The sequence below is a fragment of the Halioglobus maricola genome (assembly GCF_009388985.1).
Lineage (GTDB): Bacteria > Pseudomonadota > Gammaproteobacteria > Pseudomonadales > Halieaceae > Halioglobus > Halioglobus maricola.
Window position 1 is genome coordinate 3,756,921 of the sequence record NZ_CP036422.1, and the last position, 230,686, is coordinate 3,987,606.

Genomic DNA, 230,686 nt, shown 5'->3' on the forward strand with positions numbered 1-230,686 from the left:
GTCATCGCCGCTGGCTCCATCGACATCCTCACGCTCACCCCAGATCAACTCACCACCCACCAGAACACCATCGGTGGGATAGTGCAGCAGGTTGATCTGGGCGATCTGGCCGGTCTCGAATTCATCGAAAGCCTGCCCATCGGTGGTATCCAGGGTGATAGAGCTCCAGCCAACGGACGTGGACCAGCGTTCATTCCAGTAGTGATCGTAGTAGGCGACGATCCCCAGCAAAGGTACGGTCTCTGCGCCGTTGTTCTCCGGGTCATCGCTCTTAGGTGCAATATCCAGGCCGCCATCATTCATATAGTTACCAATACCCTCGCCATACACCACCTGCAGCTTCAGGCGGTCCAGGTCGGTGGTCTGGATCACCGTACTTGCGTTGATACCCCAGCCGAATTCATGGTCGCTGGCGCCAGTGTCCTTGCGCTCGAAGCCCAGCTTGCGGCCAATACCTGCTACCTGCCAGTGGCCCCAGTCAGTGTTGTCGCGGTAGCGCAGTACGATGTCTGGCACATCGTTCTTGGCCTGGAATTCATCGCCAAGGGTAGAGTCACAGCTGTCGCCGATTTCGTTCGCGCAATCGTCGCGGAACTTGCCGATACTAAGCGCCGTACCCGGGTCCTCCAGGGATACCGCAAATTCGTCTTCGCCCATGGGGAAGGTGTAACGGGCCTGCTGGTTGCGATAGAACACCATGCCTGTGGGGCCCCAGTAGTCGATCGTATTGGGGAAAACATCGGCGTCCATGAAGTTAGACCAGGTCTGGCCCATACCGAAATTTTTCCAAGTGCCGTAGGCGTGACGCAAGCGCGGCGTGGTTTGACCGGCGTCGCCTCCCGTTCCATAAAGCTCCCACTCAAACAGAGCAGTGACCTTGCCCGCATCCGTATCCCAGTCGCCAGCAAAGCCCAAGCGGCTCTGACGCACGGAGAACACGAACTCACCATCGTCGCCGTACATGCCCTCTGTGGTGGGTATGGTGCTGACCCGAAGCGTATCGTTCCAGTCGGGATCAACGCGATTGAAATCATAAATGGCATCTGCCATCACAAAACCATAGATATCAAAGCCCAGCACCGTCTCGGCAGAAATATCCTTCGGTGCCGAGGCCACTGCTACCGGCTCATGCAAATCTTCAACCGGCACTGTCGCCATGGGTGCCTGGGCTGGATCGCTCGACTTTAGCCGCTGCAGCTCCTGCTGCATCATCTGTATGGCCTCTTGTTGTTGGACCAACTGGGCCTCCAGCTTTTGGATGCGTTCAGCGTCAGACTGTGCCAGCGCCAAAGGGGTTTGGATAGTGGCAGCCACAGCCGCCGCCATGACAAGATTTCTGCGCAAATTCATAGATATAGAGCCCCAAAAGGTAAATTCATCTACTAAAAGTAGCAGCTATCCACCACATGCCAAGTTCCGACGGGCTAGACTGGGCAAATATGGGCATTTTGTACTACTGTTGCCCATACCAGGCCAAGCACACCGAGGCATCGGCGACTGGCCATTACAGGAGAACTCAAATATGAAATTGCACCGCCTACTCGCCGCAGCAATGCTCAGCACTGTCGCCGCATCCATTCCGGCACACGCCGCCAAGGATATCTCCATTCTCGCCACAGGCGGCACCATCGCCGGTTCAGCAGACACCCAGACCCAGGCCGGCTATACCTCAGGTCAGGTCGGTGTAGAGACCCTGCTCGCAGCAGTGCCCCAACTCAAGGACCTGGCGGACATCAGCGGCGAGCAAGTTGCGAATGTCGGTAGCCAGGACATGAATGACGCTATCTGGTTAGACCTGGCCGAGCGGGTCAATACCCTGCTGGCCACCAAGAAAACTGAGGGCGTGGTGATTACCCATGGCACCGATACGATCGAGGAGACCGCCTACTTCCTCAACCTGGTGATCGACAGCGACAAACCGGTGGTACTCACTGCCGCAATGCGTCCCTCCACCGCACTCTCTGCTGACGGCCCGCTGAACATCTACAACGCGGTGGCGGTGGCTGCCGACATTCGCGCTGCAGGCCGCGGCGTGTTGGTCGTGGTGAACGACGATATTCACGGGGCCAGGGCTGTGACCAAAACCAACACAACCGATGTGCAAACATTCCTTTCGCCGGAACGCGGCCTGATCGGTACCACCCTGTACGGCAAGAATACCTTCTATCGCGGCCCCTACCGGGCTCACACTTCAGGTGCTGAGTTTTCTCTCAAGGGCGTAAAGGAGTTACCCCGGGTAGATATTCTTTATATGCACGCCAATTTCTCCGCCGACATCATTGACGCTGCAGTAGCCAATGGCGCCAAAGGGCTGGTTATCGCGGGGGTCGGCAATGGCAACATGACGACCGATTCGCAGGCAGCGGTCGCCCGTGCCACCAAGGCGGGTGTCGCGGTTGTTCGCTCCTCTCGTGTATTCAGTGGTGCTACCGGCCGCAATGTAGAGACCGACGACGACACCTTAGGCACTGTTGCCTCGGGGGAACTGAACCCCGCGAAGGCACGGGTACTGCTGCAACTGGCGCTGCTTAAGACAAAAGACGCCGGTAAAATTCAGGCAATGTTCGACAAGTACTAGGCACTGAGTTCGCGGTAGACTTCAGTCAAGCGAGTTGTTCGATAGGCGAGAGCCTCCTCATCGAGCAACTCGCGTTCCTGCGCCAGATACCACGCCAACTCCAGGTAGCGATAAACATAGCCGTGGCGCTGTAATCGCAACCACTCTTCCGCAGTAGCATCGCGCTGAAGGTAGTACTGCAGGACTTCTGTCGCTTGCGGCTCAGTCAGATCATCACCGTGAACCACAACCGCCAGCTCGTGCCAGGGGCTGGCGTTGGCAGCATACTCCCAATCCAGTGCGTAGAGTGTGCCACCACTGTACAGGCGATTGGCTTGCAACAGGTCGTTGTGACACAACACTGAAGGGCCCTCTTCAGCGGCACATACCTGAAATTGGCGAGCAACGGCCTCGCGATGCGGCTGCAGCAAAACCCAAGCTTGCAAATTTTCTCTTTGAATCTGCTTATCGTAGCTCGCCAGACGAGCAGCCAGATCCAGCCGATGGTGTCGCACTGGCAGCCGGTGAATTTCGCGTAGCAAACAGGCCAGTGCCTGCAGATCGACTCGCTGCTCAGGTTCCGGGGGCAGGTAGTCACATACCAGCACACCCAGATCCGGGTTGAAGTAGCGGGGCACAGGCGCCAGCGCCGCTTCTGCGGCTGACTGCAGGATGGTCCACTCATGCTGGCGGTTTATCCCGTTAGCTGCAGGATTCACCCCATCCACGCGCACAACAAACTGGCGACCCATCGTTCCAACGAGAACACTCCAGTTGCTGTGTCCTCCCGCCAGTATTCGCTCAATAAGAGGCGCACCATCCAATGCCGGCTCACACTGCCACTGGCGCCACTGCCCCAGGGCCTGCTCCAGCTTCAGCTGGATTGCATGCGGTAGTGATGTAGCCATTTGCGATAACCGAATACGACGATGACCAGGTAAACCATGAACAATAGCGCGGTCAGGTACAAGCCCCGGTCGAGATAGAGGTAGATAGACACGCTGTCGATAACCAGCCAATACAACCAATTCTCAAGCACCTTGCGCGCCACCATCCAGGTTGTGAGAATGCTACCCCATGTCGTAAATGAGTCGAGAAAGGGCAAGGCCGCTCCAGTGTACTTGGCAAGCAGCAGGCCGCTGATCGCCGCGGCCGACAACACCAGGCCGATGGCCAACACATGCCTGGTAGGATTCCAGCGGGTAATTTCCAATTCGCCGGCTTCACCACTGCCATGCTGCCACTGCCACCAACCGTAGACGGCCATGGCCAGATAATAGACCTGCAAGCCCGACTCCATCACCAAGCCCACATCCCAGAAAATGTAGAGGAAGATCGCCGTGCTACCGAAGGCCGCGTACCAGCACCAAAGACTCTCGCGCACAACCAATAGCAGGTAGGCGATGCCCAGCAGCACCGCCACGACTTCCCACACGGACATGGCCTGCAAGGCGTCGAGCAAGGAGTCGATGCTCATCCGGCGATATCGAGTTCGCCGGGGATAAACTTACACACCAGCACCTGCTTGCCGAATTCGATGGAACTGCGCCGCAAGACCTCCCGCACCAGATCGAAAACGTGGTCGTACTCCCCGCACAGCTGGGTGGCCATCGCGTTTTGCACCACTAGCACATCCCCACCGGCGCACAGCTCATCGATGAACGCCTTGATCACAGGAATGTAGTCTTCCTGCAAAGGGTACAGACTGAGTTCTGCAGTTAATTTCACGGCTCTATCCTCACTGAAAACTGTAGCTGGCGGACACGCCTACCATCCGCGGCTCGCCATACTGGTAATAGGGCTCGGTAACATACTCTTTGCGCGGGTCGTTGCCAAAGCTGCCAAAGCCTCGCACATAGTAATCTTCATCCGTGAGATTGCGACCCCACAAAGCCAACGACCAGTGATCGTTCGCCCAGCCCAGACGCGCGTGCAACAGCTCGTAAGAAGGTGCCTGCACATCGTGACGGTCGGAGAAATAGAAATCATCCTTGCCCTCCACGTCGAGGCGACCGTAGAAACCCGAGCCGAAATCAAAGCGGCCACCCACGGCGAACTGGTAACCCGGCGCGTGGGCCTGTTCACGCCCGGACAGGTCTTCACCATCGGCATTGATGTAGTCTTCGAACTCTGTTTCCAGTAAGCCGATATTGGCGTAGAGCGAGAGGCTGTCCAGCGCCTGCCAATTCGTCTCCAGTTCCAGTCCGTAGTTATTGCCCTCGGCCGCATTCGCGATATGGTCAATAAACTGGGTGCTGCCATCCTCGCGCGGTAACACGAGTGAGCCTTTCACCTGCTGATCTTCCCGATCCATGTAGAACAGCGCCGCGCGCACCAGCACAGTGCCGTCGGCAAAGCCGCCTTTAAAACCGAGTTCATAGTTGAGCAGGAATTCCTCGTCGTACTCCTGCAGGCTGCGCAGCTGTTCCAACTCATCCGGATCGTCAGTGGCGTCCATACTGGCCAGGATGTTGGCATTCACACCATGAGTGCGATAGCCGCGGGAGACACCGCCATAAATCATCTGCTGATCGCCGAGCGTGTATTCCAGAGTCAGCCTGCCACCCCACAGGCCTTTGCCCGGGTCACTGGCCACATCGTTGCTATCGCTGTAGTCCGTGTCGCGCTCCTCGTAGCGCAAGCCGGCAATCAGCGTCAGGGCATCGGAGAGGTCACTGTCCAGCTGCCCGAATACGGCTAGCGTATCGGTGTCATAAGTGCTGCTGAAGGGACCAGCCAGGTAAGTGTAGTTGCGTTCAAGGTCCTCGCGGTCAGCGAGGTAGTAGACACCGGCGACCCAGTCGCTGCTGTCATTAAACAAGCGGTTGGATTCGTCCGACACCAACCTCAACTCCAGACTGTAGCTGTCGCGATCACGCAGATACTGGTCGAACGAGGAGTACTCCCAGCCCGGCGCTATACCAACGAAGCTCCAGTCCTCATCGTAACTGTATTCGGTTTCACTGGTGGCGTAGCTTGCCAGTGTCTGTAACTGCGCGAAGCCTAGCTCGCTGCGCCAGTCCAGACCCAGCGCGGTAGACTCCTGCGCATCTCGGCCCGGCTCATCGGAAAGTGTCTGACGAGTATTGTCCAGTGAGAAAGTGTCGTAACCATTGTCGATATCGATGTACATGGCGGTGAGATCCACCGTGTTGTCATCCGACATCAGCCAGCGCAACTTGCCGCGGATGCTGGTTTCGTCGCGATTATTCGTGTCGTCAGTATCGAGAAAGTCGTTCTCTACAAAACCATCACTTTGATAGGTATTTACCGCCAGGCGATAAAGCAAGGTGTCGCTGATAAGAGGGCCAGTACCCACGATTCCGGCACTCCAGGTACCGTAATCAGCCGCCATGGCCTCCACACGCATGGAAGGCTCGTCCGCCGGTGCAGCACTGCGAATATTAATAAGGCCGGCGAGTGCGTTGGCGCCGTGCAACGTGCCCTGGGGCCCACGTAAGACCTCTACCTGGTCAACGTCAAACAAGGTGCCGGCATTGCCCAGACCACTGAAATCAATGCCATCGATAACGAGACCAATAGAGGGGTTGAGTGGTTCCTGAAACTGGCTCCGCTCGCCAATACCGCGGATCTGAAAGAAGCGCGCACGCGAAGCGCCACTGGCGTAGTTGACGTTGGGGGCAAGATTGAGGATGTCTTCCAAATGCTGGCCGGCGCGCTGGCTGATATCTTCGCCAGTGACGACACTGGTGCTGGCACTCTGATCCAGCAGCGGGGTGGAACGGAATTCGGCAGTGACGACCAATTCTTCCAGCGCTGGGGGCTGAGCAAACACCGGGGCAGCAGCGGCCAAGCTCGCAGCAATCAGGGTGTGACGGGTTTTCATGTGGTTCTCCTCGATACAGCTGAAGTAAGAGAACCGGTTGGACAAGCGGATTGGATCAGGGTGTGACGAGACGACCTGTCCCTACGCCGGTTCTAACCGGATCAGGTTCAAAGGGTTCGCCATTTGGCGTCTCAGGCTCGTCGCGCAATGCGCTCGCCACCCCCAGGTTTCGGCGCAAGTATAATGACGCCGACAAATTTATGCCATCGAGAATAACCTAAAGTTGATTCTCAATCGGCAACAGACGATAAACACCCACCTGGAAGCGCTGCCACCAGCTGGATTGGGGCTCCTTGTACACCACTTCCCGGTAACCGTCGTAATCGTATGTCCAGCGCAGCTGGCCCTTCTCGTCAAGATCCACTCTCCAGGTCGACCTGCTAAGTTCGCTCTTGATGTTCTTGGTAAAGGCCGCCCCGGCCTCCGCGGACTCAATAAAGACCCCCATCTCGGTATTAATCAGGACCGAACGCGGGTCGAAATTGAGAGAGCCGACGAAGATGGACTCCCGATCAACCACGGTTGCCTTGGAGTGCAGCGTCATTTTCTCCGGACGATGCCCCCAATCATTGTCTTCGTGCACTGCATCCGCGCGCATCTCATAGAACTCTACGCCCATCTCGAGCAATTCCTTGCGATAACGGGAGTAACCCGCATGCACTGGCACATGATTGGTGGAGGCGAGTGAATTGGTCAGAACAGCGACACGCACACCCCGGGAAATTAACTCCTCCATCAAATCGACCCCATAGTGCTGGGGAATAAAATAGGGGGTCACTATCAACAGCTCGCTCTGCGCGTTGCGGAATCGTCGGCTAACCTCAGATATGAGCACTGCCGTATCAGCATCACCGATTTCCGCTGCTAGTTTTTCGGGGGTATCGGTATAGACATGAGCCTCGGCGATCATGGGCACGCGCTCTTTGGTCTTGAGCGCCTGCAGCAGGCGGCTGTTCAATGCCTGGGCGTAGAGGCCATCTTGCTGTTCTTCCACCAGCTCGCGAATCTTAACCCGCCAACGGTCCAGTTCAGCAGGATCAGTCTTAACGCCAAACGCCTCCATCGGCACAGACAAATCACTGTTCCAGAACAGGTCGAAGCCTTGTTGTACCTCTTCTACCGGACTGCCGATCATCAATACTTCGAAGTCATCGAACTTGGTATCCTGATTGAGCTCAAAGTACTCCTCGCCGATGTTGCGCCCACCGACCACGCTGAACGCACCGTCCACTGTGAAAGACTTGTTATGCATGCGCCGATTGGCGCGCTTGAAATCGGTAACGTAACCCAGATAACGAATAGCCTGACGCGGCAGTGGGTTGAATAACCGGACCTCGATATTCGGGTGGCTGGCGATCAGTGTGAATGCCTCATCCACTCCAGGCGAAAAGATGTCGTCTACCAGTAACCGCACCCGGACTCCGCGATCTGCGGCGGCAATCACTCCAGCTACGAACAGGCCACCGGCCCGGTCAGTCTTGAGAATGAAGTACTGAGCATCAATGGTTTCTTCCGCCAGTTCCAGCATCCTCAGACGCATGCCGAGGGCATCGACCCCGGAGGGCATACCCACGAAGCCGCCCTTGTCGCCATGATCCGACTGCCAGTTGCGATAGAACTCACCTAGCGGGGTCTCAGCGGATGCGGGAACGGATTGAGTAGGCTCTCTGGGATAGTCAAACGGCACACTCGCGCATGAGGCGAGCCAAAGACATGCCAACACAAGCGCGAGCTGAGCCCGTACTTTACCTGCACGCTGCCGTTTAGAACCCATTCCAGTGATCATCGTCGTCAAATTCGCATCGCCTGTTGTAATAGTGGCAGTAAACTCATCCCATCAGAGTCCGTGCAGCCACCTTGGCCTCCAGACTGCCCGGCTCATAACTACAATGCAACGCTGTACGGTATTCCGTTCGTGAGCGGCTGACCTTCCACTGCCCGCTCTCCCGGCGATATTCATCGTGATACAGCGCAGAAATCAGGGTGACGGTCTGGTCTTCTGTATTGATATTGCGGTAGTTAAGCGACCAGACGCCCCGGGCATTATCCCTGTCGATAATTTCAATTTCAGGGTTCGCACAATGATGCATATCCAGAACGTGTTCATGGCAGCCACGGGGCACGAATATTCCGTCCACGAATTCGTCGCGGTTTTCGCAGCGCCCAAAGTAGGACATGTCGATAACAACCTCGCCTTGCGCGAAACAGGCCCGCACCGCCTCAGGATCCTGGCGATCACAGGCATTAAGGTAGCGCGCCTTCAACTGGCGAATGGCCTCTATGGCGCGCAGCTCAGCGAGTTCGCGCTCCAGCGACTCCACACGTTGCTCCAGTGTCATCGACAACTCCGTTTCCTGTTATTGGCGGTTATCTTACCGCAGCCTCGCCCTTACAGGGCTATACTCCGTCAGGACATCTTCAGGGTAAAAAAAGGTTCAGCTGGCTATGGCCAACATCCGAGAATGCATCATCCCCCGCATCGCCTGCATTGCGCTCATCGCGCTTGCTTCGGCCTGTGCCAGTTTACCCGACGAGGTTGACCGCACAGCAAGCGCGGCGATCGGAGACATCAGCGGTACCCGGCTCCATACCGACCTCACTCCCCTGCTCGATGCGAACCCGCAACAGAGTGGCTTTCACATACTCCCGGTCGGAGAAGACGCGTTCCTTACTCGCGTCGGCCTGATCAGGCAGGCAGACAGGACGCTGGATCTGCAGTACTACATGTGGCACGAGGATCTAACCGGCAGCGGCCTGTTCAACGCCGTGGTGAAAGCGGCCGATTCCGGCGTCAGGGTGAGGCTACTGCTGGACGACATGAACACAGCTGGCATGGACCCCACGCTACGCGCACTGGATACCATGAAAAATATTGAAGTGCGCCTGTTCAACCCCTTTGCCAATCGCAATAACCGGCTCGATGACATCGTGACCGACCCCCTTCGCATCAACCATCGAATGCACAACAAAACCCTGACTGTGGATGGCATCGCCACGATATTCGGCGGACGCAATATTGGCGACGAGTATTTTGCTGCCGATATGGAACTCGGGTTTGGCGACATGGACGCTCTCGCTATTGGCCCCATTGCCAAGGAAGTAGGCAGCCAGTTTGACCTCTACTGGAACAGTGAATACGCCTATCCCATTACCGCTTTCTATGACCAGGAACCAGACGCCGAAGCAATAGCCGCGTATCGAGCCGCGGCCGCAGTGAAGCTGGAAACAATAATGGATTCCCAGTACGCAGCGGGCTTGCGTGAGATGGATCTTGCTCAGGCAGAAAGCTTCTCTGACTTAAGTTACGCATGGTCAGAAGGGATCATCGCCTACGACCAGCCCGATAAGATCGTCAGCCGTGATATTGCACCGGAAACTCACCTGTTCCCGACGCTGCTGAAGGGCATGAACACGGCCGAGAGCGATCTCCTTATCATCTCTCCCTACTTCATTCCCGGTGACGAACTCACCGAATACCTGGTAGGGCGCGCCGAGGCAGGTGTCCGCGTCCGCATTCTGACCAATTCGCTGCTGTCCAACGACGTACCCGCGGTCCACGCTGGCTATATTCGCTATCGCAAGGCACTGGTAGAGGGCGGCGTGGAACTGTATGAACTACGCGCCGACCTCGGTCGCAGCGCAGGCGGCGGTGCCAAAGCCATCAAGCCGCAGAAAAGCAGCCTGCATGCCAAGTACATGGTGTTCGACGAGCACTGGCTTTGGGTAGGCTCCTACAATATGGACGGTCGTTCGACGATCTACAACACGGAGTTTGGTGCCTACTTTATCGATCCCGCTGAGGCGAAAAATCAGTCTGCTAAATTCGATGAAAGAATCATGGGCGTCGCGTTCAAGGTCGAGCTGGACGACGACGGCGACCTCGCCTGGGTGACCCAACGGGATGGCGAACTGGAGAGATTCGACAAAGAACCTGACACAAGTTGGTGGGAGCGCTTCACTACCGGAACGTTGCGCATGATCGTCCCTGAAGAACAGTTTTAGACGAGATTGAGCTCAGAGAAACGCTACAGGCGGTCCTCTGGATCGCCCATTTTGGACATCAGACGAATCAAGCGGCTGCGGCTCATCAACCGCGGCAACTGCGACAACAGACGATTGCTGCGACCGGTCACAACGACAGCGTCACGGCGCCGGTCCAATGCCTGCAAGGCCTCACTGACGACCTCTTCAGGTGACTGCACCATCGCATCCGGCAGAGATGAGAAGTCGGATTCGCCTTCGGTGGCGGCGGAGATAAACTCCGTTTCGGTCATGCCTGGGCAGAGAGCCATCACATAGACTCCGCGCTCCCGCTGCTGGGACCACAGACATTCAGAAAACGTGGTGATAAACGCCTTGCTCCCACTATAGGCCGCCATCGCAGGCGTGGGCAGATAGGACACCACTGAGCCGACATTCACCAGCGCATCACCCTCAGCACCGTGCGCCAGAAACGCATGCGCCAGAGCCACGACAGCATTGATATTCACGTTGAGGAGATTCTGTTCTGCGGCCAGCGGTGCCTCACCAAAGGGCTCCATCACGCTGAGGCCGGCGTTGTTGACCAACAGTTGGTATGCGCCAGTCGATAACTCCGCACCTACCGCTGCGAGGTCCTCATCGTTCGCCAGATCAGCGGCCAGATAACTGTGGCCGGCGCCAGGGAGATGGCCCACGAGCTGCTCTAACCTGTCTTCGCGGCGCGCCACGGCACAGACGGCATAGCCCTCTTCGGCCAATCGCGTGGCGAAAGCCCAGCCTATGCCCGAGCTAGCGCCCGTCACCATTGCCAGTGGCTTTCCACTCATGATTACTCTCCCTGCGCCGCGCTTATATCAGCAGCGCATCAGCCGCACTTGGAATCACCGCAGTTGAGGCAGGTCATGCAGCCGTCCATCATGATCGATGCTTTCACGCTGCATTTTTTGCACAGTTCGGCACTGGTGGGGAATTCGCTGCTACCGCTATCGTCGCCGGTCTTGGCCTCGTACTCAGCTTTTTTCTCGTCGAGGATTTTCTTTTGATGGTCCGATAGCCCGGGCTTTTCCAGCAAGCCAATGTTCTGCAGGTGATCTTCAATAGCCCAGCCAATTTCTGCGACCAGCGAGGGCATAAAACGCCCGCCCGATTTGAAGTAGCCGCCCTGTGGGTCAAATACCGCTTTTAACTCTTCCACCAGGAAAGTACAGTCACCGCCCTTGCGGAACACCGCCGAGATAACCCGGGTCAGTGCCACAATCCACTGGAAGTGGTCCATATTCTTGGAGTTAATAAAGACCTCAAAGGGGCGACGCAATTCATGATCGGTGCCCGGATTAAGGATGATGTCATTAATCGTCAGATAAAGGGCATGATCCGACAGCGGCGTCTTGATCTTGTAGGTAGCACCCTCCAGTTGCTCAGGCCGCGACACCTTCTCGTGCATCTGCACGATATTGCTCTCGATTTCCTGCTGCTTTTCTTCTTCGCTCTTCACTTGGAAGCCGACGATTTTCTTGTCTATTTTCTTGCTCATAATTCTTACCTTGCCACGGCCGCTTTAGAACTTGCCGTAATAGCCTTCTTTTAACGCGTCAAACAGATTGGCGGCAGTATGGGTCTCGCCGTCGTATTCAATTTCTTCGTTCCCTTTGAACTCTACCGTGGAGCCATCATCAAGGGTGAACTGGTAGTTGGTGTTCTCCAGATCTTCTTCCTTGACCAACACGCCCTGGAACGCTTCCGGGTTGAAGCGGAATGTGGTGCAGCCTTTCAGGCCCTGCGCCGCCGCGTACAGGTAGGTGTCCTTGAACTGATCGTAAGCGAAGTCCGTGGGCACATTAATGGTCTTGGAGATGGACGAATCCACCCATTTCTGGGCAGCGGCCTGCACATCCACGTGCTGGATTGGCGTGATATCGTCAGCTGCAATGAAGTAGTCAGGCAGCTTCTTGCTCTCGTCCTGAGCGAAGGGCATCGCCTCCATATTTACCATTTCACGGTAGGCCAGCAATTCGTATGAGAATACGTCGACCTTTTCCTTGCTCTTCTTGCCTTCGCGGATCACGTTGCGGCTGTAGTGATGGGCAAAGCTCGGCTCGATGCCGTTGCTTGCATTGTTTGCCAGCGACAGGGAGATTGTGCCTGTGGGGGCAATTGAGCTGTGGTGGGTAAAGCGCGCGCCTTCGGAGATGATGGAATTCACCAGCTCCGGCTCTTCCTGGGCCAGCGCCTGCATGTACCGGCTGTATTTGGAGTGCAGCACCTTACCGGCAATCTTGTCGCCTACCTTGATGCCATCGGCAGCCATCTCAGGGCGGCGGCACAACATATCGCCAGTCACCTCAAATTCCTGATCCATAATGGGGGCAGCGCCCTTCTCACGAGCCAGATCCAAGCCCACTTTCCAGCCAGAGATCGCCATTTCCTTGCTCACCTTCTCGGTAAACTCAAGCGAATCCTGCTCACCGTACCTCATGCACAGCATGGCCATGGTTGAGCCCAGGCCCAGGAAGCCCATACCGTGACGGCGCTTGCTGGTAATTTCGCGACGCTGCTCTTCCAGGGGCAGGCCATTGATCTCAACCACGTTGTCCAGCATGCGCGTAAACACAGCGACAACCTCACGGTACTCTTCCCAGTCGAAGTAGGCATTCTCGGTAAACGGCTCCCGGACAAACCGGGTAAGGTTCACGGAACCCAGCAGGCAGCTACCATAGGGCGGCAGTGGCTGCTCGCCACAGGGGTTGGTAGCGCGCACATTCTCACAGAACCAGTTGTTGTTCTTCTCATTTACCTCATCGATCAGGATAAATCCGGGTTCGGCGTAATCGTAGGTGGAAGACATAATCGCATTCCACAGCTTAAGCGCGCGGATACGCTGATAAACGCGGCAGGCAACCTGACCGGAATCATTGGCAACATAGCCTTCGGTGACCGGGAATGCGCGCCAGATAATCTCTGCTTCCGGGTCCTGTTTCAGGCTATCATATTCTGCCTGCGTCACCGGGAAGGACAACGCCCACTCGCCATCCTCGCGAACCGCCTTGACGAAATCCTCCGCAATCAGCAATGACAGGTTGAACTGGCGCAGGCGGCCGTCTTCGCGCTTGGCTTTTACAAAATCAAAGACATCAGGGTGGTGGACATCGAAGGTGGCCATCTGGGCCCCTCGCCGACCACCGGCCGACGACACGGTGAAACACATCTTGTCGAAGATATCCATGAAGGACATCGGGCCAGACGTGTAAGCGCCTGCGCCGGACACAAATGCGCCTTTGGGGCGCAGCGTGGAAAATTCATAACCGATACCGCAGCCAGCCTTGAGAGTAAGGCCCGCTTCCATATTCTTTTGCAGGATACCTTCCATGGAGTCGGGTACCGTGCCTGAAACGGTGCAGTTGATCGTGGATGTGGCAGGCTTGTGTTCCTGCGCGCCGGCGTTGGAGACAATGCGCCCCGCCGGAATAGCACCGCGCTGCAGCGCCCACACGAAGCGCTGCTCCCACTCCTGGCGAACGCCCTCGTCCTCAACTTCCGCAAGAGCGCGCGCTACCCGGGTGTAAGTACCGTCGATGTCGCCATCAACCGGGTTACCCTTTGCGTCCTTGAGTCGGTATTTTTTGTCCCAGATATCCAGGGACGCGCCCTGAAGCTCGATGCTGCTGATAGTGCCGCGGATGGCCTTGCCTTGCTTGGCTGCTGATTCCATGGTGCCCCTTGTACGCCAGAAAAATGCAACCGAAACACGGCTGCAAAGCTTTTTGTTAGAATCTGCAACGATACCCATATATCGGTGTGCGGACAATAGCCCCCACTAGATATTGTGAAAAAATCTCCTTACTGATCAATGATTAACCGACGAAAACCCAGACAAAAGCAGTACTTCCGGGCCGCTGGCGTTAGCAAGGGCTAACGTGTGGGCACGGCTATAAAAAAGTCACCGCTTATCTTCAAACTGGCACAGTTCATGCTCTACTTATTGCAACTTCGGCCCCATGGGCTCAGGTTATGAAATTGAAATCTCCATCCATGGTACTTGACGCCCCATTGCGGCCTACTGGCTGCAATGGGGCGTTTTTTTAGTTGCTCCAGTTTGGTGCACTTCGCCCCCAAACAGGTCACCTGTTCACACGAACAACAAGCCCAGCACGAGGAAGCCAACAACGCTCACGCCACCAGCGATCAGTGCGTATGGCAGCTGCGTGCGCACATGCTCGATATGCTCTGTCCCGGAGGCCATAGAGGAGACGATTGTTGTATCCGATATCGGCGAACCGTGATCGCCAAAAATGCCACCCGACAGCACTGCGGCCACAAACAGAGCCGGCTCGACCCCCATCGCCGCGGCGATGGGGATAGCGATGGGCAGCATGATGGAAAAAGTACCCCAACTCGAACCGACTGAAAAAGCAATGAAACCGGACACGAGAAACAGGCTCGCTGGCAGAATCCACGCCGGCAGTGTGTCGCCCACCATCCCCGCCACATAGACACCGGTACCCAGGGCTTTCGATACGCCGCCCAGCGCCAGCGCGAGCAACAACACGGTGGCAATCGGCAGCATCTCACCGGCGCCCTTCATCCAGGTGCGGCTGAGTTCTTCCAGCCCCATGCTGCGCTGCCAGAGCACCAGCACCGAGACGAGTGTCAGCGCCAACAGGCTGGCCCAGAGCACGCTGGTCGATCCCGAACCGGCGAACATATCTCCGTCGCCTGTGATCAGCAGGAATACCGGCATCGCTCCCACCAGGCACAGTACGGGTAGCAGCATATTCCAGGCATTGGGGGCTGCGGAGTCCTGCAGCACTCCGAGGTCTTGCTGGACGGCCTGCGACTCGCCCGCCTGGGCGCGGCGCTCGGCCTCAGCCATGGGCCCGGGATTGAAATTACGGGTCACGGTGTACGCCGCGAGCAACACCGCGGCAATAGCATAGATATTCATTGGAATGGCCGTGAGCAGCACCCGGAGCGGCTCCTCTACGCCAAGACCTTCGAGCAGGCCCAGGTTGAACGCCCCCCAGGCATTGAAAGGAATCAAAATACAGATTGGCGCAGAAGTTGAGTCGATCAGATAGGCGAGTTTCTCTCGCGCCACTTTGAAGCGATCAAACAGTGGCCGCGAGACGGTCCCTGCAACCAGTACAGTGATGTTGGATTCGATAAAAATGACGACGCCGATCAGCCAGGCCATCCACTGGGCACGACGGCCACTGTTCACCCAGCTACGCCGTTCGAGAAACTGTATAAACCCAGTGACACCGCCACTGCGTTCCAGCGTCAGGATAAAGGCACCTATCACCAGGGTGAACACAATCACCTTCGCATCGCCAGGGCTCGCCAGCACAGCGACAGACGCATCGATCGCGCCTGCAAGAGAATGCAACAGGCCGCCATCGAGCAGGAAATATCCCAACCAGATACCGGTGAACAACGCCAGGTATACCTGTCGCGTAAGCAGAGCCAGGCCAATCGCGAGCAGCGGCGGGAGGAGAACAGTCCAGTTGGGGTCACTCATCGAAGGTTCGCCTCCTCGGCAACACTAGAACAGGTATGTCAGCTGTAGGGTTGGCCCCCTGAACTGCATATCAAACGCCGTTTCCCTGCGCCCACGGTCCCGGGTCACGTCGACATCAGTGTACTGGTATCCCAGCGAAGAACCCCAGCGCTCAGTGAACGCATAGTGAAAACGAGCGTGGAGATAAGTGAAGGAACCACTCCATTCATCCACATCTGCGCTGAGCCAGCCGAGCGTGGCGAAGGTTGATAACCTGTCCGTAAAAGCATAAAACGCGGATGCTCGCAGATTTGGCAACGGCGCCAGCAACTCACCACTCGAACCACTGCCAGCGAACTCGCCCTCCCCGATAAACAACTTACCGCTGATATCCACTGCCGTATCAAACGCGTGCAGCCCACCGCCGATAGATACTTCAGCTCTGTCAGAGCTATAGGCGTGATACATCAGATCAATGAAATAGATATCGACGCTCAGCTCGGTATTAATATCGATTCCCGCAGGGAACTCGACACCGCCAAAGTTGAAATCGCGCTGCGCCACGATATCGCCATCGCTCTGGAAAGTCTGTGCAGCGGCCACCAGGCCCCACTTTTGGCTGAACCTGTGTCGCCACTCCAGATAATAGGAGGCATAGTCCGGATCGACCCCCAACTGTTCAAGATCGATACCCTGCTCGGGGAACGGATCAACGGTTGCGCGCACAACGGCATCGGCTTTTTGCCACGCTGCACCAACGATCACGACATTCTTTTCATGCAGGTAGCGATGTATGTGCTGGCTCATGGGTTCGTCCTCGGAGGACGCCGGCACAGCCTGCAGGGCGATGAACGCCAGCAGAAATAAAGAGAGGGGTTTCATGAATATCCTTATAGATTGTGACGGAAATTATAAAGATAAGCGCGACAATTGTCGCCACAATCCATCTGGCTCCGCTTAGAGCAACGCCAGCGCTATCAAGGCCACGCCGGTGAAGGCCTGCACCAGCAATATTCCGTAAGCGACATAGATAAACAAGCTTTTGCCAACAGCACCACGAAAACCCGAATCGTAGCTCCGACGCAGGGCCAGCGGCAGGTAAGCCACCAGCCATAATGCAAGCCAACCGCTAATATCCAAGCCGGCGAAGCCCTGCAGCTTATCCAGCATGTATAGCAAATAGACGAAACAATGATAGTGCAGCGCGAACACCAGGTGTTGCAGGTAATGGAAGGGAGAAAATAGATAAGCCAGCCAGATTAGCAGGGCAAACAGTGGCAACAAGATAAACATCATCTGCGGCAGGTAGCTGACCATGTCTTCAACAAAGGCGTTGGGATTTTCTACCACCGTTTCTGTATTGCCCTCGAGGCGACTCTGCAAATCCTGCATCCACTGGGGGCTGCCCTCATCCGCAATGCCAATATTTACCATCGGTTCGCCGCCCTCGGCCTCTTCGTCAAACGCATCCCGCAATTCATTCGGGTCGAGCGCCACGGTGATCCCGCCCTCTCCCGCAGCTTCAGCGTCTTCGCCAGTCACCAGTGCATTGGATGCGTCCATGGCCATAACGAGGAAGACAACAAAACTGAATATGAGATAGAGCCGCAACGGCGGAATGTAGCGAGCGCGCCTGCCGGCGATAAATTCCGCAGTTAGCTTGCCAGGACGAAACAGCAGGGAGGTAAGTGTTCGCCACAGACGGGAATCAACGTCGAAAACATCGCCCACAATCTCACCCGCCAGATCGAGGAAGCGTTTGTCGGCGTGACCTTCACGCTGGCCACAGTGACTGCAGTACTCGCCATCAACCGGAGTCTTACAGTTGCGACAGGTCTGTTGGTCCAAAGTTGTACTCATCAAATTGTAAAATAGTGAGCATATACACCTATCAAGACTGGGGCTACTATTGCCCTCTCTACCGAGTGGTACCGCGCGTGAAACTGTCAGTTTTTGGGGAAAAATTCACCGGAGAATCCGGCATCGTCGAGCTGATGGACGATCTGGGTTCTGCCTTGAATGAAAATCCGGAGATGATCTTCATGGGCGGTGGCAACCCCGGCCGCCTGCAATCAGTCGAAGCCGTCTTCCAGCAACGCCTGGAAGACATCATGGCCGACCCCGCTCAACGCCACAGTCTGTTTGGCATCTACCAGTCTCCCCAGGGAGACAGGGAATTTCGCCAGCAAATGGCTGCCTACCTGCATAAGCAGTTCGGCTGGCCGGTGCGCGAAGAGAATATCGCTGTCAGCAACGGCAGCCAGGCCGCTTTCTTCGTGTTGTTCAACATGCTCGCTGGCAAGATGCCCGACGGCAGCCAGCGGGCCATCCATTTGCCGCTTGCGCCGGAATACATTGGCTATGCCGACGCCGGGCTCAGTGACAATTTTTTCACCGCTACCCGTCCCAACATCGATTTGCTCGATAACAGGCAGTTCAAGTACCGGGTGGATTTCTCCCACTTGAACCCCGGGCCGGACACCGCGGCCTTATGCGTGTCTCGCCCCACCAACCCAACGGGCAATGTACTGACCGATGAAGAGATCGCCCACCTCGACGAAATCGCTAGCGAGAGAGACATACCGCTCATCATCGACGGCGCTTATGGCCTGCCCTTTCCCAATATCCTGTTTGAGGACGCCAGGCCGCACTGGAATGACAACACCATCCTCGCTCTGAGCCTGTCCAAACTGGGGCTGCCGGGTGTGCGTACTGGCATCATTGTGGCCCGTGAAGACATTGTGCAGGCATATACCAATGCCAACACCATCGTCAGCCTGGCCTGCGGCAATCTGGGCCCCGCCCTGGCCAAGCAGCTGTTTGCCAGTGGCGAGATCGAATCGATATCCAACCAACTGGTGCGCCCGTTCTACAAGGAAAGAGCCTCTGCTACTGTGGGCTGGTTCCGCAAAGCGCTTGGCGACCTCCCTTACCACATCCACAAACCCGAAGGCGCCATTTTCCTCTGGCTGTGGTTTGAGGGCCTACCCATTACAAGTCAGGCCCTGTACCAACGCCTGAAGCGCCGTGGCGTGCTGATAGTGCCCGGCAACAACTTCTTTGTGGGCATGGATGAGTACTGGCCCCACCAGCACGAGTGTATTCGAGTCTCCTATGCCCAGGATGCCGAAGTGATACAGAGAGGGATAGAAATCATCGCCGAAGAAGTGCACCAGGCATATTCTGCCGGCTGATTGATACCCAAATCCGGCGAACCTGTTCTATTATTCAAGGTCCAAGCAGTTATCCCACTTTTGAGGCCTTCCGATGTCACGCATTATCCTGATAATCATCGCCATTCCAATCGTACTCGTGTTGGCGGCCGCTATTCTGATCCCGGTACTACTGGACAAGGAACAGGTACTGGCAATGGCGACGCAGAAGATCCAGGAACAAACCGGCGCCACCCTGCGAGTCGCGGGCGAACTGGACCTCAGCATTTTCCCTACCCTCGGGGTCAAACTCGGAGATGTAACGCTGGAGATGCCCGGCGAAGATGAAACCAGCCTGGAGGCCCGCGAGCTGGAGATAGGCGTGCAATTCATGCCACTGCTGTCGAAGGAGGTTGCCGTGGACACGGTCTCTTTCGACGGGGTCGTCATAAAGATGGTGACTGCGCCGGCACCGGCGCCCGTTGACACCAGTGCTTACAGCACTGAAGAGCTCGAGGCGTTCTACGCGAAACGCAGCAAGGCCAAACAGGAGGCCGGCCAGGCTGCAAGTACTCAGTCAACCATCGCGGTTCCCCTCGCAATGAACGTAGCCAGCCTGGTCGTCACCGATTCCCGCATTGAGAGCACCGAAGCGGGCGGCGACACCAGTGTGATTGAAATAGTGGAATTGCGTGCCAGTGACCTGAATCTGGACAATCGCGACATTCCATTAAACCTGACCGTAAACATACCCGGTGAGAGCCCCATGACTATTGAAGCCGATGGCAAGGTCTCGATTTCCCAGGCCACCCAGATAGCCACACTAACTGATATGACGATCACAGTGCGCGGGGCACTCGCTGAAACAGTGGAACTCAAGACATCTGGAGAAGTGCATATCAACAACGAGGTCGCCGACCTCAAACTCGAACTTGCGATCGCGGAGACCCGGGCTAACGGCAACGTGCGCTACGCCAGCTACGAGAGCCCCCAAATCGATGCCAGATTACACCTCAACGAATTCACCCCGGCCTTGCTTGCACTCGCAGGCCCCGATGCCGCCGCCACACAATCAACCAATGGCGAGGATGCGGACAGCGGGGATACCGCGATTCCGGTAGAAGCCATTCGTGCCATGGATACTCGCGCCAAACTGACCATCGACAAGGTGGTATGGGATCCGCACGTGGTCAGCAATCTCAAGGCCAATCTGCGCGTCATGAACGGCATGGCCTACTTGTCGTCGGTCACTGGTGAGGTCCACGGCGGCAAGCTCGAGATGAAAGCCAACCTCAATGCCAAACACCCCCAAGCCCGGGTTAACACCGAAGGCTCACTCAGCAAAATCGATATCGCAGATGTGCTTGAATCGGTGGAGTCGCAGCCTATCGCGACGGGCAAGGTGGACCTGAACTGGAAACTCAACGGCCAGGGCAATACCAGTTCATCCATCACCAACACGCTCAAGGGGCCCATCAAAATCGCAGCCTCCGATGCCGTGCTCAAGGATATGGGCGTGGAGCAGATGATGTGCGAAGCCATCGCCCTGATAAACCAGGAGAGCCTGAGCACAACCTTCCCCGCAGAGACACCGATCACAACACTCGCCATCGACATCCAGATGGGCAATGGCCGCGCCAACCTCAAACCGCTGAAGGCCAAACTGGCCGAGATTACGCTCAGCGGCACCGGCTACCTGGAATTGGAGAGCATGGAATTCGACACCACGTTCAAGGCGAAAGTGCAGCCCGGCATGGAAAAACTGGACCCCGCCTGCCGCGTGAACGAGCGAATCACTTCCATCAAATGGCCATTGAACTGCAAAGGAAATGTCAGCGGCGAGCCCGGCGATTGGTGCTCAGTAGATACCACCGAAATCATCTCAGACATGGCCGAAAACGAGCTGAAACGAAAGGCAGAGAAAGAGGTCGAGGAACGATTCGGCGAGGATGCGGGTAAGTTATTGAAGGGGTTGTTGGGGAACTAGGGTTAGTTAAGAACCCGGTAGCCTCTTCCTCGCAGGCATTGCTTTACCACCTGAACCTCGTCGCGCGAGCCCTCGCTGACACCCCGTGCGGCACCGGTGACAGCACCGGCGCCGGCACCCCGCTGGGCATCACGACTGTTACCCACTGCCGCGCCTATCAAACCGCCAACCACGGCGCCTGATGCGGCACCGCGCGCTGCCTTCTCACCCGTTTTTACCTCCGATGAATAACCACGACACTCTGCCAGGTCTTGCTCATACTTCGCCTGGTCGACGCCCTTGCGGTCGATGATAATCTCGTCAGTTGTGGTGCAGGCAGCCAGCACGAGCGCCAGCGGCACCAAGGCTAATTTATACATCTTATCGCTCCCTCAGGTTTCTTCCGTAAGCCTACCATCTGGCAAGGCCGATGCCGGTAAAGATTTGTTAACCCGACAGCAGCTGACAAAACATTTATCCAGGTCAATTTTCTGACACGCCGCCGCTGCTACACTCAGGGTTCGCTCTTGGAAGGACCATCGTGCAAGCCACCCTGAAGAAACTACTCACTGCGATGCTGGGCAGCTTGCGAGATCTGCTGCCCATCATATTGGTGATCCTGTTTTTTCAGCTCGCCGTGCTGCAGCAACCCATGCCCAACATCGGCCAGATATTGCTGGGCGTCTTGTTCGTTGTACTGGGCCTGACCTTCTTCATTCACGGCCTTGAGCAAGGCCTGTTTCCGATCGGTGAGTCCATGGCCACTGCCTTTGCCCGCAAAGGCAGCGTCACGTGGCTGGTCATCTTCGCCTTTGCCCTGGGCTTTGGCACCACTGTCGCGGAACCCGCCCTGATCGCAGTGGCAGAGGAGGCATCAAAGGTTGCGGCCGAGGGTGGCATGATCGCCGCGAATGAAGCCGCCATGACTCGCTACGCCGAGGGGCTGCGTTACACGGTAGCGTTTTCGGTGGGCCTGGCCATTGTGATTGGCGTCATCCGCATCCTGAAGGGCTGGCCGGTACAGTGGCTGATTATCGGCGGCTATGTGCTGGTGGTGATCATGACCATGTTCGCTCCTCGGGAGATCATTGGCATTGCCTACGACTCAGGCGGCGTCACCACCTCAACGATTACGGTACCCCTGGTAACCGCTCTCGGCGTGGGGCTGGCCTCGTCGATCAAGGGGCGCAACCCGATGACCGACGGCTTCGGCCTGATCGCATTCGCCTCGCTGACGCCCATGATTTTCGTGATGGCTTACGGAATGGTGATCTGATGGGCCTTCTCGACATTCTTTACGAAGTGCTCGCCACTCTGGCCGAGACGGTGACCGATGTATTGCCTATTGCAGCAATTATCTTCGGCTTCCAGTTTGCTGTGCTGCGGCAGAAACCTGCCAACCTGCGCGAGATTTTGCTCGGCTTCGGCTGGGTATTGATAGGGCTATCCTTATTTCTACTTGGCTTGGAGTGGTGTCTATTCCCGCTGGGCCGCTTGATGGCCGGCCAACTCACCAACGCAGACTTCCTGCTGGCGAGCATGGAAGCGGGAGAAACCATCGCCGATATCGAGTGGAAAGACTACATGTGGGTGTACATATTCGCCTTCCTGATCGGCTTCTCCACCACCATTGCTGAACCGTCCCTGATCGCTGTCGCGATCAAAGCCCACCAGGTGTCGGGCGGCGCCATCGGCGTGTGGGGCCTGCGCATATCCGTAGCGCTTGGCGTTGCCTTCGGCATTTCATTGGGCTGTTACCGCATCGTGGTCGGCGACCCCATCCACTGGTACATCATCACGGGCTATGCCTTCGTGGTACTGCAGACGACAGTAGCGCCAAAAATGATTATCCCCCTCGCCTACGACTCAGGCGGTGTCACCACATCGACTGTCACCGTACCCCTGGTAGCGGCACTGGGGTTGGGCCTGTCGGAAACCGTTCCCGGTAGAAACCCACTTATCGACGGCTTTGGTTTGATCGCCTTTGCCAGCCTGTTTCCCATACTCTCAGTGATGGCCTACGCTCAGCTCTCGGAGCTGAGGGCCGCCAGTGCGAGCAAGCGCACAACTACGCGCAAGAATACCTGAGGAGAAACTCATGCACTTCAAAATGATCATCGTTTTCATCGAAGACGAAAAAACCGACGAGATCATGGACGCTGCGCGCCAGGCGGGAGCCACCGGTGCGACTGTGATCAACAACGCCCGCGGCGAGGGCCTCAAGGTAAGCAAAACGTTCTTCGGCCTATCGCTGGAAACCCAGCGCGATGTCATCCTCTTTCTGGTCGAAGAGCATCTATCGCGCCACATCCTCGAGGAGATCAATCGGGTCGGAGAGATGGATTCCAAACCCGGGACCGGCATCGCCTTCCAACTGGATGTAGAAGACGCTGTTGGCGTGATGTCGCAAGCGCAAGAACTAACACAAGATGTGGAGGAACTGCTGTAATGGAAAAGCACGTGATCAAAGCCAGGGACGTGATGCACACGGAACACCTGGAACTGGATGGCATGGCATCCGTGGCCGATGCGCTAAAGGCCATGCAAGACGCCGACGCCACCGTGGTAATCGTCAGGAAACGCAATGAACACGATGCCTTCGGCCTTGTACTGCTTTCAGACATCGCCAAGAAAGTGCTGGCAAGGGACAGGGCCGCGGAACGTGTGAATGTCTACGAAATCATGTCAAAGCCGGTCATCCCGGTAGAGCCCGACATGGATGTGCGCTATGTGGCCCGCATGTTCGACAGCTTCGGCCTGTCCAACGCTCCCGTGGTGGAGGACGGCAAGGTGATTGGGATTGTCAGCTACCGAGAGCTGGTGTTCGACGGCCTCTGCAAATTAATCGGCTAATGTCAGACGAGCGCTACTCGGGCATATGCGGCGCATCGTCTTCCTCGCGATGGTGGACGGCGCCGCGCTGTGACAGCGCACCGAGCTTCGCCACCAACTGCGCGCCATGGGAAGCCTCCTCCGCCGCAAACTGCGCCGCAAATCTCTTGGTTTCGGCGCAGACGCTACTCTCGGCATAGGCAGCGTAAAATTTCTCCGCTGCCCGCTCATTGTCCAGCGCCAGCAGCATCGCCTCCTGCAGGTTCATCCGGTAATGCACCGCCTCGTAACTGGTTGTCTCCGGCGGTTCTTCCTCGGGCCATACAAACTCCCAGGGCTTCAATTCCGGTAGCTTATAGGCTCGGGCTATTTCCTCCACTTCACTCAGGTGCAAGCGGCTTTCCTCGGCCATACGGCCGAAGAACTCTGCCACTTCGACATTATTGTGTGCCCTCATAGCCTGCGCCAATTCCAGATAGCGCTCGCGCGCCTCCGATTCCAGCTCCATCGAATGGGCGAGAAACTCTGCCAGAATGTCCTTGCTCATACCCTGAATCCTCCACATAAATCGGTCTCGCCGGCAGCGGGAGTCGTACCCGAATAACAGGGCTGCTGCCGTGCATAAAGCAGGCCGGTCGAAAAACCGTCCTCGTGTAAAAATAGCCTGGCGGCCTCGTCAGCATCGCTAACTGCCGGTTCCAGGCGCTCGTGCACAACGGCCTTCCAATCAGTTTGTTCCGGACAGAAGGTGATGCACTGGGACAGCACGTGCACAAAGCTGAAGCCTGGAAATTCGATGGCTTCCGCCAGGATCCTGGACATCTGGTTGGGGTTGCCGGAGTAACCCCGGGCGATCCATGGGGCGCCAGCTGCAAGCGCCAGCGCAGCGGGCTTGAACGGCCGCACGCCAGGGCCATGGGGCGTCAGTTTGCTGTGATCCCAATCGGAGGCTGTGGTCGGTGAAGCCTGCCCCTTGGTCATGCCATAGACTTCGTTGTCCATCGCGATATACGTCATGTTCACATTGCGCCGGCAAGCATGGATAAAGTGGTTGCCACCAATGGAGAAGCCGTCTCCGTCACCACCGAGCGCCAGCACGGTAAGATCCGGGCGTGCAACCTTAAGGCCCTGGGCAATCGCCAACCCGCGGCCGTGGACACCGTGAAAGCCGTAGCTGTCTACATAGGCAGGCAACCGGGAAGAGCAGCCAATGCCGGATACCAACACCGTATTGTCCTTGTCGATACCCAGTGCAGCGAATGCCTTGGTCAGGGCATTGAGTACCGAATAGTGACCACACCCAGGACACCAGATGGGCTTGACCTCGGACTTGAAATCCTTCGGTCGTAACTTGATGACATCGTTCATACACCTGCCTCCAGAATGGCTGCCGCGATCGCGGTGCCGGACAGCGGTACCGGGCCGGCGTGGGCGTAACTGTGGAGCGGCGCCTGAAAATCCAGCTCACCGCGAAGGTAGTGACGCAACTGAGCACTGTGGTTCTGCTCGATCACCCAGACTCCAGTACAGTCACCGATAGCGGCCAGCAGTGAATCAACCTGCAGTGGCGCCAGCAGTCGCAGTGCAATGGTGCGTGCGCGATGGCCACTTGCCGCGAGCAATTCCGCCGCCTCGGCGACGGCGGCCGATGCCGAGCCAAAGCTGATCAAACACAGCTCACCCTCACCACTGATTCTGGCCCAGGCGTCACCATAATCGAACCCGGTCAGCTTGCGCGCCCGTTTCTCGAGATGTAGCTGGTGATCATTGTCCCGCGCCGACGGCGTTCCGCGCTCGTTGTGCTCGAGGCCATCAGCCGTAAATCGTTTGCCCGGATCACCTGGCGCTGCGAGGGTAGAAATGCCTGACTCTGTGAGCCGGTAGCGCAAGTAGTCATTGTCGCCAGCCTGCTGATGGTCTGAGCCATGGCCGGGAGCAGGGAAGTTTTCACAGCGAGCCGGCTCGCCGACAACCGCTGAAGACTGGCCAATAAACTGGTCCGAAAGCACGATGGCGGGCACCTGCAAGGCCTGCGCCAAATTCACCGCCCACGCACTGGTGTAGACGCAATCGGCAATATCCAGTGGAGCCAGCACCAGGTGGGGCGCGTCTCCGTGCAGACCCGACAGCGCGATATTCAGATCGCTCTGCTCAGACTTGGTGGGAATACCGGTAGAAGGACCGCCGCGCATTACATTGAGGATCGTCACCGGTGTTTCGCTGGCGACGGCAAGCCCGATGCTTTCCGTCATCAGCGCGAGGCCAGGGCCCGAGGTAGCAGTGAACGCCGGCACACCGCCGAACGACGCACCGATAATCATATTGATGGCAGCGAGCTCATCCTCGGCCTGCACTAACTGACCACCGAGATCTTCGAGCCCGCCCGCCATCCACTCCAGCACATCAGATGCAGGGGTAATCGGGTAAGCCGCGACGAAACGGATTCCCGCCTCCAACGCTCCGAGGCCGGCAGCCTGATTACCGGTGATATACCAGGGGGCAGGATCACCATCACAGGGAGGCGTATCCAACGCCACCGCAGGCCATTTCGCCATGCCTGCGTGAATGCACGCTGCAGCCGCCTCGCGATAGGCTTCCGGCTTGTGAGCCAACTTGTGAGCAGACAGCTCAATCAAGTGGTCTGCAGGCAGACCCAGCCCGGCACCCAGGAGACCGAGGCCGAGCATATTTACCCTCCCCTCCGGATGCACCTCTGCGGCCATGGCAGCCAGAGGCAATGTGATGACACTCGCGCCCAACTCTGCCACTTCCTCCGGCATTTGCTGGGACTCATCGCAAAGGATCAGGCTGTCGCCATCCAGACGGACTTCATCGCCGAAGCGGTTGAAGTTGTTCCAATCAAGCGCCAGCAACACGTCATAGCGCGACGCCGCGGTATAGCGCTCGTGCGCGGTGAGTTTGACCAGAGCTGCCGATTCGCCGCCGCGGATCTGTGGGCCGAACGCCTTGCGCAGTAAGCCCCGGCCACCTTCCCGTGCCCAGCCCTGTAGCAGAAGCTCACCACAGGAAATGACGCCGGCACCGCCGGCGCCAGTTATGGCGATAGAGAGTTCTTTTTGGCTCATACGGGCACACTCGTTGTTGTACCCTAAGAATAGACGCTAGTCGTGGCTTCGAACCTTGTTCTGGCTCAAGGTTTGATCAAGCGGCGCGCAGTGCCCGGCCCAGGGGTTTGGTACCCAGGGCCTCAGTAAACTCGCCTTCGCTCCACACCTGCTCGCCATTGATGTAGGTATGCGTTACCACACCGTCAGAACGGCTCAACATCTGGTTGTGCTCGAACAAATCGCGGTATGCCAGGATCCGGCTGTTGTTGTCATCCCACTGCGCCAACGCCTCGGGGTCGATGATCGTCAGGTCCGCCTGGGCGCCGAGCTCCAGGCGCCCCACCCCTTGCAGGCCAAAGAACTCAGCTGGTTCACTGGTCAGGCGCCTGACCATGGTAGCCACCGTCTCCAGCGATTGCTGCGAGGCAAGCTTCAGGGAGCTGAGATTGGAATCAAAGAACGCCATATTGGTAATGTGAGCACCTGAATCGTTGAAACCGGGCATCGCATTTTTGTGCAGCAGCAGGTCCAGGGTCGCCTGCTTCCCTTTATTGCCGATGTCGACCCAGAAGCGGAAGCCCTTATCGTACTCGCGCAGCAGGTGGAGCATGAAATCTGCGTCGACGGCCATGCCGCGCGGGAATTTATCAAAGGCATCGCGCTCTGCATCGGAGCGGGCCTGGTCGGCCTGGCCGCGCTGATAGCGCTGCAGACGGCTGTACACATCCTGCATGCTCTCGCCTTCCCAGTCCGCGACAGGCGCACCGTCAAAGATCATCATGTACAGTTCGCGCGGCACAAGATTATCCGGCATGCCAAGCTTGGTCTTCAGGGCAGCCAGGCCCTTGCCGTTGCGCCCGTGCATCCAGTCATCCCGGAAACGCTCCACCCAGGCCGGGTCATTGAGCAGCGCCATGCGCCCTTCAACGTCGTCATACTCCCTGGCGATCAACTCGGCCGTAGAGTCCATCTCTTCAAACAACGGACTGACAATACCGTCGGACCAGACCCTGAAGTTGGTGCCCAGGGCCTGGAAGTGCATATTGCCCTTGAACAGTTTGCTGTTCATGAGCGCAGCAAACCCGAGAAAACCCTTGTGCGCATTGGGAGCGAGCACAAATTCCATCACCGACAGCGCCGATGTTTTCAGGGTTTTGCCAAACAGACGGCCGCTGGTCAGGGCGAAATACAGGAAAGCTTTCAGGCGGTTTTCAATAATGGGGGTGGTCTGCCACACGCGATTACGCTTGCGCACTACGCGCAACAGGCGCTTGAGCTCGCCAAAGCTGGCGAACTGGGTCGGTATGCGCTTGTCCGTATGGGGCGAGTTGGCCAGGTAGTGGAACGGCAGCCCATCGGTAGACATACCCAGGTAGCCCTGGTCCATCGCGGTGTCCAGCAGGCTCTCCATACGCACCAACTCGGCTTCAGTGGGTTCACGGCTGATACTGTCCTGCAGGCCCATGACCTCCACGCGCAGCATCGAGTGGGGAAGAAACACACCGATGTTCGGCCCCAGGGGCATACCATCGAAGTGGTCCATGTAGTCGCCGGTGTTGTCCCAGGTCACCGCTTCTGCCGCCTTGCGCAGTACTGACTTGGGAATGTTCTCTACCCGGGTAAAGCAGTCCACAATCGGGTCCTGCTCGCCCACGCGCTGACTGCCAAACGCAGTGCCCAGGCTGCAATTGCCCACCAGCACCGTCGTGGTACCGTGGCGCACGACCTCGGGCAGGCCGGGTTCGAGATCAACCTCGAGATCGAGATGGGTGTGAATGTCCAGCAAACCGGGGGTAACCCACTTGCCCTGTGCGTCGACAACATCAGCGGCCATGGACCTTGGCAGGAACATACCCATGGCAGCCACCTTGCCGTCCTTGATGGCAATATCCATCTCGCGCGGTTTATCGCCGCTGCCATCGAAAACAGTGGCGTTCTGGATAAGGGTGTCCCAGGTTTTTCTGGACATGTAGTGTCTCCCGCGATGATGTGTGCTTTGCGCTATTATGTCGGCCACAACGTATATAGCAGATCGCACCGCCTCAGGACAAACCTATTCATGGCTTCAATTCCTTTTGACAACAGCTTCGCCCGCCTATCAGACACCTTTTACACACGTCTGGATCCCACACCCGTGGCAAAGCCTGGGCCAATCGCGGTCAATGATGCGCTGGCAGCAGAACTGGGTATCGACGCCGGCTGGCTGGCATCTGAGGAAGGCACCGCCGTCATCGCGGGCAACGTCGTACCCACGGGAGCCGAACCACTGGCGGCGGTGTACGCAGGCCACCAGTTCGGCAACTACAACCCGCAACTGGGCGACGGCCGCGCGGTCTTGCTGGGCGAGGTGGTGACAAAATCTGGACAGCGCTTCGACATCCAGCTCAAAGGCTCTGGCCGCACCCCCTACTCTCGCGGCGGCGACGGCCGTTCACCCATGGGGCCTGTGATCCGCGAGTATCTGCTGAGCGAGGCATTCCACGCGCTCGGTGTGCCCGCCACCCGTGCACTGGCGGCCGTCAGCACCGGCGAAGATGTGTTTCGGGAGAGCGCTTCGCCGGGCGCTGTGATGGCCCGGGTCGCCTCCAGCCATATTCGTATCGGCACCTTCCAGTTTTTCGCCGCACGTGGCGACCAGGAGGCACTGCAAACGTTGACCGGATATTGTCTTGATCGTCATTTCCCGGCACAGGCAGGCGCACCCAATGCCGCACTTGCGCTGCTGGACGCCGTCATCGCAAGCCAGGCCGAACTGGTGGCAAAGTGGATGTGCCTCGGATTCATCCACGGCGTGATGAACACCGACAATATGCTGATCTGCGGCGAGACCATCGACTTCGGGCCCTGCGCCTTTATGGACGAATTTCACCCGGGCAAGGTGTTCTCGTCTATCGACCAGGGTGGGCGCTATGCCTACGCGAACCAGCCCGCCATAGCCCACTGGAACCTTGCCTGCCTTGCTCAGTCCTTACTTCCCTTATTACATCCAGAACAGGACGAGGCAGTTGCCCTGGCCCAGGCTGCGGTAGACAGCTTTCCAGTCCAGTACCAGGCCGCACATCACCGTGGCATGGCGAACAAGTTCGGCCTGATGGAAATCAGCGATCACGACAATAAACTCGTGGAAGACTTCTTCGAGCTACTGACTAACGAAAAAGCAGATTTCACGCTCGCCTTTCGCCGTCTGTATGAAATAGCCGCAGAAGATACTAGCGAGATCTCGGAGTGGTTCGAGTTTTCTGCTGCCTTCGAGCTGTGGCTGGCCCAGTGGCGCCGCCGTTTGAAGGAAGACCCACTCACACCCGAGACCCGCGCCGAGCGCATGCGCCTGGCCAACCCGGTGTTTGTCCCACGCAACCATCGGGTGGAGGAAGCGATCCGGGCGGCGGAAGATGAAAAGGATTTCCGACCCTTCCGCGCTCTGCTCGCCTGCCTCGCAGACCCCTTCACCTGGCGCGCGGAACAGGCGCACTACGCGCAGCCTCCACTGCCTCAGGAAATTGTGCAGCAGACGTTTTGTGGCACTTGATTACCACCCCTGGCGCAATAGTTAGCGGACGCTAGCTGGCAGACGCGGCCGAAGCGTCTAAGCTAGAACTGAGGGGCAGCCAAAGGGGCTACCCACGTTTCCGCGGAGATTTTCAATGGCCGGATATTACGAACTCAAGCTCGCCAAGAACGGCGAGTTCTTTTTCAACCTTGTGGCAGGGAACGGCCAGAACATTCTCAAGAGCGAGATGTACAGCAGCCGGGGCGCTGCCGAAAATGGCATTGCCTCGGTACAGAAGAACAGTGGCGATGACGACCGTTACGAGTGCAAGGCGTCAGGTGACGACAAGCACTACTTCGTGCTCAAGGCGGCCAACCATCAAGTGATCGGCCAGAGTCAGATGTACAAGTCGGAATCGGGCTGTGACAACGGCATGGAGTCAGTGAAAACCAACGGTGCCACCGAGGATATCCGCGACCTCACCGACGGCTAGGCGTCAGGCGCGCCAGACGCGCTTGTCCATGGTGCCGAACATTTTCGACAGCTCAACCCGCTCCGGGTCGACCCGAATCACACAGTAGTTCGGGTCACTCGGCCCCTCCGGCCAGAACTGGTACAGGTCGTAATCCATCACATCCCAAACCCGCGTCAGGGTCGCCGCGTCCTGCAGCACCGTCGCCTGACCACGCACCATCAGGTGGACGAAGTCATCGGGCGCCACCTGGAACTGGATATCGACCCGACCGTGGGCCTTGACCTGCTTGGCCTTCGGGGTCTCGGGGCCGGTGGCAATCCACAGGGTCTGCCCTTCCCAGTTGGGATGCACCATGCGCACCCGCGGCTCGCCTTCATGCACGGTAGCCATAGCTGCCCAGATGGATGCCTTTGCGGCTGCTTCTACATCGCGGAAGAACGTGTCTGTGTCAGATGGGTCGATAAGGCTCATGCGGGTCCTCTAAGGGTAAGGGGAGATTCATTCACTCAGAATTGCCGGTTTCAATGCATTGAGGGGCCGGTTGTGAAACCGTCGGCTCGACTGACGCCATGCAGACTCACAGGCCTTCGTCCTGACGCGGGGGCCAGCCGAGAATTGCACGCTGTTCATTGGCTCGATGCAACACAGCTGCCTTGAGTTGTTCGAACTCCGGCCTGCCTGCAAAGGCCTGAAAATAGGGTGCGACGTGGAAGTCCCGAACACTAAACGTGCCGGTGGCAACCAGTTGCTCGAGATATGCGAACGCCTCGTCAGGCTGGCCCATTGCCAGACTGAGGATGACGGGACTAGAACCAGCCCATGTTATAGGAATTCCCTTATCAAGGCTGCGCCGGTAACTGGACATCATGCGCGAGGCGAGCCGGTGTGCACGGTCCCGCTCACCAGTTTCGGCCAAGCACCAGGCGAGCTCGATCGCGTAAGCATCCTCGTCATGCTCAGACGTGGCGATCCCATCTGAGTGTCGGAGTTCCAAGCGCAGCGGAGCCAGCAGCGCTACCAAATCCGGACACTTCTGCGCCCGCACGAGTGAAAAAACAAGCAAGTGCTGATCGCCTTCGCCCAGCTCAGCGAACGTCCGATCCCCGATTCTGGCAACCACAGTTTGCGGGTCCCGGCCAGCCTGTATCATCTCGGCGTTGTGCCTGGGAATGTCTTCCAGATCATACTCATCGTGATAAAGGCCGTCATATACTGCCCAAAACCTTAAACGGCGCATTATCTCCCGCTGGCTTTCGTTGAAGTCACCCGCAAGACCTTCCTCGGCGAGAGAATACACACTGGCCGGCCGGGCCTCACTATTCGCAACCCTGAGGCCGATCCAGTAGTACATCCAACTACCTGGTTTGAGATCGGCCAGAACTTCATCTCCCCGCCCAACATCGGCAAGCCGCGTGGCGCGGCTCACGGCGATAGACGGGTGCAATGGATCGACAAGGTACGCCTGCTCAAGCACAGCGAGTGATTTATCCCATTCAAGGAGCTGCATCAGCAAATGGGATTTCCACAGATACAGAACTCCCTGGGATGGATTGATTTGAAGTGCTCGATCGACGGACTCAAGGCCCTTTTCCGCGCGCTCCATATTGAGATAGACCAGCGCCTGACCCGCATGTGCATCACCCAGGTCCGGGCTCAACGCAAATGCTCGATCCAGGTAACTCTGCGCAAGACGGTAAGTATCATCGGGCGTGTCAGTGAGTCCGTTAGCAGTCATCAGGCTGGTCGCAATGGCCAGCCCCGCCCACGCCTCAGCATAGTCGGGGTCGATTTCCAAAGCACGCTGATAATACTCAAGACCAGCTTCAACCCCTTCCTTGGTTCGCAGGCGAACGCTGTGCCGGCCCTGAAGCACAAGGTTATAAGCCTCGACATCGGTTTTCCGCGTCACAGCCATCTCTGGGCCGGTACCGAGGTGGATCTTCAGCGCATCGACTATGGCAGCGGAAATTTCGTCCTGGACAGCAAAAATGTCGGTGAGGTCTCGATCGTAGGTCTCGGACCAAAGGTGGTATCCGTCGTCCGCATTGATTAACTGGGCAGTAATTCTCACTCGTTGCCCGGCCTTACGAACGGAACCTTCCAGGACTGTATCGACTTTGAGCTGGCGAGCAATGTCTGAAATATCCTGATTCTTACCTTTGAACGCGAATGAAGAGGTACGTGCAGCCACCCGCAACTCGCGGATCTTGGCAAGGCCATTGAGTAACTCTTCGGAGATACCATCAGAAAAGTATTCCTGGCTCGCGTCATCACTCATGTTCACAAACGGCAGGACAGCGATTGATCGCGGCAGAGAGATCCCATCATCCGGGGATAGGCTTTCGTCTGCGGGCGGGACAGTCGCCTCTACGCCAGCTTCCGGGAGGGCTGCTTCGCCCTGCCACCTCTCCGATAAACCCAACTGGCGGTCCAGCAAAAGGATGATAACCGCAGACAGGAGGAGTGCCGTAGTCACCTGCTTCAACCTACTTCCTGTATGCGGTGCGATTGATTCCGTCGGCTCGACATCTTCGCTGCGTTTCAAACCTTCGGGAGTAAGCTCAAATGCCCAGGCAAACAGGAGCGCGAAAGGAAAGCCGACCGATCCCAGGAAGATCACCATGGACATGGTCCACTCCGGCAACCCTAGCGGCGGCGCCACCAGATCAGTGACTTGCAGCACCAACCAGGCGAGCACCAGGTAGGCGATAGCCACGCGGAAAACGTTGCGCCGCTTCAGTTCGCTGAAGAAACTACTCATTCGAGGCCACTTCTCGGGTAAATAACCATGTCAGATCTCCTCTAGCGCCTTGGGTTCCCAACCCAGCTTCTGGCGCTCAAGATTTAACTTTGCCTGCACTTCGGCGACCAGCGCCTCTAGTTTGCTGTTGTCTTCAGTGGCCGATTTATAAAGCTCAAGCCGGGTCGCGAACAGTGGCGACAGCCGATGTTTGACGAAGAGCTGACGCATGACGGCGATTGCTTCTGCTTTGTTTCCCAGCAAGAATTCTATCTCTCCAAGCGGGGCGCCATATTCCTCAAAGGCGAGGCCCTTCGCCTTCGCTTGCTCTATACAGCGCTTTAGCTTCACGGCCAGCGCTGTCGCTCGCTCTGTTTCGCCAAGGAAATAAAATGCCACAGCTTGGGCAAGCGCATTGCTAAATGCGCTCTCCCCTGCTGACACGTCGCCAAATTCCGTCGCAGTTTCCAGCTGTAGGTGATCCACGGTCGCGAGAATCCCCTGCCATTGCTGCTGCGTTGACAAGGCCAGGAGCAAACCCTCGCGCTGCCTAGGACTCAGACTTTCCGGCGCCCTGCCGCCAAGTTCATCGATCAACTTCTGCGGTGACTTGAGCGCATCGAAATACATGACAAAGGCAGGCGGGAGCGAGTGCAGTGCCTGCGCTGGCTCCCCCAGCCAGAAAAACTGCGCAAGTGCTTGCTGTCTTTGTGAATAAGTCCTGGCGTATTCTGCGTAAGCTTCGCTGGCGATTAGGTACATATCTGCCCAGCGGCCCTCTTGGCGCGCGATCAACCATTCCAGTTCGTAATACTCGACTGTGCCAGGAGTTGTCATGGCCCGCACCTCAGCAGCGCCACCCTGCGCAACCTTTTGCTGTAGCCAGTTGATGCGCACAGACCGGTGTAGCGGGTCGATGGCAAATGCCTGATCCAAAGCCTCCTCTGCCGCCGAATACTCACCGGTTCTTTCAAGACACATGCCTTTCCAAACATACAATATGCCTTCATTGGGCAAGCGCTGCAGCGCTCGTTCCGTACTTACGATTGCCCTCTTACAGTCGTTGGTGTCCATGTACACAAGGGCCTGTGCGGCGTGTCCGACGCCGATGTCCGGGTCGATGGAGAAGGCGATATCAAGGTAGCCCTGCGACAACCGGGAGGCCTCTTCACCCGGAATATCCCCGTATTGATCATCGCGCAACAATGAGGTCGCCAGTGCCTTGCCCGCCCAGGCCGCAGCATACTGCGGCTGCACATCCAGCGCCTGCTGAAACTGCTGCAGCGCAAGCTCAAGTGTATCCTTGCTCCGCAGCCGCACATTGTGTCGCGCCTGGAGATAAAAATTGTAAGCCGCAATGGCCACTGGCTGCTCAGCACGGGGCGGCGGTTCATCCGTCAAATGCACTTTCAGTGCGAGGACAATTGCCGCGGAAATTTCGTCCTGCACGGCGAATATGTCAGTGAGGTCACGATCATAGGTGTCGGACCACAGGTGGTAACCATCCTCCACATTAATCAGCTGTGCCGTTATCCGGACCTTCGCGCCAGATTTTCGTACCGACCCCTCCAGCACCGTCTCTACATTCAGCTGGTCACCAATATCGGTGATGTCCTGATTCTTACCTTTGAAGGCAAAGGATGAGGTGCGTGCGGCCACCCGCAGCTCACGAATCTGGGCCAGAGCATTCAGCAATTCCTCGGAGATACCATCGGAAAAATACTCCTGCTCCTTGTCGTCGCTCATGTTGACGAAAGGCAGCACTGCGATGGAGCGGGGACCGGCCGATTCCGGTGTTTCCGCGGAGACGGCACCGGCCACGTCTGCTGGCACCGCCTGCACCGCAGGCTCTGAACCGGGCATGGAAAATTGCCCTGACAGACCAAACAGACGGTCCGCCAGCAGAATCAGCACTGCGAGCAAGAGCAGGCCGATAATCATCTTGTTGAGGTTGCTGCCGGTATTGCCGGTAATGGACTGGTCGGGTTCCACGTCTTCGCTGCGTTGCAAGCCCTCTGGGGTGAGCTCAAATACCCAGGCGAAAAACATAGCGAAGGGGAAGCCGATAATGCCGATAAAGGTCACAAATGAGAGGGTCCACTCCGGCAAGAGCAGCGCGGGAGCCACCAGATCGGTGATCTGTAGAACTACCCAAGCGAGTACAAAGTAGCCTATCGCAACGCGAATGACATTGCGCCGTTTAAGTTCTGCCAGCAGTGATGCCAATCCGTAGCCACCTCACATGATTGCGATCGGGGTTATCCCTACCACTAATACCGCTCAAGCAAGCTTACACTAATGCGTGGCGTGCGACACGGGGCTGCGCAGCGCAAAAATTCTGCGAACACCCTTGAATCCCTCTATAATTCGCCCCATCTAGCGACCCAGTACGACTATCGAGATCAGCCCGTGAGCATAGAATTTTTTGGCAAAACCCTGTCAGGCCCCTTTACGGTCCCGTCCGGCATCGTCACCACCGCCGCACCCATCATGCAGTACTTCTTCGACAACATTCCCGAAGTGGGCGTGATTACCACAAAGAGCATCGGCCCCGAGCCCCGCCTGGGTTACCGCGAACCGGTGTTGAGCCAGTACGCACCTGGCTGCTTCGTCAATGCAGTGGGCCTGACCAATGCCGGCCCACAGGCTTCAGCAGACGCGCTGGCCACATTGAATGTGCCGGCTGACCGCTTCCTGCTCACCTCCATATTCGGTGGCAGTGTGGAAGATTTTGTCGAAGTCGCGAAGGTACTCGCGCCGGTTTCTGATGGTCTGGAGCTAAACCTGTCTTGCCCCCACGCCAAGGGCTACGGCATGGCCATGGGCCAGGACCCGGAAATGGTGCAAGCCATTGTTAGCGCCGTTAAAGCCGTTGTAGATATCCCGGTGATCGCAAAATTGACCCCCAATACCTCCGATATCGGAGCAATCGCCAAGGCCGCTGAGGCCGGTGGTGCCGACGGCCTGTGTGCGATCAACACCGTTGGCCCCGGCTACACCTCCGCCCACGGCCACCCGGTGCTCTCCAACGGCGCTGGCGGTATGTCCGGCAAGGGCGTGCTGCCCATCGGGCTCAAGTGTGTGCGTGAGATTCGCGCGGTCACCGACCTGCCCATTGTCGGCTGTGGAGGCGTCTCCAGCGCGGACGATGTGCGCGCCTTCCAGGACGCGGGCGCCAATATCATCGGCGTGGGTTCGGCACTGGTGGGCATGACCACCGTGGAGATAGATGACTACTTCAAGACGGTAACCGCCGACCTCCAAAGCGGCAAAAATCGCGCCGAGACACTCGTGCAATACGATGTGGACATGAATTTCAAAACCGTCACCCTGGTGAAGAATGAAAAGGTCTGTGACGACATCACGATTATGACCTTCGATCGCAAGATCAATGTGCAGGCCGGCGAATTCGTATTTCTGTGGGTGCCCGGTATTGGCGAAAAGCCTTTCTCCGCCCTCACCGACGACCCGTTCTCACTGGTCATCATCGACGTGGGTGAATTCACCCACGCCATGATGGACCTGGCGACAGGTACCGAGTGCTACGTACGCGGCCCTCACGGCATCCCTGTCGACCCCGGGGAAGACCAGAAAATCATGGCCGTGGCCGGCGGTACAGGCCTCGCGGCGGTGTATCAGCTTGCCCGTGATTTCGGCAACGCAGAAGTTTTCGCCGGAGCGCGCACGTCCGAGCGTCTGTACTTTCTGGAAGAGTGCAAGCAGATTGCCGAGGTCCACGTGGCCACGGACGATGGCAGCGCGGGCTTCCAAGGGGTGGTAACAGAATTATTGCGCCAGCGCCTGGAAGAAATGACCGAAGAAGAACGCGACAAGCTGGTGTTCTACAACTGCGGCCCCGAGCCCATGGTGTTGGCTGCGATCAAAGTGCAAAAAGAGTATTGCCGCGAAGACCAGATTTTCAGCGCCATCGACTACCTGACCAAGTGCGGCGTGGGTATCTGCGGCGCCTGTGCGGCACCTGATGGCCGCCGCCTGTGTGTAGACGGCCCGTTCCTGCAGGAAGGAGCCGCCTAGTCTGCCATTACCGTGCAAATGGTTTCGATCGGGCAGGTAATCACGGTTACGTTCCTGTAACCCATCTTCACTAACTGTTGCGCCGCAAACGTGGCGCGCCCTCCCGTTGCACAGTGCAGGTAAAGTGTCCGGTTCTCATCGGGCACAGCCTCACCGATTTTCATCTCGAGAATGCCGCGCGGGATATTGAGTGAACCGGTCGCCTCTAGGTGGCTCACCTCCACTAGTTCGCGCACATCAATCACTGTGCCATTGTTTTCCTTCAGCTCTGCTTTGGCCGTTTCAATATCGACACAGCGCAATCCAGCGCGAGCTTCCGTCACAAGCTCAGGAACAGTTTTCAACATCGACCCGTACTCCGTTTACCAGTATCCAGTGACGCCAGTGTAGTTGAAATCAACCGTGGTTTTCGTGTCACCGATCAATACATAAAACGTTTCTCAGGCCGTCTTTTTCTGCCAATACCACTCCACCGGGCGGCCGAGATAGGCCAGCAGGTGATGGCAGATATCCAGCGCGTCCTCACCAGCACCCGACATGAAACTGGAGCGGCGACGGCGCATGAAAGGCAGCCCCATCAGGTAGACACCGGGAAGCTCGGTAACCCCGCCATTGTGACGTGGCATTCCCCGGGCATCCATAACCGGTAAGTCCAACCAGCTGTAGTCAGGGCGATAGCCCGTCGCCCAGATCACCGTGCTGATACCCTCGCTGGCGAGCTCCATTTCGAGCCTCTGGTTTGACGCAAGCTGGGTGGGCTCAGTCCGGGTCGCCGGACCCTGGGCACCGGCCCCATCCGGGCTGGACTCGATATATTGATCAATGCGATCCAACATCCGGTTCAGCTTCAAGTCTGCCAGGCGCACCACGTTTGCCAGGCCACCAGAGAACTGCAGCCGGCCATCACGTGCACCCGCCAGGCGGCCGACCACTTCCACACCTTCCGCCTGCAAACTATTGAGATCCAGGTCGGCGAAGTCGTCGCTGCCCATCAACTGTGCAGACGGCAAGCGGCGCACCCTGCGCACATCATCCACCTGCTCCCAGTCTTCATCCAATAGCCCTGTCGCATCCATCCAATACTGAATGTCCTTGCCCCGGTAACGACGTGGCATGCGCACATGCTCGCCCGTGGCCAGCAAGACTTTGCGGCCGGAGCGGCTGATTTCGCGGGCGATCTGGGCACCACTTGCGGCAGCACCGACAACCAGAACACCACCGGGCGCCAGCCGATCAGGATTGCGATAGCGGTGGGTATCCAACTGCTCAACTTGCGCTCCCATCCCCTCGGAGAACCGTGGAATAGTAGGCGTACTGAAGGCACCGCTGGCGACGATGATCGACATACAGTGCCAGTCGCCGCAATTCGTCTTCACGCGATACCCGGAACCGACAGGCTCGACACCTGTGACACGGGTTTGCACCTGCACCGGCGCCTCGCTCTGACGCGCATAGCCGCTGATGAAATCGACCACCTCACCCATATGCATATAGCCATCAGGGTTGTCGCCGCTGTAGCCCATTCCCGGCAGCTGGCTCTGCCAGTTGGGAGTGAGCAAACGAAGTGAATCCCAGCGCTCGGTGCGCCATGAATTGGCCACCTCTCCCCGCTCCAGCACTACGTGATCGATGCCAAAGCGAGAAAGATAGTGGCTGCAGGACAGGCCCGCCTGCCCCGCTCCCACCACGACGACCGTGGTGAGGCGGGGAGGCGTTGTATACAGTTTCGCGTTCATGAGCGAACCTCAACCTCCACCATGGAGGGGTTGGTGACAATGTCATACACCGCTGAGCGTTTCTGGGACTGGGCCACGACGGCCTCTATCTCGTCCGCGCTTGCATCGGCATCAATATCAAAGATCACCTTGATTCCCTGGTAACCGTTACGCACGTCACTATCGATACCGAGAATGCCCTGCAGGTCCATGTCACCGCAGACAGTGGCCTTGACCGAGTGCAGCTGGATGCTGCGGTTCTGAGCGACCGAGGCAACGCCAGCGGTCAGGCAGCTGGCAAGACCCACCAACACATATTCCACCGGTGTAGCGCCGTTGTCTTCCGCTGCAAACACCTCGGGGTGATCTGCATCGAACTTAAAGCAGCGTTTGTGGCTCTGCTCTTCACCCAGGCCAGCAAAGTTCTCCACTTCAGCGCGAGTGTGGGTGCCATGCACCCACTGACAGGTGGTGCGCCACTGAAACATCGCCGCCGCAGGTGCTTCGGTCAAAGCCTCCCGTGCGCCCAACAGGGCTTCTACGTTGACGCCGTTATCTACAATTTTTGTGTAAGTGTTCATTTATCTATCTCCCTATAGTTTGTTGTATGTGCCGAATGCACGGAGCGAGAGAAGCTTTTGACAAGGGCCACATCGCGCTCTGAGGGCTAATTTGCCCCCCCGCCGTGGCATCCAGCGTGGTGCCCGCCGTGTTTTTTTGAGGCACTGGAATTCGCCCAAAAACAATCAGAAAAGCGCCATCTATATGATTTATATGGATTTTATGAGTGCTTCACCATTACCACGGAAGCTCACACGCTGGTGCAAGCGGCTCGCTGGGAGGATGTTTCCAATCAAGGGATGATTTGCAAAGGACCGGAACATGAACAGCATTTACAGCAACATTCTCCAGACCATCGGCGCCACGCCGGTCATCAGGATCAACAAACTGGCCCCGGCCCACGTCAACATGTTCGTGAAAGTAGAGGCTTTCAATCCCATGGCGTCGGTAAAAGACCGCCTGGCACTGGGCGTCATCGAGGCGGCTGAACGGGACGGTTCACTGCAGCCGGGCCAAACCGTGGTAGAAGCTACCAGTGGAAATACCGGAATTGGCCTGGCTATGGTGTGCGCCCAGAAGGGCTACCCACTGGTGGTTGTGATGGCTGAGAACTTCAGCGTGGAACGCCGTCGCCTTATGCGCTTTCTCGGCGCCAAGGTCGTCCTGACGCCGGCCGTCCGCAAGGGTACCGGCATGCTGGCCAAGGCGGCGGAGCTGGCCAAACAGCACGGCTGGTTCCTGCCGCGACAGTTTGAAAACGAAGCCAACGCCGATATTCACTCGCGTACCACAGCGCCGGAGATTCTGGCCGCATTCGAGGATCGCCAGCTCAATTACTGGGTGTCCGGGTTCGGCACTGGCGGCACATTGAAAGGCGTGGCTCGCGCACTCAAGGCCGCACGCCCCGATGTGCAGATTATTGCCACGGAACCGGAGAACTCTGCCCTGATGGCAAGCGGGATTGCCCAGCAGTACGACACCCAGGGTCAGCCCGAAGACAGCCACCCCAGGTTCCGACCTCACCTGATGCAGGGCTGGTCTCCGGACTTCATTTCGAAACTCGCCAATGATGTGCTGCAAATGGGCCTGGTTGACGAATTCATCGGCGTAAACGGAGAGGAGTCTCTCCGTCTGGCGCGGGAACTGGCCACTCAGGAAGGTATTTTCTGCGGCATATCTAGCGGCGCTACCTTTCATGGCGCGCTGCAGGTGGCGAAACACGCGCCCGCCGGCAGCAACATATTGTGCATGCTGCCCGATACCGGCGAGCGCTATCTCAGCACCGCCCTGTTCGATGGAATCGAAGCCGATATGGACAGCGAGGAGCTGGCGATCTCGGACTCTACCGCCAGCTGCCAGTTCAGCTCGCGCAGCGGACGGCCCCGCACAAGAGAACAGCACACCATAGAGGTGCCGGCCGCCGCCAGACAGTTTCTCGAAGAGTCCGTGCGCGATTCGAAAGAACCGGTGGTCATATTTGCGCTCGAGTGGTGCGAGTTCTGCTGGTCGGTACGCAAGATGCTCAGTAAGCTCGGCGTCTCCTGTCGCATTATCGACCTGGATTCTGTGGCCTTTCAGGAGAATGATTTTGGCGGCGATATTCGCGCCGCCCTGCAGGAAAAAGTCGGGTCTTCTACGATCCCCCAGATATTCGTCAGAGGCGAGTATCTGGGCGGCGCCACCGAAACCTTTGACGCTTTCAATAAAGGCCGCCTGCAGCGCTTATTCGAGCAACAAGACATCGAGTTCGACACGAAAGCCCAATTCAACGCCTACAGCTTTCTGCCTAAATGGCTACACCCGCGCGAGGCGAGCTAAGCGTCGTGTCCCAGGCCTGAACTTATTGATATTCGCCCAGTCTGAAGTATTCGCGGTACTATGCCGCCCACCTCAATGCAGCGACACTCAACTGGAGCCCCCACAATGGCCAAAGGCGTCTATCACGCCCCTTGGGAAAAATCTTTCGACAGCATTCTCTCGCCGTTGGAAGAGTTCATTCATCGACAGACAACGTCAGGCATTCTGCTGATGATCTGCGCGGTGGTCGCTCTGGTGATCGCCAACAGCCCACTGCATCACAGCTATGAGCACTTCCTGCACGAAGAGCTCGCCATCAGCTTCGGCGACAAGGCCTTCTCCCTGTCGATCCATCACTGGATCAACGAGGCGCTGATGGCCATGTTCTTCTTCATCATGGGCCTGGAGCTCAAGCGCGAACTATTGGTGGGCGAGTTGTCCACTCCCAGCCAGGCCCTGCTCCCTATCATGGCAGCCATCGGCGGCATGCTGATCCCGGCGCTTGGCTATTTCATCTTCAATACCTCAGGCCCGGAAGCAAAAGGCTGGGGTATTCCCATGGCCACCGACATCGCCTTTGCCATCGGCGCCCTCAGCCTGCTGGGGCCGCGCATTCCGAAAGCCCTGATCACCTTCCTGATCGCCCTGGCAATTGTCGATGACCTCGGCGCTGTGGCGGTCATCGCTCTGTTCTATACCGAGAGCATCGACACCATGGCATTGTTCTACGCCGCCGTATTCACTTTCGTCTTGCTCTCGTTCAACCTCGGCGGTGTGCGTCGCCCACTGCCTTACGCGGCAGTTGGCGCCCTCCTCTGGGTTGCAATGCTGGCCAGCGGCATTCACGCCACCATCGCTGGGATCATAGTGGCCTTTGTCATTCCCATCAGGCCAAAATTCGAACCGCAAACCTTTATCGAGCGGGTGAAGGACAACACCCGTGGCATGCAGAAATCTGTCGCGGAAAACCCGGATATCATCCACAACAACCGTTTCCGCTCCCTGGTTATCGCCATGGGTGACGGGGTTAAGCTTGTTCAGGCACCTGCACAGCGCCTGGAACACTCCCTGCACCTGCCGGTAGCCTACCTGGTCATCCCGGTTTTCGCGCTCGCCAATGCGGGCATCCCCATCAACTTTGCCGAATTTGGCGAGACCATCTCCAGCCCTATTACCCTGGGTGTATTGTGTGGTCTGCTGCTGGGTAAGCCACTCGGTATCGCCGGTTTTACCTGGATGACCCTGAAAATGGGCTGGGCCAAGTTGCCGGAGGGCCTGAACATGAAACACATTGTCGGCGTAGGCCTGTTAGGCGGCATTGGTTTTACGATGTCGATTTTTATCGCCGATCTGGGTTTTGCCGGTAAGCCTGCAGAGCTTCTAGCGGCAAAAACCGGTATTTTGCTGGCCTCCGCCATCGCGGGCTTCGGCGGGTACTTCCTGCTCAGGGCCACCACCGAAAAGCCAGAAACCTGAAAAAATATTAATCCCAATATCTGCCGGGGCCAGTACTATGGCCCTGTAGAAAACAGCGGAGCTACACCGTGGACAAACAGACTGTCGCCTTCCTACTCAATGGCGAGAACACAAACATCGACATCGAACCGGACACCCCATTACTTTGGGTACTGCGGGATGAGCTGAACTTTACCGGGACAAAATTTGGCTGTGGCATGGGCCTCTGCGGTGCCTGCACGGTGCACCTGGAAGGCACTGCAGTGCGCAGCTGCTCGCTGCCAATAAGCGCTGTGGAAGGGAAAGCGGTCACCACGATTGAAGGGCTGGCACCAGGCGGGGACCATCCCCTGCAGCAAGCCTGGATAGCAGAAAACGTCCCCCAGTGCGGCTACTGCCAGTCGGGCCAGATCATGTCGGCAGCGTCGCTGCTCGCGAGCAATCCCAACCCATCAGACGACGATATCGACAGCGCCATGTCCGGTAACATCTGCCGCTGCGGCACCTACGGGCGCATTCGCAAAGCCATCAAGCGCGCCGCCCCCGCCGTGCAAAGCTGGGAACCGGCGGAGGTTAATGTATGAGCCTGAGCAGACGCGAATTCCTGCGCAATGCCTCCGTGGTTGGCGGCGGTCTTACCCTGGGCTTCCACCTACAGGGCTGCGCCAACGCGCAGAGCGAGGCAACCGAACTGGAGCCCAACGCTTTCCTCAAGATCACCAGCGGCGGCGACATTATTGTCCAGATCCACAAGACCGAAATGGGTCAGGGCACCGTCACCGGCATGATCAGCCTGATTGCCGAGGAACTTGAAGTCGACCCTGCTACGGTACGCTACGAGATGGCCCATGTGGACAAGGCTTTCCGCGACCCCGAGTACTTCCTGCAGATCACCGGCGGCAGCAACGCTATTCGTGTCTTCTACGAGCCCCTGAGGGAAACGGGCGCCACCGCGCTTGCGATGCTAATGGCCGCAGCCGTGGCGCGCAGCGGTTTTCCCGAACAGGAACTGCACGCTGAAAACGGCGTAATCAGGACCGCAGATGGCGGTGTCAGCTTGAGTTACGGCGAGCTCGCCAGCGATGCGGCCAGCATGCCCGTGCCAAAACAAGTCACCCTGAAAGATCCGTCCCGCTTCAAAATCATTGGCGCGGATAAGGGCCGTCTTGATAACCAGCCCAAAGTGGACGGCAGTGCAAACTTCGGCATCGACGCCGGCCCGGCAGATGCACTGGTAGCCGTATTGGTACGCCCGCCCGTGGGGCATGGTGAGGTGACGTCCTTTGACGCCACTGAGGCCGAGACCATGAGCGGCGTGAAACATATTGTAAAAGTAGACGGTGGCATTGCCGTGGTCGCCAGCAACTACTGGCGCGCGCGCAAGGCAGCGGAAAAAGTATCGATGGAATGGCGCCCGAGCGAATCGCCGCTGGTGGACAGTGCCGCCATCGACAAAGCTCTCAGCGACGCACTGGCGGGCGATGAATTTGCGACAGTTAGAGAAGATGGCAAAGCGCCCACTTCCGGCGCCGCCAGACAGATTGAAGTCGAGTATTCCGCACCTTTCCTTGCCCACGCCACCATGGAACCAATGAACGCCACAGTGGCCATCAACGGTGATAGCGCCGACATCTGGGTGGGCACGCAGGCACCAGACCTCGTTCGCAGTTTCGCCGCCAAGGCTATCGACATAGACGACGAAAATATCACTGTTCACAACCAGTTTCTGGGCGGCGGCTTTGGCCGCCGGGCTATCCCCGACCACGTCTTTGAAGCCGCCCAGATCGCGCGCGCCGTGGGTGAACCCATACGCCTGGTCTGGAGCCGGGAAGACGACACGCGCCACGACTTTTACCGCCCGCCGATGAAAACACGCTTCCGTGCTCGTCTGGGTACCGACGGTGAAGTACTGAGCTGGGAGAACTGGCTGGCGGGACCCAGCCTGATGCAAGAGAACGTCTTGAACATGTCAGAGGGTCTGATACCCGGATGGGTTCCTGACTTCCTGATTGAGTTCGGTGCGGGATGGGCCGGTAAGAAAGACGGTTCTGCCACAGAGGGCTTGAAAGAGTTACCGTACAGCTTTTCCCACATCTACATGGCTTACCAGAACGTAGAGACCCCGGTGCGCCTCGGCGCCTGGCGCTCTGTGGGCCACAGCCACAACGGCTTTTTCGCGGAGTCTTTCGTGGACGAGCTAGCTGCTGCTGTAGAGGAAGATCCTATCGCGTTCCGTCGTCGCCACTTGCCACAGGGAAGCCGCCATCGCCAGGTACTGGATGCTGTCGAGAAGCTGAGCAATTGGGGCAAAGCGCCGGATGGCCATTTCCAGGGCGTAGCGGTACACGAATCGTTCCACTCGGTGGTCGCGGAAGTCGTGGAGATTTCGCTCCGGAATGGCAAGCCGAAACTCGAAAAGGGTTTTGTCGCAGTCCACTGCGGCCGTGCAGTGAACCCCGACATTGTGCGCCAGCAGATGGAGGGCGGGATGCTGTTCGGCCTCTCCGCTGCCATGTACGGTGAAATCACCTTCGAGGGCGGCGCCGCTGTCCAAAGCAATTTCCACGACTATCTGACGCTGCGTATGAATGAGGTGCCGGAGATCGAAGTGGCGATTATCGAATCGGACGATCCGCCCACGGGCGTGGGCGAGCCGGGTACTCCACCGGCACCTGCTGCACTGGGCAACGCGATTTTCGCGGCGACCGGTCAGCGCCTGCGGGACCTGCCCTTCAAGCTGGCCTGATCTCGGGGCTGAGTTCTTTGGCTTAGTCCTTTGGCTTAGCCTTCTGGGATAGGCCCCAGCAAATGCTCGCTCAGGTCGCCTGCCAGGCGAGAAAATACCTGCCGGCTGGTGAAATACCAGCCATTCGCGTCGAGCGCAAAAGTATCGTGATAACGACCGGCGATTATTGGCTGCAGAGGCAGCCCACTGGTCGCCTGAAACACGGTGAAGTACGAGCGTGCCTCAGCCGTTTGGTTTGCAACTTCAATGATGACATTGGTCGTCACGTGATGGGTGCGGGGTGTGCCCTCGGGGAAGACGCGGGTGAATGCGCGGTAAATCGCGCCAATCGCTCTTGAACCCTCACCCTGGACTTCACCGGATGGATCGAGAAACCGGGCCCGGGAAAACAGCCCCGCCAGGGTATCCATGTCGCCATCATCGATAAGCTCGGCGTAGCGGTAAATCAGATTTTCGATTTCCCGCTCAGGCGACATGACTAAACCCCTCTGACCGCATCAGCAGCAGTGGGTACACCATCGCGACGATAGTTGTGAACTTCCCCGCTCTTCACCTTGGCGATAAAGCTTGCCACCTCTTTCTTCACCTCTGGCGCAAAGAGATAGAGGCCGAGGATGTTCGGCACAGAAATCAGGAACACCATGGCATCGGCAAAATCGAGGACAGCCTGCAGTTGTATCATGCAGCCAATGGCGAGGAAGGCGCAGAAGGCCAGTTTGAAAATACCCTCGCTCACTGGGTGCTCGCTGAACAGATAAGTCCAGGCCTTGAGGCCGTAATAGGACCAGGCCACTGCTGTAGAGAAGGCAAACAACAACGCCGCCACTGCCAGGGGATACGGCGCCCAGCTGACGTGATGCTCGAACGCCGCAGACGTCAGCGCAATACCCTCGAGGCCCTGATCCATCAGCCCGGCGGGATATGCCGTCACCACAATAACCAGAGAACTCAGGGTGCAAATCACCACCGTATCGATGAAGGGCTCAAGCAGAGACACCAGGCCTTCCGACGCCGGGTGGTCAGTTTGCACGGCTGAGTGGGCGATGGACGCGCTGCCCAGGCCCGCTTCGTTAGAAAACAGAGCCCGCTGGAAGCCAACAATAATGGCCCCAATCATGCCGCCGGTTGCGCTCTCGACTGAAAAAGCACTGCTTACGATCAGCTCGATCGCAGCCGGAATATGCTCGGCACTCAAGATCACAATCACCAGCGCCGAACACAAGTACAGCACTGCCATAAACGGCACTATCTTGCTCGCTACAGCGGCGATTGAGCGGATACCACCAATGATCACAAGGCCGACAACCAGGGCGATAGCAAGACCGAACAGCCAGCCCTTGTCGGCGAAAAAGCTCGCCTCGCCACCGGTGATACTCACAAACTGCACATACGCCTGGTTCGACTGGAACATATTGCCGATACCGAGGCAGCCTATCACCATCGAGAGCGCATAGAATTTACCCAGCCCCTTGCCAAGGCCCGGCTTGCCACGGCTACTGAGCCAGTGCTCCAGATAATACATAGGGCCGCCGGACACCGAGCCATCCGGATTGTACTTGCGGTATTTCACACCGAGTGTGCACTCAACCAGTTTCGTGGACATGGACAAAAAGCCAGCCACGATTAGCCAGAAGGCCGCGCCCGGGCCACCAATAACAATGGCCACTGCCACACCACCGATATTGCCGACGCCCACGGTGCCAGACACTGCCGTGGCCACGGCCTGAAAGTGAGAAATCTCACCGGGAGCTTTGGGGTCGTGATAGTCGCCACGCACCAGGCGCAGGGCCAGGGCGAAGCCGCGAATATTGATAAAACCCAGGTACAGGGTAAAAAAACTCGCCGCCACCGCCAACCAAAGCACTATCCATGGAATCTCGTAGCCAAAGATCGGCAGCTTGGCGAACACGAAAGCCGACAAAGCCGCCGCGACGGGCGCGAGCATCGACTCCACTGCTGTATCGATACTGGCAGCCGCCGGCGCTGATATTACCATTGCAGACGCGGCCAGCAGCGGCGCCTTGTTGCCGTTATTCACGCGCAAATTTGTCGCCAAAGAAATCACCCTCGTGCCAGGCAGGTGGTTCTTTGTCCTTGGAGATCTCCAATCCTATGCGCACATTGGCGCGGGCAAAGCGGAGCGCTGAAGGCCAATCCACTGGCCGACTGAGATCGTCAGTGGGCCTGTGGTAATGCAATTTAAGATGTCCCTGAAACAATGCCTGACCATCGATATCAGGATCGCTCGAAGTGAAACCCGGTACCAGAAAAACCGCGGGCACACCCTGGCGCACAAACGAGTACTGGTCGCTGCGTACGAACAGCACTTCCTCTGGAATGGGATCAGGTGTGAGCGCAAAATCCTCGGCAGCCACGGCCCGTGCGATAGGCACATCCAGGGTCGAGTGCTGGGCACCAAAGGCGATGATGTCCGCCAGCGGATACAGCAGGAGGGGCATGTCCAGGTTGATATTGGCAATCATTGCCTCCGATGGCACCGTCGGGTACTGGGCGAAATAGTCCGACCCCAGGAGGCCTCGCTCCTCGCCAGTAACAGCCACCAGCAGGATTGAACGCTCAGGCGCCTGCGGCAGCGCCTTGAAAGCACGGGCAGCTTCAATCAGCAAAGCCGTACCCATCGCGTTGTCATAGAAGCCGTTGTAAATGGCATCACCATCCACCGGGGTGCCGATACCAATATGATCGAGGTGCGCGGTGTACACGATGTACTCATCCGCAAGCTCAGGGTCTGAACCACGAATCACCCCGATCACATTGGGGCTGGTAGCGTCGGTGTGCTCGCTTTTCTGGCTCAGGGTCATTTCGATGCCCAGCGGTTGTGACGCGGGCTTTCCCTGATCCGCCGCATCGAGCGCCTGCTCGAAGGTCATCGGCGTCAGTTCGAAGATATCCGGTGCCACGCCCTCGCTGATCTGGGCAGCACCCTGCAACTCGGGATGATGGTCCGCTACGTCGCCCTGGATATTGCGCCAGGACATTCCCGCCGTGACACCCGCATTGAGGGTGACAACGTCCCAGCTGTTACGTTTCTGGTCCACGCGCGAGCGCATGTAGATGTAGCCAACTGCACCCCGCTTCACCATCTCGTCCCGCTTGGTGCGCCCCGAGGAATAAAATGCCCGCTCATTGGCCGGGAAGCTCTTGGGCGCGCCGCCGAATATCGCGATAATCTTGCCATCGACATCCACGCCTTCGTAATCCGAGTAGCCCAGCTCTGGAGCGTGCACGCCATAGCCGGCATACACCACTTCAGCACGTACACTGGTCTCGTCGCGCACCCGGTCGCCACCCATGACAAAGTCGTCTTTCCAGCGCAGGCTGGCATCGCCCCGATCACTGTGCACAGTCATGGCGGCGCTTTCGGTGTGTATCTGGCGGCGCAGCAGCGGCACATCCTGGAACCACCCGTCAAACAGGCCAGCAGGTTCGACACCCAGCGCGGCAAACTGCTCTGCCACATATTTGGCGGCAGCATCGTAACCTGGCTCACCGCTCATACGTCCCTTTAGCTCATCGCTGGCAAGGTAGTCGAGATGCTGCTGCAAGTTTTCACGTGTGATCGTTGCGAGTGCCTTTTGCAGAGCCACATCTTCGGTGGTCACCTCGGCAGACTCGGACTGCTCCTTCGTCGACGCGGTCGTCGTGACAGCCGCGAAGGAGACCGCACAATAGGCGCACGCCATGAGTATTGAGAGTCGCTTCATCATGTTCATTCTTCCGTGCTGGTGTTGTTTTTATTGACCGATATTCCCTATCGGGGCGAATCAGTGTAACAAAATGAGACTTTAGCGCTCGTAAACTGTTACACCACCCACAACTGTGCGCAAAACCTCGATATCGGCTATCGCCATCGGATCGCCCAGTGGGTCACCGTCCAGTACGACCAGGTCGGCGTACTTACCCGGCTCAATGGAGCCCAGCTCGTCTTCGCGGAAGATCTGGTATGCCGCATTGATGGTGATGGCGCGCAAGGCGTCCATGGCAGGAATACGCTGGTCTGCGCCGATGACATTGCCACCGGTAGACACACGATTGACAGTGGCCCAGACCATCCGCATCGGCTCCATCGGCACGACCGGCGAATCAAGGTGCACCGAAAACATCAGGTCACGGTCCAGGGCTGATTTGCTCGGGCTCATGCGGAAAGCCCGTTCAGGGCCCATAAAGATATCGCGGTGACGGTCGCCCCAGTAATACGTGTGGGCGGAAAAGAAGCTGGGAGTGATACCGAGGCGCTTCATCTCATCCAGCTGATCTTCGCGGGCCATCTGCGAGTGAATCAGGATAAGCCGCGGATCCGCCACGGGATTTTCTCGCTGCGCTTTGTCAAAGGCATAGATCACATCGTCGATGGCAGCGTCGCCATTGGCGTGTATCGCCATCTGGATTCCGGCTGCGTGTACCCGCCCAACGATATCGACAAGGTCTTCGATGGGGAAAATAGGGTAGCCCTGATAGTCCGCATCACCGCGAAACGGTGTGTGATAGGGGTGCGCGAGATAACCGGTAAAGCCCTGGATACTGCCGTCAGAAACGATCTTCATGGTCTGGCCACGAAAGTAAGGGGTATCGTAGGGCGTCAGGTCAACATCGCCAGACAGCACATCTTCACCCATCAGCTGCCAGAACGGCCACACCTCCAGTCGAAACGGCACAAAACCCAGTTTACTCGCCCATGCCAGGCCTTTGAGCATCGGTCCCATGGCGCCGCCGCTCTGCCCGGTGGTGACCCCCTGACTGACATAGTCATGCACGGCGGTATTGAACATCGCCAGGATATTGCCAGGCGTCATAATGTCCGCGCTGGTCGACAGCTGAACTTCCTGGGCTGAGGTTTCCTCCAGCAGACCGGTGGGCTCACCGGTCTGTGGATCTTTCACGATAACCCCGCCTTCCGGATTGGGCGTATCAGCGTTAATACCAGACATCTCCAATGCCAGGCTGTTGCCAACGCCCATATGGCCGGAAACATGCACAATGAAGATAGGGTGCTCCGAGGAGACCGCATCGAGCTCTTCCCGTGTAGGGTGGCGCTTCTCTGCAAGCAAAGTGTCGTCATAACCCATCGCCATCACCCACTTGCCAGCAGCAACCTTGTCCACAAAAGGTTTTAGCAGCGCCTGAATATCGGCAATTTCTTCAACGGTTCCGATTGGCGGGCTATTCAGGTCGGCCATGATGGCTCGGGTACCCGTACCCGGGAAGTGTCCATGGGCGTCGATGACGCCGGGCATCATCACCCTGCCACCGAGGTCGATCACGTCAGCCCCATCGCGATAAGCGGCCAGTGCCTCCTCGTCGCCCACTGCAACAATGCGCTCGCCCTCAACCGCTACAGCACTGACGATACTGTTGCCGGCATCCATGGTGAGTATCTTGCCGTTGACGAAGAGCTGCCGATCCGGCGGTGACGGGCGCCCCAGCAAGAGGACCGCGGCAACACCGAGGACAACAATCAGGGACAACAGCCCCAGCAACAGTTTCTTGATCACCTTACTCTCCAGACCTGTCTATTTTTAGTTTGCTTGATCCACAGGGATTATCCCATCGGATATTTAATCTCGCGGCTCACCTTGTTGATCGCCGCCATAGTCTCGTCCGTCAAGGTGACGTCTGCCGCTGCGAGAATATCCGGGACCTGATCCATACTGGTAGCGCCGACGATCGTGGACGCCACGAAGTCATGCTGCTTACTCCAGGCAACCGCCATGGTGACAGGCGACAAGCCCGCATCCGCCGCAATGGCTGCGAAGCGCTTGGTCGATTCGACACTCTCTTCACTGATAAAACGGCGCGCCATTTTCTGCTGACGCTCTCCCCCTGTCAGGTAGTCAGTGAAGCGAGCACCAGCCGGCGCGGCCCCATCATTGTATTTCCCCGAGAGCACACCGCCAGCCAGCGGCGAATAGGGCAGCAGGCTGACCCCCTCCGCACGGCAAGCCTGGGCCAGCTCGTCCTCAAAGCGACGGCTGTTCAGGCTAAAATTATTCTGGATCGTTTCGTAGCGCGGCAGGCCATGCTTGTCCGCGGCCCACAGACTCTTGGTCAAGCCCCAGCTGGTTTCGTTGGAACACCCCAGCACCCTGACTTTGCCCGCATCTACAAGCTCTTCCAGTGCGCGCAAGGTTTCCTCGTAGTAGTAGCCATGATCTGGCCAGTGGGTCTGGTACAGATCGATGTAATCCGTGTCCAACCGGCGCAAGCTACCCTCGACAGCCCGCATAATATGATGGCGGTCGAGGCCGGACTTGCCAGCGCGAACAGGCGGGGTAATCCAGCCGTGACCGGGCCCTGCCACCTTGGTGGCGAGGATAATCGCATCGCGAGGCTTGGTTTTCATCCACCGGCCTACGATCTCCTCGGTGACCCCCATGTAGCGCTCCTCCGGTGGCACCGGATACACCTCCGCGGTGTCAAAAAAATCGATGCCGATATCGAAGGCAGCATCCATGATCGCGAAAGCAGTCTTCTCATCTGCCTGATTCCCAAAAGTCATGGTGCCCATACAGATGTCGGAAACGACGATGCCGCTACGGCCGAGGCGATTTCTCTTCATTGGCTTAATTCCGTCCAGATAATTGAATTGAACAAAATGTGATCGACGAACACATTGTGTTAATCTCCACCGTCAAAGTAACTTTTGGACCATCCACATGCAATTCATCCGTGCCCTGACGCCCATAATTATCGGCGCTTTCCTTGTCGCGTGCAGCGACAGCTCCTCAGATCGCCCGCAGGAACCGGTAGAGCCGGCGCGGCCAGCGCTGGATCTAACATTCACGACGGCCCCGATCGACCTACCGAATATCAGCGCAAAATTTGCTGCCGATGTGGCCTATGGTGAAGCCGAACGCAACCTGTTCGACATCTACCTGCCTGATTGTGACGACCCGACCCCGCTGGTGATCTACATCCATGGCGGCGGTTTCACAGGCGGTGACAAGAGCAGCGCCCACACTAACTTTGCCGACGATGTCCGTGCATTTCTTCAGGAATGCGTCGCTTACGCCACCATTAACTACACCCTGCTCACGGTGCCAGAAGAAGGCGGTGACACCCAGGCCGCGGCCGATCAGGGCGGTGTTCTCACTTCCATGCAAGACACTGCTCGCGCCCTGCAGTTCATGCGCTACTACTACGAGAGCCTGAACCTGGACGTGGAGAACGTGGCCCTCTACGGCGTCTCGGCCGGCGCTGGTTCCAGCCTTTGGCTGGGCACTCATGACGACATGGCCGACCCGGGCAATGACGACGAAGTTCTGCGTGAATCCACTCGCGTGAAGGCGGTTGGCGCGCTGGTGACTCAGTCCACGTACGACATCATTGATTGGGGTGAGGTGCTACTGCCGCTAACGGAACCGCTTGAGCCAATTCTGGGCAGCACCGATATTATTACCCTGGTGGACGCACTGGGCCAGACCAACTACCTGCTGACGTTCCTCGGCATCGCCAGTCTGGATGAGCTGGAGAACCAGGAAACTATTGATTACAGGGCCGAAGTCGACATGCTCGAGCTGATGGATTCCGGAGATGCGCCGATCTACACGGAGAATTTCACGACCTCCCTCGATAACGTCGTCGACCTGTTCCTGCACCACGCCCTGCATGCTATCGCGATCAAGGAACGTGCCGACGAAGTTGGCCTGGAAAGCGTGGGCTACTCCCGCGACCCGGCCTGGCCACTGGAAGATCCCTCCGGCGAAGATCTTGTTTCCTTCCTGCTTGGGCATATTCGCTAGCACTCTGTGCGCGACTGACTACCGTCGCGCCACGTCTTAAGGCACCCGGGTATCTCCGCGCCGGGTGCCAGCTTCGGGGCCAAGCCCTGCCCCACGGTATAAATTGCTATAACACCTCAACGTGACCGGCAGCATACAATCTGGCGATGCAATCCGGAGAACGCCATGAGTAACGATTCCAACCCCTACGATGATCGCAACGCTGCCACGGGCCGCTACGGCGAAGATGGCTACGATGTTCTGCTCATCGACGAGCCCGTAGCAGGCGTGCGCCGGCTCACCCTAAATCGCCCGGACAAACGCAACGCCCTGAACCATCAGCTGCGCGGCGAACTATTGCACGCCCTCCAGGCAGGTGACGCCGACCCCGAGGTCAAGGTGATGATCGTCCGCGGTGCCGGCAAGTGCTTCTCCGCAGGCTACGACCTTGGCGGTGGCAATGTGGGCCAGGCCTACCCCTTCCATACCGCAGGCGGCGACAGCCAATGGCCTCGTCATGTCGTGGAAAGCTGGATGCGTATCTGGGATCTGTCAAAACCAGTGATCGCTCAGGTGCACGGCTATTGTCTTGCCGGCGGCAGCGAGCTGGCGACCGGCTGCGATGTTGTGTACGCCGCGGACGACGCCCAGATTGGCTATCCCGCAGTGCGCTTTGGCGTGCCCGACATGCAGTTCCACCCATGGTTGCTGGGCATGCGCAAAGGCATGGAAATGTTGCTAACGGGAGATTCTGTAAGCGGCGAAGAAGCAGTTCAATACGGCTGGGCCACCCGCAGCTTCCCCGCGGACGACCTGGAGTCTGCAACACTTGGTCAGGCTGAGCGAATTGCCGCTATACCGGCGGACATACTCGCCCTGAACAAACGGGCTGTGCACCGCCAGATGGAAGCTATGGGACTGCGCACAGGATTGCGTCAGGGCACCGAGATCTGCACCCTTGCCACCCACCAACAAACGTTCAAGGAATTTATCGCCGCCACTCAGGGCGGCGGTAAGCTCACCGAAGCGCTATCGAAAAGAGATGGTGAATTTGGCGACTACCGCGAAGACGGCAAGGAATAACCGCTGCCCCCTTTTTCCAGAGGGGGCAGGTATTCAGAAAGCTACTGACCCTGGCGCTGAGCCGCGCCACTTTGCTGCATGGCGCGCATCTGTAACATCTGCTGCATCTGCCCGATCATTTTGTCGATACTGAAACTGGCCGTGGGCTGGCGCGGCGGAAACTGACGGAAACTCATCAGCCATTGACCCACCTCCTGCTGCACCGGCACAAACAACCACAGTTGATCACCGAAGAAGCGCGTATACAGGCCCGAATCAATCGACGTCTCGTAGGGATCTGAACGCAAGTGGATCAGGCGTGGAAAGTTCAGCGCTTCGCGTGGACCAGCCCAACCGTCCATCTGCAAAGCAAAGTGAATCTTCCAGTCGTTCCAGCGCATCGCGTTGAGGTTGGCGTTATCGTCAAAGTAATAGAGCGTGCTGCGCTTACCCGGGCCCTTCGCAGCCAGCAAGTCTGTCTGGTCATAGCCATCCAGATGTACCTTGAAGGTCTTGTCGCCGGCGCGATGCCCCTTGAGCAACTTCTGTTTGATGCCCGGTTCGCCAGCAGCTGTCAGCAGCGTGGGCAGCCAGTCCTGGTGGGAAAAAATGTCATTAATCACCGTGCCGGACTTGACCACACCTGGCCAGCGAATCATCGCAGGCACGCGGAAGCCACCTTCCCAGGTTGAGCCTTTCTCCCCCCGGAAGGGCTCGACACCGGCGTCAGGATAGGTGCCGGTCTGTGAGCCATTGTCAGTCGAATAAATAACAATGGTGTTGTCACTGAGACCAAGCTCATCGAGCTTATCCAGAAGCAGGCCCACGTGATAATCGTGCTCCATCAGGCCGTCTGCATAGAGCCCGTAACCCGAAGCGCCATCCCATTTGGGGGCAAGGCGTGTCCACACGTGCATCCGCGTGGCGTTAAACCAGACGAAAAACGGTTTGTCGTCCTTGTTGGCCTTCTCGATAAACTTGATAGCGGCGTCAGTGAATTCCTGATCGACCATTTCCATGCGCTTGCGGGTCAACGGGCCGGTATCCTCGATCTTGCCGTCAGCATAGGAATGAATCACGCCCCGCGGAGCAAATCGTTTATGGAAAGCCGGATCTTTGGGATAGAAATAGGTCTCAGGCTCCTCCTCCGCGTTCAGGTGGTACAGGTTGCCAAAAAATTCATCGAAACCGTGATTGGTGGGCAGGAATTCATCCTTGTCGCCGAGGTGATTTTTGCCGAACTGACCGGTGACGTAACCATGCGGCTTGAGCAACTCAGCAATGGTGGGGTCTTCCGCCTGAAGGCCGATATCGGCGCCCGGCATGCCCACCTTCAACAGGCCTGTGCGCAATGGGTGCTGCCCGGTAATGAACGCGGAACGGCCAGCGGTGCAACTCTGCTCACCGTAGTAGTCAGTAAAGAGCGCTCCTTCATTGGCAATGCGATCAATGTTCGGCGTGCTGCCACCGAGCATGCCGCGATGGTAGGCGCTGAGATTGGACCAACCAATGTCATCGCCCCAGATCACCAGGATATTGGGCTTGTCGGCTGCATGGCTGATAGCGGTTTGCGTGGAGAGCACGCATGCGACAGCAACCAGGCACAAGCTACGCAGTTTTTTCGTCATGTTTTTCATAATCTTTGGCGATGCCTTTTCTGTGTTCTAGCGAATGCTCACGGGTTATACCAGATTGGTGAGGTGTAGGCGCGCTCCTGGATATCCACAGGTCCGGTGGTATCCCTTTTTGCACCATAGGGCCTGGCTTAGGAAGCCGTCCAACATGGCATGAGGATCTCCAGTTCGCGTGCGTATCGTTGAGGATAGACAAGATACAGGCAACTGTCGCATGGCTTGTCCCTGGGGCAGTCTATGCTCAAAGAAGCGGTAATCGCGGCATGAGCCTCTGCCGCAGAGTCAGGAGAACGAGCACATGGACACCAAGCATCCACTTGCCGTCGCGGCGGCAGTATATAGCCGCCTTCAAACAAAAAACCCCCGCTGATGCGGGGGCTTTTTTGTTTGGTAGGACTACCCAGATTCGAACTGGGGACCTCTACCATGTCAAGGTAGCGCTCTAACCAACTGAGCTATAGTCCTAAAGAGGGCGGGCATTATAAGCATCTCGCCCCAAGAGCTCAACACCCTATATCGAGGCACAAGGAAGAGGCTATTGCGGGACTGGCAGGGGATATCTGAGGCAATCTCGGCGGCGATCGGGAGGCCGTTCTCTGCCCGACGAGGGCGAGCGCTGGGCGGGGGCTGTATTAATCAGGCGGTTTGTCTGGAGGGGGACGGCATACGCTTCTTCGTCAAGCTGAACGAAAAAGCCCTCCTGCCGATGTTCGAAGCCGAAGCGGCCGGCCTCTCGGCCATCGCTGACAGCGGAACCATTCGGGTACCCACACCCATTGCTACGGGCATAGAGGTGGGTCGGGCCTGGCTGGCTCTGGAACATATCGACCTCTACTCTGGCAATTCCCGCAGCAGCACCCTGCTCGGCGAACAACTGGCAGCGCTGCATCGAAGCTCTGCCCACAGCTTTGGCTGGGGACGAGACAACACCATCGGCACCACAGACCAGGTCAATACCCGGTCAACCGACTGGGTTAGTTTCTACCGCGAGCACCGCCTGGGCCACCAGCTCAGGCTGGCCACCACTAACGGTGCCAGCTCAGGACTAATCGACGCCGGCCAGCGCCTGATGGATCGCCTCCCTCACTTCTTCGAAAGCTACAAACCCCCGCCTGCCCTGCTCCACGGCGATCTGTGGAGCGGCAATACCGGCGCGGATGACACGGGGGCCCCCGTCCTCTTCGACCCAGCGGTCTACTACGGCGACCGGGAGGCAGATCTCGCTATGACCGAGCTATTCGGTGGTTTCGATGATCGCTTTTACCACTCCTACCGCAGTACCTGGGACATTGATCCCGGCTACAGCACGCGTAAAGTTTTATACAACCTTTACCACGTGCTCAATCATTTCAATCTGTTCGGCGGTGCTTACGCCCGACAAGCGGAGGAAATGGTTGCGAGGCTGTTAGCTGAGACCTGAATCCATGAACATCGAACTATCCACCAAGCAGAAAGCCCTGCAGCAGGAAGTGCGGGACTATATGAAGACCGTCATGACTCCCGAACTGCGGGAGGAAATGAAAGACAACGAGCTCAAGGAAGGCGGCGGGCCGGAATTTCGCAAACAGTATGCCCGCATGGGGGCCGACGGCTGGATTGGCCTGAGCTGGTCCAAGGACCTGGGCGGCAAAGAGCTCTCCCATATCGAGCAGTACATTTTCACCGATGAGGTGATTCGCTCCGGCTTTGCCTACCCCTTCCTCACCACAGAGGCCTGCACTCCGGTCATTGCCGCACATGCCAATGACGAGGTCCGGCAAGAAGTGGTGGGCGGCGTCAAGCGCGGGGAAGTCACGATCGCTATCGGCTACTCCGAACCCAATGCCGGCACCGACCTCGCCAGCCTGCGCACCAAGGCCGAACGCGATGGAGACGACTGGGTTATCAACGGCCAGAAGATGTGGACCAGCCTCGCCAACTACGCCGACTATGTATGGTTGGCCGCCCGCACCGACCCGGACCCGGCTAAAAAACACAAAGGCCTGACCATGTTCCTGGTGCCGACCAATACGCCCGGCTACTCCTGCACACCCGTGCGCACACTGGGCGCGCGTACCAACGCCACCTACTACGAGGACGTCCGTATCCCCGACAAATACCGGGTGGGAGAGATCAACGGCGGCTGGAAACTCATTACCAGCCAACTCAATGTCGAGCGCCTGTCGCTGTTTACCCACGGTCAAGTACACGCGCTGTACGAAAGCGTGGCTGAGTGGGCCGCGGCGACCGATGCGGCAGGGAGCGGCAAAGTCATCGAGCAACCCTGGGTGCAGCACAACCTGGCCCGGGTGAAAGTGGGCCTGGAGGCTCTCAAAATCATGTGCTGGAAGCAGGCCTGGTCGATGGATCAGGGCCCGCTGGACATGGCCAATGCCTCTACCGCCAAGGTTTACGGTAGCGAGTTTTTTGTCGAGCTCTATCGGCTGTTACTGGAAGTGATGGGCGCCGCTGGCAGCATCGCGGCCCACTCACCGGGGGCAGTACTGCAGGGCAAACTTGAGTTCCGTTGGCGCGTGGGATCCATCCTCACCTTTGGCGGCGGCACCAACGAAGTACAGCGCGACATTATCGCTATGGCGGGGCTGTGGATGCCCCGCACACGCTAGGAGAAGCACATGGATTTCACGATTGCAGAAGAGCTCACCAGCGCCCAACAGCTGGCCCAACAGATCCTCAACGACTTCAGTGACGTCGAGCAACTCAAGGCCTTCGACGGTGAGCATGTTCGCTTTGACCAGACACTCTGGACAGCGCTGGCGGAGGCGGGCTTGCTGGGCCTGGACATCGCCGAAGCCCAGGGCGGCACCGACCTTGGCTTCTACGCCCTGACCACATTGTGCGAGGAAGTCGGTCGCACGGCCGCCGCCGCCCCGGTCGTACCGGTGCTGGTGAGTGCTGCAGGCACCCTGCGCCGTTTTGCCAGCAACGCTCAGCAGGAGCAATGGCTCACCGCGATAGCCAGCGGCAGTCTGGTCACGGCCGCGCTCGAGGAATATGGCAACGACAACCCGGCGGCTCCGGCCACTACAGCAACCGCAACTGACGGTGGCTATGCCCTTAGTGGCACGAAAATCTGCGCCAGCGTCGCCGAGCAATCCCAGCGCATCCTGCTGTCAGCGAAGTGTGACGAACAACTGATCGTCGCCCTGGTGGACCCAAAGGCCGCCGGCGTAACCCTCACACCACAGCTGGTGACCGCCAACGAGCTGCGCCACGAAATTACCCTGGAAAATGTTCAGGTGCCTGCCGAAGAGATCATCGCTAGCGGCGCGGCGGCGATAGACGCTATGAACTGGGCAACTCAGGCCACCCGCACCGCACTGTGCGCCACCATGGTGGGCCTGTGCGACAAAATGATGCGCACCACCGGTTCTTATACCACTGAACGGGAACAGTTTGGCCGCGCCATCGCCACCTTCCAGGCGGTGAGCCACCGGGTTGCCGATTGCTATATCGACGTCGAGTGCCTGCGCCTCGTCACCCAGCAAGCGGCAGCATTGATAGACCAGGGGCGGCCGGCGAGTGAGGCGGTCACCATCGCCAAAATCTGGTGCGGCGATGCCGCCCACAGGGTCAGCCAGGCGTCCCAGCACTGCCACGGTGGCACCGGCGTAGACCGGGACTACCCCCTCTTCCGCTACTGCCTGCAGGCGCGCCAGATTGAGTTGAGCATGGGCAATAGCGCCCAGCTAACTGGCCAGCTGGGCGAGGAAATTGCGCGCGAGTACCTGGCTGCGAGCTAGCGCTTAACGCAGGTATTTTGTTGGGAAGTAACTCATACAGTCCCAATACACTTCCTGCGCCACATCCAACCTACCCTGTCGGCGCAGCATATCCAGCTGCAGCTGACAGGCACCTCGATGCCAGGGCTGTTTTTCCCGCACAACCACGGCTCGCGCCAACGCCTCTTCTGGCTGATTCGCACCCGCCGCCTGCACTCCCTCGGTAAGCACTCGCATCGCAGATTCGGACGGCAATGAAAACTCGTTCGGCACCGCCACCTCTTTGCGCACCGCCAGCCAAGACACTGAATCCTGGTAGATCCCCTGCCAGCGGCCCGTTGCCATGAGCTGACGATATTTTTCTGCGCCGCCACTGCGGTTTATCGGCCACAGAAAATAGTCTGCGCCCGATTGTTCCACCCGCTCAATCCAGTCGGGCTGAGAACGTTGCACGGCCACATACTGATGATAGGTCTCGCTCTGGTACAGGGTGTCCGCTCGGCCATCAATAAACACTTTCAACTGGCCATCGCTGCGCAAATGCAGGTAGCCGCCCCAGTTATACAGTGCGAAGACATTGCCGCTTAACTCATTGGCAAGCATAAAATCCACGGTATCCACCGGGTAGGAATACTCGGCTGTGAGGTAATGAAAATTTGGTGCGGCCTGTAGCGAATACGGCAGTGTGCGCATCAGCGCCAGCAACAGGAATGCTGTCGCAAAGCCCACCTGCAACACCCTGTGCCGGACGGGCGACAATGCCAGCCCCAGCAGAGGCGCGAGCATCAGCGCCAGCGACATCCCGTAGATGGGGATAAAGCGGCGACTGGTGAGCGCCATGGCGAGGGTCAGCGCTGTGAGTGCCAACGCCTCCCAGGGCACACCGGTTCGCTGGCGCACGGCAGGTACCGCATAGAAAACGGCAAAAGCGGGCAGCCATATAGCGTAGAAGAACAACGGCGACTGGATACCTCCAGGGCGAAACGGCGAGTGCCACTCAGCGAGTTCTCGAAACGGTGAACTCTGGTCAAAGGCGTACACCAATGGATACAGAAACGTCTTGAAGCCGGAGGGGTTCAGCGCGGCGGCAGCCAGGCAGACGAGCCCGGTCAAAAACGCGCCCTTGAGCTGCCTCACACTGAAATCGCGCCAGGGAAAAACCAGAATCGCCAATGCCATCAGGCCAAAGAAAAAACCGCCGTGCAGATTCACCCACACCAGGAACAACAACGCCAGTACCCAGCGTGAGGGCGTCCGCTGCAGTGTTAGCAGGAGCAGCACACTGAAACCGAGCAGTGTATAAAGGTGAGGGCGAACATCGACAAATGGGCTGGCCAAAGCAGCAGCGAGGCCAGCGCACAAAAACGCAGCGAAGCCGTTCTCGCCCACGCGCCACAGCACCCACTGCAATATACCGAATGTCGCTACAACGACCAGCCACTTCCAATAAACAAGGGCCTGTATGCCGAACAACTGAGTCCAGCCGAAGTACCCAATGTCAGCAAGCCACTCGTGATTGAGCCAGTCATCGCCATGGGCGGAGTACGACCAGTCGTCCACCATCCACGGTGTTCCAGTCTGCAGTAGCTCCCTGCCAGCGGCGATGTGCCACCACAGGTCGGAGCCGGCCATCTCGGTATATCCAAAAGAGAGAAAGAGCACGGCACCGGCACAGAACAACAATATGCGCTGCAGGTCGGGCGACTGTCTGGCCGAGCGATCAGTCACGAGGAGGATGGAATTCCCGGGTGAAATACAAGGCTCGCCCCTTGCTCTCGGTATAGGTACGCGCAAGGTATTCACCCATCACGCCCAGACACATCAGCTGCACGCCACCCAGAAACAATACGATGACCACCAGCGAGGGGTAACCCGGAACAGGATTCCCCCATATCAGGGTTCGCACAATCATGAACAGGCCGTACAGGAATGAAAAACTCGACACCAGCATGCCGAGATAGGTCGCCACTTTGAGCGGTAGCTCAGAGAAGGAAGTAATACCTTCCATGGCGAAATTCCAAAGACGCCAATAGTTCCACTTGCTGTCACCGGAGGCCCGGGGTTCACGCACGTAGGGAACACCTACCTGCGGAAAACCTATCCACGCATACAGCCCTTTCATATAACGATGTCGCTCCGGCAGGGATTTAAGCGCCTCGACGGCGCGCCGGCTAAGCAGACGGAAGTCTCCAACATCGCGGGGAATATCAACATCACTCAACATCGCCAGCAGGCGATAAAATCCGGAAGCACTGGTACGTTTGAATGCGGAGTCACCACGGCGCTCGGTGCGCTGACCATAGACAACGTCGTAACCGGCTCGCCACTGCTGCACGAACTCAGCGATCAACTCCGGGGGGTCCTGCAGGTCGGCGTCGATCAATACCACGGCATCACCCTGCGCATGATCCAGGCCTGCGCTCACCGCAACTTCCTTGCCGAAATTGCGGCTTAGAACCAGCAGGCCAACGTCGTCGTTTTCCTGTGCCAGCTCGCGTAACTTTGTCGCACATGCCTCGTCACTGCCATCATCAACATAGAGGACACAGCCATCGACATCGAGTTGTGCCAGGGCATCACTCAGGCGACAGTGAAACGCGGGTAACACCTCCACTTCGTTGTAGACCGGCACGACGACCGTCAGGGTTTGCAAAACCGCTCTCCAAATTCCATCAGCGTGTCACAGTAGCACGCTCACTCGCGTATCCGGAATAGTTTAAGGTCGCCCACAAAGAGCTGTACATTGCCGTAGAGCGCGCGATGCAAAAGCATCTCGGGCATAAAGTGATGCAGGTCTATCTCCCGCTCCAGTTCCAGCAGCGGATGCTCATTGGCCACAGCGCTGCGATAGAACGCGGTGTACTCAGGCGTGGTCTTGATCAGGTTCTCCTGACGACTGACCAGCGGGCCATTGAGTTCATTGGCAAAGGCAGTGTCGTACCAGTTTTCACTAAGGATCAAATAGTCTGCCCGCCGCAGAACAGCGCCATCACCCTCGGCAAACTCCGGGCGGAACAAGGCGTTACGCCCCGGCGGCGGATTTACGTAATAGCTGGTGAACACCTGAGCGCCCACGTGCTCCTGATACCACGGGCGCAGCGCCTTGCGCGGATCATTGTGATAATCGCTCACCATGTCCCAGGCCAGCATCGCTGGCCAGACAAAGAACAAGGCCAGAAACCAACGACGCTGACCCCAGGCGGTATTGTGGAGGCCCAGCGCCGCCAACAACGCCACTGCAGGTAACAGCGGTAAATAGTGACGGTAGTACGTCACGGGTGCCAGAAACGCCATGAATAGCAGAAATACCAGCACCGGCAGCATACACACCCAGAGCCGCTGGCCTTCCGTCAGGCTCAACAACTTGCTGACGCCTTTGGGTACAAACAGAAGCGCCGGCAGACCCAGCGCCACCAGCAACAGCATGGGAATGTTGAACAGGTTGCGCAGCCACTTATTCTCACCGATGGCGTTATAACCCGAGCCAAATCGCCCGCCGCCACCGCCCTGGGTATAGGCGTTAATCAGGTCGACCTGTAAAAACAGCCAGCACAGCGCAGGCAACAGCAGCCAGCACAATGCCATGGGCCGCGCCACAGCGCGCCAGGGCACGATCGCGAAATACACGAGCGCTAGTGGCACAAGGCCCCATTGCGGCCAGGCGATGTTGACCATCGCCGCCACGAGCACCGATGCTGCAACCACGAGCGCAGCAATCCGGCCACGGCTGAAGCCACGGCTGATATATCGCCACCACGGTTCAGGTACCAATGCCAGCCAGGCAAATACGGCAAAGACCCAATACTTCGTCCACACCGCTGCAATACACAGTGCCAGCGCCAGCAGAAAACCCTCGCTGTAGCGCCGTCGCACCGCCCACGCGAGCGCGGCCAGGAAACTGTAAATAAAGAATGTGGATGCAGCGTCTACTGTGCCGCTTTGCGAGTGACTGAGATGAAAGCCCGAGAGCGCCAGCAGCGCAGCACTGGTAAAGGCAACAGCGGGCTGGGCCGGAACAAGTTGCAACGCGAGCAGCGCCAGCACCACCACCGTGCCCGCCCCCAGTAACGCCGAGTAGCTGCGCGCCACCAGAACATGAATAGACGAATGGCAATAGCGCTTTGCGATTGCGGCATCATCCAGAGTAGAAGCGGGCGGCCCGGCACCGACAACACTCGCCAGGGCAATGGTCTGGTAACCGATAAAAGGCGAGTAGGAAAACCCCTGCAGTGCTGATCTGCAAGAGCCCCCTTCATCGTAGTTGATAAGCGTGAAGCTATCCGGGTTGTCCCAGCCCCAGCCGAGCGTCTGGGCGCTGTAGAGGCGCGGCACCAGGGCCAACATGAAGAGCAACGCCAGCGGCAGGAAGAATCGCATGAATGCAGCCAAACCCGGTTTTCATTCTGATGTCACCCAGTATCCGGTGCGCAGCGCCAGAAATAAAGAACTCAGCGGCTAAACATAGCCATTGGCCCGGAACCACTCCACAGAGTCGCGCACAGCGGTCTCAATCGGCGTCTGCGGCAGGCCCAGTTCCTCGATGGCCTTGGTCGGGTTCACATAGCCGTGCTGCAATATGTAGCGGGTATTCTTGACCGTGGTCATCGGTGCCTTGCCCGTGATCGATGTCCAGAGTTCCGCCAGCTTCGCCACACGCAGCATCATTTTGCCGGACACCTCGGTGGTAGCGACATTGTCGACCCCGGCAATCCGACCAATCATCTGCAGAAAGTCCTGGTTGGCCATATTGCCCTCGCGGTTCGCCAGAATATAGGACTCGCCAACCCGCCCCTTCTCCATGGCCAGCACATGGCCTGCGGCAACATCACGCACGTCAACCGGACACACGCCACCGTCCCAATAGTTTTTCATTTTGCCCTGCAGGGTGCGGATTATCATGGTGCCCGTGGGTGTGGGCATCCGATCACCAGGACCAAACGGCAGCCCCGGCATCACCATGGTTACCGGCAGACCCTCGCTGACCAGTCCCTTGACCAGTTGATGGCTCAGATATTTGGAGAGGATATATTCACTGGCCCAGGGCCAGGAATTGAACGGTGTAGTTTCGTCCGCTTTCGCCCCGTTCTCGGGGATACCAATAGCGGCGACGCTACTGGTGTAGACCACCTTCTCAACGCCGGCAGCCAGCGCTGCCCGCATCAGTGACTCGGTGCCATTGACGTTGATTTTGTAGTGCAGGTCTGGGTCCTTGGTCCAGATAGCGAACAGGGCTGCGAGATGAAAAACTTTCTCTACGCCCTGCACGGCCCGCTCGAGAGACGCCGGATCCAACAGATTGCCTTCGACAAACTCGACTTCAAAACCGTCGAGTGGCGAACGATCCTCGCCGGGCATAACCATGGCACGCACCTCGTAGCCGCGCTCAAGGCACAAACGCGTAACGTGATTACCGATAAAACCGGTGGCCCCGGTGATCAGGACTTTGGCCATAGTAGCGATCTCTTATTCTGTTATGAAGAGCGACATCATAGCCGTGCCAGAGGCAGCGGGGCATGACCCCAGCGGCCAGCAAAACTGAGATACGGCGCCGGTCACTTCGCCTGGAGAGACGCTCCTAGAGCTGCGGCCTTAGTTGCTCCTCGCAGGCCGCCACAACAGCGTCTACAGTCACCTGCGTCATACATACCTGTTCTTCCAACGGGCACACGTTTTTGTGGCAGGGCCCACAGGGCACATTGACTTTTACAATGCTTTCTCTGACGTATGAGGTGTCGGTCCAACGCTGTTCGGTGGGGCCAAACACGGTCACCAGGGGCGTATCGAAGGCGCGGCCAAATTGGCGCGGCCCGGTATCATTCCCCAGCAGCAGGTCTGCGTCAGCGATCAACGACTTGAGCTCTCCCAGGCTGAGACAGGGCTCGGTCAGCAGGAAACACTGTTCATGCATGGCGTCGCGAACAAGCTCTGCCAATGCTTCTTCGCCTGGCCCGGGTGGAATAACAATAGCTGCACCGAAACGCCGTACCAGCTGGTCAGCCACCTCCGCAAAGCGCTCTGGTGGCCAGTACCTGGACGCGCCAAAGCCCGCGCCGGGACACAGGACAACCAACGGCTGCTCCGGGCGAACACCTTCTCCGGCAAGGCGCTGCACGACAGCGGCATCAGCGTGATCAACGAGAAACAGCTGTAGCTCGTCACCGGGATGTGCCATCCCCAACGCGGCTGCAAGCACCGCGTAATAGTCGCAAAGGGGCATAGGCTCATAGCCACCCCTGATCTTGTTCGGAACAGCAACTCGATCGGTGAGTAGCAATCCACGCCCATTGCGACTGAAACCCAGTCGATGTTTGGCGTCCGCCCGAAAACATAGCCAGGCACTGCGCAGCGAATCGGGCAACATTACCGCGAGGTCAAACTCCTGCGCTTTTAGTTCACTCAACAGCTGTTGCCGGGCCGACTTCGCCTCGGGTGTTTTGTCGCGAGGCGCGTGGAAGTGGGCGTGGTTCAGCCAGGGGCTTCCCTCGAGCAGCGGAAGCAGAGGGCGATTCATCAGCAAATGAATCTGCGCTTCTGGAAATCGCGCGAAGAGACCGCGGATGAATGGCGTTGCCATAGCGACCTCGCCCACCCGATCTGGCAAAACCAGTAAAACGCGACGGGGCGAAGGGGCGAACCGGATAAGCTGCTGTGACGTCAAGCTGGTGTTGCTCCTGGAACAGGGGGCGCATGAACAGACGCGCAGTATATATTCGGACTCAAATCCCGGCTACACTGCCCAGCGCCAGACCGCGCGCGAGCGGGGCGAAATAGAGAGGAACTATCATGCGTTTTGTAAAAACCTGTTTTGCTGTGGCTGCCCTGTCAGCCTGCAGCGCCACTGCCACCTTCGCCGCTGACATCGATCCGGCCCTCACTGCCATCGTAGAAGCGCGCAGCGAAGAGGACCGCGCGCGCGACAGCGCCCGTCACCCGGCAGAGACTCTCTCATTTTTCCAGGTAGAGCCTGGCATGACCGTGGCCGAAGCACTGCCTGGTAGCGGCTGGTACACGAAAATACTGGCGCCCTACCTCGGCTCAGACGGCACCTTGTATGGCGTCGACTATGTGGCACGCATGTGGCCGCTGTTCAGTTTCGCGACTGAAGAGTGGGTTGAAAAGCGTATAGCGGCGATGGGCGATTTTGACAACAAGGTGGCCGGTTTCACCGACAACCGCATCAAAGCCAAAGGCTTCACCTTCAACTCGGTACCAGAAGACGCTGTGGGCTCGGTAGATCGCTTCCTGTTCATCCGCGCACTGCACAATCTCAATCGTTTTGAAGAAACGGCAGGCACCCGCACTCAGGCCCTGGCCAGTGTTCGTGGCATGTTGAAACAAGACGGCCTGGTAGGCGTCGTGCAACACCGCTTGCCCGAAAGCGCGGCGGCAGAAGGCTCCGATGGCAGCCGCGGCTACCTCAAGCAATCCGATGTGATTGCGATGTTTGAGGAAGCAGGGTTTGAATTGGTCGCCAGCAGCGAAATCAACGCCAATCCGAAAGACAAGCCGGGCGCCGAAGACGTGGTGTGGCGCCTGCCCCCCCGCTTGCGAGGCAGCGAGGAAAACCCGGAAATGCGCGCCGCCATGACCGCCATAGGCGAGTCCGATCGCATGACGCTGACCTTTCGCAAGAAATAACCTTTGGTTATAAAGAATAATAAGAAAATGTCATGACGGAATTTCTTGCCCTCTGAAAGCAGCCTCTTATACTGAGGTCGTAACTTGCTGAAACGCACTCACGCATGGGGTGAGCGCGCTTCGCTAAGGCGAGTACGTTTAGGGGACGCCGATGGCCGTTTGTCAGAGACAGCCATCATCGCCAGAGGGACCTGATCCGGTAGCGGGCCGGCACGACCTAGTAAGGCAACAAGTTAAAGCATTGCCCCTGACCCAAACCCCGAAGCAAGGATTGCTTCGGGGTTTTTTTATCCTCATCCTTTTTACGCTATGCTTGTGGGGATATTCCAACGAGTTATCCCATGGCCAGCATCGACCAACTTCTCGAAGACATAGAGAACGCCCCAGAGGGCCCTGAAGTCCTCGCTATTTTCGATTTCGACGGCACCATCATTTCAGGTTTTTCCGCGACAGTATTTATCCGCGAGCAGGTGCGCCGCGGCGATCTGTCCCCGCGCGAATTTGTAGAGTTAGCATCCGCCATGACCAGCTTCGGCATGGGCTCACTGGGCTTCTCCGGCATGATGGCGGTCAATGCCCAGTTCATGCGCGGCATTGAGGAGGACAGCTACTACGAGGTCGGAGAAGAGCTCTACCGCAAACAAATCGCGCGCAAGGTTTACCCAGAGTCGCGAGCGCTTATTGAAGCCCATATCGCCAGGGGGCATACGGTATCCATCATCTCCTCCGCGACGCCCTATCAGGTAGAACCAGCGGCTCGGGACCTCGATATCGAGCACGTGATGTGCACACACCTTGAAGTCGCCAATGGCCGCTTTACCGGTGGCGTTGTCAGCCCGACCTGTTTCGGCCAGGGCAAGGTAGATGCTGCGGAAAACCTCGCCGCCGAGGTGGATGGTGACCTCGACGACAGTTTCTTCTACTCCGACAGCACCGACGATATTTTGCTGCTGGAACGCGTGGGCCATCCCCGCGCCCTTAACCCCAGCGACAAGTTGGGACGCATAGCGCAGAAAAAACACTGGCCGGCAGCCAATTTTGGCAGCCGTGGCCGCCCCAGCCTGACCCAGTTCGTGCGCTCCGTGGCTGCCACCAGCAGTCTCGTCACCAGTTTCGCCGCAGGTCTGCCGATATATGCCCTGACCGGCTCGCGCCGCGCTTCCAACAATTTTTCATTCTCATTGTTTGCCGACACGGCCTCAGCTCTGATCGGCCTCGACCTCAATGTGGAGGGGGAAGAATACCTCTGGTCACATCGACCGGCGGTGTTTGTCTTCAACCACCAGAGCAAGGCAGATGTTGTCATCACTGCCAGCCTGCTGCGGCGAGACATCGCCGGCATCGGCAAACAGGAAATCAAGTCTGAAACCCCCATTCTCGGCAAGGTATTGGAAATGGGCGGTGTGGTATTTATCGATCGCAGTAATGCCAAGAGCGCCATTGAGTCAATGGAACCGCTGGTTGAGGCCATGCGCACAGAGGGCAAATCTGTGGTGCTGGCACCGGAAGGTACTCGCACCGTATCGCCGAAGCTGGCGCCGTTCAAGAAAGGCGCATTCCACATCGCTATGCAGGCAGGCGTGCCGATGATACCCATCGTCATCCGCAACGCCGGTGATGTCGCACCCAAAGGCGATTTCGTATTCCGTCCGGCAACGGTCGACGTAGAAATATTGCCTCCTGTGGACACCGACGACTGGAGCATAGACACTATTGATGACCATGTGCGCGATGTGCGCAATATGTTCGCCCGCGCCCTGGGCCAACCAGAAGAGGCTAAGCCCAAGCGCAAGCGCGTGGCCACCAAAAAGAAGGCCGCTGCAAAAAAGGCAGCCCCAAAAAAGAAGAAGGCTGCTCCACGCAGGGCGAAGGCAAAGAAATCCACTAGAAACCAGGAGAAATAACTCGCGTGACCCTGGAACAGTTCTACGAAAAGAATAACCCCTGGCCAGATCGCAGCAACCAGAAAGTCCTGTTCATTCTCGATGCACGCAACAGCCTCGAAGAGGAGATGTTGCGCAAGTGGATAGGCTCCCATAGCGACCCCTCGGCCAGCTTTGATGCACCCCAGGTTTGCATTGACCTGAAGGATGAAAAGACCGGTTTCGACAGCGGCCAGCTGGTAATGTCCCTGGCGCTGCCACCCGAGACGATCATCGCCCCCCTGCGAGTCGCCTGGTCTTCAGGCGACAACCGCGGCCGCCTCCGTTACCTGATACTGCGTGATCCACGCAAGCCATCCCCGCGCCAGGGCCAGAAGATTCTCTCCGAGCACCCCGAACGCGTCACACTTATGGCGGGTGCGCCAGACACCATGGCCAACCTGCGCCAGCGCTTCGAAGATCAGCACTCGGACGAACGCGCCGCCTCGCAGAGTGAATTTGCCAACTTCGTGGCTCGCCAGGCTGCGCTCGTGCTGGACATGGAGGAGCGCAAACTCAAGGGTGGGCGCTACAAAATGCCGCGGCACGTAGCCGCCACGCTGATGGCCAGTGCCGAGTACAACGCAGATCTCGAGCAGCTGGCCAAAGACAGCGGCCGCCCCAAAGATGAGTTAATGAAGGAGGCAGCTGAATATATGAAGGAGATGGTTTCTGCGCCCTCCTCCTTCTGGATCGACTTCTACGCCCGCTTCAACAACTACTGCCTCGGCCTAGGTTATGAGGAGGACATCGTCTACGACCGGGTGGCCCTGAAAAAGATCCGACACATGGTGCGCAACAATCCATCCATGCTGCTGTGGACCCACAAAACCTACCTCGACGGCATGGTCGTACCCAAGGTGATGTACGACAACGACTTCCCCATGCCCCATATGTTCGGTGGCGCCAACTTGAACTTCCCGGGGCTGGGCTACCTGCTACACCGGGCGGGCGCCATTTTTATCAAGCGCAGTTTCCAGGACAACGAGGTCTATAAAATCACCCTGCGGCACTACATCGGCTACCTGATGGAGAAACGTTTTCCCATGAACTGGGCCTTTGAAGGCACCCGGTCACGCATGGGCAAGCTGATGCCGCCACGCTACGGCCTGCTGAAGTACGTACTGGAGGCCTGCCACCATACCGGGGCGGAGAACATTCATATCATCCCTGTCTCGATCAGCTACGACATCATTCGCGATGTCGAGGAATACGCCACCGAACAAACCGGTCGCGGCAAGGGCGCCGAGTCGCTGAAATGGTTCATCGGCTACGTACGCAGCCTCGCCCGTCCGATGGGCAAGGTGTATATGGACATCGGTGAACCCGTGGTACTTAAAAAGGCGCCGGACCCGGACGATCGCCTGGCCCTGTCCAAAATCGCCTTTGAAGTGGCGGTGGAAGCCAATGAGGTCACACCAATCACCTTGCCGTCACTTGTCACCATGAGCTTACTCGGTGCTGCGCCCAAAGCCCTCACCGAAACTGAACTGGTAGAAGACCTGAACGCGCTCCTGCAATGGGCAGAAAGTCGGCAGCTGCGTATTTCGCCGGACTTCGACCGCGACTTCGCTGACCAGATGGAAGGCCCTCTGGGCATCATGCTCAAGGAAAATATCGTGACCCGCTACGACGAGGGTCCCGAGGTAGTCTATGGCATCGGCCTTGAGCAACACCCGGTCGCCAGTTACTACCGCAACACTGTCATCCACTTCTTCGTCAACAAGGCCATCATCGAGCTGGCATTGGTGAAGGCCAGCGAGAACCAGGAAGGGGAAGCCGTGTCCGTGTTCTGGAACGAGGTGGACCAACTGCGCGATCTGTTCAAGTTTGAATTTTTCTACGCACCCACAGAAGAGTTCCATCAACAGATCCGAGACGAGCTGGCGCACTACAGCGACGACTGGGAAACCTTGTTGAATCAAGGCGCAGCAGGCTTCGGCACGCTGTTACAGAACATGGCGCCACTGGTCGCTCACGTGACCCTGCTGACTTACGCTGAGGCCTACTCCGTGGTTGCTGCCATGCTCGCGCGCAAGGAAGCTCATGAATCGGTGGAACAGGCAGAATGCATCGCCGATGCCCTCACCTATGGCCGCCAGGCCTATCTACAGCGGCGTATTTCCAGCGAGTCCTCCATCGGAAAACTGCTCTTCAAGAACGCCTACAAAATGCTGCAGGGCCGGGAGCTGACAGAGGGAGGCCCGGATTCCCTCAAGGAGCGCCGGGTTGAGCTGTCCCGCGAACTGCGTGAGTTGCTGCGACGCATCGATGTTATTCGCGCTATCGGTGTCGCCAGCCGCGGCGCCAGTTAAGGAGTAAGACATGAAGCAACTCAAAGTCGCCGTTCTGGGCGGCGGTTCATGGGGCACTACCGTAGCCTCGCTGGTCGCGCGCAACACCGACGTCATCATCTGGGCCCGCGACCCCGACACCGTGACTGAAATCAACGCCGAGCAAACCAACAGCAAGTATCTTCCCGGCGCCAAACTCAACAGCGGCCTGACGGCGACCAACGACATCGGCGAAGCAGTCGCTGGCGCCGACATCATTGTCATGGGCATTCCCTCGCAAAATTTCCGCAACGTGCTTCAGGAAGTCACCAAACACATCCGCGCCTGGGTACCGGTGATCAGCCTGACCAAGGGCCTCGAGGCCGGCACACAACTGCGGATGACCGAAATCATCCAGCAGGAATTACCCGGCCACCCGGTAGGAGTGCTTACCGGCCCCAACCTCGCGCGCGAAATCATGGCGGGTCAGGCGGCGGCCAGTGTGATTGCCATGGAAGACGAGATCATCGTCAAGGAACTGCAGGAAGTGTTTAAGAGCGGCCTGTTCCGGGTTTACACCAATACCGATGTCATTGGCTGTGAACTTGGCGGCGTTCTCAAAAACATCATTGCCATCGCGGTAGGCATGGGGGACGGCCAGGGCGCAGGCGACAACACCCGAGCGGCCCTGATTACCCGGGGCCTGTCCGAAATTACCCGCCTTGGCACAGCCATGGGCGGAAAAGCAGAAACCTTCTCCGGCCTCGCCGGCATGGGTGACATGATCGCCACCTGCACCAGTTCCCAGAGTCGCAACCGCCATGTGGGTATCGAGCTCGGCAAGGGACGCTCCATGGAGGACATCATCGAAGAGATGACCATGGTGGCCGAAGGTGCCAAAAGTGCCCCCGCAGTCATGGCACTCGCTGCCAAACACGGCGTTGAAATGCCCATCGCGGAAGATGTATCGCGCGTCCTCGCCGGTGATGCCACAGCCAGCCGGGCCTTCCGGGGGCTCCTGCGCGTTGTCGCCGGCGCAGAGTCAGAGCCCGGCTGACGGTAGCGATTTCGCCGTCCCTGAGGCAGAATGGTCGAAAAATACAATTACCCGATACAACCGGGACGTGAAGACCATGCGAATTGCCAAGACCCTGTGCACGGGGCTGGCCATCTGGGCCTGTGCTACAACAGCTGCCCTTGCCGGCACCTCTAAATTTACCGACCTGCCCGGCAACCCCGGCCTGAAGTCGGCCTCCGCCATCGTTCTCGATGACGAGGGCAACGTCATCTACGGCAAGGACGTCGATACTGTGCGCCCCATTGCCTCGATCACCAAAATGATGACCGCCATGGTGATCCTCGACTCCGGTATACCGCTGGACGAAAAAATCACGATCACCAAGGATGACCGCGACCTGATCCGACTCACCGGCTCGCGCCTTGAATATGGCGCCACCTTAAGCCGCCGCGAAATGCTCCTGCTGGCACTCATGTCATCCGAGAATCGGGCAGCTACTGCACTTGGGCGCACTTACCCGGGTGGCATGGATAATTTTCTAGCGCACATGAATCGTAAGGCTCGCGCCCTGGGCATGAGCAACAGTCACTTTGCCGACCCTGCCGGCCTGAAGTCAGAAAACGTCTCCACTGCCAGCGACCTGGCGAAAATGGTTGAGGCGGCCGATGGCTACCCACTCATTACCGAGGCCAGCACCACGACCCGCATGGATGTCTATCCCTACCGCGGGCGCGGCAACCTCACCTACGGCAACACCAACCGCCTGCTAAAGAACAAGAACTGGGACATCGAACTCTCCAAGACCGGCTACATCAACGAAGCTGGTCGCTGTCTCGTCATGCAGGCCAATATCGAGGGCGAGGATGTCTCCATCGTTTTGCTCAACTCCTTCGGTAAACTCACACCCTTCGGCGATTCCAATCGCCTGCGTAAATGGATGCTGGCAAACAGTTAATGAAACCTATCAAAGCAATCGCTCTCTCAACTGTCCTGCTCGGGCTTGCCGCCCCCGCAATACAGGCTGAGGAGGACACCGAATACGCGCCACTTTACCAGGGCTTCCTCGGCAATCTGCAACTCGACGACCAGAGCGCCAGCTGGGATGAACTCGACGGCGAGAACGCCGAAATCGAATTCCCCTCCTCTATTCTCGGCGGCGGCCTCGAGGCTGAATACGCCTGGGGCGGCAGCAGCACCTGGCGCTGGGGCTTCAACCCGGGAGGCAGTGTGTCCTGGAAAAGCAGCGACACCCGCGTTTCAGGGACTATTGGCGGCGAAAACGGCGCGGTGATTCGATTCGATCTCGACAACGGCCTGTTCCTCGGCGAAATGCACCTCGGTGCATACGTGCGCGGCGGCCTCGCACGAAAACTGTCGGCCTACGCAGGCGCTGGCCCGATGCTGATGTACGGCAAGCTGGAACTGGAAGACGAGGAAGTCGTCGCCCCGACGGGCACGGTCGTCATTACCGGTTCAGAAGCGTCTGATTGGGACGTGGGCTATTATGCCCGTGCAGGCCTGGACTACCGCTACGCCAAGGGAAAATATCTGGGTCTCGGGGTGCGCTACATGTCCGCAGAGCTGGACTTCTCCGATACAGTCGGGCCAGTGGATATCGAAGGCCCGCAGTTTGTGGTGACCTTCAGTACCAAACTGTAGCGCTGCTCACAAAGATAATTCGAAAGAAATAATCCGGGGAGAGAATTCATGAAAATTGGCAAAACACATTCTGCGCTAACAGCCGCTGCGCTCAGCTCACTGTTAACGGTCGCGTCGGGCACCGCACATGCAGACGACTGGGAGTTTGCGATTTCTCCACTCTTCCTATGGGGGCTGAGCATGGAGGGCGACGCCACTATCAACGGTAATACGGCACCGTTAGATCTGGAGTTCAAAGACGACATCCTGGAAAACATGGAGGCGGTGTTCACTGTCCATTTCGAAGCACGCAAAGGTGACTGGACAATTTTCTCAGAATACCAGTACGTTGATCTGGATCCGGACGTAGCCGCCAGCATTGGCCCAGTGAACGTAAATGCAGATATCAGCTTCAAGGAAACAATGTTTGAACTCGGCGGCGCGTGGGCAATGCTGGATAGCGATGGCACCCGCTGGGAGTTGATTGGCGGCGGCCGCTACTCCGACCAGGAGATGAATACCAAAATCAATATCGATGGCCCACTCCCACCAGAGCTTCCTGCGGCCAAACTTAAAGGCGGTGATGACTGGTGGCACGCGTTCGGCGGCATGCGGGTATTTCACGACATCAATGACCGCTGGACCTTTATCGGACGTGCTGACTACGGCTACGGCGGAACAGATAATTCGGCCTGGAATGCGTCCTTCATGTTTGACTACCGATTCAAGGACTGGGGCTCGGCATTTATCGGCGCGCGCTTTCTCGACTACGACTACAACGATGACGCCTACGGCTTCGAAGCGACCAAGTCAGGCCCACTCGCGGGCCTGACTATTTACTGGTAGCTCCCACGCGAAGCATTAGCCTAAAATGAGTGCATGAAAATGCACTCTCTCATCAGACTTTTCTTTCTGCTACCCCTATTATCGCTTGTCGCGTGTGAATACACCGGGTCTGCGCTGCGGATGCAGCTCATCGAGTATCGTCAGGTCGCGGTTGAAGCCGTGGCAGGTATTCTCGAAGAACAATCAAACCTGCGTGTGGAAGAAGCGGTAGAGGCCAGCCACCAGGCTCCACTCACAGCACTCACAGAAGGCACTGCCGAACTGGCTCTCGTCGAGAACAGCACATCATTTGTGCCGGGGATTCGCGCCGTACTTCCCATCTTCGAAAGCGTCCTGCATATCGCCGCCAGCAACGTCTATGAAGCCAACAACAGTCGGCGGCCACTGGAAGGGGCCAGTTTTTACGTCGCGAATGGCTCAGCGGCAGGCATCGCCTTCGTTGACCTGGTCACCCGGCGGCAGGAGCTAAAACCCGGCGACTACATATTGACCACCGAATTCGTGCCCGGCGAAACTGACTTCATTGTGTACTTCGGCCCTATCGATCCCTCAAACACCCAATGGATGCGGCCCGATTTCGCCCTGTTCTCTCTGGATAACGACCTCAATCCCCAGCGCGAGTTCTACAAGGAAGGCATCGGCTACAGCAGCCCCAAGCTGAAGTCGAAGGAAATCCCCGCCTTCACCTACGATCTACCGGGCAACGATCAACCGCTGCTGTCCGTTGCTGTAGACACGCTATTGGTTACCCACAAGCGCGTCTCCGAGGCGGCAATCTACGAACTCACACGAACCTTTCTGGAGCAAAAGCCCCGCTTCACTACCATAGCGCCACACATTTTTTCGGGCATTAATGAAAGCTTCGACCCACTAGATCTGAACTTTCCATTGCATCGAGGCGCCCGTGCCTATCTGGAGCGCGACGACCCGAGCTTTATCGAGCGCTATGCCGAAACTATCAATATGATGGTGTACGTCTCATTCCTGATGATTTCCGCTTTCCTGGGGTTCGCCCGTTGGCGGGATCGCAAGAAAAAGGACCGGGTGGATGTGTTTTACACGCGAGTGATGGAAGTTCGCGACCAGGATGACCGCCCTGCCAAGGACCGCCTGACGACACTGGATGAGCTAGAGAGAGAAGCTTTCGACTGGCTGATCAAGGAGAAGCTGTCTGCCAATGAGAGTTTTCGGATTTTCACCGATCTGCTGGCTACTGCTCGGGAGGAAATCAATTCAGGTAAAGAGTGATTACCTACCCAACGATGATCAAGATCAGTTGCCCTAATGTGACAGTGATCTATTATAGACAACTGGATAATAACGATTCGAAAATGGAGTTACCCTCATGAATCTGACAGCTCGCACATTTATCACCAGCGCCCTTGCAACAGGCCTGGCCACCACGGGCACTGCCGCCATCGCAGCAGAAGATGAATGGTCATTCGAAGTCGCCCCGCTCTACCTTTGGGCCAAGAACGTCGAGGGGCACACTACGGCGGGCAGCCAGACGCTGCCGCTGGAACTCGACTTTAAAGACGAAATTCTGGAAAACCTTGACGCTGCGTTTTCGCTCCATGCGGAAGCAAATAAAGGCGATTGGACGTTCTTCATAGAAACCAACTACGCCAAACTCGACCCCTCGAACTCAGCCACTGTCGGGCCGGTTGAAGTCAAAGCCGACATCGACTTCAAAGACTATATGTACGAAGGAGGCATGGCCTGGCGTTTCGCTAACTCCGGCACCAGCACATGGGAACTCTATGGTGGTCTGCGTTACGTCAAACAGGACGTCACCATCAAGATAGACAACAGCGCGCCCATACAGATCCTCCCGGAAAAGGTAAAAGTAGGTGACAGCTGGATGCACCCCTTTGCCGGCGTGCGCTATACCGCCAGGATGGGGGAAAAGTGGAGGCTCCGTGTCAGAGGTGACTACGGCTACGAGGGCAGTGACAACACTGCCATTCAGGGGCTGGCTACTGTAGGCTATAGCTTCACCGACTTGACCGCAGCGTTCATCGGTTATCGCTATGTAGACCTCGACTACGCCAACAGCAGCCGTGGCCTTGATGGCTATGGCTTTGAAGGTGACCAGCAGGGCCCCGTAATAGGGGTCAACTTTAGCTTCTAAATTTGCGCATGGTAAGGAGTACCCGCATGAACCACGGCAACGAACGAGCGAGATTAAAACTCGTGAAAAAGGGCCTCGCCTTACTTGGCGCTGGCCTTCTCAGCGCTCAGGCACTGGCCGCCAAACCACTTGTCCACGACGCCGAGTTTTACGTCCTGCAGAAGCAGAATGCCGAAAGGTGGGCTGCCGAGGACAAGGATCTCGACGCCACACTGGAGAAATTCAAGAAAAGCAACGGTGGCAAGCCACCGAATATTGTCTACATCCTGATCGACGACATCGGCTTCGGCGACCTGGGCAGCAAGACACTGAACATGATTCGTGGTTACGAAACGCCCTCCATCAACAAGGTGGCCAGAGAAGGCATGCGCATGGCGCGCATGTACACAGAGCCCTCCTGCACCCCCACCCGGGTGGCGATGATGACCGGGCGCCAGCCCCATCGCAATGGCATGGGCAACACAGCTGTTGATATCTCTGGATTCGGTCTGGCAGGCAAGGAAGTGACGCTTGCGGAAATTCTTTCCGAGAACGGCTACAACACCACCCATATCGGCAAGTGGCACATGGGCGACATCAAAGAGGCCTGGCCCAATTTCCAGGGCTTCGACTACGCGGCGTTCCCGATTCATCAACAGGGCCAGCTCACGATATACCATGACGATGCGGCCAACGAAGAAATTTCAGTCGGTATCGGTGACAACAACTACGACGATCGCTACACCATGGACCGCTGGTTGCGCACCGACGCGTCTGCCATGGCTCTAGGCGTTGAAGGCACACGCAACAAGCCGGTAAAAGAAGTGGGAATCAAACCTGGCGAACGCTGGACAGAGAAAAAATATGAGGAGATGAACTATCGCTACCAGGAACAGGCGATGGATCACTTGCGTAAACTCGCCAAAGAGGATGAACCCTTCTTCCTGAACTACTGGCCGCTGTACCCACTGACAGGCCCGCGCACCGCCTATGACGAATACACCACCCCCAATGGCGGTAACTACGTCGAGAAAATGAAGCTGGTAGACAAGTGGATCGGCGACATGATGGAGGAGATGGAAACGCTCGGTATTGCCGACAACACCATTGTAATCATCATGGGAGACAACGGTCATTTCACCAAATACTCACCACAGTCCGGCTATTCCCCAATGGTATTCCGCGGCGGTAAGGGCGCCACAACCGAAGGCGGCGTGCGCGTTGACGCCTTCGTTCGCTGGCCCGGGATCATTGAGGCCGACTCTGTGGTCGGTGACATCGTCCACGTAGCGGATTTGTACACCACCCTCGCTCGAATCGGCGGTGCCTATGATGACATCCCGCGAGATCGCATCATCGACGGCCTGGACCAGACTTCCCTATGGCTCAATGGCGACACCTATGGTCGTCGCGACTACGTGTTCCTCTACAACATCAACGCTCTGGAAGCCGTCGTAAAGGAACAATACAAGCTGGCCATCCCCGGTGGCAAAATGGACAACGCCATTCTGGCTGACTTCTACGACTTGTTCCGGGATACTCGCGAAGAGAAGCCCGTCTCTACCGAGATCGGAGCCTGGGGCGGCGCCAAGTTTGTGCGCATGCTGCAGCGTCACATGATGCGCAAACAGAAGTACCCCAGCGAAGGGCCTGCTACCGGCATGCCCTATGATGGCATCAGCAATCAACGGCCGGAAACCAAAGCCGCTGTGCAGGAATTCCTGTTCATGATGCAAACGCCAAAAATGTAAGCTGGTGACAGTCCCTAATGCCGCAGCAACGTCTGCGGCTTTTTTTTATCCGCAGGATGAAACCCCATGATTCGACAGATCGGTCTTGTAGTAGCAATGTCACTGATATCCGTCCACGCTCTCGCAGACAAACCCAGGCTGGTGCTCCAGATAACTGTCGACGGAATGCGTGCCGACCTGCTGGATCGCTACAGCAAAAACTTTGGCCGCGGCGGTTTCAGGTACCTGCTTGAAGAGGGCGCAGTCTTTACCAACGCCCACTACCTGCATGCAAATACCGAGACCATCGTGGGCCACACCACACTGGCTACTGGAACAACACCCGCTGTGCATGGCATGGTGGGCAATGTCTGGTATCACGCGGATTCAGGCGAGCTGGGTTACAACATCGAAGATCCGGATGCCCCCCTGCTACCGACCCGTGATGACGTCGCGGCAGGCGCCCAGGTGGACCCCGCACAGCTAAAAGCCGGCTCCAAAGGCCGCTCCCCGAAAGGCATTCTGGTGCCAGGCCTGGCCGACACACTCAAGATTAGCAGCCCCGCCAGCGGTAAAGCTTTCGGCATTTCAGGCAAGGACCGCAGCGCGGTGGCCATGGCAGGCAAGGTGGGCACTGCCTACTGGTTCTCAACCGACACCGGCGACTTCCAGACCAGCAGCTACTACAGTGATGCTTACCCTGACTGGGTCCGCGAATGGAACGCCGCGGGCCACACTGCAGCGCTCGCAGATAGCGATTGGCAACTTACACTGGCTGCAGAAAAATACGTTCTGGCCGACAGGGACAACAGGCCCTACGAAGTTGATCTCAAAGGCTTCGGCAAGATCTTTCCACACAACTACGGGCCTGCGAACCACCCACTGTTCAATACCCGGGTACTGGTAAGCCCCGCCGGCGACACCCTGCTGGCAGACTTTGGCAAAACCCTGATCGAGGCCGAAGGCCTGGGTGTCGATAGGGCAACAGATTACCTCTCTATCAGTTTCTCCGGCGTAGACGCCGTCAATCACTTCTTCGGCCCCTCAAGCCTCGAGAACGAAGACACGGTGCTGCGCCTGGACCAGACTCTGGCAGAACTGTTCAAGTACATCGATGATAAGGTGGGGCTTGAGCACACACTGATCGTCTTCTCCGCCGACCACGGCATGGCGGAAATGCCCGAACAAGCCAGCGAGCAGGGCTACCCAGCGCAGCGGCTCTACAGCGATGAGATCGTCGAATACGCGAAAGAACAGGCCAAAGCATTGCTGGGTAACGAGAAAGTCATCAAAGATTACTTCCGCCCCTATTTTTACCTGGACGACAAAGAACTGGCCAAGCTGAAAATTCGTCGCGAGGAAGCTATCGACATTCTTGCAGCGGCACTGGAACGCAAGGACGGGATTGGCGGCGCGATACCTTCGGCAAGGGCAGCAGCACTGGGAGAAATGGCCGTCGCCCACAACCACCACCCCACGCGTTCAGGCGATATCTATGTGTATCCGGAGCCACACTGGTTCATGTTCGACCGCGGAGCCATCGGCGTTATGCACGGCTCCCCCTGGGCTTATGACACTCATGTACCGCTGATTTTCGTCGGCCCTGGTGTGCGCCGCGGTAGCCACGCGCGCCTCGTACACCCGATTGATGTGGCACCGACAACATCGGCTCTGCTCGGAATACTGCCACCGGCAGCCGCAGAGGGGCAGGTGCTTACTGAAGCGATTGCAAGATAGCTTGTGACAGTAAAGTGCCGCTTCTGGAACTGCGTATTGCAGTTCCGGCAACTAGGTTGTGTGAGTGGACGGATGGAATAACTTAAGGAAATCCTCCCTACGCTTCACTAGCCCCTGTTCATAGGTGTAACGCATCACCAGTTCCAACTCCTTGCGATTGGCTTCAATGCCGTATCGCCAGTAGTCTGCTCCCATCAGCCTCCGCGTATCCTCATACTCCTGAGTAACCCAGGGCAGCGAAACTTTGAGTGATGTGGTGGTCTCCAGATCGTCGTACGCTATCTGCTTGGCCTTGCTGTACATCGCATACACCGCCATGGGCAGATCCGGGTTCTCCTCAATGGCACTTGTTCGCACTCCCACCACGTGCATGATAGGAAAAAGACCCGTTTTCTTGAAGTAAGCCTGTTCAGTGGCTTTTACATCCGGGAACAGACGCTTGATACCCGGATCTCCTTCAATAAATGCTTTCGGTGTAATCGCGGTAATCAATGCATCGCACTGTCCACTGAGCAAAAGCTCGCCCTCGTCCACCCCTTTTGGCCCCGGCGTCAGGGGAAACCCATCAGGCAAAAAGTACGGCGACTCACCACCGGGCTCAAATGCGCTCCAGCCGCTGCCACTGAGCTCACCAGCATCGGAAGATTTTGTGGTTTCAATCCACTGCATATCGTCCGCTTCTACGCCGTACTCATCTTTGAGAAAGCCACGTATCCAGGTATTGGCGCTCATGCCATAGCCGGGCGTCCCCACTTTTCGGCCTTTGAGGTCCTCCGGCTTTTCGATCCCCGAATCCGCTCGTACGAACACGTTGCGATGGCGAAACACGCGAGAGATAAAAATCGGAATGAGTGTGTAGCCACGGTAGCCGTCGTTGATAAACTTGTTTACGTAGGGAATAAGGCCCAGTTCGCTGACCTCGTAGGGTTTATCATCACCAAAGGCGAGTTCATTGACCGAGTAGATATCCTGGTAGTGGAAGCTGACATCGGCGCCCTCGATACCGGCGCGGCCATCCATAATGCCCTTGACTCGATCGTAGTCATAGCCGGCTACCTTTATCCCGGGCAGGCGGGTGGCCTCACCCGAGCTCGCGGCAGCAGAAGCGCCCATCAAAGATACACCGCCGGCTATAGCGCCGGCGGATTTGATTAAATCCCTTCTTGTGCTGGAAGCCATAACGCTAGTGCCAGGACATAAACGTTTCGACAGTTTCAACACTCTCGGGACGCAGGTTTTCGATACCGGTGTAGGGCTTATCCTTGCCAAGCTCGTTGTGCGGATAAGCCTTGATGGTCATCATGTGTCGCTTGGTCATGTCCTGGAAGCTCGCGCCAGACCAGAGTGAGTGACCAATCAATGGGTGCTGTTCGCGAGGATCACGGTAGAGGTTATAAACACCCGCTGCCGCCGCGGGCATACCGGGCGCAGCAATATGCATTTTCCACTCCTGCTTGACCACGGCACGCAGCAATTCGTTCTGATACACATAGACATAATCGCGACGACCATTGCCGTGGCCCTTTAACAAGACCGGGGTCTGGTCGATACCATCGATAACACGATCGCGGGGAATGTATTTTTCCGCCTGCGCCACGCGGGCAAAGGTAGTGAACAAATCGGAAGCATGCACGATATCAGCAGCACGGCTGCCCGCCTCGATCGCACCGGGCCAGCGCGCGTAGGCATCAACACGGATGCCGCCTTCGGTGAAGTCGGTCTTACCGCCACGGTAGACCAGCTGGCTTTGTCCGGAAGTGCCCTCATAGTGATACATCAGGCCATTGTCTGCCATAAACACCACCAGGGTGTTGTCAGCAACGCCCAGCTTGTCCATCTCGTCGAGAATGGCACCGAACCAATCATCGATCACCTCGAGCTTGTCCGCCATAAAGCCGCCGTTCAGGGAACGGGCCTGCTCCGGGTGCACGAAGTTCAGCGGGTACAAAGGCCAGTACTGCAGGAAGAAGGGGTCGTCCTTGCCGGCCATTTCACGCAGCTGCTCGATGGTCTGGCGCTGGTAGCGCTCATTCATTCGCTCGTAGTGTGCCTGGGTCCAGGTCTCTCCCGGCTTAAGGTCTACCTCTCGCGCCTTGCCGCCCTTGCGGGCCTCAACGCCAGTCACCAGGCCATTGGGTTTGAACTTCTTGTCCAGCGCCAGCGCGTTACTCTGGGTACCTTCATACCAACCCAACAGGTTATTCGCGCGCGCCGACTCCGGCGACATCAGCGCCAGCTGCACCTGTTGGTGCAGCGGGAAAGCGGCAAAATCAAACCCCTGGTTGTGGGGGTATGCCTCTTCGATGTCACCCTGGTGCCACTTACCAATATGTGCAGTGCTGTAGCCAGCCTTGGACAAAACCTCGGCAATGGTGACTTCGTTATCCCCCAGGCCTTCGCCCACCAGTGCTACTTTCACTTCCTTGATGCCGGTGCGCACAGGATGGCGACCAGTCAGGGTCGCTGCCCGGGTCGGCGTACAGGAGGGTTCGGTATACATGCGATTGAGGGACATTCCCTCACTGGCAAATTGATTGATTCGCGGGGTCTGCACGCCCATCACATCGTTCAGAGCCGGCTTGCCCATCTGGCCGAAGCTAACGTCATCGATCAATACGAATACGATGTTGGGGCGCTCACCGCCATTGGCTTCGCGCATATCGGCCAACTTCTGGTCGATCTCCTTGTCTTCTTTCGCCCACTCATCCCCATACTGGGCCTCGAGGAAGCGGTACTCTCCGTCGCGCACAATGGGCTTGGCTGCCAGTACTGGGGACATCATGGTCAGGCCTATCACACTGCACAGGGCTTTACTGCGCCAGCCAGATCGTTGCTTATTCATTTTATTGCTCCACTGTATTCTCAATGTAATCGTCGCGCTCGAACGCCATAAGCTTGACACTAAATTTCAGTCGCTGCCAGTCGGGATCTTTAGCAGGAAATCGGTAAGTTCGCCGCTTCAGCAAGAATAGATGAACAAAACACCTAAAACAGGTACTGGACCCGCAGCACAAGCGCAAGACCGTCACTTTGCTCTTCGACCGGCTCCCGTGTCTCGCCGTAAACCACATTCACACTGGCCTTGGTTTTGCGATAGTAGAAATTGCCGCCAAGTGTCAGACCTTTGTAGTCATTCCACCCGCCAACATCGTCGTCACCGCGAACCATGCTTCCCCGGGCGAACACTTCCACTGAGTATTTACCCGCAGGGCGGTGCGGCGACAGTATGCCCCAACGCGCATTATACTCGCGGTGGTCCCGCGTCAGAAACATCCCCAGCTCGGCGTAGCCGCCGATGCCGTAACCCTCGATGTCGCCAAAAAGTTGCGAGTAGTATGCCTCACCCTGCAGGTGCATTCGGCCATAGTTAAACGCAGCCTCCAGAGCAACAATGCCCTGGCTATCTGCACTGGGACTCGCCAGTACCAATCGATCTGCTTCACGCACCTCTGGGCGAAAACTCACCCTGTAGTAATCTCCCTCGCGATACGAAGCTGCCAGACCAAGGTGGAAGCCCCCATCGCCGCGAGACTGGCCACCAGTGACACGCCCGGTAACGGCGAGGTCTGTTTCATTGCTACTTTCCAGGTCTTCAGTGAATACACCTAAAGAGGTGGTCATAAAGGAGGTGTCATCGTCGAAAATATCGACCGCCCGCTCTTCGGCAGACAGCTGAAATGCTTTATGTAGCCGCACGCCCATACTTCGCCAGGCGCCAAAGGCATCGCTCGCCGCGGACCGTTCCTGGGCAAAATCGAATTTATTCCCCAAGAGATTATCCAGACCCATCGGCTCTTTCTGGTTGCCAATAGTGATGGTGACGGGAGTGTTGGGGCGTTCGGAGACCCAGCGAAGATAGACGTCGCGAAACAGGCCCTCGTCGAAATCGTACTGTACCTTGAGTTCACCCCAGTCGTAGAGTTGCGAGCGAAACACCCCTTCCAGGCGACGAAAACCCACACCTTCACGCTTGTCACCCTCACTGCGAGTACTGAAAAGGCCATCAAAATTATAGTAATCATATTGAACCGCGCCACCGAGCCAAATCCGCAGAGCATCGAATAGCACCAGACCCTCGTCATCCAGCACAGATACCGAACGCAGCAAGGTGGTGTCGTCGTGCATGTCCTTGGTGGTATTGGCATCCAGCAGTGCGGCAACCTTGACCTCTTCTTCCTCACCGGCCAAACCTTCCACGTCAGCTACGTCTTCGGCCAGGGCAGCCGACGCGAACAGACAGGCAAGCAAGCTGCAGCAACTGCCAGCTCGCCGTGCCCGCTGCCATAATTCCACTGCGCTCATCTGGGCGTGCAGCTCGATCCGCTACCTCCTCAGGGTGAGGTGAGATAACCCAGCCAGGCGCTCATGCGCATCGCGACCTTACTGATCACGTGCACCGGTTTACCACCCTGCGTGTAGATGGCGACTGTCCCTCCCGCGCCCTGGGGCAACTGGCGAGCAAACTCCTGATCGTCCAGCTCGATACCCACCGCCCATCGGCCATTCGCCGGGGCACCCGTAAACGAGGGCAACTGACTGGAAGCGCTGAGTTGGGAGTCACTGCTCAAGCCGACAATACGACTAACCGACCCGGAAAAGGTTCTTCCAGGCACGTTAGAGAACACAACATCGGCCGTGTCACCCACAGCGATCTTGCGAATGGCGCCCTGGCTAAAACTCGCCAACACCGTATTGGTCTCAGTCGACACAAAAGCCATCGGCGATGCCAGCGGCACCGAGGTCACTACACCGCCAGGCCTCAGTTGCAAATTGAGGACATAGCCATCGCTAGGCGCTATCACCGTGGTTTCGCCCAACTGCCAGCGCGCATTATCGAGCTGAGCTTCTGCGCCGGCGATAGCCGCGTCTGCCACATCGCGATTGGCTACCCAGGTATCGAGGTCGATCTGGGCTGCCGACTGAACCTTCAGAAGCTGTTCAGCACGCTCCACATTCACCTGAGCAAGCTGCCGCTCAGCCTGGTGACGTTCGACCTGCGCTTCGAGCTGGCGCACAGTAATTTCGAAGGGTTCTGGATCGATCTGGAACAAAACGTCCCCTTGCTGGATGGGCGTATTCGCTTGCACAGGAACATCGATCACTTCACCGCGTACATTTGGCACGATAGGAATGATATAGCGAAACATCCGGGCGTCGCTGCTCAGTGGCGAGAAGGTGTACCACATGAAGACAATCGCGCCGATCAGAACCACGCCAACACCCGCAAAGGCGCAAATATTTCCGACCGTTTTCTTGAGCAGGCCCAGCTTGTTGAAGATCAACAGGTAGAGACAGGCATAACAAATTGAGATAAACGCGATCATGCCTCAGCCTCCTTTAACTTTTCTTCCAGTGCCGCTACGCGCTGCAAAAGCTCGGCATTCGGCGCAGCGGGCTTGATCTTGGCCCACACCAGAGCCAGCCCCCAACCAATACCCCCGGTGAGCAACCCCACCCAGGCCAGGATAGAAATGGCTTCCGCCTGCGGGTGTTCCGCCGTGCGGGCTATGTTCCCGGGTATGTTACCTATCAGGACGATTAGCCAGATGGCCGCGGCACACAGTACGCCGAGCACGATCAACGCGAATATCTCCAAGATCATGGCAGACTCCTAATCCTTATTTGCGAGGAAGTCAGATACCGTCTTGCGGTATTGCACCAGCCAGAGGTCCAGTGTTGGCACCAGATCATCAAACTCCAGCTCATCACCGCTCTTTTTCTCGGTTGAGCCTATTCCCTTGGCCACAATGGCCAGGATTCGCTCGCCTGTGACGCTGTCTGTTGCCTCCCCCTCGAACATCACATCGATATAGGTATTCAGGTTCCCGGTGGCTCTCTTGGCGCCACGAAACACCGCGCTTACCGGAACCAGATTGTGCGCTTTGAGAGATTCAATCGACTTTTCCACACCGGTAATCGCCAGAGACAAGCGCGCGACCTTCGGCCCGGGCTCGGTTGCCAGCACGCCCTCGTCCTCAAAAATCGCGAGAATCCCCTCGCGAAGGTAGTCAGATGACTGTACCCCCAACTCATTGTCCGAACGGGCATTCTTTCCATAAAGGGTGACTTCATGCAGCATCACCTTTTCGTAGTGGCCGCGCTTATTCTCATTGGAGAAAAAGAACGCATTTCGCTCCTCGACATACACCAGAGTCTCGTAGCTTTCCAGCCAGCCGGAGAAGTCCTTGGTCTTCGGTTTCTCCGCCTGGGCGGACAAGGACACAGCGGCGACAAGCGACAGTATGAACAGGGCGCTAATTTTTCTAATCATATCGATCTCTCCCAAAAGTCGATGTGGTGACCACCAACCGAAAACTTGCGTGGATTCAGCTGGGGCAGAAAGGTAGTATTCATCAGTCTAGCCTAATAGAGATGATGGCATGCTCCGTCTACCATACAAGAATTACTGGACCAGCGGTATTTGTCTGCCGGCCACAGTGCTGGCGTGCATCGCCGGATCCCAACAAGCTGTGGGCAACCCCATCAGCGACACCCATATCTTCCGTGTCGGCGCCTACGAGCAGGACATCGATGTCGCCGCCTCCGCCACCCGAGGCGGCGCCCCCGAAGTAGAAATCGACTTTGACAAAGCCTTAGGACTTGACGACAGCGCCACCACGCTCTTTTTCCAATACCAATGGCGATTCAAGGAAAACTGGACGCTGTCGGCGTTCTACACAAATATGTCCGCAGACGGCTCCAATACCGCTGGCCGTGATTTCAATTGGGATGGCGTGGATTACAAGGCAGGCGCGCGCCTCGACACCGAATTCGGGGTCGATACCTACCTGATCGCGGTAGACTACTCCTTCATAAAAACCGACAAACTCGACATTGGCGCGGGGTTTGGTCTCCACGCCTTTGAAATAGAGACCGATATAGAGGCGGAAGTCGGCATTGTTGAAGACGGCAATACGGATGATTCAATCAGGGGTAGAGTCGCCAGAAATACGACAGAATTGCTCGCGCCACTCCCCAACATCCGCGGCTTCGCTCGTTATATGATCACCCCGAAGTGGGCGGTATTGGGTTCCCTGGGCTGGTTAAGTGCCAACTACGAGGACTATGATGGAGACTATCTCTTTCTCACCGCACTCACAGAATATCGTTTTACCGAAAACTTTGGCATTGGAGCCTCATACCAGATATCTGAAATCGACGTCACCAATGACAACGGCAATCGCAAACGCGCATTCGACATCGACCAGTATGGACCTAGTATTTATCTAACCTATGGCTTCTAAAGAGGTAGTGACCATGAATAAAATTTTGATGACCCTGGGACTGTGTTGCAGTCTGACTACGATTCAGGCCTATGCAGACACGATCGAGCTCGCCGATGGCACACTGCTGGAGGGTAATCTGGTCGGCATGAGTAACGGCATTATGATGTTCGACACTGGCGCCGGTATTGAAGCGTTCCCCGAGGATCAGGTGGTTGCCATCTATAACAGCGAGGGCGTTGCTACCCGTGAGGAAAGCGAGAAGCAACAACCGCAAGCGGCACCCACTCCACCACCACAGCCAAAAACGGTAACAGCCGCCAGCGGCACCCGCCTCGTCATTCGCATGTCTGAAGCTATCGACTCTCGCCGACACAGTGCCGGACACCGCTTCCGCGGCCAGCTGGAAAGCGCACTGGTAGTAGACGGAATCACCCTCGCGGCCAGAGGCACCATGGTCTACGGCCGGGTTACCCAGGCCAATAGCGGTGGCCGCGCAGTAGGCAAATCGGAAATGGCCGTCGAATTCACCGACATCATGATCAACGACGAAATGCACGAGATAGCCACTCAGGGTTTGAAGGCCCAGACGGGCAATGAGGCGGGCAGAACGGCCGGTCGCACCGCCCGGGCTGCGGCCCTCGGTGGATTGTACGGGGGCAGCTCCAGCGCCAAGAAAGGGGCCAAAGTTGGCCTTGGCGCGTCGATCCTGACCAGCGGTTCGAGCATCAACATCCCTGCGGGCACCCTGGTGGAGACGAACCTGCGAACACCACTCACTGTCGGCCTCTGAGCCCTATAGGCTGGTTGTCATGCGCGCAAGCGGCAAACTAGCCGTCCTCCTGACCCTGCCCTGGCTGGCGGCGGGTTGCGCGAGTACCGTCACACCAGCCAATCAGGCGATCACCGCAGTTGACGAAACCAGTGGTTATCGCCGGATCAACAATGACAACGGTAAGCGCATAGGCGATACCCTCATCCTGCTGTCCTTTTCAGGGGGCGGCACCCGGGCCGCCGCTCTGTCATACGGTGTCATGCAAGAGCTCCGTGACAGCTACGTTCAAAGCGACAACGCAGAGGTGCGGCTACTGGATGAAGTGGATGTCATATCCTCCGTGTCCGGAGGCAGCTTCACCGCCGCCTACTACGGCCTCTACCGAGAAGACCTGTTCACCAATTACGAATCTGCCTTTCTGCGCCAGGACGTGCAGAGCACCCTGGTGCGCAAACTGTTCAGCCCGGGATACTGGTTCAACAGCGCGTTCAGCGGCTTTGACCGCACCGAGATGGCTATCGACTACTACGACAGGTCAATATTCAATGGCGCCACATTTGCAGACCTGGAGGCTCAGGGCCCGCCTTTCATCGACATAAACGCCACCGACCTGACGTCGGGCATGCGTTTCACCTTCAACCAGGACTTGTTCGATATCATTTGCTCGGACCTTTCCAGTATGAAAGTGGCCCGCGCCGTAACTGCCTCCTCAGCAGTGCCCGTGGCCTTCCCTACCATCGTGTTGGAAAACCACTCGGATCAGTGCGACATCAGTCAGACGCAGGCTTACCAGATACTTACCGAGAAGCGCGAATTTTCCGAGACCCAGGAACAGTTAGTGGAGAACATGCTGTCATATCGCGACACTGAGTCACGCCGCTACATCCACCTGGTAGATGGCGGCATCTCGGACAATCTGGGATTGCGCACCATGATCGACCGACTTGAAGGCCTGGGAGATGACCGTTTCCATGTCCTGCGAGAAAGAGGCATCAAGAATATCCTCCTGATCCTCGTGAATGCCGCCGTGCATAGAGACAGTTTTATCGAACAATCCCCCAAGAAACCGAAACCGGGGACCACAATGAGCGCGTATATCGACTCGCAGATGAAGCGCTACGACAACGAAACCATCGAGCGTATGCGCACCAACGTAGAACATTTCCAGCACATTGCCGATCAGGAAAATCTTCCGCTGAAGATATTCTTCTCAGAGGTTTCCTTCGACCATATCCAGTTGTCGGATGCCAACTCCTATTTGAACAATATGCCGACCACTCTGGAGCTCAATAATAATGAGGTTGATCAGTTGATTGCTGCAGGCCGCATGTTGCTGCGACACGAGCCTTCATTCCAGGCGTATATGGAACGGAATAACGGACGGCTGGCAAAAGAAGCTATGTCAGAAACCGAAATCTGCAAAGCGTTCCAGTATGAGGGCTGCGCGGACCTTGCCGAAGAGTGACGGGCCTCAGAATCTGGACCAGTTCAGGGCAAGCCGAAGCATAAAAATGTCGCGCTGACTGTACTCACCCGTGACCGCGCCCACCAGCGGCAGTGCTGGAGACTCGATAGGGGCGTCGCCGATCGTCAGGTAACTGAAATTGATTTCAACCGTACGATCCTCAGTCCACTGCCACTCGCCGGCCACTGCCAGGCCCCAGATCTCATCCATGCGTAACATGAAGATACGATCGTCATCTTCGGTCATGGAGCTCACATACATTCCGCCAGCGCTGAGCATCCAGCGATCACTCACCGGCCAGCTATAGCTGCCGGACAGAGCCCATACGTCCTGCCAGTTGGCCTCATGGGCCGACAACTGCTCGCCGTCAAAATAGTACTCGGACAGTTCGAAGTTACTGGTATCTGCCCAGGCCAGATCAACGACCACAGCGTGATCGTTGTCCCACTCGTGATAGATGCCCGCCAGCAAACTTTGCGGAGTGGTGCTCTTCACTTCCACATCGGCACCGATAAAACCCGCCCGATCTAACACCTGTTCCGTATTTGGCCCCAGCCCTCGAAACTTCGCCTCACCGTCCTGAGTGGGATCCAGCTCGGAATTGTAGACAAGGCCGAGCCGGGTTTGCCCGCTCAACTCGTAGAGCGCAGACAGGCCAAAACCCACGTCTATACCGTCGGTCTCCAGTTCTGAGGTCCCGTCCGCGAAACCGGGATCGAAAACATTGGCGATGGCCCGCTCCTGACTGAAACTTGCATAGGTGAGAGCCAGAGACCCCGCTATCGAGAGCCGGTCGCTCACGCGGTAGGCCAGGCTGGGATAGGCACTGACCGAAAGCGAATCATAAGATTCGATAAAATACTGCCCGGGCCATTCACCGAAGTCGTCCGAGTAGCCAAAGCCGAGGAAGGTAAACGAGAACGTGAGATCGTCATTGATCGGGTGCACCGCGTAGACGGCAGGGACGACAACAGTAGTGGAATTCTCAGAGCTAATATCCGCCTCCTGCGCGCCGACACGGCCCTCCCAGGTGGACTCACTTTGTACAACAATCAGTTCCGCCCGGGCGGTGGTGGCGTCCAGGCGGGCGGCGCCGGCGGGGTTAGTACCTGCGGTGGCGGCACTGTCGGCGGAAGCGGCCAGGCCCGAGACACCTGCGTAGGGCCTCGCGTCGATTGACGGGCTGACCGCGAGCAGTAGAGCTGCTGCCGCAATTAGAATGTGTGATGTTTCCCTCACTCCGCTGCCACCTATCCTATACTGAGACGGTCATCATGAACCACAAGAGAACGGACGGCTAGCCACTTTTCGGGTAACGTTGCTTGACCCGAACTGAGCACGCTGAAAAACTGCAGCTAGCAAATACGGAGGAACGCCAATGATCACTCGCCGACAAGCTGTCAAATACGGCGCCTCGCTCGCAGCACTGGCCGCACTGCCGCCCTTCGCTCTTGCCGAGGGTAAATCTACCACGCTGCGCGCGATTCCCAGCAGTGGTGAAAAAATCCCAGTGATAGGCATGGGAACCTCCCGCACTTTCGATGCCGGCGCCGACGACGCCACCATTGCCCGCCTCGCGGAAGTCATGGCGGAGTTTTTTAAGGGCGGTGGCCGGGTAATCGACTCATCTCCCATGTATGGAGAGGCGGAGTCCCGCGTAGGCGACGTACTGCGCGGCATGGACGAGCGGCCACCGGTGTTTGCCGCGACCAAAGTCTGGACTGAAGGACGTGACGAGGGGATCGCCCAAATGGAAGAATCTGCGCAGCGCATGGCGACGAAGCAATTCGACCTGATCGCTGTGCACAACCTCGTCGACTGGGAGACGCAACTGGCAACCCTGAAAGCCTGGAAAGAGCAGGGCAAGGTGCGCTATATCGGTATTACCACTTCACACGGCCGCAACCACGATGCTCTGCTGGAGATCATGGGCAAGGAGCCGCTGGACTTCATCCAGATCACTTACAACATCGACAACCTCGCAGCGGAAGAATCACTTCTCCCGCTGGCACTCGACCGCGGTATAGCCACAATGATCAATCGCCCCTTCCAGCGCGGTTCTCTGTTCAAACGATCCAAGGATCAAGCCTTACCTGAAGTTGCAAAAGATCTGGACTGCTCAAGCTGGGGGCAGTTTTACCTCAAGTTCATCATCGGCCACCCGGCCGTAACAAACCTGATTCCTGCCACCTCTAAGCCGCACCACATGGCTGACAATATGGGCGCAAACATCGGCCCAGTACCCGACGCCAAACAGCGCGAGGAGATGTTGCGCGTATACCGGGCCCTGCCCGGGTGATGACAAACAAAACTTCCCCACTGCAGCGACTGCTGGCACGAGCCTGCGACATCGAACCGGAGGAGGTTCGGGCCACACTGGCCTCTTTCTCCCTTGTGCTGGTACTGATGGCGTCGTATTACGTGCTGCGCCCTGTACGCGACGCGATGGCGAGCGACTGGACCGATGCTGAAGTCAGTTGGCTGTGGACCTTCACGTTCTTCTTCAGCGCGGCCGCAGTATCACTCTACGGCGCCGCCGTGGCGCGATTGTCGGTGCAAAGGCTTGTACCCGGCGTGTACGGCTTCTTCGGACTCTCCTTTGCCATGTTTTACGTGGGCACCCAATTAGCCGAAGACCGCACCCTGGTCGACAAGAGCTTCTACGTGTGGGTCAGCCTGTTTGCGCTATTCCATATCTCCATATTCTGGAGTTTTATGGCAGACACCTTCAGCCAGGCCCAGTCGAAGCGCCTGTTCGCGTTTATCGGCGCAGGCGCCAGCGTAGGTGCCATCGGTGGCCCGGCTTTTGCCACCCTGCTCGCTGGCTCCGGCAGCACCGACGCCATGCTGCTCATTTCAACCGTTATCATCCTGGCCGCATTGCCCCTTGTGATCTGGGTGCAACGGCTCAAGCAATCAGACCTGCACAATAAACAAGTACACGCGGGCGCAGAAGATTTCGAATATGTCGGCGGGAACCCGTTTGCCGGATTCGCTGAATTCATCAAAAACCCCTATCTACTCGGTATCGGGCTCTTCATCCTGCTTTACACGTCCATCAGCTCTTTCGTTTACTTTGAGCTGAAGAACCTGATGGTCGATTACAGCCGTGCCGAACGCGCGCAGATCTGGGCCCAGGTCGATCTGGTGGTCAACACCCTGACCCTGCTGATTGCCATGTTCGCCACCGGCCGCATGGCCACCCGACTTGGCCTGCCATTCACACTCGCCTCGGTTCCCATGCTGATCTGTGTTGGCATGTTATTGCTGATGGCCGCACCGTCGGTGGCAGCTGTGATCGTAATTCAGGTCATTCGGCGGGTCGGCAACTATGCGATTTCACGACCAGCAAGAGAAATGCTGTTTACCGCGGTAGACCGGGAAACCCGGTTCAAGGCCAAACCAGTCATCGACATCGTGGTCTATCGCGGCGGCGATATGCTCAACGCCTGGGGATTTACCCTGTTAACCCAGGGCCTGGGACTGGGGCTTGGCGCCGCAGCGGGCGTTGGCGCAGGTATCGCCCTGCTCTGGGCGGGCACCGGTATCGCGTTGGGTCGCAGCTTCGAACGCAGAGAGCGCGACGCAACACCGCCGAAATCGCCTCCAACATAGCCTAGTTTTCAGCCGCCCACTCAATCGCGTTCAACACCAGCTCACGCGCATTGTCGTTCTGCCAGTTTTTGTGGAAGTGGCCGCCGGTATAACCAACGCCACGGCCCCCGTCGGGGCGTTCATATGCCCAGGCAGTCACCTGGGGCACGCCTTCTGCGACCAGCTCGCGCACTGCATCATTGCCGCTGTGGGGGCCGTTAGAGCGTTTCATGGTCGACTCCGGCGCAACAGCCGCAAGAATTTCAGTCACCCCGGTGTCGCGGAAACGCATATTGAAATACCACTCATCCAACAGGGTGAAGGATCTGATATCTCGTGTAATCGGATGCTCTGGCAGAGCATCGAATGCCGCAGTCCAATGGGGATTCACGGACCAGTCAGTCTCAAAGTAGCCGCCAATCGCGTCCTGCAGGGCAGTGGCGGACGCGCTGCCTTTAGGCACCTCTACACAGTAGTGCAAAGCCACAACGCCCACGCCGCGCGCCAGCATTTCCCTGAAGGCAGGTAGCTGATCGTTGATCAGGTGATTCTTACCGCCATCACAGTACATCACCACCGCGTCCGCTCCGGCCAGCACAGCGGGATCTTCCGGCCAGCCCCCATATACATTGACGGTAGCCAGGTCTGGTCGGCGCTCACGCAATGCCGCTGACAACAGCTCCGACCCCGCTTTGTGCTCATGTGCACCGGGACCGTGGCTATCGGGCCCCGCGAGGAAGACAACCTTTCCAGTGGCCGCTTCCTCTGCAGCGTGGCCGGTGACCGTGACCTCATGGCTGCCGCAGCCGGCAAGTACTGAAAGAGCAAGTAGAGGTAGAACTCGAGTAACAGGCATGGGCCAACTCCAGATTATTATGCCGGACAGTGTATGCGGATTTTCAGCCAGATTTAAGCTAGCACTAACAGACTGAAACGGTTTTACTGGCAGAAAAATAACTCTGGAGCATCAAGTGCCCACCAATCGCGCCCTCATTCTCGCTCTCGCTCTAGTGGGACTTGCAAACACACCAGCGGGCGCCGAAGAGTTCACAGCCTTCGTCCAGCCTATTCCCGACAGTGAGCAAGACATCAGCATGGTTGCCGTGACCGGCGGTAGCTTTGTCATGGGCAGCCCGGAAAGCGAAACCGGCAGGCAGGATTGGGAAGGCCCCCAACACCGGGTAACGGTGGGCGACTTCTTTATCGGCAAATACGAAATCAACTGGCAGCAATACGAGTTGTTCGTTTATCGCGATGAAGACAGCTTCAACAGCCTCGTTGATCCAGCCACACTCGCGGGGCTGGCAATCGACGGCGTTACCGGCGCCACCTCCCCCTATGTAGAGATGAGCTTTGGCATGGGCAAGGAAGGGTTTCCGGCAGTCAATGTCACGCACTACGCAGCCCTGCAATACGCCCGCTGGCTCAGCGCCAAAACCGGGCGGTTCTATCGTCTGCCCACAGAAGCCGAATGGGAATACGCCTGCCGTGCGGGCACCAGCACGGCGATGTCCTTCGGCAGCGACGCGGCAGATAAATACGCTGTCACCACAGACAACAGCGAAGAAAAATACGCCAGGACGGGCAGCCGCGACGCCAACCCATGGGGCATCCATGACATGCACGGCAATGTCGCAGAGTGGACCATGGATCAGTTCGATCCTGCTTTTTATGCCACCAGCCCGGGGGGCAATCCCTACAATCGCCCCACCGAGCTCTACCCGAGGGTAGCCCGCGGCGGTTCCTGGGCTCAGCCCCTGGAACATGCTCGCTGCGCTGCCCGGCTGCCTTCCGCCGCCAACTGGAAAGAGCGCGATCCGCAAATACCGAAGAGCCGCTGGTGGCTCACCAATGCGCCTTTTGTCGGCTTCCGTCTCGTAAGCCCAAGAGTGCAACCACCCGCTGCCGAGATCCAGCGCTACTGGCTGGAGGCCATCGAAGACTATGGAATATAAACCCGGAGACGCCCAATGAGTGACGACAACAAAAAGGACTTGAGCCGCAGGCAATTTATCGAGAAGTCCAGCGTGCTGGCAGGGGGTGCCCTCATCACTGGCGGCCTTGCCGGATGCGCGACGGGCAGCACCAACCCGGCAGCGAGCAGCGCCGTTTTTGCCGGAGGCTCCGAAACTCTGAAACTGGCTGTTATCGGTTGCGGTGGTCGCGGCACTGGTGCCGCAACCCAGGCGATGAAAGCGGACAAGGGAATTGAGCTGGTCGCGGTTGCCGATGCTTTCGACGACCAGGCCGCCAAGTGTGTAAAAACACTCACGCGCATCTTTGGCAATGAACGGATCAAGGTAACACCAGAGACCACTTTCGCCGGCTTCGATGCATTCGAAAAAGCCATCGACATGGCCGACGTGGTGATCCTTGCCACGCCACCGGGGTTCCGCCCCGAGCACTTTGAGTACGCGGTGGCAGGCAATAAACACGTATTCATGGAAAAGCCACTGGCCACCGATGCCTACGGCGTACGCAGAGTCATGAAAGCCGCCGAGCAAGCGCGCGAGAAGAAGCTGAACGTGGTCGTGGGCCTGCAGCGACACTACCAGCCCAGCTACCTCGAGGCGTACAAGCGCTATCAGGAAGGCGCCATCGGCGAAATTGTATCCGGCCAGGTCTATTGGAATTCAGATGGTGTGTGGGTACGGGAGCGCCAGCCAGGCCAGACCGAACTGGAATACCAGATGCGCAACTGGTATTACTTTAACTGGCTCTGCGGTGACCATATTCTGGAGCAACATATTCATAACATCGATGTTGCTAACTGGTTTATTGGCGCCGCTCCGGTCGGCGCACAAGGCATGGGTGGCCGCCAGGTGCGCGCCGGCCCGGACCATGGCGAAATTTTCGACCATCACTTCGTCGAGTTCACCTACGCCAATGGCGCAGTCATCAGCAGCCAGTGTCGCCACCAACCCGGGTGCGCCAACATGGTAGAAGAGCGTTTTCAAACCACCACAGGCAGCCTGTACACCAGCGGCAGCAACGACGCCACTCTAACGACCCGGGCCGGGGAGCGGCTCTATAAGCACAGCGGCATGTTCGACCCCTCTCCCTACCAGATCGAGCACGACAAACTGTTCGCCAGCATCCGATCAGGTGGTCATATCGACGACACCCCACACGGTGTTGAGGCCACAATGACGGCTATTATGGGTCGCATGGCAACTTACTCTGGCAAACGTGTCAGCTGGGACAAAGCGCTGGCGTCAGGCCAACGCCTGGTACCTGACTCGAAAGACCTGGACTGGAACGGAAAGGCACCTGTCATGCCCGACGCCGAAGGAAGCTATGCTATTCCCACACCCGGAAAGACCCGTGTACTTTAAGCGCGCGCGGCTAGCCGCCGCCTCTCTCCTGCTCGCTGCCAGCTCGCTCGCTCATGCCGGCAAGGTCCTGTACGTCACCCACGAACCCGGGCGCTGGCACGATTACTCTGCGCAGCTGGCAGATTTTCGCGAAGTCGCAGCTGACGCAAGCTGGGAATTGACGGTCGCCACCGGCGACAAGGACGCCCTGTTCGATTTTCTGCGCAGCGAAAATTTTGCCGCCGGCCAGGATGCTATCGTCTACAACTTCTGCCTTGCCGACAGCCGCGATATGGCCGCGATGAGCAATCTCATCGACCAGACTGTCTCCGGGGGCGTCCCTGCCGTGCTGGTGCACTGCGCCATGCACAGCTGGTGGGACACGTTCAAGAAAGGCAAGCCCATCCCCGGCAATCCACTGGATAAGGCCCGCGCCAGCAAGAGCCTGCTCAAACAATGGCAGCAAGACCATCCCAACGAAACCATGCCCGCCTGGGGAGATTTCACCGGCATCGCCAGCACCAAACACGGCCCGAAAAAGCCCATTACCCTGGTGGCTATTGCAGAATCTCCCGTGGCACTGAACATCCCCGATGGTTATGCAACCAGGAAAACCGAACTCTACAACAACCACTACCTCACTCCGGACGTGGTACCGCTATTGCGTGGAATCCAGCGCAACAACGAGGAAGTCGTGATGTGGTTAGCGCCGCGCGGCGAGGGCCAGATCATCGGCCTCACCCTCGGCCATAACGACGATGAATGGGATGACCCGGTGTTCCGCGAGCTGCTCAAATCGGCTGTGGACTACCTGCTTGAACCGCAATAAACGGCCCTCGCAGCTATAATTCAATCTCGTATATTTAACACAGAGGTGCAGGACTATGGCTACTGCAGCTGAATATGGCCTCGGCCCGAACCCATTCCCTCGCGGTTGGTTTGTCGTCGCCGAAAGCTCCGAACTTGATCAAGGACCGATGGCGGTCCGCTTCTGGGGTAGAGACCTCGCGCTCTACCGTGGTGAGAGCGGCAAACCCGTGATGCTCGACGCTTACTGCGCCCACATGGGTACTCACTTGACCGGCGCCACCAGCGCCATGATTGTGAAGAACGGCGAGCAGATTGAAGGTGACTCCATCCGCTGTCCCTATCACGGCTGGCGCTACAACGATAAGGGCGATGTCGACGATATCCCCTACCACGACGGCCCCTGTCCGAAATCAGCATCAATCCGCTCCTATCCTGTCGTAGACAGCCTGGGCGCAGTACTGGCCTGGTTCGACCCCGACGGCGGCGAACCCGAGTACGACGCTCCCTCACTGGCCGAGACGGACGACCCCCAATGGGTAATGGGGCCGCTCGATCATCTGGGCGAACTCGACATCCACCCCCAGGAAATTCTCGACAACATGGCGGACATGGCGCATCTGGGGCCCACCCACGGAGCCCCCAGCCAATACTTCGAGAACGAATTCCGCGACCACATCTACATTCAGCGTCAAGGCGGCCCGATGCAGCTATACGGCGGCGCCTGGTTGTACACCACCACGTGGTATACCGGCCCAGGCATTCTCCGCTCCAAGCAGGTGTGGGACAACAATGAGATCTACGAACTGATCTTCAACACACCCATCGATGACGGGCGGGTGAAATGCTGGCATGGCGTGATTTACAAAAGCGCCAACGCCGAGGCCACAGAAGCGGATATCGAAATTCAGAAAGGCTACCAGGCCGGCGCACTGGAAGCGTTCGCCGCCGACTTCAACGTGTGGGCCAGCAAGCGGCCGGCGCTGAAGATCATGCAGCTGAAATCTGATGGGCCGTTCAAACACGGGCGCAAGTGGTACTCACAGTTCCATGCGGAACAGGATTGTGTTGCCCCCATCCGCGAAGAGCTGAACGGCAAAGTCGGCACACTGGGGATGCGCAGCGCAGAAGAAGCGGGCCATGCCATCGATGAGGGGCTTGCTATCTAGGCAAGCGCGCACATCAACGCGATCCTGGCGCCACTCTCGTGGCGCTTTTTTTTGCCTGCACTCAGGGCGAGAGCAACAACGTGGTCTCTGCGTGTTCGCTTATTTTTTCATCCGAGAACCACAGATAGCGCTGCTCGCCGTTTACCCACGGCTCCACGAAAGTCGCATTCCACTCACTGAACCACCGCTCGCTGATGCCGCCCGGGAAATGAGCAATAATCTTCTCACTGTCCGAAAGGTCTGCCACCATGCGCATGGAGTCAGCTATCTTCGATTTGTACGGCGCGCTGAACATATAGATGCCGCGCTGCAGCGTCTCGGAAGACCCGCTCACCGCGTGGGTGCCGCCGCCAATCAGATTTGCAGCTCTTTCTCCGGGAATAAACGGATGATAGAAAGTGATGGTATGTTCATCACCCCAACGCCAGGCCGTGGGATCATCGCCCCACTTCGCACTGAGCTCGGCCAACGCGAGGTGACCTGCGCGAACAATCAGGTCGTCGGCGCTCTCCACGTGCGCGGTCCGGGTGTCGTCAATCCACTCACTGTCGTTCTCGAGCAAAACCACGAAGCGCTCAACCCAATAATACTGTTCGTCCAGATACGCAGTCAGCAGCTCATCACTCATGTCGTCGGCGAACACCTGGGTCGCCAGGTGACGAAACACTGACTGGAAAATCAACGGCCCGGACTCATCACGATCATCGCGCAGGTTCCAGCCAGCCAACACTTCCGCCAACGGGGCTAGTTCATCATCCATGCGGTAAAGCGCTACCAGGCGCGCACGCAGGTACTCGGCAAAGGTGTTGAATGTGTCGTTGTTGGCATCCCAGTGATCATCGGCACTAAACAGGGAGCTCTCCATCAGCTGCTGCAGGCGCGTATAGCGCCAGCGCGGCGAGAAGTGCGTGGAGTAAACGTAAGGGTAGTCTGCATCGGTAATTCGATGATTGGTTGAACCCACCCACTGTCGCTGCGGATTTACCATTAATGGCATCTCTGCCGGCGGAATCCGGCGCAGCCAGTTGTCCTCGCCGGTTACCTCCAGCGGCAACAGGCCATCGCCGCGAGTGCGCTGCGGGACCATACCCGAGGGCACCATCGCAATATTGCCTGCCACGTCCGCGACAACATGGTTGAGCGGTGTGGCCATTGCACCCATGGCAGTGACTGCCTCCTCCACAGACCGCGCACGCAGTAGTTCCAGATTACCGCCGTCGGGCCCCGCGTAGAGAGGCACCGACCAGCGCAAGCTCAGTACTCGCCCCTCGGCCATACTCATACCGTGGTCAGAGATAACCGGACCGCGCTGCGTTTCGCGGATAGTCATGACCTCCTGCCGATACCCACCCGCAGCTTCGCCATCCTTGATTCGCAGCGTCTCGGTGCGCACCACAAAGGGCAGCGAATGCCCTCCTTCGAGGTAGCTTTCCGGATCGGCGGGATCCACAACTTCCAGATAGAGATCGACCATGTCGGCGTAGCCGTTGGTCGCGCTCCAGGCTATATGCTCGGTACGGCCGATACCCCAACCGGGTGTACCGGGCATGCTGCCGCCCACAACACGGAGCTCAGGCGTAAACGCCCCCATTGGAAACCAGAAGCCAGGCAGATTGCCCACCTGCAGATGAGGATCGCCGGAGAGAATTGGTGCATCTCCGGCAGACTTTTCCGGGCTGGTGGCCCAGGCATCGCTTCCCATGCGGTAGCGCGGTTCAAACTGACTGAACAGGCTGTCGTCGTAATCAAACTCGAGCTCGGCCAATGCCGGAGCCTGCACCTGATGCTGCGACGGGTAGGTGCGTGGGTCATCGGGATTAATGGCGACGGGGCGCAGCTGCGCTGCACGCTCAGCTCCGAGCTCGTCGTGCAGGCGCAGCGTGAGCAACTCCTGCTTCCAATTAACGCTGCTGCTCCAGATACGGAACTGCACAACTGCCAACAGCTCTTCGAGCGCCCAGGGCTGCACCTCATGCCCCATAACGCCCAACATCAATGGAAACTCATCCTGCCGGCTTACTATGTAATCGTTGAGGCCATTGATATAGCGCTGGAGATAGTTGCGCTCTTCAGCACTGATGCGCTGTGCGTAAGCCTTGGCGTAGCCGTAAATATCAACCAGCCGAACAATACGATCGTTTCTCAGACCTTTCTCGCCAATAAATTCCGCCAAGCGCCCCTGGGCGAGGTGGCGATGAATTTCAAGCTGGAACAGGCGGTCCTGTGCGTGCAGGAAACCCTGTGCTGTAAGCACATCGTCGAGGGTATCGGCATACACATACGGCACACCGTCATCGCCGCGCAGTACTCTCACCTCGCCCGCGAGTGACGCAAGCTCGATGACACCCTCGCGCTGGGGGGCATCGATTCGGGGCAGGTACCAGACAAAAAGCCCCGCCAAAACAAGCAGGGCTATCAGTAGTTTCTTCATTCGCGGAGTCTCTTAGAACTCGTACGCCACGTCCAGGCCGTAAGTGCGAGGCGTTCCCCAAGTGTAACCGGTAAAGGAACCATAGTTGGCGCCGTGCTCGATATACTCTTCATCCGCAAGGTTCTTGCCCCACAAGGCAAAGCGGAACTGGCCATCCAGCGCCTCCACTTCAGACAGTGTCAGCCGGGCGTTGAATAAAGTACGCGCATCGGAGTGAACGCGCGGATCACTGGCCGAGAAACCCACTTTACCCATATATGTCGCGTCAAAACGCGCCGTCACGTGCCCCAAATTAGTGTCGGTGTCGTACTGCACACCGGCAGCGCCGGTTTTGAATGCCTCGGTTTCCCGACTGCTGTCATCGTAATCAGAATCTGAGTAACCGGCGTTTGCAGTCACCATCCAGTGTTCACCCAGCAGAGCAGTCACATCAATCTCAGCGCCGATAGTTTCAGATTCGCCGGAGTTAATTGTGCGCCGCACACCGTCGACAAAATCAGTTTGCTGCAAATTCTCATTGTCGTTGTAATACACCGCCGCATTCAGGCGCACCATACCGTCGGCCAGCTGCGACTTGGCACCCAGTTCATAGGAGGTCGTTTCTTCCGGATCTGCTGGCGTCAGCGCTGGCTCGGGATTCGCGGGACCCACACCACGGCCCACTGTGCCCGGGTTATAAATGCCCGCAGCATATCCCTGAGCAACCTTGCCGTAGAAATTGACGTCGTCATTCATGAAGTAGGCCAGAGTGGCGGCGCCCGTGGTCTTGCTCCAATCTTCCTTGGACGAATAATCCTGGTCCAGGCCGGGATCTTCTTCGAGCAGGATTAGCTCTTTCTCGTCCTCGGTATACCGCGCGCCAAGCGTCAAGCGCCAGGCCTCACTGAAGTGATAGGTGGCCTGACCATACAGAGCCTGAGACTCACCGGTGATCTCGTACCAGGCGCCCATATTGCCGTTAAACAAGGTGTTGATATTGTTTGCGGCGTTGTAGAAGGTAGCCTGCCAGGGATTGATCTCGCGACCTTCTTCGTCGAAGTAGTAAAGGCCAACGACATAGTCGAGCCGGTCATCCAGAGCGGTACCCAGGAACTGAAACTCCTGTGAGAACTGATCCTGCTCTTTTTCCCCGACCGTGTGAAAACCGGTTGCGGGTGAAGGCGTGCCATCGGCCGCCGAGAATTTGACCCAGTTACCCCCGTCGAGATCCAGGCCGTTCTGGTCGGACTCATAGTCGCGGTATGCGGTGATGGACTTGATTTCCAGGTCGCCAAGCATCCAACTCAGAGTCAGGTTGTGGCCGCTGATCTCTACTTCTTCAGACTTCATATTGTCCAGATCGAATTTATCCAGACGATCATCATCATTGGCGATCTCCGCCATTCCGGCATACAGGTTGCCGCCGTAAAAGCTGAAGTCACCCAGATCGATAGTGGGAACGCTCGGGTCAGTACTGGCATCCACAAAGCCGACCTGGGTCGCCGGTGCAGTGGCCTCACCGTCGGTGCGGTCGTAGGCGTAGTTTGCACTCAGGGTGTCGGTGATATCCCAGCGCACCGCAAGGCGGAAGGCATCGGTATCTTCGCTGCCGAGCTCATCTTCTCCAATGTCACTGATATTATCCTGCCAGCCATCCGAGACTTTTTTCACATAGCTGATCTTCGCGGCAAGGCCGGCGGCTTCGCCCGTGTCGACAGTGACAGCGGCGCGGTTACTGCCAAAGTTACCTACCGTGAAATCGACCTTGCCACCGAATTCGCCGCTCGGCTGCTGCGTCACCAGATTGATGGCGCCACCGGTAGTGTTCTTGCCCCACAAGGTGCCCTGCGGGCCGCGTAGCACTTCGACCCGCTCGAGATCGACCACATCGAAAACTGCGCCTGCGTTGCGCGCAATATAGGCGCCATCGAGGTAGACACCCACCTTGGGGTCCACCGCCAGCGAGGGCTCGGCGGTACCGATACCGCGAATGGAAACTCGAATGTTGTAGCTGGACCCCAGGCTTCTGGTGATCCACGCATTGGGCGTGTACTCACCTACATCGACCGCACTGGTAGCGCCGATCTGCTCCAGGTTCTCCGCGGTGAAGGCGCTGATCGCTATAGGTGCGTCCTGCAGTGATTCAGATTTCTTCTGGGCGGTAACGATCACCTCTTCCAATTGGGCGTTGGCGGCAACGCTGACGCCAGCAACGGCGAGAGCAAGGGCTGTCTTCAATGTGTTCATAGTGCGGCTCCTGTTTTTATACTCCTATTTGGAGTATCTATAGACGGATCGCTGAACAATACTCCAAAATGGAGTATATTCAAGCCCCATGAAATCACTTCCCCGACTCAGTCCAACTTCTTATGCCTTGCTCGGCCTGCTCGCGCGTGGCCCTGCAACGGCATATGAGCTCAATAATATTATGCAAACCAGCATGTTACGGGTCTTCTGGCCCCGCGCAGACAGCCACATTTACTCCGAGCCCAAAAAGCTGCTGAGCCACGGCCTGGTATCGGAAGAGAAGGAAAAGGTAAAAGGGCGCGATCGCACCAACTTCACCATTACCGCTGCGGGTCGCGACGCTCTCGCGGCCTGGCTGGCGGAGCCTGATGCAGCCACCCACCGCAATCAGGCGGAGTTCATGCTCAAGGTAATTCTCGCGGAGGGGGGCTCGCCCGACGACATAAAAGCCACACTCGCCAGAGCGCTGGAGACAACTCGCACTGAAACCCGCATGGCCATAGCCGGCATTCAGCACATCATCGACTCTCCCGAGGCCGGCGTCCGCAAAGGCATGCCCTGGAACGGCATGGCGGCCAACCTGATGGCAGATATTCTGATCGCCCGCCTGCGCTGGGCTGAATATGCAACCGAGGCTGCCGCGGCGGTTCCCGACGACAGCGATCGCGCGGCCAAAGAAGACATCGGCCTCGCGGCCTATCAACGCGCACTCCAGCGTCTTCAGGCTGAACTCGACCCATAAGCTGAACTTCCCCCGGGCTAAAAATGTCTTATCATTACCAACCCTGATATTTTTCGCTGGAACAGCAATGAAGAAACCCCTGAGCGCTACTCTCACCACGATCACTGTGATCGCCGGCATCATCAGCCTGTCGCTGCTTACCGGCTGCGCCACCAGTCCCACTGGCCGCTCACAGCTGATGCTAATCTCACCGGAATCCGCCATCGTCGAATCGAAAACGGCCTATCTGAGCACCGTCAGTGAACTGGAGCAGGAGAACAAGCTGGTCAATGACCCCAAAGTCATGGACCGGGTGGCGACAATTACTGGCAGGCTGGTCCATGTCGCAAAGCAGCAGTACCCGAACACCGCCAATTGGGAGTGGAGCGTAGCCATCATCGACGACCCGAAGACCGTCAATGCGTGGTGTATGGCAGGCGGACGGATGGCGGTATACACCGGCCTGCTGAACAAGCTCAAACTTACGGATGACGAATTCGCCCAGGTGATGGGCCACGAAATTTCCCACGCCCTGGCCAACCACACGGCCGAACGCATGTCCCGCGCGATGGCGACCAGCATCGGGGTGATTGCGATTGGCGCGGCTGCCGATAACCACGGCGCGGCACTGCTCGGGGCTGCAGCTGCAGCCAAACTGGCCCTGGAATTGCCGAACTCAAGAACCGCTGAGTCCGAAGCCGATGCCATCGGCATGCGCCTGGCAACCATCGCCGGTTACGAGCCGGACGCCGCGGTAACCTTGTGGCAGAAGATGGGTGAATCAGGCGGTTCGACGCCGCCTGAGTTCCTGAGCACTCACCCCGCCCCAGGGAATCGCCAGGCAGCCCTGAAGGCGATGATCCCTGAAATGCGCCAACTGAACCCCACCGGCACAATGGCGCCAGTGGCGCCCGTGCAGATCGTGCGCTAGCGCACAAACTCCTCCTGCACGGCTTTCTTCAACATTTCCGGGGGCAACAGCCCCTGGCGCAAAATGAAGTCGTGGAACTCGCGCTGGTGAAATTCGTCACCTTGCGCAAGCTCAACCTCAGTGCGCAGCGCGCTTAGGCCCATATAGCCCCAATAGTAGGACGTGGCCTGACCAGGTGCGCGGAACGCGTAGCGATCCGCCTCGGAGCTGGCCATCGCCTTGGACAGCGCTAATTGGTTCATCAGGAAATCGCGCGCATCGTCGCGGCTGATCTGACCGGTGTTCACCATGGGATCGAGGAACATGCGTGCCGCCCGCATAATACGGGTGTACAGATTGAACAACTGACCTTCCAGCGGCAGGAATTCCTGCATGATGGATTCGGCATACAGACCCCAGCCTTCCACGTTCGCGCTATTGAACGCATAACTGGCGCGGGCCAGGGATGTGCCGTCCTCTATCAGGCGAGCAAACTGCAACTCGTGTCCGGGGCGAGCCTCGTGGACCACCAGGGCCCAGGTCATAGCGTCGTGGCTGAAGTCATCCATCCGCGCCTCTTCGCCCAATGCGGGGTTGGAAGTCACCAGGACAAATTCACCATACTGCCCCGTGTTACCCACCAATTGCGGTGGCTTCATAAATGAGGCGGGCACTGCCGCGGACTCCGCCTCGCTGGCCACGCGAATACTCGCGGGGCGCCTGGGCAACGTGACGATATCCTCGCGACGAATAATGTCCTCGACTATGGCCAGGCGCTGCTGGTAGCGCGGCAAAACATCTTCAGGACTGAGCTGATCTTGCTTCATGCGCAGTATGACAGAGACCAGATCCTTGTCCTTCCAATCGTTCTTTTCAGCGATGCGCCAGGCTATGGCTTTCATTTCACTGCGCAGCAACTGGTAGCTGTACTGGGCCCGGGCGATCAACTCTTCCGGCTCGGCGTTAACGCCGAAGCCTTTCAGGTTGTCGGCATATAGCACCAGTGGGAGGCGATTGTCCTCACGAGCATATTTGCGAAGCTCGGTGTCAACCCAGGTGTTGTATCCTTCAAGCTGCTTTACCAGCAGCGCGTAATCGTCCTCCCAACCCTGCAGGCCAGCCTCTTCAAGCAAGCTGCCGATACCGGCGATCAGCTGATCAGCACTCTGCAGGTGATTGTCGATTTCCCCGACGTAGGGACCCACAACACCGTCGATCCCCATACGCGCAGTGGCGTAAGCGATCGCCTGACTGGCTGCCGCCTCATACCCTTTGGCCTCGCCGTTGTACTTGCGCAGGCGTTCCAGCGCTGCGGGATAACGGGCGGGATCGTTGCGCCCATCCAGCAGAATACTAAAAACACGAAACAGGTTCTCCGGCAGATTTTCATAGGGTACCAGGTGGTCGTGGTAAAGCTCCGAGGTGACGTTCTCACGCTGCAGAGCGTCGATCAGGATCTGCAGATCCTGGCGCATTTTAGGATGCTTCTCGGTGGCCAGGCGGCCTTCCAGATTGGCGATCAGCTCGCGATTAGTCGCCAGCTGTGCCTGACGAGCCTGCTCGCTCGACTGGCTGACCTGCGTGTCGAACTCGGCAATACCGTGGTAACTCATCAACTCTGGCTGGTGCTGCCCCTGAGCCATCATCACCTCGGTGGTGACAGCATCGCTGCGTTCCAGCCAATCAGCCTGCGCACCGGCCGCGACCAACGCCAGGCCAAGACCCATAGACTTCACGATCTTATACATGTGGTTTTTCCTGCGGATTAAAAAACGCTGCATGCTAGCAGCACGATCCGCAGTTATCAGCGTTGGAGCGGTGAGTGGTGGGATAAACGCGACGAGCGGACTACATTCGCTTGCTTTGAACGATCCGGAAGCGACTGGCAACAAAGGCAAGATCCGCAAGGCAAGCATTGCCCGCTGGATTGAGCCCGGTCACATGGTAATCGGAATACGCGGCAGCGAAGTTGATCGGCATACCGACAAGGTTGCAGGCAACCGAAGCACCAGCCTCGTTATAGGCCACTTCTGCCTTATCGAGAAAAGCCTCGTCCAGCGAATACACATGAGACGTTATGGCCCCGCACTCGCGCGCATTGGTCGTCGCATCAGCGAGGCAGGCCGCGGCATCGCGCCCCTTGATCACAAAAGAGACGGGGCCAAATATCTCGTCACGGTAGATATCTCGCGCAGCCTCGGTCACCTCCAACATCAATGGCGAAGCTGTGCGCGCGGCGGGAAAGTCGGGATAATCCAGCGGCCCGGAGTCTCGCAATAGACGCCCATGCTCCGCCGCAAGCCCTCGGTACTGACTAATCGTGCCGAGGATCGCTTCATCCACCAGCGTACCGCAAAGCACCTGGGGGTTTTGCAGCTGTGCATCCACTGCCGCGACCAGAGCCTGCGCTACCTCTTCGAAGGTGGCGTGGCCATCACCGACGGCAATCCCCTGCGCAGGTACATGAATATTCTGAACGCTGGTGCACATCTGCGCAGAGGCCTGGCACAAAGAGTGAGCAATCGCCCCAGCTACCTGCTCAAGGTTTTCACAGGATTCGATAACCACCGAGTTGCAGCCGGCCGTTTCGGTATAGACAAGCTTGTCGGTACAGTTCCGCTCTATCCACTTGCCAAAGCCGGGACTACCGGTGAAATCGACAATCGCTGTCATGGGATGCTCGAGCAACGCCATGGTCGCGGGCTCTTCGCGAGTATCTGCCACCATGCTCACGAGGTTCGGGTCAAAGCCTTGCTCGACCAACACCTGGCGCGCAACCGTGGTGAGCAGTGCTACCGGCAGAATTGCCGCAGGGTGCGGCTTAAGTACTACCGGATTACCCGTGGCGAGGCTGGCGCACATAGCAGGGTAACCATTCCACAGGGGAAAGGTCGCACAGCAAATGACTACGCCGACGCCGCGCGGCATGATGCGGTATTTCTTGCTCAGTCTGGCGGCGCCCGCCTTGCCGAACTGGCGCTCCCAGTGCGCAGTCGCAGGGACATCACCCATGGCCTTGGCCGCATAGGCCAGCGCCTCCAGGCCACGGTCCAGCGCATTGGCGCCAGAACCGGCGAAAGCCATAATGTAGCTCTGACCTGAGGTGTGCATGGTCGCGTGGGCATTTTCAAATAACTGCCCGGCGCAGCGATCGAGTATTTCAAGACAGACGCCTATGCGCGTTTCAGCAGTAGTATCACGCCAGGCAGGTATGCCCACGGTGATCGCCTCATACAGGGCATCCACGTCAGTTCGTGGGTAACTGATCCCCAGTGCCTGCCCGGTGTAGGGCGATACCTCAGCACCAGTGCGCCCTATTTCGCCAGGCTGTTCCAGCGGGTAGTCACGCCCGAGCATGGCCTCGAAGTTTTCCCGGCCAGCCACCGGAGGCCCGGCACCCCATATCTTGCTGCTGGGGCTCTCGGGATAGGCTGTCCATGAATAGCGTTTGGCACAGGCGTCGATCGCCTTGTCCAGGGTCCCCAGATGTTGCTGATACAAGGCCGACATCAGGCCTCCGGATACAGGTCTTCGCCTCGGGCCCAGGCGGCGTGGAACCCATAGGGCACGCGATGCGGTAGCTGCACACGACAGACGGGGCCCTGCTCAATATCCGTGGCATCAAACACCAGGCACTCGGACGTCCAGGTATTGCTGTCTGTGATCATGGTGATGACATAACCGTCGTCTTCTCCGCTGCTGCGATCCGCGCCGGGCTTGGGTGCATACACTGCCTCGGAACCAAATACCCCTGCGCCGTAGTCCCACTGCCAGGACTGGCCGGTATCGTTGTCGTACTTCACCAGACCATTGAAACGCAGAGTGTGACCACCTTCGTGCAGCAGAGGGATGCGCTGATGATAGGCATAGCGGCTTTTTACACCATGGAAGACAGGGTTGGACTTATTAAATTCGGTATTCAGGGTGTTGTCGATATCGCCCTCACGCACCTCGCCGGTGCGCAGGTTGAAACGCCAGCGGTAGTTGTTCGCCTCCAACCGCATATAGGCCAGCATATGCGCCAACTCACCCTCACCAGGTTGGGCGTCGGGCATGGGATTGGTAGAACGACAACCATCCATTACCACCCAGTCGCCCTCCTCCCAACTATTGGTCACATGCAGGATGTAGCAGGGCTCACACTCGAACCAGCGTATGTCACTGCCCTTGCCATAGCGCGGGAGTATGCCGAAGCGTGTGGGAATGTCTTTGTAGAAGGTCAATACGCGATAGCCGTGATTGCGCAACACGTTCATATCGTGGAAGAACGGCAGATCGTGGAGAATCGCATAGTTAGTAGTAAACCCGATATCGTGTGGCAAGCGCGGCCCAGGGAGATCGATCGCTACCTCATGTTTTAACTTTCCCGTAGGATCGGCGATACCGAATGTCATATAGGGCGGCTCGTCGCCGTAGTCAAAGAACAGCAACTCGCCGGTACTCCAATCCACCTTGGAGTGCGCAGACAGACGCAGCTGGTCGCGCCCGTCGAGATAGTAGTGCCCCTTGGTTTCCAGACTCTCGGGATCGAGTCGATACGGATGGCCCGCGTTGTACCAGAGGCTCATCACATCGCCGGCGAACAAAAACACGTCGGTATTGGACGTATCCTTGATACCAAACTGGGAGATCTCGTAGTCGAATGGCCCCATCACTCCAGGTGAAACGGAAAGGCCCTCCTGCGCTTCTTGAGCATATGCCTCCGTATCCACCCAGCGATTGGTGTAGCTCACCTTGCCATCCTTGAAGTACACACCGCGCAACATGCCATCGCCGTCAAAAGGGTGGTAACGGTTCTTGGATTCGAATACAGGATTGGGGCCGTTGCGAAAATACGCTCCGACGAGATCAGCGGGTAATTCGCCAATAACCGGCAGGTTCTCGGCGTGAATCTCTTCCGTTGTCGGGGCATAAACTCCATGCAGGTAGGGATTATCGTGCTGATATATCCACTGTGGCGCGTCGTCAAAATGCGCGACGCCACCAATGCAGCGATCCACGTGCGGGTATTCCATGAATTTTTCAGCTGAGGTCATGCTGCTTGCTCCGGCCACCACATAGCGGTCTTTTTATACAATTAACTAGAATTATAACTTAGAAGTTTCTTTACGCAAGAATCAACTCAGGGAGTCACTTCCACTGGCCTGAGGATGCAGTACTCGCCCGGGGCAGTGCCCATGTACCGCTACTCCTCACCGTGCGTCTATACCAAGTCAGCGCTCGATCAGCAGGGCGCTGCCGCTACCCCCGGCCCCGCTTGCCGACACAATCCCGCGCTTGAGATCGCAGCGCTCCAGCTCATCGAGTAACACCCCGGCCATAATCGCACCTGTCGCCCCCATCGGGTGACCGAGCGCGATCACGCCACCATTGACGTTCAGTTTCGCGTCCTCGATACCCAGATCGTTGCGGCTTTTCACCACTGTCGCAGCGAAAGCCTCGTGGATTTCAAACAAGTCGACATCACTCGCTTCCAGCCCCTGCTGCCGCATCAGTTTCTGTGCTGAAGTGACACAACCAGACAACACCTGAAGTGGATCGTCATCGCAACTTGCGCCGGCAACAAGCCGCGCGCGGGGCTGTATGCCGAGCTTCTCCCCCAGCGCGGCGTCGCCCAGCAATATCACGGTTGCCGCGTCCGCCATTGCCGGCGAGTTACCCGCCGTATGAATGTGCTGCACCTCATCACATTCCGGATACGCGGCCAGCTGATAGGCATCAACGCCCTTGGCGCCAATACCTGCAAAGGCCGGCGGCAATTCAGCCAGGCTCGCCACTGTGGTGTCGGCCCGAATACACTCGTCCTCGGCTACCGTGATGCCTTTGACGGGGTTCTCTACCGGCACAATGGATTTGAAATAGCCCTCGCGCTGAGCACGAGCCGCGCGCTGCTGGCTCTGCACGGCAATTGCATCTGCCTCTGCCCGGTCAACACTGTTGAGGGTAGCGATAAGGTCCGCCCCTGAGCCCATCATCAGCAACTGACACCTGGCGGCAAACGCCGGGTCTTTGAAGGCACGGGCCTCGTCTGCAAGCATCGGCACACGCGACATCATCTCAACGCCGCCGGCGACGATGACATCTTCCTGCCCGGTGGCAATTTTGAGCATGCCGAGATTCATTGCATCGATACTGGAAGAGCAGAAACGATTGACGGTGAGCCCGCCCACTGAACTCGGCCATCCCGCATGCAATACTGATGTCTTGGCGATATTGGCCGCCTGTTCTCCGTGCTGGGTGACACAACCGAGAATCACCTCGCCAACATCTGCCGGGTCGAGGCCTGTTCGTTGCGTGAGGCTATCGTACAAACTCCCGAGTAATTCGTGAGGCGTAAGATCCGCCAAGCCACCTGTATCTTTTGCCTTCGCCCTCGGCGAACGGATCGCCTCGTAGATAAACACGTCTTTCACTAACCCACTCCTACAACAAAACTGGCGCAGGTCGTGGTGCTGCCTCCCACGTTAAACGTCATCATGTTCTCAGCTTTAGGCATCTGGTAGGGCCCTGCCCGCCCAGTCACCTGCCTGGCACAGTCCAGCACCATACGAATGCCGGTTGCACCCACTGGGTGACCCAGGCCGATCAATCCACCACTGGCATTAATCGGGAAGTCGCCATCCAGCGCTATGCGCCCGTCATCTACGGCCTGCCAGCTCTCTCCCGGCGCGGTGAGGCCGGCGTGATCGATAGCCATGTACTCGGTCATGCTGAAACAGTCGTGGGTTTCAAGGCCATCGAGTTCGCCCACCTCGGCGAAGCCGGCCCGCTGGGCCGCTTCATTCAGGCATTGAGCAGCGTGCGGGAAGACCAGTGGAGCATCGGCACTGAGTTCAAGCTTGCGCGATAGCAGAATAGGCGCAGAGCGATGCCCCCAGCCCTTGATCCGCGGAATGTCTTTCAAATTGACGCCGAGCTTCTGCGCGTGTTCTTTCGCCTTGGCTTCACTGGCCAGCACCACACAGGCAGCGCCGTCAGTTATCTGACCGCAATCCTGTTTGCGCACTCGCCCTTCAATAACAGGGTTCAACTCGTCACTGCTGGTGAAGGCACCTTCAGCAAATTCCCACTGGCGAGTCTGCGCACGTGGGTTTAGCTTGCCATTGCCAAAATTGATCTCGGCAATACGATTGAGGTAATCCGAGTTGATGCCATAGCGCCGGTCGTATTCTTCAGTTAAGCGATCGAACATGTGTGGCCAGGGGAAATCGCACTCCTGTGGTGTCGCCTCCCTGCCCTTCCAGGCCGCCGCGCCAAGATACTCAGCACCAGTCTTGCCGTCGGTATTACGCATAAGCTCCAGACCCAACACACAGGCCACATCATAGTGACCCGCCTCGATATCGCGCATGGCAGACATAATCGCAATAGAACCGGAGGCGCAGGCAGCTTCATGCCGCGAGGTGGGTAGCGCAGCGAGCTCCGGATAAACCTGACCAAAGAAACCGCCCAGCAGGCCCTGCCCTGTGAACAGCTCGCCAACAAAATTACCGACATGCCCCACTTCTATTTCGCCGGGCTCGATAGCAGCGTTAGCGACCGCTTCCTGCAGGCTTTCGGAGAACATGTCGTAGATGTCCTTCCCCTCACGCGCCCAGTTGCGCGCAAAATCGCTCTGGCTACCGCCGAGAATGTAGATATCACTCATGGGAATGCTCCTGTGTGTTCGCCATCTGCTCCTGCAGGGCGAAGCGCTGTACTTTGCCCAGAGGATTGCGCGGCAACTGCTGCAGCAGCTCCAGTCGCTCGGGCAGTTTAAATTTGGCGAAGCCCTGTTCCAGCAAATACTGCTGCAAGGCTGCCAGTGTGGGTTGCTCAGCGTCGGGTTGCGGCACCAGACAGGCGCACACTTTTTCTCCCAGACGCTCATCCGAGTAGGCGCAGACAGCAGCTTCCATAACAGCTGGATGCTGCTCTAAAGCAACATCCAGTTCTACTGGAGATATCTTCATACCGCCGCGGTTAATAATGTCCTTGCTGCGTCCTGCAATGCGATAGAACTGGCCACCGCCACAAATTTCTACCAGGTCACCGGTGCGAAAGAAACCTGATGGGTCAAACACGTCCCGGTTGTCATGATGGAAGTATCCGTCGAAGACAGTAGCGCCACTGATCAGCAGTTCGCCGCGCGCACCTTCAGCAGTCAGCTCCTCTCCCGTGTCAGGGTCCACCACCCGGGTTTCAATCAACGCCCCTTGGTCTGGACGGCGAAACATACTGGCCCGCACCTGTGGATCGACTGCATCCTCCGGCGTGGAGAACAACGAAATGCCCTCGTTGGAGCCATAGAAGTTGACGATTTGCTTGCCGTAATCTTGCTCGAAGGTAGCGATCATCGACGGGGCGAGCGGCGCCGAACCAGAGCCGATTCGACGCAAACTGGTGAAATCAAACTGGCTCCACATCGCTGGCGCTTTGGCGAGCTGGTTCAACAGTGGTGGCGGCGCAATCGTGAAGGTAATTCTCTCATCCTGTAACTGGCTAAGATAAAGCCCCGGATCCAGGGGATGATGCAGGACGATCGCGGCACCCAGAATCGCAGCGGGAAAAAGAAAACCTCCCAGCGCAGCCATATTGACCAGCGGAAAAGGGTTCAGCAGCACATCGTCGGGCTGCATGGAGCCTGCGGCAATACTGGTGCGCCCGGTGGCGAGCCACATATTGTGAGAGCGGGGCACGCCTTTTGGTGTTCCCGTCGTGCCGGAAGTCCAGCAAATACTCAGCGTGCGATCAGGGTCAGCGGCGGGACCGGCAAAGGGCTCCCCGCTCGATGTCTCAAGCTGGAGATCCCTGCCGAACTCCAATACCGCCAGTTCCGGCAAGGCCTCTCTCGCGGCAGCCGCGAGCGGAGCCTCCCGCAGACGCTCAATACTGATCATCGACTTAGCCTGCAGGGCGCCCGCCAGCATCCGCAATTCGTGAGCCCCGTACTGCACCGGCACAGGGCTGACTACCACCCCCATTTTCGCCACCGCGTAATAGAGAACGACCAGTTCGGCAATATTCGGTAGTTGCACAAGGATTGTATCGCCCTCAGCGACACCCGATGCCGACAACTGATACGCCAGCGAATGACTGGCATTGTCCAGCGCTAACCAGGTGAGGCCCAGAGGATCATGGCCAGTCAACGCCTGACGGTTGGGCTGATCCTTCACTGCCAGATCGTGCGGGCGACTGGAGACGTGCTCTGCCAGCAAGCCGTGCAAAGTCTGGCCTCCCCACAGGCCCGCGGTAGTGAGCGCTTCGATACGATTTTCAGGCGTGGTTTTCATTGCAACGCTGCCCTGATTTTAATACTTTTATAAAAGAACTCATCCTAAGCTATAATCGCCATTCCATCTACTGTGGATACTCATTAATGCAACTCAGTGTAGTCACTCCCTACTGGCAGGACAGGGCACCTGCAGAAAACCTGGAACTCGCCAAGGTAGCTGACCGTCTTGGCTACCCCGAACTGTGGATGGGCGAGATGGCCACGTACGACGCTTTTGCCTTCGCCACGGCCGTGGGCCTGAACACGGAACAGATCCACCTGGCCATTGGCCCACTGGCGGTCTCAGTGCGCACCCCCATGACTATCGCGATGGGCACAGCATCCGTCGCGAACCTCACCGGCCGCACAACTCACATTGCACTGGGTGCATCCAGCCAAGTGGTGGTCCGCGAATGGCACGGTAAGGATAGAAGGCGAACCGCCACCCACATGGATGAGACTGCGCGTATCGTGCGCGCTCTACTGAACGGTGAGAAAGCCAATCTGGAAGGTGAACTCGCTTCCTGTAAAGGTTATCGGCTGCGCCTGGATGCCCCCGAATCGGCCATTACCATAGCCGCCTTCACACCAGCCGCCGTGCGCGCCGCTGCCCGCCGCGCTGACCGCATGCTGCTCAACATGGTCACATCGACAAGCGTCGCCTTGCTTCACACGCAATTGCGCGAAGCTTCAGAGCACGCCGGAAAACCAATGCCGCGTCTGGCGGTATGGCTACCAACCGCAGTCAACCCGACACGGGAATCCATCGATCAACTCAAACGCGGTATCGTCGGCTACCTGGCCGCACCGGGCTACAGCGAGATGATCGCGGCGGCCGGATTTTCTGAACTGGTAGAGTTCGCACGCACCCGCCCCCACCCGAAAGAAATACTGGACGCCATGCCTGACGAGCTGATCGCAACCATCGGCCTGCTGGGTTCCGAATCAGAGGTGGCGGCGCAACTGGCAGAATATGAGGCAGCGGGGGCAGACGAGATTTGCATCGTCCCGGCTACAGCGGGAGATGACTGCGGGGAGCGCACCCTCAGAGCCTTGTCCTGACAGCTCACGTCCTACCCCTGTAGAGGTACTCGCACCGCCCTGATCTTTGACTACTATTGCGCCATAACGAATTGCGAGCAAAGGAGTCAGCTCATGTTGGTAGGCGTACCTAAAGAAATCAAAACCCTGGAGTTCCGTGTCGGCCTCACCACAGGCTCGGTTGAAGAGCTTGTTCACCACGGCCATCAGGTCATCGTCGAAACCCAGGCCGGCGCCGGCATCGGCCTGAGCGACGACATGTATCGCGCCGCCGGTGCCGAAATCGTCGACACCGCTGCTGAGGTTTTCGAACGCGCCGACATGGTCGTTAAAGTCAAAGAGCCCCAGCCCGACGAGTGCCGCATGCTGCGCGAGGGCCAGGTACTCTTCACCTATCTGCACCTTGCTCCCGACCCCGAACAAACCCGTTTGCTGAAAGAGTCCGGCTGCATCGCCATTGCCTACGAGACAGTGACCGATGATGACGGAACCCTGCCACTGCTCTCGCCCATGAGTGAAGTGGCCGGCCGTATGTCCATCCAGGCCGGCGCCCACGCGCTGGAGAAACACAAGGGCGGATCCGGCATGTTGCTCGGTGGCGTGCCCGGCGTAGAGGCGGCCAGGGTGGTGGTGATTGGCGGCGGTGTTGTGGGCACCAATGCCATTCGCATGGCGATGGGCATGGAGGCGCACGTCACCGTACTGGACCGCTCTCTCAAACGCCTGAAAGAGCTGGATTTCCAGTTCGGCTGCATGCTCAACACCATTTATTCCACTCGCGAATCCCTGTGGAAAGCAGTAACCACAGCGGACCTCGTCATCGGTGCTGTACTGGTGCCCGGCGCGGCTGCGCCAAAATTGGTGACACGGGAGATGCTCAAGGAAATGCGCGATGGCTCGGTGGTTGTCGATGTGGCGATCGATCAGGGCGGCTGCTTCGAAACAAGCCGTGCGACCACCCACGAGAACCCTACCTACGTAGAAGAGGGTGTGGTGCACTACTGTGTAGCAAACATGCCCGGTGGCGTGGCCCGCACTTCAACATTCGCCCTGAACAACGCCACCCTGCCCTTCACCCTGGCACTGGCAGACAAGGGCTACAAGCAGGCGCTACTGGATGACGAGCATTTGAGACACGGCCTGAATGTCCATCGCGGTGATATCACTTATCAGGCGGTGGCCGAAGTTCTTAACTACGATTACGTGCCGGCTGAGCAGGCCCTGGGGTAAGTCACAAGAGCTCTTCGGTGTGCTCCCCCAACTGTGGTGGAGCGCGCCTATATTCCACCGGCGTGCGCGATAACTTTATGGGGTTACCCGCTAGTTGCAGATCGGGATTAAGCGCGTGAGGCACGTTAACCTGCATGCCTCGCGCCTGAATCTGTGGTTCCGCGAAGACATCCGCCACGCTATTGATGGGGCCGGCGGGCACACCAGCCTGTTCCAACACAGCGATCCATTCATCCTTGCCTCGCTCGAGCATTTTCGCCTGCAGCACGGGGACCAGGGCATCGCGGTTGGCCACGCGCTGACTGTTGCTGGTGAAACGGGGATCGTCTGCCAATTCAGGCGCACCCAGCACGCCCACATAGCGGCGAAACTGGCTGTCGTTACCCACCGCGACAATCAGGTGACCGTCGCTGGCCACAAAGCTCTGGTAGGGAACGATATTGGGATGGGCATTGCCCAGCCGCGTCGGGTTCATTCCACCCACCAGATAATTGGTGGCCTGGTTGGCCAAGGTCGCGGCCGTGACATCCAGCAGAGCGAGGTCTACATGCTGACCCAGCCCTGAACGCTCGCGGTCAGCCAGCGCTGCCTGGATACCGATAACCGCGTACAGGCCAGTCATGATATCTGTGAGTGCAACACCTACTTTTTGTGGCCCCGCACCAGGCTCTCCATCGCGCTCTCCAGTCACGCTCATTAATCCGCCCATGGCCTGGACCAGAAAATCGTAGCCAGGGCGACTGGCTAGCGGCCCCGTCTGACCGAAACCCGTAATGGAACAGTACACAAGCCCGGGATTGGCCGCAGCCAGGGATTGATAATCGAGCCCGTATTGCGCAGCGCCGCCCACTTTGAAGTTCTCTATGACGACATCGCACTCCGCCGCGAGCTCACGCAATTGCACCTGACCCTGCGAAGATTTCATATCGATACAGATAGAGCGCTTATTGCGATTGGCGCAGAGATAGTAGGCAGCCTCTTCGGTTGCCTTTCCCTGCTCATCCGGCATATAGGGCGGCCCCCAACGCCGGGTGTCGTCACCACCTGCCGGGTTTTCCACCTTGATGACATCTGCACCCAGATCTCCCAGCATCTGGCTGGCCCAGGGGCCTGCCAGAATGCGAGACAGGTCCAGCACCCGGATGTGCGATAAGGCACCCATCAGAAAGCGGGGATATCAGTCTGGGTACGGCCGAGGATCAGGGCGTGTACATCGTGGGTACCTTCATAGGTGTTTACCACCTCCAGGTTAACCATGTGACGCATGATGGGATACTCATCGGAGATACCGTTGCCACCAAGCATGTCGCGCGCAGTGCGGGCGATGTCCAACGCCTTGCCGCAGGAGTTGCGCTTAATCAGCGAGATCAACTCGGGCGCGATGTCGCCCGCATCCATTAATTGACCCGCGCGCAGGCAGCCTTGCAGAGCCAAAGCAATCTCGCTCTGCATATCGGCCAGTTTTAATTGCACCAACTGTTTGGAAGCCAGCGGCACACCGAACTGTTTGCGGTCCAGCGTGTATTCGCGAGCCGTATACCAGCAGGTCTCTGCCGCACCGATCGCGCCCCAGGCAATGCCGTACCGCGCGTTGTTAAGACAGCCAAAGGGACCCTTCAAGCCCTCGACATTCGGCAGCAGGTTTTCCTCGGGCACAAACACCTCGTCCATCACAATCTCCCCGGTGATCGAAGCGCGCAGCGCCAGCTTGCCCTCGATCTTGGGAGCAGACAGGCCCTGCATGCCCTTCTCGAGAATAAAACCGCGAATCTTGCCGTCATCGGTCTTGGCCCAGACTACGAACACATCGGCGAAGGGGCTGTTGGTGATCCACATCTTTGCACCTGATACGGAGTAACCGCCCTCGACGCTGCGAGCACGAGTCACCATGGAGCCGGGATCGGATCCGTGATCGGGCTCAGTGAGACCAAAGCAACCCACCCACTCGCCGGTGGCCAGCTTCGGCAGGTATCGCTCTCGCTGGGCCTCGGTACCATAGGCCCAGATCGGATACATCACGAGGGAGGACTGCACACTCATCATGGAGCGATAGCCAGAGTCCACGCGCTCAACCTCACGGGCGACGAGGCCATAGGAGATGTAGTCGACGCCCGGACAGCCGTAGCCATCAATCGTAGAACCCAGCAGACCCAGCTCACCCATCTCGTTGAAGATACTGCGGTCAGTCTGCTCTGCACGAAAAGCCTCGCGCACCCGCGGTGCCAGCTTTTCCTGGGCGTACTGGCGCGCACTCTGCTGCACCATGCGCTGCTCGTCACTCAGCTGCTGATCCAGCAGGAAAGGGTCCTGCCAATTAAGTTTCTGCCACTGCTTACCGACCATTGAATTCTCCACCAAGGGTTTCAGTTGAGCGCAAAATAGCAAAGCGCCCTCTATTTATAAAATATATGTTTTATATGTTTTTCATATATGTATCATATACTCAGTGGCGGCGAGCCCTGAGTCCGACATGACCAGGCTCGGGGCTCGTCGTTACAACCACCCGGCCACCCAGGAGATCTGCGCATGGATCTACGCAAGCTGGAAATCTTTTCATCGGTCGCCCGCAATGAGTCTTTCAGCGCGGCAGCCGAAGCCCTGCACATGGCACAACCGGCCGTGAGCATCGCCGTGCGCAAGCTGGAAGAGTCCCTGGACATTACCCTGATCGACCGCAGTGGCCGGCGCATCGCGCTCACCCCTGAAGGCAGCAAGCTACTGTCGCAGGCAGAGGCGGTACTGGAACAGGTGGAGGCGATTGAGCAATCAGCCGGCGCCATGCGCGGCCTGCTGGAGGGCGAGCTCAGCATTGCCTGCCCTTCCATGCTCGCAACGTACTTCCTGCCCGAACTGCTCTCGGGCTTTCTCAGTGAGCACCCGGGCCTGACGGCATCCGTCACCCAGGCAGGCACCCGAGAGATCGAAAGAATGTTGTTGGAAGGCGATATCGAGATAGGCGTAACGTCAGCAGATACCGATGCCGACCTCGAGCTTCTGCCGCTGGTGAACGAACAGATGGTTGTCTGCGTGGATAGTGAGCACCGATGGGCGAAACGCCGCTATCTGAGCATAAGCGACCTCCACCAGACACCCATGGTGGTCTATGAGAGTGGCTACTTTATCCGCAACCAGCTCGACCACCTCTGCGCCCGCGCCGGCGTTGCACCGGACTTGCGCATGCAGAGTAATTTTCTGCCTCTGCTTATGAGCATGGTCAAACAGGGGCTGGGCGCGACCGTGGGCCTGCGCACCATGGCCGAACAGGAAACAGACATCGTCGGTATCCCCCTGTCCCCCAGGGTCGACGTTCCCATGGCCCTGGCCCATCGCCGCGGCAGGCCGATCTCCCGCGCCAATCAGGCCTTTTTGGATTGGGCCGCAATCAAGTTATGATGACCCGCTAACGTTCACAGCGAGACCCCATGCCCGCTCTATCCATTTTCAGCAAGCATGTTGCCGAACTCATCAACACCACTGGCAGCGAAAGCTTCCCCCGATCAATGGTGGCAATGCTGCGCGAGCTCGTGCCAGTCGACGACGCCACGGTGATTGCCTATCCAGGCATGGACATGCCCGTGATCGAATATTTCGAGGTGCCCGACGAGGGGGGCAACTCCACGCTCGACCGCTTCGTCAAAGGTGCGTTCCTCCTTGACCCCTTTTATCTCGCAGCCACTCGCGACCAGCACGCTGGCGTGTTCCGCCTGCGAGACCTCTCTCCCACCGGCTTCCGAGAAACCGAATATTACAAGGCCTGGTACCGGGACAGTAACTTCATCGACGAGTGCGGCTTCATCGTGCCACTCGGCGACCAGGGCTTTGTCAATATCGCCCTGGGCAAAACGGCCGCTCGCTCCACTTTCAGCAAGCGCGAATTAAACACCCTGGCCGAAATTTATCCCACAGTGGAAGCGCTGTGCCAGAGACACTGGACCGAGACCGCAGGCAGCGACACCGGTGATAACCTGCGCGCGAAACTGCACAGCGCTCTTGAGGCTTTTGGCTCCAGCCTGCTTACCGACCGCGAAACACAGGTTATCAACCTGGTGCTGCACGGCCACTCCACAAAAACCGTGGCTGATAAACTCTCCATCTCCATGGAAACGGTGAAACTGCACCGCAAACACGCCTATGCCAAACTGGAGGTTTCCTCCCAGGCAGAACTCTTCTACCTGTTCCTGGACTCTCTGATGAGCGCTCAGGATTATGAGAGCGGCGACACCCTCGTGGCCTATATGCAACCGCCCCCCAGGAACCCATCCAGATAAATGTCCCAGCCCGACGCCAGCGAACTGAACAAACTGCAGGAACTCCTGAAAACCGGCTTCAAGGCGCTGTCGCTCGGCGATTTTGCCAAGGCGGGAGAGTGCTGCCAGCAAATCTTTGCGATCAAGCCCGACTTGCCCCAGGGGCACTTCCTGGTGGGCTTGCTAGGCCTGGAATCCAAAGACCGGAAGACGGCATTCAGTGCGTTTCAGTCAACGGTCAAGCTGGACCCGGACCACGCCGCGGCCTGGGCACAACTGGCCCGACTGTATATGACAGAAGGGCAGGTAAACCGCGCCGATGCAGCACTGCGTGAAACCCTTCGCATTCGTCCCTCAGACCCCATGGTGCTGGACCTGATCGGCACAACCCTGACCCAGATGGGAGAGCATGGTGCAGCCCAGGCCTTCTTTGCCCGGGCCACCCAGGGCCAACCAAACTTCCCGCCTTTCATGCAGAACCTGGCCAACAACCTGGTCTATCACGGCGACACCGAGGATGCCGATCGCATTTTCCAGGACATCATAGGTCTGCAGCCAGACAGCCCCCAGGCGCACTGGGCACTGGCCAGCTCGCGCAAAGCCGAGGACGATCGCCACGTGATCGAGATGCAGCAGCGCATTGCCGACCGGGGCGACGACCCGCGGGCAAACGCCTTCTATCAATATGCAGTCGGCAAGGAGCTTGAAGACCTGAAGAAGTGGCCCGAGGCCTTTACGGCATTCGAGGCGGGCGCCAAAGCCCGGCGAGCCACGGTGGAATTCGATGAAGCAGCCGAGCGCGAAATGTTCGATAGCCTGGCTGCAACCTACACCCGCGAATGGCTGGCAGAAGGCGCCGCAGGGAACCCGGATGCCTCACCGATTTTCGTTCTGGGCCAGCCACGCACCGGGACCACCCTGATAGAACGCATTATCACCAGTCACTCCCAGGTGCGGTCTGCCGGTGAGTTGCAGCATTTCGGGCTGGCACTGCGGCGCCTGGCAGACTACCGCAACCCGAAGCGTTTCACCGCCGAGCTGTTCGAGGCAGCGGCCGGACTCGACCCAGCGCAGCTCGGGGGGCTCTATCTACAGAGTTCGGCCAAAATGCGCGGCGACGCGCCGCGCTTTGTGGACAAACTGCCCCAGAACTACCTGATGATCCCGCTGATCCTCAAGGCCCTGCCCAATGCAAAGATCGTGCACCTGGTGCGAAACCCCATGGATGCCTGCTTCGCCAGCTTTAAACAACTGTTCGCGGACGCGTACCTGCACTCCTACGAACAACAGGAAATGGCCCGCCACCACGCCCGCTACCGGGGCTTGATGGATACCTGGCGCGAACGCTTCCCCGATCGCTTTCTCGACATCAGCTACGAAGACACCGCTCGCGACCTGGAGCCCAATGCTCGCAGACTAATCGCATACCTGGACCTCCCCTGGGAAGACGCCTGCCTCAATTTCCACGAACAGACCGGCGCGGTGACGACAGCCAGTGCGGTGCAGGTGCGTGAACCCGCCCACACCCGCTCTATCGGTCGCTGGAAGCGCTATGAGACCCAGCTTGCGCCGATGCGAGAAGCGCTGCAAGCCGCCGGAATCCCAGTGGAATAGTTGGGCTTAGCGCCGGCTACCCTATAGGGGTATATTATTGCCTATACACTTTGGCTAGGTTAAACAAACAAAAATTAGACTTGTGGCAATCATCACTGGTCAAAATGTACAAAGCCCGGAAGAACAACAATTAACCGTCTACGAGTGGGGATACCATGACTCGCACACACTATCGCAAGCCGCGCTTCGCGGCCGCTGCAGGCAGAAACACCATGGCCAAAGCCGTATCGGCAGCCGTGTTTGCCTCTGCCATCAGCACTCCCGCCTTCTCCCAGACCCTGGAAGAAGTCATTGTTACCGCCACCAAGCGCAGTGAATCTGTCCAGGATGTACCACTGGCAATTACCGCGCTCTCTGGCGAATTCATGGAAGACGTCAACCTGACTGACGTGAAAGACCTGGTGACCTACACGCCCGGCGTAACAGGTAACAGCCAGGACAGCTTTATCGATGCCATCTCCATTCGCGGCATCCGCACCCAGGATTTCGGTGTCGGCCTGGATCCCTCTTCCGCCTTCTTCAAGAACGATCTTTATGAAGGCCGCAACGGCTCTGCCGTCACCAGCCTCTACGACCTGGACCGCGCCGAAGTGCTGCGAGGCCCTCAGGGCTTCCTGTTTGGCCGTAACTCCATCGGTGGCGCCTTCAGCGTACACACCCGCCGCGCCGAGATCGACAGCTCGGACGGCTTTGTCAATCTGGACCTCGGCGAGCGCGAGCGCGCTGCCGTAGATGCCGCGATCAACGTGCCTGTCGGCGACAATTTCGCCATGCGTTTCGCCGGCATGTACACCCAGGAAGACGGCTTCGTCGAGAACAACTTCCCTTCGGATGACCTGATTGAACACGAAAACAAGGCAATTCGCTGGTCCACCACCTACGAGAACGACAGGCTCGGCGTTTACACCATGGTGGAATATGAAGAACGCGAGCAGTCCGGCTCAGTGTATCGCGCAGTTACAGAAGGCGAGGTCTGGGAGACACTGGAAGCGGCATTGGGGCCTATCAATGTGCGCGGCTCCGATGAAGAAGTCGATGTTGACCGCTCAGGTGGCGACAATGACGATTCCGAGATCCTTACCCTGGGACTGCGGGTCGACTACGATTTCGACTTCGCGACCCTGACGTCAAACACGGGTTACAAAGATCACGACTACTACTACAACGAAGACTATGACGGCACACCCCTGAATCTGGAGACATATCGCCAGGACCAGGAAGGCGACTATTTCCAGCAGGAACTGCGTCTGACCTCTAACTCAGAGGGCCCACTGTCATGGTATGCCGGTGCCTCCTACTACAAGGAAGATCTGGAAACCGCCTATCGCTTTGCCGGTGAGGAAGATTTTTTCTGCCAGTACTATGGCTACTACTACAACTCCGGCATGACTTTCTCCGGGTGTGAAGATCTCTACGCCTACTACGGCAGCGAATTCACCCCCAGCGCCAATGGCCTGCTGGAAGAAACTGCCACCATCAAGGGCAAATACGAAGGCTGGGGCGCATACCTCAACCTGGCATATTTCCTCACCGAAAATCTGCAGATTGAAGGTGGCCTTCGCTGGACCGATGATGAAAAGGAATTCACTACCTACGTCCCCAATCCGGAAAGTGAACTAGGCGCCTACTGGGCCTTTGGCTACTCCACCGCAGAACCGCTGACAGCCAAAGAATCCTGGGACGATGTAACGCCCCGCTTCATCATCAAGTACACCCCGTCCGATACAGCTCTGCTATACGCCAGCTACACCGCAGGCTATAAATCGGGCGGCTTCGGCACCTTCTCTCTGGCCGACAACGCCGATGGCGATATCGCGCTGGGCAAGACAGACCTGACCACGGCTGATGGCCATCTTCCAGACCCAGTAAACCCCGAGGAAGTCGATTCCTTCGAGGTTGGCTATAAAGATACCTTCCTCGACGGCAGCATGAACTTCGACGTGGTGGCGTTCTACTACGACTACACCGACTTCCAGGTCACTGTGGGTACCGATTCCGGTGCCACCCTGATTGAGAATGCCGGTGAAGTTGAGGCCTGGGGTGTTGAGAGCTCTCTGACCGCCGGTATCGGCGACTATCTCACAGCCTACGCCACGATCGGTTACTTTGACTCTGAGGCAACCAAACTGGAAGACGTCTGCGGCCTTGAAGACCCTCTCGGCTGTGAAGGCACCCACCTGTTCTGGGCGCCCGAATGGTCTGGCTCCTTCGTATTGCACGGCGCTTTCCCCATGGGCTCTGGCGCAATCACTGGTGCGTTTGAACTGACCTTCGAGTCTGAGCGCGGCGGCGGCTGGGAAGAGCTCGACGAAACCATGATTGATTCCTACGAGGAGATGTCCGTACGCGTGGGCTGGGAATCAGACAACAACTGGTTCGTGGAAGCTTACGTGGAGAACATCACCGACGAGTTCACCTGGGACGGCATGAACAACCTCGGCGGCAAAGAGCCGCATGCCTTCTTCGGCCCCCGCCGGCCGAGGACTGCAGGCGTCCGCCTGGGCATGGCCTGGGACTAACCCCACCGCAAACAAAAAAGGCGCCCTCGGGCGCCTTTTTTTATGGTCAAAGCATCAAAAGAGAGAAGCTCAAATCTCCCTTTCCTCCGAACTACAAGTTCGCGTCGTACTCCAACGGCGTGACGTGGGAATCGTATTCGTCCAGCTCCTGCTGCTTGAGAATGGTATAGACCTTCTGAAACTCGGCACCCAGATACTCGGCAATATGCTCGGAATCGGCAAAACACGCCAGCGCATCCGGCAGATAGCGAGGCAGGCTGGCTGGCAACTGCTCGTAAGCGTTCCCTTCAAGGGGCGCAGGTGCTTCCATCTTTTTCTCGATCCCCCGCAGGACGCCAGCGAGGATTCCAGCGAACACAAGATAGGGGCTGGCATCGGCGCCACTCACACGGTGCTCAATGCGCGTAGCTGCCGGCGCATCTGCCGGCACGCGCACTGAAACCGTGCGATTCTCATAGCCCCAGCTGGGCGCGAGAGGTGCATGGGTGCCGCGGCGGAAGCGGCGATATGAATTCAGGTTGGGCGCAAACATCAACATGCTGTCGGACATGCTGCTCAGGCAGCCGGCGATGGCCTGACGCAACAACTCAGTGCCCTTGCCGGTGCCGTCATCGAAAACGTTGTTACCATCGCGATCGACCAGCGAGCAGTGAACATGCATACCGTTGCCCGCCAGATCGCCAAACGGCTTGGCCATAAAGGTGGCAATGAAACCGTGCTTCTTCGCCACACCGCGTATCACCCGCTGTAACATCACTGCCTGATCGGCTGCCTCCAGCGCATCCGCGCGATGATAGAGGTTAATCTCGTACTGGGAGGGGGCAGACTCCTTGATCAGGGTATCCACGGGCAAGCCCTGGGCATCGCAGGCATCGCGCACTTCGTGCATCAGCGCGGACATGTCTTCCATGGTATCGATACCGTAGGTTTGGCCCGCACCGAGAGCACCACCCACCCGGTCCTGCTGGCTGTGAATCGGCCGACCGATGTCATCGCGCTCAGCGCGCAACAGATGGAACTCCATTTCGGACGCCACGACAGGCGTCAGACCCAGCTCCGAAAAACGCTGCTGCAAGCCCTGCAACATATAGCGCGGATCGTAGCTGCATTGAGATCCATCGACTTCTCGCATGGACATAAAGACCTGGCCTGTGGGCCGCTCCAACCAGGGAGCGACAACCAGCGTGCGTGGCTCGGGGGTGCAGAAACCATCTCCGTCTCCTGTGTTAAACACCCACTCTTCAGCGTCGCGCCCCCAGATATCGAAGGCCAAAGTCGACAGCGGAATTTTCAGCGCCCCCTGCATGACTTTGGGAAGCTTCTCCCGGGTGACCCATTTGCCCCGCAGGCCACCGCACAAGTCCAGCAGCATTACTTCGAATACCTCGATATCCGGATGCTTGTCGAGGAAGGCCTGTACGGCGTCATTATTATCTGTCATCTGCTATCCCTGTGAGGCCCGCCAAAACACCCCCTTTGGGGTAAGGTCGGTGCCCGGTGACTATGCCAGACTATTTAACAATGATGTGTAAAACCCCGCTATACCACTTCCGGGTATAGCCAGGCGCCCACCGATACCGGCGCGACTCCAGGGAGATATTGGCGATGAACATGCAAGCAAACACCGGCAACCTGAAGCAGCTGGATAAGTCCCACCATTTGCACCCTTTTACCGACTTCAAAGATTACGCCACCAATGGCGGTCGGGTCTTTTCCCGCGCGGAGCATATTTACATCTACACCGGTGACGGCCACAAAATGCTGGACGGCATGTCTGGCCTGTGGTGCTGCAACCTCGGCTACAGCCAACAGGGCATTGTTGACGCAGTCACCGAGCAGATGCAGCAGCTCCCCTACTACAACAACTTCTTCCAGTGCTCCAACCAGCCCGCCATCGAGTTGGCCAGCGCCCTGGTCGAGGTAACGCCCGACAGCTTCAATCATGTGTTCTTCACCAATTCGGGCTCGGAGGCCAACGACACCAACCTGCGCCTGGTGAGCCGCTACTACCAACTACAGGGCCGCCCCGAAAAGAAACTCATCATCAGCCGCAAGAATGCCTATCACGGTTCGACCATCGCCGCGGCATGCCTGGGCGGTATGGGCCCGATGCACGAACAGACCAACGGTATCGACTATGTGCATCACATTGAGCAGCCACACTGGTTTGAGGTTGGCCCCGACGAAGATCCAGACGAATTCGGCCTGCGCGTCGCGCGCTTGCTCGAACAGAAGATCGACGAGCTCGGCGAAGCCAATGTAGCGGCGTTTATCGCTGAGCCCGTGCAGGGCGCAGGCGGCGTCATCATTCCACCGGACACTTACTGGCCCGAGATCCAGCGCATTTGTAACGAGCGCGACATCCTGTTGATTGCCGATGAAGTGATCTGCGGATTTGGCCGCACTGGCGAATACTGGGGCTCCGAGACCTACGGCATTGAGCCCGACCTCATGACTTTCGCCAAAGCGGTGACCAATGGCTACCAGCCCCTGGGTGGCGTTATGGTAGGCGACAAAGTCGCCGACGTATTGCTGTCTCACGAAGGCGAGTTCGCCCATGGCCTGACCTATTCCGGCCACCCTGCCGCCGCAGCAGCGGGCCTGGCCACGCTCAGGATTCTCAGGGAAGGCAATATCATCGCCGACACCGCGGCGAACATCGCGCCGCACTTTCAGGCGCGCCTGCGCGAGCTTGAAGATCATGGCATCGTCGGCCAGGTGCGGGGCCGCGGTATGTTCGCTGCCGTGGAACTGGTGAGAGACAAGGCATCGCGCGAGCCATTGGCGGCCGAATCCGCCGGCGCGCTGTTCTGCCGCAACAGCGCCAACGACCTCGGCTTGATGGTACGCCAGACCGGCAATGCGATGATTATTGCGCCGCCGCTGATCTGCGACAAGGGCGAGATCGACTCGCTGGTGGATATGCTGGGTCAGGCACTGGACGTGACCGCCAAACACTACGGCGTGTAAACAAACCGCTGACAAGCCCGGCCTCTGAGCCGGGTTTTTTTTGTTCTGATTGTGGGTGCCGACAAAAATAGGGATACAATAAAAACAATGACTGACCAGACCCAGCACTACAAAACTCTCAAACTCCGCGACATGGTGCTGTTCACCGTGTCAGCCATCCTGCTCGCAGACACACTCGCTGCCGCAGCGTCAGTCGGCGCCTCCAGCGTTTCCTGGTGGCTCATCCTGGGCGTCTTTTTCTTCGTTCCCTTCGCCATGATCTGCGCCGAAATGGGCTGCGCTTATCCCGAACAGGGCGGCATCTACGCCTGGATCCGCGACAGTTTCGGCGGTCGCTGGGCCTCCCGGGCCACCTGGTGCTACTGGGTGAATACCGCGGTATGGATTCCCGCTATCTATATATTGTTCGCGGGTGTCTTCGCCCAGATGTTTGCACCAGACCTGAGCATGACCTGGCAAATCACCATGGGTATTGTTCTCACCTGGATCGCCGTAGCCGTAAACGTGGTCACTCTGGATCTCGGTAAGTGGGTCCCGAATGTCGGTGCGATTCTCAAAGTGGCGATATTTGTCGCTATCATCATCGGTGCGGGCTTCCACATCTTGGACGCCGGCATGGCCAATCCACTTACCTTCGAAACGATGAAGCCGGACTGGAGCGGCAGCGCCCAGTACATACCTGCCATCATCTACGGCATGCTGGGCTTTGAACTGGTCAGCGCGGGAAGCGATGAAATGAAAGACCCGGCCCGGGATGTTCCCCGCGCCATATTCATTTCCGGTGTCGTCATTATCGCCCTCTACATTCTCGGCACCATCGCAGTACTCGCCGCCATTCCCGCTGGCGAGATTAACCTGGTGGAAGGGCTGATCGACACCCTCAGCTTATTCTTTGGCGACAGCATGGCCGGCAAGACGCTTGTGCTAGTACTGGGCCTGGGTGCCCTGTTCTCGTTTTTCTCTAACGGTGTGACCTGGGCAATGGGCTGCAATCGCGCTGCGGCTGAGGCCGCCCAGGAAGGTGAGCTGCCACGCATCCTAGGTATCGAAGACCCCAAACGAGGCACGCCTGTAGGCGCTGCGGTTCTCATGGGCCTGGTCAGCACCCTCTGCCTGATACTTTACGGCTTCATGTCTGGATCCAATGAAGACCTGTTCTGGTCGCTGTTCGCATTCTCGGCCGTCATCTTCCTACTGCCCTACCAGGGCATGATGCTGGCCTTTTTGAAGCTGCGGAAAACCGATGCTTCGCACCACCGCCCCTACCGCGTTCCCGGCGGCAACGGCGCAGCGCGCCTGGCGGCGTTCCTGTGTATGAGTATTCTGGCGATCTCCATCTTCCTGTTTATGTACACGCCCGGTGCGGGCTTCGAGTGGGCCGTGGTGGGTGGCGTCATCGTCACGCTCATTATTGGCGAAGTGGTCATCCGTTTCGCTGAGAATCACCGCAAGCCAGCGCAGGGCTGAAGCCGGGCTAGTCCAGGACAGGCCGGTGGATTCTGATGGATTCAGCACGCTCTACCCAGGGTAGTTCATGCCACGAGGTGGCACCCGGTTGGGCGAACAGGGCACGCAGCGAATCGCCGTCATTCCAAAAGAAATTATCCGGGTCACGCCAGCTCATAAACCACACCCACTGCTGTTGCCTCTGTAAAATTTCAGGCGTCGGCAGGGCCCCCACTTCTCCCAGGCCAATAGGTCGCCCGTCGGCAAGCGCCACCAGCTGCCTGTAGTTTTCCTCGTCATAACGACCGGTGTATACGTCAGTCGCAAGCACATCCACCACATCATGACCGGGATAAAAGCGATCGTACTCGGGCACATTCTCTTTCATCTCATTCGCATTCCAGACCCAGATCAGATTATCCAACTGATGAAAGTTCACCAGGCGATCGAAAAGCATTCGCCACAGTTTGGCGAACCCCTCAGGCCCCTGGCGATATCCCCACCAGAACCAAAAACCATTCATCTCATGATAGGGCCGCCACAGGACAGGTACGCCAGCGTATTGCAATTGCTTAAGATGCCAGGCAATAACATCCACCTGAGATTTCCAGCGCTCGTTCAAAGGTGTTCCCGGGGTTGTTAACGCGAGCCACTCATCGTCACTGAGTTTTGCCTGAACCGACGTCTTGAATTCTCCGGGCTCATCCTGGGTAGGCACAACCGCATGCCACATCAGCGTATTGATAAACCCTTCACGGTGGCGGCGAATGGCCTCGTCGACTATGTTCTGCCTGAAGTTAATGCCGTCCCAACTGCCCGGCTCACTGAACCCGAAATCCTGACCGAAGACCGCCGGGTATTCGCCAGTCTGCTTGTGCATGCCAGCCAGGCGATTGGACCCGTTGAGTGGCGCGTTATGCTGGCCGGTAAGAATCTCCTCGCCACTGATCTCATACAGATACTCCAGCAGAGCCACCGCCTGGGGTGAGGCATCGGGGGTGACCGGTTTCAATTGCGCCCAGCCAGGTGCGGCGAGCACCCAGGCAAGTATTCCGATTACGACACAGCTGGTTTTCATTTTATTCTCCCTTGGTTCAGCTCTGACAGCCGCGAGATCACTTCCATCATCGCGCGGCCGTTGTGATATGGCCCCTTCCACGGACCAGCCTTGTAGCCAATAGCGGGATCATCCGGACGAACCCCACCGGCAAACCAGTGCCACTCACCATTAACCTTGTCGATGTGAGACTCACCGATGTAGTGCCATACCGAGGCAAAGGCCTCCATATAGACCTGCTCCCCGCTGAGCTCGAAGGCATTGAGAAAACCCACCAGCGATTCTGCCTGCACCCACCAAATGCTCTCTGGCTCCAGGTGGCCGGTGGCGGCATCCGCCGCTTCAGCCACACGGCCACTGGACACAAGCGCACGCCTCTGAACTGACGCTGCGAGGCGCATCACCTGAGGCCTGATGCGCGCTGATAAGGCTTCATCACCGAGCACCTGGGCCGCTTCCCACCACAGCCAGCTCGCCTCTATGTCGTGGCCGTAGCTGTGCATCGTCGAGCAATCGCGCCACTGCGCGTCATAAAACATCACCATGGTCTCGGCCTCGCCGAGAAAGCGTTCTGACATCAGCAGCAGAACGTCGCGCAGCGCTGTTTCAGTATCGGCAGTGCGGTCCACTCGACACAACTGAGTGTATGCTTCAAGCACATGCAGATGGGCGTTCATGGAATAGGGTGCGGCCAGATCGCGCTCGCTTAAGCGGATGTCGTCCGCAACCTGCCAATCTCTGGTGAATGTCTCGACATAACCGCCACTACTGGAATCCCGGGCACGGTGCTCTATCAGCGCAAAGCATGCGCGCGCCAAAGTCAGGGCGCTGACATCACCGCATGCCTGGAAGTAAGTACTCAATGCGTATATGGCAAAGGCCTGCCCGTAGGTTTTTTTACAGGCATCCAGTGGACGGCCCGATGCATCAAGCCCCCAGAAAAGGCCGCCGTACTCACTGTCAACAAAGTGGCGCAATATATAGTCGTAGCTGTGACGGGCGAGTCGCAGCGACTCTTCATCCTCCCGCTCGCAGTGCAGAGCACTGTAGAACCAGAGAATACGTGTATTGAGTATCAGGCCTCGATGACTATCGCCAACAGGCTCCCCTGCCGCGTTCACGGCACCGTGGAATCCTCCCGCTGGGTCGAACAATGTGTCGCGCCACCAGCGGGATATCCGGTCACGCTCGACAACAAACGGCGCACAATCCAGCTCAGTCATGGCAGCGCGCGATTGCGTTGTATGAGCTCAGTACGGTGCTGCACTGACGCGGCCGAGCGCAGCCCATCTGCAGGTGTATTCGTCACGTAATCCAGCAGCCGCTCAACCGAACTGGTGGCGACGTGCAGGCGCGTATCGGACGAGGCGTAGTAGATATACACAGTGCCGTCGTCATCCACTATCCAGCCATTGCTGAACAGAACATTGGACACATCACCCACGCGCTCCAAGCCCTCCGGCGCCATGAAGTGGCCGGCAGGCTGATGCGTCACCTGCCAGGGCCGCTCCAATTCGCTCAAGAACAGGTACAACACATAGCGCAGTCCAGCCGCTGTACTGCGCACGCCATGTGCCAGGTGCAGCCAGCCCTGCGAAGTTTTGAGCGGTGCTGGGCCAAGGCCATTCTTTAGCTCCTTGATGGTGTGATATGCCTTGGCATCCACCAATACCTCACCCTCGACGCGCGGATTCTGGATGTCCTCTACCAGACCAAATCCAATGCCCCCGCCGCGGCCCACGTCGATAAATCCATCCTGACCTCTGGTGTAAAACGCGTACTTACCGTCGATGAACTCCGGATGTAAGACCACATTGCGCTGCTGGCCAGATTCCGTCACAAGATCCGGCAGGCGCTCCCAGTGCTGCAGGTCTTGCGAGCGCACAATTCCACCTGCGGCGACGGCAGCAGATGTGTCACCAGGCATGTCGGGGTCGGGTCGCTCCGCGCAAAAAAGGCCATATACCCACCCATCCGCGTGCGCTACCAGACGCATATCGTAGACATTGGTATCCGGTTCGTCGGTTTCAGGGATCACCAGCGGGAGGCCGGTAAAACGAAAGCCCTGCGTGCCGCTGTCGCTCTCGGCAAGGGCGAAGAAAGATTTGCGATCGGCGCCCTCCACCCGGACGGCCAGCACATACTTGCCTCGCCAGAGAATGGCTCCCGCATTAAACGCGGCATTGACAGCGAGTCGCTCCAACAGGAACGGATTGCTGTCTGGATTCAGATCGTAGCGCCACTCAATAGGCACATGTGCCGCTGTGACCACTGGGTATTGCCAACGCTGGACAACGCCATTGCCAAGGCCCGCAGGGCTGTTTACCTGAGCCAATAGCGCCTGCTCCTGCTCCCTGAGCAGCTCTAACCTGGCATCAAAACCTTCCATTCCGGGACTCCTCCTCATTCGCATCTTTGTTGACACGACTACTTGCGAAACTGAATGTAACCGGTTACATTTCGGAAATCTACCCCCTATAGCCCAGGTTTTACAGGAGACGACATGGCCAATATCCGGGAGGTTTCCCGTATCGCGGGCGTATCTACCGCGACTGTGTCGCGCGCCCTGAGCACACCGGACAAGGTCTCAAAGAAGACGCTGGCCAAGGTAGAGCAAGCGGTAGCACAGGCGGGCTACCGCCCCAACCTGATGGCGCGGAACTTCCGCTCCACCCGCGCCTACGCCTTGCTGGTACTGGTGCCGGACATCACCAACCTGTTTTTTGCCGAACTCATTCAAGCCATCGAAGACACTGCCCAGCGCGCGGGCTATTCCGTATTACTGGGAGACACGCGCGATTCTCATAAGCGGGAAGAGGACTATATCCAGCTGGTAGAGACCCGGCAGGCTGACGGCATCATCCAATTGCGCCCCTACCGGCCGGGAGAACAACCGGCACAAGGCCTCAACGTTGTCAGCGCCGCCGGTTGCAGTGATGCACCCTGCTTCGGCGCGCGCATCGACAACAGAGCTGCCGCTTGCGCGCTGGTAACGCAGTTGATTTCCATCGGCCACCAGCGCATTGGCATCGTCGGCGGCCTGAGCGACAACCCGCATCATCTCGAGCGGCTCAGCGGCTACCGGCAGGCGCTCGAAACGGCCGGCATTGAAGAACATGCCAACCTCCTGCAGGAAGGGGACTTCACCCTCGGTGCCGGTTATCAGGCCGGCCAATACTTCGCGGCCCTGCCGCATGAGCAACGCCCCACCGCCCTGTTTTGCATGAATGACGATATGGCCCTGGGAGCCATGCGCGCCCTGAGGGAAGCGGGGCTTAGCATTCCCGGGGACATGTCGATTGCGGGTTTCGACAACTGCGAATACGCCCGCTACGCCAATCCACCACTCACCACCATTGCCCAGCCAGCCCGGGAAATGGGGCAAGCCGCAGCCGAGACGCTAATTAGCATGATCGAAGGCAACCCGGCACCGCAGCAGGACCTGGTTCTGCCGTTCGAACTCGTATTGCGCGATAGCGTAGGGCCGCCAACGCAGCCGGCAAGTGTCTAGGCCCGTGCGGAATCACTCTGGGCAAAGTCGCAATCCGCTCGCTAGTTGGCTTCGCTCAGAAGCTCTCCCCTTCTGGGCCGACAGTGGCATAGACACTGTGACAGGCGCATGTCACGAGTCGGTAACCGCCGTCCCGGACGCACCAGCGGGTCCGGAGATTCGGCGTACCCGAGTCCAGACAAGACAGATCTATACTTTCAGCGCGGCGCACTGCCATCACTGGTTCGACGACAGCGCCAGCACAGTTGGCTCGCTCCAGGCCTACCTTCACGCCACCAGCACCCATCCGCGGCACGATTGCGTCTGGGTTCACAGCACGACCCCTTGTGGCGATATCGCCAGCGCGCTCCTCGACACCTACGACATGGCCTTCGCCCTGCTGGCTTGCGCCTGGCAAATCAGGGCCTTTGGTGACGAGCGCGCCAGCGAACGCGCACGCGTGATCTGCCAGCTGCTCGAAGATCGACTGCGGGCGGACAACGGAGGCTGGCTGGAAGGCAACTACCCGTCCGAGCAGCGGCGCCAAAATCCACACATGCATCTACTCGAAGCCTTTCTCGCTTTACACCAGAGCGATGGATCGCCGCGCTGGCTGGAACTGGCCCAGCGCATTATTGCCCTGCTGGAAGATCACTTCTTCGACCCGGTGCACGGCGTTTTACTGGAGTTTTTTGACTCGAATTGGCGGCCATCCCACCAGGGACAGGTCATCACTGCTGAGCCCGGACACATGGCAGAGTGGATCTATCTGCTGAAGCAATACAGCACCGCCGTCGGTGAAAATCTACACCCCATCGCCCACCACTTTTACGCCACCGTTAGCAGGCTGGGCCGAGATCCTCACTCTGGCCTGCTCTACAACCGGGTGACGGCAACCGGTAGACCCATAGACGGCAGCAAAAGGTTGTGGCCGCAAGCCGAGTGGATCAAGGCCAACCTGGTCATGGCCGAGGAAGGAGTGCCAGGTGCGGCGGAGCTGGCCAGCGAGGGCGCGCAACAATTGTTCAGACGCTATATGGATGGCTGCACACCGGGAACCTACCTCGACCTGATCGACGCCGATGACAAGCCCGTAAACACGCCCTGCCCTGCAAGCACCTTGTATCACCTAACCACCGCGGCAGTGGCGTGGGAAGAATTCCCGCCGCAGATCGCTAATCGCCGGCCCGCGCCCGCAGCATCGCTTTCTTGAAAAACGCACCCTGTTCGGTGGGCTTGAACGACCAGCCTTCGATCATGGTCGGCGACCAGTCGGGATCAAATACCCAGGCACTCCAGGAAATATCGCGCGCATCGAGAAACGCCAGGATATCCGGACCGTAGGTTCCCTCGTTGTGAATCACCGGCACATGGGCGCCATAACCATCCTCGCGGACCCAGCCCATTTCTGTGGCAATCAACGGGTACTTCTCAGCCGCAAAACCCCACTGCTGCTGCCACAGGGCGTTGAACTGCTCTCGGCTTTTCACCTTGGGCTTGGCTTTTTGCGGATAAGGGTGAACGGCGTAGGCAATACCTTCCCTGCGAATCGGCGCATCTGCAACCGGGGTCAGGTCATAGGCCCAGTTGAAACCGGCCACCAGCGGAATCGCGCGCGGGTTGTAAAGGCGCACCACATCGATGAGCGATTCCATGGCTTCGCGCCACTGCTGCCAACTGGCACGTCCGAGCGACCCGCTACCCGTACCAATGTAATCATCCGTGGGTTCATTAAACAGCTCATACACTGCCACGGTCGGTGTCTGCGCGTAGCGCAGGGCAACGCTGCGCCAGAAACGCACAGTTTCAACCATGGAGGTCCGGTACATGGGATGCTGGTATTGCTCGGTCAACAAATTGCCGATGGAGTGCCAATCGACGATCAGATACATACCGTGAGCATTGGCCCAGACCACCGCCTCGTCCAGCCGCTCCAGATACCAGTCGCCGCCCCGTTTGCGCCAGGCCAGCGGGTGGATCGGTATACGCACACCAGTTACGCCCCAGTCGGCCAATTCGGCGAACAGCGATTCGCGCCACTGACCCTCGGTGTAGAGCTTGTCAGGATCTGCGATATTCACACCGCGCAACTGAACGACCTCGCCACGCTCGTCCACCAATTTGTTCCCCTGCACCTGCAGCCACGGCTGCGGTTCAGAGAGCTTTTGCGAATCGAAAGGCTGTGGGTAGGGAATGTTCCACCACTCACCCTGCTGCATCTGGGACTCGGTAAAACCATGGTTCTGCTCAACAGCTAAAGCAGCCAGCGGCAGCCAGCATAGAAATACCAGCAGCAGGTGCTTAGAGGCGGCGCGTACTGCCGCGAACAACAAGTTTGTGGGGGAGGACGTATTCATTCTGGGGGAGTTCCTTGTCCTTGAGCAGGTGCATCAGCAATTTGGCACAGGTCTCGCCCAGCTCACTCGCGGGCTGGGCAACGGTCGTGAGGGGAGGTTCGAAATATTTACCGAAGCGGATGTCATCCACACCAATAACGGAAATGTCATCTGGCACGGTAAAGCCCATCTCACGCATTTTGTACATGCAACCGATCGCGATCTCGTCACTACCGCAAAATATCGCCGTGGGACGGTCGCGCAGCATTAGCAGTGACTCGGCACTACCCTCGCCCCCTGCCAGCGAGTACTCAGAATGAACAATGCAGCGCTCATCCACCTCTAGACCCGCATCGGCCATCGCATCGCGATAACCCTGCAGTCGCAAGCGGCTACTGGGGCTGTTCATGTCACCCGTAATCACGGCGATTCGGCGATGACCATAGTCGATAAGGTGCTGAGTGGCGTCTCTTCCCGCCTGGGAGTCGTCAATGCCGACAAACGGAATGCCATCGACACCCACCGGCTCGGAGCCATTGACCAGCGGAGGCAAGTCTTCAATCTTGCGCCCGCCCTCGGAAATGTCGAACGGCAAGCGGTGGGACAGCAAGATAATACCGTCCGCCTGATGTGAATCCGTGAGCCCGGCCAGATCGCGTTCGCGGCGCTCCGACCCCTGGGAATCTCCCAGCAACACCGAGTAACCATGGCGGTGCGCCACCTTTTCCAGGGCGGTGATAATGCCCGCGTTATAGGTATCGGAGAGATCCGGAATGATCACAACTATATTGCCAGAACGAGACGTGCGCAGGCTCTGGCCCAGCTTGTTAGGCGTGTAGCCAACGGCCTCAACAGCTTCGAGCACTTTCTTGCGCGTGGCTTCAGCCACCCGATCAGGATTGCGCAGTGCGTGAGAGACAGTCGCCGTAGAGACCCCCGCACGCGCTGCAACATCCTTGATACCGACCTTTGCCATGGCTGCCCCTGATCTATGAAGTGAATGGTTCCATCATAGGCGAGTAAAACGTTTTAGTAAATTTTTTACTGCCGAATTATTGATCTCCCCTGCCCACAAGTGGCATCGCGACAAGCCATCATAAATAGCCATAGCTAGCTGTTTTTATTGATTATTTTTGAACCAGCGACCTTCCGGCCGCCACCCTGCGTGTTGCCAGGGCATCCGGCTCAATTCCAGCAGCTGACGGACGAGATCGCAATTTCGATTAAAACGTTTTACTCTACCTTCAATAGACCAGTTCAAAGGCAAGTGAAGCGCCATGACCCCAACAGCCATCAATCGAATCGTTATTGTCGGAGGCGGCACCGCCGGATGGATGGCTGCTGCAAGCCTGAGCCACTTTCTGCGCAACCGCCCAACGACCGTCCACCTGGTTGAGGCCCCCAACGTACCGACCGTTGGCGTGGGCGAAGCCACACTTCCGGGCATACGCAACTTCAACGCCCAGTTGGGCATCGACGAAGTGGATTTTATCCGCAAGACCCAGGCAAGCTTTAAACTCGGCATCCGCTTCCAGGATTGGGCGCGGGAAGGCGTCAGTTTTTTCCATCCATTTGCCGACTACGGCACCACATTGGGAGGCGCCGACTTTCATCAATGTGTGACGCAGGCGCGAAATACCGGCTCGAGTATCGACATAGGCACCTACAGCTTACCGACCCAACTGGCAGAGAAAGGCCGTTTCGCTCAACCCAATCCTGAACCACAGCACCCCCTGCTGGACTACAAGTACGCCTTCCACTTCGACGCCCTGCTCTATGCTGCCTATTTGCGCGATCACGCCATCGCCAATGGCGTCGATCATATCCAGGGGCTGGTCACCACAGTGAACCAGAACTCTGATAGTGGCTATATCACATCACTGGCACTGGATAACGGCGCCACGATCGAAGGCGATCTCTTTGTCGACTGCTCAGGATTCCGCGGATTGCTGATAGAGGGCGCACTGCAAACCGGCTACGAAGATTGGTCGCATTGGCTGCCTGTGGACAGTGCCTTCGCGGTAGGCACAAAAAACGTTGGCGAGCCCGCTCCCTATACTCTGTCCACGGCTCGCAAGGCCGGCTGGACCTGGCGTATTCCGTTGCAACATCGCACAGGTAACGGTTACGTCTACAGCTCCAAATTCTGCAGTGATGACGAAGCACGCCAGCTGCTTGTCGACACAGTGCAGGGAGACATGCTGGCTGAGCCGCGCAAACTCAGTTTTACGACCGGTTTGCGCAAAAAATTCTGGAACAAGAACTGTATTGCCCTGGGGCTTTCATCCGGCTTTCTCGAGCCATTGGAAAGCACCAGCATTTCGCTGATCCAGACTGGCCTGAGCAAGTTGCTGATGTTTTTCCCGGAACACGGCTTCAATGATGCAGATATTCAAGAAGCGAATCGCCTGGCGAGGATAGAGATGGAACGCATCCGCGACTTCCTCATTCTTCACTACCACCCGAACCAACGCAGCGAGGGAGAGCTCTGGGAGTACTGCCGCAACATGGAAATCCCCACGACGCTGGCAGAGAAAATAGACCTATTCCAACATCGAGGCCATCTGGTCACACGCGAACTGGAGTCGTTCCAACTCGCGAGCTGGGTCAGCATTTTCGACGGCATGGGGATCAGGCCATCCACCAGTAACCTGGCCGCAAGTGAACTCAACCCAGAGGAATTGCGCGCCACGCTGAGCAGCATGGGAGAAAACATTGCCAAGCTGGCGGACGGCGCGCCGACTCACGCCGAATTTATCAGCCGCCATTGTGCAGCGCCGGCCGAGTAGCTCGGAATCTGTAACTAACTGACAGGGATTTTTTCTGCCGGGCAGTGTGCCCGGAGAAACTCGGCATGTGACGGCAAGGTAGCCACCTCTTCTGCCAGCTGAGCACGGCCGCCTCGCATAGCCATGTGCAGCTGCGCAAAGTCACTCATATCCACAAACGGGTGGTAGTGCTCCGGCATTACCCCCATTCCCGTAAACACCGCCTGCCAGCTCGGCACCTTGAACAGATCGTCCCCACCAATGCGAACCTCACCTCGCTCACGGAACAGGGCAATCTTCTGGCGCAGGCTTTCCGGCAGCGGTAAGTTCTGACACTGACGCCAGAACGGTGTATCGTCCCGGCGCGTGGCACAGTAGTGCAGAATAATGAAGTCGCGAATTTCTTCATAATCCATACGCATGCGTGCATTGTAGTCCAGCGCGAGCTGCTGCCAGCTGGATGCATTGGTCACATCGTGCGGAAACAGCTCCAACAGGAATTGCACACCGCGAGTCACCAGATGAATAGCCGTAGATTCAAGCGGCTCTAGAAACCCACCCGCAAGGCCGAGTGCAACACAGTTTTTTTGCCAGAATTGCGGTCTCATCCCAGTGCGAAACGGAATAACACGCGGCTCGTGCAAGGGCTCTCCCTCAACTGAACGCAACAGAGTAGCAATCGCCTCATCATCCGAGCAGTGGTCAGAGGCGAATACATAGCCGTTACCAATTCGATGCTGCAAAGGAATGCGCCAGGTCCAGCCCGCGTCTCGCGCCGTCGATATGGTATAAGGGGTCACGTCTTCAAGCCCTGACGTCTGCAGCGCAACAGCACGATCGCAGGGTAAAAACTCACGCCAGTCCTCATACTCCGAGCCGAGCTCGCCTTCGATCAACAACGCCCGGAAACCTGAACAGTCGAGAAAGAAATCGCCCTCAAGGCGACGTTCGCCATCAAGTTGCAACGCGCCAATATTGCCGTCGGCATCCAGCTCCACACCATTAACTTTGGCGTCAACTCTGCGAACACCGCGCGACTCCGCAAACTTCCGCAGACTCTTTGCCACCAGACTCGCGTCAAAGTGCAGAGCATAGGCTGCCTCCGCCAGCGGAGACTCCTGTGGCATTTTAAACGGCAGGAAGAACTTGCCCTGCTTCGCCATCTCGGCGGCCGGCGCGTAGTCCATCAAGTCAGCGGTATCACCGAGCGTGCGCGCCTTCAGCCAGCACTGCAGAAAATCGTGACCATCAAGTTTGCGCCCCAGGGCTCCAAAGTGATGAAAGTAACTGTGGTCGCGCTGGGCCCAATCACGAAACTGAATACCCAGCTTGAAACTGGCCTGGGTCTCCTGGATAAACTGTTGCTCGTTAAGCCCCAGACCGCGAATAAAGTTAAGGAAGGGAGGGATCACCGCCTCACCAACGCCGATCGTGCCTATCTGGGATGACTCTACCAGAGTGACCTCGTACTGCTCGCCCTTCAACTGCCTCCCGAGTGCGGCTGCGGCTATCCAGCCGGTACTGCCGCCTCCGACAATGACAATGCGCTGCTTCTGCTGCGGCTGATTCATATTAGCGACCTATCTCTTGCAGGAAATCTTCGTGCCGCGGCGTTGCAGCGACACCCTCATCCAGCGACTTCTTCATTTCAAAAAACGCTTTTTCAAGATACGCGATATCAAAGTGATCTACCGCCGGATCGTAGCCATCAGGCAGATAGTTGAGACCGTTGTACATCGCCAGCCAGCTGGCGTTTTGAAAGATTTCCCAACGATACTTCACCAGATGGCCGCGCTCTTTGAAGAGCTGCATTTTTCTGGCCAGCGTGTCGGGCACTTCCATTTCACGACACTGGTCCCAGAACGGCTCGCCATGCCGGCCGTTCAACTTATAGTGAAGGATAATGAAGTCTCGAACCCGCTCATACTCAAGCGCCGTCATCTCGTTAAACTCGTCGATCACGCCCGGTCTGAACGACTTGTCGGGGAACAGTAGTTTTATTTTGTCGATCGCAGTCTCTATCAAGGCGATGCTGGTACTTTCGAGCGGCTCGAGAAAACCCGAGGACAGACCCACCGCGATACAGTTTCGGTTCCACGCCCGACGCCTGCGACCCGGTACAAACGGTATAAAATTGGGTTCGGTACGCTGGCTGCCTTTCACATTATCGCGCAGAGTCGCCAGTGCCTCATCATCCGAAATATGGGCACTGCTGAATACATAGCCATTGCCCTGACGATTGGTCAGCGGTATTTTCCACTGCCATCCAGCCTTATGAGCGATGGACCTTGTATAAGGCACCAGTTGCTGGGTGTCATCGAGTTCGCTCTGCATGGCCACCGCTCGATCACAGTGCAGCCACTCGGACCAACTCTCATAGCCGGTCTCCAAAGCACCCTCTATCAGTAGCCCACGAAAGCCCGAGCAATCGATAAACAATTCGCCCTCAAGCTTGGCGCCAGTGTCTAGCGCAAGTGAATCGATGAACCCGGTTTCAGCATTAAGTTCAACAGATTCGATCTTCGCATCAATAGCCTTAACCCCGTTCGCCAGTGCGGATTCCTTCATGACTTTGGCGAACAAGCTGGCGTCAAAGTGCAGTGCCCAGTCGAAAACCGAAAGTGGCGAGGGCGGTCGAGGTGAGGGCCGGGTGAACTTGCCGCCGTCCGCAAGGGCAACCCCAAGGGAATAATCACTGATTGGGCCGGCTTTGCCAGCGCGATGCATTTTCAACCAGTAGTGGTGGAAACCAACCTGCCGCACATCCTGGCCATACAGGCCGAAGGGGTGGTAGAAGGCGTCGCCGGGCTTGGACCAGCCATCGAAACGTATTGCCAGCTTGCAGGTACCATTGGTACGGCGCAAGACATCCTCGTCCTTGAGACCGAGAGCGCCATAGAACCTGCGTATAGAGGGTATGGTTGCTTCGCCCACGCCAATCGTGCCGATTTGCGACGACTCTACAAGGGTAATCGACAGGCCGCTATGCTTGAAATGTTCGGCGAGGTTCGCGGCTGCCATCCAGCCGGCAGTACCGCCGCCGACAATGACAAGTTGTTCAATGGGGCCCTGTTGCACCAGCAGCCTCCCGTATTTTTATCGTTAATCTACGGCGTTTTCGCTGAAATAAAAAGGCCGTGACAGCTTTCACTGTCACGGCAACTTACAAGGGTAACCCTGGTCCACCGCTAAGACCGTTTAACCCCCTGTCCGACTTAGAACTTGTAACGCAGGCCCGCGGTATATCGCGCCTCGTAGTAGTTCTGATAAGCGTACTGATCGCTCCACTCCATATAGTAATCTTCATAGGACTCGGTCACGTTTGAACCGGACATGTAGATCATGAAGTTATCGGTAAATGCCCAGCTGGCCTGGATGTCGACAAAGTCGATCTCGTCCTGCCAGACAGTCAGGTTACCGGATGTACGGCCAGTCTCAGCCAGGCGCTCGGAGCGATAGTTGTAAGCAACACGAGCCGCGAAGGGTCCGTTTTCGTACCACAACACCAGGTTAACCTGATCTTCCGAGTTCTCCGGGAAAGGCAGATCGTCGCCGCTGATATCCTGCTGGTCCTGCTCGCTAGGCGAATAGGTATAGTTTGCATCGAGACCGAAGCCCGTCAGGAAACCATCGTCCACTAGGTCACTCATGGCCAGGCGAGCTGCCAGTTCGACACCGTAGATTTCACCACCGTCACCCTGCACCAGCGTATTCACATTGGTTGTCCGGCGCACAACACCGTCGGGATCAGGGAACTGCATAGCGATCGTGCCCTGCTGAATAAAGCTCTCTACATCTACATAGAACGCTGCAGCACTGATCATGCTTGCCGAGCCCATGTAGTATTCGAGAGAAATATCGTAGTTATCGGAACGCCAGGGATCCAGGTCCGGATTACCACCCAGGGACGCCGAGTTCACCACGAAGAAGCCGAGCTCCTGATCGAGGGAGGTCTCTACTGCCAGACCGTCGCCCCACTGGTTCAGATCCAATGGTACAGAGTTCTTGGCGTAGGCTGCGCGGGCAATCAGGTTATCGGTGATGTCCCAGGAAACGTTGAGCGATGGCAAGTATTCAGTATCGTCCACCTCGGTCACAACATCACCGTCATCGACATTGGTGTTGCCGTAGGGGATGCCGGCTCCCGCAATGTTCTGGCGAACCGTGTTCTCCCAGTCAACTACGCGCAGGCCGATGTTACCCCTGACGCTTGCCCACTCGAAATTGCCCTGCAAATAGAACGTATTGGTCTGCTGCTCTACATCGTACGATGTGCCAGGAATGATCGCCTTGGTAATTGAACCAAATACGCGCTTGTGAAAGCTCTCAGGATTATCGTAGTCCTCAGGATCAACTGCCCAGACGCCCGGGATACCCTTCACTGGCCCGAAGTCAGTCACAAAGCTTACGTTATTGAATTCATCCAACGCCGTGGGAGGCAGCACCGTGTAACCCTGGAACTCACCGTTGACCATTTCACCTGCAGTACAGGGATCCGTATTCAGAACGACGTCTGTCGCCTTCCACTGCGCCTGACAGCCTTCGTCATAGAAGGGCGAGAAGTAGTGGAAGCGCTCTTCCTCAACCTTGTGGTTGGACGTACGGATACCAACATCAACACTGGTAAAGAAGCTGCCCTCATCAAAGCGATAGGTACCGTCCAGGCGGAAAACATCCAGGTCGGCATCGCTGTCCGCATTATTCTCAGATGAGAAAGCGCCAACGTTGTAGCTGCCGAGATTGCCCATGTAGTCACGCAGAGGAACATTACCCAGTCCACCCATTACCGGATTATCGAAGCCGCTCCAGCGAGGATGACTGCCGGCAGTGTTATAGATCACGTGTGGAATTTCGGTGTAGCCGAGTGGGTTGGTCGAGAGGAAGCAACCGCCCTCATCGCCCACCGCGTCCGCGCCAGCACAGTATTCCGCAGGGTAGAACGCATTCAAACCTGTTGCAGTGCCGTCCGTGAGGTCGCCTTCGTTGTAACCGTGGCGGCGCTCTTGCGACGCGCTACCCGTGACGTAGCGCGCGCTACCGGTGATCTTGCCGCCGTTGTCGTAGTTTAATTCAAGATTGAAGTTGGTTGATTCGCGATCGTAGCTATCGTTCTGCGTAAACGACTTGACGCGGCGCGCAGCAATGTCCATTTCCTGAATCGAGACCCACTCTTTATCAGTGAAATCGCCAGTGTTGCGGGACTGGTTAGCCGTGAAATAGTCAAGCCCCTGCCACTTGTTGGTGGCACTCATACCCACCTTGCGGTTGTACTCTTCCTGTTCGGTATAGAACACCTCAGCGACCACTTCGAAACCTTCACCAAGATCTGCCTGGAAGGCTGCGTTCAAACCCAGACGCTCACGTTCAGTGACCTGATTCCAGGCCACAACACCCTGGGGCGCGATGGCATTGGTATCGGGGAAAGCCGCTGTCGAGCCCCAATCATTGACACCGTTAACCCAGCCAGAGTCGCCGGAGGGCTCAGCGGTATTGAAACCGTTGTAGTAGTTGGCCAGATTTGGGTTGGCATAGGCCGCAGCCACCAACACGCCCATCCGATCATTGCGCCAGTTAAACAGCGCACTACCGGCTGGGTCTGTTTCCTCTGTTTCGGCTCCGGTCTGGACCTCAATATTGGCCGCACCACTGAAACCCTCTTCAAGATCGAACGGGCGCCGTGTTTTCAGATTGATCGTACCTGTTATGCCGGACGTCGCCATATTGGCCGTGGCTGACTTGTACACATCCGCGCCGGCGAAAAGCTGGGCGGGAATATCCGTCATGGAGGGCTGCAGGCTATTAATGTTGCCAGCGCCGAGGTAAACCTCTCCGTTCAGCTGCGTGATCACCTGGGGCAAGCCGCGAATAGTGACATTGTCACCCTCACCAGCGTTGCGGGTAATCTGAACCCCCGGAATTCGCTGGAGTGAATCGGCGATCGTGACATCGGGAAGCTTACCGAGGTCCTCGGCGACGATACCGTCCATCACCTGATCGTTGTCGCGCTTCAGGTTGACTGCCGATGCCTGAGCGTAGCGGTGACCGGTAACGACCACCTCTTCAAGTACAGGTTCCTCTTGAGCGAACACAGAGCTGCCTACCCCTGCCAACAGGCAGGAAGCAATACTGGTCACCAGGACCTTGCGTTGGAAATGTGGCTTGGTACGTTTCATTTATTATCCCTCTTCTATGCAGACGGTTGTTTTAATAATCCTGCAGTTCCACATCTCTTTTCGCCTTAAGCCTCTCAGATGGAGCTTAAACGTTTTACTTATACAGCGAAAAAAAACGTGTTTGGGTTGCACTGTCGGTCTCGATTATTGCTTTTCGGCCAACAGTTGCGAGTACCACATGCCCTCTTCGGGGCTCTGGGTACGACCACTGAACGACTTCGCTCACCGGCCCTAAACGTTTTACATATTCGTACCGCAGACAGAACTTGTCAACTGCTTTTCTAGCGAGAGAAACAACAAACACGCCAATAACATCATAAATCCCTGATTATTATAGATATTTAATTTTCGTGGCGATGGCTTTTGCAGGCCCGAGCAACGAATCCAGGGAATACGCCCTTGAATACTCATTATCCGGTCCGCAGCCGGCCTGGGGTCGGCTCGCTTGCACAATCACGAATCCGGTGTTTTAATGTAAAACGTTTAACAGCTTTTTTGGCTGACGCACCTCCTTGCACGACAGAAGAATAATTCGAATACAGAGGAAAAAAGGGCATGCGCCTGCAGACAATCGACATACTCATTATTCTGGCCTACCTCGTAGCGACTGTGCTCATCGGCCTCTACCTGCGCAAGCGGGCCAGCGAAAACCTCCAGGCCTATTTCCAGGGTGGCAAGCAATTGCCCTGGTACATGCTCGGGCTGTCCAATGCCTCAGGGATGTTCGATATCTCTGGCACCATGTGGTTGGTTGCCCTGTGTTTCGTCTACGGTATGAAGAGCATCTGGATTCCCTGGCTGTGGCCGGTATTCAACCAGGTGTTTCTGGCCGTGTTTCTGTCGATGTGGTTGCGCCGCTCCAACGTTCTCACCGGTGCCGAGTGGATGCACACACGGTTCGGTAACAATGTCGGAGCACGCCTTTCCCACGGCATCATCGTCGCCTTTGCCTTGATCAGCGTGCTGGGGTTCCTGGCGTATGGCTTCATCGGTGTAGGCAAGTTCATGGAGATCTTTATTCCCTGGGAAACGGTCTCCACAGTGGTGCCTTTCCATGTGCCTGAAGCCTATGTCCCCCACCTTTACGGTATATTCTTTACCAGTATCGCCACGCTCTATGTACTACTGGGCGGCATGTACAGCATTGTTTGGGCGGATGTACTGCAATTCACCATCATGACCATCTCGGCAATCACCATTGCGGTGATCGCCATGATATCGGTCTCTCCAGAGGCTCTTCACGCGGCCACCCCGGAAGGCTGGGCCAATCCGTTTTTCGGCTGGCGCCTGGATCTCGACTGGAGCGGCATCATCGCTGAGGTCAACGACAAGATCATCTCCGATGGCTACACCCTGTTCAGCATTTTCTTCATGATGATGCTGTTCAAGGGGGTACTGCTGAGCCTGGCAGGGCCCGCGCCCAACTATGACATGCAGAAGATCCTGGCGACACGCTCGCCAAGAGAAGCCGCATTGATGAGCGGCTTCGTTTCAGTCGTGCTCATGCCCATCCGCTACCTGATGATCGCCGGTTTCGCCGTACTCGCCATTGTCTACTATCAGGATCTTGACCTGGTTTCAGGTGGCGAACTGGACTTCGAAAACATTCTTCCCTCCGCCATGCTGCAGTTTGTACCGGTGGGCCTACTCGGCCTGCTGCTCGCCGGACTGCTTGCAGCGTTCATGTCTACATTCGCTTCCACTGTGAACGCTGCGCCGGCCTACCTGGTCAACGACGTCTACAAACGCTATATCAAGCCCGAGGCCAGCGACAGACAGCTGGTACGTGCCAGCTACATTGTGTCCCTCTCTGTGGTGGTGATCAGCATCCTGATCGGCCTGTTCGTAGAAAGTATCAACAGCGTATTAATGTGGCTGGTATCAGGACTCTGGGGCGGCTACGTGGTCTCCAACGTTCTCAAATGGTATTGGTGGCGCCTCAACGGCATGGGCTATTTCAGCGGAATGGCCGCCGGCATCTTCGGTGCTCTTGCCTTCCCACCGATGTTCCAGGGTGTATTTGAAGGGGTTTCCTCCGACATCTTGCCACTTTACCTGTTCCCGCTCCTGCTGATGTTCTCCGGCGCAGCCTGCATTCTGGCCAGCCTGTTCACCGAGCCCGAAGACAACGAAGTACTGCTGGATTTTTACACCAATGTAAGGCCCTGGGGTTTCTGGGGTCCTATCCAGCGTCTCGCCCTGGAGCGCGACCCAAATTTTAAACGCAACGAAGATTTCGGCCGCGACATGTTTAACGTGGCCCTGGGCATTGTCGCTCAGACCTGCCTGGTGGCAGCACCCATCTTCCTGGTTATTCGCGAGTGGACCTCCCTGAGCCTGAGCCTGGGAGTATTCGCCATCGCGGCGGCAGTGCTGTACCGCACCTGGTACAGCAACTTGCCGTCCGCGAACGAAAAACTCCGCTCCATTACTTACTGACAGCGAGAACAAACATGACTGCCGACAACGCAGCAAGCTATGGGTTTTTTGACGACGAGAATCGAGAGTATGTCGTCACTGAGCCCCGCACACCCTACCCCTGGATCAACTATCTGGGCAGCGAAAATTTCTTTTCGCTCATTTCCAATACCGCGGGAGGGTACAGCTTCTATCGCGACGCAAAATTCCGCCGACTCACCCGCTATCGCTACAACAATGTTCCTATGGACGACGGCGGCCGGTACTTCTACATCCGCGATGGTGAAACCATCTGGAATCCGGGCTGGAAACCAACTCGCACTGAACTCGACGACTACAGTTGCCGCCATGGCATGGGCTACACCCGGGTCGCGGGCGCAAAGAACGGCCTACACTGCGACGTACTGTTCTTTGTGCCGCCGGGAGACAATGTCGAAATCCAGAAGCTCACCCTGCGCAACGATTCCCAGGAGGAAAAGCAGGTGCAGTTGTTCTCACTCCTCGAATGGTGCCTGTGGAATGCCGAGGACGACACCACCAACTTTCAACGGAATTATTCTACCGGTGAAGTAGAAGTCGAAAACTCAACGATCTACCACAAAACCGAATACCGCGAGCGCCGCAATCACTACGCTTTCTATCACTGCAATGCAGAGCTGGCTGGATTCGACACCAGCCGGGACAGTTTTCTGGGGCCCTATAACGGCTTTGACCAACCCGAGGCGGTCACCTCCGGTAAGCCGGGGAATTCCATCGCCCACGGCTGGTCACCCATCGCGTCCCATGCTGTCGACATCACCCTGGCGCCCGGAGAAAGTCGTGAGCTTGTTTTTCTGCTCGGTTACCTGGAGGTCGCTGAGGAACACAAGTGGGAATCACCTGGTGTTATCAACAAGGCCCCGGCGCATGAGCTGATTGCCCGCTATGGCACTGTAGAACAAGCCGATGCCAGTTTTGCGGAGTTGGGTACTTACTGGGAAAATCTTCTCGGTGGGTTTCAGCTTCAGTCTCACGACCCGCGCCTGGATCGCATGGTGAACATCTGGAACCAGTACCAGTGCATGGTCACGTTTAACATGTCGCGCAGTGCTTCCTTCTTCGAAGCGGGCATTGGCCGGGGCATGGGCTTTCGCGACTCCAATCAGGACTTGCTCGGTTTTTTCCACCTGCAACCGGAGCGCGCGCGCGAGCGCATCCTCGATATTGCTGCCACCCAGTTTGAAGACGGCTCGGTGTACCACCAATACCAACCGCTGACCAAACGAGGGAATGCGGCTATCGGCGGCAATTTCAATGACGACCCACTGTGGCTGATCTGCTCAACAACAGCGTATCTGAGAGAGACCGGCGACTTCAGCATTCTCGAACAGCAGGTGCCCTTCGGTAACGACGAAAACAACTGCGCCAGCATGCTCGAACATCTTCGTCGCTCCTTCGACCACGTGACCAACAATCTCGGACCACACAAGCTCCCGTTGATCGGCCGCGCCGACTGGAACGACTGTCTCAATCTGAACTGCTTCTCCACCGATCCCAACGAATCATTCCAGACGACCGAGAACAAGGCGGGCGCTATTGCCGAATCGCTGATGATCGCCGGTGCCTTCGTGCTCTACGGCACTGAATACACCGACCTGTGTCGTCATCTGGGAGACGACGCTGAAGCGGATCGCGCGGGCGCTGCGGTGAGGGCCATGGAGCAGGCTGTGATTGAACACGGGTGGGATGGTGAGTGGTTCCTGCGCGCCTACGATGCGGCCGGCAACAAAGTGGGCAGCAACGAGAACGAAGAGAGCAAAATCTTCATTGAGTCCCAGGGTTTTTGCGCCATGGCTGGCATCGGCCTCGAACAAGGGCTCGTCGAGAAATCGCTGGACTCGGTACAGGAGCATCTGGATACGCCCTACGGCATCGTACTCAACTACCCCGCCTTCACCCGCTACCATCTGGAGTATGGCGAGATATCCACCTACCCGCCGGGCTACAAGGAAAATGGGGGTATCTTCTGCCACAACAACCCCTGGGTCATGATTGGCGAGACTGTGCTCGGTCGTGGCGATCAGGCCTATGACTACTACTGCAAACAGGCTCCCGCCTTTCAGGACCACGTGAACCTGCGCAAAATCGAGCCCTATGCCTATGCTCAAATGGTGGCAGGCAAAGAAGCACCACTGCCGGGCGAAGCAAAAAATTCATGGCTGACTGGCACTGCCGCCTGGAACTACCACACCATCACCGAGCACATCCTTGGCATAAAGCCGCGCTTCGAAGGCCTGCTGCTGGACCCCTGCATCCCCACCGCCTGGCAAGGCTACACAGTACAGCGCCAGTTCCGTGGGAAACAGGCTAGCATTCGTGTGCATAACCCCGACGGTGTATCCAAAGGCGTGAAACGGATTACCCTCAATGGCAAAGAGGTCGCCGGACAAATTGTTGACCTTTCTGCCTGCGGTGACAGCTGCGAGATTGAAGTCTGGATGGGTGGAGCAGGGTAACCCCTGCATCGATGCCATGACTTCTCACTCTCCCAGTGTCAGCACTGCCGCGGCGCGCGCCGAACTCGCACGTATCCAGCACTGGTGGCTGACAAAGAGTATCGATCCCCGTGGCGGGTTCATGGGAGAGATTGATCATCAGGGGCGCGCTGTTCCTGGTGCCAACAAAGGCGTCGTCCTGCACTGCCGCATCCTCTGGTTTTTTAGCGCACACGCCCATCACAGCGATGACAGGGAGTCGCTGCAAGCCGCCCAACAAGCCTATGACTATCTGCTAGAACACTTTGACGACCCCCTCGAAGGCGGTGTCTTCTGGGAGCTGTCTGCCAACGGCCAAGCGCTCAACATCCGCAAGCAGACCTACGCCACCTGCTATGCAATTTACGCGCTCGCGGCCTACCATCGCGCAAGCGGCAACGCTGCCGCGCTAACCAAAGCGCTGGCTTATTTCCAGGTTCTGGAACGCAATGCGCGCAATCACTGTTGCGGCGGTTACTTCGAGGCCTTCTCACGCGACTGGACACCACTACAGGACACCCGTCTCGGCACCGGCGATCATAACTTTCCGATAAAGATGAATACTCATCTGCACGCAGTGGAAGCTTTCTCTGCGCTGTACCGAGAGGCAGGGGATCCGCTGGTTCGGCAGCGTCTGCTGGAGCTACTGGAACTGTTCGACACTTATTTCATTGACGAGGCAAGCGGCCATCTCCGCCAATGTTTCGAGCTGCATTGGGTGGACAAGTCACCCATCCGCTCCTATGGCCATGATCTGGAAGCGGGATGGATGCTATACCGGGCAGCGCAGCGCGTCGAAGACACCGAAATGACGACGCGCTTCAGGCGCCACCTGCTACACATCGCAGACACCTGCCTGGACGAAGGATTCGGTGATCGTGGCCAGCTGTGCAGCAAGCTCGATCTGAACAGTGGCAAACGCGATGACACCAGTGTCTGGTGGGTGCAGGCCGAGGCTCTCATCGGATTTGCCACTGCCTACAGGGTCAGTGGTGAAACGCGCTATCTGGCGGCCTGCGAGAGGATCTGGCAGGCGCTGGAGTCACATCGTGACGAGAAGCATGGCGAGTGGCACGCTGAGACTATTCGCGGCACCCCTTGCCTGACACCGGGCCTGTATAAGGCCGGCACATGGAAAGGCCCCTATCACAATGGCAGGGCCATGCTGCGGCTGATCGACCTGCTCGCAGACGCCGGCACGGAGGTAGACTATGTCCGGGCATCATAAATCCGCCGGCGATCGCCTGGCTCCATTGGGCTGGACCGAGAAACTCGGCTATGGCCTTGGCGACGCTGGCTTCAACCTTTACTGGATAGTGATAGCCTCTTTTCTCGCGGCCTTCTATACCGAAGTTTTCGGAATCTCTGCAGCGGCCGCTGGCACTATGCTGTTCGTCACCAAGATTGTCGACGCCTTTACCGATCCTATAATGGGCGCTGTCGCAGACCGCACCGAAACCCGGTTCGGAAAGTTTCGCCCTTATCTTCTGTTCGCTGGCCTACCCATGGCTGCTGCTGCGGTGTTGACCTTCACCACACCGGACCTGGATGAAACCGGAAAATTAATTTGGGCCTATATCAGTTACACCCTCATGATGATGATGTACACGGTGCTAAGCACACCCTACTCGTCACTTTCGGGCGTCATGACCGCGCGCAGCCAGGATCGCACTACCCTTATCAGCCTGCGTTTCCTGTTCGCGTTTAGCTGCGGTGCGCTGGTCAACAAGTTCACCCTGCCGCTGGTCGATCTGCTAGGCGCGGGCAATGAAATACTGGGCTGGCAACTGACCGTTGCTCTCTACGGCGCGCTGGCCACCGTGATTTTTATCATCACCTTCGTCACAACCCGGGAGCGTATATCCCCGCCACCGCAACAAAACAGCAAGCCACTGGACGACATCGCCGACCTGATCGGAAACAAGCCCTGGCTGATCCTGTTTGTACTGGCCATGGTGATCATGATGACCATAACCATGCGCGCGGGTTCGGCCTACTATTACTTCCACTACTATGTGGAGCGGCCGGAGTTTCTCCCCGACTACCTTTTTTGGCAAATGGTCGCCTATGCCGCCGGGGCATTACTGGCACCGGTCATGACTCGCCACATCGATAAGCCAAGGCTCCTCATGCTGCTCATGGGCATAGTGGCAGTGCTATCCACGCTCTTTTTCTTTGTCCCCAAAGACATGATCTGGGCCATGTTCACACTGAATATTCTGATCAGCCTCGCACTGGGTCCGAAGTCACCTCTGACCTGGTCGATGTACGCGGATACGGCCGACTACAATGAGTGGCGCACCGGTCGACGCGCTACGGCAATGACATTTTCAGCGGCCACGTTTTCACAGAAATTGGGCGGAGCGCTCGGCTCAGCAGGTATGCTGTGGATTCTAGCGGCACTGGGCTACGCGGCGAATGAGGCCCAAAGCGGCGCCTCGCAAACCGGTATCGCACTGCTACAAACTGCCATCCCGGGATTTTTCGCCCTCATTGCAATGTTCGTGGTACGGGGCTATTCGCTCAGCAGCGATCAACTGGCATCGATCCAGAGCGACCTCGTCGCCCGCAGTCGAGGGGAAGAAAGTCTTGAGCAGTAGCACTCCGGATTGGCTTTCGAGTAAAGGGCAACGGCTGGCGTTACATTCTCCATTGACGATGCCGCGCGCGTCCACGTTTCTGTGGAACAAGACAATGCTGTTGCAAGTCAACTGTCGCGGTTACACGACAGCGCGCCACATGCAGCCAGAGCCCGGTCAATACAGCTACGCACCCATCCTCGAAGCGAAAACCTTCATGCAGCCGGAACAAGGGCACTATGCCCACCACCCTGGTCGCTTCGTCTACATCAAGGACGAACAGCGCGACGAACTGTTCTCCGTGCCCTATGAGCCGGTGCGTGCGATCCCGGATAAGTTTACATTTTCAGCCGGACCCGGCGATGCTCAATGGGAGATATCCCACAAGGGTATCGGGCTGAACTGGCAGGTGACACTGCCGCCGGAAGAAGCTGCCGAGTTGTGGCAACTCACCGTCAGCAACGACTCGCCGGAAGCTCGCCAGCTCAGCATCTATCCCTGTTTCACCATTGGCTACATGAGTTGGATGTATCAGGCGGCGGAGTACTCTGCTAATGCAGGCGGCATTATTGCCCGCTGTACAAGCCCCTACCAGAAACTGGAAGACTACGCCGCCATCAAGCAGGCGAAAGACCTGACCTACCTGCTGCATGACACCGAACCGGACGCATTCGAATGCGACCGGGAACGCTTTGAAGGAGAGGGAGGCCCTCACAATCCGGATGCCCTCAATGCTGAACTGCTGGCGGGCTCGGCAGCCCACTACCGCGTCCCGGTGGCTGCACTGCAATACCGCGTGACGCTCGCGCCTGGCGAATCAATCCGCTACAAGTTCCTGTTCGGGCCAGCTCAAAATGAACAAGACATCGCCAGCGCGCGCCGCCAGCTACTGCAAGACGAGGCCGGCTTCAGTGGCTACCGACAAACGCTGGAAATCGGTCACGCCAGTATCAGTTGCGCCAGCCCAGACCCAATGCTGGATCACTTCTGCAATCACTGGCTGCCGCGTCAGGTCTATTACCACTCCGATATAAATCGTCTTACTACCGACCCACAAACCCGCAATTTTCTCCAGGACCACATGGGTGCTGCGTATCTCAAGCGATGCGATCCTGCAGAAGCGTTTCGGCTCGCCCTGAGCCAGCAGGCTGACGACGGCACCTTACCCGACGGGATTCTGCTGCAGGAAGGAGCCGAGCTGAAGTACATCAACCAGGTCCCCCACAGCGACCACGCCATCTGGCTGCCGGTTTGCCTGGAGGCCTATCTGGCGGAGAGCGGGAACTGGGCGTTTCTGCGAGAGACTGTCAATGGCAGCACCGTCTTCGCCAGGGTGCTCCAGGCACTGAATGCATTGCTCGCGCACCGCGACCACCGCGGCTTATGTTTCATTGACCAGGGCGACTGGTGCGACCCGATGAACATGGTCGGCCACAAGGGCAGCGGCGTCTCAGGGTGGCTCAGCATCGCTGCGATTCACGCGCTGCGTCTCTGGAGCCGGGTAGCGCGCCAGGCGGGAGAAGCAAACGCTGCTGCCGATTGTGAGCAATCAGCGCAGGCGCTCAGCGACAACGTCAACGCACATCTTTGGGACGGCAACTGGTACGCTCGGGGCATCACCGACGACGATGTGAAGTTTGGCATCAGTAAGGACACCGAGGGCCGAATCTATCTCAATCCACAGTCCTGGGCACTGCTCGCGGGATGTGCCGACGACTCTCAACGGCAGCGCCTCATCGCTGAAGTTGAAAGCCAACTGGGCACGCCCTATGGGATCGCCATGCTCGCCCCTGCGTACACCGGCATGCGCGAGGATGTCGGCCGCCTAACCCAGAAATTTCCCGGCACTGCGGAAAACGGCTCTATCTACAATCACGCCGCCATGTTCTATATTCACGCACTCTACGCCATCGGCGAAAGCGACCGTGCATTTCACTGGCTGCGCAAGATGCTGCCAGGGCCAGGCGAGGACGACTTGCTCGCACGAGGCCAACTGCCGACATTCGTACCTAACTACTATCGCGGCGCCTGGCAACAGTATCCCGACAGCGCCGGCACTTCGAGCCAACTCTTCAATACTGGCAGCGCTGCATGGTTCTACCGCTGCCTCATAGAACAGCTCTATGGTCTGAGGGGCTGCCCGGAGGGACTAACGCTGGACCCGCAATTACCCAGCGAATGGCAGACTGCGAGTGCAGTGCGGCACTTTCGCGGGGCCACGTTTGCAGTGAGCTATCGCAGAGATCCGGGCACCAAAGCAACCACAGCACTTCTCAATGGCGCACCACTACCAGACAACACGGTTCGCGATATCGAGACCGGAGCGCACTACACCATTGAGCTGCTCTTACCCGCGAGCCGTAAGTAGATGGCTAAGCTGATCGTCATCATGGGCCCTGCTGGCTGCGGCAAGTCGGTGGTCGCCGCAAGAATAGCCGCCGCCCGCAGTGCCACCGCGCTGGACGCAGACGACTTTCACAGCCGCGAGAACATCGCGCACATGGCCGGCGGAAACCCCCTGACGGATGCCCAGCGCGAACCGTGGATCGCAGCCATGGAAAAAGAACTGCATGCACGTCTAGGAAACAACGAGAACATCGTGCTGGCTTACAGTGGCCTGCGCCGAGCGCATCGCGCCCGGATTCGGGCCTGTGCCCAGCGCAGTCTCTTTATCAAGTTGCAGGTGCCGATCGCACAACTGCAGGAACGGGTCGCAAAACGGCAGAATCATTTCATGTCAGCGCAGATGCTGCCCTCCCAGCTCGCAGCCATGGAGAGCCCCGCAAGCGAGGAAACTATCGTACAGATAGCGGCGCACGGCTCACTCGATGATGTTGTTGAAAGCACGCTCAATGCCATTCGGGAGACTTTTTCATGAACCATTACATCGCGCTGACACTCATCGCCGCAGCCACGCCGGTACTGGCATGGCAAGCCCCACACACCGATAGCCCACCGCTAATAGATGGCATCGATAGCGACTCCGTTTGGCAGGCAGGCGAATGGCGCCCAATCGACAAGCCCATGGTCGGCACACTGCCGGCGGCTGATGACTTTAGCGCCCGCTACAAACTACGCTGGGACGAGCGCAACCTCTATCTTCTGGTGGAAATCACCGATGACGTATTGATTGATTCCACGCCCAATCCTCTCGAACGCTACTGGGAAGACGACACGCTTGAGGTTTTTGTGGACGCCGATGCCAGTGGCGGCGATCACCTCGAAAACCACAATGCGCTCGCCTACCACATCGCACTCGATGGCAATGTCGTCGACATCGCACCACCAGGCCGAGCGGACGCAAAAGCTGCCCCGGCTCTGTTCAACGAACATCTGGACAGCGCGTGGTCCCGCTCGGCATCAGCGCCATTCAAGCTTATCTGGGAATTGCGTGTCAGCATCTACACACCCGGGTCAGGTGACGCCAACTTACAGCGCCTCTCCCTCAGCCCCGGCCATCAACTGGGATTCATGGTTGGCTACTGTGATAGCGACAGTAGTGATGGCAGGGAGAACCTCTACACTGACGTGGAGATTGCACCGATTAATGGTGACCGCAATCGAGGCTACATCGACGCCGACACATTCGCGACGCTCACCCTGATCAAATAACAGCAACAGCGTCGGCTCATATTTTGATCACGATCAAGCAAGCAGCGTACATCTGTTGACGCCCCAAGGCCCGGGGCGAGACTATCCGAAGCACTAAAAGCGATAACAGGATAGGAAGATGCGTTTTGCCAACAACTTGATCATAGCCGCAGCCCTCGCCCTGTCGGTGACGCCGGCGTCTGGCAAAATGCCAGCAGAGGAAGTCGCCAAATTGGGCAACGAACTCACCCCGATGGGTGCAGTGCGCGCAGCCAATGCTGACGGCATGATCCCCGAGTGGACGGGTGCGGTGAAGGGGCTACCAACAGGCCTCGAGTGGGCAGGCCCCGGCACTCCCTACCCTGATCCCTACGCCGATGAAAAGCCGTTGCTTACCATTACAGCTGCCAATGTCGACGAGCACCGCGACCGACTTAGCCCGGGCCAGCTCGCTATGTTCGAAACCTATTCCGATACGTTCCGGATGCCGGTATATCGCAGCCATCGCGAGTTCGCCTACTCAGACGCCTACTACGCAAAGGTTCGCTACAACGCCGAGCACGCAGAACTGTACAACAATGACGAGGGTATCCGCGGCTATGTCGGTGCAGCCACCTTCCCCCAGCCAAAAACAGGTGCAGAGGCGGTATGGCTCACGCGCACGACCGGCGCCTATGCCTCCCGCGAAGGCGAGTACAGCGATATCGCGGTATTCCCCAATGGCACTCGCTCTGTGCGCAAGTCATGGTTTTTGCAGGAGTCACCTTACGCCGACCTGACGCTGGCACTGGAACCGGCCAATGAATATCCTAACCTGGGTGGCTTCGGCGGCTACATCATGACCAACGTGACCGAGCCGGCCCGCGACAAGGGACTTATTACCTCAATTTTTGAACCCTACGACTACGCCGAAAATGCCCGTGAAGTATGGCGCTACCTGCCAGGGTCGCGTCGCGTCCGGCGCGCCCCCACGGTGGGTTTCGACACCCCGGACGGCCCCGGCGGCCTGAAGACAGTGGATGAGGTACGCGGCTTCAATGGCTCCATGGAACGCTTCGAATGGAAGTTGATTGGCCTGCAGGAAATGTACATTCCCTATCACAACTACCAATTCGATGACCCTTCGCTGGATTACGACGAACTGCTTACCAGGTTCCATGTAAACCCGGACTACATGCGCTATGAACTAAAACGTGTGTGGGTAGCCGAAGCGACGCTGCGACCCGGAGAGCGCCACATTTATGGCAAACGTCGCATCTACGTGGACGAGGACACCGGCCTGACCGCCATCACCGAGAACTACGATGGCCGCAGCGAATTGTGGAAAGTTGTGCTGTTCAACAATATTTACGAGTATGGCGGTTCAGCGTATATCCGACGCGCCCAGATGTATCACGACCTGCGTGCCGGCGCTTACGTCGCCGACCGGATGATCAACGACACGGCGCCTCTGCTCTACGACCAGAAGCCGCCCCGCGGAGCCAAGTACTTCGGTCCCACCAATGTCCGTAAACTGGGTCGGCGCTAGAAGCTAGCACTACTCTTTTTCGCTGTCGTCGCGTGAGGATGCGTCGGTGGCGAGCTTCTCCAAAGATTCAATGGCCTCGTCCATGGTGTGGTGACCCTTGTCCTCGTACTCATCGAACAGGTTGATAAATCGATCGGAACGCCGGCCTAGCAGCATCAACTGTACATACAAGCTGTCCTCCAGTGCCGGCTTGCGCACCGCATCGATCAGGAACACCAAAATACTCAACGGACTCATCAAAAGGTCGCGCAGCGCATCGGCACCCAGCTTCAACTGAAATACCACAAGATGGCGCAACGCTTTCGAGAATGTCACCTGGGTAGGCGCCTTATCTGGTCCTTTGAAAAACACGCAGTCCTCCGATTGTTAGTTGTGTTGTGCGCACAAGGATAGCCATTCCTCGAGCGCAGCGCTGTGAAATTTATCGCGATGGCTAATCAAATTCAGTTGCCGGCTAAAGTCGCGTTGGGGCACTTGTACCGGCACCAGTGAGCCACGAGCGAAAGCGTCCTTCAGGCTTATCCGCGACAAGCAGCCAAGACCCAGGCCCGCTTCTACCGCCCGTTTAATCGCTTCAGTGTGCTGCAGCTCCATGCTGATTTTTAAATCAGACAGAATGCCATGCATAGCGCGATCGAAAGTCTGCCGAGTGCCCGACCCTGGCTCGCGCACAATCCACTGCGCCTCACTCAGCCGTGCATCCGACACACTGCGCTTGCCGGCGAACGGGTGATCCGGCGCGCAAAATACCTGCAGCTCATCTTCACGCCACGGCCGCGTCAGCAATCTGGGGTGGTTGATCTCTCCCTCGATCATACCCACGTCCAGTTGGAAATCGGCGACCATGGCGGCAATCTCACTCGTATTCGCCACATGCAGGGAAATATCAGCGCCAGCGTGCTGCGCGCGGAATGCCGCTATCAGGGGTACGGCAAGATAGTTGCCAATAGTGAGTGTGGCACCGATGCGCAGACTGCCGGGGGTTTGGGCGCCACCCAGCGCGCTTTCAAATGCCAGTGCCTGCGCTTGCAGCTTCTCTGCTTCAGGACGCAGCTCTCTTCCCAGCTCGCTCAGCTGAAGGCGCTTGCCCACCCGGTCAAACAACTGAACATCAAACTGCTGTTCCAGCTCCTTTAGCGACCCACTTGCGGCTGATTGGGACATGGCGAGCTCGTCCGCCGCGCGGCTAATATTTTCGTGATGAGCGGTAGCAAGAAAAACCTGCAGCTGGCGAAGTGTATATCTCATATCCATAAATCCGATTATATAAATCGAATATATCTGTTTTACGGATATATAAGCAATCGTTAGATTAGCGCTAACGATTGAGGAGCGAAGACCATGGCAAGCATACTGCGAGAACAAGTCACCGAAGTTCATCACTGGACCGACCGTCTGTTCAGCTTCAAAACTACCCGCAACCAGGGGTTCCGTTTCAAAAACGGCCACTTCACCATGATTGGACTGGAGCACGAGGGCCGACCGTTACTGCGGGCCTACAGCCTTGCGAGCGCCAACTATGAAGACGAGCTTGAGTTCTTCAGTATCAAGGTGCCGGACGGCCCGCTGACATCCAAACTGCAGAATATTCAGCCGGGCGATGAACTGCTGGTAAACAGCAAAGCTACCGGCACGCTGGAAACCGACAATTTGCTGCCCGGCAAGAACCTGTACCTGATCGCCACCGGCACCGGCCTCGCGCCCTTTCTAAGCATCATTCGTGATCCGGAGATTTACGAGGCCTACGACAAGATCATATTGACTCACGGTTGCCGTGAAATCGAGGAACTGGCTTACCAGGAACTGATTACCCAGCACCTTCCCGAGCACGAATACCTCGGCGAAGAGGTGCGGAGCAAGCTGATCTACTACCCCACGGTGACGCGCGAGAAGTACCAGAATAATGGCCGGCTCACCGACTTGCTGAAGATAGGCAAGCTGGAGAGCGATATCGGCCTGCCCCGGGTTAACCCGCAAGACGATCGATTCATGATTTGCGGCAGTCCGAGCATGCTCAAGGAACTGTGCCAGTGGCTGGGCGCAAAAGGGTTCAGGGAGACGCGCAATGGCGAGGTCGGGGAATACGTGATTGAGCGGGCTTTCGTAGAAAGCTGAACTCGCTACTTTAACGGCCGCCTGCCCTGGCGGCCCTACATCCCTCCAGCCTCAAGCTCGATTCTTGAGGCTTTCCTTAATGGCTATCCGGGTCGCTTCATCCGACGCGCGGTTAAGGCAGCGGAAATCACTCGCTACCAATGCCCCGTCTCGCAGGAGGCGTGAGAGCAACGCAGCCGGTAGCGCCAGTTCAACATCGCTTTCCTTCATTTATGAGCACCTCCCGAACAGAATGCCCTACCATTTAATGCAAATGGTTCTTATTTGTAAATAAGAAATATTCTCCTTGCTGATGTAAATGAGTATCGTTACCATTCGCAACGCCAAATCGATCACCACAGGGGAAAAAACATGAAAAAGGGAACTGCCATTTTCAGCAGCGCGGTTGCACTGAGCTCAAGCCTGGCGCTGGCCCAGGAGCCCACGGCAGAACAGGCCGATGAAAGCACCCTCGAAGAGGTGCTGGTATTTGGCACCCTGAGCAATTTCTCAGCACTGAAATCCGACACTCCGATAATGGAATCTGCTCGTTCGGTTTCGATCATCACCCAGCAGCAAATCCTTGAACGCGGCGCGCTGGTACTGGACGACACCTTTACCTACAACGCTGGCGTCACCGGCGAAGCCTACGGCTTTGCTACCCGCGGCGACTGGGTGTTCGTGCGCGGTCTGGATGTGCCTCAGTATCAGGACAGCCTGCAGTCACTGTTCGGCAACTACAACAACACCCGGCCGCATATCTATACGCTTGAGCAAGTCGAAATTCTCAAGGGCCCCGCCTCGGTACTCTACGGCCAGGGGTCCCCCGGCGGCATCGTCAACGTAGTTAGTAAGCGCCCACAGTCTGAGAGCGCCCATGAAATCACCGCCGAGTACGGCACGTTTGATCACACGCAACTGGGAGTGGACAGCACTGGCGCCATTAACGACCAATGGAGCTATCGCTTTGTCGGTGTGTATAAGGATTCCGATTCCCAGGTCGACGAAGTATTCGACAAGACCACGGTGATCGCCCCTTCCATCAGTTGGCGCCCGGGCGACGCAACAGATATCACTTTGCTGCTGAACTACACGGAAACCGAGAGCGATACGGCTGCTCAGTTCTTACCCGTGGTGGGCACGCTTGAGCCTGCGGCCAACGGCCAATACATCGATCACAGCACTTATCTGGGCGACCCGGACTTCAACAAGTACGACGCCGAGACGCTGGCGATAACCCTGCTGGCCAGCCACCAGTTCAACGAAACCTGGAGCATGGAATTCACTTCCCGCTACACCGATGCTTCGGCAGATTACCAACAGGCGTGGCCATCATTTATTGGCGGCGATCGCTACGTTTACAACACCGATGGCAGCCTGTTTGAAGACGGCACAGTGCCTCGATCCTTCTATCGGTCGGACGCAAGCTCTGAGCAAGCAGCTGTCGACGTGCGATTTCGCGCGCAATTCGACACCGGCAGTATCGAGCACTCCGTGTTGATGGGCGGCCAGTACCAGGACATCACGACTACCGATGCCGGCTACTATGATTATGCCAATGGCTACTGGTTTATCCCCGGCGACCTCCACCCGGAAGAAAACACTGAGTACTGGATAAATGTGTTCGACCCCGTCTATGGCAACTATCCCGACCGGGACTATCTGGATTCCCTGTACACCAAAGCACCCGACGTCACTGTGGAAGACCTGGGTTTCTATATTCACGACCACATGACGCTGGCCAACTGGCACCTGACAGTGGGCGTTCGTTGGGATGAAACTGAAAATGAGGCAGGCGACATCAGTCAGGATGACGACGCTACCAGCGCTAGCGTCGGTCTGCTATACCAATTCGAGAACGGCCTCGCACCTTATGTCTCATGGGCCGAATCCTTTGATCCTGTTATCGGTGACAATGGCGCGGGCCGGCCACTGCAGCCCCGTGAAGGAGAACAGATCGAGGCGGGGCTTAAATACCAGCCGCAGAAATTCCCGGCCCTGATTACCCTCGCGTGGTTCGAAATTGATCAAACCAATCTGAACGACCCGCTGGCCCTGCCCGGCGAAGTTGAACAGCAGTCGGGCGAGGCCAGTGTCGATGGTATAGAACTGGAGGCACAGGCGCGTTTAGGGGACTTCCGTATACAGGGCGCCTGGAGCAAAATGGACACCGAATCTGCCGATGGCTATCGTTTCCCCAGTGTGCCGGAAGATCAAGCCTCTGCATGGGTGACATGGCAACCCAGCGGCAATATGGAAGGCTTCCGCGCCGGCGCAGGCGTGCGCTATGTGGGTGCAACATGGGATGGTTACGACCAGTTCAAGACACCGTCGTACACCCTGGGAGACCTGATGCTGGGTTACGCCTGGCAAAACTGGGACTTCAGCGTCAATGTACGCAACCTCGAGGACAAGGAATATCTGGCGACCTGTCTCGCCCGCGGTGACTGCTTCCCGGGTGAAGAGCGCACCATTGTAGGCCGCGTCTCTTACCGCATCGAATAAGGAAGTTCCCTATGCTGTCCAGTCAGGCTGCACTATCACTGATCCTCGGTGCTGCCGGGCTGGGCGCACTGCGCCTGGGCTGGCGCAAGAAAACCCCTGGCAGCCGGACAACGGTCGTGCTGGGGTGGATTCTCCTCGGCACTTGCCTCGCCACCGCCGTTCAATACTGGGGGGCAGAATTCGGCCTGAGTTACAGCCTCGCCGCGCTTGGCCTGCTCGCGCTGATCCCGATTACTGCCAACTACGAGTACAAGCCACCCAAGGTTGACCATTCAGCTGGAGGTCTCAGCAGCACGCCGGGCCATCGCTGGCTGACTTTTCTGGCCGCCGGCCCCCTCGCAGGAATCGCCTGCTGCCAGCTCACCCTGACACTGGTCGATCTCGCTCCCGGCAGTGAAATCAACCGCATGGCCTGGGCGGCAGTCGGCTTCCCCTCACTGTGGGGGCTGCTCATGTACCTGATTTGCACCCAACGCCAGCCTGTTCGCTACGCCTTAATCTGCACGGCTCTTATCATCGCCTGTTCACTCTACCTCTACCTTGGCACCTCCCATGCAGCTTAATCCGGAACTGGTCAAACGCTCACTCGACGCACACTCCGCTATCGGCCTGGTAGCGGGAGTCTTGATGTACTTCATCTGTCTTACCGGCACTCTGGCAGCGCTGGCTGAAGGGTTTGAGCGCTGGGAGCAACCAGCGATTCCCGAATTCCAACGCATGGAGCCCGCCGCAATAGAAAAGGCCATGAACACATTCAGAAGTGAAGTGGATGAACAGCCGGAGTCGCTATGGGTGGTCTTACCTACAGAGCAGATCCCACGCACACATGTTGCAGGCAGCGACAAAGAATTCTGGACCGACGCCGGGGGGAATCTACTGGCCCCACCCACCGAGAACTGGACCCACATGCTGCGGGAACTTCACCTGAGCCTGCACCTGCCCCGTAACATCGGCCTGGTTGTTGTCAGTGCCGCAGGCGCCATGCTGGTAGCGCTAATCATTTCCGGCCTGTTCGCTCACCCCCGCCTGTTCAAGGATGCCTTCAAGCTCCGCCTCGGCGGCTCGCGACGCCTCGAACAGGCAGACATTCACAACAGGCTGTCAGTGTGGGGCCTGCCGTTTCATCTGATGATTGCGGTGACAGGTGCTTTCTACGGCCTGGTAGGGATCATGGTGTATTCGGCCGCTGCGGCCTGGTATGACGGCGACGCCGATGCCATGTTCGACGCCGTGTACGGGGCGGACCCTGTCATTGAAGCACCGCTTGTTCCGCTGCAGCCGATTCGCGCGATGGCACAGCTCGAACAGCATCACCCGGATGCTGACCCTATCTACATCGTGGCCCACAAGGTGGGCACTGAAGCTCAGTTTATGGAGATAGCCGCCACCCAACCTGGACGCCTCGCCTATTCCGAGATCTATCGCTTCGACGTCCAGGGCAACTACCTTGGCGATCAAGGGCTGACTAGCGGCCCCGGCGGGCGTCAGTTCCTGTATTCACTTTATCGTATTCACTTCGGCTACTTTGGCGGCTGGCCTACGCGTATCGCGTGGCTTGCGCTTGGGCTAATGCTGACGATTGTCTCCGTAACCGGTGTCAATATCTGGCTGGCCAAGCGCGGCATAGACGACTGGATACCCAGGGCATGGACTACATTCGTATGGGGCGCGCCGCTGGCTCTGGCAGCTTCGGCGGCGGGCGCTGTACTCCTGGCTATCCCTGCACTGCCTCTGTTCCTGGCAGTGCTGGTCGTCGCAGTACTCACAGCATGCCGCGGCACAGGAGTCAGCACCCTCGCTAGCGAACTACAGTGGTGTACGGCTGCGGTGCTTATTGTTCTGGCGGTCGCCCACCTCGCCCTGCACGCACCCGGAGAAAACGGTGCCTATCTCTGGGCGATGAACGGCGGGGTGTTCGCGGCAGGGCTGGTCATGGCAGCACTGGCTTACCTGGGCGGAAGGCAATCAGTGCGGCGCACCACCACCCATTTGTGACTGCAGGTAGTTCTGCAGGCCAACCTTGTCGATCAGGCCCAGCTGTTTTTCCAGCCACCAGGTGTGGTCAACCTCGGTGTCTTCGAGAAGTTTCTCCAGGATCGTGCGAGTCTCATAGTCCTGCAGTTCCTCGCAAAGCTGAATCACTTCTTTCAGCGCAGCGCCAACGGCGAGTTCCACATCCAGATCGCTCTGCAACATGGCGGGAACATCCGCACCGACGTTGATCGGCTCGCGAGTAATCATATCCGGTCGCCCCTCGAGGAACAGAATTCGCTCGATCAGCGCCTTGGCGTGCTCTTTTTCATCGTCGAACTCGTGGGCGATGCGCTCATAAAGTTGATTCAGGCCCCAGTCATCGTACATCTGGGCGTGAATGAAATACTGGTCCATAGCGGCCAGTTCGAAAGACAGCAGCCTGTTAAGCCCCGCGATAACCTTGTCGTTGCCTTGCATAATCTACTTCCTCTCAGTCGTCCGACATTTTTGCCTGCAGGTAATTCTGGATACCTGAATTTTCGATCAGATACTGTTGCGCCTCAATCCAGTCCACGTGTCCTTCCTCATAGCCGAGGATATCTTCCAGCACGTCGCGACTGACATAGTCCTGGGTTTTCTCACACAAGGCGATCGCCTCTCGCAGCAGGGCAAGCTGCTCCACCTGGAAATCCATGTCGCACTGGAGCATCTCTTCAGTGTGCTCACCAATACGAATTTTTTCCAGATGCTGCAAATTGGGCAGCCCTTCCAGGAACAGAATGCGTTCGATAAGTTCGTCAGCCTGCTTCATGTCCTTGATGGACTTTTTGTAGGCTTTTTCGTTCAGCTCTTCCAGGCCCCAGTTGCGGAACATGCGGGCGTGCAGAAAATACTGATTAATGGATGTCAGCTCTAGGGTGAGCACCCGGTTGAGATAACCGATGACGTCGGCGTTGCCTTTCATAGCAAAGCTCCTGATAGCAAAATGCCGGCAAACGCGCCGGCGGGTACAAGTAATGCGAAGAGTGTAGCGTCGAACCCGAAAATAGTCTATTTTTTTGTTATAAATCAATCACTTGAGATTGACAATAAGAAGGATTCGCATTGCTTTTCGCTTTAAACCCAGAGCAACGTAGTGGCTTCAACAAGGGCAAGCCCGTGCCAGGCCTGGCAGCGTGCATCAAGCTTTTTGACCGGTAAGGACAACCGGCAAGATGATCCGGGGCGCTATACTCACGGCACCAGAATAAGAGGACTCACCATGAGCGCGGAACGACAAAAGCTGAACAAGCAGACAATGGGCATCACCGATGGCCTGCCCTTACAGGTTTCCGACGGAGGGATCGAAGAACTGCGTCGCGATATTCAGCGCCTGATGGACATGGAAGCCATCCGTCAACTCAAACACGCCTACTTTCGCTGCGTGGATACCGCCAATATGGATGAGCTGGCCACTCTGCTGCATCCGGACGTTATCGTTGACTTCAAGGGCGGCAACTACCACTGGCAGCTCGAGGGCAGAGACGCCTATCTGGAAAACCTCCACACATCGTTCAGTAAACAGGCCATCACCCAGCACCACGGCCATCATCCAGAGATTCAGATGTTGTCCGATACTGAAGCAACTGGCATCTGGTACCTGGAAGACAAATTCTGGGTATTGAATCATCGTTTCTTCACCACCGGCACGCTGCTCTACTGGGACCGATACGTGAAGGAGGACGGCCGCTGGCAGATCCTCGAAACCCGCTACGAGCGACTTTACGAATTTACCGATCAGCTGGAAGAGTCCCCCACCCCCGCCTCACACTACCTGGCCACCCACGGCAGCGAACCAAAGTTCTAGTGCCCTAAACTGACATCGCAGCCCCGATCTGTCTTATACTTTTCGCAGATCTCAAACTAATGCAGACGATGTCAATATTCTCACTGCGGGATGGCCAGTCCCGCAATCTCAAAATACTCACCCTGGGGCTATTACTGGTTGCCCTGGCTATCATCGCGAGCGAAAAACTGGCACCGCTCAGTTCCATATCATCACTGAGGCAGGACAACGGCTCGACGCCGGACGCTCCCGCGGAAGTATCCATCGCCGTATTGCCCTTCGTACCGCTGAGCAACGCACAGGACGATGCCTTTTTCGGCAAGGGGCTGGCGGAAGAGCTGCTCAACTCGCTAGCCAAGCTCCCCCGGCTAAAAGTGGCGGCGCGCACCTCCGCTTTCACTGTCGCCGAGGAAGACCTCGATGTCAGGGAGATGGGAAGGCAGCTGGGCGTGGGCCATGTCCTCGAGGGCTCCCTGCGCCGTTCGGGCAACCGATTGCGTGTTACCGCTCAGCTCATCCGGGTGGAAGATGGCTTCCATCTATGGTCCAACGCCTATGAAAAAAGCTCTGAAGATATTTTCCAGGTCCAGGACGAGATTGTGAGAGAGATGTCCCAGGTACTGCAGATCCGCCTGGGGGTAGGTGCTGGAGAGGGCCGGGCTTCTGCGCGCGGAGTCAACCCCCAGGCCTATGAAGACTATCTGCGCGGGCTGGATTTATGGTGGACCCGGGACCTGGCCGGCCACCGCGGTGCCGCTATCGAAAAATTCATGATGGTGACCGAGCAGGATTCCGAATTCCCGGATGGCTGGGCAGCCTATGCCACGGCACTGGCATTGAGCGACGAAAGCTACGCCCCGCATTTTCCAATCGGCGCTTATCACAGTTCGGTAGAGGATGCTTTTCAGCGGGCGCTGGGGCTGGATTCACGCAGCCATCGCGCTCTGTCGGGGCTGGTTTACTGGCATACAAACCGGGTCATCGATATCCCCCGCGCCTACGACTACCTGAAACGTGCGGAAGCATCCGGCGCGACCAACGGCTTCACCTATTACGTCGCCTCCCAGTACTACTTCTCCGTTGGCGATGAAGCCCTGACCATGGGTTCAATCCGTCGGGCAAGCCTTGCCGACCCGCTCAACCACACCTACAGCCGGCACGAATTTCTGTATGCGGCCGCCTTTGGCGACTACCGCTACAACGACCCCTTCTTGCAGGAACTGGATGCCTGTACCGCCTCCGACTGTAGTCCCACCCAGTGGATTATCGCCTGGAGCGCTGCCCTGGCGGCGCTGCACTCGGCCAACGATGCCGAGATCCGGCGCGCGCGTGACACGCTTATGGAAGTGTTCGCAGCCCTGGGCGCCGCCGGTTTCGCCGCCGAATACCAGGAATACCTGATCGCCTATATGGACAGGGTGCTAGGCATTGACCCACGGCAACAGTATTGGGATGCCGTCGATTTCACTGACCGCGACCCGGGTGGCCTGTTTACCCTGGATGCCGCCATCCTCGCCCGTGTAGGCCGCCTCGAAGACGCGCTGGATTTACTGGAACGAATTGCAGAGGCAGACCGCTTTTTCGCCAACCGAAGCGTACCTTACGTTCTGTCTGGTGGAGGCCTGGAAATGCCCGAGGAAATCCGCCGCCACCCGCGCTACCACGCCATCTGGGCTCAGCCGGGCATGCCCGCAATTGAACTGGCGCGGCGGTCAAACAGCACCAACGCCGGCCTGCCACTCCCGCCTATCTAGTCTTCCACCGAGGGTGGTGCATAAGGTATGAACTGGGTGCGCTCAAACGCCTGCGGGTCACCGTGACCGACAAACACTGAATAGACCAGTGACTGACGCACCCGATTTAACCCCAGCAGGTTCCGCGCAGCAGTGTCGGAAACAGCGCCGGTGGGTGCCGCATCGAGACCGAGTTCTGTGGCCGCCAACAGCATATTCTGGGCGATGTGACCCGCTTCCATAAGCACCACACGATAGGCATTGGGGTGAGGATACTTCCAACTGCTGCGCTCAAAGTTCGCCACCAGTAAGATCGCGAACGCCGCTCCCTCGGTCCAGTCCTGCTGAGCAAATAGCTCCGTCGTATTCACGGCCAGATGGGGGGTCACCAGGCCCAGCGAATGGTCCAGGGCACTGTAGTGGTATATCCCCGGCTGCAGGCCCTCAACATTGCGCACATACACATAGCCCTCGTAAGGATTCCGGGCGCCGCCGGAGGGCGTCATAGTGAGAGGCAGATGCGGTTCTTCGCCGGGAATCTGGGTATCGAGAAAACCGGTCACACCGAGGCCGGCATAAAGACAATCGCGCATCGCATTCGCTGTCACCGGCTTGGCCAGAAAGGTGCGCACACTCCGGCGCTTCTTCATCGTGGCGAGCAGGCCGCTATCCGTATCTGGCAGCGCCATCTGTGCCACATGCTCAAGACCCTCATTACTGGTGAACTGGGGAATCGTCGGCTGGGTAGCTGCAATATGGTGCATCCACTGAGCCGACTGGTCCTGATCCAACCAGGGTGGGTCCTGAATACCAAAGTGGTAAAGGCCGGCAGTGCTATCCCAGGCCCAGGCAGCCTCATACTCGGCGTCCTGCGCCGCCGCCTCGGTATTTTCCATGACCAGCAGGCCGTACTCGACCATCCCATGCAGATAGGTATCCACCGTCGCCGGCGACGTGGTCGGGTACAGCGCGTGTAACGCCTGGGGCAACTGCCATTCCTCGGCCCGTGACAACAGCTCAAGCGTAAATCCGTCCACCGGCATAGGCTGCTGGTACATGAAATTACGCACCACCGGACTCTGCCCGGCAAAGGTCACCACCAGGGATCGGGCCCTGCGTACGCGCACTGCGCTAACCGCCTGCCGTCAGGGACTGCCGTCAGCCGAGGCCGCCATAAACGGGCTCGCTGGCGAGGCCATGAACGGACTGGCGGGCGACGCCATAAACGGACTCGCGGGCGACGCCATGAACGGACTCGCGGGCGACGCCATGAACGGACTGGCGGGCGATGCCATGAACGGACTGGCGGGCGACGCCATGAACGGACTCGCGGGCGACGCCATGAACGGACTGGCGGGCGACGCCATGAACGGACTGGCGGGCGACGCCATAAACGGACTCGCGGGCGACGCCATGAACGGACTGGCAGGCGATGCCATGAACGGACTCGCGGGCGATGCCATGAACGGACTGGCGGGCGACGCCATGAACGGACTCGCGGGCGATGCCATGAACGGACTGGCGGGCGACGCCATGAACGGACTGGCGGGCGACGCCATGAACGGACTGGCGGGCGACGCCATGAACGGACTCGCGGGCGACGCCATGAACGGACTGGCAGGTGCGCCCGGCATCCCTGGCTGCGGCGAAGCCGCCCCCGCACCGGCCACCATCATGGACTGCTGGGCAATCGCCACGAGGTCACTGTTAGTCAGCTTGCTGGTATCAGTGTCTTTCCACGCTTTCTGGGTTGCATCCAGATAGACCTTCAGTGACTTCCGGGCCTGCTCGCGCACAGAATCCAGGTAGGCATCATAAGCCTCACGGAAAGGATCCATTGGGCTGGTTTCTTCTTTCTTCGGTGTTTTTCTCTGTGCCATGCTTCACGCCTCTTCAGCTTGGTGACGATTAATATTCCGCTGCGTCGATGGGCTCACCCCCGCCAACTACAACTTCTCTTTGAAAAAATCTGTAATTCTTGTCCACAGTCGCGCCGGGCTCTGCCCCATACCGAAGAAGGACATATGCTCCTGCTTCGGATACAGCATCATCTGGAATTTTTTACCGTCCTGCACCAGCTGATTGATAAGCTGTATCGAGTGCTGCAAATGCACATTCGGATCTGCCGCTCCGTGCATCAACAGCAAATCACCCGCAAGTTGATCGCCATACTGCGGAATCGCTGTCTCTGTGTATCCAGCCTGGTTGCTGGCCGGCAAGTTCATATAACGCTCGGTATAAACGCAGTCATATTCACGCCAGTTGGTCACCGGCGCATACACCACCCCGGTGCTATAGGCACCGTGGGTACGCAGCATCGCGTTCAAGGTCATAAAGCCGCCAAAACTACCACCGACAATACCGATACGATCAGGATCTACCCAGGACAGGCCCTTCAGATGCTCGACCCCAACCAACTGGTCCTGCAACTCGACATGCCCCAGCTGTTCATAGATCGGCGTTTCCCAGTCGTGCCCGCGTGGCGCGGCGTTGGAACCGCGATTGTCCAAAGAGAATACGCCGTAGCCATTCTGCGCCATCATCTGCAACCAGAGCTCGGGTACCGGCCGCCAGTAATTCATGACATTGCGGGCGAGACCAAAACCACCGGGTAACGGCCCACCGTAGATGTAGACAATGACGGGGTACTTCTTACCCTCCTCAATATTCGCCGGCTCCAGCAACTTCGCCTGCAACGGCATTGCATCGGACGGTATTCCCAGCGGGGCCGCAGGCAGGCTGAAAAAATCGAACTCTCGCAGCCCATACTTCTCCAGAGCCTCACAAGCGTTAGCCTCTAGCGCGGCCACTGCCTTGCCCTCAATATCACACAAGTCGAGTCGCGGCGGCCGCACCGCCGTGGAATTAATATCAGCAAAGTAGCTGAAGTCTGGCGAGATATGACCGAAGTGCGAGGCTCCCGCTGCGGTGAGCTGCTCTGAACCCAGCACGCTGTAACAATCTTCGTCTGCGGTGAAACGGACCCTCTTCAGTTGCGCCTCGGTATATGGATCGGGCCAGACTACGTAATAAACTGCACCGCCCGCCTCGTCCAACTGATTGACTGCCACACTGGCCTCAGGGCCGTCTGTGAGCTGCAGAAGCTCGTTGCCCTCGATGTCGTACAGGTAAAGATAGCGGTAACTGTCCCGCTCCGAGGACCACAGGAAGCGGCGCGAATCAGCGAAGAAACGCAAGTCGTCGGCGACATTGATCCAATATGGGTCTGTCTCGGTGAGGATCGTCCAGGTGATTCCGGTCACGCTGTCGGCAATCACCAGGTCGAGTCGCTTGTGATCGCGGCTGAGCATCTGCAGGGCAAGGTGACGCGAATCCGGCAACCAGCTCACCCGGGCGAGATAGGACCCTGCCCAGGCCCGCGTATCGATATAGCGATAGCCTGCGGGGCCAAGCACCTTGAGCGCCATCAGTGGAATATTGTCGCCGGGCTGGGGAAAACGTTCGGGCCGGTTCTGGCCATCGGCAGCCATCAGATTGGCATACCAGAACATAGGCACGCCGCTCTCGTCTGTTTCCAGAAATGCGACCTGGGATGCGTCCGGCGACCACCAGTGTCCAAGTCCAGAGAGGACGTCACCCATGGTGTCGGGCGTCGCCGAGCGATAGACCTCGCTGCTGCCGGTAGTGAGCGGAATTTCCCAACCGGTAGCGAGATCCTTCTTGTACAGGTCCCAGCCCACCACGTAGCTGACAAAGCGGCCATCCGGGGAAATACTGGTGTCACGAATGTTAGCGCCCGCCCGGCTCACTGGCACCAGCAGTCCGGTCGCCAGGTGCAGGATGCTCGGGGCGGCGCCGGCTTCGACAACCAGGATTCGCTCGCCGTCCGGAAACCAGGAATAGGACTGATAACCCGCCGCCTGCACCCGCCGGTGCCAACCCTCACTTCTCGCGTTGTGTGCTGCGGCTTCGTCGGCGTGCACCGATTCACCGTGTGAGTCCAGCCGACTGAAATCGAACAGCACACGATGCACCTGCTCGCGCGGATCATAGGCGACCAGCTCGGTACCGGTATCAGCTTCTCGCAAATAGGTCAGCAGCGAACCATCCGGGCTCCAACCAATATCGTCGATAGCGTAGCCGCTGAGGTTGGGCTGGTCGTAGATACGATCTACGGTCAAGGTAGTGCTCATGCCGTCACCTGCGTCTGCATGCCGAGCTCCCACTGCACCTGCACATCGGGCTGGGCCTTGCCCAACGGAGGGATGTACATGGTGGCGTTAGGCGTGGGGGCACTGTGAGGCAACTGGCATAGAGGGCCAGTGCCAATGATGGGTTCGACGCCCGCGAACTGAGGTGCCTCATACAGGGTCACCGGATGATTGGGACCGTAGTAGGCCATCAACTTCTGGGTCAGGCGCTCAAGGCCCTGCAGTGGGTAATGATGCGTCTCGTAAGTCAGCACACCAACACCACCAATCTGCCACAGAATCAAATGACAAGCGGGGTCTATGGCCCGCATATTCAACAGGAAGTCCGTCGCCTCGTAGGATATGCAACCACCGAACTCGTCCACACCCAGGTCCGCGTACAGGCAGTCCGCGGCGGACACGGCCGGCAGCATACGAGCACTGAAACCTTCGGCCCTGGCCCTGCGCACCGCCTCATGGGTCGACATGGCCAGAACGCCTGGATGGCCATAGACCGCCATGCAAACTCGATGACCCTGGTGCAGGTAGGCCATAGTCCGTTCGACAATATCGGCATAGGTATCCAGTCGCAGCTTGTCCGAACCATAAAGGTCCATCAGCGATTCTGCGCCGTCCGGATTGAGCGAGCGAATGACCTCCTCCGCCACCGGGTCGGCAGTGATATAGAGCACTTTATCCGCCGCACGAATCCAGGCGATGGTTTCAATGGTGAGTTGGCCAGTGGCACGAATGCCCGTACCGACCACGATCAGTTGTTCGTCATGAATATCGCTCACTGGCCGCAATCACCTCGCAGCCGGGTGTAGATCAGGTTCTGATCGCGACTCAGGAGAATCGCAATTTCATCGTCAGACAGGCCGGCACGCTCAGCCGCGCCGCGCGGGTCCAGGACAAATTCGCTGAATAGATCAGGCTCGGTGGCAACAGCCACCAGGTAGGACTTCAAATCGGTGCTCAAGGTGTCCCCTTACTCCCTTTGTTCTTCTTGGTGGGCACTCGTAAAAAGCTACCCACAAGCTAGTGCAAGGGAGAGAGGTGTGCAAGCTATCCTGCAGGTTTTACCGACAATGCCTCGGAATCCGCAGGGACTGCGACCAACTGCGGATTTAATTCGCGCCACCATGCAGGGCTTTGCCGCGGTTCCAGGACGTCAACGGGAGCGCCGATGATCGGAGTCAGCAGTTTGACCTGACGCTCGGCAGCAAGTGCGGCTGCTCTTTCCATCGGCTCATACCAGGGGTGAAAAGCCAGGTTAAACGTGCTGTTGTGAATGGGCAGCATCGCTTTACCGCGCAGATCGATATGCGCCTGAACGCTCTGCTCAGGCAACATATGCACTGCGGCCCAAAGCTGGTCATAGGCCCCAGTCTCTATCAGCGTAATGTCGAACGGGCCGAAGCGCTCGCCAATGTCTCGAAAGCCATCAAAGTAGCCAGTGTCGCCGCTGAAGAACAATTTCGCGCCCGCGCCCTCGATCACCCAACTGGCCCACAGTGTGCGGTTCCCGTCCAACATGCCGCGCCCGGAGAAATGTTGCGCAGGCGTGGCCGTCAGGCTGAGGTCACCCAGTTCCAGACCTTGCCACCAGTCCAGTTCATGAATGCGCGTATCCTCAATGCCCCATCTTCGCAGGTGATCCCCAACGCCGCGTGGCACTACAAAATTTTCGACCCTGGATTCGATCCGTTTTATCGTCCCATAGTCCAGGTGATCATAATGATCGTGACTAATGACCACTGCCTTGATATCTGGCAGCGCTTCTGGCTCCAGCGGGACTGGGTGGAAGCGACGCGGCCCGGCCCACTGCACAGGGGAAGCTCTCTCACTGAAGACAGGGTCAGTGAGCACATACTCATCGCCGAGCTTGATCAGGATCGATGAGTGGCCAAGGCGGTACAGCAGAGGTGACGTCGCCGCATCAAGTTCATCTCGGCCAATGTAATGCAGCGGGACCTCAGCCTCAGGGCGCTTGTCCAACTGCGGAGTAGTGAATCTCGCTTTGATAATTTTCAGCATTTTCATCTCTCTCGGACCGGCTTCATTCTCGAACTTCCCGCCTGCTTTTGGCGCCCCGCCTTCAGACAACGCTTGAGCGCTCAGGACAAAGCCCACTGCCAGCAGTAAATGTCTTTTCATTGAGATCACAGGGGCCGCCACAAAAGCTGACCGGGGGTCCAATTCTTAACTTTGCTCATCTCCTGCTCCCAATACCATGCATCGCCGCAATAAGTAGACTATACGGTGTAGTTTGTTTAATGGACCGCGTGGCTGAGCACGCCCAGGTAAGCAAACGTAAGCTATACAACCAATTTCCCAGTATAGAGAAGCTGTTTGGCGCTATCGCCGAAATGGCAAAAAAGCTTGAGAATATGACCCAATTGAAGACTGGGCCGCCTCAGCGGCAGAGAAGGCGGCAATGATTTTCGGCGCCGCAACGACATTCCTGGCCAGCTGCGGCCAGGAACGATAGCGATCAGGCCAGGACGTCCTCGGCCACAAAATATTTGGGGTCTTCGATCACGTTGACTTCAACGAGACTACCCGCCTTTTTCAGCAACTGCTTGCACTCGCCTGACAAGTGCACCAGGTGCAGCGTCTTGCCGGCGTTGAGATAGCGCTCAGCCAGGGTATCAATCGCCTCGAGGCCGGAGTGATCGCAAACACGAGATTCGGCGAAATCGATGATCACATCTTCATTTGCTGCCGCGGGATCGAACTGCTCCAGAAAAATAGTCACCGAACCAAAGAACAGTGGACCACTAACGGCATACACCGTTGAACCCTTGTGGTCTTCCTGCGCATGCACCTGAATCTGCTTGGCATGTTCCCAGGCAAACACCAGCGCGGACACTATGACACCGACGACTACAGCAACAGCAAGGTCGGTGGCAACCGTCACACCCGACACCAGAACAAGCACCATGGCGTCAGACTTGGGCACCTTACGCAGCACCCGGAAGCTTGACCACTCGAATGTGCCAATCACCACGATGAACATCACACCGATCAGTGCCGCGAGGGGGATCTGTTCAATCAACGACGAAGCTACCAGAATAAACATGAGCAAGAACAGCGCAGCCGAGATACCGGACAAGCGCCCACGGCCACCAGAGTTCACATTGATCATGCTCTGACCGATCATGGCACAACCACCCATGCCGCCGAAGAAGCCCGTCGCAACATTCGCCACACCCTGACCAACACACTCCTTATTACCGCGACCGCGTGTCTCGGTAATCTCATCGACCAGGCGCAGAGTCAGCAATGACTCTATCAAGCCAATGGCCGCAAGAATCACCGAATAAGGCAGGATGATCATGAACGTTTCCCAGTTCAAGGGAACCGAGGGGATATGGAAACTGGGGAGGCCACCTTTGATCGAGGCGATGTCACCGACCACTTTGGTGTCCAGGCTCAAACCAACGACCAACAGGCTCACCACCACGATCGCTGCCAGAGACGAGGGAATAGCCGTGGTCAGCTTGGGCAGGAAATGGATAATCGCCATGGTCAGGGCCACCAGGCCCAGCAACATGTACATCTGCTGCCCTTCCAACCAGGCCACATCAACAATGGAACCTTCCATAAAGGTGCCGTGCAGCCAACCGGGTTCGCCAGGCGTACCGAACTGCCCCAACTGGGCGAGAAAAATCACAATAGCCAGGCCATTCACAAAGCCCAACATCACGGGGTGCGGCACCATGCGGATAAACTTGCCAAGGCGCAGCGCACCGGCGGTAATCTGCAACACGCCCATCAAAACGACAGTGGCAAACAGGTATTCGACGCCATGATCGGCGACCAGCGCCACCATCACGACCGCCAGGGCGCCGGTAGCGCCGGAGATCATGCCGGGACGGCCGCCGATGCAGGCGGTAATCAAGCCGACCATGAATGCAGCATAGAGGCCCACCAGAGGCTCTACGCCCGCGACGAAGGCAAACGCCACGGCTTCTGGCACCAGGGCCAGGGCCACGGTCAGACCGGACAGTACGTCATTTTTGACGGTCGCTACTTTGCTGGGATGAAATTCAAACATCGCGCTTCTCACCTGAAATTTAGGTACGGTTGCCGTTCGCAGGAGTGGTTGTTATGCGCAGACGGAGGAAAGGCGCGCATTTTAGGGGGATAGACTAGCCAGTACCAGCGCCAGTGCCGTGAAAAATCACACCTTCTGCGCCCGCCCTGATGAACGCCGCAGGGTCGCCAGAGGCCGCTCGCCAAACATTTCGTAGTAGTCCGCCGCCAATTGCCCAAGGTGGGCAAAGCCCACCTCCCTCGCCACCGTCGCAACCGTCGCCTCAGCCCGGTCCGCTTCGAGCAAGCGGCGGCTGAAGGTATTGAGTTTGATCGCTTTCAGGTAGCTCGCAGGACTAATCCCCAGGCCATCCTGAAAGGCATTCTCCAGGGTTCGCCGCGAGACGCCCGCCTGCCTGACCAATCCGGCGACATTGATTTCGTCGTAATCAGCTGCTGCAATGTAAGCTAGGGAGGTGTCCAGCACCTTCATCCGTTTGCCCCGGCGCGAACCGGGTGTGCCTGTTCCACCCGCTGCGAGACAGGACAGTATCAAACAGGCCAACTCATACTCGCGTGCCGCCAACTCTCCCGCCTGCATCGGGGCACTGGGCGAACGAATAATTCCCAGTATGCGATCAAGGGTCTGTCGCAACTGGAACATGGCCGGTCCACCGTTGGGGCAAAAGCAACGCCCCTCGGGCATAAGTTCGTGCAGCGGTTGTTGAAACTGGGTGGCAGCAACATCTTCCAACATCGCAATGGGCACTGCGATATGGAGTGTATCCAGACCGGGCGTCGAAAAGGATTCGAATTCCCCGCTCACCGGCATCACCAGCAGGCTGTTATGGGATACGGTTTCTCCACACCAACGCCACCCTGCGGCTGGCGAGCCAGAGACCAGCATGGAAACTGTGCGACAGCCCGGCGTGGAAGCGCCGCGCTGGTGAAAGCTGGAGGGCAGGTAAGCCCTGCTAAAAAAGAGCGAGTGCCCCATCAATTGCTCGAGAAAGAAACTCCCCTGGTGGCGACTCAGCTGGCGAAAATCCAGGCTCCAACCGCGCACAGCCTCGGAGAACGACTCGTATAAGTCGTACGTCTCACTCACCAGCAACTCGCCACCGGTCATCGGGCCATCCGTTTTTGCGCAAAATTGATATTCAGTGCCAATTATAGAACTAGCACATGGCCCGGCAAGCAAACTTCTTCTATGCTTCTTGGATACGTTACTATTACTCTGGAAATCATGCACTTACATTCCATCCGGTTATTCTTCCTGCTGTGCCTGACTCTGCCCTGTATCGCTTTCGGAGCCGAGGATCCCGCCACCGCATATCGCGTGCTGGAATGGCCAGAGCTGGTGCCACAAGGCTGGGAACCTCCTCTGGTGGCCACAGCACACGACGAAGTCGAGCAGCGCGGTATCGACCCCAAAGCCCAGGTCACCAGTCTCGACCAACAGCTGGTCTCCATCCCCGGCTACATGAAACCTATCGTGTTCGACGAGCAGCTCGTATCAGAATTCTTGCTGGTGCCCTATCTACCCCACCAGATCAAACAGCACTCACATCTCGAGGCCAATCAGAAAATCTACATCAAACTATTGGAACCTCTCGAAGTGGAGAACCCACTCGCCCCACTCTGGGTCGTTGGCACCATGACGCTCCATTCGACCTTCACCGACGAAGGCCATGCCGCGTACGGCATCCACGATGCGATAACGGCAGAATACACTTACTAGACTCAACCTGAACCTGATCCAGGAGAATGTTCATGATCAACAAACTGCGCACCGCAATAGCCACCTTACTGGTGGCGGTTTCCGCGTCCAGCTTCGCGGCGCCGCCCGAAGTACAGACTCCGTCCGATCCTGAGGACATCAAGAAGGCCCTGACCGGGGGGGTTCCCGGCGGCCGCTGGAAAGAAGGCTTGCTGTTTGAGGGCATCAGCCCTCACCCCTGGCTTACCAGCGCTGCGAACTGGTTCCCGGGCACCGAGGAAATACAACCTCATGAAATGCGTATCATCTTCATGGGTACCTCCCCTACGATTCGCCCCGGACAGATGAATACCTCCATCTATGTGGAGCTAGGGAATGGCGACAACTTTATCTTCGACATTGGCGAGGGTGCGGTAGCCAACTACAACGCGGCCCGTCTAGCCCTGAACCAGCTGAAGAACATCTTCATCACCCACCTGCATGTCGACCACTACGGTTCACTGCCCTACGTATGGATGTTTGGCACCTGGGCCGGCGGCTGGCATGAAAACCTCGTGGTACACGGACCCTCTGGCCGCACCCCGGAATTCGGCACCAAGGCCATGGTAGAAGGCATGAAGCAGATGACCGCCTGGCACCGCGACGCCTTCAGCGTATTCCCGGTCGGCAAGGGCTGGGATATTCAGGTCAACGAGTTCGACTTCCGCGACAATGGCGGCACCGTCTACGAAAAGAACGGCGTCAAAGTCATCCACTGGCAGCGCTCCCACGCCAAGGACGGTGCGTCTGCGTACCGCCTGGACTGGCAGATCAGCGAAGACGAATCTCTGTGTTTTGTGTGGACCGGCGACGGCCGCCCCAGCGAGCTTGACATCAAGTACGCCAAAGGCTGCGACGTCTACGTCACCGAACTGCAGCAGGAAGTCGTGGAAATCAACTCCGGCGTACAGGGCGTACCTCCCTTCCTGGCTCGCTATACCATCGACACCCACCACACGCCGGCATACGCCGTGGGCTATTTGGGCAGCAAGATTAAACCCAGGATGCTCATGACTACCCACATGACGTTCGACCCCTGGCTAAACGAGGAGACAGTGGCGGAAGTGCGTCACCACTGGGACGGACCCTACCACTTCGGTGCCCCTGACGGCATTGTAGTGAACGTCACCACAGACCAGATCTGGGTGCGCGAGGGTATCCTCCCGGAGTTCCCGAATCAGCGCGCGCCACAGTTTGATTTCACTAATGGCCAACTGGTTGTTCCCATGCCCCCGCATGATCGCAGCAAGATCCAGGAGCCCTTCGTGCGCGAGCAACAGATAGATCCGAAGAAGTACTACCCGAAAGGCTACACACCTGAATTACTTAAAGTGTGGCCCGTTGAGGAAGATCTGGTAGTACCGGTAGAAGTACTGCCCGCCAATCTGAAAGCGAGCATGGGCGACCACTGGCGTCACACCCAGAAAAACCGCAAGGCGCTTGAAGAGAGAAACAAGTAGCCAACTGCACTGCTTAACCAGAAAGGGCCCCTCGGGGCCCTTTTTTGTGAGCTACACTTGAGCAATAGAATAAAAGAGGACAAAGAGGCATGACACTTCTCACACTGGGCATCCTGCTCTGGGCCGCTGTACATTTTATCCCCTCGCTGGCGCAGCCAGTGAAGCAATCCCTCGTTGGCAAGCTGGGAGAAAATGGCTACAAAGGCGTTTTCTCACTGCTGATGTTCACAGCACTGGCCCTCATCATCTTTGGCTGGCGCAGTGTAGAGGAACCGACCTACTACTGGTTCCTGCCAATGTGGAGCCGCCACCTTGGCATGGGTCTGGTTCTGGTGGCCTTTATCCTGATGGGTGCCGCCCAGGCCCCGACCCGGCTCAAACAGTATGTTCGCCACCCGCAACTAACTGGTGTCGCATTGTGGGCGGCAGCCCATTTGCTGATGAACGGCGACAGCCGCTCAGTGGTGTTATTTGGCGGACTCGGCCTATGGGCAATCATCGAGATGATCGCGATTAATCGAAGAGAAGGCCCCTGGGTTAAACCCGAGATACCCAGCCTGGGAAGAGAACTGGGCTTTCTCGCCATCAGCCTGGCGGTTTTCGTTGCCGTGGCATTGGCCCACCCATGGATTGCCGGGGTGGCGCTATTCTAGAACTGACCCAGTGCGTGGCCGACCTGGATAAAGAAGCTGCGCCGCTGGTTTAGTCGCTCCACTTCTACTTCATTGGGTGCGAGCTTCAGCGCCAGGTCCAACTGCTCCAATGCTGGAGGCATTGCGCCATTCAGAAAAAAGTACTCGGCGCGAGACTGGTGCAAGCCATAAGGATTCCCCGCCAACCCCTGTACCTCAGCCAGCCAGTACCACAGGGTAGCGTTAGTCGGCTTGACCTTGGCATGGGCGGTGAGCAACTTATCCGCTTCCGTATAGCGGCCCGCCTTGAAGTAGGTCTTTGCCAGCTGGATGGTGATGGGATGATTTCCCGGCACCAGCTCTAGGCCCTTGTTCAGGGTCGCCATTGCCTCACCAAAACGCTCCTCCTCCAGGTCAATGTCGGCCTCTGCCAAGCCATAGATAATGCTGCTCGGCTTGTACTCGCGCATCGGCTTGAGCAGTTTTTTCGCTTCTGCAAATTCCCCATTCTGGGTGAGTGCCAGTACCAGGCCATACTGGGCGGCGACAGCACCCGGCCCCTTGCGCTCCTTGCGTGCTTTGCGGAAATGCGCCACCGCCTCCTCAGGATCTTCAATAAAACTGAGCTCTACTCGCGCACGCATTAGATGGAAATCCGGATTGTCCTGATACATACGTCGCGGGTACTGACCGGCCCGGTTGCGCGCATCGGCTATCCGCCGCTCGGTCAAAGGGTGAGTCATCAGAAACTCCGGCGGCCTGCTGCCGTATTTACGCGACTCTGCCTGCATTACCTCGAACATACCGGCAGCGCCATAGGGATCGTAGCCGGCAGCCACCGTGTTCTGCATGCCAACCCGGTCTGCTTCCTGCTCGTGCTGGCGGCTGTAACTCAGAGACGCACTCTGGGCTGCGGCCTGGGAGCCTGCAACAGCCGCCATACCCACTTCGCTACCCCCGCCGGCAGCCGCAGCTACCAGCCCGCCAAGCATGCCGATCAACGCTTTCTTCTGCGAGACCGCCGCATTTTCCCGACTGCGAGAGAAGTGGCGTTGACTCAGGTGAGCCAGTTCGTGGCCGAGTACGCTCGCCACCTGGGCTTCAGTCTCTGCCGATAGAATCAGCCCACTGTGCACACCGACAACGCCGCCCGGCACGGCGAAGGCGTTGATGGAGGCGTGATCGACCATCACGATTTCCAGACGCCGCTCGCGCAACTGACTGGTCTCTGCCAGGCCAAAAACAAGCTCTTCGATATAGTCCTGGAGCAAGGGGTCGCTCAGGATGGGAGCCTGTCGCCGATACTGCATAAGCCAGGCGCGACCGAGCATGTATTCCTGATTAAGCGACACCGCATTGCCCTCGCCGAAATCCGGCAAGCCATCCTGGCCATGCACCAGAGGCGACGCCACAACGATACTGGCGCAAGCCAGCGCAGCGAGTAGTGTTTTACGCATTAAAATTCTTTCCTATCCGGGGCGCCGAAAGATATTTCGCAATTCTTCAGCACCGCCTTCGGTTTGTTCGAAAAGGGCTTCACAGGGGTTTCCAGCTGTGGCGACCCAGCGGTCCCACATACCTTCAGCCACGATAGATATTCCGCCGGTAGCCACCGCCATACCGCCCGACACAACAACACCCTTGGCATTCACACCGACCCTGGGGTGAGAGAAATTACCGCCCAGTTTCACGAAGGGGGTCACTGCCTTGCTCGCGGAAATACCGACACCCTTGCGGGCACGCGTATTAAACACAACATCGAGCCGCTCTGTATTCAGATCAATAGAGCCTCCCAGGCCTATATCCATCTTGTCCGTGCGGACAACAAGGCCGGGGCTAATCTGGACCACACCGTCTCGAATTGCGATTATGCCGGCCTGGCACTCTACCTCGGTGTAGGGAGTCTGTTTTGATGTCGGATCAATACTGCTCAGGATTTCGCCGAACAAGTCGCCGAAGAACAGGTTCATCCCGGCATTATCAAACCGCCCGCCACTCCCCTTGAGAACAATATGGCCATTGCTCGCTGCCGCCAGGGCAGCCACTGTGTCGCCCTGTGTTGTCAATTCCGCCTTGTAATCAATCTTGCCCACGGGATTGGCGTTGCCGGTCGCCAGCCACAGCAATGGCAGGCGTTGCGAGTTGAGCTGGAAGTCGATGGCTGCGCCCCGTGACAGGGGGCGCACCTTCAATTCTGCGCTACCCTGAGAAAAGTCACCGGCCCACTCGAAGATATCGGTTGCCAACACCCCTTCCTTGATGGCGGCAACCAACTCGAACTGGCTGATCATATCCTCTGAATAAATAAGCTGATCCGCACGCAGTGAAACTTCACCCTCGTAGTCGCCAATCCAACTGAAATCTATTGGGTTCTCAGGGATCATTTGGTCTGCGAGCTGTTTGTTAGTGAGGGCTTCCCCGTCGCGGTAATTTCGCTGTTTGTCGGCCGACGCAGCTGCCGGAGGCGCAGCGCGCAGGAAGCGAAGATCAAGCTTTGGCGCCACCAGCTTCGCCCGCAATTTGACCGGCACGCCTGGCACAATGTAGACATCACCCTGCATTTCGCTAACACCGAGTTGCACATCCAGATCGCTGAGTTGCAGCTCACCTGAGCTGGCCAGGTAAAAATTGCCATCGAGCATGAAACTGTCATCGGGCAAGGGAGACTCCAGACCCAACGAACGCAATAGATAGTGAGCACGCTTTCCGGAGGCCTTGAGCCTGCCGCGAACTGAAGGGCTCTGGCCCTCAAAACCGATTTCCGCGCTCGACGCCAGCTTGCTCTCACCCGCCTTGATATTGAGTGCCTCCACTTGCAGCATCGGCGCATCCCAGCGCGCAGCAATATCCATATCGTAATGCGTGTCTGCCGGTATTTGCGGGAACCAGGGCTCAAGTAGCTCAGCGATGGACTCGCCACTGGCGTCAAGCGTCAACCGGCTGCCACGAAAATCTTCTTTCAATTCAAGCAAGAGATCACCACGCAGCCGATCATTGCGTGCCTTGCCGGCTATATCCTTGATCAACAGCTGACTGCCGTCAGTTGCCAGCTTGGCAGTCAATGACAGAGGCGCCGGAATATCCGAACGCGGCAGCGGCAACAACTCGCGTAAATCCGGGCTAAAGGCGCTCAATGACAAGGCCATACCATCCAGCGTATTCAGATTGCCAAGCGCCCCCCAGGCTTCTATCTGGCTCGCCCCGGATTGCAGGGTACCGCTTTTTAAAACAAGCTTTTCACCATCGCCAGTGACCCGCAGTTTCACCGATAGCGGCAAGGCGCGAGACGCCTGTCCCTCTGCCATCTCAATATCACCAGTGACCTGCAGAGCCAGGTCCAGGCCAGTAAAAGCGAAAGGGTCTGCCAGGGTTGCATTCACATCGATGGCCCAGCCCTCCACGTGGCCCGTCACCGTCAAATTCGCCGCTTTGCCATCACGGCCAGTGTGGCCACTGATATCCACGGGACGCCCTGCTGCGACACCATCCAGCTGCAGGCGTATGCCGTCGCCCCCCTCCAGTTGGCCTGCCAGGGTAGCCTTGAAGTCGCGGACGGGATCGCGATAGTGGACACGGCTGTCACTTAAATGCACCTGCTCAAAGTACACCGGCAGCCGCACCGGCCCAGCGTCACGTTCTGTAATCTGAGCTGTTGAAGATGAAGCCGCGTCGAATACCCAGGAGGGCTCGCGGCCTTCGGGCGCGAGCAACTCGGCGCGTAAACCATCGATTTCGAGATCCCGAATCACGACAGGGCCATCAGCCCAGAGAGAGCTGAGGTCGAGGTGAACCCGCACACTCTCGATACTCAAGAGCTGGGTGCCTGACGCCCAAACCGGATTGGCAATACTGATGTCGCGCAGCTGCACCGTGGTTTCGCTGCCGAGACCGATCTCGTCAATAGCGCCAATTTTGACCGTTCGACCCAGCTGTCCCGAGGCGAGAGATTCCAGTTTGCTGGTATCGTTCAGGTAGTGGTTGGCAAGATACAGCACGGCAGCAACAGCCAGAAACACCAGCATCAGGAAGCCGAGGATAATTCTTTTCCACAGCTGGCTCACCCGGCTGCGCCCTCGCGCAGATACTCGTTAAGGCGCAACTGTGCGTCGCCACCGAACAGGATTTCGCAGGCCTCGTGCAGGCCAGGTGCGGACTCAATCTCGCGCCAGCGCACAACCTGCTCAATTTTGGAGCGCCTGCGCATAAAGTCGCTGAGCCGGGTAATCATCTCGCGCCGCGCAGCGAGCTCGATCTCGCAGCGGGTGTACTCGGCATTCTCGATCAACAGGCTGGCGCAAGACACATCCTCGCGAATACTCTCAAGCAGGCCAAAGGCGGCGGTGCCATAGCGCCGCCAAAAGCGCTCCGACAAGGGCTCTGATGAAGACGGGTCGGTAAGGCTGTCAAGGTTCATCAGCCGGGCCTGCAGCATAAACTCGGCACGCTGGCTGGCCGAGGGCTCGCCATACCAACAGTGATCCGGATTGGGAACACGCACACCAAGATTGGCCATATGCTCTACCACCTCGTCACCCACGTTGAGGCAGTCAGTAAGTTTGCCGCCGAAGATGCTCAGGTGACGCGACTGCTCATTCACTTCAATAACGTGCTTGCGCGACAACTGCACCCAGTCGGCCTCGCCGTCCTCCCCCTCAATCGCCAGGGGACGCACGCCAACGCGCTCGGCAATAACGTTATCGAGAGTGAGTTCAAGATCCAGCAGTGCGTTCACGTTATCCAGCACAAACTGACGGTCCTCATCGGTCACGCCCACTTTCGGGTCAGCGACCTGGGTATCAGTGGTGCCAATGCAGGTTTTCGGGCCCATTGGAATGAGGAAAAACAAACGGCCATCGCTCGCGAAAAACGTCAGCACGCGCTTGTTGTCGGTCACGCGATCAACAATGAGATGAATACCCTTGGAAAAAAGGTGGTGGTGATCCGTGCGCTCGCCGGTCAGCCGGTTGTGCTCATCCACATAAGGGCCACAGGCATTGATCAGCACCCGCGAGCGGATCTGTAACTCCCTGCCGCTGATCGAGTCTCTTGCGGTAGTGAACCAGAGGTCGCCCCCCTTGCGATTACTCACTGACTCGACGTAGTTGGCGGCAATGCAGCCATAGTTCAGCGCCGTGCGCACGAAATTGAAAACGAATCTGGCGTCATTGTCATAGAGGTAGCAATCCGAATATTCCAGACCACCCGCCGCATTTTCCGTGTTAATCACCGGTTCACGGGCCTCGAGCTGGCGAGCGGTGAAGTAGCGCGGCGATGCGGTTTTGCAGCGGCCTATCAGCCAGTAGAGCAGTGCGCCGAGATACACAAAGAACGACCAGAAACGGAAACCGCGCTGTATCGTGGTGAAGAAACGGATTTCCTTCACTGTGGAGGGATAGGCGCGCATCAGCTCGTTGCGCGATTTACACAGTTTATTTACGAGCAGGTACTCGTGGCTTTCAAGATACTTGATGCCGCCCCAGGCCAGGTTGGAGGAGTTGGAGCTCACGCCACTGGCAAAATCTTCACGTTCGATTAACGCCACCCTGACACCGCGGCCTGCCAATGCTGCCGCCGCGACAGCGCCATTGATGCCGCCACCGACAATCAGCACGTCGTAGACCTGTTCGGTCAGTTTTTCCAGATTGGTACTGCGCAGCTTGGATGACATGCCATCACTCCGGGTGAAGAGCGCACACTCTACAAGCTCCAGCGCCGCTGGCAAAGGGCGACGAAGCTGCGCGCCGCTTCGCTGAGCTGTTTGCCCGTGCGGTAATAAAGCCCTACCTGTTTGTCGATCGTGCTGAAGGAGACGTCGTCGATCACCTGGAAATCAGCACAGTCGGGATGTTCCGTCAGCAACTGACGGTCGATGAAGGCCACCCCCATACCCTGGCGCACCATATGCACACGCAGCATCAGGCTGCTGACTTCCCACACCGTACTGAACTGGTCGCGCAGGCGAGCGATGGAGGGACGCATGTCAGGGCTGTCCAGCGCCGAGGTTATAAGCGGTGTCTGGCGTATGGCTTCCGCGCTTCCCTGCACCATCTCGTCGAATCGCGGGTGGCCCGGGCTCACCACCAGATGGCGGGAATCGGAGTACAGCGGCAAGGTGGCAAAAGCCTGCATATCTTTCTGGAACGGGCCGAAACCGAGTTCGACGTTGCCCGCGAGGACCGCATAAATGATATTGCGGGCGGGCATTTCAGCGATTTGCAGGCGCACCCGCGGGTTTTCACGATGAAAACTGCTCATAAGCCCGGGGGCATGAAAGCGATTCACCGACGCACTGAGCGCCAGATTCAGATTCTCTGCCTGCCCGGAACGCAACTGGGCGATGTCCTCGAGGGTTTGCTGCTCGCCGCTGAGAACCTCGAAAGCATGATCGAACAAGCGCCGGCCCGCGTCGGTAAGACGCAATTCCTTGCCGCGCTTAATCAGGGGCACGGCCAGCTTGCTCTCCAGTCCAGCCACCGCCTGGCTGACCGCGGACTGGCTGATATGCAAAGCATCCGCCGCGCGGCGGAAACCACCCTCCTCAATAACAGCGCGAAACGCTCGTAACTCACTGTTTTCCAAACGCATATAAGTTTTCCTAATAGAAGGATAAGTAAGATTAACTCAACTAATCAAAAGTGGTGAGTATACTGCCAAAAATTACCAAAATAGGGAGCCGCACCATGCCAGAGACACAATCTGTTTATTCCTCCGACCTCGCCGGGGTCGTCGTTGGCGAAACTGCAATTTCCGATGTACAGGGTGAAGCTGGGGTACTCAGCTATCGCGACATCGACATCAATGACCTGGTCGACGTGCCCTTTCTACATGTGGCCTGGCTGGTCCTGTTCGGCGAGTGGCCCACAGAATCAGAAAAAAGAGCATTGAAGAGCTTCATCTGCCAGCACGCCGCGCTGACTGACAACGAAAAACTGCTTCTTGGACAGGTCAATCGCGAACTGCATCCCATGCTGATGCTGCAGGGGCTGGTTCCACTGCTGGAGATGCCCACAGAAGACACCCTCGGTCGCGGTGTCGATGCAGAGCAGGGCCTGTTTATCGCTGCAAAAATTTCCAGCCTGATCGCCGGCCATCACCGTCTGGGTCAGAACAAATCTATTCTCGACCCGATTCCCGGCAAACTGCGCCACGAGAACTTCCTCACCATGTTCCACGGCCGAGCACCCACCCGGGAACAGGTTCGCATGCTGGACGCCGCCCAGATTCTGCAAATGGAGCACAGCTTCAATGCGGGCACCTTCGCTGGTCGCGTATGCGCCAGTACCCTGGCGCCGATTCAGTCTTCTATTTCGGCTTCAATTGGCACCTTGTTCGGGAAGCTGCACGGCGGCGCCGACCAGGCCGCCCTGGAAATGGCCATCGCAATCGGCAGCCCGGAAAAGGCAGACGAATACGTGCGGAACAGCCTGGCGAATAAAGTGAAGATCATGGGCATGGGCCACCGGGAATATCGCGCCGTGGATCCGCGGGCGAAAATCCTGAAGCCAATGGCTGTTGAACTTTGCCGGGATGACGAAAGCAAAAACCTGTTGGCCACCCTGGTGGCAGTAGAGGAAGCCTGCCAGCGTGAGTTCGGCGCCAAAGGTAAAGAGATCTGGGCCAACGTCGAATTCTACAAAGGCGCGGTGTTCCACAGCCTTGGCATTCCAACCCACTACTTCACTGCCATGTTCGCTCAAGCGCGCGTTTACGGCTACATCGCCCACTTCCTCGAATTCCGGCCTCAAAACAAGCTGATTCGCCCGCGCGCACTCTATACCGGCACTCCGCCAGAGGCGGGCAAGACCGCAGCCTGATCATGGCCTACAATTCCCCAATGGAATCTACACCCATTGGGGAGTTCAATTGCTAAAGCTTCCGTTTTTACTCTGCGCACTGACCCTAACCGCCTGCGCCGACTCAGGCGCCGACCAGGCCCTCGGCACCCTCGAGCGCGACAGGGTCATTCTCAAAGCCACCGCCAACGAAATCATCATTGACCAGCCGGTGCCGGAAGGCACTCAGGTAACGGAAGGCACCCTGTTGGCACAGTTGGATGACACTCGCCAGAAAGCCATGGTCGCCAGGGCCAGGGCGGAGGTCGGAAGAGCGGCCGCCCAGCTGGAAGAGTTACGCAACGGCGCACGCCCGGAAGACATCGCCGCCGCCAGCGCACGGGTGGCCGGGGCTAAGGCCGCCCTGATTGAAGCCCGCGCCAGCTACGCCAGGGCCGTGTCGCTGGTACAACAGAAACTTGCCGCCCAGGCCCGGCTGGACAGCGCTCTCGCCGGCCGTGACGAAGCTGAAGCCGCGCTGGAGTCGGCCGAAGAAGAATTGTTGCGCCTGACCAACGGCACTCGCCAGGAACAATTGGATGCGGGGGCAGCGACCCTGCAATCAGCTGAGGCCCAACTCGCGCTAGAAGAACACCTGCTCTCGGAACTAAGCGTGGTCGCCACCCGTAACGGATATCTGGACAGCCTGCCATGGAACGTGGGTGAGCGCGTCAACCGCGGAGCCACCCTCGCCGTGGTACTCGCTGGAGACAAACCCTATGCCAGGGTGTATGTGCCTGAGCCATGGCGAGCGCGTCTCGCCATCGGCGACAACTATCCGGTGCATATCGATGGAGCAGAAGGGCCCTTCTCCGGCCAATTGCGCTGGATAGCCACTGATCCGGCCTTCACTCCCTACTACGCACTGAATGCCAGTGACCGGGCACGGCTGGTTTACATGGCCGAATTCGATCTGGAACAGGGCGAATCCCTACCCACCGGAGTGCCGGTCCAGGTCCACCTCAGTGACGATTGATTCCGCCATATCCACCCGCGGTCTAAGCAAACACTTCGGGAAACTGAAAGCGGTAAACGATATCGAGCTGGAGATTCCCAGCGGCCAGATATACGGTTTCCTCGGGCCCAATGGCAGCGGCAAGACAACGCTCATTCGCATGCTCTGCGGGCTGCTCACGCCCACCGCAGGTGACGTTCAAGTGCTCGGCCTTAACATCCCCGAGCAAGCTGAGGCCTTGCGCAGTCGCATCGGCTATATGACCCAGAAATTCGCGCTGTACGATGATCTGACCGTGCGCGAAAACATGCGGTTCATGGCCAGTATCTACGGCTTGCCACGACGCGAGGCAAACCAGCGCATTGAGCATTTACTGGACCGCTACAACATGGGCGCCATGCGCGACCGGCGCGCGGCGGCAATGAGCGGCGGCCAGCGTCAGCGATTGGCCCTGGCGGTAGCGACACTGCACTCGCCAGATCTGTTATTCCTGGATGAGCCCACCTCCGCAGTAGACCCTGAGAACCGGCGGGATTTCTGGGAGAGCCTGTTCGACCTGGTTGATGAAGGTAAAACTATTCTGGTCTCCACCCACTATATGGATGAGGCCGAACGCTGCCATCGCCTGGCGATTTTGGAAACTGGGGAGTTACGTAAAAGTGGCAAACCCGATCAGTTGATGCGCGAGCTCGAAGGCCTGGTTGTCGAAATAGAAGGCAGCGATCTGCGCCAGATCAAGAACCAGGCCCTGTCACTACCGCAGGTGAGATCAGCGGCGCAGCAAGGTCTACGCCTGCGGGTCCTGATGCGCGGCGGCGACAGCCAGGACCCCGCGCAACTATTGCGCAGCGCTCTGCCTCCCGGAGATTACGAGATCAAAACTGCCCGGCCGAGCCTGGAAGATGTCTTCGTTGCCTGCACGGCGGGAGACGAGTAGCGATGAGCAGTTTCCAGCGCATGGGCGCAGTCACCGCCAAAGAGTTCCGGCAGCTGTCACGCGACCGTGTCACGTTTGCCATGGTGGTGATGATTCCATTAATCCAGTTGCTGTTGTTTGGCTATGCCATCAACACGGTGGTGCGCGATATTCCCATCGCTATCGTCGACCTTTCCGGCACCGCTGTTTCGCGCGCAATTACCGAACAGGTGCGGGTGACGCAAGTGGTAGATATTGTCACCAGTTACAACACACCCGCCGAAGCGGAAGCAGCGATTGTCGCAGGGGAAGTTCGCGCGGCGCTGGTATTCCCGCGTGATATGACGCAACGCTTAGTAGGCGGCGAAACCATTGGCCAGTGGCTGGTGGATGGCTCTGACACCATGGTGGGCTCTGCTCTACTGGCGCTGCGCAACATGCCCCTGCAATTGCTAACGGGCACTCCGACAGGCGCTTACCGAACGCCCGGCCCGAGCTTCGAGGTCGCCTTGTTCTTCAACCCGGAACGGCGCTCGGAAGTGAATATAGTACCGGGGCTGGCGGCGATCATCCTGACAATGACAATGATTCTGTTCACATCGGTGGCCCTCGTACGCGAACGCGAACGTGGCAATATTGAATTGCTGATAACCACCCCAGTCCGACCACTGGAATTGATGATTGGCAAGCTGGTGCCCTACGTCTTTGTGGGTATCATTCAAGTGATCATTATCCTCGGGCTGGGCCAGCTTGTATTTAACGTCCCGCTGCAAGGTGACTACCCTGATCTCGCTGTTATTACCGTGGCGTTTATCGCCGCCAGCCTGAGCCTCGGACTGCTGATTTCGACCGTGGCCAAGACCCAGATCCAGGCCATGCAAATGACGATGTTCATCTTGATACCATCAATCCTGCTCAGCGGCTTCATGTTCCCCTACGAGGCCATGCCTAGAGTTGCCAGGTGGATTGCGGAGGCCCTGCCTGCCACTCATTTCGTTCGCCTGATCCGCGGCGTGTATCTGCGCGGTGCCGAGGTCCATCAACTGCTGCCAGATGTTATCTGGCTACTGGCGTTCACCGCCGTGGTCCTGGCCATCGCCACCAGGCGCTTTAATAAGACACTGGACTAACCCGCATCCGGCCGTGCCTGTGTTTTAATAACGACCTGACATCAATAACAACTCAGGGATTCCATGACGCGCCCGCACCTGCTCGCACTTTATCTCGGCGGAATAGCCCTCCTCACCGGTTGTCAGGAACCTACCGTCGTGGAGGAAGCCATCGAGGTAGTCGTGGTCGATGTGGCCCGCGAAAGTGTCACCCTGTTCGGTAATTATGTGGGCCAGACCCACGCCAGTAAGCAGGTAGAAGTAAACCCCCGGGTGGACGGCTTTCTCGAGGAAATTTCCTTTGTCGAGGGCAGCGTGGTCGAATCACGCCAGATGCTCTATCGCATCGACGAAGCCCCCTACCAGGCGTCGCTGGACCGTCATCAGGCGACGGCCACCAGTCGCGCCGCCGCGCTGGCCAAATCGCGCCGCGACCTGGCGCGCATCCAACCCCTATTTGAAGAAGACGCCGCCAGCCAATTGGATCTGGACGATGCGATAGCCGCAGTGCAGCAGGGCGAGGCCGCCGTCAAGGAAGCCGAAGCCGACTTGCGAACTGCTGAGCTACAACTGGAATATACCCAACTGCGCGCACCCATTGATGGCGTGATCGGTGAGTCTGACGTCGACGTTGGCGCGTTGATCCAGGCCGGCAACCCGGATCCACTCACCACGATCCAGCAGGTCGACCCGATCCATGTTTACTTTTCCATGTCTGCGCTCGACTACCTCAACGCACGCCGGCGAGTTCACAGCCGTTACCAGGAACAAAAAATCGAACGCGAGGGCAAGGCACTGGAAGGTACAGTGACCATCACCCTGCCCGACGACAGCATTTATCGCTACAAGGGCACGGTCGCGTTCACTGACCCACAGGTGAACCCACAAACTGGCACATTTGCGGTACGCGCCGTGGTGCCCAACCCCGATCGGGAATTACTTCCAGGACAGTACACCCGGGTGCGCTGGCCACTGGAGGAGCGCATCGATGCACTGCTGATTCCAGAAGAAGCGATCCTGATCGAACAGGGCGGCGTCTATGTCTATGTTGTTCTGCCCAACAATCGCGTGGAGCGGCGGCTCATTTTTGTCGGCCCCACTGTCGAGGGTCGCATCATCGTTGACAAGGGTCTGGCCGCCGACGAGAAAATTATCATCCACGGTATCAACAAGGTGCTCCACGGCAGCCTTGCCTCGCCCATGGACCTGGCGGATTACGAGCGCCAACTCGAGGACCAGGAAGCGGCCAAGCTTCAGGACGCTGAAGGCGAGAGCCAGGACCAGTGATTTCCCGCTTCTGCATCGACCGACCTATATTCGCTTCGGTTATCTCCATTGTCATTGTGATCGTGGGCGCCATCGCCGGGCTCAGCCTGCCGGTAGACCAGTATCCGGACATCACGCCTCCGGCAGTTAGTGTTTCGGCGACCTTCCCGGGCGCCACGGCCAACAGTGTGGCGGAATCGGTTTCGGCGCCGCTGGAAAAGCAGCTGAACGGCCTGCCCAACATGATCTACATGGAGTCGAACAGCAAAAACAATGGCGGCGCCAAGGTCACCGTTACCTTCGCTGTCGGCACCAATCCAGACCTGGCCGCCGTGGACGTACAGAACGAAGTCAAACTCGCCGAGGCGGACCTCCCGGTGGATGTCGCCCAGGAAGGCGTGTCGGTCGAAAAACTCGCCAATGTCGAACTGATGAAAATCGCGATCCGCTCGGATGACCCAAAGTTCGATGAGGTCTACCTGTCGAACTTCATGAGCATCAATATCAATGATGAAATGAAGCGGATACCCGGCGTGGGCCGCACGCGCAACAATGGCTCGCGCCGCTACTCCATGCGCATCTGGCTGAAGCCCGACCGCATGACCGCCTACGGCCTAACCACCACTGATGTGATGAACGCGGTGCGCGAACAGAACGCCCCCGCCGCTGCCGGCACCATCGGCGGCCAACCCAACGATGGCAGTATCTCTCTCACCTATCCTGTGTCGGCCTCGGGCCGGCTGGAGACGGCAGAAGAATTCGGCGACATCATTGTGCGGGCCACCGAGGACGGATCGATGGTTCGCCTGCGTGATATCGCCCGGGTAGAGCTCGGTGCCAAGGCCTACACCCTCGATTCACGCCTGGACGGAGGGCCCGCTGCAGTGTTGGGCATCTACCTGCTCCCTGGCGCCAATGCCATCGAGGTCTCCAAGCTGGTGCGGGCCAAATTGGCAGAGATAGAAAAGAGCTTCCCCCAGGGCCTGGAGTGGCTGGTGGTGTTCGATAACGCCGAATTCGTCCAACAGTCGATCGACGAGGTGATCATCACCCTGATCGAGGCGCTGCTGTTGGTGATGCTGGTGGTATACCTGTTCCTGCAAAACTGGCGCACAACACTGATTCCCTCGCTGGCTGTGCCGGTGTCCGTGATCGGCACTTTCATCGCCATGCTGCTGATGGGCTTTACCCTGAACACGGTCAATCTGCTGGCGCTGGTATTGGTCATTGGCATCGTGGTGGACGACGCCATCGTGGTGGTGGAGAACGTCGAACGCTTGATGAATGAAGAGGGCATGAACCCGCGCGATGCGACCATTCGCGCCATGAACGAACTCACCGGCGCATTGGTGGCCACCTCGCTGGTGCTCGCAGCGGTCTTTGTACCTGTCGCCCTGCTCGGCGGTATCACCGGCATTCTCTATCGCGAATTCGCGGTAACTATTACGGTCGCCGTACTTCTCTCGACCCTGGTGGCGCTCACGCTGAGCCCGGCTCTTTGTGCTCTGCTGATGCAGCCGGACAAGGGCAACAAGAATGCGCTCTTTCGCCGCATCGACCAATGGCTGGAATCAGGCGCGGCGCGTTTCGGCGACGGGGTCTCACTGACCCTGCGGCGCAGCGGTCGCACCCTCCTGGTGTTCGGCCTTATGCTGGCCTGCGCCTGGCTGCTGATGCGCCATGTCCCCTCCAGTTTCATGCCCGTGGAAGACAAGGGGCTGTTCTACGTGGACATGGAGTTGCACGACGGCTCCACCGTCAACCGCACCAAACCCGTTCTGGCACGCGCCGAAGACTTTGTGCTCAACCATCCCGCAGTTAAACACGTGTTCAGCCTGGCCGGGGAGAACCGTCGCTCAGGCGGCAACGAGGCCAATGGCCAGCTCGAGGTTATCCTCAAGCCCTGGGAAGAGCGCAAGGGCGGCGGCTACACGGTAGCGAAAGTCATCGAGGAAGTGCGCGCCGAACTCAAGGACTACCCGGAGATCGTAGTCCAGGTATCCCAGCCTCCCGCCATCGCCGGGCTGGGCCTGGGCAGCGGCGTGGACCTGGTACTGCAGGACAAGAGCGGCACCAATTGGGACGGCCTGCTGGAAACATCAGACCTGCTTATTCAGCGGGCCAATCAACGACCTGAGTTGACGGGCGTGGCCAGCCCGGTCAAGCCAGAGACCCCGGAGCTATTCCTGCAAGTAGATCGGGCGGAGGCCAAGGCACTGGGTGTACCTCTGGCAGATATCTACGGCACCATGCGCACATTCACCGGTTCCACGGTTATCAACGACTTCAATCTCTACGGCAGGGTTTACCGCGTGCGTGTGCAGGCGGAAGCTGAATTTCGTGAACGCCCGGACGCCCTGCAGTACTACTACGTGAGGTCCAGCTCTGGCGCGATGGTGCCAATGTCGGTACTCGGCTCACTGAATTACTCTACCGGCCCCGCTGCGATCGACCACTACAATATGTTCACCGCAGCCAAAGTGTCAGGTGACGCACGCGCCGGCTATTCCACCGGAGACGCGATAAATGCCATGCGTGAAGTTCTGGAACAGACACTGCCACCGTCCATCGGTTACGAATGGACTGGCATGACAGCACAGGAAATCGAGGCCGCCGGCCAGGCTGCTGTGGCCATGAGCCTGGCACTGCTGTTCGTCTACCTGTTCCTGTGCGCACTCTACGAAAGCTGGACTATTCCGATCGCGGTGCTGCTGATTGCCCCGGTCGCCATGCTCGGCGCGCTGCTCGCGGTCGCGCTGCGCGGACTGGAAGCCAATCTGTTTTTCCAGGTCGCCATGATCGCGCTGGTGGGCATGGCCGCCAAGAACTCCATCCTGATTGTCGAGTTCGCCAAGCAGCTGGTAGAGGATGGTATGGACTTCGGGGAGGCCGCATTGACCTCGGCGAAGATGCGCTTCCGCCCGATCATGATGACAGCGATCTCTTTCATCTTTGGGGTGATGCCCCTGGTGTTGTCGTCCGGCCCGGGGTCGGTGGCGCGCCAATCAATCTCCACGGCAGTGCTGGGCGGCATGATCCTCGCAACCAGTCTGGGCATCCTGCTGGTGCCGCTGTTCTTCCTCCTGTTCGGCCGGCTAGACCGGGGGCTTAAACGGCGCCAGGCGCTGGCAAAGGAAAAACAGCTGGAGGCCGCAGCATGAAGCGCGCGGCAATCACCCTGGCCGGCCTGTTACTCGGAGGCTGCATGGTGGGGCCCGACTACCAGCGGGCAGAGGTGCCACTGTCCGACGACTGGCATATGGACCTCCAGTACAAGCGCCTGGCCGAACCGTCGCTGGCCGAACAGACCTGGCTGGATTTATTCCAGGACGAGCAATTACAAAACGTGGTGCAACAGGCACTGCAATCTAACCGCGGCCTGCTGCAGGCCATAGAGCGGATCGAGGAGGCTCGCGCCATGCACCGGATAGGGCGCGCGCCACTCTTCCCTTCCTTCGATCTGGAGCTGTCCGGAGAGCGCGAGAACGAGTCCGGGCTAACCAACAGTGCCCCGAGCCTCGACAACGAATTTTTCTTCGGTGCAAGTGCCAGCTGGGAGCTCGACCTCTGGGGTAAAAATCGACGAGCCGGTCGCGCCGCCTACGCCCAGTATCTGGCCAGTGAATATGGCGCTCAGGCTGTTCGCCTCAGCTTGATTGCTGACACCTGCCAGGCTTACTTCCAGCTCCAGGGCATCAACGCCAGACTCAGCACCAACTACGACACACTGAGCGCGCGGGGTAAATCGCGAGAAATTGCAGAGAAGCGTTTTCGCGGAGGGCTGACCTCTAGCCTGGAAGTGAAACAGGCGGAGGTCGAACTAGCGGCCTCCAGAGCCACCATCCCCCAGGCGGAACAAAAGAAACTCGCAGCTGAGAATGAGCTGTCGGTGCTGATGGGCCTGGCGCCACAGCACATTGAGCTTCAAGGTGAACTCGACGAACAGTTCGTACCCACCACAGTGACCGCCGGGCTGCCATCCTCCCTGCTGCAGCGTCGGCCAGACCTGATTCAGGCGGAACAGGAACTGATCGCAGCAAGCGAAGAGATCGGCATAGCCAAGGCACGACTATTTCCCAACATCGCCCTCACTGGCCAGTACGGCACTGAAACAGCCGAGTTCAGCGACCTGCTGGACAGCGATGGCCGCTACTGGATTCTGGAAATAGACATCCTCATGCCGCTGTTTAATGCGGGAGCAAGACGCGCGGAACTGAGCGCGGCAGAGTCGCGCTTCAATCAGGCCAGACTTGGCTATGAGCAAGCGGTACTGGAGGCATTACGAGAAACCTCCGACGCGCTCAGCCAGTTCTACAAGGCGGGAGAATCACTGGAAGCTCAGCTGGCTCTGGAAAAAGCCAGCAGCGAATACCTGGCCCTGGCCACCAAGCGCTATCGCAACGGAGTGCTTGCCTATCTCGACGTACTGGACGCGCAACGTCTACTGTTTGATGCCCAACTTGCGGTGAGCAACGCGCGGGAAGCGCAACTCTTTGCGCTGGTAGACCTGTACAAAGCACTGGGCGGTGGATGGGACCCGGAGGCCGTGCCTACCAATGAGGAATAACCAAGATGCGTGAAATTCTGGATACACTTCCACTACTGGCCATACTGCCCATCACCCTGGTGGTCGTGCTTATCGCCATCGAAATTGGTTTTCACGCCGGACGTTGGCGCGTGCGCAGCCTCGGTGGCAAAAGCGAGAGCGAGGCTCAACTCAGCGCGATGACCGGGGCCCACCTGGCACTGCTCGCCTTCATCATGGCTTTCTCGTTCAATATGGCCGCCGGGCACTACCAGGACCGCCGAGCATTGATTATGAAAGATGCCAATGCGATCAGCACAGCGTATTTGCGCACTAGCCTGGTAGATTCAGCGGAGAGCAGAAACATTAGTGAGCTTCTCGTTCAGTACGTTGATGTGCGCTTAACCTTCAAAGACGCGAAGACCGCTGGACCGGGGCTGGCGAAAACGCAAGAACTCCAGGAGCTGATTTGGAGCGAAGTACAGCAGCTGGTGAGCAACCATACCCCCACCGTGCTCCACAGTCTGCTTATCCAGTCGCTCAATGAAGTATTCGATGTACACGATGAGCGCGCGGCCGCCGGGCTAAAGCACCGGGTACCCAGTAGTTTATGGATAATACTGGCCGCTCTACTGGTCCTGTCGATGACAGGAATCGGGTATTTCTCCGGGCACAAAGGCGTACGCAATCCGATCGCCAGCACCGGCCTCGCTTTATCTTTCTCTATGGTCCTGTTTCTGATTGCCGACCTGGACCGACCCACGGGTGGCCTGCTCAAGGCCGACCAGTCGGCCATATTCGAACTCAGGCAGCAGCTGAATTGACCTCAATTTCCTGGGGCAAAACAAACCAGCGCAAACGGTCTGCCTCTTCGCTGAGGGTGAGTGAATAGTGCGAACCTTCCCGGTGCTCATTGATTAGCTCTTTCTTTGCCATCGCGAGGCAGTCGGTAAGATCGGGCGCTTCAACATTTTCCTGCACGGGGGCATCGGCCTCGCCAGCAAAAGTCCAGTTTTCCAGGCTCTCCGCGAGCTGCATCGCTTCTCCCTGATACCGCCAGACACCACCAGCCGCATCAAACTGGTAGTAGGGCAGCAAGCGCCAACCGTGTTCAGCCACCAGTTCAATCGCGCTCAGCAGGTAGTTGAACTCGGCCTCGTCGATGAAATAGTTGAAGTTCAGGCGCACCCAACCCGGCCGCAATACCATGGCGCCGCCCTGGATTTCTTTCTCGATCGCACGGCTGTAGTCCATATCCATGCCCAGCAGGCTGTGGCCGTAAGGGCCGGCACAGGAACAGCCGCCGCGTACCTGGATACCAAATAGATCGTTCAACAACGAGACGACAAACCCATAGTGCAGATCGCGCTCGCCGTGCTTGATGCGCAGCGACATGATAGACAGGCGAGGCGCTTCGCAATTACCGAGAATCTCGATTTCAGGGCGCCGGCTAAAACGCTCGATCGCGCGCTGAACATAGTCGTGCTCACGACGCTCGATCTCGTCGGTGCCCACTTCCTGCTGTAACTTGAACACCAGGCCAGCGCGAATAGATTCGACAATCGCCGGTGTGCCACCCTCTTCGCGGCGCTCGTGGTCGGCGATAAAAAGATGATCTTCAGGGGTCACGTACATCACGGTACCGCCGCCTACAACCGCAGGGACCGAGTTGGTCAGCACGGATTTTTTCACTACCAGCACCCCTGGCGTTCCGGGGCCGCCGACAAACTTGTGTGGTGATATAAACACCGCATCGATCGGCAGTTCGCCCTGCATGTCGATACCCACGTAGGGAGCTGCCGCCGCGTAATCCCAGAACGCCAGCGCACCGTGGTTTTTCAACAGCGCAGTGACTGCTTCAGTATTGCTCTTGATGCCAGTGACATTGGAACCGGCTGAGAAGCTGCCGATCTTCAAAGGACGGCTGGCATAGGCGCATAGCTCCTCTTCGAGTGCATCCAGATTAATCTGACCGCGATCATTCAGCGGAATTGACACCACATCGGCTATCGACTCGCGCCAGGGCAGTTCATTCGAATGATGTTCGTAGGGGCCGATGAAAACAACCGGCCGCTCTTCGGCAGGTATGTGCTGCTCCAGAGCATATCGCTCATTCAAATCTGCCGGAAGTCGCATATTCAGCATGTCGATCATCTTATTAATCGCAGCGGTCGCGCCAGGCCCACAGAAAATCACCTTATCGTTCTCACCCCCGTTTACCGCGCTGCGCACCTGCTGACGAGCCTGCTCCCGCAAGGCGGTGGTCTGGGCGCCCGTGAAAGATGTTTCGGTATGAGTATTGGCGTACCAGGGCAGCACCTGCTCGCGGATATAGTCTTCAATGAAGTTCAGCCCACGACCGGAGGCGGTGTAGTCCGCGTAGATCAGGGGCCGGATGCCAAAGGCAGTCTGCATCGGCTGGCGGGAGCCTATGACGCCGGCGCGGATTTTCTCGATAAGTGTGGACACGGTAATTCCCTCAATGCTGATGGCGCATAGAATAGACAAAAAGCAGAGAAACATTGTCCCTATATGTGACCCATTTTCCGCATATATCGAAACAATTGTTTCGATAATTCATTTAAAATAGTAAAATCGTGCCTTTCTGGAATGAAATTACGGACTCGGCAGCCATGGACAATACCGATCGAAAGATCCTCGCGGCGATGCAGGTCGACGCCAGCCTCTCTGTGGCCGATCTCGCAGAGGTGGCAGGCATCTCCAAATCCGCCGCCTGGCGCCGCATCCAGAAACTTGAGGAGCAGGGCGTGATTCAGGGCCGGGTCACCCTGCTTGATCCGGCCGCTCTCGGGCTCTCACTCACCGTTTTCATCGCAGTCAAAACCAATCAACACAACGAGCGATGGGCAGAGCAGTTCAAGCAGGTTACCGAGAGCATTCCGGGCGTGCTGGAGGTGTACCGCATGGGCGGTGATGTCGATTACCTCATCAAGGCAGTGGTGAAGGGCATGCCCGGCTACGATGCTCTGTATCAGGAATTAATCAAAGCCGATCTCTTCGATGTCAGCGCGAGTTTTGTAATGGAGGGGTTGAAACAGACGACCGAGCTGCCATTGTAGGTCGCTGCAAATCGAAACGATGAAGAACTTCTAGGCCAAGAAGTAGCCGATACCGCTGCCAAGTGCCATGGCAAGAAAACTCAACAGCGTTGCGGCCTGTACAGGAATAATTCGGCGTGTTTCTGCTCCAGCTCGTCGCAATCGTTTTATTGCAAAAGCTGCTGGCACTATGCCCACAAGGCCCCAGATCATACCTTGCGCGTTCTCGCAGCGCACGCTGGCCATCGCCAGCACCAGGTAAGCTGTAATAACTATTGCTATGTAACAGGTGACCGACGCATCTCGACCGATACGAACGACCAGATTGTACTTTTGAGACGCCCTGTCTGCGGTATAGTCGGGAAACTCATTGATCCAAAGAAAGGCGGCTACCAATAGTCCGAGCGCTATCGAAGCGTAAACAAGGGGTACCGAGACATAGCCCGTCTGGACGATGTAAGTACCGCAGACCACCAGCGGGCCGTAGGCCACCGCAACGGCAAGTTCGCCCAGCCCCCGATAGGCCAACCTCACAGAACCGCCATGGTAGTACCAAGCCAAAGCAGCCCCGGCCAACCCGAAAGGTAATACCCACGGGTCTCGTAGCAACACGATAATCAGACCGATAAATATGCCTAGCGCAAATCCTCCGGCCGCGATTGTCCAGCACTGGCGCCTACTAAGAAGGCCATCTACAAGAACACGCTTACCACCAGAAAACGGGCTTCTATCGCGCTCTATGATCGCCAGATCCGTACCGCTATCGAAGTCCACCACCTCACCTGAGGCATTTTTACCGACTTCAAAACAGAAAATTCCCAGTAAGGTGAGCGCTAGCCAACCAGGCGCCAGTTCGGCGTCGGTAGCTGCAAACAACGCGCCCATCGCGATGCCGGCGAACGAAGCGAGCGAGACCTTGGGGTCGGCGAGTCGCCAGAAGCCCTTGTAAGCCCTACTGACTTGAACCATCATTTATCTGCTCAAGTTCATAGGCATCAAACTTTTCCCGAGCCTTGCGCAGCTTGAACTCACTCTCCTCGCCGGCCATTTCTACCACGCTGTCGAGTTTCTTATAGCGTAGATAAATCACGCCATCCCGGCCGCCGGGGTAAAAGACAACTTTGGCGGCTACCTCGGCTTTATCGCTGGCTACCTGCGCCGCCGGCACCGTAAGTCGATTGTTCGCAACATGCACACTGGCGTCGCCAGCGATATCTTTCATATTCACCAGGCCCGCCAGCCACTTCGGGGCACCGCCGATATTTTTCATCGCCGCCACCACGGGGCGCGTATCACTGACCTGCACAGCCACTTCAGCGTCCAGAATCACCGGTGCGTCGGCAACAATTTCTGCCTCACGCAGGGTCAGCAAAGTCGACCAATAATCGCCATCAAAACTACCCGCCTCGCCAGCAACCCTGACCTGATCCAGTGTCAGGGTAGAGCCGTCGAGTTCCAGACGCATATCTCTGGGGGAACCGCCGGTGAGATGTAGCTGGACATCAATGTCGCCGCGAATATCCTGGCCATCAGCCTGCATGCCGATGTCCTCTCCCTGCAGGACGATTTCGCCTCTAATATCTTCCGCCACTGCGTGTACAGCGGCCTGCAACTGTGCAGTACCACTAGTAAACGCCAGCGCAGTAGTGGGCGGCAGATAGTCATTGATCACTCCCATATCCACCATGGTCGCGTCCTCTATAAGTACGCGCAGAGTATTGTCCTTGCGCCGCTGCTGGTGCTGTTCGCCATACATAATGGCCTCGAAGTCAGCATCCACGTACACCAGGTTGGAGCCGCCGTACTCCAACTCCAGTACGTCCCCCTGCAGAAATGGAGCCTCGTCCTGCTGGCGCTGGACACGAACCTCATCGTAAGCAATGAATAACGTCAGTGGCGTATCCCGCTGCTCAGGCGTAGTGATCGACACTTCTCCCTCTCCACTGACGTCCATGCCTCTGACAGAGACCTCAAGCGAGGGAGCACTGGCCAGTATATTGGTCCCCTGAAGCACATAGCCGTCGCGGTAATTAACCTGTCCGGCAACGCGGCCCGCACCGCCTATCTCCAGTTCTCCCAGGTTGGGAGTGAAGAGATTTAGAAAGGCGAGGCTAGCCACCTCCACATCGAGCTGCGCCGCCAATTGCAGGAATTTAAGCATGCGCAGCCCCTTGTTTTCCCGCGGCACAAAGGGCGAAAACCCGAGAGAGCCGGCAATCGTGCCCCCGTGGAACACCTCGACTTCTGTATTGACATAGCCCGGCGCCAGGTTCAGGTCGATCTCGCGCACTGCCAGCTGCATGGGCCCGCCCCGCGACTCAATCTGGAAATCTCCCTCAGCACCGCCTTTGCCGCCGCCACTTATGTTGTGTATCCAGTAACTGTGTTCCCCACTCACACTGGCGTCAGTGACAAACACCTTCCAGGCCCGCTTCTTCTTACGCGGGCTATCATCTACCGGCACCAACTCGCGTCCGGCGATTTCAGGGAAATATTCCAGCTTGCCACTGTAGTCGCGGTCAGGTTTTAGCCGCGGTCGCTGTCGGTAGTCGACATCCGTGGCCTGGGCGTTGCTGATAGTCACACGCTTGAAGATCATCGGAAGCAATGACACGCTGGCAGACGCCGATGCCACCTCTACCTGCCACTGCTGACTGCGGCTCTGGCCATTGGCCGATATGCCCTCGGCGTGGACGCGAAAGGGGTACCAGGACCACGCTTGCTCCCAGCTCACGTGGAATTTTTCCGGACGGATCATGTTGACCACGTTCTGGGTCAGGGGCAGCCACAACAGGGCATTCACCAGCACCAGATAGGCCAATTCGATGCCGACAATCCATTTCAGGACGCGCAAAAGTACAAGGTAATATTGCCGCTCAAAAGTCATCTGCTTGCAGTCTTTCTCCCGTAACATACCGGCAAACTAACATACCCCATCAATTCGGAGCACTCACTATGCGTAATTCAGTTCTCACAGCTCTGCTGCTGACGCTTATCAGCGGCGGTATCGCCAGCAACGCGGCCAATGCCGACAGCACCGGTTTCTTTATTGCAGGCGGCGCCAACTGGGCCCAGCTGGACGCCGACATTGAAGACGAACTCGATCTCGAAGACGGAATCGAAGCCTTCTTCGATGACAACGCTGTAGGCTATAACGCCGGCGCGGGTTATCGCTTCACCAAGTGGCTGGCCGTCGATGCCGCCTACTGGGACCTGGGCGAGTTCAAGTCAGACAAGCTGGAAAATGGCCAGAAAATCGGCTTTGACGCGTCTATCTGGACCGTCGGCGGCATCGTTTCTGTCCCCCTGTGGATCATCGACATTTATGGCCGCGCAGGTGCCGCCATGTGGGACGTGGACTCTCGCTACATCGATCAGGATGGTACTGACCTCTACTACGGCGCCGGCGCTGCAATCAATGTCTTCCGCAGCCTCGACGTTTATCTCGAGTACGTTCGCTTCGATGCCGACGATGCCATCGACACGGCCAACCTGGGCCTGCGCTGGACTTTCTAATGCAGTTGGCGCGCCCAACCATGGGCGCGCCACCACCCTAATCCAGATCAATTGCCGCCACCAGGCGTTGTGCTAGACTCGCCCGCATCCAAAGCCGGGATTGCACAATGATCTTCCGCCAACTCTTCGATTCAGCTTCATCCACCTATACCTATCTGCTGGGCTGCCCTGACACCGGCGAAGCCGTGATCATCGACACCGTGTTTGAACAGTACGCACGCGACGCGGCCCTCGTCCGAGAGCTGGGCCTTACAGTGCGCTACACCCTGGACACCCATGTGCACGCCGACCACGTGACCGGTGCCTGGCTCTGGCGACAGAAATCAGGCGCCCAATCAGTCATCGCCGCCCACGCTGGAGTCGACGAAATCGACATCAAAGTCGTCGATGGCGATGTGCTCGCCTTTGGCAACCAGTCTATTTCTGTGCGCGCGACTCCCGGCCACACTGACGGCTGCCTGACCTTCGTCACCCGGGAACAGGATATGGCCTTCACCGGGGACACGTTGCTAATACGAGGCGCTGGTCGCACCGACTTCCAGGCGGGCGATGCCCACACCATGTGGCAGAGTATCCAGACTCAGATCTTCAGCCTGCCCGACGATTGTCTGCTGTATCCAGGCCATGACTACGATGGGCGCACCGTGTCCACCGTAGCGGAAGAGAAAGCCCACAATCCCCGAATTGGCGGCGAGGCACGTGAGGAAGATTTCGTGGGCTATATGAACAACCTCGCCCTGCCCCACCCACGCCTGATCGACATTGCGGTGCCGGCCAACCTGAAAGGTGGCAAACCCGACGAAGTGGAAGCGCCCGACGACTGGGGCCCGGTCATCCAGACTTTCGCCGGCATACCTGAAATTCGACCCGACTGGGTCGCCAGGCACCGTGATGAGCTGTTCTTATTGGACGTGCGCAGTGCCGGTGAATTCAGTGGCGAGCTGGGTCACATCGAGGGCGCGACACTGATTCCTCTCGATGAGTTACGCGATCGGATGGACCAGGTACCCGAAGATCGACCTGTAATCGCCATTTGCCAATCGGGTAAACGCTCCGCCATGGCGGCGCAAATTCTGCGCAGGGATGGCCGTGAACGCACCGCCAATTTAGCCGGTGGCATGATCCAGTGGCACAGGCTGGGCCTGCCTGTTGCCTGATTGACCGAGAGGCATGAGGTATTCGCTCTGTCATTCGTCTCACCACACGGCACACAAATGCCTCTATAATAAGCTCGTCAATTCCGGAACTGATCACAAAATGACCAAAGTATTCCGCGGTCTGCTAGCTACCCTGCTATCAGCCACTCTGCTCACCGCCTGCACCGGCGGCGAAACCAATGTCGATAAAGGCAACCGGGAGGGCATCCTCCACTACGGCAACGGCACCGAGCCCCAGGGTCTGGACCCGCACGTGGTTACCGGTGTTCCCGAAAACCATATAGTCAGCGCTCTGTTTGAAGGCCTCACCACCAAGAGCCCATGGACCCTGGAGCCAGAGCCCGGCGTGGCCCAGTCATGGGAGATCTCAGAGGACGGCAAGGTCTACACCTTCCACCTTAATCCCGAGGCCAAGTGGTCCAATGGCGAGGTAGTCACCGCGAGCGACGTGGTCTGGTCGTGGAACCGCGCCCTGCACCCGGCTATGGGCAATCAATATTCCTATATGCTGTTTCCTGTGGCGGGCGCAGAGGCCTACGCTAAACGCGAAACCGAAGACTTCAACGATGTCGGGGTCAAGGCCCTCGACGACGCAACCCTGGAGGTCACCCTCAACGACCCCACACCCTACTTCCTGCAGCTGCTAGACCACTACTCCACCTTCCCGGTACACCCTGAGACAATTCTTGCCCACGGTGAGATGCACGACCGCTATACCAAGTGGACGCGCCCGGGGAATATGGTCGGCAATGGCGCCTTCGTCCTCGACGAATGGCTGCTGAATCGCAGGGTTAGTGTGAAAAAGAGCGACACCTATTGGGACCGGGATACGGTCAAGCTCAATGGTGTTATTTTCTACCCAACGGAAAACATTGTCTCAGAAGAGCGCATGTTCCGGGTCAATCAGCTGCATTACACCCAGAGCGTACCGCTCGACAAGCAACCCGTGTACAAGGCGATGGAGAACTCTCCGCTGATACGGTCTCCCTATCTGGGCACGTATTTCTACCTGTTCAATACCTCCGCCCCGCCTGTCGATAACGTCAAAGTACGCCAGGCTCTGGCCATGTCCATAGACCGGGACAAACTGATCCGATCAGTTCTTCAGGACCTGTACACACCCGCCTATACCATCACGCCTCCCGGCACCATGGGCTACCAGCCTCCGCAATTGTTCGGCCACGATCCGGAAAAGGCGCGCCAGCTGCTGGCCGATGCCGGCTACCCCAATGGTGAAGGCTGGCCGGGCGTGGAAGTGATCTACAACACCAGTGAGAACCACCGCAAGATCGCAGTTGCCCTGCAGCAGATGTGGAAAGATGAGCTGAACATCGAGATCACTATTTCCAATCAGGAATGGAAGGTGTACCTCGATTCCATCGACACCATGAACTACGCGATCGCCCGCCGCGGATGGATAGGTGACTACGTGGACGCCAACAACTTCCTCGACATGTACCTGACCGGCGGCGGCAATAACAACACCGGTTTCGCCGAACCGAAGTACGACGAAATGATCGCCCGGCTTGCGCCCCAGGCCAAGACCCAGGAAGAGCGCTACAAGATCTTTTTCGAGGCCGAAACCATGTTGATGGAGCAGATGCCCATCCTGCCTATCTACACCTATTCCAGCAATCACCTGGTCCACCCCAGTGTGCGTGACCTGCCCTCGAACCTGATGGATCACCTGAACCTCAAGTATGTCTGGCTAGACCCGGATTGGGCTGATACGACAAACTAGGAAATCGCAGGATGCGCACTGGATATTCAAGATTTAAGAACATCAGTGCGCGACTCACCGCGAGCTGGCTTGCACTAGCCTTGCTGCCGGCCTTAAGTGTGTTGACGGCCTGTGGAACCAGCGAATCCAATGTGATTCAGGGCAACCGCGACAAAATTCTGCACCTGGGCAACCGCGCTGAACCCCAGTCCATAGACCCGCATTCTGTTGCCAGCGTCTACGACCACCAGATCGCGTGGGCCCTCTTTGAAGGCCTGATTACGCTGAACCCCTATACACTGCAACACGAGCCCGGAGTCGCCGAGCGCTGGGAGTTCAGCGAGGGCGACAAGGTCATCACCTTCCACCTGAACCCCAATGCCCGATGGTCCAACGGCGACCCTGTCACCGCACACGACTTCGACTGGTCTTTCCGCCGCGCCCTGAACCCGAAAATAGCGAGCCCTATGGTGGAGTCGCTGTACTACATTGCGGGCGCCGAGGACTACTTCAACGGCGTCGACACTGATTCCCTCGGCGTGACAGCGATCGATCCCCAGACACTGCAAATCACCTTGAAAAACCCCACGCCATACTTCCTGGACATTCTAGCTACCATGGCAGTGGCCTACCCCGTACACAGACCCACGGTAGAGGCCAACGGCGGGGCCGATGTGCGTTTTTCAGGCTGGACTCGCGCCGAGACGTTTGTCGGCAACGGCCCCTACCGCCTCTCAGAATGGAAACTCCAGCAGCACCTGGCAGTCGTAAAAAATGAGGCTTATTGGGGGGCAGACAAACTCGGACTTGAAGGGCTCATTTATTACCCGACTACCAATGAATCCACCGAAGAAAAAATGTTTCGCACTGGCCAGCTCCACTACACCGCCAGCGTTCCCTACAATAAACTGCCCAGCTACCGAGCAGCGGAAGACGCAAGACTTCGCTCTCACCCTCTTGCAGGCACGGGCTTCCTGGCCATCAACACACACCGCCCTCCACTCGATCAACTGGCCGTTCGGCGGGCCCTGAGCCTGGCTGTCGACCGAGACTCTCTGGCAGAGAATGTCCTCACTGGCACAGTCCGCGCCAACGCACGGTTCGTACCCTGGACTCTGCCCGGTTTCGAAAACCAGGTTTCAACAGCTGCGGACATAGAGGGAGCCCGAGCACTGCTAGCCGAGGCCGGCTATCCCAATGGCGAGGGGTGGCCCGGACTCGAGCTGTCCTTTCCACATTCTGGCAGCAGCAGGAAGTCAGCCGTCGCGTTACAGCAAATGTGGAAAGATGCGCTCAATATCGAAGTGACACTGAGTAGCATGGAATGGCAGGTCTATCTCTCGAACTACTATGAAAGCGACTATCAACTGGCGGCCATGGGATGGGTCAACAGTTATATGGATGCCGCAGACAGTCTCCGCCAGTTTGTGACAGGCGACCCCAACAACACCACCCACTTTTCCAATGCGCGCTACGACGACATCATGCAGCGACTTGCACCCCAAGCAGCTGATCGAGACGAACGCCTGCTACTTATGCGCGAGGCGGAAGAGCTGATGCTGGCCCATCTTCCTGCTATCCCTATGTATACGCAGGCGAGCCAGCATCTTGTGCACCCGAGTGTGCGTGGCCTGCCTCCCAACCCCCTGAGGTATTACAACTTCAGGTACGTGGCATTAACGAATGAGTAAATTGCGAGCGCTATGGGCCACTGTCTGCCTGACGGCCCCGTTGCTCACCGCCTGCGGCCCTGTCGATAGCAATGTTGCGCACGGCAACCGTGAGGGCGTACTGCACATCAACAACGGGTCAGAACCACAAACCATCGACCCGCATATCATCTCCTCCGTTCCTGGAGGCCAGATTGCCTGGGCCTTGTTTGAAGGACTTGTGACGCTCGACCCAGGCACCCTCGAGCCGATGCCAGGTGTGGCAGAGCGCTGGGAAATCAGCGAGGACCAGTTGGTGTGGACGTTCTATCTCAGGGACAATGCGCGCTGGTCCAATGGTGACCCACTTACCGCTGAGGACTTCCACTGGTCTTTCCTGCGCGCACTCAGCCCGGCCATAGGCAGCAGCTTCGCCGAGTATTTGTTCCCTATACAAGGTGCACGGGAGTATTTTGCAGGCGAATTGGATGACCCCGCTGATCTTGGAGTTCAGGTCATTGATTCACACACGCTGGAACTGACACTCCACCAGCCCACCCCCTATTTCTTCCAGAGTCTGGCGACTTTTTCGTCAAGCATGCCAGTCCACCGCGCCACCATTGAAGCGCACGGCGAACCCTTCGCTCGCTACACCGGCTGGACACGCCCAGAGAACATTGTCAGTAACGGACCCTTCGTGCTGAGCGAATGGCGCATGCAGAAGCGTCTGGTTGTAAGCAAAAACCCGCTGTACTGGGACCAGCAGAACGTTGCACTAGAGCAGATCGTATTCCATCCCATCGATAGCGAGTCAACTGAAGACCGCATGTACCGGGTGGGCCAACTCCACAAAACCGACATGGTCCCACTGGCCAAGATCCCCGAATTTTTGCAGAGCGGAAACCCGGAGTACCGGCAGACGCCCATGTTCGGCACCTACTTCCTGATATTGAATGTCGAGCGCGCACCGCTCGATCAGGTGAAAGTGAGACAGGCACTGGCCGCGACAATCGATCGCGAGCTACTGGCAAGATCGGTCCTGCACGATTCGGTCCTGCCCCACCGGGGGATAGTCCCTCGCGGGATTGCCGGTTACGATCCCGAACTGCCCCTACCATACGATCCCGAAGAAGGGCGGCGCCTGCTGGCAGAAGCGGGTTATCCCGACGGCGACGGCTTCCCAGAGCTGGAATTTATTTTCAACACCAGTGAAAACAATCGAAAAATTCTCATCGCCCTGCAGCAGATGTGGAAGAATGAGCTGGGCATCAGCGTCACCCTGACCAATATGGAGTGGCGGGTTTTCGTTGATAAACTGGACGAGCGCGACTTTCAGGGCTCACGTCTGGGCTGGATAGGTGGATTTGTCGATCCGGTGATGTTCCTGGAACTGATGACATCCGACAACGTTTCGAACTACTCCGGCTTTTCCAATGAGGTCTATGATGAAATAATGCGTGTTCTGGTGCCCGAGGCCGAAACACCCCGAGAGCGACTCAAACTATTGGAAGAGGCCGAAGTGCTCGCCCTGAAGCAAGCGCCGTACATCCCTCTATATACTTACACCGACCGGTACATGATCCGGCAAAACGTTAAGGGTTTTCCCGCCAATCTCATAAAATACTATAACTATAAGTATGTGAGCCTGGCCGACCCAATGGAGCAAAAATAATACCATGTGGCGATTTATAGGCGTTCGTCTCTTGCAGGCGATACCGGTGATCCTTGCTGTGATCACTGTAACGTTCTTCCTGGTGCGTCTCGCACCCGGCGGCCCCTTCTCCGCGGAAAAAGCGGTGCTACCCGAAGTGAAAGCAGCCCTGGAGGCCCAGTACCGACTGGATCAACCGCTGTTCTCCCAGTACACGGCCTACCTGGGCGACCTGGCCCAGGGCGAGTTTGGCCCCTCATTTAAGTACCCTGGCCGCAGCGTCAACGAGTTGATCGGGGCCGGCCTGCCGGTCACCGCCGAACTCGGGTTCTATGCCCTGCTGGTGGCGGTGCTGATAGGGGGGACCGCCGGTGTTATAGCAGCACTTAGGCCGAACACCCCCCAGGACTACATACCGATGACGGCCGCAATGCTGGGGATATGCGTGCCGTCGTTTCTGCTCGGCCCCCTGCTGGTACTTGTCTTCGGCATCTACCTCGACTGGTTACCTGTCTCCGGCTGGGGCGATATCCCGGGCGACAAGATTCTCCCGGCAATCACCCTGGGCTCTGGCTACGCAGCCTACATCGCCCGCCTGTCCCGGGCCGGTATGCTCGAGGTGATGAGCCAGGACTACATCCGCACCGCCCGCGCCAAGGGCTTGCCCGAGTGGCAGGTGGTGATCAAACACGGGTTACGGGGTGGCCTTATCCCGGTGGTCGCCTTCCTCGGGCCGGCTTTCGCCGGCCTGCTGGCGGGCTCCTTTGTGGTCGAGACCATCTTCCAGATTCCCGGCCTGGGCCGCTTCTACGTGCAAGCCGCCTTCAACCGCGACTACACCATGATCCTCGGTACCACGGTATTCCTGTCCACCCTGATCGTGCTGTTCAACCTGCTGTCCGATGTACTGGCGGCCTGGATGAACCCACGCCTGCGCGCACAATTCGGGGAGAACTAGAATGACCACAGAAATCATTTCCGACATCGCCGAGGCGGAGCAGGGTTCCAGCCTGTGGCACGACGCCTGGTTGCGCCTGCGCAAGAACCGGCTAGCAGTGGGCGGCGGCGCCACCCTGCTTCTGTTCATACTCGTTGCCTTGCTTACGCCATGGATCGCACCCTACGCCTACGATGCGCAGAACCTTGACCTTGGTGCCAGCCCGCCCTCGGCCCAGCATTGGCTGGGGACCGATATCTTTGGCCGCGACCTGCTCACCCAGATCATGTACGGCGGACGTATTTCGCTGGCCGTTGGTTTTGTGGCGACGTCGGTAGCGCTGCTGATCGGTGTTACCTGGGGAGCCGTCGCAGGCTACGTGGGCGGGAAGACCGACGCAGTCATGATGCGCCTGGTGGACATCATGTATGCCCTACCTTTCATGATCTTCATCGTGCTCCTCATGGTCGTGTTTGGCCGCAACATGCTACTCCTGTTCCTCGCCATTGGCGCAGTGGAATGGCTGACGATGGCGCGGATCATGCGCAGCCAGGTTCAGCAGCTGCGTCAGCAGGAATTCGTGGAAGCGGCAATCTCCCTGGGGCTGAGCCCGGGCACGATTATCCGCCGCCACCTGATCCCCAACGCCCTGGGCCCAATCATCGTGTACACCACGCTGACGATTCCCTCGGTGATGTTGCTGGAGGCATTCCTGTCCTTCCTCGGCCTGGGTATTCAGCCACCCCAGACTTCCTGGGGCCTGCTGATCTCCTACGGCGCCGAGACCATGGAAGAATATCCCTGGCTTCTGATTTTCCCCGGGCTGGCACTGACGCTGACCCTGTTCTCACTCAATTTCCTCGGTGACGGCCTGCGGGACGCCCTGGACGTGCGGAGGAGTAAAGACTGATGGCACTTCTAGAAGTAAAAGACCTCGCGGTCAGTTTCGTGACCCGTATGGGCACCAACAAGGCGGTGGACGGTATTTCCTTCAGCGTGGACACCGGCAAGATCACCGCGATCATCGGCGAGTCCGGCTCGGGCAAGTCTGTCGCCTGTTACTCCATGCTGGGGCTGGTCCCCATGCCCCCCGGCAGAATTGACGGCGGCCAGGCACTCCTTGAGGGCAATGACCTGCTGAAGATGAGCGAGGCCGAGCTGCGGGAGATCCGCGGCCGCGACGTCGCCATGATCTTCCAGGACCCAATGACCTGCCTCAATCCGTTCATGACCATCGGCAAACAGTTGATGGAGCCGCTGCTCTATCACAAGGATGTGAGCCAGGCTGACGCCCGTAAACGCGCTGTCGAGCTGTTAGAAGAAGTGGGTATCCGCGACCCGGATACCACCTTCGAAAACTACCCACACCAATTCTCCGGCGGCATGCGCCAGCGGGTCATGATCGCCATGGCCCTGATCAATGAGCCCAAGCTGCTAATCGCAGATGAGCCCACCACGGCGCTGGACGTAACCATTCAGGCCCAGATCCTGAAGCTCATCGCCGAGCTTCAGACCAAGCGCGACATCGGCGTGATCTTCATCTCTCACGACCTTGCGGTTGTGGCCGATATTGCAGACCAGATCGTGGTGATGCAGCAGGGCAAGATCGTGGAAGGCGGAGACTCCGATCACATCTTCCATCACGCAGAGCACCCGTACACCCAGAAGCTGTTGGCAGCGATTCCCGCCGACAGCAAGGCGCCGATGGCGGCGGAGCCAGAGACACTGATCGAGGTGAAAAATCTGCGCACCTGGTTCGATCAGGGTAAAAACGCGGAACCTGTAAAGGCAGTGAATGATGTCAGCTTCGACATCAAACGAGGCGAAGTACTGGGCCTGGTGGGGGAATCCGGTTCGGGTAAGTCCACCATCGGTCGTTCCATTCTGCGCCTGGTGAACGTCACCGGTGGCAGCGTGACATTCGACGGCACAGAGGTCACTGGCCTTGAAGGCAGCGACTTGAAAAACTTCCGCCGCCGCATGCAGATGATTTTCCAGGACCCCTTCGCCTCGCTGAACCCGCGCATGACTGTATTCGATACCCTGGCCGAGCCACTGCTGCTGCACGGCATAGAGAACAGGAAATCAGTCTCCAGCGGCGTCCTCAAATTAATGGACGATGTGGGCCTCGCGCGCAATTTTGTGCGCAAATATCCCCACGAATTCTCCGGTGGCCAGCGTCAGCGCATCGCCATCGGCCGCGCCCTGGCAACCCGGCCCGAGTTCATCGTTGCAGATGAGCCAGTGTCTGCTCTGGACGTCACTATCCAGGCGCAGATCCTCGACTTGATGCAACACCTCGGCAAGGAGTACGGCCTGACTATGCTGTTCGTGTCGCACGATTTGGCAGTGGTACGCCATCTGGCGGATCGCATCCTGGTACTGTACAAGGGCGAGGTTGTGGAACAGGGCACGGGAGATGATTTGTTTGAGCGTCCGCAACAGGACTACACGCGCCAGCTGCTGAGCTCCATTCCCGGACGCGCCCTGCTGGGCTGAACAAGAATGAGCAAGCTGGAAGTACCGACAGAGTTACAGCGCGGCGGCCGGGTAGGCCAATTGGACAACAATCTGGAGTCCAGTCGTTGGCTGCTGGATCGCATTGCCCGGCTCTCGGGCCGGGAAGACCTCGCGGATGCCGCAGTGCTGGATATGGGCTGCGGAAACAAGTTCACTCAAGCAATTCTGCGTGAGGAAATTCCTATTGGCAGTTACAGTGGGATCGACGTCTACCGCGAGTTAATAGAGTATCTGCAGCGTTCGGTCGATGACCCGCGCTGCAGCTATCAGCACGTGGACATCCACAACGCCATGTACAATCCCGAGGGGCATCCACTGGCCAGCCTCGAGGGCTTAGCGCTAGCTGAAGGGCACTTCGATATCATCTGCCTGTTTTCGGTCTTCACACACCTGGCGCCCCACGACTACCCCGCGATGCTGAAATTGCTACGGCCCTACATCAAGCCTGACGGGGTACTGGTATTCAGTCTGTTTATTAACGAAGTAGCGGAAAACGGCCAGGGCTATATCAGCGGCATAGCCGAGCAGCTGACCCGCGGCATGACACCCGAGCAAAAGGCGTCACCGCCACCGCCTTTTGTAGATATGGACCCGAAACAGCCACTCAAGTGGGCGATCTATTCCAGAGAGTACGCGCACGAACTGCTCGCGGACACAGGGTGGAGAATGCGCAGCCTTGAACTACCGGTTGACCCCTACGTCCAGCACCACTTTGTTTGCGAGCCGGTCTAACCGCCCTTCTTGAACCAGCCTTTTACGTTGTCCACGCCATCTTGAACAGCATCAGCGCCTTGTTCTATGGCATCTCCTGCGACATCGCGGGTACTGTCCATCGCCTCGTCGACCTGCGAATCGCTTTCGTCTTCCCACTGGATCAGGATGCCGTCAACGCCGCCGGCGAGGGCCAGGCCGCGCATTTCGGAATGCAATTCAATCACCACCCCATCTGCGCTGCGTAACCACAGTTTGCCGCTACCGGAATCACCGCCGGTCATACCCAATCGAGCGTTACCATAGGTACCGGGAAAAGCCTCGAGGCTCGGCAGGTTGTAAACGGTTCCCTCGGCATCGATCGAGGAAGCCCCGTAACCGCCAACTCCAAGGCCGGCTAGCCTGAAGGGGTAATCCTTGCCATCTATGGTCAGGGTCCCGCCGCCCATGGTGCCACTCCCCACCCAGGCCACCGTATACTGCTTGAGTTCAATCGTCCCCGATGGCTCCAGCTCGTCAGCATCGATCTCCTGCACATCGTCAGCAGCGGACTCAGAGTCTGATGTTGTTGTAGGCTCTGCTTCTACCGCCGCCTCCTTTACTTGCTGAGGTTCCTCGGCGACCGCAGCCAGCTCGGGCGCGGCAGATTGCGCTGGCCCCGCTTCCTGATCACCACCACAGGCCTGCAAGCCGACGAGGGCCACGCCAGACAACATCATCGCCAGTTTATTCATTCTCTCGATCTCCTGATCAGAAGTTGTTTATTTCTACACAGTCTAGTCTGAGGCGCCATCGGCCGCATCCAGCAATGGTACACCCGCACGCCCCACGAGGCCTTCCAGCTTTATATTCACCATGTCCGGGCCACCCCTGCCGAGGGTAACCCATAGGATGTGGTCCATATACTCACCGCGAGTCTTCGGGGTGAATTCGCCGCCAGTCGTGCCCATCTGTATATGTTCCACTCCCGCTCGGACCTCACGGTTATAGCTGTGTTCGTGCCCATTGAACACCGAATAGGAGAAGTTGCCCAGCGCCTGTTCCAGGTCGGCGTAACCTGAAGAGGCTGAATCCCAAAGCGGCTTATGCATCAGCACAAACACCCAGTAGGCATCCTGATTCTTATCCAATACCTGGATGAAATAATCCGATTGCGCCCTGCCCATCACCCCGAACTTGCGCTCATCCAGCCTGGAGTAGTCCGTCGCGAGAAATGCCTCGGGGCCCTGCGACTTGTACACGGCCACCGCATCGTTGCGCAGCTGCTTGATCTCGGCAAACCGTTGCCCGGAGAAGTCCTCCGAATCAAGCATGAGAAATAGATAGTCACCCAGGCGAAAGTGATAGTAGCGTGGGCCAACACTACCTTCCCACCACTCGCGCATGGCCATATTGGAGATATCGTGATTCCCAACGAGCGGATAGAGCGGCATATTCAGCGGCGTCAGGCGATCCGTAAAGGCTGCCCACTCTCGCTCCATCTGCGCCACGTCCTCAGTGCCGCCTTCTATCAAGTCACCCACGGACAGGACGAAATCGGGATTCAGCTGCGCCAGCGCTGCCACCGCGGCATCAAATACTCCCTCGCGCTCGCCTCCGGTTAGATCACCGATTATCGCAAAACGGACCAGCCCGCCCTCCACCGCTGGCGCGGTAAAGCGAATATCATCGGCCGCCAGGGCATCGATAGACAGCGCGAGGATGAGCAAGTTAAGTAGCCGCTTCATGACCTGACTCACAGCGTGTTCTTGTAAACCACCCCATCTTTCATAATCAGACGCAGGTTTTTCCCGGGGTCAGCCAACACGCTGACATCCTCCAGCGGCTCACCATCAATCAACACCAGATCGGCATAGGCACCAGGCTGGATAACGCCCAGACGGCCCTCGCGATAACGATTGCGCGGCCCCGACAATTCGATCAATTCCGCACCAATGCTGGTGGCCTGGAGCATGATTTCTGGCGCACTGAAAATTTCGGCACGGGCCAGCCACTCCATGGCCTGGAGCTTGTAGGCTTCCCTGGAAAGAAACACATCGGAGCCGAATGCGATTTTCAACTTATGCTTCTTGGCCAGGCGAATCATCTCTTGGAAGCCCGATTTGGCCAACTCGAATTTTTCTCGCTGATCCGCTGTAAACTGCGGCGGAGCATCAGCATTGGACATCAGCGCCTCTACCACCAGGTAGACATCGTTTTTGGCCATCTTTTTGATCACGTCTTCCGTCATCAAGTGGCCGTGTTCAATGGAACGTGCACCGAAGTCGATCGCTCGGGATACCGCCTCGTCGTAGTAGGCATGCACCATGAAGTAGGAACCAAAGGTCTCCGCCACATGCGCCGCGGCGCCGAGCTCGGCATCGGTAAACTGGTCGATATCCAGCGGTGAATAGTTAGCGGAAATGCCGCCATTGGTGGCCAGCTTGAGCTGAGTGGCACCGTTGCGGAAGTTCTGCCTGGCGGCCCCCAGCATTTCGGCCTCGCCGTCTACGGCAGTGAAGTGCCCGATGCGCTGCGCGTGGCTGTGCTCGCCTCCCATGTGGTGATGGGGGTTGGTGCGATCGCGCATATCCAGGTGCCCGGAGGTCTGAGTAAGGAACGCGCCGGAGGAAAACACGCGCGGCCCGGCAAACCAGCCATCATCAATCGCGCGCTGCACACCAATGCTCGCGCCACCGGCATCGCGCACCGTGGTGAAGCCGCGCATCAGCATTTCCTCTGCCACCTGACCCGCCGCAGCACCCACGTAAATACCCGTGTATTCATTTTCCAACTGGTCAAATGGCGCGATCAGGGACATGTGGGTGTGGGCATCCACAAAGCCGGGGGACAGTACCCGGCCACCGCCATCAATTCGTTGTGCGCCGCTGTCGACTTCCAGGTCACTGCCAAAGGCGACAATCATATTCCCTTGCACCAGCACATCGGCGTCAACGAGGTGCGTGTTCTCGCCGTCAAAGACACGCACGTTGGAAATCAGGATCTGTTGTTCATCCTCTGCGTGAGCCTTGATCTGAAGCATACCCAGGGCCGCTGCCAACAGGGCAATAGCTGCGGCGAATCCCCTCGCCCTGTCAAAGCGCAAAGCGCGCACGCATACTCCATACATGGGAACTTTCCTCATCGGGGTTCAGGGCAGGGTCTTGCAGGTACTGGTAATCAAAGGTCAGGGCCAGCTGCTGGGTGAGCTGCCAGCGGTAAAACAATTCCAGCGTGTACTGGTCGTCCAGACCCGGGCCAAACGAGTTCTCGTTTATCTCACCCCAGTTGAAACCCACACCTATCAAGTCACCAGGGGCCTGGTCAATGGAGCCGGGGCGGTAGCCAAAGCCCAAACTGACAGTCTTTTCCAGCAGGGAACCACTGTCATCTGTGTATCCGGCGCGCACAAAGGGCATGATCCTGTCGTTGTAATATCGCGACCAGGAAACATTGGCACCCCAGCCACTGGGAGCACCGGCTTCCTCGCGGGCGTCGGCATGCCACAAGGTCAGGTGCACGTTGTCCAGCGCGATGCGCGAGTGCGCAGAGGTGTAGCCAATATCGATACTGCTGAAATACTCATTGTCACCAAAGAATGTATCGAAGCCGTCTCCGATTTCAGTCGGGTCGCCATTGCGATCAACCACACTGCCGATAACAAACACGTTGTTCTCAAACAGGTGTCCGCCCGCAACACCCAGGCTGGCATCGTTAGGCAGGTCAATTGCGCCAGAACCGGTGGAAAATGCGAGGTTCATAAAGTGCAGCCAGGGACTGGCCAACCCATACACATCGACAAAATCAGTGACATCGAGGAATCCACCCACCAGTGTGGTGCGGCCATTGTTCAGGCTCTGGCGCCAATAGAGGTTGGTCCAGCGTGTACCCTGGTCACTGAATGGCGGTTCCGTGAGGCCAACATAACCGACATTCCCCAGCAAAAACCCGCTGGGGGCGTTGTCACCATAGGCGTGGCGGTGCTCCAGCTTGTACACCAGGCCGCCTGAACTGGACTTGCCGTCGCCAGTGAGGTTCCAGCGACCGTAGAGCCTGAGCATGCCGCTACTGGCACTGTCGTCGGCACCGTCGAGCACATCACTGGCATGAACAGTAACCGCCGAGTAGTCAGCACCAAAGCTGAAGCCGTGATCTTCCTCGAGCCCAGTCTGCCAATCCTTGAACGGGCCCAGCAGCTCTGTCTCAAAATAGCCGCCGCGTGGGGTGCGATCAGCTTCAATGACCTGCTCTACAGAGTCGGGTCCGCCGAAACTGGGCGTCTGGGGATCGTCGATCTGAGATGCTGGATCTTGTTGTGCGAGTGCCGCGGCACTCAACAGGGCGCCGCTTAGTGCGAGCGCCCCAGAGTTGATTCTATTCACTATCAGTTAGCCGGAATGTAGTCACCTATGATTCCATGGTATTTCATTTCCGGGAAACTGATAGCCGCCTCAGACAGCCTGCCATCTATTTCATTGCGATAAATATTGCCGCCCTTCATCACAATCTGGATGGTTGGGATCAGCTTGAACTCCGGATCGGCATCAAACCACTGTGTTGTGCCGCCAATGACACTGATGTCCTCAAGCGGATTGCCATCCACCAACAAGAGGTCCGCATACGCGCCCTCTTGCACAACGCCCAGCTTCCCGGCCTTGTAGGGGTTGCGCGGCCCTGACAAGGCCATCAACTCACCCGCTGTGGACGTCATTTGCTTGAGCACCTCGAAATTGCTGTCGAAGGTCTGGGTGCGCCACCAGATCTCATAACGACGGGCGCGCTCGGCATCGGAAAATGCGCCGACATAATCAGACGCGAAGACAACTTTCACGCCATTCTTGAGCAGGTTTCGCCCAAAGTCCCTGTAGGCCTCGCCCAGCGCCTTGACCATGGGGATTTTATCCGCAGGCATCAGCGGGTTGCGCGCCAGGTCCGGAGAGATCCCCCACATCTGCGGGACCATGTAAGCGCCCTCTTTGGCCATGCGTTTCATGGTTTTTTCCGAAATAAAGAAGCCGTGCTCGAAGCTCTTCACACCACAGTCCAAGAGGCGACCGACTGCACGATCGTTGAACGTATGTGCGCCCACGTAGGTACCCCAGTCCGCAGCCGCCTCCACAATGGCGCAGATCTCAGCCTGAGAGTACTGGGTGGTATCAATCGGGTCGAAGCGGGACGAGCCGCCGCCACCGCCCATGATCTTGATCTGGGTGGCGCCATTGCGCAGATTCAATCGTGTTGCCTTGAGGACCTCGGGGACACCGTCCGCCACGTTACCGATACCCATGCGCTCAAAGTTGGACAGGTCGCCTGCGTCGTTGATACTGAACCCGGGGTCTGCGCGATCGCGGAAGTCACCGTGACCCGACGTCTGGGAAATAAAGCCACCGGAGGGATAAAGCCTTGGGCCAAGCACTCGGCCCTGGTCGATCGCACGCGCCAATCCGAACGTCGGACCGCCCATGTCACGCACGGTGGTAAAGCCATCCATCAGGAAGCGCTTCATCACGATCGTCGCGTTGTAAGACATGTCGGTGAGATCCATATTCGTCTCAACAACATTGAAGTTCTGGTTGATCATCACGTGGGCGTGGCCGTCAATAAGGCCAGGCATCAAGGTCTTGCCGCCACCATCAATAACGACAGCACCCTCACCGGCTGACAGGTTGCGACCAATCGAAGCAATCGTCTCGCCCTCGACAAGTACATCCTGCCCGGTGATTAGTTTGTTACTGGTGCCGTTAAATATATTGACGTCTTTAAACAGCACCTGCCCAGCAAGTGCCGGCGAAGCCAAACTGATACTTATGCCAATGGTGCTAAGAAATCTCGCGAGCCTGTTATTCGTCATATGTTTTCTCCGAAGCAATTACTGATCCTATCCTTTACTGGAACATGCTGGCAAACACGTTCTCCACAACCGGCGCGATGTTGATACCAAACATCCAGTCCGGGCCAAAGGCATCTGCCTGGTCGATGAAGTAGTTGGCCTCCACGCTGAGCTTCCAGGGCCGACCATTCCATACCACCGTCTTGCCCACAGTAAGGTTCAGAGGCAGGGTCCACTGGCTGCTCTCGTGGTCGTAACTCATGATCGGCGCGGTCGCCACATTCCAGCCACCGCCGGGCAGGTACGTGGCAAACGCATTGACCGTAGTGAGACTGATGTCGGCATCACCCGAACCACCGATGTCAGTCTGGTAGGTCAGCAGGGTGCCCAGTACATACTTGCTGCTGAGTTTGCCGATCAGGAACTCAGGCCCAAGACTCCAGCGGTCAGGCCCCAGCTCATCCTCAGTGGCCGTGGGCAGGGTCGAGATAATACCCGCCGCCCAAAGCAGGCCGCTCTCGGTAGTGCGCCCGTAAGCCAGGTCAAAGCCAATGTCGCCGACACCATTGGTGGAGTCAAACTCGCCGGTGGCCGCATCGAAATAGGGCTGGTCGACCATGATCGGGACTGCCGGTCGGAAAAAGATCGTTGCACCACTTTCCAGTGGGAATGGAAAAGCTGGCTGGTACAGGACCAGGCTGCTGCTCTGGTCACTGGCGTCGGGAAGGTCGCCGTCAAACGTTCGGTATTGGAACTTGAAAGTCTGGCTCGCCAATGGCGTATTTGGGTTGGCCAGCGACTGGGCCAGTTCCTCGGCGGAGGGCTCTGCCGCTCCGCCAGCACCGCTGTTCTGAGATCGCAGCTCAACAGCCTGGTCGTCGCTTACTGTAAACTCTGCCGACTCTTCCGTCGCCTCATTGAAGGCGCGGTACAGATTGTCCTGGCCCACCGCCTGTTCGATGCGAACGCACTGTTCCTGCGTACCCACGGTGATGCAGATCTTGCTGTCCCGCACCACCCAGCTGCGCCCAAACGTATCGCCCCAGGCTGTCAACTCGCCAGTGCCGTCGCTATTGTAGCGACCTATGGCCTTCACATTGCCGCGCAAGGTACCTTCGAGCACTGTGTCGGAGACAAGCGCACGCAACTCCTCATCGTCGGTCAGGGGCTGCCAGTTCTGGGCAAGAACAGACGTAGAAAACACGGATGCCGATAGAACAGCGAGTGCGCGCGCCGCACGCCAATTGCCCCTCAGCATCACAAGGTGTTTTTGTAGATCTTGCCGTCTTTCATGATGACACGCAGCGTTTCGGGGCTATCCGGGCGCAAGTCCGCACCAAACCATTTGGTGCCGGTACCCACTACCGTGAAGTCTTCCAGCGGATTGCCATCGACGATGAGAATGTCGGCGTAAGCGCCCTCCTCAATCACACCCAGCTTGCCTTTCGTGTAAGGGTTCATGAAGTCACCGGACAGCGCGACAAGTTCTCCACCAGTTGAGGTCATGGTTACCAGTGAGGTATAGGGGCCGAAAAAATCGTTATTGAGGTGCTTCTCGTAAGCAATCTGGATATTGCACGCTGCCACGGAACCAACGCAGTCGGTCTGGAAAGCACGCTTAACCGGGCACTTCTTCATGTTGTCGATGTAACCGGAAAAGGTTGCTGACGCAGACTTTGCTTTGGCGAGACTGGAAGGCACATTGGCCACAGCAGGAATGTCCAGCAAGCCTGGGTCAAAGGCAGTCAAGTTGGTGGTGATGAACGCGCCCTTTTTCTTCATCAGTTTCGCCACTTCACAGTCGAAGGAAAAACCATGTTCAATCGACTTCACACCGGCGTTCAGCGCATTCATCATGGCCTCCTTGCGGTAGGAGTGCGCCATCACATAGCTGCCATATTCGTTGGCCACCTGCACCGCCGCTTCGATCTCCTGCTGTGAACCTGCAAGCAATTGCCAGGGGTCGAAGGCACTGACCACACCGCCGGACTGCATGTACTTGAGTTGAGTCGCTCCCATACGGAAGTTATTTCGCCCGTACTTCTGCACATCCGCGACGCTGTCGACTTCCTGCGCCATATTCAGGCGGCTGAAGTTTGTCGATGCACCGGGGGGAGAAGAGAAGTTAGCGAAATCAGCGTGGCCACCCCGCGTACCCAGGAATGCGGCGGAGGTGTAAAAACGCGGCCCGACAATCGCACCTGAATCGATGGCTCGGCGCAGGCCGCCATTGGCGCCGCCGGCATCACGCACGGTGGTAAAGCCCTGCATCAGGTACATCTCGGCCATCTGCGTGCCGTGAATACCAAAATCTTCCCAGGTTGTGGCCGCTTCCATCTGTGGAAGGCTAGGGCCCATGAGCATCAGGTGAGCGTGAGCTTCAACAAAGCCCGGAAGGAGTGTACGGCCACCCCCATCAACCACAGTCGCGTCTGGGGCAGTGATCTCGCGCTTGGAGACGGTCTTTATCAGGTTGCCTTCGACAAGAACGCTGGCGTTTTCTATGCGCTTCTCGTTCACACCATCAAACACATGGACATTGGTAAACAGAATCTGAGGCGGTGTTTCAGTGTCCGCCCAGGCCGAATTGAATCCAAACGCTACCAATCCGATCAATAACCACTTTCGAAGCACTGTCTTTCTCCCTGTCGAGCGCATGTGTTTTTGTATCCAACAATTTAGCCACAGACTACCCACTTCTCTATTTGCAGTATGCGCCAATACGCCAACAATTTGGCACGAATGATCGATTAATGCGATAAACTCGGGGTATCACACCCGAACGAGAACCCAACACATGGTCACTACTGTCTCAGAGAAACTGCACTTGCCGATGGTTCGCCTGAACCTTGCAAAGCCCTTTCTCGATGCTGCGCTGGCAGCCGGGGCCGACGTGGAAAAAGAGCTCAGGGTTCACTGCCTGACCGTCGACAGCTTTGGCGACAACGAGCATTTCGTGACCGCGCCGACCATGTACGATGTGGTCGAGTCACTGGCAGAGCTGACTTGCGACCCCTATTGCGGCGTAACCCTCGGGGAAGCATTGGATCCACTTAACTGGTCGCCGCTGGCGGAGGCTGCCCGCAACGCGAGCTCGGTGGGAGACCTGCTACTACGCTTCTCCATCGATGCCTATAAGGATGCCAACTCGGTCGAGTTCAAGTTGGAAACGCGGGGCGTTCGCAGTACTTTTACCGAGAATCGACTCACTGACGGGGGGCGCATACCCCGCCACAACGACGGCTTTGGGGCCGCGTATGTCTTGTCGATTCTACGAACGGCACTGGGCAGCAACTGGTCGGGCAACGAAGTGCTGGTCCAGGTCTGCGACCCGGGGATTTTTCCCCTCAGCTACGCGGACATCAAGGTGGCCACTACCGATACCAATGGCTTCAGTGTGTCATTTCCAAGTGCGTGGTTGCTACTGGAGCCGCAGTTGCGCGCTACTGGCAAGGCAGCCTCACCCCCTGTCACTCGCAACAGCGCTCCGGAGGATACCCTCCCAACCCTGCGCTACATCCTCGAACAGCACATACATGAACCGGGCCTCGATGCAGAACACGTGGCGCACCTCTGCGGTATCAGCAAGCGCACCCTGGTAAGGCGTCTGGCGGAACTGGACACGTCACTCAAGCAGGAATTGGATCAGCTGCGGCGGGATCAGGCCCAGTGCATGCTGGCGAACGGGTCGAACAGCATCGCTCATATCGGTGACAGGCTGGGCTATTCCGACCCGACGGTATTCACCCGTGCATTCAAGCGTTGGACGGGCGTGACGCCGAGAGAATTTCGCGACGCGAATCAGCGCGACAGCACCCAGCGATAGCCCCTGCCACGTTCGGTGACGATACAACCGAACTCAGCATCGCAGCGGGCAAAGGCCTTGCGGATGGATTTCACGTGGGCGGCGATGGTGTTCGGCTCAACGACGATATTGGCCGCCTTCATTAGTTCACGATGACTGCGCACCTCGCCGGGGTGGTCGGAGAGCTCTCGCACAATCCAGAAGTGAGTGAGCGGCAAATCGACCTGCTCGCCCTTCCAGAATACCGTGGAGTAAATCTCGTCCAGCTCGAGGCCGCTGCGCTGCGACCCACGCGGCGCGGGTCCGGCATTGCGCACCGCCTCCATACGCTTGATCAGCGCCTCTATCCGGATGACCAGGTATTCGACGGAGGCATCCTTGCTGATGTAGTCATCCGCTCCCAGGCGCAGACCGGAGATGCGGTCGATCTCGCCGGTGCGGCGGGTGAGAAAGATAATCGGGACTTCACTGGATAGGCGGCGCAGTTCAGCGCAGACCTGATAGCCGGCGTCGCGATCGTCAGCGTGGGCCACGTCGAGCAGCGCCAGGTCGGGCAACTGCTGGCGCAGGCCGGCAATGGCCTCGCTCACGCTGGCATAGGCGGTGACGGCGAAGCCCTCCCGGCGCAACTCGCCGGCATAGCGCTCGCGAGTAGTGTCATCATCCTCGACGTAGGCAATGGTTCGCGCCACGCGTTCTCCCTGGTGTCCTGCACTCACTGATGCACGCCATGGTATACGACAATTCATAATTCTTCATAGTTCTCCACCCACAGTCACAGCCGCTGGCGTAGTCTCTTTGTCGTGGGCAACAAAAAAATAGCCCACACCCACAAGGGATCTGTACAGGGGTAGTAGGGATGAACATCGAAAATTCTATTAGAGCCACACTTTCAATAATCTGTATCGGCGTATTCGCCGCGGGTGCCAGTATTGCCCAGAGCGCCGATACGAACGACGCCTATCTGGACGCCTGCCGAGGCGACGTGGAGGCCTACTACGGCGAGGAGCGGGAGCTGGCCGTCGTAAAAAAGCGACGCGCCCTGGAGGGCGTGCAACTGACACTATCTGCGAAGAGCGACAGCGACAACGCCGAATTCGTCAACTGCTGGGTGCCAGGCAACCACAACGCTTCTGATTTCAAACTGGGCGCAAACAGCGTCGCTACGGTGGTAGCCCCGGTGCCCACCATCCGCTGAGATCTGATCAGGGAGCAGTTACTGGCCAGGGACGGCCTCTTACTATTGTCACCCATTCACTGCTATGGTTTCTGCACCTGTTTTTTTAGGACGCCAGAACACATGCCTATAGACCACCAGCGCATTGGCGAGATCATTCGCCAGGCCGCCAATGAACACGTACTGCCACTCTGGCGCAATCTGCAGCAGGACCAGATAGAAGAGAAACAGCGCGGCGACTTCGTCACTGTGGCGGACAAGGCCAGCGAGGCTTTTCTGACACCGGAGCTCGCCAACTTGCTCCCGGGCTCACTGGTGGTGGGAGAAGAGGCCGTGCACGCCGATCCTGGCCTGATGGCCAGCCTGGATTCAGAACACCCGGTGTGGGTCATCGACCCGGTGGATGGCACCGCCAACTTTGCTGCCGGGAAGACGCCCTTTGCGGTGATGGTCTGCCTGATGCAACAAGGGCAGTCGCTTGCCGGCTGGATATACGACCCCGTGGCGGAAACCATGTTGCAGGCCGAGCGCGGCGCCGGGGCTTTTCTGGACGGCGAACGTCTCCAGTTTGGAGAACCCTCGGGCGTGGCCGGCGATATCAATGGAGCGCTGTCTACCAAATACCTGCCCGAAGAAATGCGCCCCTTCACCCTGCGCGGCGCGGGCCATCTCGGGCACACCCAATCAAGCGGTTGTGCCGCCTACGACTATCGCGCAATGGCCCGTGGTGATTACAGCTTCAGTTTTTACTACCGCACAATGATCTGGGACCACGCGCCCGGCACCCTGGTGGTTGAGGAAATGGGCGGTATGGTCGCCCGCTACGATGGCAGTCCCTACCTGCCGGCTGTGGAAGCTTACGGCCTGATCAGTGCCAGTGATCCGGATACCTGGCACACAGTACGCCGTTTACTGGTAGAGGCCCAACCCGGCGCCTACTAGGCGACGATGTCGCCACGAATACCCCGCCACTACCAGGCGACGACGGTACCGTCCTTGCGCATTTCGGTCGCGCCGGCAAAACTGCCGCGCTCCCTGTCTACATAGATCGCCTGATAGCCACCAAACCGAACGCCGCTGCTGTCGACCTTCACCTTGTGACCCATGGCTTCCAGTTTGGCGATGGTTTCCGCGGAAACGCCAGGCTCCAGATACAAGGTGCCAAGCGGGTCACCATGGTCGCCGGTGGGGTCGCTACCGCCGTCGTGGAGGAAGCGCGCGGCATCGCCAGCCTCCTGCACGTTCATACCATAATCCAGCATATTCACCAGAATCTGGACATGGCCCTGAGGCTGCATAGAGCCACCCATCAGACCATAGCTCATCACTGGCAGGCCATCCTTCATCAACATCGCGGGAATGATGGTATGGAAGGGTCGCTTGCCAGGGGCGTAAACATTCGGGTGCCCCTCCTCCAGCGAGAACAGCTCGCCCCGGTCCTGGAACATAAAGCCGAGACCATCGGGCACCATGCCCGAGCCCATACCGCGATAGTTGGACTGAATAAGTGACACCAGCATTCCGTTTTCATCGGCTACGGTCAGGTAGGTGGTATCGCCCTCCCCTTCGATTTTCGGATCACCCGGGCCAAATTCGGCCGAGGCCTTCTTCGGATCGATGAGTGCGAAGCGCTCGCGACCATAGGCATCCGACAAAAGGCCCTCAAGGGGAATGTCAGAATAGTCAGGGTCGGCGTAGTAGCGTGCGACATCCTCGAACGCCAGGCGCTTGGCTTCTACCATATAGTGAAACACCTCGGCGGAGCCTCGCTCCCACTGGGTCAGATCCACGTTCTTGAGAATACTGAGCATCTGCAGCGCTGCAAAGCCCTGGCCGTTGGGCGGGAGTTCGTAGAGCTCATAGCCCTTGTAGGTGACGCCGCCGGGCTCAACCCATTCGCCTTTGTGGTCGGCAAAGTCCTCGTAGGCAAGGCCACCGTCCATCGGCTCAAAGTAGTCAGCCATCTGCCGCGCCAGGCTGCCTTTATAAAACGCGTCCCGGCCATCCTGGCCAATGACTTCCAGGGTCTTGCCGAGGTCGGCATTGGTAAAGATACTGCCAGTCTCCGGCGCCTTGCCGCCCTTAAACCAAGTGCTTTGGATATTTTCCAGGTGAGGCGTGCCAGCGTATGTTCGCTCGAAGAAAGCCCAGCTGCGGTCGAGGTAGTAGGCAATCACCGGGGACACGGGAAAGCCGCCCCGGGCGTAATCGATAGTCGGCGCCAGAATCTGGTTCATCGGCAGACTGCCAAAGCGATCGTGTACCGCGAACCAACCGTCAACCGTGCCTGGCACCGAGACCGGCAGAGGGCCATGGGAAGGTATGCCCTGATAATCCTCCGGCAACTCACCGCTCGCCTTCATCGCTGCGATGCGAGACTTAAGCTCTGCCAGGCTCTGGCCCTTGGGAGAGCGACCGGAACCGTTATAACCATGGAGTTTCTTGGTTTTGGGGTCCCAGAGTAGAATGAAAATATCGCCGCCGATACCGTTGCCGGTTGGCTCCATCAGGCCCAGGGCCGCATTGGCGGCAATAGCAGCGTCAACGGCATTACCGCCCTGCTTCAATACATCCAAAGCAACCTGCGAGGCCAGTGGGTGTGCGGTGGCAGCCATACCTCGCGTGCCGTAGACCGGGCTGCGCGACCAGGCCGCTCCGACAGGACGGCCGCCAGGGCCCAACTCATTCGTCACCGCGCTGACCTCCGGTGTGGTTGTTTGCCCTGCACAGGCAGACAATAAAATCGGGGTTATAACTGACAGGGCCAACTTGCATAGTGTTCTCATCCGCTCTCGCCGTTCCATTCCTGTGGAGAGGCAGATCATAGCCCAGATCGAAGCGGCACTAACAGACCGCAGCGATTTCTCCGCGCAAGGCCGCAAGTAACTCGACATCAGGCTGGTATACCACCGGGGAAATCCGCTCCACTTTGCCGTGGAACCTGTCCTTAATTTTGACAGCCACCTCGGCGGGGGTACCGACGACGGCGAAAGTATTGAGCATATCGTCATCGATCAGGTCGTTGAGCTCGGCCCATTTGCCCTCGCGCATCATGGTATTGGCTTGTTTTTGCAGATGCTCCCAACCGTGACATTCCAGCACGGGCAGATAAGCGGGCGTCGAGGCGTAAAACGCTATCTGATTGCGCGCCGAGGCCACAGCCATCTGCATGCTCTCGTCATCCAACCCGGTCGCCGTGATCACCTGAGCAGAGACCTGGTAACCATCGCGCTCCTTACCCGCTTTATCCAAACCACGCTGAATTGCCGCGAGTGAAAGTTCCTCCATGGATTTGGCCGTATTGAAGGGGTGCAGGAAATAACCATCACCTACCTCGGCCGCCACTTCCGTCATCAACGGGCCGACGCCGGCAATAAAGATGGGCGGGGGGCCATATTCATTCGGCTGGGGCGAGAACACGGGCGACATCAGGGTGTGGTTATAAAACTCACCCTCAAACTTCAGTTTCTCGCCGGTCTGCCAGCAGTCCCAGATAGTTCGCACCGCCAGTACCATCTCGCGCATACGCGCGGCGGGCTTACTCCAGGGCATTGAGAAGCGCCGTTCAATATGCGCCTTCACCTGGGCGCCCAGGCCAAGGATAAACCGGCCCTCCGAAAGGTTTTGCAGATCATTGCCGAGGTAGGCGAGGTTCATGGGGTTACGCGAGAAAGCCACGGCGATCGAGGTCATAAGCTCCATGCGCTCGCTATTCATGGCCGCTGCCGCCACCGTAATGAACGGATCGGACTGGCCTTCAAACGTGTAGGCGCCGTCAAAACCGGCATCCTCCAGCTGCTGGGCCATCCCGGCCACACGGGCCGGATCGAACATTAGGGAACTGTCTATTTTCATGGGAAATCTCCTTTAGACGCCCAGTATCTCGGATTGGCAGGGACGGGACAGCACCGCAAAGGGACAATATTCGCTGGCATTAGCAATCAGGCTGAGCGCAAAGGACAGGCTCCCATGAGCGGCCGGGTCATTGCCGGGGGCCGGCCCGCTGTGGCATTTTCTATCGTCTGACTTGCCCGCCGGGCACTTTCACCACAGTGCAACAACAGGATGCCACACATGAACCCGAGCCAACTGTACCAACCAGCGCTGATGCCCCACCTGCTGGTGGAAGGCCTGAACCGCTATAACGACGAACCCTGCCTGTATCTCGGTGACACCGTCGCCAGTTACCGCGATGTACGCGAAAGCACGAGCCAGATGATTCAGGCGCTGCAATCCAAGGGCCTGGGTGTCGGCAGCCGAGTGGCGATCATCTCCGCCAATCGTCCGGAGGTGCTCTCCAACATCGCCGCGATGCAGCTCACCGGGTGCACGGGTACACCGCTGCATCCGCTCGGCTCACTGGACGACCATATCTACGTGCTTGAAGCGGCGGAAATCGAGACGCTCATTTTTGACCCCTCTGTCTTTTCCGAGGTCGCTGCCGCCCTCAAAGAACGCGTGCCTGGCCTGAAGAACCTGCTGGGCTTTGGGCCCAACGAAGTGGGCGACGACTACATGGCACTGGCGGCAAACTTCGAGCCACAGCCTCTGGTAGCGCCGGACATCGGCCCCGAAGATATCGCCTCGGTCAACTTCACCGGCGGCACCACAGGCAAGCCCAAGGGCGTCATGAGCCCGCACCGGGTCAGTGCCTACATGACCCAGGTACAGCTCGCCGAATGGGAGTTCCCCGAGGAAGTGCGCATGTTGTTCGCCACGCCGCTATCTCACGCCGCGGCAGCCTTCTTCATCCCCGTACTGCAAAAGGGTGGTGCCTTCTACGTCATGCAGGGCTTCGACATCGACCAGTTTTACGACATGGTCAAGGAGCACCAGATCACCTGTACCTTCCTCGTACCGGTCATGCTTTACTTCCTGCTGGATTCACCTCGCGCTACCGACGGTTCCATCGACAGTATGGAAACCGTGTTCTACGGCGCCTCGCCGATGAGCCCTGCCCGCCTGCAGGAGGGCCTGGAGAAATGGGGCCAGGTGTTCTACCAGTGCTTTGGCCAGTCAGAGTGCCCCATGGTGATTGCCAACCTGGCGCGCAAGGACCACGATCTGGCCAAGCCCGAGCGCCTGAGCGCCGCCGGGCGCCCCACACCCTGGGTTCATCTGGCACTGCTCGACAAGGACTGCAATCCCGTCCCGGAAGGTGAACCGGGAGAAATCTGTGTGCGCGGCCCGCTGGTCATGGCTGGCTACAAAGATATGCCCGGGCAGACCGCGGAAGCGTTCGAGGGCGGCTGGCTGCACACCGGCGATGTGGGCAAGTTCGACGACGAAGGCTTCCTCTACATTGTCGATCGCACCAAGGACATGATTGTGACCGGTGGCTTTAACGTATTCCCTCGGGAAGTGGAAGATGTCATCGCCGCCCACGACGCTGTAGGACAGGTCGTTGTAGTGGGAGTACCGGATGAACAATGGGGCGAAGCAGTGAAAGCTGTCATCGTGCCCAGGCCTGGTATCGAAGGCAGCGACGAACTCGCGGCGGAGCTGCAGACACTGGTCAAAGACAAGAAGGGCTCGGTGCAATCACCCAAGTCGATCGACTTTGTTACCGGCATTCCACTGACACCGGTGGGCAAACCTGATAAAAAGGCTGTCAAAGCACAGTATTGGGAAGGCTCTGGCCGCAGCGTGGGATGACCGGAAAAGAAACAGTCGAAAACTATCGCGGCCTGAGTTACCCCTACGGCCGCAAACCAGAACTCGTCACGGCCGAACCGGTTGAAGTGGCACCCGGCGTACACTGGGTGCGATTCCCCATGCCAATGTCGCTGGACCACATCAACATCTGGTTGCTA

187 protein-coding genes, 1 tRNA gene, 1 pseudogene and 1 riboswitch (2 of these 190 only partly in view) are annotated in these 230,686 nt (G+C 57.8%); of the genes and pseudogenes, 96 read left to right on the top strand and 93 right to left on the bottom strand.

Annotated elements, in window-relative coordinates:
• Positions 1-1,350 carry the 5' portion of a DcaP family trimeric outer membrane transporter gene (locus EY643_RS17100; RefSeq protein ID WP_240732751.1) on the bottom strand. The gene continues 42 nt to the left of window position 1, outside the view, so the window shows 1,350 of its 1,392 coding nt (coding positions 1-1,350); the start codon lies at positions 1,348-1,350; the stop codon falls past the left edge of the window.
• A gap of 172 nt (positions 1,351-1,522) precedes the next feature.
• On the opposite strand from EY643_RS17100, the gene EY643_RS17105 reads away from it, so the two are divergent.
• Positions 1,523-2,578 carry a type II asparaginase gene (locus tag EY643_RS17105; RefSeq protein ID WP_153240378.1) on the top strand — a complete coding sequence of 352 codons (1,056 nt, stop codon included), beginning with the start codon at positions 1,523-1,525 and terminating at the stop codon, positions 2,576-2,578.
• Here the strand turns inward: EY643_RS17105 and EY643_RS17110 are convergent.
• From EY643_RS17110 to EY643_RS17135, 6 genes are all read right to left on the bottom strand, one after another.
• On the bottom strand, positions 2,575-3,465 hold the full coding sequence (locus EY643_RS17110) for a choline/ethanolamine kinase family protein (RefSeq protein WP_153240379.1): 891 nt from the start codon (positions 3,463-3,465) through the stop codon (positions 2,575-2,577). The genes EY643_RS17105 and EY643_RS17110 overlap by 4 nt on opposite strands.
• On the bottom strand, positions 3,432-4,034 hold the full coding sequence (gene pnuC, locus EY643_RS17115; RefSeq protein ID WP_153240380.1) for a nicotinamide riboside transporter PnuC: 603 nt from the start codon (positions 4,032-4,034) through the stop codon (positions 3,432-3,434). Before pnuC ends, EY643_RS17110 begins: the two co-directional genes overlap by 34 nt.
• Positions 4,031-4,285 carry a YkoF family thiamine/hydroxymethylpyrimidine-binding protein gene (locus tag EY643_RS17120; RefSeq protein WP_153240381.1) on the bottom strand — a complete coding sequence of 85 codons (255 nt, stop codon included), beginning with the start codon at positions 4,283-4,285 and terminating at the stop codon, positions 4,031-4,033. The genes pnuC and EY643_RS17120 overlap by 4 nt, the downstream gene beginning before the upstream one ends.
• Positions 4,286-4,295: 10 nt before the next feature.
• Positions 4,296-6,404, bottom strand: a complete 2,109-nt coding sequence (locus tag EY643_RS17125; RefSeq protein ID WP_153240382.1) for a TonB-dependent receptor — start codon at positions 6,402-6,404, stop codon at positions 4,296-4,298.
• A gap of 60 nt (positions 6,405-6,464) precedes the next feature.
• Positions 6,465-6,578, bottom strand: a riboswitch (TPP riboswitch).
• A 43-nt stretch (positions 6,579-6,621) separates the two neighbouring features.
• A complete protein-coding gene (locus EY643_RS17130) occupies positions 6,622-8,178 on the bottom strand; it encodes a phospholipase D family protein (RefSeq protein WP_170287450.1) in 1,557 nt (518 codons plus the stop codon).
• A gap of 55 nt (positions 8,179-8,233) precedes the next feature.
• On the bottom strand, positions 8,234-8,743 hold the full coding sequence (locus EY643_RS17135) for a nuclear transport factor 2 family protein (RefSeq protein WP_153240384.1): 510 nt from the start codon (positions 8,741-8,743) through the stop codon (positions 8,234-8,236).
• A gap of 106 nt (positions 8,744-8,849) precedes the next feature.
• Between EY643_RS17135 and EY643_RS17140 the strand changes: the two genes are divergently transcribed.
• Positions 8,850-10,406, top strand: a complete 1,557-nt coding sequence (locus EY643_RS17140; RefSeq protein ID WP_153240385.1) for a phospholipase D family protein — start codon at positions 8,850-8,852, stop codon at positions 10,404-10,406.
• A 23-nt stretch (positions 10,407-10,429) separates the two neighbouring features.
• On the opposite strand, the gene EY643_RS17145 is transcribed toward EY643_RS17140, so the two are convergent.
• The 6 genes from EY643_RS17145 to EY643_RS17170 all read right to left on the bottom strand — a co-directional run bounded on the left by EY643_RS17145 (position 10,430) and on the right by EY643_RS17170 (position 17,739).
• Positions 10,430-11,212, bottom strand: a complete 783-nt coding sequence (locus EY643_RS17145; protein WP_153240386.1) for an SDR family NAD(P)-dependent oxidoreductase — start codon at positions 11,210-11,212, stop codon at positions 10,430-10,432.
• Between the two features lie 38 nt (positions 11,213-11,250).
• Positions 11,251-11,919: a TSCPD domain-containing protein gene (locus EY643_RS17150; RefSeq protein ID WP_153240387.1), complete on the bottom strand. Its 669-nt coding sequence runs from the start codon at positions 11,917-11,919 to the stop codon at positions 11,251-11,253.
• Between the two features lie 24 nt (positions 11,920-11,943).
• Positions 11,944-14,094 (bottom strand): adenosylcobalamin-dependent ribonucleoside-diphosphate reductase, encoded by a 2,151-nt coding sequence (locus tag EY643_RS17155; protein WP_153240388.1) that lies wholly within the window; start codon positions 14,092-14,094, stop codon positions 11,944-11,946.
• Between the two features lie 417 nt (positions 14,095-14,511).
• A complete protein-coding gene (locus EY643_RS17160) occupies positions 14,512-15,900 on the bottom strand; it encodes a Na+/H+ antiporter NhaC family protein (RefSeq protein ID WP_153240389.1) in 1,389 nt (462 codons plus the stop codon).
• A gap of 24 nt (positions 15,901-15,924) precedes the next feature.
• Complete coding sequence (locus EY643_RS17165) at positions 15,925-16,761, bottom strand: outer membrane protein (RefSeq protein ID WP_153240390.1); 837 nt, start codon at positions 16,759-16,761, stop codon at positions 15,925-15,927.
• Between the two features lie 75 nt (positions 16,762-16,836).
• Positions 16,837-17,739 (bottom strand): DUF3667 domain-containing protein, encoded by a 903-nt coding sequence (locus EY643_RS17170; protein WP_240732752.1) that lies wholly within the window; start codon positions 17,737-17,739, stop codon positions 16,837-16,839.
• 77 nt (positions 17,740-17,816) lie between these two features.
• Here EY643_RS17170 and EY643_RS17175 point away from each other — a divergent pair, with 77 nt between their 5' ends.
• Both EY643_RS17175 and EY643_RS17180 read left to right on the top strand, forming a co-directional pair.
• On the top strand, positions 17,817-19,073 hold the full coding sequence (locus tag EY643_RS17175; RefSeq protein ID WP_153240392.1) for a valine--pyruvate transaminase: 1,257 nt from the start codon (positions 17,817-17,819) through the stop codon (positions 19,071-19,073).
• A 73-nt stretch (positions 19,074-19,146) separates the two neighbouring features.
• The gene (locus tag EY643_RS17180; RefSeq protein ID WP_153240393.1) at positions 19,147-21,018 is read left to right on the top strand and encodes an AsmA family protein; all 1,872 of its coding nucleotides are present in this window, start codon (positions 19,147-19,149) and stop codon (positions 21,016-21,018) included.
• Positions 21,019-21,020: 2 nt separating this feature from the next.
• Here the strand turns inward: EY643_RS17180 and EY643_RS17185 are convergent, their stop codons facing one another.
• Positions 21,021-21,377 carry a YMGG-like glycine zipper-containing protein gene (locus EY643_RS17185; RefSeq protein WP_153240394.1) on the bottom strand — a complete coding sequence of 119 codons (357 nt, stop codon included), beginning with the start codon at positions 21,375-21,377 and terminating at the stop codon, positions 21,021-21,023.
• A gap of 161 nt (positions 21,378-21,538) precedes the next feature.
• Between EY643_RS17185 and EY643_RS17190 the strand changes: the two genes are divergently transcribed.
• The 4 genes from EY643_RS17190 to EY643_RS17205 are packed head-to-tail and all read left to right on the top strand — an operon-like array spanning position 21,539 to position 23,850.
• On the top strand, positions 21,539-22,273 hold the full coding sequence (locus EY643_RS17190) for a DUF1538 domain-containing protein (RefSeq protein WP_240732753.1): 735 nt from the start codon (positions 21,539-21,541) through the stop codon (positions 22,271-22,273).
• A complete protein-coding gene (locus tag EY643_RS17195; protein ID WP_153240395.1) occupies positions 22,273-23,085 on the top strand; it encodes a DUF1538 domain-containing protein in 813 nt (270 codons plus the stop codon). Before EY643_RS17190 ends, EY643_RS17195 begins: the two co-directional genes overlap by 1 nt.
• Positions 23,086-23,095: 10 nt before the next feature.
• Positions 23,096-23,446, top strand: coding sequence for a P-II family nitrogen regulator (locus EY643_RS17200; protein ID WP_153240396.1), 351 nt, complete (start codon positions 23,096-23,098; stop codon positions 23,444-23,446).
• Positions 23,446-23,850, top strand: coding sequence for a CBS domain-containing protein (locus tag EY643_RS17205; RefSeq protein ID WP_153240397.1), 405 nt, complete (start codon positions 23,446-23,448; stop codon positions 23,848-23,850). Before EY643_RS17200 ends, EY643_RS17205 begins: the two co-directional genes overlap by 1 nt.
• Before the next feature lie 13 nt (positions 23,851-23,863).
• On the opposite strand, the gene EY643_RS17210 is transcribed toward EY643_RS17205, so the two are convergent.
• The 4 genes from EY643_RS17210 to EY643_RS17225 form a co-directional block, all read right to left on the bottom strand.
• The gene (locus tag EY643_RS17210; RefSeq protein WP_153240398.1) at positions 23,864-24,376 is read right to left on the bottom strand and encodes a ferritin-like domain-containing protein; all 513 of its coding nucleotides are present in this window, start codon (positions 24,374-24,376) and stop codon (positions 23,864-23,866) included.
• Positions 24,373-25,197, bottom strand: coding sequence for a thiamine pyrophosphate-dependent enzyme (locus EY643_RS17215; RefSeq protein WP_153240399.1), 825 nt, complete (start codon positions 25,195-25,197; stop codon positions 24,373-24,375). The genes EY643_RS17210 and EY643_RS17215 overlap by 4 nt, the downstream gene beginning before the upstream one ends.
• The gene (locus EY643_RS17220) at positions 25,194-26,915 is read right to left on the bottom strand and encodes a 2-oxoacid:acceptor oxidoreductase subunit alpha (RefSeq protein WP_153240400.1); all 1,722 of its coding nucleotides are present in this window, start codon (positions 26,913-26,915) and stop codon (positions 25,194-25,196) included. Before EY643_RS17220 ends, EY643_RS17215 begins: the two co-directional genes overlap by 4 nt.
• A gap of 76 nt (positions 26,916-26,991) precedes the next feature.
• On the bottom strand, positions 26,992-28,866 hold the full coding sequence (locus EY643_RS17225; RefSeq protein ID WP_153240401.1) for an N-acyl-D-amino-acid deacylase family protein: 1,875 nt from the start codon (positions 28,864-28,866) through the stop codon (positions 26,992-26,994).
• A gap of 90 nt (positions 28,867-28,956) precedes the next feature.
• On the opposite strand from EY643_RS17225, the gene EY643_RS17230 reads away from it, so the two are divergent.
• Complete coding sequence (locus tag EY643_RS17230) at positions 28,957-30,426, top strand: protein adenylyltransferase SelO (RefSeq protein ID WP_153240402.1); 1,470 nt, start codon at positions 28,957-28,959, stop codon at positions 30,424-30,426.
• A gap of 115 nt (positions 30,427-30,541) precedes the next feature.
• Positions 30,542-30,880, top strand: a complete 339-nt coding sequence (locus EY643_RS17235) for a YegP family protein (protein ID WP_153240403.1) — start codon at positions 30,542-30,544, stop codon at positions 30,878-30,880.
• A gap of 3 nt (positions 30,881-30,883) precedes the next feature.
• Here the strand turns inward: EY643_RS17235 and EY643_RS17240 are convergent, their stop codons facing one another.
• The 3 genes from EY643_RS17240 to EY643_RS17250 all read right to left on the bottom strand — a co-directional run bounded on the left by EY643_RS17240 (position 30,884) and on the right by EY643_RS17250 (position 35,828).
• Positions 30,884-31,333 (bottom strand): pyridoxamine 5'-phosphate oxidase family protein, encoded by a 450-nt coding sequence (locus EY643_RS17240; protein ID WP_153240404.1) that lies wholly within the window; start codon positions 31,331-31,333, stop codon positions 30,884-30,886.
• A 106-nt stretch (positions 31,334-31,439) separates the two neighbouring features.
• Positions 31,440-33,623 (bottom strand): tetratricopeptide repeat protein, encoded by a 2,184-nt coding sequence (locus EY643_RS17245; RefSeq protein WP_153240405.1) that lies wholly within the window; start codon positions 33,621-33,623, stop codon positions 31,440-31,442.
• Between the two features lie 30 nt (positions 33,624-33,653).
• Positions 33,654-35,828 carry a tetratricopeptide repeat protein gene (locus tag EY643_RS17250; RefSeq protein WP_153240406.1) on the bottom strand — a complete coding sequence of 725 codons (2,175 nt, stop codon included), beginning with the start codon at positions 35,826-35,828 and terminating at the stop codon, positions 33,654-33,656.
• A 183-nt stretch (positions 35,829-36,011) separates the two neighbouring features.
• Between EY643_RS17250 and EY643_RS17255 the strand changes: the two genes are divergently transcribed.
• A complete protein-coding gene (locus tag EY643_RS17255; RefSeq protein WP_153240407.1) occupies positions 36,012-37,637 on the top strand; it encodes a tRNA-dihydrouridine synthase in 1,626 nt (541 codons plus the stop codon).
• On the opposite strand, the gene EY643_RS17260 is transcribed toward EY643_RS17255, so the two are convergent.
• From EY643_RS17260 to EY643_RS17270, 3 genes are all read right to left on the bottom strand, one after another.
• On the bottom strand, positions 37,634-37,984 hold the full coding sequence (locus EY643_RS17260) for a rhodanese-like domain-containing protein (protein WP_153240408.1): 351 nt from the start codon (positions 37,982-37,984) through the stop codon (positions 37,634-37,636). The genes EY643_RS17255 and EY643_RS17260 overlap by 4 nt on opposite strands.
• A 93-nt stretch (positions 37,985-38,077) precedes the next feature.
• Positions 38,078-39,373, bottom strand: coding sequence for an NAD(P)-binding domain-containing protein (locus EY643_RS17265; protein WP_153240409.1), 1,296 nt, complete (start codon positions 39,371-39,373; stop codon positions 38,078-38,080).
• The gene (locus tag EY643_RS17270) at positions 39,370-39,933 is read right to left on the bottom strand and encodes an OsmC family protein (protein WP_153240410.1); all 564 of its coding nucleotides are present in this window, start codon (positions 39,931-39,933) and stop codon (positions 39,370-39,372) included. The genes EY643_RS17265 and EY643_RS17270 overlap by 4 nt, the downstream gene beginning before the upstream one ends.
• Positions 39,934-40,234: 301 nt before the next feature.
• Between EY643_RS17270 and cysK the strand changes: the two are divergent.
• The 5 genes and pseudogenes from cysK to EY643_RS17290 form a co-directional block, all read left to right on the top strand.
• Positions 40,235-41,272: pseudogene (cysK, locus tag EY643_RS17275) on the top strand (cysteine synthase A); the annotation flags it as partial.
• A gap of 108 nt (positions 41,273-41,380) precedes the next feature.
• Entirely contained in the window at positions 41,381-41,731 is a 351-nt protein-coding gene (locus EY643_RS19830) for a glutaredoxin domain-containing protein (protein WP_276612723.1), read from the top strand.
• A gap of 105 nt (positions 41,732-41,836) precedes the next feature.
• Entirely contained in the window at positions 41,837-43,186 is a 1,350-nt protein-coding gene (gene nhaA, locus EY643_RS17280) for a Na+/H+ antiporter NhaA (RefSeq protein ID WP_153240412.1), read from the top strand.
• 68 nt (positions 43,187-43,254) lie between these two features.
• Entirely contained in the window at positions 43,255-43,749 is a 495-nt protein-coding gene (locus EY643_RS17285; RefSeq protein WP_153240413.1) for a (2Fe-2S)-binding protein, read from the top strand.
• Positions 43,746-45,911 (top strand): xanthine dehydrogenase family protein molybdopterin-binding subunit, encoded by a 2,166-nt coding sequence (locus EY643_RS17290; protein WP_153240414.1) that lies wholly within the window; start codon positions 43,746-43,748, stop codon positions 45,909-45,911. Before EY643_RS17285 ends, EY643_RS17290 begins: the two co-directional genes overlap by 4 nt.
• Before the next feature lie 35 nt (positions 45,912-45,946).
• Here EY643_RS17290 and EY643_RS17295 read toward each other — a convergent pair whose 3' ends face one another.
• The 5 genes from EY643_RS17295 to EY643_RS17315 all read right to left on the bottom strand — a co-directional run bounded on the left by EY643_RS17295 (position 45,947) and on the right by EY643_RS17315 (position 52,488).
• A complete protein-coding gene (locus tag EY643_RS17295) occupies positions 45,947-46,387 on the bottom strand; it encodes a nuclear transport factor 2 family protein (protein ID WP_153240415.1) in 441 nt (146 codons plus the stop codon).
• Between the two features lie 2 nt (positions 46,388-46,389).
• Positions 46,390-47,967, bottom strand: coding sequence for an alanine/glycine:cation symporter family protein (locus tag EY643_RS17300; protein ID WP_338035552.1), 1,578 nt, complete (start codon positions 47,965-47,967; stop codon positions 46,390-46,392).
• Entirely contained in the window at positions 47,942-49,636 is a 1,695-nt protein-coding gene (locus tag EY643_RS17305) for a M28 family peptidase (protein WP_205743095.1), read from the bottom strand. The genes EY643_RS17300 and EY643_RS17305 overlap by 26 nt, the downstream gene beginning before the upstream one ends.
• A gap of 81 nt (positions 49,637-49,717) precedes the next feature.
• Positions 49,718-51,424 carry an amidohydrolase gene (locus tag EY643_RS17310; RefSeq protein ID WP_170287452.1) on the bottom strand — a complete coding sequence of 569 codons (1,707 nt, stop codon included), beginning with the start codon at positions 51,422-51,424 and terminating at the stop codon, positions 49,718-49,720.
• Between the two features lie 47 nt (positions 51,425-51,471).
• On the bottom strand, positions 51,472-52,488 hold the full coding sequence (locus tag EY643_RS17315; protein WP_153240417.1) for an aldo/keto reductase: 1,017 nt from the start codon (positions 52,486-52,488) through the stop codon (positions 51,472-51,474).
• Positions 52,489-52,585: 97 nt separating this feature from the next.
• Here EY643_RS17315 and EY643_RS17320 point away from each other — a divergent pair, with 97 nt between their 5' ends.
• On the top strand, positions 52,586-53,671 hold the full coding sequence (locus tag EY643_RS17320) for a carboxylesterase/lipase family protein (protein ID WP_153240418.1): 1,086 nt from the start codon (positions 52,586-52,588) through the stop codon (positions 53,669-53,671).
• Between the two features lie 165 nt (positions 53,672-53,836).
• Positions 53,837-54,733 (top strand): enoyl-CoA hydratase/isomerase family protein, encoded by an 897-nt coding sequence (locus EY643_RS17325; RefSeq protein WP_153240419.1) that lies wholly within the window; start codon positions 53,837-53,839, stop codon positions 54,731-54,733.
• A gap of 41 nt (positions 54,734-54,774) precedes the next feature.
• Here EY643_RS17325 and EY643_RS17330 read toward each other — a convergent pair whose 3' ends face one another.
• From EY643_RS17330 to EY643_RS17340, 3 genes are all read right to left on the bottom strand, one after another.
• Positions 54,775-56,340 (bottom strand): arylsulfatase, encoded by a 1,566-nt coding sequence (locus EY643_RS17330; RefSeq protein WP_153240420.1) that lies wholly within the window; start codon positions 56,338-56,340, stop codon positions 54,775-54,777.
• Between the two features lie 47 nt (positions 56,341-56,387).
• Positions 56,388-56,438 (bottom strand): DUF3604 domain-containing protein, encoded by a 51-nt coding sequence (locus EY643_RS19925; protein WP_420841657.1) that lies wholly within the window; start codon positions 56,436-56,438, stop codon positions 56,388-56,390.
• A 296-nt stretch (positions 56,439-56,734) separates the two neighbouring features.
• Positions 56,735-56,811, bottom strand: a tRNA-Val gene (locus EY643_RS17340).
• Positions 56,812-56,884: 73 nt separating this feature from the next.
• Here EY643_RS17340 and EY643_RS17345 point away from each other — a divergent pair.
• From EY643_RS17345 to EY643_RS17355, 3 genes are read left to right on the top strand one after another with little or no spacing between them, the layout of a single operon-like run.
• The gene (locus EY643_RS17345; protein ID WP_153240421.1) at positions 56,885-57,766 is read left to right on the top strand and encodes a fructosamine kinase family protein; all 882 of its coding nucleotides are present in this window, start codon (positions 56,885-56,887) and stop codon (positions 57,764-57,766) included.
• A gap of 4 nt (positions 57,767-57,770) precedes the next feature.
• On the top strand, positions 57,771-58,952 hold the full coding sequence (locus EY643_RS17350; protein ID WP_153240422.1) for an acyl-CoA dehydrogenase family protein: 1,182 nt from the start codon (positions 57,771-57,773) through the stop codon (positions 58,950-58,952).
• 9 nt (positions 58,953-58,961) lie between these two features.
• Complete coding sequence (locus EY643_RS17355; protein ID WP_153240423.1) at positions 58,962-60,089, top strand: acyl-CoA dehydrogenase family protein; 1,128 nt, start codon at positions 58,962-58,964, stop codon at positions 60,087-60,089.
• Between the two features lie 3 nt (positions 60,090-60,092).
• On the opposite strand, the gene EY643_RS17360 is transcribed toward EY643_RS17355, so the two are convergent.
• The 5 genes from EY643_RS17360 to waaF all read right to left on the bottom strand — a co-directional run bounded on the left by EY643_RS17360 (position 60,093) and on the right by waaF (position 66,726).
• Positions 60,093-61,796, bottom strand: coding sequence for a hypothetical protein (locus tag EY643_RS17360; RefSeq protein WP_153240424.1), 1,704 nt, complete (start codon positions 61,794-61,796; stop codon positions 60,093-60,095).
• Positions 61,789-62,721 carry a glycosyltransferase family 2 protein gene (locus EY643_RS17365; RefSeq protein ID WP_153240425.1) on the bottom strand — a complete coding sequence of 311 codons (933 nt, stop codon included), beginning with the start codon at positions 62,719-62,721 and terminating at the stop codon, positions 61,789-61,791. Before EY643_RS17365 ends, EY643_RS17360 begins: the two co-directional genes overlap by 8 nt.
• A gap of 41 nt (positions 62,722-62,762) precedes the next feature.
• The gene (locus EY643_RS17370; RefSeq protein WP_153240426.1) at positions 62,763-64,457 is read right to left on the bottom strand and encodes a hypothetical protein; all 1,695 of its coding nucleotides are present in this window, start codon (positions 64,455-64,457) and stop codon (positions 62,763-62,765) included.
• 66 nt (positions 64,458-64,523) lie between these two features.
• Positions 64,524-65,519 carry an SDR family oxidoreductase gene (locus tag EY643_RS17375; protein WP_153240427.1) on the bottom strand — a complete coding sequence of 332 codons (996 nt, stop codon included), beginning with the start codon at positions 65,517-65,519 and terminating at the stop codon, positions 64,524-64,526.
• 124 nt (positions 65,520-65,643) lie between these two features.
• Entirely contained in the window at positions 65,644-66,726 is a 1,083-nt protein-coding gene (waaF, locus tag EY643_RS17380) for a lipopolysaccharide heptosyltransferase II (protein ID WP_153240428.1), read from the bottom strand.
• Positions 66,727-66,851: 125 nt separating this feature from the next.
• On the opposite strand from waaF, the gene EY643_RS17385 reads away from it, so the two are divergent.
• From EY643_RS17385 to EY643_RS17435, 11 genes are all read left to right on the top strand, one after another.
• On the top strand, positions 66,852-67,706 hold the full coding sequence (locus EY643_RS17385; protein ID WP_153240429.1) for a class I SAM-dependent methyltransferase: 855 nt from the start codon (positions 66,852-66,854) through the stop codon (positions 67,704-67,706).
• Positions 67,707-68,047: 341 nt separating this feature from the next.
• Entirely contained in the window at positions 68,048-69,610 is a 1,563-nt protein-coding gene (locus tag EY643_RS17390; RefSeq protein WP_153240430.1) for an HAD-IB family hydrolase, read from the top strand.
• Between the two features lie 5 nt (positions 69,611-69,615).
• Positions 69,616-71,943, top strand: coding sequence for a glycerol-3-phosphate 1-O-acyltransferase (locus EY643_RS17395; RefSeq protein ID WP_153240431.1), 2,328 nt, complete (start codon positions 69,616-69,618; stop codon positions 71,941-71,943).
• A 10-nt stretch (positions 71,944-71,953) separates the two neighbouring features.
• A complete protein-coding gene (locus tag EY643_RS17400; protein ID WP_153240432.1) occupies positions 71,954-72,958 on the top strand; it encodes an NAD(P)H-dependent glycerol-3-phosphate dehydrogenase in 1,005 nt (334 codons plus the stop codon).
• Between the two features lie 76 nt (positions 72,959-73,034).
• Positions 73,035-73,874, top strand: coding sequence for a D-alanyl-D-alanine endopeptidase (pbpG, locus tag EY643_RS17405; RefSeq protein ID WP_153240433.1), 840 nt, complete (start codon positions 73,035-73,037; stop codon positions 73,872-73,874).
• Positions 73,874-74,578, top strand: coding sequence for an outer membrane beta-barrel protein (locus tag EY643_RS17410; protein ID WP_170287453.1), 705 nt, complete (start codon positions 73,874-73,876; stop codon positions 74,576-74,578). Before pbpG ends, EY643_RS17410 begins: the two co-directional genes overlap by 1 nt.
• 48 nt (positions 74,579-74,626) lie before the next feature.
• On the top strand, positions 74,627-75,403 hold the full coding sequence (locus tag EY643_RS17415) for a hypothetical protein (protein ID WP_153240435.1): 777 nt from the start codon (positions 74,627-74,629) through the stop codon (positions 75,401-75,403).
• Positions 75,404-75,442: 39 nt separating this feature from the next.
• Positions 75,443-76,651 (top strand): TAXI family TRAP transporter solute-binding subunit, encoded by a 1,209-nt coding sequence (locus EY643_RS17420; protein WP_170287454.1) that lies wholly within the window; start codon positions 75,443-75,445, stop codon positions 76,649-76,651.
• A 97-nt stretch (positions 76,652-76,748) separates the two neighbouring features.
• Positions 76,749-77,534 (top strand): hypothetical protein, encoded by a 786-nt coding sequence (locus tag EY643_RS17425; protein ID WP_153240437.1) that lies wholly within the window; start codon positions 76,749-76,751, stop codon positions 77,532-77,534.
• A 26-nt stretch (positions 77,535-77,560) separates the two neighbouring features.
• On the top strand, positions 77,561-79,264 hold the full coding sequence (locus tag EY643_RS17430; RefSeq protein WP_153240438.1) for a sulfatase-like hydrolase/transferase: 1,704 nt from the start codon (positions 77,561-77,563) through the stop codon (positions 79,262-79,264).
• A gap of 66 nt (positions 79,265-79,330) precedes the next feature.
• The gene (locus EY643_RS17435; RefSeq protein WP_153240439.1) at positions 79,331-80,980 is read left to right on the top strand and encodes an alkaline phosphatase family protein; all 1,650 of its coding nucleotides are present in this window, start codon (positions 79,331-79,333) and stop codon (positions 80,978-80,980) included.
• Between the two features lie 51 nt (positions 80,981-81,031).
• Here EY643_RS17435 and EY643_RS17440 read toward each other — a convergent pair whose 3' ends face one another.
• From EY643_RS17440 to EY643_RS17465, 6 genes are all read right to left on the bottom strand, one after another.
• Positions 81,032-82,093, bottom strand: a complete 1,062-nt coding sequence (locus tag EY643_RS17440; protein ID WP_170287455.1) for an ABC transporter substrate-binding protein — start codon at positions 82,091-82,093, stop codon at positions 81,032-81,034.
• Positions 82,094-82,163: 70 nt separating this feature from the next.
• Positions 82,164-83,822 carry a sulfatase-like hydrolase/transferase gene (locus tag EY643_RS17445; protein ID WP_153240441.1) on the bottom strand — a complete coding sequence of 553 codons (1,659 nt, stop codon included), beginning with the start codon at positions 83,820-83,822 and terminating at the stop codon, positions 82,164-82,166.
• A gap of 143 nt (positions 83,823-83,965) precedes the next feature.
• A complete protein-coding gene (locus EY643_RS17450; RefSeq protein ID WP_153240442.1) occupies positions 83,966-85,282 on the bottom strand; it encodes a porin in 1,317 nt (438 codons plus the stop codon).
• A gap of 29 nt (positions 85,283-85,311) precedes the next feature.
• On the bottom strand, positions 85,312-86,304 hold the full coding sequence (locus tag EY643_RS17455) for an HlyD family secretion protein (RefSeq protein ID WP_153240443.1): 993 nt from the start codon (positions 86,302-86,304) through the stop codon (positions 85,312-85,314).
• Positions 86,301-86,582: a DUF3302 domain-containing protein gene (locus EY643_RS17460; protein ID WP_153240444.1), complete on the bottom strand. Its 282-nt coding sequence runs from the start codon at positions 86,580-86,582 to the stop codon at positions 86,301-86,303. The genes EY643_RS17455 and EY643_RS17460 overlap by 4 nt, the downstream gene beginning before the upstream one ends.
• 9 nt (positions 86,583-86,591) lie before the next feature.
• The gene (locus EY643_RS17465; protein ID WP_153240445.1) at positions 86,592-87,251 is read right to left on the bottom strand and encodes a DUF3313 family protein; all 660 of its coding nucleotides are present in this window, start codon (positions 87,249-87,251) and stop codon (positions 86,592-86,594) included.
• A 109-nt stretch (positions 87,252-87,360) separates the two neighbouring features.
• Here EY643_RS17465 and EY643_RS17470 point away from each other — a divergent pair, with 109 nt between their 5' ends.
• The 3 genes from EY643_RS17470 to EY643_RS17480 are packed head-to-tail and all read left to right on the top strand — an operon-like array spanning position 87,361 to position 90,443.
• Positions 87,361-88,224, top strand: coding sequence for a TonB-dependent receptor (locus EY643_RS17470; protein WP_153240446.1), 864 nt, complete (start codon positions 87,361-87,363; stop codon positions 88,222-88,224).
• Positions 88,225-88,237: 13 nt separating this feature from the next.
• Complete coding sequence (locus tag EY643_RS17475; RefSeq protein WP_153240447.1) at positions 88,238-88,996, top strand: hypothetical protein; 759 nt, start codon at positions 88,238-88,240, stop codon at positions 88,994-88,996.
• Positions 88,997-89,015: 19 nt separating this feature from the next.
• A complete protein-coding gene (locus EY643_RS17480; RefSeq protein ID WP_153240448.1) occupies positions 89,016-90,443 on the top strand; it encodes a patatin-like phospholipase family protein in 1,428 nt (475 codons plus the stop codon).
• Positions 90,444-90,449: 6 nt separating this feature from the next.
• On the opposite strand, the gene EY643_RS17485 is transcribed toward EY643_RS17480, so the two are convergent.
• Positions 90,450-91,682: an OmpP1/FadL family transporter gene (locus EY643_RS17485; RefSeq protein WP_170287456.1), complete on the bottom strand. Its 1,233-nt coding sequence runs from the start codon at positions 91,680-91,682 to the stop codon at positions 90,450-90,452.
• 139 nt (positions 91,683-91,821) lie between these two features.
• Here EY643_RS17485 and EY643_RS17490 point away from each other — a divergent pair, with 139 nt between their 5' ends.
• Both EY643_RS17490 and EY643_RS17495 read left to right on the top strand, forming a co-directional pair.
• On the top strand, positions 91,822-92,742 hold the full coding sequence (locus tag EY643_RS17490) for an aldo/keto reductase (protein ID WP_153240450.1): 921 nt from the start codon (positions 91,822-91,824) through the stop codon (positions 92,740-92,742).
• A complete protein-coding gene (locus EY643_RS17495) occupies positions 92,742-94,058 on the top strand; it encodes an NTP/NDP exchange transporter (protein ID WP_170287457.1) in 1,317 nt (438 codons plus the stop codon). The genes EY643_RS17490 and EY643_RS17495 overlap by 1 nt, the downstream gene beginning before the upstream one ends.
• A gap of 1 nt (position 94,059) precedes the next feature.
• On the opposite strand, the gene EY643_RS17500 is transcribed toward EY643_RS17495, so the two are convergent.
• Positions 94,060-94,893 (bottom strand): ThuA domain-containing protein, encoded by an 834-nt coding sequence (locus EY643_RS17500; protein WP_153240451.1) that lies wholly within the window; start codon positions 94,891-94,893, stop codon positions 94,060-94,062.
• Between the two features lie 115 nt (positions 94,894-95,008).
• Between EY643_RS17500 and EY643_RS17505 the strand changes: the two genes are divergently transcribed.
• The 4 genes from EY643_RS17505 to EY643_RS17520 are packed head-to-tail and all read left to right on the top strand — an operon-like array spanning position 95,009 to position 99,327.
• Positions 95,009-95,992, top strand: a complete 984-nt coding sequence (locus EY643_RS17505; RefSeq protein ID WP_153240452.1) for a formylglycine-generating enzyme family protein — start codon at positions 95,009-95,011, stop codon at positions 95,990-95,992.
• Between the two features lie 15 nt (positions 95,993-96,007).
• Positions 96,008-97,372 carry a Gfo/Idh/MocA family oxidoreductase gene (locus tag EY643_RS17510; protein ID WP_153240453.1) on the top strand — a complete coding sequence of 455 codons (1,365 nt, stop codon included), beginning with the start codon at positions 96,008-96,010 and terminating at the stop codon, positions 97,370-97,372.
• Positions 97,362-98,180 (top strand): ThuA domain-containing protein, encoded by an 819-nt coding sequence (locus EY643_RS17515; protein WP_170287458.1) that lies wholly within the window; start codon positions 97,362-97,364, stop codon positions 98,178-98,180. The genes EY643_RS17510 and EY643_RS17515 overlap by 11 nt, the downstream gene beginning before the upstream one ends.
• Positions 98,181-98,235: 55 nt before the next feature.
• On the top strand, positions 98,236-99,327 hold the full coding sequence (locus EY643_RS17520) for a Rieske 2Fe-2S domain-containing protein (RefSeq protein ID WP_153240455.1): 1,092 nt from the start codon (positions 98,236-98,238) through the stop codon (positions 99,325-99,327).
• 61 nt (positions 99,328-99,388) lie between these two features.
• Here EY643_RS17520 and EY643_RS17525 read toward each other — a convergent pair whose 3' ends face one another.
• Positions 99,389-101,758: a penicillin acylase family protein gene (locus tag EY643_RS17525; protein ID WP_153240456.1), complete on the bottom strand. Its 2,370-nt coding sequence runs from the start codon at positions 101,756-101,758 to the stop codon at positions 99,389-99,391.
• A 12-nt stretch (positions 101,759-101,770) separates the two neighbouring features.
• On the bottom strand, positions 101,771-103,984 hold the full coding sequence (locus EY643_RS17530; protein WP_153240457.1) for a TonB-dependent receptor: 2,214 nt from the start codon (positions 103,982-103,984) through the stop codon (positions 101,771-101,773).
• A gap of 88 nt (positions 103,985-104,072) precedes the next feature.
• On the opposite strand from EY643_RS17530, the gene EY643_RS17535 reads away from it, so the two are divergent.
• Together EY643_RS17535 and EY643_RS17540 are read left to right on the top strand one after the other, a co-directional pair.
• Positions 104,073-104,726, top strand: a complete 654-nt coding sequence (locus EY643_RS17535; RefSeq protein WP_153240458.1) for a PadR family transcriptional regulator — start codon at positions 104,073-104,075, stop codon at positions 104,724-104,726.
• Positions 104,727-104,793: 67 nt separating this feature from the next.
• A complete protein-coding gene (locus EY643_RS17540) occupies positions 104,794-105,636 on the top strand; it encodes a M48 family metallopeptidase (RefSeq protein WP_153240459.1) in 843 nt (280 codons plus the stop codon).
• Here the strand turns inward: EY643_RS17540 and EY643_RS17545 are convergent.
• The 6 genes from EY643_RS17545 to EY643_RS17570 all read right to left on the bottom strand — a co-directional run bounded on the left by EY643_RS17545 (position 105,633) and on the right by EY643_RS17570 (position 114,887).
• Positions 105,633-107,363 (bottom strand): DUF885 domain-containing protein, encoded by a 1,731-nt coding sequence (locus EY643_RS17545; RefSeq protein WP_170287459.1) that lies wholly within the window; start codon positions 107,361-107,363, stop codon positions 105,633-105,635. The two genes, EY643_RS17540 and EY643_RS17545, sit on opposite strands and share 4 nt — an antisense overlap.
• A 100-nt stretch (positions 107,364-107,463) precedes the next feature.
• Positions 107,464-109,125, bottom strand: coding sequence for a phenylacetic acid degradation protein PaaN (gene paaN / locus EY643_RS17550; RefSeq protein WP_153240461.1), 1,662 nt, complete (start codon positions 109,123-109,125; stop codon positions 107,464-107,466).
• Entirely contained in the window at positions 109,125-110,651 is a 1,527-nt protein-coding gene (locus EY643_RS17555; RefSeq protein WP_153240462.1) for a carotenoid oxygenase family protein, read from the bottom strand. The genes paaN and EY643_RS17555 overlap by 1 nt, the downstream gene beginning before the upstream one ends.
• A 177-nt stretch (positions 110,652-110,828) precedes the next feature.
• Positions 110,829-112,028, bottom strand: a complete 1,200-nt coding sequence (locus tag EY643_RS17560) for an acetyl-CoA C-acyltransferase (RefSeq protein ID WP_153240463.1) — start codon at positions 112,026-112,028, stop codon at positions 110,829-110,831.
• Entirely contained in the window at positions 112,028-113,263 is a 1,236-nt protein-coding gene (locus EY643_RS17565) for an acetyl-CoA acetyltransferase (protein WP_153240464.1), read from the bottom strand. The genes EY643_RS17560 and EY643_RS17565 overlap by 1 nt, the downstream gene beginning before the upstream one ends.
• Positions 113,256-114,887, bottom strand: a complete 1,632-nt coding sequence (locus EY643_RS17570; protein WP_153240465.1) for a class I adenylate-forming enzyme family protein — start codon at positions 114,885-114,887, stop codon at positions 113,256-113,258. The genes EY643_RS17565 and EY643_RS17570 overlap by 8 nt, the downstream gene beginning before the upstream one ends.
• 86 nt (positions 114,888-114,973) lie before the next feature.
• Between EY643_RS17570 and EY643_RS17575 the strand changes: the two genes are divergently transcribed.
• Together EY643_RS17575 and ald are read left to right on the top strand one after the other, a co-directional pair.
• Positions 114,974-115,930, top strand: coding sequence for an LLM class F420-dependent oxidoreductase (locus EY643_RS17575; RefSeq protein WP_153240466.1), 957 nt, complete (start codon positions 114,974-114,976; stop codon positions 115,928-115,930).
• Between the two features lie 93 nt (positions 115,931-116,023).
• Positions 116,024-117,139, top strand: a complete 1,116-nt coding sequence (ald, locus tag EY643_RS17580; protein ID WP_153240467.1) for an alanine dehydrogenase — start codon at positions 116,024-116,026, stop codon at positions 117,137-117,139.
• A 1-nt stretch (position 117,140) separates the two neighbouring features.
• Here ald and EY643_RS17585 read toward each other — a convergent pair whose 3' ends face one another.
• Both EY643_RS17585 and EY643_RS17590 read right to left on the bottom strand, forming a co-directional pair.
• Positions 117,141-118,301 (bottom strand): CaiB/BaiF CoA transferase family protein, encoded by a 1,161-nt coding sequence (locus EY643_RS17585; protein ID WP_153240468.1) that lies wholly within the window; start codon positions 118,299-118,301, stop codon positions 117,141-117,143.
• Positions 118,301-119,482: an acyl-CoA dehydrogenase gene (locus tag EY643_RS17590; protein ID WP_153240469.1), complete on the bottom strand. Its 1,182-nt coding sequence runs from the start codon at positions 119,480-119,482 to the stop codon at positions 118,301-118,303. Before EY643_RS17590 ends, EY643_RS17585 begins: the two co-directional genes overlap by 1 nt.
• A 183-nt stretch (positions 119,483-119,665) precedes the next feature.
• Between EY643_RS17590 and EY643_RS17595 the strand changes: the two genes are divergently transcribed.
• From EY643_RS17595 to EY643_RS17610, 4 genes are all read left to right on the top strand, one after another.
• The gene (locus EY643_RS17595; protein ID WP_153240470.1) at positions 119,666-120,532 is read left to right on the top strand and encodes a LysR family transcriptional regulator; all 867 of its coding nucleotides are present in this window, start codon (positions 119,666-119,668) and stop codon (positions 120,530-120,532) included.
• A gap of 29 nt (positions 120,533-120,561) precedes the next feature.
• On the top strand, positions 120,562-121,407 hold the full coding sequence (locus EY643_RS17600) for a response regulator transcription factor (protein ID WP_153240471.1): 846 nt from the start codon (positions 120,562-120,564) through the stop codon (positions 121,405-121,407).
• Positions 121,408-123,000 carry a tetratricopeptide repeat-containing sulfotransferase family protein gene (locus EY643_RS17605; protein ID WP_153240472.1) on the top strand — a complete coding sequence of 531 codons (1,593 nt, stop codon included), beginning with the start codon at positions 121,408-121,410 and terminating at the stop codon, positions 122,998-123,000.
• A gap of 155 nt (positions 123,001-123,155) precedes the next feature.
• Complete coding sequence (locus EY643_RS17610; RefSeq protein WP_240732754.1) at positions 123,156-125,519, top strand: TonB-dependent receptor; 2,364 nt, start codon at positions 123,156-123,158, stop codon at positions 125,517-125,519.
• 91 nt (positions 125,520-125,610) lie between these two features.
• Here EY643_RS17610 and EY643_RS17615 read toward each other — a convergent pair whose 3' ends face one another.
• Entirely contained in the window at positions 125,611-126,960 is a 1,350-nt protein-coding gene (locus EY643_RS17615) for a glutamine synthetase family protein (protein ID WP_153240473.1), read from the bottom strand.
• Between the two features lie 164 nt (positions 126,961-127,124).
• Between EY643_RS17615 and EY643_RS17620 the strand changes: the two genes are divergently transcribed.
• A complete protein-coding gene (locus EY643_RS17620; protein WP_153240474.1) occupies positions 127,125-128,489 on the top strand; it encodes an aminotransferase in 1,365 nt (454 codons plus the stop codon).
• Between the two features lie 87 nt (positions 128,490-128,576).
• The gene (locus tag EY643_RS17625; protein WP_153240475.1) at positions 128,577-129,956 is read left to right on the top strand and encodes an APC family permease; all 1,380 of its coding nucleotides are present in this window, start codon (positions 128,577-128,579) and stop codon (positions 129,954-129,956) included.
• A gap of 7 nt (positions 129,957-129,963) precedes the next feature.
• Here the strand turns inward: EY643_RS17625 and EY643_RS17630 are convergent, their stop codons facing one another.
• From EY643_RS17630 to EY643_RS17640, 3 genes are read right to left on the bottom strand one after another with little or no spacing between them, the layout of a single operon-like run.
• Entirely contained in the window at positions 129,964-131,013 is a 1,050-nt protein-coding gene (locus EY643_RS17630; protein WP_153240476.1) for a glycoside hydrolase family 26 protein, read from the bottom strand.
• Entirely contained in the window at positions 131,010-132,215 is a 1,206-nt protein-coding gene (locus EY643_RS17635) for an AGE family epimerase/isomerase (RefSeq protein ID WP_153240477.1), read from the bottom strand. Before EY643_RS17635 ends, EY643_RS17630 begins: the two co-directional genes overlap by 4 nt.
• A complete protein-coding gene (locus EY643_RS17640; RefSeq protein ID WP_153240478.1) occupies positions 132,212-133,381 on the bottom strand; it encodes a glycoside hydrolase family 130 protein in 1,170 nt (389 codons plus the stop codon). The genes EY643_RS17635 and EY643_RS17640 overlap by 4 nt, the downstream gene beginning before the upstream one ends.
• A gap of 114 nt (positions 133,382-133,495) precedes the next feature.
• Between EY643_RS17640 and EY643_RS17645 the strand changes: the two genes are divergently transcribed.
• Both EY643_RS17645 and EY643_RS17650 read left to right on the top strand, forming a co-directional pair.
• On the top strand, positions 133,496-134,503 hold the full coding sequence (locus tag EY643_RS17645) for a LacI family DNA-binding transcriptional regulator (protein ID WP_153240479.1): 1,008 nt from the start codon (positions 133,496-133,498) through the stop codon (positions 134,501-134,503).
• 97 nt (positions 134,504-134,600) lie between these two features.
• Positions 134,601-135,695, top strand: a complete 1,095-nt coding sequence (locus EY643_RS17650; protein WP_170287460.1) for an AGE family epimerase/isomerase — start codon at positions 134,601-134,603, stop codon at positions 135,693-135,695.
• On the opposite strand, the gene EY643_RS17655 is transcribed toward EY643_RS17650, so the two are convergent.
• Positions 135,658-136,839, bottom strand: a complete 1,182-nt coding sequence (locus EY643_RS17655; protein WP_153240481.1) for a glycoside hydrolase family 5 protein — start codon at positions 136,837-136,839, stop codon at positions 135,658-135,660. The two genes, EY643_RS17650 and EY643_RS17655, sit on opposite strands and share 38 nt — an antisense overlap.
• The gene (locus EY643_RS17660; RefSeq protein ID WP_153240482.1) at positions 136,784-137,794 is read right to left on the bottom strand and encodes a LacI family DNA-binding transcriptional regulator; all 1,011 of its coding nucleotides are present in this window, start codon (positions 137,792-137,794) and stop codon (positions 136,784-136,786) included. Before EY643_RS17660 ends, EY643_RS17655 begins: the two co-directional genes overlap by 56 nt.
• Positions 137,795-138,095: 301 nt before the next feature.
• On the opposite strand from EY643_RS17660, the gene EY643_RS17665 reads away from it, so the two are divergent.
• Positions 138,096-139,607 carry a tryptophan halogenase family protein gene (locus tag EY643_RS17665; RefSeq protein ID WP_153240483.1) on the top strand — a complete coding sequence of 504 codons (1,512 nt, stop codon included), beginning with the start codon at positions 138,096-138,098 and terminating at the stop codon, positions 139,605-139,607.
• A 14-nt stretch (positions 139,608-139,621) separates the two neighbouring features.
• On the opposite strand, the gene EY643_RS17670 is transcribed toward EY643_RS17665, so the two are convergent.
• The 3 genes from EY643_RS17670 to EY643_RS17680 all read right to left on the bottom strand — a co-directional run bounded on the left by EY643_RS17670 (position 139,622) and on the right by EY643_RS17680 (position 145,759).
• Positions 139,622-141,157, bottom strand: coding sequence for a tryptophan halogenase family protein (locus EY643_RS17670; protein WP_153240484.1), 1,536 nt, complete (start codon positions 141,155-141,157; stop codon positions 139,622-139,624).
• A gap of 1 nt (position 141,158) precedes the next feature.
• A complete protein-coding gene (locus EY643_RS17675; RefSeq protein ID WP_153240485.1) occupies positions 141,159-142,664 on the bottom strand; it encodes a tryptophan halogenase family protein in 1,506 nt (501 codons plus the stop codon).
• A 137-nt stretch (positions 142,665-142,801) separates the two neighbouring features.
• Positions 142,802-145,759 (bottom strand): TonB-dependent receptor, encoded by a 2,958-nt coding sequence (locus EY643_RS17680; RefSeq protein ID WP_153240486.1) that lies wholly within the window; start codon positions 145,757-145,759, stop codon positions 142,802-142,804.
• Between the two features lie 555 nt (positions 145,760-146,314).
• On the opposite strand from EY643_RS17680, the gene EY643_RS17685 reads away from it, so the two are divergent.
• From EY643_RS17685 to EY643_RS17720, 8 genes are all read left to right on the top strand, one after another.
• Entirely contained in the window at positions 146,315-148,198 is a 1,884-nt protein-coding gene (locus EY643_RS17685; RefSeq protein WP_153240487.1) for a sodium:solute symporter family protein, read from the top strand.
• Between the two features lie 14 nt (positions 148,199-148,212).
• Positions 148,213-150,672, top strand: a complete 2,460-nt coding sequence (locus EY643_RS17690; protein ID WP_153240488.1) for a glycoside hydrolase family 94 protein — start codon at positions 148,213-148,215, stop codon at positions 150,670-150,672.
• Entirely contained in the window at positions 150,611-151,918 is a 1,308-nt protein-coding gene (locus EY643_RS17695) for an AGE family epimerase/isomerase (protein WP_170287461.1), read from the top strand. The genes EY643_RS17690 and EY643_RS17695 overlap by 62 nt, the downstream gene beginning before the upstream one ends.
• Positions 151,902-153,290, top strand: coding sequence for an MFS transporter (locus tag EY643_RS17700; RefSeq protein ID WP_153240490.1), 1,389 nt, complete (start codon positions 151,902-151,904; stop codon positions 153,288-153,290). Before EY643_RS17695 ends, EY643_RS17700 begins: the two co-directional genes overlap by 17 nt.
• A 94-nt stretch (positions 153,291-153,384) precedes the next feature.
• Complete coding sequence (locus EY643_RS17705) at positions 153,385-155,637, top strand: GH36-type glycosyl hydrolase domain-containing protein (protein ID WP_240732755.1); 2,253 nt, start codon at positions 153,385-153,387, stop codon at positions 155,635-155,637.
• On the top strand, positions 155,638-156,147 hold the full coding sequence (locus tag EY643_RS17710) for a gluconokinase (RefSeq protein ID WP_153240491.1): 510 nt from the start codon (positions 155,638-155,640) through the stop codon (positions 156,145-156,147). It begins immediately after the preceding gene.
• Entirely contained in the window at positions 156,144-156,881 is a 738-nt protein-coding gene (locus tag EY643_RS17715) for a sugar-binding protein (RefSeq protein WP_153240492.1), read from the top strand. The genes EY643_RS17710 and EY643_RS17715 overlap by 4 nt, the downstream gene beginning before the upstream one ends.
• A 118-nt stretch (positions 156,882-156,999) precedes the next feature.
• Positions 157,000-158,388, top strand: a complete 1,389-nt coding sequence (locus tag EY643_RS17720; protein ID WP_153240493.1) for a DUF1329 domain-containing protein — start codon at positions 157,000-157,002, stop codon at positions 158,386-158,388.
• 9 nt (positions 158,389-158,397) lie between these two features.
• On the opposite strand, the gene EY643_RS17725 is transcribed toward EY643_RS17720, so the two are convergent.
• Positions 158,398-158,739: a hypothetical protein gene (locus EY643_RS17725; RefSeq protein WP_153240494.1), complete on the bottom strand. Its 342-nt coding sequence runs from the start codon at positions 158,737-158,739 to the stop codon at positions 158,398-158,400.
• A 15-nt stretch (positions 158,740-158,754) separates the two neighbouring features.
• A complete protein-coding gene (locus EY643_RS17730) occupies positions 158,755-159,636 on the bottom strand; it encodes a LysR family transcriptional regulator (RefSeq protein WP_153240495.1) in 882 nt (293 codons plus the stop codon).
• A gap of 93 nt (positions 159,637-159,729) precedes the next feature.
• Here EY643_RS17730 and EY643_RS17735 point away from each other — a divergent pair, with 93 nt between their 5' ends.
• A complete protein-coding gene (locus EY643_RS17735) occupies positions 159,730-160,503 on the top strand; it encodes a ferredoxin--NADP reductase (RefSeq protein ID WP_153240496.1) in 774 nt (257 codons plus the stop codon).
• A gap of 51 nt (positions 160,504-160,554) precedes the next feature.
• Here EY643_RS17735 and EY643_RS17740 read toward each other — a convergent pair whose 3' ends face one another.
• Positions 160,555-160,713 (bottom strand): hypothetical protein, encoded by a 159-nt coding sequence (locus EY643_RS17740; RefSeq protein ID WP_153240497.1) that lies wholly within the window; start codon positions 160,711-160,713, stop codon positions 160,555-160,557.
• Between the two features lie 141 nt (positions 160,714-160,854).
• Between EY643_RS17740 and EY643_RS17745 the strand changes: the two genes are divergently transcribed.
• From EY643_RS17745 to EY643_RS17755, 3 genes are read left to right on the top strand one after another with little or no spacing between them, the layout of a single operon-like run.
• A complete protein-coding gene (locus tag EY643_RS17745) occupies positions 160,855-162,987 on the top strand; it encodes a TonB-dependent siderophore receptor (protein WP_153240498.1) in 2,133 nt (710 codons plus the stop codon).
• Between the two features lie 11 nt (positions 162,988-162,998).
• Positions 162,999-163,550: a hypothetical protein gene (locus EY643_RS17750; protein ID WP_153240499.1), complete on the top strand. Its 552-nt coding sequence runs from the start codon at positions 162,999-163,001 to the stop codon at positions 163,548-163,550.
• Positions 163,540-164,982, top strand: a complete 1,443-nt coding sequence (locus EY643_RS17755) for a PepSY-associated TM helix domain-containing protein (protein WP_153240500.1) — start codon at positions 163,540-163,542, stop codon at positions 164,980-164,982. The genes EY643_RS17750 and EY643_RS17755 overlap by 11 nt, the downstream gene beginning before the upstream one ends.
• On the opposite strand, the gene bfr (EY643_RS17760) is transcribed toward EY643_RS17755, so the two are convergent.
• Both bfr (EY643_RS17760) and bfr (EY643_RS17765) read right to left on the bottom strand, forming a co-directional pair.
• Positions 164,953-165,438: a bacterioferritin gene (gene bfr, locus EY643_RS17760; RefSeq protein WP_153240501.1), complete on the bottom strand. Its 486-nt coding sequence runs from the start codon at positions 165,436-165,438 to the stop codon at positions 164,953-164,955. The two genes, EY643_RS17755 and bfr (EY643_RS17760), sit on opposite strands and share 30 nt — an antisense overlap.
• Before the next feature lie 13 nt (positions 165,439-165,451).
• Positions 165,452-165,925 carry a bacterioferritin gene (bfr, locus tag EY643_RS17765; protein WP_153240502.1) on the bottom strand — a complete coding sequence of 158 codons (474 nt, stop codon included), beginning with the start codon at positions 165,923-165,925 and terminating at the stop codon, positions 165,452-165,454.
• A gap of 297 nt (positions 165,926-166,222) precedes the next feature.
• Here bfr (EY643_RS17765) and EY643_RS17770 point away from each other — a divergent pair, with 297 nt between their 5' ends.
• Positions 166,223-166,807, top strand: a complete 585-nt coding sequence (locus EY643_RS17770) for a nuclear transport factor 2 family protein (protein ID WP_153240503.1) — start codon at positions 166,223-166,225, stop codon at positions 166,805-166,807.
• Positions 166,808-166,875: 68 nt separating this feature from the next.
• Positions 166,876-168,540, top strand: coding sequence for a hypothetical protein (locus EY643_RS17775; RefSeq protein WP_205743097.1), 1,665 nt, complete (start codon positions 166,876-166,878; stop codon positions 168,538-168,540).
• Here the strand turns inward: EY643_RS17775 and EY643_RS17780 are convergent.
• A complete protein-coding gene (locus tag EY643_RS17780) occupies positions 168,537-169,646 on the bottom strand; it encodes a SagB/ThcOx family dehydrogenase (protein WP_153240505.1) in 1,110 nt (369 codons plus the stop codon). The two genes, EY643_RS17775 and EY643_RS17780, sit on opposite strands and share 4 nt — an antisense overlap.
• 70 nt (positions 169,647-169,716) lie before the next feature.
• On the opposite strand from EY643_RS17780, the gene EY643_RS17785 reads away from it, so the two are divergent.
• Positions 169,717-170,283, top strand: coding sequence for a hypothetical protein (locus EY643_RS17785; protein WP_153240506.1), 567 nt, complete (start codon positions 169,717-169,719; stop codon positions 170,281-170,283).
• A gap of 182 nt (positions 170,284-170,465) precedes the next feature.
• Here the strand turns inward: EY643_RS17785 and EY643_RS17790 are convergent, their stop codons facing one another.
• The 4 genes from EY643_RS17790 to EY643_RS17805 form a co-directional block, all read right to left on the bottom strand.
• Positions 170,466-172,673, bottom strand: a complete 2,208-nt coding sequence (locus EY643_RS17790; protein WP_153240507.1) for a S9 family peptidase — start codon at positions 172,671-172,673, stop codon at positions 170,466-170,468.
• A complete protein-coding gene (locus tag EY643_RS17795) occupies positions 172,670-173,467 on the bottom strand; it encodes an SAM-dependent methyltransferase (protein ID WP_170287462.1) in 798 nt (265 codons plus the stop codon). The genes EY643_RS17790 and EY643_RS17795 overlap by 4 nt, the downstream gene beginning before the upstream one ends.
• Positions 173,464-173,649, bottom strand: a complete 186-nt coding sequence (locus EY643_RS17800) for a hypothetical protein (protein WP_153240509.1) — start codon at positions 173,647-173,649, stop codon at positions 173,464-173,466. Before EY643_RS17800 ends, EY643_RS17795 begins: the two co-directional genes overlap by 4 nt.
• 86 nt (positions 173,650-173,735) lie before the next feature.
• Complete coding sequence (locus EY643_RS17805) at positions 173,736-174,827, bottom strand: MBL fold metallo-hydrolase (RefSeq protein WP_153240510.1); 1,092 nt, start codon at positions 174,825-174,827, stop codon at positions 173,736-173,738.
• A gap of 119 nt (positions 174,828-174,946) precedes the next feature.
• Between EY643_RS17805 and EY643_RS19930 the strand changes: the two genes are divergently transcribed.
• Positions 174,947-175,111: a TetR family transcriptional regulator gene (locus EY643_RS19930; protein WP_153240511.1), complete on the top strand. Its 165-nt coding sequence runs from the start codon at positions 174,947-174,949 to the stop codon at positions 175,109-175,111.
• A gap of 53 nt (positions 175,112-175,164) precedes the next feature.
• On the opposite strand, the gene EY643_RS17815 is transcribed toward EY643_RS19930, so the two are convergent.
• Entirely contained in the window at positions 175,165-176,730 is a 1,566-nt protein-coding gene (locus EY643_RS17815) for a SulP family inorganic anion transporter (RefSeq protein ID WP_153240512.1), read from the bottom strand.
• Positions 176,731-176,856: 126 nt separating this feature from the next.
• Positions 176,857-177,837 carry a helix-turn-helix domain-containing protein gene (locus EY643_RS17820; protein ID WP_153240513.1) on the bottom strand — a complete coding sequence of 327 codons (981 nt, stop codon included), beginning with the start codon at positions 177,835-177,837 and terminating at the stop codon, positions 176,857-176,859.
• Positions 177,838-177,954: 117 nt separating this feature from the next.
• Between EY643_RS17820 and EY643_RS17825 the strand changes: the two genes are divergently transcribed.
• The 3 genes from EY643_RS17825 (at position 177,955) to EY643_RS17835 (ending at position 180,580) form a co-directional block, all read left to right on the top strand.
• Complete coding sequence (locus EY643_RS17825) at positions 177,955-178,449, top strand: DUF3299 domain-containing protein (protein WP_170287463.1); 495 nt, start codon at positions 177,955-177,957, stop codon at positions 178,447-178,449.
• A 32-nt stretch (positions 178,450-178,481) separates the two neighbouring features.
• Positions 178,482-179,927: a guanitoxin biosynthesis MBL fold metallo-hydrolase GntH gene (gene gntH / locus EY643_RS17830; RefSeq protein WP_205743098.1), complete on the top strand. Its 1,446-nt coding sequence runs from the start codon at positions 178,482-178,484 to the stop codon at positions 179,925-179,927.
• An 89-nt stretch (positions 179,928-180,016) separates the two neighbouring features.
• Complete coding sequence (locus EY643_RS17835) at positions 180,017-180,580, top strand: NnrU family protein (protein ID WP_153240516.1); 564 nt, start codon at positions 180,017-180,019, stop codon at positions 180,578-180,580.
• Here EY643_RS17835 and EY643_RS17840 read toward each other — a convergent pair.
• Genes EY643_RS17840 through EY643_RS17855 form a run of 4 tightly spaced genes read right to left on the bottom strand, consistent with a single transcriptional unit; the run spans position 180,577 to position 187,144 of the window.
• A complete protein-coding gene (locus EY643_RS17840; RefSeq protein WP_153240517.1) occupies positions 180,577-182,016 on the bottom strand; it encodes a M48 family metalloprotease in 1,440 nt (479 codons plus the stop codon). The two genes, EY643_RS17835 and EY643_RS17840, sit on opposite strands and share 4 nt — an antisense overlap.
• Positions 182,017-182,028: 12 nt before the next feature.
• Positions 182,029-184,620 (bottom strand): AsmA family protein, encoded by a 2,592-nt coding sequence (locus EY643_RS17845; RefSeq protein WP_153240518.1) that lies wholly within the window; start codon positions 184,618-184,620, stop codon positions 182,029-182,031.
• Positions 184,617-186,227: a glycerol-3-phosphate dehydrogenase/oxidase gene (locus tag EY643_RS17850; RefSeq protein WP_153240519.1), complete on the bottom strand. Its 1,611-nt coding sequence runs from the start codon at positions 186,225-186,227 to the stop codon at positions 184,617-184,619. Before EY643_RS17850 ends, EY643_RS17845 begins: the two co-directional genes overlap by 4 nt.
• Before the next feature lie 29 nt (positions 186,228-186,256).
• A complete protein-coding gene (locus EY643_RS17855) occupies positions 186,257-187,144 on the bottom strand; it encodes a LysR family transcriptional regulator (protein WP_153240520.1) in 888 nt (295 codons plus the stop codon).
• A 95-nt stretch (positions 187,145-187,239) separates the two neighbouring features.
• On the opposite strand from EY643_RS17855, the gene EY643_RS17860 reads away from it, so the two are divergent.
• The 8 genes from EY643_RS17860 (at position 187,240) to EY643_RS17895 (ending at position 197,986) form a co-directional block, all read left to right on the top strand.
• Positions 187,240-188,373, top strand: coding sequence for a citrate/2-methylcitrate synthase (locus EY643_RS17860; RefSeq protein ID WP_153240521.1), 1,134 nt, complete (start codon positions 187,240-187,242; stop codon positions 188,371-188,373).
• 49 nt (positions 188,374-188,422) lie between these two features.
• The gene (locus EY643_RS17865) at positions 188,423-189,367 is read left to right on the top strand and encodes an HlyD family secretion protein (RefSeq protein ID WP_170287464.1); all 945 of its coding nucleotides are present in this window, start codon (positions 188,423-188,425) and stop codon (positions 189,365-189,367) included.
• Positions 189,357-190,283: an ABC transporter ATP-binding protein gene (locus EY643_RS17870; RefSeq protein ID WP_240732756.1), complete on the top strand. Its 927-nt coding sequence runs from the start codon at positions 189,357-189,359 to the stop codon at positions 190,281-190,283. Before EY643_RS17865 ends, EY643_RS17870 begins: the two co-directional genes overlap by 11 nt.
• Positions 190,284-190,285: 2 nt before the next feature.
• Positions 190,286-191,392: an ABC transporter permease gene (locus EY643_RS17875; RefSeq protein WP_153240523.1), complete on the top strand. Its 1,107-nt coding sequence runs from the start codon at positions 190,286-190,288 to the stop codon at positions 191,390-191,392.
• A gap of 63 nt (positions 191,393-191,455) precedes the next feature.
• Positions 191,456-192,658 (top strand): efflux RND transporter periplasmic adaptor subunit, encoded by a 1,203-nt coding sequence (locus EY643_RS17880; RefSeq protein ID WP_153240524.1) that lies wholly within the window; start codon positions 191,456-191,458, stop codon positions 192,656-192,658.
• On the top strand, positions 192,655-195,798 hold the full coding sequence (locus tag EY643_RS17885) for an efflux RND transporter permease subunit (RefSeq protein ID WP_153240525.1): 3,144 nt from the start codon (positions 192,655-192,657) through the stop codon (positions 195,796-195,798). Before EY643_RS17880 ends, EY643_RS17885 begins: the two co-directional genes overlap by 4 nt.
• Positions 195,795-197,204, top strand: a complete 1,410-nt coding sequence (locus EY643_RS17890) for an efflux transporter outer membrane subunit (RefSeq protein ID WP_153240526.1) — start codon at positions 195,795-195,797, stop codon at positions 197,202-197,204. Before EY643_RS17885 ends, EY643_RS17890 begins: the two co-directional genes overlap by 4 nt.
• A 5-nt stretch (positions 197,205-197,209) precedes the next feature.
• Entirely contained in the window at positions 197,210-197,986 is a 777-nt protein-coding gene (locus tag EY643_RS17895) for a bestrophin-like domain (RefSeq protein WP_153240527.1), read from the top strand.
• Here EY643_RS17895 and EY643_RS17900 read toward each other — a convergent pair.
• Complete coding sequence (locus tag EY643_RS17900; protein ID WP_153240528.1) at positions 197,967-199,631, bottom strand: aminotransferase class V-fold PLP-dependent enzyme; 1,665 nt, start codon at positions 199,629-199,631, stop codon at positions 197,967-197,969. The two genes, EY643_RS17895 and EY643_RS17900, sit on opposite strands and share 20 nt — an antisense overlap.
• 164 nt (positions 199,632-199,795) lie before the next feature.
• Between EY643_RS17900 and EY643_RS17905 the strand changes: the two genes are divergently transcribed.
• Positions 199,796-200,242 (top strand): Lrp/AsnC family transcriptional regulator, encoded by a 447-nt coding sequence (locus EY643_RS17905; protein ID WP_153240529.1) that lies wholly within the window; start codon positions 199,796-199,798, stop codon positions 200,240-200,242.
• A 30-nt stretch (positions 200,243-200,272) separates the two neighbouring features.
• Here EY643_RS17905 and EY643_RS17910 read toward each other — a convergent pair whose 3' ends face one another.
• Together EY643_RS17910 and EY643_RS17915 are read right to left on the bottom strand one after the other, a co-directional pair.
• Positions 200,273-201,190, bottom strand: a complete 918-nt coding sequence (locus EY643_RS17910; protein WP_205743099.1) for a prenyltransferase — start codon at positions 201,188-201,190, stop codon at positions 200,273-200,275.
• On the bottom strand, positions 201,174-203,108 hold the full coding sequence (locus tag EY643_RS17915) for an AsmA family protein (protein WP_153240531.1): 1,935 nt from the start codon (positions 203,106-203,108) through the stop codon (positions 201,174-201,176). The genes EY643_RS17910 and EY643_RS17915 overlap by 17 nt, the downstream gene beginning before the upstream one ends.
• A gap of 68 nt (positions 203,109-203,176) precedes the next feature.
• Here EY643_RS17915 and EY643_RS17920 point away from each other — a divergent pair, with 68 nt between their 5' ends.
• The 9 genes from EY643_RS17920 (at position 203,177) to EY643_RS17960 (ending at position 214,103) form a co-directional block, all read left to right on the top strand.
• Positions 203,177-203,737 carry an outer membrane beta-barrel protein gene (locus EY643_RS17920; protein ID WP_153240532.1) on the top strand — a complete coding sequence of 187 codons (561 nt, stop codon included), beginning with the start codon at positions 203,177-203,179 and terminating at the stop codon, positions 203,735-203,737.
• Between the two features lie 107 nt (positions 203,738-203,844).
• Entirely contained in the window at positions 203,845-204,894 is a 1,050-nt protein-coding gene (locus EY643_RS17925; RefSeq protein ID WP_153240533.1) for an MBL fold metallo-hydrolase, read from the top strand.
• Between the two features lie 100 nt (positions 204,895-204,994).
• Positions 204,995-206,635 carry a peptide ABC transporter substrate-binding protein gene (locus tag EY643_RS17930; RefSeq protein WP_153240534.1) on the top strand — a complete coding sequence of 547 codons (1,641 nt, stop codon included), beginning with the start codon at positions 204,995-204,997 and terminating at the stop codon, positions 206,633-206,635.
• A gap of 11 nt (positions 206,636-206,646) precedes the next feature.
• Complete coding sequence (locus tag EY643_RS17935) at positions 206,647-208,305, top strand: peptide ABC transporter substrate-binding protein (RefSeq protein WP_153240535.1); 1,659 nt, start codon at positions 206,647-206,649, stop codon at positions 208,303-208,305.
• Positions 208,298-209,935, top strand: a complete 1,638-nt coding sequence (locus EY643_RS17940; RefSeq protein WP_153240536.1) for a peptide ABC transporter substrate-binding protein — start codon at positions 208,298-208,300, stop codon at positions 209,933-209,935. The genes EY643_RS17935 and EY643_RS17940 overlap by 8 nt, the downstream gene beginning before the upstream one ends.
• A gap of 4 nt (positions 209,936-209,939) precedes the next feature.
• A complete protein-coding gene (locus EY643_RS17945) occupies positions 209,940-210,872 on the top strand; it encodes an ABC transporter permease (protein ID WP_153240537.1) in 933 nt (310 codons plus the stop codon).
• Position 210,873: 1 nt separating this feature from the next.
• The gene (locus EY643_RS17950) at positions 210,874-211,761 is read left to right on the top strand and encodes an ABC transporter permease (protein WP_153240538.1); all 888 of its coding nucleotides are present in this window, start codon (positions 210,874-210,876) and stop codon (positions 211,759-211,761) included.
• A complete protein-coding gene (locus EY643_RS17955) occupies positions 211,761-213,350 on the top strand; it encodes an ABC transporter ATP-binding protein (protein WP_153240539.1) in 1,590 nt (529 codons plus the stop codon). The genes EY643_RS17950 and EY643_RS17955 overlap by 1 nt, the downstream gene beginning before the upstream one ends.
• 6 nt (positions 213,351-213,356) lie before the next feature.
• On the top strand, positions 213,357-214,103 hold the full coding sequence (locus EY643_RS17960) for a class I SAM-dependent methyltransferase (RefSeq protein ID WP_153240540.1): 747 nt from the start codon (positions 213,357-213,359) through the stop codon (positions 214,101-214,103).
• Here EY643_RS17960 and EY643_RS17965 read toward each other — a convergent pair.
• The 7 genes from EY643_RS17965 to EY643_RS17995 are packed head-to-tail and all read right to left on the bottom strand — an operon-like array spanning position 214,100 to position 222,525.
• Positions 214,100-214,816 (bottom strand): hypothetical protein, encoded by a 717-nt coding sequence (locus tag EY643_RS17965; RefSeq protein WP_153240541.1) that lies wholly within the window; start codon positions 214,814-214,816, stop codon positions 214,100-214,102. The genes EY643_RS17960 and EY643_RS17965 overlap by 4 nt on opposite strands.
• Positions 214,817-214,858: 42 nt before the next feature.
• On the bottom strand, positions 214,859-215,809 hold the full coding sequence (locus tag EY643_RS17970; RefSeq protein WP_153240542.1) for a metallophosphoesterase family protein: 951 nt from the start codon (positions 215,807-215,809) through the stop codon (positions 214,859-214,861).
• Positions 215,810-215,817: 8 nt separating this feature from the next.
• The gene (locus tag EY643_RS17975) at positions 215,818-217,191 is read right to left on the bottom strand and encodes a metal-dependent hydrolase family protein (RefSeq protein WP_170287466.1); all 1,374 of its coding nucleotides are present in this window, start codon (positions 217,189-217,191) and stop codon (positions 215,818-215,820) included.
• Positions 217,157-218,443: a carbohydrate porin gene (locus EY643_RS17980; protein WP_153240544.1), complete on the bottom strand. Its 1,287-nt coding sequence runs from the start codon at positions 218,441-218,443 to the stop codon at positions 217,157-217,159. Before EY643_RS17980 ends, EY643_RS17975 begins: the two co-directional genes overlap by 35 nt.
• 2 nt (positions 218,444-218,445) lie before the next feature.
• The gene (locus EY643_RS17985) at positions 218,446-219,912 is read right to left on the bottom strand and encodes a metal-dependent hydrolase family protein (RefSeq protein WP_153240545.1); all 1,467 of its coding nucleotides are present in this window, start codon (positions 219,910-219,912) and stop codon (positions 218,446-218,448) included.
• 34 nt (positions 219,913-219,946) lie between these two features.
• Positions 219,947-221,149 (bottom strand): hypothetical protein, encoded by a 1,203-nt coding sequence (locus tag EY643_RS17990; RefSeq protein WP_153240546.1) that lies wholly within the window; start codon positions 221,147-221,149, stop codon positions 219,947-219,949.
• Entirely contained in the window at positions 221,149-222,525 is a 1,377-nt protein-coding gene (locus EY643_RS17995; protein ID WP_205743100.1) for a metal-dependent hydrolase family protein, read from the bottom strand. The genes EY643_RS17990 and EY643_RS17995 overlap by 1 nt, the downstream gene beginning before the upstream one ends.
• Before the next feature lie 163 nt (positions 222,526-222,688).
• Here EY643_RS17995 and EY643_RS18000 point away from each other — a divergent pair, with 163 nt between their 5' ends.
• Positions 222,689-223,717 (top strand): helix-turn-helix domain-containing protein, encoded by a 1,029-nt coding sequence (locus tag EY643_RS18000; protein WP_153240548.1) that lies wholly within the window; start codon positions 222,689-222,691, stop codon positions 223,715-223,717.
• On the opposite strand, the gene EY643_RS18005 is transcribed toward EY643_RS18000, so the two are convergent.
• Positions 223,693-224,388 (bottom strand): response regulator, encoded by a 696-nt coding sequence (locus tag EY643_RS18005; protein WP_170287467.1) that lies wholly within the window; start codon positions 224,386-224,388, stop codon positions 223,693-223,695. The genes EY643_RS18000 and EY643_RS18005 overlap by 25 nt on opposite strands.
• Before the next feature lie 167 nt (positions 224,389-224,555).
• Here EY643_RS18005 and EY643_RS18010 point away from each other — a divergent pair, with 167 nt between their 5' ends.
• Both EY643_RS18010 and EY643_RS18015 read left to right on the top strand, forming a co-directional pair.
• Positions 224,556-224,894 carry a hypothetical protein gene (locus tag EY643_RS18010; RefSeq protein ID WP_153240550.1) on the top strand — a complete coding sequence of 113 codons (339 nt, stop codon included), beginning with the start codon at positions 224,556-224,558 and terminating at the stop codon, positions 224,892-224,894.
• 102 nt (positions 224,895-224,996) lie between these two features.
• Positions 224,997-225,815 carry an inositol monophosphatase family protein gene (locus tag EY643_RS18015; RefSeq protein WP_153240551.1) on the top strand — a complete coding sequence of 273 codons (819 nt, stop codon included), beginning with the start codon at positions 224,997-224,999 and terminating at the stop codon, positions 225,813-225,815.
• A 29-nt stretch (positions 225,816-225,844) separates the two neighbouring features.
• On the opposite strand, the gene ggt is transcribed toward EY643_RS18015, so the two are convergent.
• Together ggt and EY643_RS18025 are read right to left on the bottom strand one after the other, a co-directional pair.
• The gene (ggt, locus tag EY643_RS18020) at positions 225,845-227,566 is read right to left on the bottom strand and encodes a gamma-glutamyltransferase (protein WP_205743101.1); all 1,722 of its coding nucleotides are present in this window, start codon (positions 227,564-227,566) and stop codon (positions 225,845-225,847) included.
• A gap of 151 nt (positions 227,567-227,717) precedes the next feature.
• Entirely contained in the window at positions 227,718-228,728 is a 1,011-nt protein-coding gene (locus EY643_RS18025; RefSeq protein WP_240732757.1) for a TIGR03617 family F420-dependent LLM class oxidoreductase, read from the bottom strand.
• Positions 228,729-228,947: 219 nt separating this feature from the next.
• Here EY643_RS18025 and EY643_RS18030 point away from each other — a divergent pair, with 219 nt between their 5' ends.
• A complete protein-coding gene (locus EY643_RS18030) occupies positions 228,948-230,528 on the top strand; it encodes an AMP-binding protein (protein ID WP_205743102.1) in 1,581 nt (526 codons plus the stop codon).
• Positions 230,525-230,686: the 5' end (the start) of an MBL fold metallo-hydrolase gene (locus EY643_RS18035; protein WP_153240554.1), read on the top strand. It continues 921 nt past the right edge of the window; 162 of the gene's 1,083 nt are visible here — the first part of the coding sequence; it begins with the start codon at positions 230,525-230,527; its stop codon lies off the right edge, out of view. Before EY643_RS18030 ends, EY643_RS18035 begins: the two co-directional genes overlap by 4 nt.

Excerpts from the sequence above, each read along its gene's own strand:
- EY643_RS17170 (WP_240732752.1), bottom strand. The coding sequence starts at position 17,739 with ATGAGTACAACTTTGGACCAACAGACCTGTCGCAACTGTAAGACTCCG.
- EY643_RS17375 (WP_153240427.1), bottom strand. The coding sequence starts at position 65,519 with ATGGCCAAAGTCCTGATCACCGGGGCCACCGGTTTTATCGGTAATCAC.
- EY643_RS17735 (WP_153240496.1), top strand. The coding sequence starts at position 159,730 with ATGGCAAGCATACTGCGAGAACAAGTCACCGAAGTTCATCACTGGACC.
- EY643_RS17450 (WP_153240442.1), bottom strand. The coding sequence starts at position 85,282 with ATGAGCGCAGTGGAATTATGGCAGCGGGCACGGCGAGCTGGCAGTTGC.
- bfr (WP_153240502.1), bottom strand. The coding sequence starts at position 165,925 with ATGAAAGGCAACGCCGACGTCATCGGTTATCTCAACCGGGTGCTCACC.
- EY643_RS17680 (WP_153240486.1), bottom strand. The coding sequence starts at position 145,759 with ATGAAACGTACCAAGCCACATTTCCAACGCAAGGTCCTGGTGACCAGT.
- EY643_RS17445 (WP_153240441.1), bottom strand. The coding sequence starts at position 83,822 with ATGAATAAGCAACGATCTGGCTGGCGCAGTAAAGCCCTGTGCAGTGTG.
- EY643_RS17775 (WP_205743097.1), top strand. The coding sequence starts at position 166,876 with ATGTCAATATTCTCACTGCGGGATGGCCAGTCCCGCAATCTCAAAATA.
- EY643_RS17710 (WP_153240491.1), top strand. The coding sequence starts at position 155,638 with ATGGCTAAGCTGATCGTCATCATGGGCCCTGCTGGCTGCGGCAAGTCG.
- EY643_RS17535 (WP_153240458.1), top strand. The coding sequence starts at position 104,073 with ATGAAATCACTTCCCCGACTCAGTCCAACTTCTTATGCCTTGCTCGGC.
- EY643_RS17640 (WP_153240478.1), bottom strand. The coding sequence starts at position 133,381 with ATGGAAGGTTTTGATGCCAGGTTAGAGCTGCTCAGGGAGCAGGAGCAG.
- EY643_RS17605 (WP_153240472.1), top strand. The coding sequence starts at position 121,408 with ATGTCCCAGCCCGACGCCAGCGAACTGAACAAACTGCAGGAACTCCTG.
- EY643_RS17585 (WP_153240468.1), bottom strand. The coding sequence starts at position 118,301 with ATGGGTGCCTTATCGCACATCCGGGTGCTGGACCTGTCTCGCATTCTG.
- EY643_RS17220 (WP_153240400.1), bottom strand. The coding sequence starts at position 26,915 with ATGAGCCAAAAAGAACTCTCTATCGCCATAACTGGCGCCGGCGGTGCC.
- EY643_RS17245 (WP_153240405.1), bottom strand. The coding sequence starts at position 33,623 with ATGAGTAGTTTCTTCAGCGAACTGAAGCGGCGCAACGTTTTCCGCGTG.
- EY643_RS17950 (WP_153240538.1), top strand. The coding sequence starts at position 210,874 with ATGACCACAGAAATCATTTCCGACATCGCCGAGGCGGAGCAGGGTTCC.
- EY643_RS17195 (WP_153240395.1), top strand. The coding sequence starts at position 22,273 with ATGGGCCTTCTCGACATTCTTTACGAAGTGCTCGCCACTCTGGCCGAG.
- EY643_RS17590 (WP_153240469.1), bottom strand. The coding sequence starts at position 119,482 with ATGGTCGGTAAGCAGTGGCAGAAACTTAATTGGCAGGACCCTTTCCTG.
- EY643_RS19930 (WP_153240511.1), top strand. The coding sequence starts at position 174,947 with ATGGACCGCGTGGCTGAGCACGCCCAGGTAAGCAAACGTAAGCTATAC.
- EY643_RS17835 (WP_153240516.1), top strand. The coding sequence starts at position 180,017 with ATGACACTTCTCACACTGGGCATCCTGCTCTGGGCCGCTGTACATTTT.
- EY643_RS17200 (WP_153240396.1), top strand. The coding sequence starts at position 23,096 with ATGCACTTCAAAATGATCATCGTTTTCATCGAAGACGAAAAAACCGAC.
- EY643_RS17295 (WP_153240415.1), bottom strand. The coding sequence starts at position 46,387 with ATGTCGCCTGAGCGGGAAATCGAAAATCTGATTTACCGCTACGCCGAG.
- EY643_RS17730 (WP_153240495.1), bottom strand. The coding sequence starts at position 159,636 with ATGAGATATACACTTCGCCAGCTGCAGGTTTTTCTTGCTACCGCTCAT.
- EY643_RS17875 (WP_153240523.1), top strand. The coding sequence starts at position 190,286 with ATGAGCAGTTTCCAGCGCATGGGCGCAGTCACCGCCAAAGAGTTCCGG.
- EY643_RS17460 (WP_153240444.1), bottom strand. The coding sequence starts at position 86,582 with ATGATCTTGGAGATATTCGCGTTGATCGTGCTCGGCGTACTGTGTGCC.
- EY643_RS17110 (WP_153240379.1), bottom strand. The coding sequence starts at position 3,465 with ATGGCTACATCACTACCGCATGCAATCCAGCTGAAGCTGGAGCAGGCC.
- EY643_RS17770 (WP_153240503.1), top strand. The coding sequence starts at position 166,223 with ATGAGCGCGGAACGACAAAAGCTGAACAAGCAGACAATGGGCATCACC.
- pnuC (WP_153240380.1), bottom strand. The coding sequence starts at position 4,034 with ATGAGCATCGACTCCTTGCTCGACGCCTTGCAGGCCATGTCCGTGTGG.
- EY643_RS17210 (WP_153240398.1), bottom strand. The coding sequence starts at position 24,376 with ATGAGCAAGGACATTCTGGCAGAGTTTCTCGCCCATTCGATGGAGCTG.
- EY643_RS17850 (WP_153240519.1), bottom strand. The coding sequence starts at position 186,227 with ATGTCATCCAAGCTGCGCAGTACCAATCTGGAAAAACTGACCGAACAG.
- EY643_RS17180 (WP_153240393.1), top strand. The coding sequence starts at position 19,147 with ATGTCACGCATTATCCTGATAATCATCGCCATTCCAATCGTACTCGTG.
- EY643_RS18030 (WP_205743102.1), top strand. The coding sequence starts at position 228,948 with ATGAACCCGAGCCAACTGTACCAACCAGCGCTGATGCCCCACCTGCTG.
- EY643_RS17665 (WP_153240483.1), top strand. The coding sequence starts at position 138,096 with ATGACCCCAACAGCCATCAATCGAATCGTTATTGTCGGAGGCGGCACC.
- EY643_RS17350 (WP_153240422.1), top strand. The coding sequence starts at position 57,771 with ATGAACATCGAACTATCCACCAAGCAGAAAGCCCTGCAGCAGGAAGTG.
- EY643_RS17440 (WP_170287455.1), bottom strand. The coding sequence starts at position 82,093 with ATGGGCGCTTCTGCTGCCGCGAGCTCGGGTGAGGCCACCCGCCTGCCC.
- EY643_RS17465 (WP_153240445.1), bottom strand. The coding sequence starts at position 87,251 with ATGATTAGAAAAATTAGCGCCCTGTTCATACTGTCGCTTGTCGCCGCT.
- EY643_RS17260 (WP_153240408.1), bottom strand. The coding sequence starts at position 37,984 with ATGTTGAAAACTGTTCCTGAGCTTGTGACGGAAGCTCGCGCTGGATTG.
- EY643_RS17575 (WP_153240466.1), top strand. The coding sequence starts at position 114,974 with ATGCAACTCAGTGTAGTCACTCCCTACTGGCAGGACAGGGCACCTGCA.
- EY643_RS17325 (WP_153240419.1), top strand. The coding sequence starts at position 53,837 with ATGAGTAACGATTCCAACCCCTACGATGATCGCAACGCTGCCACGGGC.
- EY643_RS17390 (WP_153240430.1), top strand. The coding sequence starts at position 68,048 with ATGGCCAGCATCGACCAACTTCTCGAAGACATAGAGAACGCCCCAGAG.
- EY643_RS17240 (WP_153240404.1), bottom strand. The coding sequence starts at position 31,333 with ATGAGCCTTATCGACCCATCTGACACAGACACGTTCTTCCGCGATGTA.
- EY643_RS17855 (WP_153240520.1), bottom strand. The coding sequence starts at position 187,144 with ATGCGTTTGGAAAACAGTGAGTTACGAGCGTTTCGCGCTGTTATTGAG.
- EY643_RS17355 (WP_153240423.1), top strand. The coding sequence starts at position 58,962 with ATGGATTTCACGATTGCAGAAGAGCTCACCAGCGCCCAACAGCTGGCC.
- EY643_RS17905 (WP_153240529.1), top strand. The coding sequence starts at position 199,796 with ATGGACAATACCGATCGAAAGATCCTCGCGGCGATGCAGGTCGACGCC.
- EY643_RS17530 (WP_153240457.1), bottom strand. The coding sequence starts at position 103,984 with ATGAACACATTGAAGACAGCCCTTGCTCTCGCCGTTGCTGGCGTCAGC.
- EY643_RS17495 (WP_170287457.1), top strand. The coding sequence starts at position 92,742 with ATGACAAACAAAACTTCCCCACTGCAGCGACTGCTGGCACGAGCCTGC.
- EY643_RS17715 (WP_153240492.1), top strand. The coding sequence starts at position 156,144 with ATGAACCATTACATCGCGCTGACACTCATCGCCGCAGCCACGCCGGTA.
- EY643_RS17935 (WP_153240535.1), top strand. The coding sequence starts at position 206,647 with ATGCGCACTGGATATTCAAGATTTAAGAACATCAGTGCGCGACTCACC.
- gntH (WP_205743098.1), top strand. The coding sequence starts at position 178,482 with ATGATCAACAAACTGCGCACCGCAATAGCCACCTTACTGGTGGCGGTT.
- EY643_RS17520 (WP_153240455.1), top strand. The coding sequence starts at position 98,236 with ATGGCTACTGCAGCTGAATATGGCCTCGGCCCGAACCCATTCCCTCGC.
- EY643_RS17400 (WP_153240432.1), top strand. The coding sequence starts at position 71,954 with ATGAAGCAACTCAAAGTCGCCGTTCTGGGCGGCGGTTCATGGGGCACT.
- paaN (WP_153240461.1), bottom strand. The coding sequence starts at position 109,125 with ATGTCGGCCTTGTATCAGCAACATCTGGGGACCCTGGACAAGGCGATC.
- EY643_RS18025 (WP_240732757.1), bottom strand. The coding sequence starts at position 228,728 with ATGAAAATAGACAGTTCCCTAATGTTCGATCCGGCCCGTGTGGCCGGG.
- EY643_RS17305 (WP_205743095.1), bottom strand. The coding sequence starts at position 49,636 with ATGAAGCGACTCTCAATACTCATGGCGTGCGCCTATTGTGCGGTCTCC.
- EY643_RS18010 (WP_153240550.1), top strand. The coding sequence starts at position 224,556 with ATGAACATCGAAAATTCTATTAGAGCCACACTTTCAATAATCTGTATC.
- EY643_RS17430 (WP_153240438.1), top strand. The coding sequence starts at position 77,561 with ATGAACCACGGCAACGAACGAGCGAGATTAAAACTCGTGAAAAAGGGC.
- EY643_RS17105 (WP_153240378.1), top strand. The coding sequence starts at position 1,523 with ATGAAATTGCACCGCCTACTCGCCGCAGCAATGCTCAGCACTGTCGCC.
- EY643_RS17435 (WP_153240439.1), top strand. The coding sequence starts at position 79,331 with ATGATTCGACAGATCGGTCTTGTAGTAGCAATGTCACTGATATCCGTC.
- EY643_RS17655 (WP_153240481.1), bottom strand. The coding sequence starts at position 136,839 with ATGAATACGTCCTCCCCCACAAACTTGTTGTTCGCGGCAGTACGCGCC.
- EY643_RS17330 (WP_153240420.1), bottom strand. The coding sequence starts at position 56,340 with ATGACGAAAAAACTGCGTAGCTTGTGCCTGGTTGCTGTCGCATGCGTG.
- EY643_RS17385 (WP_153240429.1), top strand. The coding sequence starts at position 66,852 with ATGCGTTTTGTAAAAACCTGTTTTGCTGTGGCTGCCCTGTCAGCCTGC.
- EY643_RS17265 (WP_153240409.1), bottom strand. The coding sequence starts at position 39,373 with ATGAACGCGAAACTGTATACAACGCCTCCCCGCCTCACCACGGTCGTC.
- EY643_RS17540 (WP_153240459.1), top strand. The coding sequence starts at position 104,794 with ATGAAGAAACCCCTGAGCGCTACTCTCACCACGATCACTGTGATCGCC.
- EY643_RS17470 (WP_153240446.1), top strand. The coding sequence starts at position 87,361 with ATGCTCCGTCTACCATACAAGAATTACTGGACCAGCGGTATTTGTCTG.
- EY643_RS17545 (WP_170287459.1), bottom strand. The coding sequence starts at position 107,363 with ATGTATAAGATCGTGAAGTCTATGGGTCTTGGCCTGGCGTTGGTCGCG.
- EY643_RS17750 (WP_153240499.1), top strand. The coding sequence starts at position 162,999 with ATGCTGTCCAGTCAGGCTGCACTATCACTGATCCTCGGTGCTGCCGGG.
- EY643_RS17880 (WP_153240524.1), top strand. The coding sequence starts at position 191,456 with ATGACGCGCCCGCACCTGCTCGCACTTTATCTCGGCGGAATAGCCCTC.
- EY643_RS17215 (WP_153240399.1), bottom strand. The coding sequence starts at position 25,197 with ATGAACGATGTCATCAAGTTACGACCGAAGGATTTCAAGTCCGAGGTC.
- EY643_RS17600 (WP_153240471.1), top strand. The coding sequence starts at position 120,562 with ATGCCCGCTCTATCCATTTTCAGCAAGCATGTTGCCGAACTCATCAAC.
- EY643_RS17700 (WP_153240490.1), top strand. The coding sequence starts at position 151,902 with ATGTCCGGGCATCATAAATCCGCCGGCGATCGCCTGGCTCCATTGGGC.
- EY643_RS17570 (WP_153240465.1), bottom strand. The coding sequence starts at position 114,887 with ATGAAAACCACGCCTGAAAATCGTATCGAAGCGCTCACTACCGCGGGC.
- EY643_RS17940 (WP_153240536.1), top strand. The coding sequence starts at position 208,298 with ATGAGTAAATTGCGAGCGCTATGGGCCACTGTCTGCCTGACGGCCCCG.
- EY643_RS18000 (WP_153240548.1), top strand. The coding sequence starts at position 222,689 with ATGGTCACTACTGTCTCAGAGAAACTGCACTTGCCGATGGTTCGCCTG.
- EY643_RS17125 (WP_153240382.1), bottom strand. The coding sequence starts at position 6,404 with ATGAAAACCCGTCACACCCTGATTGCTGCGAGCTTGGCCGCTGCTGCC.
- EY643_RS17860 (WP_153240521.1), top strand. The coding sequence starts at position 187,240 with ATGCCAGAGACACAATCTGTTTATTCCTCCGACCTCGCCGGGGTCGTC.
- EY643_RS17610 (WP_240732754.1), top strand. The coding sequence starts at position 123,156 with ATGACTCGCACACACTATCGCAAGCCGCGCTTCGCGGCCGCTGCAGGC.
- EY643_RS17205 (WP_153240397.1), top strand. The coding sequence starts at position 23,446 with ATGGAAAAGCACGTGATCAAAGCCAGGGACGTGATGCACACGGAACAC.
- EY643_RS17970 (WP_153240542.1), bottom strand. The coding sequence starts at position 215,809 with ATGAAGCGGCTACTTAACTTGCTCATCCTCGCGCTGTCTATCGATGCC.
- EY643_RS17425 (WP_153240437.1), top strand. The coding sequence starts at position 76,749 with ATGAATCTGACAGCTCGCACATTTATCACCAGCGCCCTTGCAACAGGC.
- EY643_RS17790 (WP_153240507.1), bottom strand. The coding sequence starts at position 172,673 with ATGAGCACTACCTTGACCGTAGATCGTATCTACGACCAGCCCAACCTC.
- EY643_RS17975 (WP_170287466.1), bottom strand. The coding sequence starts at position 217,191 with ATGTATGGAGTATGCGTGCGCGCTTTGCGCTTTGACAGGGCGAGGGGA.
- EY643_RS17740 (WP_153240497.1), bottom strand. The coding sequence starts at position 160,713 with ATGAAGGAAAGCGATGTTGAACTGGCGCTACCGGCTGCGTTGCTCTCA.
- EY643_RS17155 (WP_153240388.1), bottom strand. The coding sequence starts at position 14,094 with ATGGAATCAGCAGCCAAGCAAGGCAAGGCCATCCGCGGCACTATCAGC.
- EY643_RS17785 (WP_153240506.1), top strand. The coding sequence starts at position 169,717 with ATGAACGGACTGGCGGGCGACGCCATAAACGGACTCGCGGGCGACGCC.
- EY643_RS17455 (WP_153240443.1), bottom strand. The coding sequence starts at position 86,304 with ATGATCGCGTTTATCTCAATTTGTTATGCCTGTCTCTACCTGTTGATC.
- EY643_RS17500 (WP_153240451.1), bottom strand. The coding sequence starts at position 94,893 with ATGCCTGTTACTCGAGTTCTACCTCTACTTGCTCTTTCAGTACTTGCC.
- EY643_RS17645 (WP_153240479.1), top strand. The coding sequence starts at position 133,496 with ATGGCCAATATCCGGGAGGTTTCCCGTATCGCGGGCGTATCTACCGCG.
- EY643_RS17745 (WP_153240498.1), top strand. The coding sequence starts at position 160,855 with ATGAAAAAGGGAACTGCCATTTTCAGCAGCGCGGTTGCACTGAGCTCA.
- EY643_RS18015 (WP_153240551.1), top strand. The coding sequence starts at position 224,997 with ATGCCTATAGACCACCAGCGCATTGGCGAGATCATTCGCCAGGCCGCC.
- EY643_RS17690 (WP_153240488.1), top strand. The coding sequence starts at position 148,213 with ATGACTGCCGACAACGCAGCAAGCTATGGGTTTTTTGACGACGAGAAT.
- EY643_RS17910 (WP_205743099.1), bottom strand. The coding sequence starts at position 201,190 with ATGGTTCAAGTCAGTAGGGCTTACAAGGGCTTCTGGCGACTCGCCGAC.
- EY643_RS17140 (WP_153240385.1), top strand. The coding sequence starts at position 8,850 with ATGGCCAACATCCGAGAATGCATCATCCCCCGCATCGCCTGCATTGCG.
- EY643_RS17320 (WP_153240418.1), top strand. The coding sequence starts at position 52,586 with ATGCAATTCATCCGTGCCCTGACGCCCATAATTATCGGCGCTTTCCTT.
- EY643_RS17820 (WP_153240513.1), bottom strand. The coding sequence starts at position 177,837 with ATGACCGGTGGCGAGTTGCTGGTGAGTGAGACGTACGACTTATACGAG.
- EY643_RS17420 (WP_170287454.1), top strand. The coding sequence starts at position 75,443 with ATGCACTCTCTCATCAGACTTTTCTTTCTGCTACCCCTATTATCGCTT.
- EY643_RS17720 (WP_153240493.1), top strand. The coding sequence starts at position 157,000 with ATGCGTTTTGCCAACAACTTGATCATAGCCGCAGCCCTCGCCCTGTCG.
- EY643_RS17945 (WP_153240537.1), top strand. The coding sequence starts at position 209,940 with ATGTGGCGATTTATAGGCGTTCGTCTCTTGCAGGCGATACCGGTGATC.
- EY643_RS17145 (WP_153240386.1), bottom strand. The coding sequence starts at position 11,212 with ATGAGTGGAAAGCCACTGGCAATGGTGACGGGCGCTAGCTCGGGCATA.
- nhaA (WP_153240412.1), top strand. The coding sequence starts at position 41,837 with ATGGCCAAAGGCGTCTATCACGCCCCTTGGGAAAAATCTTTCGACAGC.
- EY643_RS17955 (WP_153240539.1), top strand. The coding sequence starts at position 211,761 with ATGGCACTTCTAGAAGTAAAAGACCTCGCGGTCAGTTTCGTGACCCGT.
- ald (WP_153240467.1), top strand. The coding sequence starts at position 116,024 with ATGTTGGTAGGCGTACCTAAAGAAATCAAAACCCTGGAGTTCCGTGTC.
- bfr (WP_153240501.1), bottom strand. The coding sequence starts at position 165,438 with ATGCAAGGCAACGACAAGGTTATCGCGGGGCTTAACAGGCTGCTGTCT.
- EY643_RS17635 (WP_153240477.1), bottom strand. The coding sequence starts at position 132,215 with ATGACTGAGCTGGATTGTGCGCCGTTTGTTGTCGAGCGTGACCGGATA.
- EY643_RS17840 (WP_153240517.1), bottom strand. The coding sequence starts at position 182,016 with ATGCGTAAAACACTACTCGCTGCGCTGGCTTGCGCCAGTATCGTTGTG.
- EY643_RS17595 (WP_153240470.1), top strand. The coding sequence starts at position 119,666 with ATGGATCTACGCAAGCTGGAAATCTTTTCATCGGTCGCCCGCAATGAG.
- EY643_RS17965 (WP_153240541.1), bottom strand. The coding sequence starts at position 214,816 with ATGAATAAACTGGCGATGATGTTGTCTGGCGTGGCCCTCGTCGGCTTG.
- EY643_RS17825 (WP_170287463.1), top strand. The coding sequence starts at position 177,955 with ATGCACTTACATTCCATCCGGTTATTCTTCCTGCTGTGCCTGACTCTG.
- EY643_RS17135 (WP_153240384.1), bottom strand. The coding sequence starts at position 8,743 with ATGACACTGGAGCAACGTGTGGAGTCGCTGGAGCGCGAACTCGCTGAG.
- EY643_RS17625 (WP_153240475.1), top strand. The coding sequence starts at position 128,577 with ATGACTGACCAGACCCAGCACTACAAAACTCTCAAACTCCGCGACATG.
- EY643_RS17410 (WP_170287453.1), top strand. The coding sequence starts at position 73,874 with ATGAAACCTATCAAAGCAATCGCTCTCTCAACTGTCCTGCTCGGGCTT.
- EY643_RS17525 (WP_153240456.1), bottom strand. The coding sequence starts at position 101,758 with ATGAAGAAACTACTGATAGCCCTGCTTGTTTTGGCGGGGCTTTTTGTC.
- EY643_RS17920 (WP_153240532.1), top strand. The coding sequence starts at position 203,177 with ATGCGTAATTCAGTTCTCACAGCTCTGCTGCTGACGCTTATCAGCGGC.
- EY643_RS17990 (WP_153240546.1), bottom strand. The coding sequence starts at position 221,149 with ATGCTGAGGGGCAATTGGCGTGCGGCGCGCGCACTCGCTGTTCTATCG.
- EY643_RS17630 (WP_153240476.1), bottom strand. The coding sequence starts at position 131,013 with ATGAAAACCAGCTGTGTCGTAATCGGAATACTTGCCTGGGTGCTCGCC.
- EY643_RS17235 (WP_153240403.1), top strand. The coding sequence starts at position 30,542 with ATGGCCGGATATTACGAACTCAAGCTCGCCAAGAACGGCGAGTTCTTT.
- EY643_RS17660 (WP_153240482.1), bottom strand. The coding sequence starts at position 137,794 with ATGGCAAAGGTCGGTATCAAGGATGTTGCAGCGCGTGCGGGGGTCTCT.
- EY643_RS17230 (WP_153240402.1), top strand. The coding sequence starts at position 28,957 with ATGGCTTCAATTCCTTTTGACAACAGCTTCGCCCGCCTATCAGACACC.
- EY643_RS17225 (WP_153240401.1), bottom strand. The coding sequence starts at position 28,866 with ATGTCCAGAAAAACCTGGGACACCCTTATCCAGAACGCCACTGTTTTC.
- pbpG (WP_153240433.1), top strand. The coding sequence starts at position 73,035 with ATGCGAATTGCCAAGACCCTGTGCACGGGGCTGGCCATCTGGGCCTGT.
- EY643_RS17185 (WP_153240394.1), bottom strand. The coding sequence starts at position 21,377 with ATGTATAAATTAGCCTTGGTGCCGCTGGCGCTCGTGCTGGCTGCCTGC.
- EY643_RS17815 (WP_153240512.1), bottom strand. The coding sequence starts at position 176,730 with ATGTTTGAATTTCATCCCAGCAAAGTAGCGACCGTCAAAAATGACGTA.
- EY643_RS17890 (WP_153240526.1), top strand. The coding sequence starts at position 195,795 with ATGAAGCGCGCGGCAATCACCCTGGCCGGCCTGTTACTCGGAGGCTGC.
- EY643_RS17490 (WP_153240450.1), top strand. The coding sequence starts at position 91,822 with ATGATCACTCGCCGACAAGCTGTCAAATACGGCGCCTCGCTCGCAGCA.
- EY643_RS17670 (WP_153240484.1), bottom strand. The coding sequence starts at position 141,157 with ATGAATCAGCCGCAGCAGAAGCAGCGCATTGTCATTGTCGGAGGCGGC.
- EY643_RS17915 (WP_153240531.1), bottom strand. The coding sequence starts at position 203,108 with ATGACTTTTGAGCGGCAATATTACCTTGTACTTTTGCGCGTCCTGAAA.
- EY643_RS17895 (WP_153240527.1), top strand. The coding sequence starts at position 197,210 with ATGCGTGAAATTCTGGATACACTTCCACTACTGGCCATACTGCCCATC.
- EY643_RS17290 (WP_153240414.1), top strand. The coding sequence starts at position 43,746 with ATGAGCCTGAGCAGACGCGAATTCCTGCGCAATGCCTCCGTGGTTGGC.
- EY643_RS17150 (WP_153240387.1), bottom strand. The coding sequence starts at position 11,919 with ATGAGCAAGAAAATAGACAAGAAAATCGTCGGCTTCCAAGTGAAGAGC.
- EY643_RS17165 (WP_153240390.1), bottom strand. The coding sequence starts at position 16,761 with ATGAAACCCCTCTCTTTATTTCTGCTGGCGTTCATCGCCCTGCAGGCT.
- EY643_RS17960 (WP_153240540.1), top strand. The coding sequence starts at position 213,357 with ATGAGCAAGCTGGAAGTACCGACAGAGTTACAGCGCGGCGGCCGGGTA.
- EY643_RS17755 (WP_153240500.1), top strand. The coding sequence starts at position 163,540 with ATGCAGCTTAATCCGGAACTGGTCAAACGCTCACTCGACGCACACTCC.
- EY643_RS17705 (WP_240732755.1), top strand. The coding sequence starts at position 153,385 with ATGCTGTTGCAAGTCAACTGTCGCGGTTACACGACAGCGCGCCACATG.
- EY643_RS17315 (WP_153240417.1), bottom strand. The coding sequence starts at position 52,488 with ATGAAGAGAAATCGCCTCGGCCGTAGCGGCATCGTCGTTTCCGACATC.
- EY643_RS17615 (WP_153240473.1), bottom strand. The coding sequence starts at position 126,960 with ATGACAGATAATAATGACGCCGTACAGGCCTTCCTCGACAAGCATCCG.
- EY643_RS17985 (WP_153240545.1), bottom strand. The coding sequence starts at position 219,912 with ATGACGAATAACAGGCTCGCGAGATTTCTTAGCACCATTGGCATAAGT.
- EY643_RS17805 (WP_153240510.1), bottom strand. The coding sequence starts at position 174,827 with ATGAAAAGACATTTACTGCTGGCAGTGGGCTTTGTCCTGAGCGCTCAA.
- EY643_RS17925 (WP_153240533.1), top strand. The coding sequence starts at position 203,845 with ATGATCTTCCGCCAACTCTTCGATTCAGCTTCATCCACCTATACCTAT.
- EY643_RS17930 (WP_153240534.1), top strand. The coding sequence starts at position 204,995 with ATGACCAAAGTATTCCGCGGTCTGCTAGCTACCCTGCTATCAGCCACT.
- EY643_RS17475 (WP_153240447.1), top strand. The coding sequence starts at position 88,238 with ATGAATAAAATTTTGATGACCCTGGGACTGTGTTGCAGTCTGACTACG.
- EY643_RS17415 (WP_153240435.1), top strand. The coding sequence starts at position 74,627 with ATGAAAATTGGCAAAACACATTCTGCGCTAACAGCCGCTGCGCTCAGC.
- EY643_RS17685 (WP_153240487.1), top strand. The coding sequence starts at position 146,315 with ATGCGCCTGCAGACAATCGACATACTCATTATTCTGGCCTACCTCGTA.
- EY643_RS17160 (WP_153240389.1), bottom strand. The coding sequence starts at position 15,900 with ATGAGTGACCCCAACTGGACTGTTCTCCTCCCGCCGCTGCTCGCGATT.
- EY643_RS17130 (WP_170287450.1), bottom strand. The coding sequence starts at position 8,178 with ATGGGTTCTAAACGGCAGCGTGCAGGTAAAGTACGGGCTCAGCTCGCG.
- EY643_RS17565 (WP_153240464.1), bottom strand. The coding sequence starts at position 113,263 with ATGAGTGATATCTACATTCTCGGCGGTAGCCAGAGCGATTTTGCGCGC.
- EY643_RS17555 (WP_153240462.1), bottom strand. The coding sequence starts at position 110,651 with ATGACCTCAGCTGAAAAATTCATGGAATACCCGCACGTGGATCGCTGC.
- EY643_RS17270 (WP_153240410.1), bottom strand. The coding sequence starts at position 39,933 with ATGAACACTTACACAAAAATTGTAGATAACGGCGTCAACGTAGAAGCC.
- EY643_RS17620 (WP_153240474.1), top strand. The coding sequence starts at position 127,125 with ATGAACATGCAAGCAAACACCGGCAACCTGAAGCAGCTGGATAAGTCC.
- EY643_RS17480 (WP_153240448.1), top strand. The coding sequence starts at position 89,016 with ATGCGCGCAAGCGGCAAACTAGCCGTCCTCCTGACCCTGCCCTGGCTG.
- EY643_RS17510 (WP_153240453.1), top strand. The coding sequence starts at position 96,008 with ATGAGTGACGACAACAAAAAGGACTTGAGCCGCAGGCAATTTATCGAG.